The sequence below is a fragment of the Massilia pseudoviolaceinigra genome (assembly GCF_030846505.1).
GTDB lineage: Bacteria > Pseudomonadota > Gammaproteobacteria > Burkholderiales > Burkholderiaceae_D > Telluria_A > Telluria_A violaceinigra.
In genome coordinates this window covers 114,377-304,035 of the sequence record NZ_JAVCWL010000003.1, presented here as the reverse complement: position 1 = coordinate 304,035, position 189,659 = coordinate 114,377, and the positions used below count along the sequence as shown (strand labels likewise).

The following is a 189,659-nucleotide window of genomic DNA, read 5'->3' as shown; positions in this document are numbered from 1 at the left end:
TCTAGGCAGGCCTTCAACGATGCGATGATTATACGTCCGGTCATGATCGCCGTGCACGGCAGAACATGATCCTATCGCTAGCGAGCCCACGCTTGCAGATGTAAAAGTTGACGCCCTATTCTTGCCTTAACCGGCCACATGCGGCAAGCTGCCGCAATGAACAATAAATCAACGCGATTCTCTATCGGAAAACTGTGCCGCATGCGCGGCAGTCGGAAAAAAATGGCTTTTCATACAGCCTCCCTGGCCGGCAAGAACGCCATGTCGGCGTCATGATGCAAACATTCCACTACGGCGCCTCCGAAAGCCAGGTTGGCGATCTCTACATGCCTGCCTTGAGCATGCCGGCAGTCGTCTGTCTGCTGCACGGTGGTTTCTGGCGCATGCCGTATGGGCGCGAAGAGATGTCAGCCATCGCTGCCGATCTTGTTTCGCGCGGCTTTGCGGTGTGGAATATTGAATACCGCCGAATCGGCGGCCCGGGCGGCGGTTGGCCCGGTACGCTGGAAGACGTTGCGGCGGCCATCGATCACCTCGCCGTACTCGCCGCCGGCGAGGCCAGCCTGGATCTTCGCCGCGTTGCCGTCGTCGGACATTCGGCAGGCGGCCACCTGGTGCTGTGCGCTGCCGCACAACGCGCCGAGGCAGATGCAAGGTTTGCGCCACGCAAAGTCTTCCCGACGGCAGTTGCCGGGTTGGCCGCCGTGGTCGACCTGCACGCAACGTTCACCCTCAATTCCGGAAACAATGCGGTGAGCGCGCTGCTCGGAGGATCTCCAGGCGAGCACCCTATCCGTTACGCGCAGGCATCGCCACTCGGCTTGGTTCCTCTGCAGGTGCGACAGTTGATTCTCCATGGAACAGAAGATGACGCCTTGCCGGTCGAACAGTCCCGCGAGTATGTGAAAGCCGCCCGGCACGCGGGTGACAGCGTGGACTATGTAGAACTACCCGGCATGGGCCACATGGAATACCTCGACCCCGCAAGCGAAGCGCACGATGCGCTATGCAAGTGGCTCAATGTTGTGCTCGCGAACCCGGCCGCCTGAAGCGGACGTGGCCCAATCAGCGCAAGCGATTCGTGTGCGCTCAGCATGAACGCACAAAAAATAGCCCCAATCGCTTGGGGCTTGTCGTTCTCGTTTCTATTTTTTCGCCGCTGTACGCCGCTCCCAGAAACTGGCATTCTTGATGCCAAGCTTGACGGGGTCGAACGTGATGGGGCCACCCGCCTTTAACTGGGCTTCGTAGTCGCGCAGGCACAGCATGGTGGGCTTGGCCATGAAGAAAATAATCAGGATGCCGATGATGTTAATCCACGCCATGATGCCCACCCCAATATCGCCGAGATTCCAGATGTAGCCCGCGCTATTGATCGTGCCGTAAGCCACCATCGCCATGATCACCAGTTTAACGGTGACCAACGGTATGCCACGCTTGAGAAAGCGGTTCAGGTAGGCGATGTTGGTTTCCGCAATATAGTAGTAGGCAATGATGGTGGTGAAGGCGAAGAAGAACAGCGCCACCCCGACAAATACCGGACCGAAGCCGCCGAAAGTACTCTGCAAGGCCATCTGGGTAAATGCCGCCGATCCTATTTCGGTGGCGGCCGGCAGGTTTTGCACGATGAACTGACCGGCAGGCAGCGTGCCTTGGACGTTGTACTGACTGGTGATCAGGATCATGAGCGCCGTTGCAGTGCACACCAGCAGGGTATCGATGTAAATTGAAAACGCCTGCACCAGCCCCTGCTGGGCAGGGTGTTCGGTTTCCGCTGCCGCCGCCGCATGGGTTCCCGTACCCTGTCCCGCTTCGTTGGAATAGACACCGCGCTTGACACCCCAGCCCATGGCAGCGCCAAAGCCGGCCTGTGCCGTAAAGGCATCCGAAAAAATCAGGCTGAAGACGCCCGGCAGCTTCTCGATATTCAATCCGATCACGATCAAGGCCAGGAGAATATAGCCCAGCGCCATGAACGGGACGACGAATTCGGCAAACTGCGCAATGCGCTTGATTCCGCCAAAAATAATCACCCCCAGCAGCGCCAGAATGACGCCCAGGCCGATCAGTTTATAGGTCCCGACCGGGCCCAGAAACGTGTCGACCATGTCGCCGTTGCCGAAGATCTGGGTAACGGCATTGCCAACGGCATTGGCTTGCACACCGGGCAGGAAGATGCCGCACGCAAACACCGCCGAGATGGCAAAGGCGATGCCCAGCCAAGGCCAGCCCAGGCAACGCTCGAAGAAATAGGCCGAGCCGCCGCGGTACTGGCCGTCCTCTTCCACCTTATAGAGCTGGGCCAGGGTCGACTCGGCATAGGCCGTGCTCGCGCCGAGGAAAGCGACGACCCACATCCAGAAAACCGCACCGGGGCCGCCGAAACCGATGGCAGCGGCGACACCGGCGATATTGCCCACGCCGACCCGGCCGGAGAGCGACACCGCCAGGGCCTGGAACGATGAGATGCCGGAATCGGTGCTCTTGCGTTGGAACAGCAGGCGCACCATTTCATTGAAATGCCTCACTTGGGCAAAGCGGGTCTGGATCGAGTAAAACAAACCGGCACCGAGGCAAAGGTAAATCAATCCCTTGCTCCAGATGATGCCATTCAGACTGTCGATAAAACCTTCCATGTGAACCTCTTCTGGTACGTGTGAAAGCTTCACTCCCGCGCTGCTGGCAGGGGGAGCATCAATTGACAACCGGGAGCAGGCGTGTCGCTACCGGCCTTGGGCGATCGTCGGGCGTAGCAGCCACCCAGACATGCGCGTTTGCATTTTAAGTGATTAGTGGCAAGAAGGACATGCTTGTCGTCGCCGAAACGAGCTTCTGTGGAGCGCCGTCATCCCGGGACGCCTGCCCGCGATTTGCGACGGTAACCCTGTTGTAGCAAACCAATCCGGCATGCACTGCCTTAACTTTTATCAACAAGCTCCCTGTCGGAGAATCTTACACTGGACCACTGAGTTGACTATTGGAAACAGATTCCCGCATCACACAGGCGGGCCTTCCGCCCCGGCAATGCTTGGCGGCCACTCTGCAGGATCAGGACATGCATCCGACACCGAACCACCCTCTTCGCCCCGCGCTAGCCGCCGTGTTCGCTACTGCGCTGGCCAGCACGGCCCCGCTAGCCGTGGCCAACCCCGACCACCAGCAAGACCTGAACGCGCTGCCGATCGAGCAACTGCTGAACCTGGAAATCATCACCGCCTCCAAGTTCGCGCAGAAAATCAGCGAAGCGCCCTCGTCGGTGTCGGTAATTACCGCGGAAGACATCCGCCGCTTCGGCTATCGCTCCCTGGCCGACATCCTGCGCAGCGTGCGCGGCGTCTACGTGACCGACGACCGCAACTACAGCTACGTCGGCACGCGCGGCTCCGGCCGTCCTGGCGACTTCAATACCCGCCTGCTGATTCTGGTCGATGGGCGCCGCCTCAACGACATGGTGTTCGACCAGGGCGCCGTCGGCACCGAGTTTCCCATCGATGTCAGCCTGGTCGAACGGGTCGAATTCGTGCCCGGACCGGGATCGGCCATGTACGGCAGCAGCGCGTTTTTCGGTGTCGTCAACGTCCTCACCAAAACCGGCGCCGCGCACCAGGGCACCACGGTCAGCGCCAGCGCCGCCAGCGCCGGCACGCGCAAGGCGCGCCTGTCGACCGGCTTTGCGCGCGCCAACGGCATCGACCTGCTGCTGGGCGCTTCCTGGCTCGAGCGCAAGGGAAGCGACCAGTATTTCCCCGAATACGACGACGCGGCCCACAACTTCGGCGTGGCCCGCAATCTCGACCATGACGGCTACAAGCGCGCCTTCGCCAAGCTGTCATGGGGAGGTATCGCGGCCAGCGCGTATCTGGGCCGGCGTACCAGGGGCATCTCGACCGCGTCCTACGGCCAGCAGTTCAACGATCCGCGCAGCCGCACCATCGACGAGTACGCCTCCGCCAGCGCCTCCTGGCAGGCGGCGCTGAGCCCGACCCTGGAAGTGCATGCCGGCGTCAACCTGCACAGGTACCGCTACCAGGGCACCTATATCTACGTGCCCGACAGCGCAACCGTCAACATCGACGCGGCCGAGAGCCGTACCGTGGCGTCCGAAGTACGCCTGCTGAGCACGGCATTTCGGAACCACAAGATCATCGCCGGCGCCGAGTACGCCAGCGACGGCAAACGCATGCTGAGCAACCACGACCTGGATCCGTACAGCTTTTCCCTGCTCACCGACAGCCCGAAAAAACGCGCCGGCGTGTACCTGCAGGACGAGTTCCGGCTGGGCGAACGGGTGATCCTCAATGCCGGACTGCGCCACGACCACGATGACGAAGGCGGCGGCGTGAGCAATCCGCGCATCGCCCTGATCGTCAAGGCCGCCACGCATACCACGCTCAAGGCACTGTACGGCACCGCCTACCGCTCCCCCAATGCCTACGAGCGCTACTACGCCACGAACACGGGTTTCAAACTCAATCCCGCCCTCAGGCCCGAGCACATCAAAACCTATGAACTGATCGGGGAGTATTTTCCATCAGAAAATTTCAGGGCCAGCGCCTCGGTCTTCCAGTACCGCTTCACCGACCTGATCGCCCTCACCACCGATCCGGTCGACTGCAGGCTGGTCCAGTCGAACATCGATTCGGCCCGTTCCAAAGGCGCCGAGTTCGAGGCGGAATGGCTGCGCGATGACGGCAGTTCGCTCAAAACCAGCGTCAGCCTGCAGTACGCGCACAACGGCGCCAATGGCGAATGGCTGAGCAACTCGCCGCGCCAGCTGTTCAAGCTGAACTACGCCAAGCCGTTCCGGCGCGATACCCTGCGCGCCGCGCTCGAGTACCAGTTCACCAGCCGCCGCCGCACCGCAGCGGACGGCCGCATCGGCGGGTTCGGTCTGTTCAATGTCACCGTACTGGGCCACCCCATGGGCAAGCACCTGGAGCTGTCCGCCAGCATCTACAACCTGCTCGACAAGCGCTACGCCGATTCCGCCAGCGAAGAGCACTACGACAGCAGCAGCCCGGCCCGCTATCTGAATGCCATCGGCCAGGATGGACGCAGTTGGCGCCTGCAGGCGAGCTACACCTTCTGATATGCGCCTGCGCCCCGCTTCCCTCCGCGCCGCGTGGCTGGCCGGCACAGTGCGCCGGCGGCATTGCTGCGCCCTCGCCCTGGCCTTGCTGCTGCCCGCTTCCGCCCAGCCCCAGGCCCCGGCGGCCGCGGAATACGCGGCGAAAGCGGCATTCATCTACAACATCGCCTTGTTCAGCACGTTTCCGAATGCGCAGGCCAAGCTGATCAGGCTATGCGTCCTCGGGCGCGATCCGTTCGGCAATCTGCTCGCCAGCCTGGAGGGCAAGCCGCTGGGCGAAGCGAAGATGACGATCGCCTACCCACGCTCCGGCCAAGACGCGCTCAAGCAATGCCAGATCGTCTTCATCAGCGCCTCCGAGAGCGACACCGTGGCCCTGCTGGCGCAGTCGGCGCGCCAGGAAGGCGTGCTCACGGTCTCCGACGCGAAGGGCGCGGCGCGCATGGGCATCATGGTCGAGCTGGACGTCGAGGACAAGCGCATCGCCTTCGAGTTCAACGCCGAGGCGGCGCGCGCCGCCAATATCGCGCTCAGTTCCAAAGTGCTGCGCCTCGCGCGCGCTGTGTATTGAACCAACGAAACGGACCCATCATGAAACGCCCCTGGCCTCGCCGCCGCAGCCGCACACAAACCCTGAGCACCAAGCTCAAGTGGGCAAACCTGGTCACCAGCGGGACCGTCATCCTGCTCTCCACCCTGTTCCTGCTCGGAATCCAGACCTATTTCTTCACGGCGTCCCTGATACGCCAGACCCAGGCGCAAGCTGCCATGGGCAGTGAAAACATGTCGGCCGCCATGCTCTTCGGCGACCAGCACGCCGCCGACGACATCCTGGCCGCCCTGCGCGTGGTGTCGGATGTGCAGTCGGCCGTGGTCTACGATAACGCCAACAAGCGCTTCGCCAGCTACCTGCGCGACGCCGGGGCGGCCCCGGTCGCGCTCAAGCACGACAGCGGCAGCGGCTACGCCCTGTCGTACCGCCACGTCACCGTGGTCGAGCCGCTGATGGTCAAGCGCCAGCGGCTCGGCACCCTCATCGTGCAAAGTTCGCTGGACAACGTCTACCGCCAGCTCGCGTTCTACCTTGCGCTGACCATTCCCGTCATGCTCGCGGTGCTGGCCATCGCCCATCTGGTGCTGTCGCGCCTGCAGCGTTTCATTACCGAGCCCCTGCGCGCGCTGTCGGACACGAGCGCGCAGATTTCGCGCCTGGGCGACTACGCGATCCGCGCCGAGGTCAGCTCGCTGGCCGATATCGGCATGCTGTCGACAGCGTTCAACACCATGCTCGACCGCATCCAGAAGCGCGAGAGCGAACTCGAGGCCGAGATCGCCGAGCGCAAGCGGGTCGAGGTCAAGCTCGACCGCCTTGCCCACTTCGATAATGTGACCCAGCTGCACAATCGCCACTACTTCAACGACCGGCTCGAAGCCGTCATCGCGCGCGCCCAGCACTGCCGCGAGCGCGCCGTGGTGATGTTCATCGACCTCGATAACTTCAAGACCGTCAACGACACGCTGGGGCACGATATCGGCGACGAACTGCTGCGCCTGGTCTCGCGCAGCCTCACCGAAACGGTGCGCCCCGGCGACGCCATCGCCCGCATCGGCGGCGACGAGTTCGCCATCATCCTGGAAAACGTCCACCAGATCGGCGACGCCTCGATGGTGGCCGAAAAGTGCCTGCTGCGCATTGCCCAGCCGATCGCCATTTCGGGCCACGAAATTCACATCAGCGCCAGCATCGGCATCAGCGTGTATCCGGACGATGCATTGACGATGCACGAGTTGCTCAAATACGCCGACAGCGCCATGTACTACGCGAAAAACAGCGGCAAGAATGCCTACCGGCTGTTCACGCACAGCATGCAGGAAGACGCGCGCAAGCGCTTCACGCTCGACAACAACCTGCGCCGCGCGCTCGAACGCAAGGAATTCGTGCTGCACTACCAGCCCCAGATCGACTTGCGCAGCGGCGCCATCTGCGGCGCCGAGGCCCTGATCCGCTGGATCCATCCGGAACTCGGCCTGATCAGCCCGGCCGATTTCATCCCGGTGGCCGAAGATACCGGCATGATCGTGGCGATCGGCGAATGGGTGCTGCGCGAAGCCTGCCACGAACTGCGCAGGTGGCATGACGCTGGTCACGGCGTGCGGATGTCGATCAACCTGTCCGGGCGCCAGCTGAGCGAGGAAGGGCTGGTCGCCTCGGTGCTGGCAATCGTCGACGACAGCGGGATCGACGCGCGCTGGCTGGAACTGGAACTGACCGAAAGCATGCTGATGGATGCCTCGGCCAGCGTGATCGACAAACTGCATACGCTCAAGCGCGCCGGCATCGCGCTGGCCATCGACGATTTCGGCACCGGCTACTCTTCCATGAGCTACCTCAAGACATTTCCGGTCAGCGCGCTGAAGATCGACCGCAGCTTCGTGCGCGACCTGCCGCACAGCACCGAAGACGCCGCCATCACGAAGGCCATCATTGCCATTGCCCGGAGCTTGAAAATGGAAACGGTTGCCGAGGGGATTGAAACGCCGGAGCAAGGCGAATTCTTGCGCGCAAGCGGATGCGACAAGGCGCAGGGCTATTACTACGGCAAGCCGCTGCCGGCGGCGCAGATGCGCGACTTGCTCATGCGCCGCGAGCAGGAGGCGGCCGAGCCGGCCCTGCCGTGCGACGCTTGACAGATGATGGCCGCCCGCGCCTGCACCGCGGCGGCCATCGTCGTCAGCGCGCGGGCATCGGCATCAGTGCGTTGTTGAAGATCGATAAGCCTGCTCGCAGGGTGGACCGTAATAAAGCCAAGTCCTCGTCAGACCACGCCGGCCACATCCATACCACGCCCAACCCTATTAAAAATTGCATACATCTTTAGGAAATGCATATACCTGTATGTACATTTTAGCTGATAGCATCCTTTTCTTTGCATTTCAATAACACAAGTAAGCCCATGTCGTGGCCTGCTTGCCAACCATCCGGAGCTACGCCAGCCATGACCGAATTCCCCGTTTCCGACGCGTCGATACGTCTATTTCCCGCACGGCGCCTGGCCGCCCTGGCCGCGTCCCTCGCCATTCCCTTGGCGTTGATGGCCAATCCCGCCAGCGCCGCCAATTGCTCAGCGGGCGTGACCAACGGCGGCTTGTACAGCGTCGTCAACGCCGCCTCCGGCAAAGCGCTCGACATCGTCGCCGGCTCGACCCAGGGCGGCGCCGAAGTGCAGCAGTGGGGCTACGGCGGCAGCGCCAACCAGCAATTCTATCTGCGCGAGGCCGGCAACGGTTACTGGACCATGCAATCCAAACAGAGCGGCCTGCTGCTCGACGTGCTGAACCTGTCCGTCAACGATGGCGCCAGGATCATCCAATGGAACGCCACCGGCGCCCACAACCAGCAATGGCTGCTCAAAAAATCGACCAGCGGCGGCTACAACGTCGTCGCGCGCCATTCGGGCAAGTCGCTCACCGTGGGCGATAGCAACAGCGGCTCGCGCGTCTACCAGGCGATTGATACCGCCGGCGGCCAGCAGCGCTGGTTCTTCAACCCGACCAACGGTTCCTGCGGCGGCCCCGCACCGGACGGCTTCGCGGCCCAGCGCGGCGCCGACGGCTTGAGCACCACCACCGGTGGCGGCAACACCGCCCCCATCACCGTGACCTCGTGCAGCGCCCTGTCCAGTGCCCTGACATCGAAATCCGCCGCGGTGATCCAGATTCCGGCCGGCGCCACCATCGATTGCCGCACCGCCGTGCGTTCGGAAAGCACCTGCGCGGTCGCCTGCCCGGCTTACCAGGATCCGGGCAAGTACACCTACCGCGTTCCGGTCGGCACGCAGACCTGCAAGGAACTCGGCTCGGCCAAGGAAAGGCGCTACATGCGCCCGCGCGATGAAAGCAATATCTGGGTCGGTTCCAACAAGACCCTCGTCGGCCTGAACAAGGATGCGCGCATCATCGGTGCCTCGCTCATCGTGCGCGACGCCAAGAACATCATCATCCGCAACCTGGCCATCGAAAACATCAACCCCGGCCTGGTCGAAGCGGGCGACGGCATCACCATTACCAAGTCGAGCCACGTGTGGATCGACCATGTGCGCTTCAACAAGATCAGCGACGGCCACGTCGACATCCAGGACAGCAAGAACATCACCCTCAGCTGGAACCGCTTTGACGGCACCAACGAGGCTGTCTGCGGCAACCAGCACCACTACACCAACGCGTTCAGCAACTCGCAGGTGACCTTGCACCATAACTTCTGGAACAAGACCTCGGGCCGCAATCCGAAGCTCATGGGCGCGGCATCCCGCACTCACCTGTACAGCAACTACTGGCTCGACGTGCCCTACTTCGCTATCGCCGCCGATGACTTTGCGCAAGTAAAGGTGGAAGGAAACTTCTTTGCCAACACGGCCAGGCCGCACTGGAATGGCAGCAACGGGCTGATCGATGCCAACATCGCCTCGAACCGCTACACCGGCAAGTCGGAAACCGATGTGGAGAAGGATACCGGCGCCAAGGTGTTCGGCGACACGGTGCTGTTCCCGTATAAGCTGGACAACGTCGACAACCTGCCGGCCGCGCTGACCAGCGGCACCGGCGCACGCTGATCCGCAGTCCGGCTGGCGTGGCCGGGGCGCTCGTGATACCGTTGCCGCTGTTGCCGGCAACGGTATTGACCAAGGACCCCGATTGCACCAGCGCTCGCCATTCATCCCCGCCGACAAACACGACCTGGACGCCGTGCAGGCCGCCATGGCGGCCGGCTGGCCCGCCGTCGCCCCGGTCGTGCCCGATTTGCTGGTATGGATGCAAGACCTCAACTGGCCGGTGGCGAAAGAGCTCGCACCCTTGCTCGTCAGCCTGGGCGCGCCGCTCGCGCCGGCCATCAGGCAGATTCTCGATGGCGACGACGGCATCTGGAAACATAACCTGATTGACCGCGTGGTGGCGCGCTCGCCTGCCCTGCTGCAGGCGCTGGCCGCCGACCTGCACCGCCTCGCCGCCCACCCGACCGCGTCGGACCGCGCCGAAGAAGTCGACGTGGAAGCGCGCGAAGCCCTGCTGCTCCTGTAGCGGCGGCACCGCCGGTGCGCCATGCGTGTGGCCGGCAGCCCAGATTGCACGTGACAGGAGCCGCCGCGCCCGTCATACTTCTTTCCGAACCAATAAGATTGCCCGTGCAGCAGCCGTATTCACCCAACAAAACACAGACGCTCCTCTGCGCGGGAATGCGATTTTCCCAACATAAAGCACAGACGCAACAATGACGACGAACTGGTCACTTTTTCACAAATACGCCGGCACCAAGCCACGACAGTTTGTCGAGGTGCGCGACCTCGGCACGGCAGTCTGGAGCGCCACCGGCATGGCTGAAACCTGGGGTACCGACACCCTCGATGAACTGGCCAGCCCGGCCGCCGCCCAGGCGCGCTACGCGGCCCTGTGCGCCGACGCCGTGGCCGCCGGCTTCACGCTCACGCGCCAGGCCAATGTCGACCTGAACCGGCTCGATGCCGCCCTGCTGGCCAGCGAGATCCGCGACGGCGCCCGCAACGCCTTCAACGCCATGCGCGCGGCCCATTCGGACCAGACGCTCAACGCCTTCGCCCTGATCAGCGACGACAGCGCCATGACGATCGTCCCGCTCGCCAATAGCGTGGAGGCATTGAACGAGGACGGTGGCGGCGACGATATCCTGTGGAACCCGTCGGAATGGTCGTTCTTCGAGGAAGGCGCCTGGCTCGACATCGCCTACCGCATGATCCTGCCCTACCACCGCGATCTTCCCAACGAGGTCGACATCGACGCACTGCGCGCATGGGTGTTCGGCGCCTGCAGCGCGGCATTGCAGCAGCTGGCCGACGAAGGCCTGTTCGGCAGCGCCGCCCAGCGCGATGCGGTGGCGCTGCTGTTTCACGTCACCGATGGCGACGGCGGCGACGACGTCATCGAAGAACTCAACACGCCGGCATCGTTCCGGCGTTACGCGGCCTGGCGCGCCACCTGGGACAAGCGCTAACGCCGCCTGCCCCCCCAAAGCGCGGCATAAGGCCGTCCAGCAAGCAATCACAGACGAAGAAAATCTACCGCGCCAGCACGCGGCCGGTCACGCTGGCGCTGCGCGCGCCCGGAACGGACGGATCGTAGTCGAAGCGGCAGGATTGCACGTAATCGATCGCTTCGGCCACCATCGCGTCCGGCTGGCTGCCGGCCTCGGCGGCGATGCGCCATGGCACGCCGCCCGCGCCCACCATAAAGCGCAACAGCACCCCGCTGGCGCTGGTCGGCGCCGCATCGAATGGGGCGAAGCGCGCAAAGCGCGGGGAATCCCGACAACTGCCTGCGCGCATAACCGGCGTGACGCCGGCCTCGCCATCGAGCTTCCAGTCGAACTGCATCGGATACGCTCCGGCACGCTGCGCCGGGTCCAGGCCGGGCTTGAAGCGGCACGCGGCAATCCCGGCCAGGGCGGCGTCGTCGAGCATTTTCCAGCCGCTCGTGCGCAGCAGGCGCGGCTGCACCACCGCGCCGTCCGGCCCGATCGCAAACGACAGCGTGGTGCTGCCCTGCAGGTCGTACAGCAGCGCCTCGCGCGGCCAGAGCGGCGCCGGACAGGCGCCAGCTCCCGCCAGCAGATGGCTGGGAAAAGCCGGCACGGCCGCAGCCGGAGACGGCGCGGGCTTGTCCGGCACCTGCGCCACCGACGCGGCGGCGGCGGCGATGCACACGCCAATGACTACTTTTCTGTTCAAATCATTCCACCCGATAAGCTGTGACGGGGCGCAAGCGACCTTGGTACACTTCCAGCGTAAACAACGATACCACGACGATACTGACTTCGACGGCGCCGGCAGCCGGCCTGCAACGTGGTCCTCCGCCCACAAACAGCGCTGCAATTTTCACATATTTGCCATCGATGCATCGTTTCTTGGGTACAATAAATACATCCTACAGTAAATTTAACACGGCAAAACGCATGGCGGTACTAAAATCAGCGGCAATCCGGCAGCGCGAAGAGGCCCCAGCTTGCTAGACGGCCGCCTGTCCCTGACCACGCCCGAGGGCGTGAGCCTGCAATTGACGCCCGCCGGCCCCTATCTGCGCGCGGTCGCCTGGATGCTCGATTTCCTGCTGTGGGCCGTCGTGTGCTTTCTGCTGCGCCTCGCCATGCCAAGCGGGAAACTCGGCGAAGGCATTTTCCTGCTGCTGCTGTTCGTGACCTACTGGGGCTATCCGATCATCAGCGAAGTGTATTTTAACGGCCGCACGGTGGGCAAGCGTGCCGTCGGCCTGGAAGTGGTGCGCAGCGACGGCCTGCCGGTCGGCTGGCGCGAATCGACCCTGCGCAATCTGCTGCTGGTGGCCGACTTCCTCCCGGTCATGTACGCAACCGGGCTGGTGTGCATGATGTTCGACCTGCGCTTTCGCCGCCTGGGCGATATCGTCGCCGGCACCCAGGTCATCTATTACGAAAAAGCCGTGCCGCGCGCCACCCCCTTATTGGCCCATCCGCTGCCGCTGCCCTTCCCTCTCAGCCCCGACCAGCAGCGTACCCTGGTCGACCTGTTCGAGCGCGAAGCGCGCCTGCCGCTCGACCGCATGGCCGAACTGGGCAGCATCGCCGAACCGTTGACCGGCGTACGCGGCACCGCGTCGGTCGAGCGCATGCGCTCTTATGTGGCGGGCCTGACCAAATGAAGCAAGTTCAGTTTGAAGCCGACAATGCCGCTCTCTGGACCGAGATCGGCGCCATCCTCGACGGCAGCCAGCAAGACCAGCGCGCGCTGCCGGCACTATACCGGCGCCTGTGCCAGTGCCTGGCGCTGTGCAGCCAGCGCGGCTATTCGCCCACCCTGACCGATCATCTGCAGAAAATGGTCGGCGCCTGCCACCGCCGCCTGTACGGCACGGTCGTCGAGCGCCCCACCACCCTGATGCGCTGGATGCTGGTCGACTTTCCCTGCCGCGTGCGCGCCGAATGGCGTTTGCTGCTGATCACCTGCCTGGCGTTTTTCGGGGTGGGCCTGGTGGTCGGCCTGCTGGTCTGGTACCAGCCGCAGTGGGCGTACAGCTTCGCCTCGGCGCAACAGCTCGACCGGTTCCGCGAAATGTACCAGCCATCGCGCATCCACGTCGGGCGCGGCGGCAGCCAGGGCGACCTGATGATGTTCGGCCACTACATCTGGAACAATGTCTCGATCGGTTTCCGCAGTTTTGCCGGCGGCATTTTCGGCGGCATCCCGGCCTTGATCAGCCTGGGCCTGAACGGCCTGCACCTGGGCGTGATCGGCGCCTGGCTCAGCCGCGACCCGACCACCGTCCACCAGTTCTGGTCGTTCGTGATCACCCATTCCAGCCTCGAAATCACCGGGCTGCTGCTGTGCGCGATGTCCGGCATCCGGCTCGGCCTGACCCTGATCCACCCGGGCCGGCTCACCCGCGCGCACGCGCTCTACAGCGCCAGCCAGACCATGTTCCCGGTGATCGTCGGCGGCAGCCTGATGACCATGTTCGCGGCCTTCTTTGAAGCGTTCTGGTCCGGCTCGGGCGCGATCCCGATCCAGGTCAAGTACGCTGTCGGCGGCACCGGCTGGGCGCTGGTAATCGGATTTTTCCTGTTCGCCGGCCGCGGCAAGCAATAAGGGCCGCCATGCAAATCGACAAACTGCAGATCGAACTGCGCCCGCGCACCAATGCCCAGGCGCTCGACCTCGGGTTCAGCCTGCTGCACTCGCACGCCGGCGCGGCCTACATGGCGTTCCTGGCGCTCTGGCTGCCCCTGGTCGCCGTGTGCGCCGCGCTGACCGTCTGGCTGCCCGGGCTGTCCTGGGCCTGGCTGATCCTGGCCTGGTGGTTCAAGCCCCTGCTCGAACGCGCGCCCCTGTACGTGCTCTCGCGCCAGGTCTTCGGCACCGCCGTCACCTGGCAGGAAGCGGTACGCGCCTGGCCGGGCCAGCTCGGCGGCGGCTGGTTCCGCCTGATTACCTGGGGCCGCCCGATCAGCGCCGGACGCGGCCTGTGGCAACCGGTCTGGCAGCTCGAAGGTGCGCGCGGCGGGGTCGCCAGCGCACGCCGCAGCGCGCTCGGCAAGAATGGGACCGCCTCGTCGGCGGTCTGGTTCGGCGTCGTCTGCACGCACCTGGAAGTGGTGCTGCAGCTGGGCGCCCTCGGCTTCATCGGCATTTTTGCCGCGGACGGGAAGATCGGCAATCCGTTTATGCTGTTTGCCAACATGGTCAGCGACACGCCCGATGTGCTGACCGAGCTGCTCACTCTGGGCGCCTTCGCCTTGTCCACGGCGCTCATCGCGCCGGTCTACACGGCCTGCTGCTTTACCCTGTATCTGAACCGCCGCGCCAGCATGGAAGCATGGGATCTCGAAATCAAGCTGCGCCAGATCAAGCGCCCGCAGGCGGTTCGCGCGCGCGGCGCCGCGCCCGCGTCGGCATTGCTGGCGCTGGCCGGCGCCGGCATGCTGCTGGCGCTGGCCGGCGTTCCCGCGCCGGTCCTGGCCGAGCCTGCCACACCCGGCAAGCCCGCCGCGGCGTCACCGACGCCGGCGCGCCCGCCATGCGAACGGCCCAAGGACATGCGCCTGCCCGACCGCGGTCCGGTGCAGGCACCCGAGCAGGCGCGCATCCGCCAGCAGACCGACCAGGTCTATGCCCACTCCGACCTGCGCGGCTACGAATGCGTGGAAAGCTGGGAACTGAAAGAGCGCGACAAGAAAAAGGACATCAAGAAGGAAGCGCGCAAGCCCTCCTCGTTCGACATGAACCTGATTGCCTCCATCCTCAAGGTGCTGTTCATCGCGCTTGCCATCGGCGCCGTGGCCTGGGTGCTGTACCGCTACCGCCACCATTTCCCGTCCTTCGAGCGCTCGGCCAAGGCGCGCGTGGCCACTGAAATCGGCGGCCTGAATATCCGCGCCGAATCGCTGCCGCCCGACGTGACAACTGAAGTGCGCGCCCTGTGGGCCCGCGGCGAACAGCGCGCCGCCCTGGCCCTGCTGTACCGCGCCACCCTCTCGCGCCTGGTCACGGAAGATGCGCTGGCTCTGCGCCAGGGTGATACCGAGGGCGACTGCCTGCGCCTGGCGCGCCAGGCCGCGCAGCGCCAGCAGCTCTCTCAAGCGCGCCTGGAAGTGGCCATCAGCGCCACCTCCCTGTGGCTGGGCGGCGCCTACGCCGCGCGCTGGCCGCACGACGACACCCTGCTGGCCTGCTGCGCGGCATGGGATGCGCAGTTCGGCGCACTGCGGGAGACGGCGGCATGAACGACAACCTGAAAAGCTTCCTGTCCGTGCTGGCCCTGGTGGCCGTGGGAGCCTCGGCAACCTTGTGGTGGCACGACATGATGGAATTGCGCTGGGAAGCGCGGCGCACCATGTCCGAGGCGGCGCGCAAGGACCGCATGCTGGCCGCCACACGCCTGTTGCAACAGAACGGCCGGGTCGTCAACAGCGTCGGCTCGCTCGGCGAACTGATCTTGCCCAAGGTCGGGGGCGGCACCATGATCCTCAGCGGCGCATCGGGCACGGCGCTGCCGGGGCAGGCGCAGGAAATGCTCGACTGGGTGCGGCGCGGTAATACCCTGATTGCCGAACCGCGCTCGCTGACGTCCGCCGAAAAAGCCGCGCTCGCCGCGCTGGATCCGTCCAGCGAGGAGAACGACGAAGAAATCGAGGACGAGGAAGAAGAAGTCGAAGAGCCCAAGCCGGCCGCCGCTCCCGCCAGCGCGCAGGGCAAGGATGAAGACAAGCCCAAGGATGATGAGGACGAGGAAGAGGACGAAGAGGAAGACCACACTCCGCCCGAGCCGCCTGCCCGCTCGTATTTCACCGCCGTAGCCCACGACAACAAAGACCCGCTCACCGACCGCTTCGGCGCGCGCGTGCGGCGCGACGCCAAGGCCTGCGAATGCCGTACCGAGCCGGCCGCGAAAGACAAGGACAAACCGGAAGCGATCGCCGCGGCCCGGCGCGAGCGCGACAAGACCGTCAGCCGCCTGATCCTGCCGGGCAAGAGCTATCCGCTCGAACTCGACGGCGGCAAGATGGAACTGGTCAGCCTGCCCAACGCCGTCGCCCCGCTCTGGAGCGACGACGATGGCGGCGCCGTGCGCGTCTACCGCGAGGGCAAGGGCCAGGTCGTCCTGGTGACCAACGATTACTTCAGCAACTACATGCTCGACGAGCGCGACCACGCCCAGCTGCTGCTGGCGCTGACCGAGCTCACGCCCGGCCGGAACGTCACCATCGTGCGCAACCTGAATGTGCTGCCCTGGTACAAGGCCCTGTGGCGCAATTACAACCTGTTCCTGATCAGCCTTGCGGTCGGCGTGGCGCTCATGTTCTGGGCCGCGGTGCGCCGTTTCGGCCCGATCATCCCCGCGCCGAAGGCCGAACGGCGCTCGCTGCTCGAACACATCGACGCCAGCGGCGCCTGGCTGTGGAAGGCCGATGGCGGGCGCCAGGTGCTGCTCGACGCCGCGCGCGAAGATACGCTGGCCCTGATCCGGCGCCGCGCCCCGGCCCTGTTCCGTTTGCCCGAACCCCAGCTGTGGGCGACCCTGGCGCGCGACTGTTCGCTGCTAGATGCCGATGTCAGCGAAGCGCTGCAGCAGGACGCCGCCAGCCATGTCACCCGATTCACCCGTCAGATCCGCACTCTTCAAGAACTGAGAAATCACTATGAACGATAGCACCGCCACCAGCGCCGCACCCGCCATCACGGCCGACCGCCTGAACCAGGCGATCGGCATTGTCCAGCGCATGCGCGAGGAAATCCGCAGCGCCGTGATCGGCCAGCAGACCGTCGTCGACCAGGTCCTGGCCTGCTGCCTCGCGGGCGGCCACGTGCTGATCGAAGGCGTGCCGGGCCTGGGCAAGACCTTGCTGGTCAAGGCCCTGGCCAAGACCTTCGCCGGCGACTTTTCGCGCATCCAGTTCACGCCCGACCTGATGCCGGCCGACGTCATGGGCCACGCCGTCTACGACATGAAGAGCCAGTCCTTCAGCGTGCGCCGCGGCCCCGTGTTCGCGCACCTGCTGCTGGCCGACGAAATCAACCGCGCCCCGGCCAAGACCCAGTCCTCGCTGCTCGAGGTGATGCAGGAGCGCCAGGTGACGATCGAAGGCGAATCGCACCAGCTGCCGCCGCCGTTCATGGTGCTGGCCACGCAAAATCCGCTCGAAAACGAAGGCACCTACCCGCTGCCGGAAGCGCAGCTGGACCGCTTCCTGATCAAGGTGCGCATCGATTATCCGACGGCCGACGAAGAAGAGCAGATGCTGCGCATGGTCACGCGCGACCGCGTCGGCGACGGCCTTGAAGTGAGCCAGGTGGCCACCCTGGTCAAGCCCGACACCATCGTCGCGCTGCAGCAGCTGGTGGCCCGCATCCGGGTCGACGACGCCGTTGCCGCCTACGCCGTGCGGCTGGTGCGCGCCACGCGCGACTGGCCCGGCATTGCGATCGGCGCCGGCCCGCGCGGGTGCATCGCGCTGGTGCGCATGGCACGCGCCATGGCCCTGACCTCGGGGCGCGACTACGTGACCCCGGACGATATCAAGGCCGCCGCGCTGCCGGTGCTGCGGCACCGCATCGCCGTCTCTCCCGAAAGCGAACTCGATGGCCTGAGCAGCGACGAACTGCTGCTTGGGCTGATCGAAGAAGTCGCCGCTCCGCGTGGCTGACGTACTGACCCCGTCGCGCACCCTGCTGCTTGTGGCCGGCGGCTGGACCGTGCTTGGCCTGGCGGCCAGCCACGTCGAGGCACTGCTGCCGCTGTGGCAGGGAGCGGGCCTGGCCGCGCTGGCCGTGGCCTGCGTCGACGCCTGGATCTCGCGCAAGGCGCCGCTGCTGCGGGTCGAGCGCGAACTGGCCGGCGTCTGGCCGGTCGGCACCTGGAACAAGGTCACGCTCAAGCTGCACAACGAGGGCGCCCGTCACGTCGCCCTCGACCTGTACGACGACTATCCCGCCACCTGGGCCATGGAAGGCCTGAGCCACCGCAGCCAGATCGCGCCGGGCGCGTATGCCGCCGTCAGCTACAGCCTGTGCGCCGACCAGCGCGGCCCGGCCAGTTTCGGGCCGGCCCACCTGCGCGTGCGCTCGCCGCTGCGCCTGTGGCAGCGCGTGCACCGCATCGGCGCGCCGAGCACCATCAAGGTCTTCCCCGATTTCTCCAAACTGCTCGGCCACACCCTGAGCGCGACCGACCGCCGCGCCCCGGCGGCCGGCGCCATCCGCAAGCGGCGCCGCGGCGAAGGCACCGACTTCCGCCAGCTGCGCGAATACCGCGACGGCGACAGCATGCGCTCGATCGACTGGAAAGCGACCGCGCGGCGCCAGAAGCCGATCACCCGCGAGTATCAGGAAGAGCGCGACCAGCAGGTCGTGTTCCTGCTCGATACCGGGCGCCGCATGCTGGCGCGCGACGACACCACCACCCACTTCGACCACGCGCTCAACGCCGTGCTCACGCTCGGCTTCCTGGCGCAGAAACAGGGCGACGCGGTCGGCCTGATGACCTTCGGCGGCGAGACCCGCTGGGTGGCGCCGCTCAAGGGCCGCAACGGGCTCGATCGCCTGCTCGGCGCGGTGTACGACGTGCAGCCGTCCGAAATGGCGCCCGACTATCTGCAGGCGGCCACCAATCTGCTCAACCGCCTGAGCAAGCGCGCTTTTGTCGTCATCATCACCAACCTGCACGACGAAGACGACACGGCGCTGCGCTCGGCGTGCGAGCTGATGTCGAGCAAGCACCTGGTGATCTGCGCCAGCCTGCGCGAAAAGGTCATGGACGGCGCGCGCAGCAAGGCGGTCGACACCTTCCCCAGCGCCCTGCGCTACAGCGCCACGGTGCACTACCTGCAGCAGCGGCGCGAGGCCATCCGCCGCCTGGGCATCCGCGCCGAGCGCCTGATCGACATCACGCCGGACCAGCTCAGTGCGGCGCTGGTGAACCGCTACCTCGACATCAAGGAAAGCGGGCAGTTGTAAGCGCGGTGGTGTTTTCGGACCACCGCTGCCGGGCCGCGCGCCCCGGTTAGTTGAGCGGCTTCGGCGCGGCCGGGGCTGGCGCCTCGGCGGGGATCTCGCTGTCGGCGCTGGCGTCGCCGGATGCCGCGGCAGCGTCATCAGAGGCGGTATCGGCCGGCGCGTTGCGAGCTGAAAAGGGGTCGAAGGTTTTGTCGACCTTGGCGGCCTCGAAGCCCATGATCAAATCGATCCACTTATCTTGCAACTTCAGGATACTCGGCATCGACGCCGCAAAGGCGATCGGGAGGACCCACGCGGCAATCGTCAGCGCTCGCGTGTTCGGCGCCGGCGGCGGGCCGTACTTGTTCGCGCCCTCGCCGCCGCGCCCGAAAACCATCCACAGCCCAAAAAAGAAGTTCACAAGCGGAACCAGGTGCAGCAGCCCAAGCCAGCCGGACAACGCCATATCGTGCAGACGGCGGCGCGTGAGGATGAACGTTGCGGCCAGCGCGGGGATCAGCATCACCAGCCCAAGCAGGCTCATCAAGAGGCTGAACGCCGTCACCAGCAAGGCAATCAGGGCGGTCGTCAAGAGCATGATCGCGATCCATAGGACCATGGAATAAACCAGATAGCGCACGCGGCCGATACGGCCCTTCATGGTCAACATGCGCGGCACATAGGTTTCGCCACTGACCGCACGCGGCGTCATATCGGCCGCGGGTGCGGCGTACAGATGATTCAATTGGAACTCCTTTGAATAGATTGGGGGATAAATTTCTTGTGTGTCTATTTGCATTATCATTAACGTCTGGCCCGGAAAACCTTCAGGGCACAACACGGAGAAAATATGTTCAGTCATGTCATGATCGGCTCAAACGATATTGAACGGTCAAAACAATTCTATGACGCTGTACTCGCAACACTCGGCGTGGGCGAGCCGCTTCATAACAAGGCACATTCCGGCCACGCCCGGCTCTTCTACCGGCACGACGGAAGCATCTTCTGCATTACCGAGCCAATCAATGGCGAAGAGGCGACGTTTGCCAACGGCGGCACCATTGCCTTCAAATGCAGCTCGCCCGAGCACGTGCAAAAATTTTACGAGACGGCGGTTGCCCATGGCGGCGATACCTGTGAAGATCCGCCGGGTAAGCGCGACACCAGCCTGGGCCCCATGTTTCTGGCCTATGTTCGCGATCCGGACGGCAACAAGCTATGCGCTATTCACCGCACCGAGTAAGCGGACACCCCAGGCGCCGCGGCTCAGCCGATATCGAATAGCCGGAAGAGCCCGGTGAACGCCATCACCAGCACTATCCAGGTCCCGGCCGCCACCAGCGTTGTGTTGTCGGCCGGTGGCGGCCCGTAGCGGTTCGGGCCCGCGCCGCCGGGGCGCACCAGCAGAAACCCGACCAGCAAGACGTTGATCGGCGCCAGCAGCAGGATCAGCGCCCACCACCCCGGCTGCCCCAGATCGCGCAGGCGCCGCAGCGTCATCAGCGCCAGCACGGCGGCCACGGCAACCCCCGTCCCAATAAGTAATACCGGCATGACGATGGGCCGTTCGCGCAGGTCGAACCAGCCGATCAGGAACAACACCAGCAGCACCGCCAGGGTCGACGGCACCGTGGCATACACCAGGTAACGCAAACGGCCGATGCGGCCGCGTGCGTCGAACCAGGTCGGCGGATAGGTGTCGCTGTGCTCTTGCACCGGCGTGAGGTCCGATTCTGGGGGCGCGTAGGGATTATTCACTTTTTCACTCCGTTGATCTCGCCCGCGCGGCCATGCGTGGCCGCCAGCGGTATGTGGTGAAACGCTTCGACCACCACGGTTCTGATCCACCTCTGCTGCGTTTTCGAATAAGCCGGCAAGGCCGCGAACATGTCGGTGGCGGGTGCGGCATACAGATTAATCATCGGTCATCCCTGTAAATGTAGTTGGTGCGGCAGGGTCAAGGGCACGCATGCCGGCCTACCTGAGCACCGGCAACATCCTGACCATCGCATACCCCGCCCATAGGGTTCCCAACAGCAGCGGTACCGCCAGCATCGCTCCCAGCTTGACCATCACCGTATTCGGCGCCGGCGCCGGGCCGCGCTTGTTCGCCGTTTCGCTGCCACTCACAATCAACAGGTAGCACCAGACAAAGACATTCACCGGCGGCACCAAGAGCAGCAGGCCCCACCAGCGCGAGTGATTCAGATCGTCCAGGCGCCGCAGCGCCGTGACGACCGCCAGCGCCACTGCCAGCAGCGCCAGCAGCTTGGGCGTCGCGGTTCCCCCCACCGGCGCTCTGCCGCTCAACAGCGCGGACAACCCGAGGAGCATCAATACCGCGTAGGCCGGCAGTATCGTATAGACGAGAAATCGCAAGCGGCCCACCCGGCCGCGCAAGGCAAACAAGCTTGGCTCGTAGGTCTCGTCCAGACCGGCATGCATGTCCGCCACTGGTGATGCGTAAGGATTATTCATCGCTTCTCCATCAATATAGTCGCCGGCCCGCTTGCGCTCATCGCCAGATCGGCGTCAGGTGGGGCGGCGGCGCGCCGTTCTGCATGCCTGGCAGCGACATCGGAAAGTAAGCGGCAGCGACGATGGTGCTCCAGCGGTACTGCATTTTCATAACGGTGGGCAAGCACAGCAGCATGGCAAGCGGAAGCACCCAGGCGGCCAGCACGAGTTGCCAGCCATTGGGCGGCGGCGGCAAGCCGTAGGCGTTCTCGCCGGGAGTGCCGGCCTCCAGCAACGGCCACAAGCCCACCACCAGATTGACGAACGGAATTAAACCCAGCAAGCTCCACCAGCCGGAACGCCCCAAGTCATTCAGGCGCCGGCGCGTCATCACGAACAGCACGCCCAGCAAGGGGATCAGCATCAGCAGCCCCAGCGTGCTCACCAGAGCGCCGAACGGCATCAGTGCGGCCACCATCAGCACGGCAGCAGCGATCAGCAAGCTCGTCAACAGCGACACATACACCAGATAGCGCATGCGCCCGATGCGCCCGTGCAGGGTCAGCAGGCGCGGCGTGCAGCGCGCCTGCACCGGCCCGGCGAGGAACATGTCGGCGCCCGGCGGCGCGTAGGGATTATTCATGGTTCAGTCCAAAAAATGACGGGTGATGCATCGCGCGGCCTCAGTCCGGGGAGCGGAAGGGCAGCCAGGCAAGAAACAGCAACAGCGGCAGTTCCAGCAAGAGCCCCAGCACGACCGCCGCCGTATTCGGTGCGGGCGCGGGGCCGCGCTGGTTTGCCGCCTTGTCACCCGGCGCGAACAGCAGATAGCACAATACAGCGAAATTTATTGGCGGCACCAGGTACAGCAAGCCCCACCGGCGCGCGCGATGCAGGTCGTCCAGCCGCCGCATGACGTACACCAGGGGCAGCAGCAGCGTGAGCGCAAACAGCACCGTGCGCAAAGGTGTGAGGTACGGCCACGCGCTGTTCATGATGCCACCCATGAACAGCAGCGCCACCAGCACGTACGGAGGCAGCAGGGAGTACACGAAAAACCGCAGGCGACCGATCCGTCCGGTCAATGCGAATATGCCTTGCTCGCAGCGCCTGTCCGGCGCCGGCGGCGTGGGGGCCTGCGGTGCCAGGTAAGGATTGTGCATCGTCATCTCCATCAATATCCCGGCAAGGCCCGTGCCCCGCGCATCAGCTTAACTCAGGCACAGGGTGCTTGCCACGCCGGTCTCGCAATCCACATCGACCAGGCGCCCGGCCTGGTCGAACACCAGCAGGCGCCCGTCGTGAAAGCTGAAGCGCGCCGAACTGTGGTGCGGCAGCACGATGCGCGCCCGCACCACGCCATCGTTCAAACTGACGATGCGGCAGCACATCGACCTTTCCTCCTCGCCGACGAGGACCAGCCATCTGCCGTCGATAAGCACCTTGGACGGCCAGCTCAATCCCAGCGCCACCGGCGGCAGCGCCGGCAAGCCGTGCTGCTTCACCAGAATCTGCTCGAAAACCCGGTCGATGCTCACCAGGAACGGCGCCGCCCCCGACGGGCCGGGAAGCATGCGCATGCCCTCGCTCCAGGCGATATCGTTCCACCAGTCGCGCTGGTGCAGATGCCGGCCCGGCTGCTGGTACGACCATTGCTCGAAGCCGTCGGGTACACGCAGCAGGATCGTGAGCGCGCCCGCCCGGTCGGCATAGCCGTCGATCACGCCGGGCAGGCTGGCGACCTGCCACACGATACTCTGATGCTGCGCGGTGGTGTCAAGCACCGCCAGGCGCCGCTCCATGGCCACGTTCCAGGACACGCCGTCGTACTGGCCGGACCAGTGCTGCAGCTCCAGCGTCAGCCAGTCCGACACGCTGCCGCTGATCAGGTCGAGCCGGCTGACACGGTATTTGCGGTCGCGCTTGACCAGCGCCAGCGCGCGCTTGCCATTGTGCGAGATCACCAGATGCTCGGCCGGCACCGGATAGTGGGCCAGCTGGCGCCCGTCGCGCCCGATCCGCACCACGCCGCCTTCGCCCAACGCCAGCAGGTACTGGCCGTCCGGCAGGCAGCGCGCGTACTGGATCGGCATCAGGCCGCGTTCGTCCATGCTCAGCACCAGCGGCTCGACGCGGGCGTTGAGCGGCGTCGCGTCGATGTCGGCCCTGGTTGAAAACACGGGCAGGTCGGCGCTGAGCACCGCGCTGCCGGCCAGCTCGGCCAGCCTGACCAGCGCCTTCTTGTCGAGCCGGCTCAAGCCTTCAATCCGGTCCGGCAGCACCTTGCGCAGCAGCGCCGCGGCGACGCGTCTGGAGGACGCCGACGCCGGCGTGGTGTCCAGCAGCGCCACCGCCAGGCGCGCGCGCAACTGGACGCCGTCCTCGCCTGGCGCGGTCAGCACCGTGTTGATGGCCGCCGCGCTGCTGCGCAGCGTGCCAGGCATCAGCGCCAGCTTGCGCGCCAGCGCCTGCATGCCCAAGGTGCCGCCGCTGCGTTCAGCCTGCACCAGGCAAGCCAGCGCCAGCGAGTGATGCTGCGGCAAGGGCCAGATGGCATCGATCGCCTCGGCCAGGTCGCCGCGGGCGGCCAGGTATTCGGCCCAGTGGCGCCGCAGCGGCGCGGCGTGCTCGCTGTTGCGGCTTTCCAGCAGGCGCACGGCGGCGTCGAAGTCGTTGTGCAGGCGCGCCACCTGGACCGCGCGCTCGATGTCGCCGGCCAGCACCCACAGGCGCACCGCCACCGCCGGCGCCAGTTCCACGGTGGCGGCCAGTTGCGCCGCCTGCAAATAGCGCTCCTTCTTTTCCAGGTAGGTCACCGCTTCCAGGCCGCACTGCAAAAGCTCGGCCAGCACATAGACGGCTTCGTCGATGCGGCCCTCGCGGTCGAGCTGCTCGAAGCTGCGCCGGTAGGTGGCGCGCAGCTGCGCCGACAGATCGCTGTCCAGGCCGATCGCCGTTGCGGCCGGACTGGGACCGCTGATGGTCAGGCTGGTGCGCGGGCGCGGCGTGCCCAGCGCCGGGCGCGCCGCCCCGCCGCCGATGGCGTCGATCGGCACCGCGTGGCGCAGCGCTTGCGCCAGGTCGCCGTTGGCGAACATGTCCAGCATGTTTTGCAGATAATCGGCCTGGCGCCGGCCCAGCAGCGTGGACAAGCGGGTCGCCGACGCCAGCCGCAGCGCCCAGTCCGACAGCAGGCGCGCTAACGGGCCTGGCGGGGCCTGGCGCGCCTGCCCTGCTCCGCCGCCATCTGCCACCGGTTTCACGCCGAACCAGCGCGCCAGCGAGCCGATCACGGCATCGGCGACGACGACGCCGACCGGCGCGCTACGCTCGCGCCGGGCGCCGTGCATGGGCTGTGCGGCCTCGCGCTGGAAGGCGATGCTCTCGGCGCTGCGCTCGGGCATGGCCGCGCCCAGCACCTCTTGCAGTGACATCGGCTGCGCCATGGCTTCCGGGGCCGGCGCGCGCGGCGGCGCCAGCGGCACGCGCAGTGCGACCGACCCAAGCGCCAGCCACGGCGCCGGATCGACGCGCGCTTCCGGCACGGCCGCCTGCGCCACGCCGGCGCGCACCAGCCAGTACGCGCCGGCCGGCAGCGCGGCCAGTTCGGCGTCGCTCAGGGGTGCGCTGCTGAGCACTTCGCCGACCTGGCACAAGGCCAGCGCGTCGAGTGCCTCCACATGCTCCCGGCGCGGCGCGGGCCACGCCAGCAGGAAGCCGCCGCAGGCCTGGAACAGGTGCGAGCCGGCCTGCCAGTGCGCCAGCACGCGCCGGCGCGCTTCGATTTCGCCCAGCAGGGCCAGGTCGAACCACAGTGCGCGCACTTCGCGGCGGCCGCTGAACAGGGGTTGGCGTATTTCAAGGTGCATCGGGTACTCCATCGGGTATGACGTGCAGCAGCGCTTGTTCGTCGTGCAGGTGGCGCACGAACAGCTCGTGCGTGCCGCTCAATATCCAGCAAAACCGGTCGCTGGCCGGGTCCAGCGTGACTTGGGCAATCGGCGCCGTGGTCGTAAGCACCACACGGCGCTGTGTTTCGCCACGCAGCTCCACGCAGCGCCGACTCGGATCGAGCACCAGCAGCGCCAGTTCCGCCCAATCGGCCGGCTCGCTGCGGGTGACGCCGATTACCGTGGCCCCATCATCGATCTCGACATTGCATTGCTCTTTCCCTTGCCCCAGCAGCCACGTTGTTTCCTTGATCGCGGCAGCGATCCGCCACGACCGGGGCTCCTTGCTGGAGCCGATATCGCCGAACAGCACGCGCGTCGACAGCCCTGAAAAAACGAACGCCTCGCGCGGGCTCACAGCGCCATCGCGATAGCACTCCAACGTCGTACAACTGTCTTTAATGCGTGCCCATACCAGTGTGTCGCCGGTCTGGACAACACCCACCACGCCAGTGGCAATCACCTCGAAGACGGTATTGGCATCGGCCGTACTGACCGCGCTCCAGCACACCAGCCGGCCCACCGCATCGAGGACAAAAATCCGTCCGCCAGTGTCGTGCGTGTTCATATGGAACGTCGGCAGCCGCTGCCCCGTTCCACGCGGCGTCGTGAATTGTTCAGGTGGCGGAAGCGGGCATTCGCGCGCGTGAAAAGCACCGTGAAACTGGTTGAACCACACCCTATTTTTAGAGCAAGAAACAGTGCTACCCACCGCGGTCAGGCCAATCACACTTCCCTTTTTTGGACGACGTTGCCGACGTGGAGCGATATACCCCTCGCGCGCGACATCGGACACCTGAAAGTGCAGAGAGCCGCCATCGGCGCGGGCCGTGACGACGCTGTGGCCGCCCAGCGAAAAAATCGGCGCATGCTTGAGCGAGGGCGTATCGTGCCCGCCAATTCGGTCGCGCATTTTGTCGAGCCGCGCATTTCCCGGATGGCGCATCAGGCGCACCGCGCTGGCCGGATCGGGCAAGTCCAGCATCAGCTGGCGCGCCCTGCCCTGCTGGGTAATGGTCACCTGCAGGCGCTCGTCAAGAAGCGGCTGTTCGATGCTGGCGCGCGCCGTCATCCGGTGCAGCACGCCGGCACCGGGGCCGTCGATCTGCCACACATCGGCCAGCAGGTCGACCTGGGCCAGGCAGCGATTCCAGCCATCGCGTTCGGCGCTGCCGACACGCGCCACGGTGCGCGCGTTCATCAAGCGCTCCAGCGCCGGCTGGTCGCAGTCGGCATGCAGCGGCCCGGGTGTCTGCAAGATGCCCCACTCGAAGCTGGCGCCGTCGAGCTGCGCGCGCCGCGCCAGCAGGATGAACAGCGCCATCTGCACCAGGCGCGGTTCGCCCAGCTGCTCGGGACCGGCGTCGAACAGCGCCACGCACACGCGCGCACGGCGCTGCACCTGCGGCTCGGGCGCGGAAAACAGCAGCTCGTGTGCGGCCGCGCGGCGGATGAATTCATCCGGCGCGGCATCAAGCACCCCCCATTCGCTCAGCAGCATTCGCTCGTAGGGACCGCGCCGGGCAATGCTGCCCACGCCGGCGGGGATATCGTCCGCACTCGCCGCCACGCCCGCCATGCGCCCCACCAAAGGCTGCAGGCGCAGCAGCATCTGCCCGAGCGGCGCGACCAGGTCGAGCGGCAGCAGCGAGAGCCACGCGCTCCACGGCGCCAGTTGCGGAGGCAGCATCATGCGGCGCCCCGCTGCTGCGCTGATGCCACATGCAGCAACTCCTCGCTGCCATGCAATGCGCGCACGCTCAATTCGCGGCTGTCGGTCAGCCAGCACAGGCGCTCGCCCGTGGCGTCGAGCACCAGCTGGGCAATCGGCTGTTCGGACTGCAAGACCACGTGGTTTCCGCTTGCGCTGCGCAGTTCCACCGTGCGGCGGTCGGCACTGAGCACCAGTAGGGCCGGCGCGCTGCAAACCGACAGCGCGATGCGCGCCACGCCCATTACCGTGGCCCCATCGCCGATCATGAGCCGGATGGTCACCTTGAAGTTATCGTCGACCAGCAGCCAGTACTGGTCGCTGCGCTGCAAGGCATACAGCCAGCTTGCGCGCTGCCGTGCTGGCGCTGGCGCGCCGAACAGCACACGCTTGACCTGCATTGGGAAATCGGCGATCTCGGCCGGCTCCTTTTCCTTGGCACCCATGGCATACATCGTGGTGCGATTCGCCTCGCTGGTGGCGTAGAGCAGCGTGCGCGCATACTGGATGGCGCCGACCACCTCTTCGGCCACCTGGTGGAAACGGGGCTCGCTTATGTGCTTGTGCTTCTGACCATAAACCGTCCAGCACACCAGCTGCGCGGCGAGATCGAGCATGAACACGCGCGCACCGGCGCCGGTGGGCGAGTGATCGATCAGGAAAAACGTTGGCAGCCAGCCGTCCGCCTTTGGCGGCATCTGGAACTGCTGCGGGGGTGGGCACTTGACCATGCGCGGCGAACCGAAGCCCCTGCCGGGAAAGCGGTCAAACGTCAGGAAATCGTCCCCTTGTTCGACATGGGCCTGCATTGTACCGACCAGGATAAGGCCCAGTGGCGTGGCGTGGCGACGACGCGGTTTGCCCGGCTGCGCCGCACCGCAGGCCTGCACATGATGCAGCACGACGCCGCCCTTTTCCCTGGCTGCGGCGAGCCAGGTGCCGGACAGTCCGAACACCGGTGCCTGCTTCAGCGACAACATATCGTCCACCCGGCTTTTCCCTTGCGGCGGAGGATCGAACGGATGGCGCAGCAAGCGCGCGCCAATGCCTGGCGCCGGCAACTCCAGCAGCAGTTCGCGGGTCGCGCGGCGCTGCGTGATGCTCATCTTCAGGCCCGCATCGAACAGCGGCGCTTCGATGTTCACGCGCGCGCCGGTGCGTGCCAGCGCGCCGCAGCCGGACGCCCCGATCTGCCACACTTCATCCGTCTCGCCGAGCGAGCCAAGGGTCTCGTTCCAGCGGTTCAGGTGAGCCGCGTCGACCCGCGTGAGGGTGCGCGCGTCCAGCCATGCGCGCAGTTTGCGCGACTTGGCATGCAGCGTGGGCGGCTCTTGCAGGACGCCCCACTGGAAGTCGGCGCCGGCCTCCCCGGCGCGGCGCGCCAGCAGGATCATCAGCGCCATCTGCACCAGACGCGGCTCGCCCAGCTGCTCCGGGCCGGCATCGAACAGTGCCACGCACAGGCGCGCGCGACGCTGCACCTGCGGCTCGGGCGCCGAAAACAGCAGCTCATTAGCGGCCGCGCGGCGGATGAATTCGTCCGGCGCGGCGTCAAGCACCGCCCACTCGCTCAGCAGCAGGCGCTGGTACGGCCCGCGCCGCGCGATGCTGCCCGCCCCCACCGGAATGGTATCCGGACTCGCGGCCACGCCCGTCATGCGACCGACCAGGGGCTGCAGGCGCAGCAGCATCTGGCCGAGCGCCTCGGCCATCTCAAGCGGCACCAGCGCCAGCCATTCGCTCCACGGCGCCAGTTGCGGCGGCAGCGTCATTATTCGAGTTCCTGGCCGAGCCACGCCAGGCTGGCGCGGTTGAGCGCGATCGGCTGGCCGATGGGCAGCACTTGTTCAGGCTCGTTCCACAGCAGGAAAGGCAGGCTGGCGCCGCGCGCGGACAGATTGGCCAGCACCAGGTCGAGCGGCAGTTGCGGCACCACATCGGTGGGCAGCCACAGCATGCGCTGGAGCGGCTCCGGGGCGCAGTAGCGCGCGCCGTCGACCCACGGCAGCGCCGCGCCGCGTCCGAGCAGCACCAGCATGTCGCGCGTGGCGACCGCCGTCAGCGCGTCCAGCTGGGCGTCGCTGCACAGGGCCAGGCGTGCCAGTACCTGGCGCATCACCGCGCCTTGCGAGACCTGCCCGCCCGGTTCCGGCGCGGCGCCGGGCCGCGCGATCCATCCCAGCGCGTTCATCAGGCGGACTGCACGGCCACCACCAGCTGCGCGCGGCGCGCCGACAGTTCCGGCGGCAGGCTGTCCTTGCCGAAGTTGGCGTCGATTTCGCGCAGCAGCGCTTCGGCCTCGCCGCGAAAGCCCTCCCCGCGCGCAGCGCCGAGCAGCCGGTCGGCCGTTTCGGCCAGGCGCGCGATGCGGGCCAGCGGCTGCTGCACGGCCGTTTCCACCACGGCCTGCAAGAGCGGATGGCGCGCCTCTGCCAGCAGCTCGCGCAGGGTTTCGCGCGCGCTTTGCTGGCCAGCGGCGCTGGGCACCACGTACACCAGCGGCCACAGGTCGGCGCGGGTGGCAACGTTGCGCCCGGCCAGCACGGCGGCCGCCGCGATCAGTTGCTGGGCCTTGACGATGCGCCGGTCCGACAGATTGATCTGCGCTTTGCGCAACTGCCGGATCGCGTGCGCCAGGTCGGCGCGCACCGCGCCCATGTTCACCTTCGGCACCGCTGCGTGCAGCGCGTCCAGGGTGGCCATGTCGGCGCGCACGCCAACCTTGCGCTGGCCGACCGCCCAGCCGCCGGCCAGCAGGTCTTCCAGGCGCGCGTCCGGCACGGCGTCGACGAACACGTGCAGCAAAAAGCGGTCGGCAAAGGCGGACAGGCTGTCGTCGTCCGGCAGCGCGTTCGAGGCCGCCACGCACAGGCGCAGCGGACAGGCGATGTTGGTATGGCCACGGCGGAACTGGCGCTCGTTGAGCACCCCCAGCAGCGTGTTCAGGATGGCGGTCGAGCCGAGGAACACTTCATCGAGAAAGGCGATGTCGGCCTCGGGCAGCATGCCGCTGACGTCCGTTTCGACCAGACCCTCGCGCAGCTTGCCCAGGTTGACCGCGCCGAACAGTTCGGACGGCTCGGTGAAGCGCCCCAGCAGGTATTCGAAATAGCGTCCACCCAGGCTCTGGGCCACACGGCGCACCACAGCGCTCTTGGCGGTGCCCGGCGGGCCGATCACCAGCAAGTGTTCCTGCGCCACGGCGGCCAGGATCATCAGTTCGGCCAGATGTTCGCGGTTGATCAGGCCATCGGCCGCTTCGCGGATGGCATCGCGCAGGCTGGCTGCGGCTTGGTTGGCTGGGGTGCTCATGGGCGTGTGGATGGCGGCTCGTGCACGCGTCGGTGCTGCAGGAACTTTTGTTGCCTCGGTTTAAGAGTTGCCATTATACCAAACCAGTTGCAGCAAGTTTGTTGTTTTGCAGCACTAATTTGCCCGGCTGCCGCGCACGCTGAAGCGGGTCGCCGCCACCACCTTGTCCTGCGCGTCCACCAGCGCCAGTTCGTGCTCGCCCGCCACCGGCTGCCAGGCGTGACCCGCGCTGGCCGCGCCCAGCGCCACGCCATCGAGCCGCCACGCCAGCCCGGCCGCACCCTGGGCGCGGAACACCACCCGCTCGCGCCCCGCCGGAATATCCGGATCGATGGCGATCACGCTGGCCTGGCCGGGATACAGAATGGCGGCGCGGCGCTGCTCCGCTCCCAGCAGCGTCACCTGGGCACTCTCGGTGCCGCGCACGAACCACTCCCGGCGCGGCGCCTCGAACGCCGGCTGGTAGCCGACCACCTGCTGCACCAGCCCTGGCGGCGCGGCGGGGGCGCGGCTCGGCGTTTGCCGGTGCAGGAAGTCCATCACGTCGCGCCACACCGGGGCCGCCCCGGTCACGCCGGACACGTCCCACATCGGACTGCCGTCGAAATTGCCGACCCAGACCGCCACCGTGTATTTTTCAGAGTAGCCGACGCACCAGTTGTCGCGCATGTCCTTGCTGGTGCCGGTCTTGACCGCGCTCCAGAACGCCGTGGCCAGCTCGTTGCGCAAGCCGAAGGTGAGGCTGCGCGCGGCCCGGTCCGACAAAATATCGCCGATGATGAAACTGGTCCGCGCATCGAGCACCCGTGTTTTTGTTTGCGCCGCGCGCGCCTGCAAGGTGACGCCACCATGCAGGCCGCCATTGGCCAGCGTGCGGTAGGCGTTGGCCAGTTCGAGCAGCGACACGTCGCCCGACCCCAGCGCCAGCGAATAGCCGTAAAACTCGGCCGGCTCGGAGAGGCTGATCATGCCGAGCGCGCGCAGGCGGCCGTGAAAGCGCTCCAGTCCCGTGAGCTGGAGCATGCGCACCGCCGGCACGTTGAGCGAACTGGCAAGGCTGGTGCGGGTGCTGACCCAGCCCTTGAACTGGCGATCGTAATTCTGCGGCACGTAAGGCCCGGCGGCGGTGGCGATTTCGAGCGGCGAGTCGTCCTGCAGCGAAGCGGCCGTGATCGACCCGCGTTCCATCGCCAGTTGGTACAGAAACGGTTTGAGGGTGGAGCCGGCCTGGCGCAGGGCCAGCACGCCGTCGACTTCACTGGCGCCGCCGTTGGCCACGTAAGCGACAATCTCGCCGCTGTCGTTATCGAGCACCACCAGCGCGCCTTGCGTCACGTTGCGCTCGCGCAGGGCCGCCAGATGCTGGCGCAGGCTGTCCTGGGCCTGGCGCTGCAAGGCCGCGTCGAGCGTGCTGCGCACCTGGCGCGCCGCGCCCTTGAGCAGGCGCTGGGCCACCTGCGGCGCCTGCGCTTGCGGTGCGCCGACAGTCGAGCGCGTCAACGCCGCCGCCACGTCCCATTCGATGCCGGCGCAACTGGCGGCCGGGTTGATTTCCTTGGCCAGCACGCAGGCGCGCTGCGCCACCACGCGCGGCGCCGCCGACGGCGCGCGCAACAGGCTCGCCAGGATCGCCGACTCGGCCTGGTTCAATCCCGACGGCGCCTTGCCGAACAGGCCGCGCGAGGCCGCGCCGATGCCTTGCAGCTCGCCGCGAAACGGCACCAGGTTCAGGTAGGCTTCCATGATCTGGGCCTTGCTCCAGCCCCCTTCCAGCTCGCGCGCGGCGCTGGCCTGATCCCATTTCTGGCCCCAGCTGCGTCCTTGCGCGCTGGCGCGCAGGCGTTCGTCGAGCAGCGCCGCAAGCTGCATCGTGATGGTCGACGCGCCGCGCGCGCGGGTGCGCAGCAGGTTGTCCCACGCGGCCTTGCCGAGCGCGCCCACGTCCACCCCGTCGTGCTGCATGAAGCGCCGGTCTTCGGCATGCACCAGCGCCAGGCGCATGGCCGGCGAAATGTCGGCCAGGCCGACCCACGGCGCGCGCCGCAGCGTCATGTCGGTGCGCAGCGACTGGATCGCCACGCCGTGGCGGTCGAGCAGCTCGGCGTCGGACGAGCGGTAAGCCGCCTTCACCTGCTCGGGCGTCGGCACGGCCAGCGCGTTGGCGCACGCCAGCAACAGCAGCGCGGCGATGCGTCGCATCAGCGCCCCACCTCGACCGCCGCGTTGGGCAGCTCGCCCGCCAGTTCGGGGCTGTACAGCGCTTCGACCCGGGTCGGCGGCAGGTTGAAGCGGCCCTGGTTATTCAGTCGCACCGTGTAGCCGATGCTCCATTTGCCTTTCGGGACGAAGTCGTAATACGCGCGGAAGGCGTCGAAGGTGCGTTCCTCGAACACCGGCTGCAACGACTCGCTCGGGCGTTCGGCGCCGGGCAGGGCCTGGGCATCGCGTCCCAGGCCGTTGCCGAGCAGCGTGGCACTGGCCGGAATCGGGTCGTCCAGCGCGACCCAGGTCATGTCGGCCTGCGCTTCGATGTCGAGCCGCACGCGGTAGCTGTCGCCGCGCGACCAGGCGCCCTTGACCTTCTGTTCAAGCGGGGTGATGGTCTTGACGATCCGGTAGCCGTTCGCCAGCGGCGCCTTGAGCTCGACCGCGGCCAGGCTTTGCACGATGGCCCATGGTTTGCCGCCGCCGTTGTGGGACAGGACCAGATCCTGCTGGCCCGCGCCCCACGGATGGCTGACCACGGAGACCCCGCGCGCGTTCCAGTTGGCTTCCTTGACGGTGTTGCCGAGACGCGCGCTGCTGCTGCCGTCGACCGCGTCCCGTTCGAACTTGCGCGAGAATTTATCCAGCGCCAGCACGCCCCAGGCGTTGGCCAGGGTCGAACCCCAGCGCCCTTTCTGCTGGCGTCCCAGGGTGCCGCGCGCGAGGCGTCCCATGTCGCCCTGCCAGGCCGGATCGTCGATCACGGCCAGCAGCAGGCGGTTGGCGTTGGTGTCGGGCGAGGCCATGATCCACCACCAGTGGTCGGCCTTCTCGGTCGAAAACGACAAGCCTGCTCCCTGCAGGTTCAGGCGTGCGCGCAGCACTTGCTGCAACTGCGCCAGCTTGGCGTCGCGCTGCGCCAGTGCGGGGCTGCGCTGCAGGATCAGGTACCAGTCGACGACGGCCGACGTCGGCCACTGGTCTGGATCGATGGTGAACGATTCGAGCAGCTCGGGCACCACCGGGCGCGTGCGCGACAGCGCCTCCAACGCGGCGATCTTGCGCACCGCCGTATCGACGCGGGCCGTGCGCGCGCTGCGCACCACGCGTCCCTGGACGAACTGGCGCAAGCCCTCTTCCATGCGTTCCCTGAGCGCCGGCGCGAGCGGCAGGCCGGCTTCGGCGCTGACCGACAGCAGATAGGCGGTCAGGCTGTCGCTGCCCTGGGTCTGGGTTGGGTAGTACTTGGCCAGGCCATCGGCATCGAGCTGCGCCGGCAAGGCCGCCGCCAGCGCATTCCACATGGTCGCATCGCGCAGGGCCACGGCGCGCGAAGCATCCTGCTCGACGCCGCGGTACTGGTAGGCAGTCATGTAATCGCGCACGGCGGGCAGGCTCTCGCCCAGGCGCGCCACGAAGGTCGCGCGCACGCCGCCCTGGCCAGGCAAGGCGTCCGGCGGCGACTGCACTTTCAGCGTTTGCGGCTGGTCCAGGCGCACCAGGGTGGACTGGATGGTGCGCACCGGTACCGCCGGCAGCACTTTCTGGCTTGAGCGCAGCTGATCGGCACCACCGGCGCTGCGGGCGTCGATGGTCCACGCGAGCGCACTGGCGCCGGCCGGCACCTGATAATCCCAGCCGGCTTCCCGCGCCTGGCCGGCGGCCAGGGTCAGGCTCTGGCGCGCCAGCGCTTTGGCGGCGCCGCCGTCGGCAGCCACGCTGGCGCCAAAATCGACCGTCAACGCGGCATCGGTCGTGTTACGCAAGGTGAAGCCGGCGCGCAGGCGGTCGCCCGCGCGCACCACCGACGGCAAGCCTGGCACCACGATGAGGTCCTGGCTGCTGCGGATCTCGGTCGAACCGGTGCCGAACATGGCGCTGCCGCCGCTGGCCACGGCCACGATGCGGAACGACGTGAGCGTATCGTTCAGGGTGAGCGGCACGCGCGCCTCGCCCTTTGCGTCGAGGACAACGCGCGGCTTCCACAACAGCAGCGTGTCGAACAGCTCGCGGCTGCCCTTGCCGCCGCCACCGCCGGCCGGCAGCGCCTTGCGCCCGAAGTGGCGCTTGCCGACCACCTGCATCTGCGCAGTCGAGGTTTCGACCTGCAGCACGCGTTCCTGCATCATCGCGTTCAGCAAACGCCAGCTATTGTTGGGCATCAGTTCGAGCAGTCCCGTATCGACCGCCGCCAGCGCCACTTCGGTGCCGGCAGGCGCCGGCGAGCCATCGGCGCGCGTCACTTTCAGGGTCACGGTGGCCTTCTCGCGCACCTTGTAATCCTGCTTGTCGGTCGAGACCTGCACTTTCAGTTCGTGCGCGCTCCAGCCCACTTTCACGGGTGCGATTCCGAGCTTGTAGGACGGTTTGCCCAGATCGACCATGGCGGTCGGCTGCACGCCGGCCACGCGGCCGCGCACCACCATCGCCGACACGAACACATTGGGCGCGTACTTGCCCAGCATGGGGATGGTGAAGGCCGGCTCCTTGCCGTCCAGGCGCCGCACGTAGGTGTCGAGGATGCCCTCGCGTTCGACCGTGATCAGCACGGTGGCGTCGCGGAACGGGCTGCGCACCTGGAAGGTGGCGTCCTGGCCCGGTTCGTAGCGTTTGGCCGATGGCAGCAAATCGATGCGGTCGTTGTCGCCGGCCCGGTACCACCATTCGCCGCCGCCGGCCACCCACACGTCGCGCTGGCTGACGGCGGCGCGCTGCTGGCCGTCGACGACGCGCGCGCGCAGCACCAGGTTGCCATCCACCGAGGTCTTGACCGTGCAGCGCAGCAGGCCCCTGGCGTTGGTACGGCCCTGGCAGGCCGGCCCGATGCGCGTGATTTCGCTGCTGTTCTCGTAAGCGTAAAAGCCGCCGATCAGGCGCCGACGGTGCGAATAGTTCAGGCGCTGGAACAAGTCGACGTCGACCGCGGCATTGGCCGCCGGCTTGCCGTCGATGCCGAGCACCACCACCTCGAAGGCGACGCTGTCCTTGCTGTCGTTCCAGTCGTCCGGCTTGATGCCGACCACGTACGACGACGGCCACAGTGCGATCCGGGTCGACGACGACAGGGTCTCGCCGTTGGCGTCCTGGTACGACACTTCGGCCACCAGGTCGCGCGCGCGGTCGCCCACGGGCAGCTGGTCGATCTTCACGCGCGCGCCGCCGGCCTTGTCGAGCACCAGCGCGCGGGTACGGATGTCGGCGGCTTTGACCGCGCCTTCGGCGTCGTCGTCGTCCGCGGCATCCTCGTCGTAGCCGGCTTCGTTTTGCACGCCTTCGCGCACGTCGCCGGCGCCCAGGTTGTAGTCGTCGTAGCCTTCGAACCAGACCACCTTTTCCTCGGTCAGGGTGCGCAGCTTGACCGGCGCCTTGCCGGCCACGCCGCCGGCCAGGTAGCCGACCTGCAAATCGAGATCGAACGACGTGGCGCCGATCAGCGGCGTGGCCGGGCCGTTGAGCAGCGCTTTCATGGTCGGCACGCGGAACTGCTCGACGCGGAAGGTGCCGGCCAGCTGGCCCGCGATCTTGACCTCGTACACCCCAAGCTTGGCGCTGGCGGGAATGACCCACTCGTTGTCGGCGGTGCCGGTGGCGTTCCAGCGCAGCGGCACCTCGTAGCTGCCGTCGCCGCCCTGGTGCGCGACGGTCACGGTGGTGGCGCGCGCTTCGGGGCCGCCGCTTTCAAATTCTATGCCGCGCGAAGCGTGGCGGCGCAGGAAGTGCTTCATGTGCACCGTTTCCCCGGCGCGCAGCAAGGTGCGGTCGAATACGGTGGCGACGATGGTGGTGCTCTGCGAGGGGTTGAACGGCAGGTTGAAGCGCCACGATTCGATCCCGTTCTGCCAGTTCGACATGGTGAAGGTGTAATCGTCACCGCTGCGGGCGCTGATGAACAGGCTGTTGTTGCCTTTGCAGACGCCGCGCGAAAGCGGCTTGTCGATGCGGGCCACGCCGCTGGCGTCGGCCACGCCCTGCCACAGCAGTTTCCCGTTGCAGTCGCGCACCGCGACGGCCGCCTTGGGCACCGGACGGCCCTTCTCGAGCGAGGTGACCCACACCAGCGACGAATCGGCGCCATGCTTGAAGTGGGCCGCCATATTGGTCACCAGGGCAGCCGCACTGACGTAGGCCTTGGTGTTTTTTGCGTCGAACAGGGCCACGCCCAGCTTGGGGCTTTCCAGTTCGATGACGTAAAAACCCGGCTTGGGCAGCGCGATGCCGATCACCTCGAACGCGCGCCCGCCGCCGGGTGCCGGCAAGGAAAACGGCTCCGGCTTGCCGCTTTTCAGGCCGGCGAAGACCGATTTTTTCAGCTCGTCGCCCGACAGTTCGCCGACCTGCCAGCTGTTGCCCGCCAGGCGCTTCATCCAGGCCATCACGTCGAGATCCTGGCGCTCGCCCTGCACGTCGATGCGCAGCATGGCGCCGGCGCTGCGCAGTTTTCCGGACAGCTTGGCTTCGATGTTACGCACCGTGACCGGCAGCAGGCGCTCGGTGCGCGCTTCGATGATGCCGAAACGGGCCGGGAATTTGAGCAGCGGCGGCAGCGTATCGATCGCGATCGTCATCGGGAACTGGCCCTGGTTGACCAGGGCGCGCCCGGCGTCGTCCTTCATCGCCGGCGGCAGTGCCAGTTGCAGGCTGCTTTTCTCGGCAAACGGGCCGCGGAAGTACACGTTGCTGACCGGGGCGGCGCGCGCCGTGTCGCCATCCCAGGTGGGACGATACTGTTTTCCGTCGGCGCCGGTGAGCGTGATTTTGTCGGCCTCGGCGCGCGTGACCGGTTCGGTGAAGGACAGGCGCAGCGGCGTGAGCGGAATGCAGGGGCCCTTGGCGGTCAGGTAATCGCAGCTGAAGTGCGCGGTGAAGTCGCGCCGGGTGGTAAAGCCGAGCGCCTGGTCGGCACTGGAGGCCACGCCGCCGAGCCCCTCGATGCCGGCGGCCCAGACCAGCGACACGCTAGCCGCGGCCGGCAGGCTGCGCTTGCATTGCACCAGCGCCAGCGGCAAGTCGTCCTTGCCCTTGGGGGCGGTGCCGCCGCGCTGCACGTACTCCTTGATATAGCGGTCCACATAGCTCTTGCGCGCTGCCAGTACCTGGTCGCGTTCGGCCCCGGCCAGCACCCGCACGCCAATGCGTTCGTTGATGCCTTCCACGCCGCAGTACGCCTTGGCGGCGATGCTGGCCGGGCGCGCCGGCGCGTCGAGCGCCAGCACGAACACCTGCTGCTCGTCGACCCGGTTGCCCTGGCGCGGGCTGCTTTCGCGCACGCTTGGCCCGCCGGTCTCAAAAGCGAAGCGCGCCGTGCCGGCCAGGGGCTGGGCCGCCAGGTCGCGCGCGTCGGGCTTGAGGGTGAAGCTGCAGCGCACGCCGGGCGGCACATCGCGCGCGAAATCGTAGCTCCAGATGCGCGCGTCGATCCAGCGCCCGCTGCCCGGCTCCGCGCAATCGATGGCGAACGGATCGCCCAGGCGCTGGTCGCCGAAGGTCACCATGGGGGCACTGAAGCGCGCCGTCACCTGGCGCACCGCTTTCACCGGGCCGGTGGGCGCGAATGCCTCGACCGTGGTTTGCGCCTGCGCCGCCAGAGACAGGCAGGCCAGAGGCAGCAGGATCAATCGTTTGGACGGGGCGCGCATGGGTTCTCCAGGAGGGGCGGTAGCCAATCCTGGGGCCGCACGGCGGGGGCAGGCTTGGCGGGAATCAAGACAGGCGGCGAGTGTTGCAAACATCCCAGGGGCTGTCAACAACATTACTGTTTTGATACGCGTCATGACGGATGCCGGAAGTCATCCAGTATCGTCACGCCGCTATCACCGTCTGATCGAGTGTCACTCACCGCCGGGATGAATCGTCATCCTGCGCGCCCATCCACGAACCCCAAGTCATGCATCAGATGCATGTTGTCGGGATGCCCATCCGCTCGAAGCGTAGCGCCGCCGCGTCTCGTCCCGTGCCGGCGAAGATCCGCTGCGATTGCCGGGATCCGCCCCGACGCGGGGCGCGTCCCCGCCCACGCGTTGTTCCACCAACCCGCTCAGAGAGCCTTCCGCCACCCTGAACGTTCCCAGCATGCCGGTCCTGCCCGCGGGTTGGCTTACACCAGATTCGGTGATACCGCACACACTTTGCCCTCGGCTGGCCGCGGCGCTGCCGGACGCGTTGCCGCTGGCGTGGGCGGATTGAGGGGAAATGGCGGGTGGAAATTGCGCTTCGAGCATGGCAGGCCTCCGGTTAATGAGTCATCATAGTATCCTCAGGGCAACATTATGAGGATAGGCGGACAAGACGCGACTGTGTAGGACATCGCGCCATGTGGGAGGTTGCGGACCAGGAGAGCGACCCAAATCGCCCGAATGGATCGCGAAGTCGACGGCGGGCCGCAGCGGGAAATGGCCATTTACAATGACGCCGTTGGCGCCGTGGGATCCGCGCGGCCTGAACCCACCTGAGAGGAGGAACAGGATGAAAATTGCAGGTTACCGCTCAATCAGCAACATGAAGAGGCTGCGAGTAAGGCTCGCATGGCAACGAAAGCGCCTTCGTTGCTTTATCGACAACCCGACGTTCGACTTCCGTTTCAAGCTGATCGCCATGTCGATCCTCAGTCCGGTCATTCCGGTCGCCGCAGGACTGCTGGCGTCATATGGCCTGCTGGCGCCCAAGCAAGCGTTCGTTTGTTACATGGCGGGCGCGCTATTGGGCCTGCTGGTCCTGGGGACGCTGGCGACGCGTTTCATCGACCGCCACTTCGCCGAATTCAAGTCGGCAAAAATCATTGGATTGGCATTGCTCGGGCTGGCGACCTATTACGCTCATGGCCAAGCCGCAGTCGAGGTGAACGCCATATTCCAGGTCGACGCCTCGGCCTTGCCGCGCGCGACGGCTGCCGCGTCTGCACTGGTGCTGGCGAACTGGATCTACCCGGCGCTCGTCGTGCCCATTCTGTTCGGGAGCATGGTCCTGGTGCTCTACTACGCGAGCAAGGCTCAGCACGGCAATATGGCGATCGCATTCGCGATCTGCATGTCGTCCGCCTTATGGGCCGGGCTGATCAACTTCCAAGCCGCGCCCGACCGCACACGCAAGAGCAACCTCTATCAGATTGCCCTTGAAATGGACTTCAACAAGCGATCCACGTGCATCGGCGTCCCCGCCGATGCCGAGGGCGTCGTCTTCATCGGGCCCGATCAGCGCCGCGCGATCGTCGCTCCGCGACTGGCCGAAATCGAACGCAGTCCGAATTCTATTTTTAAAGAGGTCAAGGTGCCGGAAAAATTCGAGAAAGTCGATTGCACTTAGGGTTTGTCCGGCAAAACTCAATGCGAAAGGCATGCTTCCTCCTGACGGTGATTTCGCCAGGCTTTATCTCGCGCATCCACGTCTTCGATGCCGCACAGGCAATGACGGAGTGATGGTAGCGCGGCCGCCGGGAGTCCGCGCAACGACGGATGGGCTCGTGTGCGGCGCGACAGGATTATGGTTAGAATGTTCGGCTAACTTGCCGCCGCGAAGCTCCCGCGCGCAGCGCCCACTCAAGAGGCCCGCATGACCCTGAATTTTCCGCTGATCCTGAACCTGGCTATCGCACTGGGCGTGTGCTTTCTCCTCTACAAGATGCAAGAGGCGCATGCCTCGTTCACCAGGCGCGTATTCACCGGCCTGGGCCTGGGCGTACTGCTGGGGGCGGCGTTCCAGCTCATCTACAGCGTGCCCTCCCCGATCATCACCGAGACCAATGCGTATCTCGACATCATCGGCACCGGCTACGTCAAGCTGCTGCAAATGATCGTCATGCCGCTGATTATGGTCTCGATCATCGCCGCCATCCTCAAGCTGCGCGATGCCTCGTCGCTGGGCAAGATCAGCGCGCTGACCATTGGCATCCTGATGCTCACCACCATGGTGGCGGCCGGCATCGGCATTCTGATGGCCAAGCTGTTCGGCCTCACCGCCGTGGGCCTGACCGCCACCGCCGCCGAAGTGGCGCGCGGCGATTATCTGAAGGGGCACCTGAACACGGCCCAGGCGATCTCGCTGCCGAGCATGATCATCAGCTTCATTCCCGCCAATCCTTTCCTCGACATGACCGGCGCGCGCAAGACCTCGACCATCGCGGTGGTGCTGTTTTCGATTTTCGTGGGCATCTCGGCGACCGGCATTGCGGCCAAGCAGCCGGACATCTTCGACGCTTTTGAGCGCTTCATCAAGGTTGCGCACGCGATCATCATGCGCATGGTGACCCTGGTGCTGCGCCTGACCCCGTTCGGCGTGTTCGCGCTGATGACGCAAGTGGTGGCGGGATCGAGCCTGGACAGCATCGTCAAGCTGCTCAGTTTTGTCACGGCTTCGTACAGCGCCCTGCTGCTGATGTTCTGCGTGCATTTACTGCTGATCAGCGCCTCCGGCCTGAACGCGGTGCGCTACGTGAAGAAAATCTTCCCGGTGCTCGCCTTTGCGTTCACCTCGCGCACCAGCGCCGGCTCGATTCCGATGTCGGTACAGACCCAGACCAGCCGTCTCGGCACGCCGGAAGGCATCGCCAACTTCGCCGCCTCGTTCGGCTCGACCATCGGCCAGAACGGCTGCGCGGGCATCTATCCGGCCATGCTGGCGGTGATGATCGCACCGACGGTCGGCATCGATCCGATGACGCTCGGCTTCATCGCGCCGCTGATCGCCATCATCACGGTCGGCTCGGTCGGCGTGGCCGGCGTGGGTGGCGGCGCCACCTTCGCGGCGCTGATCGTGCTGTCGGCGATGGACTTGCCGGTGGCGCTGGCGGGCTTGCTCATTTCCATCGAGCCATTGATCGACATGGGCCGCACCGCGCTCAACGTGAGCGGCTCGATTACCGCCGGGACGGTCACCAGCCGCGTGCTCGGTCAGACCGACATGAATGTCTTCAACAGCGACGCCCCACTCAATCTCGATGCCGACGAGAAAGCGGCGTAAACATTACGCTACAACTGGTTGTATCGTGCGCTGATCCGCCGCCGAATCCGTCTATGATGACGTCGTGTCAACATTTCAACGGCAGGCGAATCGATGGAACAAAAGTGGCCCCAACAGATCTGGCTGGTCAGGCATGGACAAAGCGCCGGTAACGTCGCCCGCGATGCGGCGGAAGCGGCGGCCGGCCTGCTGATCGATATCGCCGAGCGCGATGTCGACGTCCCCCTCTCCCCGCTCGGCGTCGAACAGTCGCGCGCGCTGGCAGGCTGGTTTGCCGCCATGCCCGCAGACCAGCGTCCGAATGTGGTGCTGCATTCCCCTTACGTGCGCGCGGCCGAGACCGCCCGTATCATCATGGAGCAGCTCGGCCCGGACAGCCTGATGGCGGTGCACGTGGACGAGCGCCTGCGCGAAAAGGAATTCGGCATCCTCGACCGCCTGACCACGCTCGGCATCAAGCACAAGTATCCGGAACTGTACGAACAGCGCCAGCACGTGGGCAAGTTCTACTTCCGCCCGCCCGGCGGCGAAAGCTGGTGCGATGTGATCCTGCGCCTGCGCAACATCATCGACACCATCACCCGCGAGTTCTGCAACGAACGCGTGCTGATCGTCGGCCACCAGGTCACGGTCAATTGCTTCCGCTATCTGTTCGAGCGGCTCGACGAAGCGTCGATCCTCGCCTTCGACCGGGCCGGCGACGTGCCGAACTGCTCGGTGACCTCGTACAGCTTCAATCCGCACGATGGCAAGCACGGCAGGCTCGGCTTGCAACTGACTAATTTTGTCGCTCCCCTGGAAGTGGCAGGCACGCCGGTCACGGTTCAAAAAGATGTGCCCGCTGCTCCGAAAGCGTAGGCGCGCCGGTCCCATGGACATGCCGCTCGCCAGCACCCACATGATTACCATCGACCCTGCCGCCCTGCGCGCCTGGCCGCTGCCCATGCCGCCCGCCGAGGGCGACAAGGAACGGCGCGGCCACGTGCTGATTCTGGGCGGCTCGTGCGAAATGCCGGGCGCCGTGATCCTGGCGGCCACCGCGGCCCTGCGCGCCGGCGCCGGCAAGCTGACCATCGCCACGGGCGCCAGCGTGGCGCAGCTGGTGGCGCTGGCCATGCCGGAAGCGCGCGTGATCGGCCTGCGCGAGACGGCCGAAGGCGGCTTCGAGCGCGATGCGCTGGCCATGCTCGATCCGCTGGCCGACAAGGTCGACGCGGTGCTGATCGGCCCCGGCATGCAGGATGAGGCGGCCACGGCGGCACTGGTGCGCGCCTTGCTGCCGCGCCTGGAAGGCGTCAGCGTGGTGCTCGATGCCAACGCGATGGGCATCGTGCTCAACCCGGACCTCGATGGCGGGAACGCACCGTTCCGCTTTGCCCAGACCGTCATCCTCACCCCGCACGCGGGCGAGATGGCGCACCTGAGCGGCAACCCGAAAGAAGAGATCCTGGCCGACCCCGACGCCGCAGCCAGGGAGGCCGCGCAGGCCTGGAACGCGGTGGTGGCGCTGAAGGGCGCGCGCACCGTGATCAGCGCGCCGGAAGGCGGCCCCTGGCAGCATGAAGGCGGCAACGTGGGGCTGGCCATTTCCGGCTCCGGCGATACCCTGGCCGGCATCATCGCCGGACTGGCCGCGCGCGGCGCGACCCTGGCCCAGGCCACCTGCTGGGGCGTGGCCCTGCATGCGCAGGCGGGCGAACAGCTGGCCTTGCGCTTTGGCGTGCTCGGCTATCTGGCACGCGAGATTCCAGCCGAAATTCCAGCCCTGATGGAGCAAGCCGCCCGTTCCTGATGTCGACGGAACGGCCGCGGCCAAGCAAAACGTTTGATCAGTATCAAATTGCGCGGACATGGAGGTAAATCTACGTCAGATACGCAAATAAAGATGAACTGGCGCAGATGTTGAAAGTCTAATTTTTACAGTCGAATTCGCGCATCAGTTAATGGGACCGCCTTATGCACGATGTCGGTTCCCTGATGGTCCTCGCCGGGCAGCGTGTATGTCCGGCAGGATCGACCTGGCGCCGTTGCCTGCGGCTATGCAGTGACAGGCAGCGGTACTCAATTGACGTGACCGAGGAGTAAACAATGAAAGCATTCACAACCGCACCAAAAATTCTGCTGACCGCGGCGCTGCTGGCGTCAATGCTCGTTGCCTGCAAGCGCAATGACACCCCTGCCACCGGCACCGGCACCAGCGACACCACCACCTCCGGTACGACCTCCGGCACCACATCCGGCACCAGCGGCACCGGCGGCACGACTGGAACCGGCACGACCGGAACAGGCGATACCGGTACCAGCGGCACCGGCACGAGCGGCACCGGAACCAGCGGCACCGGAACCAGCGGTACGGGTACCAGCGGCACGACGGGCGATACCGGGACCGGCACCTCGGGCACCGGCACATCCGGCACTGGGACGACCGGCACGGGGACCACTGGCACGGGCACGACCGGCACCGGTACCTCAGGCACCAGTGGTACATCGGGCACGACCGGAACATCGGGCACCAGCGGCACCTCAGGCAGCACGGACACCACCCCGCCGCCCGAGAAGGACAAGCGCTGACCGATCGTGCATGTCCGCAAATGAAAAGCCGCCGTTTCTGCCAGTGGCAGAAACGGCGGCCCGGCTACTGACGGCATCCGGTTCCGATGTGCCGGCAGTGCCCCCTACAAACTGCGGCTACTTGAGCGGCAAAGCATCCCGCATAGCCGCGCTGCGCTTGTCACCCGTGACCAGGCGCACCACCCGCATGATCAGGCGATAGATCAGGCGGATAAAGGTGAGGAACAAAATCACCTCGATAAACGTCGCCAGGAACGCCAGCAGCGGCCCGAAGCGCGCCGAACGGCGGTGGAACTTGGCGCCCATGCTGTCAGTCTTGATCTCAATGCTGTCGTAGAAGGTTGGCACCACCAGCAGGGTCAAAATGGTCGACGTGATGGTGCCGCCGATGATCGCGATCGCCAGCGGCCGGTAGAACTCGCCGCCCTCGCCCAGCCCCAGCGCCACCGGGAACATGCCGGCGATCAGGGCGAAGGTGGTCATCAGGATCGGACGCAGGCGCGCGCGGCCCGCCTCCATCAGCGAATCCTCGCGGCTGTGGCCTTCACGTTCGCGGCTCCTGGCCGCGTCGAGCAGCAGAATCGCATTCTTCGCCACCAGGCCCATCAGCATGATGATGCCGATGAAACTCATCAGGTTGAGGGTGTTGCCGGTCACCAGGAGCGCCACCACCACGCCGATCAAGGACAGCGGCAGGGACAGCATCACCGCCAGCGGCGCCGTAAACGAACCGAACTGCATCACCAGGATCAGGTACATCAGCCCGATGCCCGACACCAGCGCGATACCCATTTCGGTAAACAGCTCCTGCTGGTCCTGGCCGGCGCCGCCCAGTTCACGGCCGTAGCCGGGCGGGTAATCGAAGGTATCGGCCAGTTTCATGGCGTCGGCCGTGACTTCGCCGTTCGAGCGGCCCTGCGCATTGGCCGACACCGAAATGGTGCGCTTGCCGTTCTTGTGCGAGATGCCGGATGGCCCCTTGCCCATGGTAATGGTGGCAATCTGGTCGAGCGGCACCATCTGGTTGGTGCCGGTCACGGCGATCGGCAAGCGTTCGATATTGTCGGCGCTGATGCGGTCGTCCGGATGCAGGCGCACCGCCACGTCGCGCGTTTCGCCGGTCGGGTCGACCCAGTCGCCCACTTCGACGCCGGCAAACGCCACCCGCAGCGACTGGGCCGCATCGTTGACGGAAATGCCCATCGAATTGGCCAGGCCGCGGTTCAGTTCGATCTGCAATTCGTTTTTCGGATCCTGTTCGGACAGGCCGACATCGATCGCGCCCGGCACCATGCGCAGCTTTTCCATGTAGGCATTGGCGATGTCGAGCAGCTTGCGCGAATCGGGCCCGGTGAACTGGATCTGGATCGGCTTGTTGGCGCCATTGTTCATGTCGTCCAGCACCACGTATTCGGCGCCGACCAGCTGGGAAATCTTGGCGCGCAGCTCGACCGCGATTTCCTTGGCGCTGCGCGAACGGGTGGCGCGCTTGCCGATATCGACATACACCTTGCCGCCGCCCGTGTTAATGAAGGCGTTGGTATCCTTGGTTTCCTTGATCGTGCGCGCCAGCTCGGCCGCCTTTTCCAGCTTGGCGCGCGAATACTCGACGCTCGACGAGGCCGGCGTGCGGATATCGATCAGCAACTGGCCATAGTCGGCCTCCGGCAGGAAGCTGGTGCCGCCCTTGGCGCCCTGCAGATAAATCGCGCCGGCGAAGGTGGCCACGGCGATCAGGGTCATCCAGATGCGGTGATGCAAGGCCCAGGCGATCACATTGCCGTAGCGGTCGGCCTGGCGGTCGAACCACTCGTTAAAGTGATGCAGCATCAGCGACAAGCCTTTTTTCGGCGCCGTGTGGTGGTCCGGCGGGTCGCCCCAGTACGCCGACAGCATCGGGTCGAGCGTGAAGGAAATGACCAGGCTGACCAGTACCGAGCAGGTTACCGTCAGCGCGAACGGACGGAACCATTCACCGGACACGCCCGGCATGAAGGCCACCGGAATGAACACGGCGATGATCGAGAACGTGGTCGAGGCCACCGCCATGCCGATCTCGGCGGTGCCTTCGAGGGCAGCCTTGCGGCGGTCGGAACCGCGCTGCATGTGGCGCACGATGTTTTCGCGCACCACGATCGCATCGTCGATCAGCACGCCGATCGCCAGCGACAGCCCGAGCAGGGTCATGAAGTTGAGCGTGAAACCGCACAGCCAGACCGCGATAAACGAAGCGATCACCGACGTCGGCAAGGAGAGCGCCGTGATCAGGGTCGAGCGCCACGAATTAAGGAAGGCGTACACCACGAAAATGGTCAGCACGGCGCCGAAGATCAGCGACTCGATCACATTGTTCAGGCTGCGCTGGGCTTCATCGCCGCCATCGCGCGTGACTTCCAGCACGGTGCCTTTCGGCAGTTCTTTTTCCAGTTCCTTGATCAGCAGCTTGGCCTTGTTCGCCACGCTGACGGTACTGGCATCGCGCGAGCGGGTCATGGTGATGCCCACGTTCGGCTTGCCGCTGCGGATGCTCAGGTTGTTGACTTCGGCAAAGCCGTCGCGGATCTCCGCCACCTGGGCCAGGCGCACGATTTCGTCGCCGCGGCGCTTGACCACGATCTGCTGGAATTCCTCGGGCGACTCGATGCGGCCCACCAGGCGGATGCTTTTCTCGTCGTATTCGCCGCGAATCTTGCCCACCGGCGCGTTGGTGTTTTGCGTGCGCAAGGCGTTGACCACGTCGGACACGGCCACATTATACTCACGCAGCTTTTCGGCGCGCAGCAGCACCGACAGTTCGCGCCGCAGCGCGCCGTTGACGTTGACCGTCGCCACGCCGTCAATGCCGCGGAAGCGGTCGGCCAGCACGTCCTCGGCCAGGCGCGAGATTTCCGCATGGGTCTGGCTGGTGGAGGATAGCGCCAGGTTCAGGATCGGCTGCGTGGCCGGGTCCAGGCGCTGCAGGATCGGTTCGCGCATCTCGGTCGGCAGCTTGTAGCGCACCGTGGCGATGGCGTTGCGGACCTCGTCGGACGCTTCGATCAGGTTCTTGTCGAAGTTGAACTCCAGCCAGAACTGGGCATTGCCCTCGACCGCATTGGCGTGCACATCGGTCACGCCGGAAATGCTGAGCAGCGACTTTTCGATGCGGTTGATCACTTCGCGCTCGACCGTGTCGGGCGACGCGCCCGGATACGGAATATTGATCTGCAAGACCGGCACTTCGACGTCGGGATTCTGGTTGACGCGCAGTTTGGTCAGGGCAAGCAGGCCCATGCACATCAAGGCGACGATCAGCACAATCGTCGCGATTGGCCGCTTGATACTGAAATCGGAAAGAAACATGGCTTATTTCCCCTGCACGGCAGCTGGGGCGGCGGCAACCTTGGCCGGCGCCAGTTCGACCTTCTGGCCCTCTTTGAAGGCCGAGCTCGGATTGCGCATGACGATGTCGCCGGCGGCCAGGCCCTGCTTGATCTCGTAGTTGCCGGTGCGCGTGTCGCGCGGCCCGACCGCGAGGTCGACCTTGTTCAGTGTTTTGTTGCGCAGGCGCCAGGCGTAGGCCTTGTCGCCGGCCTTGACCAGCGCGCCTTCCGGCAACATCAGCGCAGCCTTGGTTTCAGCCTCGATGCGCCCTTCCCCGTACAGGCCGGAAACCTTCGGCACCGCCGAGCCGGGCGCAAACCCGACCAGCACCTCGACCTGGCGCGTCACTTCGTTGGCGGCCGGATCGACCCGCTTGACCACGCCGCGAAATTCTTCGCCGGCATAGCCGTTGATCCGGAAGCTGACCGCCTGGCCAACCTTGACCGTGCTGATGCGGTCGGCCGAGACGTGCCCTTCAAAACGCATGCTGGACGGGTCTATCACTTTCAGCAATTCCTTGCCGACCGAGGCGGTGTCGCCGGCCGAGACCTTGCGTTCGCTGACCACGCCGTCGAACGGCGCGCGCACCATGGTGCGGGCCAGTTGCTGGCGCGCCAGCGCGGCGCGCGATTTGGCGGCCGACACTTCGCTCAGGGCATTGTTGCGGCGCACTTCGGCGTCATCCATTGCCTGGGCCGAGGTCATGCCCGAGGCGCGCAGGGTTTTCATGCGTTCGAGCTGGCGTTCGGCCTGGTCGAGCCCCTGGGAAGCGGCGCGGGCCGATTGCTCGGCCGAGCTGAGGCTGTCGCGGATGGCGGTTTCGTCGAGCTTGACGAGGATATCGCCGCGCTTGACGATGTCGCCGTTTTCCTTGAGCACCTGCAGCACCACGGCCGAGACTTCGGCGCGCAGGTCAGCCTTGCGTTCGGGCTGGACCGAGCCGGTCACGACCGGACCGGACGCGAGCGCGTTCGATTGGATCGTGAGCATATCTTCCGGAGAAACCAGCAACTGGACGGGGGCGGCCGCCTTGGCGTCCTTGCCCGGTTCTTTGGCGTCCTTACTGCAGGCGGCGAGCGCCGTGGCGATGGCGAGGACGAGCATTGTTTTGCGCAGCATGGGATTCTCCGGGTTCAAATCGGTCAGACGTATGTATCAAATTGAAAACTATCCGCGGCAAAGTATCCTTGAGACGGATATCGACGTCAATTAGCAATCTTTCAACCTGCCCGTTTAGATGCCTGAACTGCGGATTTGCGGGACTGAACTGCATTCTTGCCGTACTGAGTTGCAACAAACTGGGCAGCCACACCCCATGTGTTTTTTAGTCCCGCGCCATGGCGCCGGGTCAGAACCGCTCGAACAGATGGAAAATTGCAAACCCCATGCCGATACCGGTGCAAATGCCGCCCGTGATTTCGACCAGGGTATGGCCCATGCGTTCCCGCAGATGGGTATGGTCGGCGGCGCTGCCGGCCACGCGGTTGATGGCGGCGGCCTGGCGGCCCACGTGCTGGCGCAGGCTGTTGGCGTCGATCATCACAATAAATGCCAGGGTCACCGCCACCCCGAATGCCGGGCTGTCCATGCCTTCGCGCAGGGCGATCAGGGTCGCCATGCTGGTCACGACCGAGCTGTGATTGCTGGGAAAGCCACCGTTGCCGACCAGATTGAACGCCCAGCGCCGCTGGCGTGCACTATTAATCAGGAACTTGATTGGTCCCACCACCAGCCAGGTCAGGACTGGCGTGATGAGGTAGCTGATATCCATGCGTGTATCCTTGTTGTCATTAAACCGCGAAATTGCTGCGTAATTAACAATTATCGCAGATCACGCCCGCCAGGGGGACCACGGCACCGGCCGCCGAGCCGGGGCGCACGCGCGCGTTTGACCGCTCATCGGGCAGGAAAACCTATTAGAATGACATCAGACCGCCGCCTCGCCGGCGCCCGCCGTTCGTATCGAATTTTTCCTTGGGAATTTCCGCATGCGCCACTTCAGACTCTCCTTCCTCGTCACCTTCATTCTCATGTGCGTTGCCGCCTGGTGGGGCTACTCGCGCGGCGGCATCCCCGGGCTGCTCAATGCACTGTGGATATCCGCGGTGCTTGGCGTGCTGGAAGTGTCGCTCTCGTTCGACAACGCGGTGGTCAACGCCTCGGTGCTGCGCCACTGGAACGACTTCTGGCGCAAGCTGTTCCTGACGGTCGGGATTCTGGTGGCGGTGTTCGGCATGCGCCTGGTTTTTCCGCTGGTCATCGTTTCCGTCGCCACCGGGCTGGGCTTGCTGGACGTGTGGACCATGGCGATCAACACGCCTGACGAATACTCGCGCCACCTGACCGAGAACCATGCCGAGGTGGCGGCGTTCGGCGGCGCCTTCCTGCTGCTGGTGTTCCTCAACTTTTTATTCGACGAAGAGAAGGAACTTCACTGGCTCGGCGTGTTCGAAGAGAAGGTGGGTAAATACGGCAGCGAGAGCCTGTCGGTGATGCTGACCCTGTGCGCGGCGTTCATGGCCATGTACCTGGTGCCGGAAGCGCGCAAGCTGAGCGTGCTGATGGCGGGCGTGCTCGGCGTGGTCATTTACGTGGGCGTGAACTGGATCAGTACCCTGCTGGAGGAAGAAGAAGCCGATCCGACCATCGGGCAGATGGTTTCGCGCGGCAGTATCGGCGGTTTTTTGTATCTGGAAGTGCTCGATGCCTCGTTCAGTTTCGACGGCGTGATCGGTGCGTTCGCGATCACGAGCGATGTGGTCATCATCATGCTGGGCCTGGCCATTGGCGCCATGTTCGTGCGCTCGATGACGGTGTACCTGGTCGACAAGGGCACCTTGCAAGAGTTTGTGTACCTGGAACACGGCGCGCATTACGCCATCGGGATTCTGGCGCTGATCATGTTCGCCAGCGTGCGCTATCACATTCCGGAGTGGTTCACGGGGCTGTCGGGCGTGGCGTTCATTCTGGTGTCGCTATGGTCGTCGCTACGGTACAAGAAACAGCAGGAGGCCTTGGGGGTGGCTTGACAAGGGCGCCGTTGGGGGAGGCGAGCTTCCCCCACGATTCTTTCTGCCATTGGCGGAAATGACTTGCCGCGCAGGCGGGAATCCAATTCCGTAACGCAGTTGCAGGCAGCTCATTGAACTTGGATTCCCGCCTGCGCGGGAATGACGGTTCTGAAGTTTGTGGCGAGAATAACGCTGAACCTAAGGCCATCGAGTCGAGCGGCCAGTTTCCTGGAGAGGCGGGAACGCATGCGTTCCCGCCGAGGGCCGCGCTGGCGCGAGAGCGACGTCAACGGTGCAAAGATACTGCACCAGCGCATGACACCTTAGAGTTTCTCCATCTGCTGCTTCACATACACCGCGCCCGGGCTGGCCGGCGCCAGTTCCAGGAAGGTCTTGAACGCCAGCTTCGCCTTCGCCACGTCGCCCGCCTGGGCATGCGCATCGCCCAGGTTGCGGTACGCCACCGCGCGCGACGGGTCCATCTTCACGGTATTGTCGAACCAGCGCGCCGCCTCGGCGAATTTCCCCTGCTTGTAATACACGAAGCCCAGATTATTGGCCGCCAGCGCAAAGTCGGCGCGCAGTTTCAGCGCCTCGGTGAATTCAGCTTCGGCCGCCGCATACTGCTTCTCCTTAAACAGCTGCAACCCGCGGTCGTTGGCGCGCTGGGCCAGCTGGCGCGCCGACGACGGCACCGCCAGCGGCGTCACCAGCTTCTGCTCCTTGCCCTGCAAATCCTTGACCGCGACCGGCGCCGTTGGTGCCGTCACGCCCGGCTTGTCGTCCGACTTGGGCGCGTCCGGACGCACCGCGTCGAGCTTGGCGTTGAGCGCGATCGCCTCGGTCGACAACTGCGCCGTCTGCGGATTGAGAAACTCCGCCTCGACCGGCAGCTCGAACACAAAATCGCCCCCTTCCGAGCCGGGCAGGCTGCCGAACGCCGGCGTCTGGTTCGACACGCCCGCCACCGCCGGCGCCACATAGGCCGCCAGTTCGGTGGCCGTGATCAGGCCGTCGCCGTTGAGGTCGCCCTTCCCCGCCAGTCCCTGCAGCAAGGTCCAGGTGAACACCGAATGCCCGTTCGGCCCGCCGTCCGACACCAGCTGGTCGGCCCCGCCGGCGGTCAGCATCTGGCGCCCGATGCGGCGCGCGTTATCGCGCAGGAATGCACCGGCGCCGCCGCCGCGTGTCAGGCCCAGCCCGCTGTAGCAGGCATCCATCACGAACAGTGCATGCTTGGCGGTCAGACTCTCGGCGATGTTCTGGATTTCGCTCATCGGAATCGCATCCGTGGCGAACTGAGCCGGGTCGGAATCGTAAGGCACGATGTAGCCGAGGTCGCGGCCCGAACTGAGCTTGCGGGTAGCGCCGTGGCCGGCGAAAAACACGAAAATCCGGTCATTCTTTTGCACTCCGCCGTGGGCCAGGCGGTCATGGAAGGCGCCAAGGATGCCGGCACGGGTCGCTTCGGCATTGTTGAGCGACACCACGCGCTCGGCCGCGAAGCCGAACTTGCCGATCAGCGTTTCGCGCACGCCCTGGGCATCGCGCACCGCGTACTGCAGCTTGAGCCACTTCGGATAGCTGTCGATACCGATCACGATGGCCCAGGAATTGGCGTAGCCGGTGCTCACCGCCACTTTTTCGGCGGGCGCGGCGGCCGTGTTGGCGCTGGTGAAATTGGCGCCATCCCAGCCGGCGAACTGATAGCCCTCCGCGATCAGGCGGTCCAGCACGGCAGGCAGCGCCTTGACCGTGCGCGCATGGATGTCGTGGAACAGGATGATGCCGCGGCCCTCCTTGTCGACCGTGCGCAGGACCCGTTCCGCGATCGAGGCCGGAACTGGATCGGCCCAGTCGAGCGAATCGATATTCCACATCACCGAGCGCAGGTGCGCGCCCTGCAGCGCATGCATGCCCTCGCTGTTGCGCGCGCCGTAGGGGAAGCGGAACAGCGGCGAGCGGCCGGCATCGATCGCCTTGAGCAGCACATCGGTGTTGAGGATTTCGGCCTTGAGCCTGTCGCCGGTTTCTTTCGACAGCTGGGCGTGCGTGTAGCTGTGGTTGGCCAGCGTGTAGCCGCCCGCCTTGAGCTTGCGGCTGACCGCGGCGCCCTCCGACAGCGTCGCCTTGCCGGCGGCATCGACACTGCCCAGGTTGCGCCCGACGCTGAAAAACACCGCCGGCACCCCGTACTGCTTGAGGATCGCGGCGATTTCTTCGCTGTAGCGCTTGTGGGGACCGTCGTCGAAGGTCAGCACCACGGTTTTCTTGGGCAAGGAATTGCCGAAGATCTCGTTGGGATCGGGCTCCGCCTTGGCCTTGGGCTCCGGGGGCAAGGCCGATGCCGGGTAAGGCATCACCACGCCATGCTCCTTGAGGATGGTGTCGCGCGCGTACAGGGTCTTGAGGTAAGCCAGGTAAGTGTCCCAGCGCTCGCGCTTGAGCTCGATCGCGCGCGACTCGTAGCGGCCGAAGACCTGGCGGATTTCCTTCTCGTAGTTGCGCTCGATCTCGGCCAGCGCATCGAGATCCTCCGACAGGCGCTTGTGGATCTTAATGGCCGGCAAGCTCGAATCCTTGGCCACTTCCGCCAGCAAGCCTTGCAGCAGCTCGCGGAAAGCGAGGCGGTCGGCGTCGTACAGGGATTTGTCGGACTCGATGAAGCTGAGCAGTTCGCTGACGGCATCGAAGCGGTTCGGCTGGGTGGAGGCGAGCAGCGCGGCCACGTCGCGTTCGAGGGATTCGGCGCGTGACTGATTCTCGTGGAACAGGTTCTGGCCGACGCGCTGCGCCTGATCGCGCTCATTGGCCGGCATCGACTTCTCGTCGGCGAGCAGGACGATGATCTTGCGGTAATTGGCCAGCAAGGCCTGGATGCCGCTCATCAGCGGCGCGGTATCGGTGCGCGGCGCAGGCGTGGCGGCGGGGGCGGACCTGACCGGCGCGGGCGGCGGCGTTGCCGGCGCCGGCTTACGTCCGGCAAACAAAAAGGTCGCCCCGGCCGCGCCCGCGATAGCAAGCGCAGCGGCGATTTTGATGGAAGTGGAAGTCACGGAGACACACCTGTTGGAAGAATTGCATCGATTGTATTGCAAAACCAAACACACCGAAAATTCCTACACCTGCAGTCAACCTTCCCACAATCGGGGTCAGAGCTCTGACTCGCAACATTTTTCGTTTCCTAACCGGGGTCAGACCTCTGTCTCGAAATTTTGCAAAATTCGAAAACCCCAAAATATCCCAATGTATCGCTTGCACGGCGAACCCCGTCCAAATGCTCATAAGACCGACGTAGCAGGAATCAGTGCGTTTAACAAAATTTCGAGTCAGAGCTCTGACCCCGGTTGGGAAACGAAAAAGAGTTGCTAGTCAGAGCTCTGACCCCGGTTGAGGAAGATCTGTGCCCGGCGGTAATGGGCACTACTGGTAGCGTGCGAGGATAGTGCTCATGGCGCCGCTCGCGATCAGGCGCGCGATGGCTTTGTCGACATCGGCCACCGCGACCTTGCCCTTGGGGGAGACCGCACACTGGCCCATATAGCTCTTGACCTCCAGCGGCGGGTGCAGCACAAGCACGGGGTCGCTGAGCTTTTGGCGGTAGTCGAGAAAGAGTTTGGCCGTGACGACATGCTGCAAGCGCCCCGCCGCCAGCTTGCGCAGGTTGGCCAGCGAGCTGACTCCTTCGTCGCGGATGAATCCCGCGCCCAGCATGTCGTCAAGCTCGGGATGGGAGTAGCCGAGCACGGTGCCGATCGGCTTGCCCGACACGTCGGCCACGCTGCGCGGACGCGCCGCACTGCGCGCCGTGATCAACACTTGGGTGATCGGGACGAAGGCCCGGCTCCAGTGGAACGATCCGTTGAGCCATTCGGGAACATAGCTGCACAGCACGTCCGCACCACCATCTTCCAGCGTGCGCACAATCCGCTTGCGCGGCATTGCCACAAACACCGCCGTACGCCCCATCGCGCCGGCGAGCGCCTGGCCGATGTCTTTGTGGATGCCGTCGACCAGCCGCCCTCGCTCGAAGCGTGCCATCGGCATGTCGGTACTGGTGTCGACCAGCACCGACAGCTCCGCCGCCTGCGCTCCGGGTGGGAGCGACAGCAGCAAGGCCAGGAGCAACTTAGGATTCGTCATGCCGCCGATCTTACCTCATCAGCAGGCGGACAGTAAGAGCAGCCTCTGCGCGACGCATGCCCTGCCCGCCTCAGCCCTTGGCCGGCGCGGTCAGGCGGCCCAGCACCTGGTGCGTCATCGTGGCCGAGGTCGAACGCTGCGCCGCATCGGTGGCGCTGCTGCGTTTTTCGTCGTCGATGGCATGCTTGGTGACCATCAGGGTGTGCGTATCGGCCTCCAGGCGGCGCATTTCGAGCGCCACCAGTTCGCGCTTGGCGTCGGCCATTTCCTTGGTGGTGATCGCACTCTTGCGCTGCATCTCGGCCTGCGCCTGCGCGCTGTCGAGCAGCACGCGCTGGGCGTCGCGCTTGTCTTGCGCGGCCAGCGCGGCGATTTCTTGCGCGACCTGGAACTGGCGCGCCATGCTGGCCGCTTCGTGTTCGGCTTCCGCCCGCGTACGCGCCGACAGGCAGGCCGCCTGTTCGGATGCCAGGCGCGCCGCAATCGCCTGCTCGGCGCGCTGGTCGGCCGCCAGTTGCTGACGCTGGGTGGCAAGCTTTTGCTCGATCAGCGCCAGCGAGGCGCGCTCGGTCTCGACGCTGGCCCGCTCGGTTTCGGCGCTGGCACGTTCGAGCACCAGCGCGTCTTCGGCCAGCTTGAGTTTCTGTTGTTCGGCCTCTGCCCGCACCTGCTGCACCCGGGCGCGCTCGGTCGCCACCCGTGCCTGGGCCGCGACAGCATCGGCGGCGCGTGCCGCCTGTTCGGTTTCGACCTGGGCCTGTTGCGCCAGCACGCGCGCGGACTCGGCTTCGATACGGCGGGCCTGCTCGGCGCCGGCACCGGCCAACGCCAGCTGGCGCTTGGCGGCCAGCGTTTGCTCGGCCAGCATGACGGCGGCGCGCCCGCTGTCGGCAACGGCGCGTTCCTGCGCCAGCGTTTCCTCGGCCAGTGCCAGTTTTTGCTGCTCGGAGCGGGCGCGTTCGCGCTGCGTTTCGGCCAGTTCGGCGGCGGCGCGCGCTTGGGCGGCGATGGCGTCGGCGGCGTTCTGCGCCTGCACGCTTTCAATTTCAGCCTGTTGCACCAGTTCGCGCGTGGCCTCGGCTTCAAGCCGTTTGGCTTGCTCGGCGTAGGCGGCGGCGACCGCCATCTGGCGCTGGCCGGCGGCGGTTTGTTCGGCCAGGGCGAGCGCGGCGGCTGCGCTCTCGGCACACGCGCGTTCGTCGGCCAGTGCCTGTTCGGCCAGCGCCAGTTTTTGCTGTTCGGCCACGGCACGCGCGCTCTGGGTCTGAGCCAGGTCGATGGCGGCGCGGGCCTGCGCGGCGATGGCGTCGGCGGCGGCCTGGGCCTGCACGCTTTCGGTTTCGGCCTGCTGCACCAGGTTGCGCGTGGCTTCGGCTTCGATCCGCTTGGCTTGCTCGGTGCTCGCTGCCAGCTCGGCCAGTTGGCGCCGCTCGGCGGCGTTCTGTTCGGCCAGCGCCAGGGCGTTGCGCTCGCTCTCGGCGCGGACGCGCTCGTTGGCCAGCGTTTCTTCGGCCAGCGCCAGCGCCTGCTCAGCCATGGCCAGCGTTTGCAGTTCGGCCTCGGCACGCGCGCTTTGCGCCCGTGCCAGTTCTTGCGCCACGCGCGCCTGGGCGGCGATGGCGTCGGCGGCGGCGCTGGCTTGCGCGCTGTCGATCTCGACCTGCTCGGCGAGCAGGCGGGTCGCTTCCACTTCGATTTGCCTGGACTCGGCCAGGCGCTGTTCGCAATCGGCTTTCTGGCGCAGCAGCACCGCTTCGGTCTGTTCGGCGTCGGCGCGCGCCTGGGCCGCTTCGGCGGCGCGGGTTTCGGCTTCAAGCCGTTCCTGCAGCCGTGCCAGCGCGGCTTGTTCGGCTTCGGCATGGGCCTGTTCGGCCTGCGCCAGTGCGGCCGCTTGCGCAGCCTTGTCGGCGGCCAGCGCGCTGGCGCGGCGCTGCAGCTCGACCTGTTCGGCGATCGACGCCACGGCGGCTTGTTCGGATGCGTTTTCGGCGGCGGCCAGGTCGGCCGCGGCCTGGGCCAGGCTGGCGCGTTCTTCGGCGAGCACGCGCGCGCGTTGCTGTTCTTCCGCTTCGGCCAGGGCGGCGGCGGCGGCGGCCTGGTCGGCCAGGGCGCGTTCGTGCGCTTGTGCCGTGGCGAGCGCTTCGGCGTCGACCTTCGCTTGCACGACGGCGCTGGCGTCGTCTTCGGCCTTGGCGCGCGCCAGGGCCACTTCGCGCAGGCGCTTGTCGACGTCGATCCGTTCTTCGGTGGCGGTCAGGATGCGCGCTTCGGCGTCGCGCCGGGCGGCGGCGCCCGCGGCAGCCATCTTTTCCAGCCGTTCGCGGTGCAGCGCAGCATCGCGCAGTTCTTTCTCGGATTGCAGGCGCAGGTGGATCGACTGGGCGGCCACGCGTTCGGACTCGGCCTGGGCGATGGCGATCGCTTCGCGTTCCTGTTCGATGTGGGCCAGGGCGCGTGCTTCTTCCAGCGCGCGCGCTTCGGCCACGGCACGGGCAAAGGCCGATGCCAGGGCAATCTGGTCGGCTTTTTCGCGCTGGACGGTCAGTTCGAGCGCTTCCGATTCGGCTTCGGCCAGCAGTTCGGCGGTGTGGCGCGCACCCTTGGCCTGGCGCTCGCGTTCGCGCGCGAGCGTGGTCATGCGGGCATCGGCATTGGCGATGTGCAGTACTTCTTCCTGGGCGGCGTGCACCGCGGCAACCCGTTCGACCGCCTGCAGGCGCGCCTGCTCGGTCTGGACCAGCAGCGCTTCGGTGGCGCGCGCGGCCTGTTCGGCCAGCTCGGCTTCGGCGGCAATTTGCTCGGTGGCGCGGCGGCGTGATTCTTCATCGGCCTTCAGGCGCGTTTCGGCGGCCAGTTTGATCTGGGTATCGGCTTCGACCCGGGCGCGCAGTTCGGCGGTTTCCTGGCGCACCGCTTCGAGGCGTTCCAGGCTGGCCTGGGCCGCGGCGCGCAGGGTTTCGAGGCGGTCGCGGTTGGCTTCGATGGCTTCTTCGGAGGCTTGTGCGTTTTGCAAGGCGGCAGCGGCGGCGGCGGCGTCCATGGCGGCGCGCTCCTCGGCCAGGCCGCGCGCACGCGCTTCGGCGTGGGCCCGGCTTTCAGCGGCGCAGGAGGCTTTGGCTTCGGCTTCGACCCGGGCGATGGCTTCGTGGATGGCGCGCATCTCGGACTGGGCGCGGTCGGGACCGGGTTCCGTGGCAACAGCAGCCGGGGGCACAGCGGCAGCCTGGGGCGCGGCGCCGTCGGGCGGCAGCGCGATGGTCAGGTTGGCATCGTCGTGCGGGGCTGGTGTGGGTTCCATCGTCGTTCTCGCTTGGGCTACCGTCCCGGCATGGGAAGGCCTGACGTTGATTATCTGTCAGGTCGCCCCGCACCGGCGCACGGATCAGACGCGGAAAAACCAGCCAATTCGGCCCTTTGCTCTACAGCAGCGTTACCACAGCGCTGGCTCATCCATCAGCGCGATCTGTTCGCGCAGTTCGAGGATGCGGTCTTGCCAATAACGTTGCGTATTAAACCACGGGAAGGCGACCGGAAAGGCAGGGTCGTCCCAGCGCCGCGCCAGCCAGGCCGAGTAATGGATCAGGCGCAAGGTGCGCAGCGCTTCGATCAGGTTCAGCTGGCGTTCGTCGAAGTCGGCAAAGTCTTCGTAGCCAGCCAAAATGTCGCTCATCTGGCGCACCATGTCGCGCCGCTCGCCCGAGAGCAGCATCCACAGGTCCTGGATGGCCGGGCCGGTGCGGCTGTCGTCGAAGTCGACGAAGTGCGGGCCGTCCGGGGTCCACAGCACGTTGCCGACGTGGCAATCGCCGTGCAGGCGCAGCTGGGCCGATTCGCCCGCCCGCGCGTAGCAGTGGCGCACGCCGTCGAGCGCCTGCTCGACCACGCTGGTGTAGGCGGCCAGCAGTTCGGGCGGAATGAAGTCGTTGGCCAGCAGGAAGTCGCGCGGCTCGCGCCCGAAGGTGTCGATGGTCAGTGCCGGGCGCTCGGTGTAGCCCGACAGGGCGCCGACCGCGTGGATGCGGCCGATGAAGCGTCCGGTCCACTCCAGCACGGCCGGGTCGTCGAGCTCGGGCGCGCGCCCGCCGCGGCGCGGGAAGACGGCAAAGCTGAAGCCGCCATAGCTGTGCAGGGTGCGCCCGTCCAGCGTGAGCGCGGGGACCACGGGAATTTCGCGTTCGGTCAATTCCTGCACAAAGGCGTGCTCTTCCAGGATGGCGGCGTCGCTCCAGCGTTCGGGGCGGTAGAACTTGGCCACCACCGGCGCGGCGTCTTCCATGCCGACCTGGTAGACCCGGTTTTCGTAGCTGTTGAGCGCGAGCAGGCGGCCGTCGGCGCGCAGGCCGACGCTGTCGAGCGCGTCGAGCACGCACTCCGGGCTCAGGTTCGAAAATGGGTGGATGGCGGGTGTGTCGGGGTCGGAATATGGCGTCGTCATGCCCGCTATTGTACGGCGCGCCGCATTTAACAGTACGTCCCTGTGCGCGAACGCGTTAAACTAGCGGCTTCAACGATCAACAAGAGCACGCCATGCAACTCGACCAGCCCCTTTCAGAAAAAGAATTCGACGAACTCGACCAGTTCCTCCTGTCCGACCGCAGTGCGGAAGACGCCATGACCATGGACACCCTGCACGGCTACCTGACCGCCGTGGCGATGGGTCCGGAAACCATCATGCCGGCCGAGTGGCTGCCGAAAGTGTGGGGCGAGGATGAAAAGAGCGTCCCCAAGTTCAAGAATGCCAAGGAAGAAGAACGCATCATCGAACTGATCATGCGCTTCATGAATGAAGTGCTGGTCACGTTTGAAGTGGCGCCGAAGGAATTCGAGCCGCTGTTCTGCGAAGCCGAGCACGAAGGCACGATGCTGCTCGACGGCGAAGCCTGGTGCTGGGGCTTCTGGGAAGGCATGGAACTGCGCCCGGGTTCGTGGGATCCGATCTGGGAATCGGACCTGGAACCGCTGATGCGCCCGATCTACCTGCTCGGCGCCGACGAGATCGAGGAAGAAGAACTGAAGGAAGTCGATACGCCGATGAAAGGCCACAAGCTGGCCCTGGATATCCAGGCCAACCTGCCGGCGATTCACCGCTTCTGGGTACCGCTGCGCAAGGCCGCGGTCACCACCATGAAGCGCGACGAGCCGAAAGTCGGCCGCAACGACGAGTGCCCTTGCGGCAGCGGCAAGAAGTACAAGAAGTGCTGCGGCGCCGATCCGGTTGCCGAATGAGTAATTAAGTACCAGGCCCGGTGCGCGTGGGCGCGATGCCCTACGCCGCCGGCGCCAGTTCGGCCAGCCGGCTCTGATACAGCGCCGCCACCAGGTCGGACTGGGTCACGATGCCGGCAAACCGGTCTTCGTCATCGACCACGGGAATGTGGTGCAGGCCGGCGTTGGCCATCAGCGGCACCAGTTCCACGATCGGCGTGTGTACATGCGCCGTGGCCACCCTGGCCGTCATGATCTGCCCCACCACTTCCGGTTTGTCCGAATGCGTCAGCCCGCTGCGCTGCAGCAGTGCATGCAGGCGTTTCCCCAGTCCGCCGTACACGTCCAGGTCGCTGTGGCGCAGGAAATCGGTCTGGGTGACGATGCCGATCACCCTCCTCGCCCGGTTCAGCACCGGCAGCGCGTGCACCTGGTGATGCCGCATCAGGCCCCAGGCGCCGGCCAGCGCCGTGCCGAATTCGAGCGTGACCACGTCGGTCGACATGATCTGCCCGCAGCGGATCACGCCGAAGCGGCGCCCGTACGCCGCCGTTTCGGTGGCCAGGATGATGCCTTCGAGGTCGTCGCGGCTGACGTCGAGCACTTGCCCATAACGCTCCAGCACGCCGTCAAGGTCGGCGCTGCTAAAGCCCAGGCGTGCCGTAGGCACCGCATCGGCGGTGTCGTGCACGTTCTGCATCGCCGATTGCTGGCGGTGCGGGTAGCGCCGTCCGGTCAGGTTGTTGACGGCCAGGGCCGCGCCCACCATCAGCACGCAGTTGAGCGCCACCGGGGTCACGGCAAAGCCGAAGCCCAGTTCGTGCACGGCGGGACCGGCCAGCACGGCCGTCAGCGCTACTGCCCCGCCGGGCGGATGCAGGCAGCGCAACGCGAACATGGCGGCAATCGCCAGGCCGCCGGCCAGCGGCGCGGCGATCTGGGGCGCGAGGCCGGTCTTGACGCAGGCGACGCCCACCAGCGCCGAGACGACGTTGCCTCCTATCACGGCCCACGGCTGGGCCAGCGGGCTGCCGGGCAGGCAGAACAGCAGCACGGCGGAGGCGCCCATCGGAGCGATCAGCCACAGGCCGGCAGCGCCCCCGGTCCAGGTGCACAGCACCCCGGTGAGGATCAGCGCCAGGAAGGCAGCCATGCTGGCGCGCCACTGCTCAAGGCGGGCGGCACTGTTGGGCGGAGGTAATAAGGCGGTGAGCCAGGCGGCGCGCGGGTCGGACATGCGGGTGAACGAGAACGGGGAAGCGGCAATTACACCACAGATGAGCCAGAAAGGTGCACGGACGCACTATTTTCGTGCATTTGCAGGACTGCGGCGTCGTCCTGCCGGAAATGGGGGCGACGCCAAAGCACATCGGCCCGGCGTGCGATCCTGTAAAGGAAAGCAAGCCGGGCCGATGAGTGGTATTACCGGGGCGGTTTATTGACCGCGCGGGCCTTTGTCGGCGCCCTGGTGATCCTTGACGCCGTCGTTCTTGTGGTTGCCGGCGACTTCTTCCGCTTGCGCGCGCTGGCGGTTCTTGGTGGCATCTTGCTGAACCTGCTGATCTTCGCGCTGTTGCTGCTCAGTTGGGTCGTTGGTGTGCTTGGTCATAGAGCCTCCTGTTTGTTTGAGACACAACAATACGCGCTTCCCGCCAACAGTTCCGTTCGCCACCCCACGTAAGCGGGAAATTATTTCCTGCGGCACAGATTACGGCGGCGGCAAGCTTTTCAACACGAGGTCGAAGGGGCGCCTGTTGTCATACGGCGGCTCAAGCAGCGTATCGATGCCTTTGAAGGTCTGTCCGGCAAGCGCCCAGCCCAGCGGCGTGTGGGTTTTGGTCGGCATGCCGAACCACAGGAAGCGGGTCGGCCCGGCAGGCAGGATCACCGCCATGTCGCGCTTCTCCGCCGTGACGGCAAAGGTGGCGCGCGCGGTCCGGGTGTTGAACAGTCCCAGCGGCGGGGCCAGCAGTTCCGACAGGAATGTCGTGTCCATGCGCGCGCCGGCCGGGTCTTGCTTGTCCCTCGGCGCGATCGCGTCCGGCGAATTGCTGATGACGATCACGGCCGGGTCGATATCGTAGCCGCGTGCGCGCCACCGAGCCAGCGCCGGACGCATCGCGAACAGCAGGTCGCGCACCGATTCGACGCCGGAGTTTTCAAAATAGCCGCCATCGATGATACGCCCCCACGGCGCCCGGTCGCGCCCCGGCGCGCACGCCACCAGCGCCTCGCCCTCGCGGCAGGCGGACACCGTGCCGGCCGGGCTGATATAGCTGAAGCGCGCGCTGTTGTGCACCGCCGTGGAGAGGCTCATCTGGCGCAGGTCGAGCACCGGGTCCAGCGCGTCGTAGGCATCGGGAAAGCTGCCGTCGATGACCAGGTCGCTGGCGATGATGCGGTTGCCGCCGTCGACCAGGGTGGCGTTGAGCAGCAGCGAGGGCACGTTCATGGCAGGGTCGGCGGCCCACAGCTGGTCGAAGCGCCGCCCGAAGCGCTCGCTGCCGGTGGCGTTTTCCCAGCCCTGCGCCCACGCTGCCTCCATCGCGCGGGCCCGGTCCGCCGCCGGGATTGCAAATGGCAAGAAGCGCTGCAGCATGTCCGGATACAGCGCGTAGCCGAGGGTCGGCGACAGGAAGTCGCGCTGCAAGACCTTGCGCATGCAGGTCTGGTAGGCGCCATCGCGCGCGCCGCCCGCACACGGGGCGCCGGCCAGGCCGCCGCTGCCGGCATCGGCCACCAGCCCGGCGTACGCGCCGATGCCAAGGCTGCCGCCGGACACGCCGCTCAGCGCGAACAGGTGGCGCCCGAAGCGCGCGCCGCTATCATCCTGCAGCCTGGCCAGCACCATGCCGGTCCAGTAGGCGGCGCGGATGCCGCCGCCCTCGGCCGCCACCACGAACAGGGGAAACGGCCGCCCCGGCACCAGCGCGCCGCTGTCCACGCGCGTTTGCAGCCAGGCATCGAGGTGACCGTCGATCTGGCGCCGGATCACCGGCGGATCGCCCGGACCGGCGGGCAGCAGCTTGACCTGGTGATTATCGTTCCACAGGCTGAACACGACGAACAGCAGCAGCGGCAGCGCCGCCATCGAGGGCAGCTTTGCTTGTTTGAAGTAATAGGTCAGCACCAGGTCGCCGAACAGGATCCAGCTGGCGAACGCGAAACACAGCAGCGCCGGCGCGGTGACGAAGCGCGTGACTTCGACCGGCCATATCCACACGGCGGACAGCAGAATAAAGGTGAGCAGGATGGCCAGCGACACCGTCAGCACGGTGCGCTGCTGCAGCGATTCGAAGCGGATCGAGGTACTCTGGCCCTCGAAACCGCGGAAACGCGACGCGAACCAGGCGCGCCGCTTGACCACGAACACGCCCATGGCGAAGGCGGTGAGAAAGCAGGCCAGCGCCAGCACCGGCTCGCCCAGGCGCTGGAACTGGATCGACAGCACGCTGGCCGGCACGATGCCGAGAAAGCGCGGCAGCCACATGCGGATGGCGTTGACGAACGGCGTGTCGGTGCGGTCCAGCAGGGAGGTGCCGTCGAATACGCGGCCCAGGGTCAGGCGCGCGCTGTACCAGGCCGCGGTCGACCAGCTGGCCACGGCGAATATGAAGATGGGAAAGGTCCAGCCCGGATCGCTGACCAGGCGCAGCGATTCGCTGCCCTGGGGGATGAATGCCAGCCCGGCGGAACACAGCAAGGTGAGGCTGAAGCTGTACACGCAGCGCCACAGGATGGAGCCGACTTCCTTGCCGCGCTCGCCAACCACGCGCACGATTCCGACCATGTGGTTCTCCTTGTGGATAGAAGCGTCACTAGCGCGCTGCCATGCTGTTCTGTTCAAATGCTGCCGGGTTCCCCGCCCCGGACCCTGAGTTGCGTCGGTTCTGCCCTAGCGCATCGCCAGCGCCTGCCGCTTCGCCGGCGGCGGAAAGGCCCGATCCAGATCCTCCAGATCGAAGGCACTGAGCACCACGTCGGCCGCCGCCCGGTTCTGGCGCACATGCGCCGGATCGGCCGCCTTGGGAATGGCCACCACCCCGTCCTGCCGCAACAGCCACGCCAGCGCGATCTGCCCCGCCGTGCAGCCGTGCCGCCCGGCCACCGCCACCAACGCCGGATTGCCCAGCAGCAGCTCGCGCTCGCGGCCAGCCGACTCCAGCGGCGAATACGCCATCACCGGCACGCCGTGCTTGCGCGACCACGGCAGCAAATCGAACTCGATCCCGCGCTTGACCAGATTGAACAGCACCTGGTTCACGGCAATGCCGCGTCCGCCGGGCAAGGCTTCGGCTTCCAGCATGTCGCCCAGGTCGAAATTGCTCACGCCGAAATCGAGGATTTTGCCGTCCTTTTGCAGCGCCTGGAAAGAGTCGAGCGTCTCGGACAGCGGCACCGCCCCGCGCCAGTGCAGCAGGTACAGGTCGATGCGGTCGGTGCCGAGGCGCTGCAGGCTGCGCTCGCAGGCGGCGCGCACGCCGCGCTTATCGGCATTGTGCGGATAGACTTTGCTGACGATAAACGCCTGCTCGCGGCGCCCGGCAATCGCCGCGCCCACCACTTCCTCGGCCCCGCCTTCGCCATACATCTCGGCCGTGTCGATCAGGCCCATGCCCAAATCCATGCCCAGCTGCAGCGCGCCAATCTCGTCCTGGCGCCGCGCCGGGTCTTCCCCCATGTTCCACGTACCTTGTCCGAGCGCGGGAATGAGGCGTCCGGACCGCATCGTTACAGTTTTCATGTCGCAAGATCCCATCGCTGTTGCGTAAAGAGCATTCTAGAGGAAAAAGCCATTCCCGGCTCAATGGGCAACAGATCGCCACTGGTGGCGCAGCACGGAATACAACAGGGAACAGGCATGCCCCGGCCAGGACGGCCGGAGCGAGGACAAGGCGGATTACAGCTTGATGAAATGCTCGCGGTAGTAGCGCAGCTCTTCGATCGATTCGATGATGTCGGCCAGCGCCGTGTGCTTCTGGTGCTTCTTGAAACCGCTGACGATCTCGGGCTTCCAGCGCTTGCACAGCTCTTTCAGGGTCGATACATCCAGGTTGCGGTAGTGGAAGAACGCTTCCAGCTTCGGCATGCCGCGCACCATGAAGCGGCGGTCCTGGCAAATGGTGTTGCCGCACATTGGCGACTTTCCGGCGGGAACGTAGTTCTTCAGCCAGGCGATCAGTTGCGCTTCGGCTTCGGCTTCGGTCACGGTCGAAGCCTTGACCTTCTCGATCAGCCCGGAGCGCCCGTGGGTGCCCTTGTTCCAGGCATCCATCTTGTCGAGCGTCTCGTCCGACTGGTGGATGGCGAACACCGGGCCTTCGCCCAGGATGTTCAGGTGCATGTCGGTCACGACGACCGCCACTTCGATGATGCGGTCGGTATCGGGCTCCAGGCCCGTCATTTCCATGTCCACCCAAACCAGGTTGAACTCATTTGGGCGCGGTAACGCGGCCGGTGCTGCTAAATCAGTGGCATGTGACATAATTCTCTCTTGGCCTAAACAATCCTGCATTTTCTCACAGGCACAGAATGTCTTCACTCGCGTTTTCGATATTGTTCGTTTCTTTCTTCATTTTGTCCCTGGTACTGCGCTTTTGGCTGTCCAGCCGCCAGCTGCGCTGCGTGTCGGCCCACCGCGGCGCGGTCCCGGCCGATTTTGCCGAAAAAATCCCGCTCGCCGCCCACCAGAAGGCCGCCGACTACACCGCCGCCAAGATCCACTTCGGCCTGCTCAGCCTCTTGTTCAGCAGCGCCGTCCTGATCGGTTTTACCCTGCTCGGCGGCCTCCAATGGCTGGCCATCGCCCTGCTGCCGCACACCGGCAACGGCATCGTCTTCCAGATCGGCCTGTTTGTCGCCTTTGCCGCCGTGAGCGGCGTGCTCGACCTGCCGTTCGACTACTACCGCCAGTTCGTGCTCGAAGAGCGCTTCGGTTTCAACAAGATGAGCCTGGGCCTGTGGATCGCCGACGCCCTGAAAGGCACGGCCCTCGGCCTGGTGCTCGGCCTGCCGCTGATATGGGTCGTTTTGCAATTAATGGAGAAAAGCGGCAACCTGTGGTGGCTGTACACCTGGCTGGTCTGGATCGGCTTCCAGCTGGTGATGATGGTCATCGCCCCGACCTTGATCATGCCGCTGTTCAATAAATTCGAGCCGCTCAAGGACGACAGCCTGCGCCAGCGCATCGAAGGCTTGATGGCACGCGTCAACTTCGCCGCCAAGGGCCTGTTCGTGATGGACGGCTCCAAGCGCAGCGCGCACAGCAACGCCTTTTTCTACGGTTTCGGCGCCAACAAGCGCGTGGTGTTCTTCGACACCCTCATCGCCAGCCTGACCCAGCCCGAAATCGAAGCGGTGCTGGCGCACGAGCTGGGCCACTTCAAACTGCAGCACAACCTCAAGCGCATGGTGATCGGCTCGGTCGTCTCGCTGGCCTTCCTGGCCCTGCTGGGCTACCTGAAAAACCAGACCTGGTTCTACAGCGGCCTCGGTTTCGATCCGATGCCGGGCGTGCCGAGCGACGCCGTGGCCCTGCTGCTGTTCATGCTGGTGCTGCCGGTGTTCACCTTCCTGTTCTCGCCGCTGACCTCGATCAGCTCGCGCAAGCACGAATTCGAAGCCGACGCCTTCGCCGCCACCCACACCGACGCGCGCGACCTGATCTCGGCGCTGGTCAAGATGTACGAGGAAAACGCTTCCACGCTCACGCCCGACCGGCTGCACTCGACCTTTTACGACTCGCACCCGCCGGCCAGCATCAGCATCCGCATCCATCAACTCAACCTGGCGGTCCGATGAACCTGCTTACCCGAACCTGCGGCGCCAACGCCGCCGCCCTCGATGCCGGCGCCATCGCCGCCCTGCTGCCGCAGGTGCCCGGCTGGAGCGTCACCGACGGCAAGCTGCAGCGCAGCTACCATTTCAAGAATTATTACGACACCATGGCCTTCGTTAACGCGCTGGCCTGGATCAGCCACCATCAGGACCACCATCCGGAACTGACGGTCACCTACAAGGAGTGCGCAGTGCGCTACAACACCCATTCGGCCGGCGGCGCGCTGTCTGACAACGACTTTATCTGCGCGGCAAAAGCCAACGCACTGTACGGCCAGCGGAGCGGCGCATGAGCGGCCCGGGCGTGCCGGCGGCCACCGGCCTGACCGGCATTATCATCGCCGCCCACGGGCGTCATTACCTGGCCGACGTGGCCGGACGCAAGCTGCAATGCGTCACGCGCGGCAAAAAGACCAATATCGCCGTGGGCGACGTGGTCAACCTCAAGATGACGTCGGACGACCAGGCGGTGATCGAATCGATCACCGAGCGCAAGACCTTGCTGTACCGCTCCGACCAGTACAAATCGAAGCTGCTGGCGGCTAACCTGAGCCGCCTGTTCATCGTGGTGGCGACCGAGCCGGGGTTTGCCGACGACCTGATTTCGCGCTCGCTGGTGGCGGCCGAAGCGGCCGGCATCGAGGCGCACCTGATCCTCAACAAGACCGACGTGGCCGACCTGCTGCCCAAGGCGCGCGAGCGCCTGCTGGCGTACACCTCGCTCGGCTACCCGCTGCACGAAGTGTCGGCGCGCGCCAACCCGGAGCACGCGGTGGCGACCCTGATGCCGCTGCTGGAAGGGGAATCGTCGATTTTCATCGGCCAGTCGGGCATGGGCAAGTCGTCGCTGATTAACCTGCTGGTGCCGGACGCAGATATTGCGGTGCGCGAGATTTCGGCGGCGCTCGACACCGGCAAGCACACCACCACCTTCACGCGCCTGTATTCGCTGGGCGAGCATGCCTCGATCATCGACTCGCCGGGGTTCCAGGAATTCGGGCTGTATCACCTGAGCGAAGGGATGCTGGAACGGGCGTTCGTCGAGTTCGGGCCGTATCTGGGCGGTTGCAAGTTCTACAACTGCCGACACCTGATCGAGCCGCAGTGCGCGATCCTGACGGCGGTCGCGGAAGGCAAAATCGCCAAATTCCGCCACACGCTGTACGGACAGCTGCTGCACGAGTCGGCGCAGACGCTGTACTGATTGCCCCGCGCAGTACCACCAGCCCGCCGTTGCCGTTAGCTCATCGTTCCGTTAGCTCGTCGTTCCGTTAGCTCGTCGTTCCGTTAGCTCGTCGTTCCCGCGCAGGCGGGAACCCAAGTTTGTTGCGATACCTGTGGCTTCGGCCTGAACTTGGGTTCCCGCCTGCGCGGGAACGCGTGATTGGTCCTCTTTTCGGCATACAATGGCAACACCATCGTAAAGAGGGCCCGGCAATGGAGATGTTCACCGTCGATGTCAACGTTGCACAATGGGAGTCCGCCCTGCCCTCCCTGCGCGGCATGGAACGCTTGCCGGTGCTGCTGCCGCTGGCCTGGCACCTGCGCCAGCGCGACCCGGCCCGCGCCCTGATGCTGGCCGGCGAAGCGCTCTCCCAGCTGCCTCTGTCCGACCTCCCGCCCGACGATTGCGCCAGCCTGGAGGCGCGCATGCACCTGCTGCACGCCGAATGCGAATGGCTCGACGGCGCGCTCGACCTGGCCTGCACCCACGCCCAGGAACTGCTGTCCCGCTTCACGCTCCTGAACGACCATGCCGGCTGCGCCGACGCCCACTGGCTGCTGGCCTGGATCGCGGTCGACCGCGGCGACCATGACGCCAGCGACGCCGCCTTTTCCAACGCCGCCGCCAGCGCCCGCGAGGGCGGCGACACCTTGCGCTGCGACCTGGCCGAAGCGGCCCTCGCGCGCTGGGCCGTGCTGCGCGACCCCGTCAGCGCGATTGCCCGCTGGGGCGAGCGCTTCGACGCCGACAGCACCCGCCTGCACCCGTCCCTGGCCACCTGGGTCAACGACTTCCTCGGCCTGGCCGCCAGCCAGGCCGCCGACTTCGGCGCCGCCGCCGGCCGCTACATGCGCTGCTACGAGTCGGCCCTCGAGACCGGCCAGGTGCGCGCCGCCATCACCGCCGCCACCAACATCGGCGAAGACTTCACCATCCTCAACGACCACCACTCGGCGCTCGAATGGGTCCAGTGCGCGCTCGAACTGGCGCGCCCCACCGGCTGGCCGCGCAGCGTGGGCGCCTGCCTGATGCACAGCGCCGACACCCTGCGCCGCCTGGGCCAGCTCGACGCCGCCCACGACATGCTGCAGGAGGCGCTGACCATCCTCAAACCCTTGGAGAACGCGCGCAGCTACGCCATCGCCCTGCAATATCTCGGTGACCTGTCGCTCGACCAAGGGAACTACGACTGCGCCCTGAACGCCTTCACCCGCCTGGCCGCGCGCGCCGAAGCGCTCGACCAGGCCGACTTTCGCAGCATCGCGCGGCGCGGCCAGGCGCATGCGCTGTCGCACCTGGGCCGCGCCGGCGAGGCCATCGCGGTGGCCGCCGACGCCGCCGCCATGGCCGCCGCTCCCGGCTACGCCTACAACCAGATCGCCGCGCTGCGCGTGATGGCCCTCATCCACGCCCAGCACGCGCTGCCCCCGCCGCCCGGCATGGTCGAACCGAATCCGGTGCTGCACTACCTGCAGCAGGCGCTGTCGGTGGCCTCCACCATCGAAGGCTACACGGTGCCGGGCGACCTGTACGACGCCATGGCGCGCGAATACGCGGCCGCCGGCGACTACGCGCGCGCCTACGAGGTGGCGCTGGCGGCGTCGAGCTCGCGCGAAAAGACCCACAGCCAGGAAGCGACCAACCGCGCCATCGCCATGCAGGTGCACCACCAGACCGAGCACGCGCGCAGCGAGGGCTATCACCATCGCGAGCTGGCCGAGTCGGAAGCGCGGCGCGCCGAAATCCTGCAGCGCACCAGCGCCACGCTCGAACGCCTGTCGGCCATCGGCCAGGAGATCACCGCCCACCTGGACGCCGCCGCCGTGTTCCAGGCGCTCGACCGCCATATCCATGGCCTGCTCACCGCCAGCACCTTCGCCATCTACCTGATCGACGCGGCCGGCACCGTGCTGAACCGCGCCTTTGGCGTGGAGCTTGGGCGCGAGCTGCCCAGTCACGTGATTCCCCTCTCCAAGCGCGACGCCTATTCGGTGCGCTGCCTCGACGAGCGGCGCGAAATCTATATCGAACACTGGCCCGACGCCGAGCACCGCAAGGTGGTGCCGGGCACCATGGTCAACATGAGCGCACTGTTCGTGCCGCTGTGGGTGGGCGAGCGCGCCATTGGCGTGATGACCGTGCAGGCGCCGCAATCGCACGCCTATGGCGAGAACGAGCGCATGATTTTCCGCACCCTGTGCGCCTACGGGGCCATTGCGCTCGATAACGCCGAAGCCTACCGCCAGCTGCAGGATGCGCAGACGCAGCTGGTGTCGCAGGAAAAGCTGGCCGCCCTCGGCTCGCTCATGGCCGGCGTGGCGCACGAACTCAATACCCCGATCGGCAACAGCCTGCTGATCGCCAGCACGATGCAGGAAAAGACCGCCGAAATCGAAGCGCTGATGAACGGGCCGGGCCTGCGCCGCTCCGAGCTGGCCGCCTTCATCACCGATTCGCAGAAGGCGGCCTCGCTGGTGCTGCGCGGGCTCACCAGCGCCGCGGACCTGGTCAACAGCTTCAAGCAGGTGGCGGTCGACCGCACCACCGAGCAGCGCCGCTTCTTCAACCTGCAGCAGGTGTGCCACGAAATCATCGCCACCATGATGAACCGCATCCGCGCGGCCAATCACAACATCGACATGGACGTGTCGGACGCGATCGGGATGGACAGCTATCCGGGGCCGTTCGGGCAAGTCATCACGAACTTCATCAATAACGCGCTGCTGCACGCGTTTGCGCCGGGCCACAGCGGCAGCATGATGCTGACCGCATCGATGCCGGCCGAGGGACGGGTCGTGGTGGAGTTCCACGACAACGGCGGCGGCATCCGGCCCGAGCACCTGGGGCGGATTTTCGATCCCTTCTTTACCACCAAGCTGGGTCAGGGCGGCAGTGGATTGGGACTATCGATCAGCTACAACATCGTCACCTCGCTGCTGGGCGGGCAGATCACGGTGGTGAGCAATGCGCAGGACGGCACCAGCTTCGTGCTCGACCTGCCGCTGACGGCGCCGGAGCATACGGCAGCGGACGTGACGGCGATCTACTGAGGCGGCATGGCGCCTGCTGTGTGAACAGGCGTAGTTGCTACGGAGATCGATTGAACTTATAGTGGATGGATGCACAATCCCTACCAATCTCCGGCACCCTGCGCGCCGCAAGCCACCCAGCCGCCAGGCAAGCGACCGTTATCCGTCTGGCTGCTTTTGCTGGCATTGGGCGCGATATCGATCTCGCTCGCCGTCATCACCGCAGGTTTTGTCTCGGTAATGGTCTTTTACAAGGTGGGGGTACGCACCAGCCTTGTGGCTGACATCGCGTGGCGCCTGGTCATCGTGGCATTGGCGGGCGGTGCGCTGGTTGGCGTCGCGCGCCGGCGCCAGTGGGGGCGCTGGCTCGGCGTACTCGCCATGGGTGCAATGACGGTCGCGCTGTTTTTCATACCGGATACGGCGCAATACGCCAATGAGACCCAACGAAGCGGCGGTTTCATCGGCCGCACGATCCTGGTGCCAGCGCTGATGGCTTGGTGGATCTACGCATGTGGGTTCTCGAGCAAGGCCAGACGCTACTTCGGGAATTGACATGCGCGGGCGCGGTTGGGATGAAATGGCCGGATGGCGCCGGTGCGGTTTTCCGGGTTGCCCCCGGCAAATTATCAAAACCCTTATAATTGATCCGCAACCCTACGCCAGGGCCCGGCCGCGCGCGGCTCACGCATTCAATCGTTGTGTCTATGTCTACAAATAAACCGATCAAGCACTTCCTCCAGTTTTCCGACTTCACCCTGGCCGAGTTCGAGTACGTCATCGAACGCGCCAAGCTCATCAAGCGAAAATTCAAGAACTACGAGGTCTACCATCCCCTGATCGACCGTACCCTGGTGATGGTATTCGAGAAAAACTCGACCCGCACCCGCCTCTCCTTCGAGGCCGGCATGCACCAGCTGGGCGGGGCAGCCATCTACCTGAACACCCGCGACAGCCAGCTCGGACGCGGCGAGCCGGTGGAAGACGCCGGCCAGGTCATGAGCCGCATGTGCGACATCATCATGGTGCGCACCTTCGGCCAGGACATCATCGAGCGCTTTGCCGCCCATTCGCGCGTGCCGGTGATTAACGGGCTCACCAACGAACACCATCCCTGCCAGGTGCTGGCCGATATCTTCACCTTCGTCGAACACCGCGGCTCGATCGCCGGCAAGATCGTCACCTGGGTGGGCGACGCCAACAACATGCTGTACTCCTGGCTGCAGGCGGCCGAAGTGTTCGGCTTCCACCTGAACGTATCGACTCCCAAAGGCTACGACATCGACCATTCCTTGGTGTCGACCTCCCGCTTCACCGTCTTCGACAACCCGTCGGACGCGTGCCAGGGCGCCCATCTGGTCAACACCGACGTGTGGACCAGCATGGGCTACGAGACGGAAAACGCGGCGCGCCTGGCAGCCTTCGACGGCTACATCGTCGATGCCGCCAAGATGGCGCGCGCCGCACCGGACGCGCTCTTCATGCACTGCCTGCCCGCCCACCGCGGCGAGGAAGTCGCGGCCGACGTCATCGACGGACCGCAGTCGGTGGTCTGGGACGAGGCCGAAAACCGCCTGCACGTGCAGAAGGCGCTGATCGAATACCTGCTGCTCGGCGAAATCGCCGGCAGCGCGCAATAACAACACCAGATTGTTCAACCCAAGATTGGAATTTCCATGAGCGACATCAAAAAAGTAGTCCTCGCCTATTCGGGCGGCCTGGACACCTCGGTCATCCTCAAGTGGCTGCAGGATAACTACAAGTGCGAGATCGTCACCTTCACCGCCGACCTGGGCCAGGGCGAAGAACTGGAACCGGCGCGCGCCAAAGCGATCAAGTTCGGCATCAAGCCGGAGAACATCTACATCGACGACGTGCGCGAAGAATTCGTGCGCGACTTCGTGTTCCCTATGTTCCGCGCCAACACCGTGTACGAAGGCGAATACCTTCTGGGCACCTCGATCGCCCGCCCGCTGATCGCCAAGCGCCTGATCGAAATCACGCGCGCCACCGGCGCCGACGCGATTTCGCACGGCGCCACCGGCAAGGGCAACGACCAGGTGCGCTTCGAGCTGGGCGCGTATGCGCTTAAACCCGACGTCAAGATCATCGCCCCGTGGCGCGAATGGGACCTGCTGTCGCGCGAAAAACTGCTGAAATACGCGGAAGATGCCGGCATCGCCGTCGACATGAAGCACAAGAACGGCGGCGCGCCTTACTCGATGGACGCCAACCTGCTGCACATCTCCTTCGAAGGCCGGCATCTGGAAAACCCGAGCGCCGAAGCCGAGGAAAGCATGTGGCGCTGGACCGTCAGCCCGGAAGCGGCGCCCGACCAGGCCGAGTACCTGGACCTCGAATACGAAAAAGGCGACATCGTGGCGATCAACGGCGTGCGCATGTCGCCGGCCGCCGTGCTGACGGAACTGAACCGCCTGGGCGGCAAGCATGGCATCGGCCGCCTGGACCTGGTGGAGAACCGCTACGTCGGCATGAAGTCGCGCGGCTGCTACGAAACCCCGGGCGGCACCATCATGCTGCGCGGCCACCGCGCCATCGAATCGATCACCCTGGACCGCGAAGTGGCCCACCTCAAGGATGACCTGATGCCGCGCTACGCGTCGATGATTTACAACGGTTACTGGTGGGCGCCCGAGCGCGTCGCGCTGCAAACCCTGATCGACCACACCCAGCAGACCGTCAACGGCTGGGTTCGTATGAAGCTGTACAAGGGCAATGTGATCGTCGTCTCGCGCGATTCCAAGACCGATTCGCTGTTCGACATGAACATCGCGACCTTCGACGAAGATGGCGGCGCCTACAACCAGGCCGACGCCGGCGGTTTCATCAAGCTCAATGCGCTGCGCATGCGCATCGCCGCCGTGGCCCGCGAAAAGCGCGGCCAGTAAGCACTCACAAGCCACGCAACACTTTCCCCGGCGGGCCGCGCGGTCGCCGGGCGGCGCGGCCCGCATGCGGCCGCGCTCTCCCTTCTCCCGTAAAAATTTCCCGTTCTCCACGGCGAAACGTCCCGTGCCATGCCTCAACGATGTTACATTTATAGAGAACAACAGCGTACACGGAGAGACCCATGTTTACAGACCTGAGCATCAAGAACAAGCTGTTTCTCGGCTTCGGCGCCATCGTCGCCATCATCCTGTTCCTGCTGATTCTGGCCTACAACAATTTCTCCAAGATGTCGGATGCCAACCGCTGGGACCGCCATACTCTTGAAGTACTGCTGGAAACCAATAAAATCGCCACCAATGTGCTGGAAATCCAGGCCGAGGTGCGCGGCTTCCTGCTCACCGGCGATGAACGCTTCCTGACGCCCCAGATCAATGAAGAGAAGTTCCTTGAAGAAAATATCCGCCACGCGATCCTGCTGACCGCCGACAATCCTGCCGAGCAGGCACGGGTGCGCAAGGTCGAGGAATTGACCAATGCCTGGATCAAAAATGTGATCCGGCCGCTGCTCGCCAAGCGCCGCGAGCTGGGCAAGGCTCCCGACGCCGCCCAGCAGATCAGCAACTCGGCCGAACTGGCCAACGGTTTCCAGACCGTGAGCGAAGTGCGGTCCCTGATCGCCCAGATCGGCGAAGACGAAAACGCCCTGCTGGCGGCGCGCAGCGCCGAATCGGCGCAACTGCAAAAAACCATGTCGCGGCTGCTCAGCGTGGGCGGTGTGATCTGCGTGGCGCTGGCCTCGATCGTGGCGTGGATGCTGGCGCGCGCGCTGTTAAATCCGCTCAACAACCTGACCGAGGCGGTCGGCAAGATCGCCGCCGGCCAGCAGTCGGCGCGCGCTTCCGTGGTCTCGCGCGACGAGCTGGGCAAGGTCACCGAGGAATTCAACCGCATGGCGCAGTCGATCCAGGACAGCCAGGCCAACGAAGCTGCCGCCACCAACGCGCTGCGCGCCAATGTCGACGCCCTGCTCGACGTGGTCTCCAAGGCCGCCATCGGCGACCTGACCGGTACCGTGACCATCACCGGCAGCGACGCCATCGGGCGCATGGGCGAAGGCTTGAAAACCATGGTCGGCAACCTGCGCATTTTGCTCAACAACGTGCAAAAGGCTGGCATCCAGGTGACCACCTCGGCCACCGAAATCGCCGCCTCGGCCAAGGAGCAGGAAGCAACCGGCATCGAGCAAGCCCAGACCAGTATCGAAATCCTCTCGACCACCAAGGAAATCTCGGCCAACACCACCCAGCTGCTCAAAACCATGGAAGACGCCACCGCGGTGGCCGACTACACCACCAGCGCCACCGCCGACGCCCAGCAAAACCTGAAACGCATGGACAGCACCATGCAGCACATGGTCTCGGCCACCGATTCGATCAATGCCAAGCTGGCGGCGCTGTCGGAAAAGGCCAGCAACATCAACAGTGTGCTCATTACGATTACCAAGGTGGCGGACCAGACCAACATCCTCTCGCTCAACGCGGCCATCGAAGCCGAGAAAGCCGGCGACGCCGGACGCGGCTTCTCGGTGGTGGCCACCGAAATCCGGCGCCTGGCCGACCAGACCTCGGTGTCGACCTGGGACATCGAGCAGATGCTCAAGGAAATGCAGTCGGCGGTATCGGCCAGCGTGATGGGCATGGATAAATTCTCCGAAGAGATCCGGCGCAGCGTGGGCGAAGTGCGCCAGGTGGGCGAACAGCTCTCCACCGTGATGGACCAGGTGCAGAAGCTGGCGCCCCAGTTCGACCTGGTGCTGCAGGGGATGCAGTCGCAGGCGGTGGGCGCGTCGCAGATTTCCGACACCATGATGCAACTGAACGATGCCACCCAGCAGACTGTCGAATCGCTGAAAGCGACCAGCGAGGCGGTGCACCAGCTGCAGTACGCTGCCAGCGACCTGCAATCGTCGGTGGCGACCTTCTCGGTCAATACCTGAGCGGCTGCGGCGATGAAAGTTATGGTCTTTCATATCGGCGCCGACCGCTACGCCCTGCCCCTGTGGGCGGTGGCGCGGGTGCTGCCGGCCGCCGCCCTCAAGGCCATTCCGCTCGCGCCAGGCTACGTGGCCGGCCTGCTCGACCTGCACGGCGCGCCGGTGCCGGTGATCGACCTCTCGGCCCTGGCCGGCCTGCCCCCGCGGCAGCTGTGGTACGACTCGCGCATTATCCTGGTCGACTATCCGCTCGCTGACGGCGGCGCGGAGGGGGCCACGCGCCCTCTCGGCCTGCTGGCCGAACACGTGGTCGGGGTCGAAACCATCGATAGCGCCGCGCTGACCGATGCGGGCGTGAGCGGCGCGCCCTTCCTCGGCCAGGTGGCGGACGACGGCGCCGGCATGCTGCAGCTGGTCAGCCTGGCGCAGCTGCTTGCCCCCGACGTGCGCGCGCAACTGTTCCCTGCCACCGGAGAGGCGGCATGAAGGCGCGCGACCTCCTGCAGCAGGTAACGGGACTGAACCTGACCGACGCCGTTGTGGGACGCGCCGTCGAACGGCGCATGCACGCGCTCGCGCTGGAGGACGTGCGCGCCTATGAACGCATGCTCTCGCCCGGCGCGGCGGAACTGGGCGCGCTGACCGAACTGGTGGTGGTGCCCGAATCGTGGATGTTCCGCGACGCCGAAGCGTTTGTCGCGGCCACCACCTTCATCCAGCGGCGCCTGGCGGCCCAGCCGGCGCGCCCGGTGCGCATCCTGTCGGTGCCGTGCGCCGGCGGCGAAGAACCGTATTCGATGGCCATGTCGCTGCAAAGCGCCGGCGTGGCCGCCAGCGACTATGCGATCGACGCGGTCGACCTGTCCGAGGTGGCGCTCGCGCGCGCGCGCGCCGGGAGCTACACCCGCAACGCCTTTCGCGGGCGCCACCTCGATTTCCGCGAACGCTACTTTGTCGCCGCCGGCGCCGAGTACCAGATCTGCGACGATATCCGCGCCCAGGTGAGCTTTAACCAGGCCAACCTGCTCGACCCCGCCTTTTCCAACCGCCCCGGCTACTACGACGTGGTCTTTTGCCGCAACCTGCTGATCTACTTCGACGACCCCACCGTGGCCACCGCCATCGCCAGCCTGGCGCGCCTGCTGGCCGACGACGGCATCCTGTTCGCCGGCTATGCCGAGGTGCCGGCGTTCTGCCGCCACGGCTTCGCGGCGCTGCGCGCGCCGGGCGCGTTCGCCCTCGAAAAAACCGGTGCCCACGCATCCTGGCCGGCGCGCATCCCGGCGCGCCAGCACGTGCGCCCGGTGGCGCCGGCGCGCGCCGCAGCGCCCGCGCAAGCGCCGGCGCCGCCGCCAGCGGCACCCATCAAGCGGCCGGTACGTGCCGCGCCAGCGGCGGCCACGCGGCCCGCCGAGGCGGACATGCTGGCGCGCGCGCGCCGCCAGGCCGACCTGGGCGACTACCAGGGTGCCGCCGCGGCCTGCCGCGAACTGCTGGACCAGAACCCCGATTCGGCCGATGCCTACTTCATCCTCGGCATGGTCAGCGAATGCGAACAGCGCATGGCCGAAGCGGGTGACCACTGGCGCCGCTGCGTCTACCTGCAGCCGGACCACTACGAAGCGCTGTGCCACCTGGCGCTGCTGGCCGAGCAAAGCGGCGAGCCGGCCCAGGCGGCCGCCCTCAAGCAGCGCGCCGCGCGCATCTATCAGCGCCGCAATGAAGGCGACCAACGCAAAGGCGCACAATGACCAGCGCGCCCAACCAGCCGCACGCGCCCGGCCTCAACGATTGCTGGAACAAGATCGGCGTGGCTGGCGACCTCAGTTGCCCCAAGCTCGAACAGCATGTCCACTGCCGCAACTGCGATGTGTACGAGGACGCCGCGCGCCACAGCATGCAGCGTCCGGTGGGGCCGGGCTACCGCGAAGACTGGGCCGCCCTGCTGCGCCAGCCGCAGGCCGCGCGCGCGCAGCACGACAGCTCCGGGCTGGTATTTCGCCTGGGGCGCGAATGGCTGCTGCTGCCGACCCGGATGGTGTCCGCGGTCGCGCCGCTCGCCGCCAGCCACTCGCTGCCGCACCGCAGCGGCGGCGCGCTGACCGGCATCGTCAATGTCGGCGGCACCCTGACGCCCTCGATCGCACTGTCCAGCCTGCTCGGCATCGACGACAACGATGGCGCGGTCCAGCGCGGACGCCACGTGTTCGCGCGCTTGCTCGTCATCGTCTGGGAAGAACAGCGCTTCGCCCTGCCGGTGGCCGACCTGCACGGCATCCTGCGCTACGGCGCGGCCAGCGTGGGCGCGCCGGCGGCTACCCTCAACAAGGGGCTGCAGCGCTTCATCACCGGCGTGCTGACCCACGGCGAGATGCGCATCGGCGTGCTGGACGCCCCGCTGATCGGCCACCAGCTCAATAGGCTGCTGCGATGAGCTCCGGCAGCGGCGACCTCAGTCAATTCTCGATGCTGGACCTGTTCCGCATGGAGGCGGACGGCCAGACCCAGATCCTCACCGATGGTCTCTTGAGCATGGAGCGCGGCGGTGGCGACGCCGCCACCACTGAAGCGATGATGCGCGCCGCCCATTCGATCAAGGGCGCGGCCGCCATCGTCGGCCTGGACGTGGTGGTGCAGCTGGCGCACGGCATGGAAGACGCCTTCATCGCGGCCCAGCATGGCCAGCTGCAGCTCACGCCCGCGCGCATCGACGCGCTGCTGGCCGGGGTCGACCTGATACTGCAGTTTTCGACTCTTGACGAGGCATCGCTGCCGGCCTGGCTGGAGCAGCACGGCGCACGCATCAGCACCGCCATGAACAGCATCGCCGGCATCGCCCAGATCCAGTCGGCGCCGGAGCTGGAAGCGTACCCGGTTCAGGTTCCAGCGCCAGTTGCGGCGCCGCTGCCCGAAGCCGCCGCGCCGCCGCCTGCGCATGAAGAAGCGGCGCCGCATCGGGTCCAGGGCGCGCCCAAGGGGGCCCAGAACTTCGATCGCCTGCTGGCACTGGCCAGCGAATCGCGCATCAACGCGCACCAGATGCACCCCTTCATCGCACAGCTGCAGCGCTTCAAGCGCAACCAGGCCAGCCTGTTCCAGGCGCTCGAACAGCTGCACGACGCCGTGGTGCGCAGCGGCGACCAGGGCTTGATCGAACAATCGGCCCTGACCGGCCAGAAGGCCCATCCGCTCAAGCAGTTCATGCTCGAACACATGGCCGACATCGAAAGCTACGAGCGGCGCCTGCTTGGCGTATCGAAAAACCTGGTGGACGAAGTGCTGACCTTGCGCATGCGCCCTTTCCGCGACGGCGTGCAAGCGTTCCCGCGCATGGTGCGCGACCTGGCGCGCAGCCTTGGGAAAGAAGCGCAGCTGCTGATCGAAGGCGAAGAGACGCTGGTCGACCGCGACATCCTGGCGCGCATCGAAAGCCCGCTCAACCACATGCTGCGCAACGCCGTCGACCATGGCATGGAAAGCGCGTCCGAACGGATCGCCGCCGGCAAGCCGGCGCTCGGCACCATCGTGCTCGAAGCCCGCCACCGCGCCGGCATGCTCAGTATCGAGATCCGCGACGACGGGCGCGGGGTCGACATCGAGCGCATCCGGCGCCAGGTGGTCGAGCGCAAGATGGCCAGCGCCGCGATGGCCGAAGCCATGTCGCAGCCGGAGCTGATCGAATTCCTGTTCCTGCCCGCTTTCAGCCTGAAGGAAACCACCAGCGCCATTTCCGGGCGTGGCGTGGGGCTCGATATCGTGCACCAGACCATCCGCGAACAGAATGGCACGGTGCGCATCGAGTCCACGCCGGGCGAGAGCTTCCATACCTTCATCACGCTGCCGCTGACGCAGTCGATCGTGCGCGCGCTGGTGGTCGACGTGCAGGGCGAAGCCTACGCGATCCCGATCGTCAAGGTCGAACGGGTGCTCAAGGTGCCGCAAAGCGAGATCCACACGCTGGAGAACAAGCAGTTCTTCGACTTCGGCGGCGAGCACCTCGGGCTCGTTTCGGCCGCCCAGGTGCTGGAACTGGGCCAGATCGGCAGCGGCGCCGGCGAACTGCCGGTGGTGGTGATCGGCGCGGCCCAGCGCCGCTACGCGCTGGTGGTCGACACCATCCGCGGCGAGCAAAGCCTGGCGGTGCAGGCGCTCGACCCGATCTTCGGCAAGATGCGCGACATCAGCGCCGGCGCCCTGCTCGACGACGGCGCCCCGGTCCTGATCCTCGACGTGCCCGACCTGCTGCTATCGATCGACAAGCTGCTGCACGAAGGCGGCCTGCACCAGCTGGGCGCGCGCGGCGGCCCCGAAAAACGCAAGGTCAAGCGCATCCTGGTGGTGGACGACTCGCTCACCGTGCGCGAAATGGAACGCAAGCTGCTGCAGGGGCGCGGCTTCCAGGTCGACATCGCCATCGACGGCATCGACGGCTGGAACGTGGTGCGCAGCGGCGACTACGACCTCTTAATCACCGACGTCGACATGCCGCGCATGGACGGCATCGAACTCGTTAGCCTGGTCAAGAAAGATATCCACTTGTACAAACTGCCCGTCATGATCGTCTCCTACAAGGATCGCCCGGAAGACCGCGCGCGCGGCATGAGCGCCGGCGCCGACTACTACCTGACCAAGGGCAGCTTCCACGACGAGACCCTGCTCAACGCCGTGTTCGACCTGATCGGAGAAGCGGGCCTATGAAAATCGGCATCGCCAACGACGTCGCCATGGCGGCCGAAGCGCTGCGCCGCGTGGTGGCCAGCACCAGCGAGCATCAGGTGGTGTGGATCGCCCGCACCGGCCTGGAAGCGGTGCGCATGTGCGTCGACAACCGCCCCGACCTGATTTTGATGGACCTGAACATGCCGGAGCTGGACGGGGTCGAGGCGACGCGCCAGATCATGGAAAAGGCGCCGTGCGCGATCCTGGTGGTGACCGGCCAGCCGCAGGACAACGTCAGCCAGGTGTTCCGCGCGCTCGGCGCCGGCGCGCTCGACGTCACCGCCACGCCGCTGCTGGCGCGCGGCGGCGGGGGCGATGCCGCACTGCTGCACAAGATCAAAACCATCGGCAAACTGATTCGCGTCAGCGGCGCCGACGCCCATCCCATGCAGCCGCCCGAGCGCTTCGACGGCAAGATCAGGCACCTGCTGGCGATCGGCTCCTCGACCGGCGGTCCGATCGCGGTGGCCAAGGTGCTGGCCGGCTGGACGCCGGCGCCCGGCACCGCCATCGTGGTGGTCCAGCACATCGATGAAAACTTCGCCGCCCATTTTTCCAAGTGGCTGGGCGAACAGCTGGTCATGCCGGTGCGCGTGATCGACGACGGCGACCCGCTCGAAGCGGGCTGCGTGCAGATCGCCCGCACCAACGACCACCTGGTCATGAGCGCGCGCCACCGCCTGCACTACGACGAAGCGCCGCGCGACTACGCTTACCGGCCCTCGGTCGACGTGTTTTTCCATTGCGTGGCGCGGCACTGGGACGGCGACGCCACCGGCGTGCTGCTCACCGGGATGGGACGCGACGGCGCCAACGGCCTGCTCGCCATGCGCCAGGCCGGCAAGACCACCATTGCCCAGGACCAGGCCAGCAGCGCTGTGTACGGAATGCCACGCGCTGCCGCAGAGATTGATGCCGCGCAGCAAATTTTATCCTTGGAAAACATCGGACGGGCATTGCGCAGTAGAATTGGGACCAAACCGGCCGGGAACTAGCGCCGGGCTCCTTACCGAAAAGTTCATACCGATGTCTGACGCTTACAAAACCTACATGCCGGAGCCGGCCGTTTTCAAGGTCCGGGTCCTGATCGTGGACGACCAGCCGATCATCGTCGAGGCGGTGCGGCGCATGCTGGCCGACCAGGCGGACATCGAATACCACTACGTGCTCGACTCGGCCCTGGCGCTCGAGACCGCCGAGCAGCTGCAGCCGACCGTGATCCTGCAAGACCTGGTCATGCCCGGCATCGACGGCTTCGGGCTGATCGCGCTGTACCGCGAGCACGCCAGCCTGCGCCACGTGCCGGTGATCGTGCTCTCGGCCAAGGAAGACCCCAAGCTCAAGGCGCACAGTTTCGCCGTGGGCGCCAACGACTACCTGGTCAAGCTGCCGGACCGGCTCGAACTGCTGGCGCGGGTGCGCTACCACTCGGCGGCCCACATCAGCCGGCTGCAGCGCGACGAAGCGTTTCGCTTCCTGCGCGAAAGCCAGCACAAGCTGGCCGAAGCGAATATCGAACTGCAAAAGCTCGCCGCGCTGGACGGCCTGACCGGGATCGCCAACCGGCGCCGCTTCGACGACGTCATCAAGCTCGAATGGCAGCGCGGACAACGCGAACAAAAGCCGCTGTCTGTGCTGATGTGCGACATCGACTGCTTCAAAGCCTACAACGACAGCTTCGGCCACCTGCCGGGCGACCTGTGCCTGAAAAAGACCGCGGCCGTGCTCACTGAAAACCTCAAGCGTCCGGCCGACCTGGCGGCGCGCTATGGCGGTGAAGAGTTTGCCATCATCCTGCCCGAGACCGACCTGGCCGGCGCGCAAGTGGTGGCCGATGCCGTGCGCAGCCACCTGGAAAAGCTGGCGCTGGACAATCCGCAAGCGCCGGGCGGCATCGTCACCATGTCGATCGGCGTGGCCAGCGTGATTCCGTCGCGCGCCGATACGGCCGAAAAACTGACCGCGCGCGCCGACAAGGCCCTGTACGCCGCCAAGACGACCGGGCGCAATCGCGTGTGCATCGCCCAAGCCGAGGCCGAGGCCGCACCTATTCCCACCTGAAGAAGGAAGTCCATGAGCATGATTCAAAACGTCACCGTCAGCAAGAAATCGAATATCTATTTCGACGGCAAATGCGTCTCGCACACGCTGTTGCTGGCCGATGGCAGCAAGAAAACGGTGGGCGTGATTTTCCCGTCGCAGCTGACGTTCAACACGGCGGCGCCGGAAGTGATGGAAATCGTCGCCGGCAAATGCCGGGTGAAGCTGGCGGGCGGCGCAGCGTGGCAAGACTACGCGGCGGGCGAGCGCTTCAGCGTCGGCGCCAACACCTCGTTCGACATCGAAACGACCGAGACGCTCGACTACGTCTGCCACTTCGGCTGAGCCGCGGCGGGCACATTCTCAAAAACGGACGCCGCCCGGCGTCCGTTTTTTCGTCCGTCCCTGACTGCTGCAAGCGATTACTGCACAAAGCGGATATGACGCAGCTTGTAGCGCACCCCCTGCTGATCTCCCCACTTCGGCAAGGTGCCGAACGGCATGCCGATATTGCGCAGGTCAAAGCAGGGATCGGCCGCCGCAATCAGCGCGCTGACCTTGACCGTGACCGGCGTCCAGCTACCCGGGGCCGGACGGCCGAACAGATGATCGCCCGACTTGCAATTGGTGCCCGGGCTTTCCATCTTGACCGCCAGGCCGCCGGTGTTGGCCCCATAGCTGCCGACATTGATCTCGAACTGCAGGGTGCCAGCGGCGAAGAGGCTCAGATTCACAGGCGTGCCGGTGATCATCGCCAGGCCGTCGCCACCGTCGGCGGCGAAGTTCAAGTCCAGCCCCTCGGCGGGCGTGATGGTGGCCTTGGTGTGGCTGCCATTGGACGAGTACGTGGTCAGCACCAGGTCGCCCGTCAGCGCGCCCGCGTTGAACACGCCGTACGTCGGCCCCGGTAGCGGCGGCCCGAAGACCACCGGTGGCGGCACCAGACTGGCGCAGGTGGCGGCATCGGCATCCTTGCCCGCGCCCGGCACCCAGCGGATGTTGGCGAACGAGGCGACAAACGCTTGCTCGGTATAGACCAGGAACGGCGTGTCGATCAGGGTGAAGTCGGCGCCCTTGGCGGCAAAGCAGGACAGCGGCACTTTCACGCTCCGCTTCGTCTCCAGCGGCAAGCCCTTGAACAAACTGGTGGCGTCCACTTCGCCCGCGCAAGGGTGCTTGCAGTCCACGCGCATTTTCAGCGCGCCGGCCGGCGCCTTGTGCACGATGGTGTCAAATACCAGGGCCGCGTCGGCGTTGAGGTAGTTTTCACGGTCGGCCGTGGTGGCCGCTTGCGAATAAAACTGGCCGGCGCCGCTCCAGGTGATTTTCTTGCCATCCTGCTGGACATTGATCTGGGTGGTCTCGGCTTTGACGTTGGGCAGGGTCGTGACCGCGTTCAAGTCGGCGCCCAGCGCCAGCGACCAGGCGCTCGGGTCGCCGATACGGGCCGTGTAGGGAGCCTGGTCGGCCGAACGGAACACCTCCAGATCGCTACTCGCCTGGCTGCCGTTACCCGCGATCTGGGCACAACCGAGGGTCGGCGCCGTTTCGTCGAGCTTGGCCAGCCTGGTGTCGTCCGCATAGCGCATCCCGAAGCCATAGGCAAATAGCGGATCGTAATTGGCGTCGCCTTTATTGGCCATCTGGCAAGCCGTTTTCGGCCAGGAGAACGACAGCTTGCCGTGCAGGTCCAGATTGACGTCGCCATTATCCTTGCGGAACAGGACATCGGTGACACCCTTGCCTTCGGTGCCGGGCAGCCAGGCGACCACGAACGCGCTTGAGCGGTTCAGTTCCTTGTTGACCCAGACTGGACGGCCGGTGATCAGCACGGTGACCACCGGCACGCCCTTGCCGGTGACGGCATCGAGCACGGCCAGGTCTTCCGGATAGCGGCGCGCGTGCTCCAGGGTGCCGCTCCGGCCGATGTCGCCCACGCCTTCGGCGTACGGGGTTTCGCCGATGACGGCGATGACCGCCTTGAAGTCGGCCACGTTGACGTCGGCGGCGTTCTGGCGGAAGACCACGTTGGCCTCGCCGGCCACCGATTTGATCGCCGTCAGGATGCTGTCGGCGTTCGGGAAGTCGGCATTGGTATTGGCCGTGCCCTGCCAGGTCAGCGACCAGCCGCCGGTTTGATTGGACAGGTTGTCGGCGCTTTTGCCGACCACCAGGATCTTTTCACCGCGCTTGAGCGGCAACACCTTGTTATCGTTTTTCAGCAGCACCAGCGACTTTTGCACCGCTTCGCGCGCCAATGCACGATGCTGCAGACGGCTGGCATCGGTGTACTGGCGTTCGAGCGGCGCCTTGGCGGTCATGATGCCGGCGCGAAATTTCACGCGCAGGATGCGGGTGACGGCATCATCGATGCGCGCCATCGGAATCTCGCCCTTGTTGACCGAGGCGATGGTGTTGTCGATAAACTCTTTCCACTTGTCCGGGACCATGATCATGTCGACCCCGGCGTTGATCGCCTGTGGGCAACTGCCGTCGCTGCAGAGCGCTACCTGGGCGTGGCCGTTCCAGTCACCGATGACGAAGCCGTCGAAGCCCATCTTGGTCTTGAGAATATCCGTCAGCATCTCTTTGCTGCCATGCATCTTACCGACCTTGATATTCAAGCTGTCATTGTCCCAGCTGTTAAACGAAGCCATCACGGTCTGGGCACCGGCGCCCAGGGCGTGGTAATACCCTTGGCCATGAATGTTGATCATGTCGTTGCGGCTGGACATGTTGACGCCCTGATCCCTGCCCAGATCGGTCCCACCGTCGCCAATGAAGTGCTTGGCCGTGGCGATGACGTTGCCGCTGCCGGCGAAATCGTTCTGCAAGCCCTTGACCATTTCACGCGCGTATTTGGTGACGATCAAGGGATCTTCGGAATACCCTTCATAGGTGCGGCCCCAACGGTCGTCGCGCACCACCGCGAGGGTCGGGGCGAAGGTCCAGTCGATCCCGGTGGAATAGACTTGAGCGGCCACGGCCGCGCCGATGCGGCGCATCATCGCCGGATCGTTGGCCGCGCCCAGGCCGATGTTATGCGGGAACATGGTAGCGCCGAACACGTTATTGTGGCCGTGCACCGCGTCGGTACCCCAGATCACCAGGATCCTGACCTTGGCATCGGTGGCCATCGACGCTTTCCAGTAGGCGTCGGCCAGCTTGACCCAGTCCGCCGGCGCGGCCAGCTTGTTATTGCCCGGAAAAGAACCACCGCCGTTGAGCACCGAACCGATGTAGTACTGGCGCACCTGGTCCGGGGTGATACTCTTGATTTCAGGCTGGGTCATCTGTCCGACTTTCTCGGCCACGCTCATCCCGGCAACGATGGCGGCGATGGCGGACTCGATCGCCGGATCTTTCTTGATATCGCTCGTCACGTGCGGGAAGTCGCCGTACTGCGTCACCTTGTCGGCGGCGACGGGTGGCGTGGGGGTGTCCGGCTTGGCCGGGTCGCTGTCGCCATCGCAGGCGGCCAGCATCGCGCCGCAGACGGCCGCTGCCAGCCCCGTGCGGATCAAGGTACCTAACTTGTCTTGCATAGTGTTTGTCTCCCGTTTGAATGGCCGGCGCCCCAGATTGGAAGCGCTTCCCTCGCACATTCATTATTTATCAGAATTGATTAAAAAGATAATATTTTCTGATTTATCGACGGGATTGGCGCGCCCACCGCAGGCGCGCAGGGGCAGGCTAGATGAAGACGGGCTCGGTTTCGAGGGCGACGCCGAAACGCGCCAGCACATCGGCCTGGATCGCACGCGCCAGCGCGAGCACCTCGGCGCCGGTCGCGCCGCCGCGGTTGACCAGCACCAGCGCCTGCGTTTCATAGACGCCGGCCGCGCCCACGCTGCGCCCTTTCCAGCCGCACTGGTCGATCAGCCATCCGGCGGCCAGCTTTTCGCTGCCGTCGCCCTGCGCGTGGTGCACCAGCGCGGGATGCGCCGCCAGCAAGGCCGCGCATTGCGCGCCGCCGACCACGGGATTCTTGAAGAAGCTGCCGGCGTTGCCGATCAGCGCGGGGTCCGGCAGCTTGCGCCGCCTGATCGCCACCACCGCGTCGCTGACCTGCTGCGCCGTTGGCGCGGCCAGCCCCGCGCCGGCCACTTCCTGCGCCAGCTCGGCATACTTCAGGTTTGGCGCCCACGCGCGCGGCAGCGCGAAGGTGACGTCGACAATCGCCAGCCCCGCCCCCTCGGCATGCTTGAACACGCTGTCGCGGTAGCCGAAGCGGCAGGCCGCCGCATCCATCACGCGCAAGCGTCCGCTGGCCAGCTCGACCACGGTCAGCGAATGGAACAGGTCCTTCACTTCCGCACCGTAGGCGCCGATGTTCTGGATCGGCGACGCCCCCACCGTACCGGGAATGAGGGCCATGTTTTCCAGCCCGCCCAGCCCCTGCGCCAGCGTCCATTGCACGAAGCCGTGCCAGTTTTCGCCGGCCCCGGCCCGCACCAGGATGCTGCCGCCCTGCTCGCCCAGCACCTCGCGCCCTTCAATGCCCATGTGCAGCACCAATCCGTCGAAGTCGCCCGTGAGGACGATGTTGCTGCCGCCGCCGAGCAGCAGGCGCGGCAGCGCGGCGAGGACCGGATCGGCCATCACTTGCGCCAGCTGTTCGACCCGGGTGAGCTTGAGATAGGCGCGCGCGCGCGCGTCGATGCCGAAGGTATTGACGTCACGGAGGGAGAAATCGGGCGAAATGGCAAGGTCTGGTGGCATGAATGAGCGTTGTTTAAGCATTTAGAAGGCCAATCCGGTAAAAAACCGGGTCGGCACAGGGGCGCCGCCCCGGTTGTCCGTTAAAATATCGGCATTCTACATTTTGCAAGTAAAAGGATCCCATTATGCCGTCGTTTGATGTCGTCTCCGAAGCAGACATGATCGAAGTGAAAAACGCAGTCGAACAGTCGAACAAGGAAATCACCACCCGTTTCGATTTCAAGGGCAGTTCCGCCAAGGTCGAGCAGAAGGATACCGAACTGACCGCCTTCGCCGATTCCGATTTCCAGCTCTCGCAAGTGCGCGATGTGCTGACCAATAAGCTGGCCAAGCGCAAGGTCGATGTGCGTTTCCTCGACGAGGGCAAGATCGAGAAAATCGGCGGCGACAAGGTCAAGCAGGTCATCAAGGTGAAAAACGGCATCGAAACCGACGATGCCAAGAAGATCGTCAAGGTCATCAAGGATAGCAAGATGAAGGTCCAGGCCAGCATCCAGGGCGAGTCGGTGCGCGTGACCGGCGCCAAGCGCGACGATCTGCAGGCCGCCATGGCCATGCTGCGCAAGGATGTGCCGGACATGCCGCTGGAATTTAATAACTTCCGCGATTGATCGCCTAGCACGATCAATCGGCGCGATTCGGGTCCGCGGACCCGGAAAACGCTGACAATACAGCGGTATTTGGCGCCGTATTGCTCGTTGGACATTAGATCACCCGGCCGGTCCCCGTCGTGCTTGGGGTAGAATTGTGGGTGCGCAAGCTGGCCGCGGCAGCCGCGCCAGCGCACCAGTAAACTTGGCAGTCTAAGGATAGCAATGAAACGTGTTGATGATTTCCGCCTGCGTCTGGGCAACAAGGAATATGTGCCCATCATGATCGGTGGCATGGGCGTCGATATTTCGACCTCCGAACTGGCACTCGAAGCGGCGCGCCTGGGCGGGATCGGGCATATTTCGGATGCCATGGTCGAGGATGTCTCGGACCGCAAGTTCGACACCAGCTATGTGAAAGACAAGACCAAGACCTATAAGTTCAACATCAATAACATGGACAAGGCGGTGGTGCAGTTCGACCTGGCCCGCCTGGCCGATGCCACCCGCCGCCACGTGGGCGCGACCATGGAAGCGAAACGCGGCGATGGCCTCATTTTCGTGAACTGCATGGAAAAGCTGACCATGAATTCGCCGCGCGAAACCCTGCGCACGCGTCTGTCGGCCGCCCTCGACGCCGGCATCGACGGCATCACCATGTCGGCCGGCCTGCACCTGGGCTCGTTCGCCCTGATCGCCGACCATCCGCGTTTCCGCGACGCCAAGCTGGGCATCATCGTCTCGTCCGTGCGCGCGCTGCAGATTTTCCTGCGCAAGGTGACCAAGCTGGACCGCCTGCCCGATTACATCATCGTCGAAGGACCGCTGGCCGGCGGCCACCTCGGCTTCGGCATGGACTGGGCCGAGTACGACCTGCATACCATCATGGATGAAATCCATGCCTACATGCGCGCCGAACAGCTCGACATTCCGCTGATCGCCGCCGGCGGCGTGTTCACCGGCAGCGACGCCACCAGCTTCCTCGAAAAAGGCGCGGGCGGGGTCCAGGTGGCGACCCGCTTCACCATCACCAACGAGTGCGGCCTGCCCGAGAAGGTCAAGCAGGAGTACGTGCGCGCGACCGAAGACGACATCATCGTCAACGGCATTTCGCCGACCGGCTATCCGATGCGCATGCTCAAGAGCACGCCGGCCATCGGCGCCGGCATCCGTCCGGGCTGCGAGTCGTACGGCTATCTGCTCGACGCCACCGGCAACTGTTCCTACATCAATGCGTACAACCGCGAAGTGCTGGCCAATCCGGACAGCAAAACGGTGGTGGTGATGGACAAGACCTGCCTGTGCACGCACATGCGCAATTTCAATTGCTGGACCTGCGGCCACTACACTTACCGCCTCAAGGACACCACCCACAAGCTGTCCGACGGCAGCTACCAGATGCTGTCGGCCGAGCACGTGTTCCAGGATTACCAGTTCAGCGTCGATAACCAGATCGCCTTGCCGGCGCGCCAGGACATCGTCCTCGCCTGATTTTTTCCCGATGTCCGCCGGCGGCCGCACAGCCGCCGGCGCTCCCGCCGCGCCTCTTTTCATTCAAGTTTCGCGCCAACGCGAACCACCGCCTCCATTCCCTGTCCAACGTAGTCCGTCACGATTGGAGAGGTGAATGCCTGTCAGCGAGAACACCCATTATGCCGCCTTGCTGATCGATGCAAGCGGCCAGATCATCACCTGGAACAGCGGTTGCGAAAAAGTGCTCGGCATTCCTGCCGCCGAAGCATTGCAACAGCCTTTGACAGCCTTGCTCAGCGACGAAGGCTGCCAGGCTTACAGCCAGCGCTGGACCGAATTTCCCAGCGAATGCGATGCCACCGAACTGGAGTTCGTGCGCGCCGACGGCAGCCGCCATACAACCCCACTGACCTTGCTGCCCCAGTTCGGCCACGGCGGCACGGTGAACTGCTGCATTGCCATCATCGGTGCCGCCTGCGACGAATCGGACACGGCGGCGGTTGGCCGCATGCCGCTCTCGAGCATCATCGATGTGCTGCCGGGTACCTTCTATGTGGTACGGGAGGATGGCAGCTTTGCGTTGTGGAACAAGACACTCGAACAGCTCACGGCCATGAGCGCCGACGAAATCGGCCGCGCCAATGCGCTCGACATGTACGACCTGGCCGAAAAGCGCATCATCGCCGCCAATATCCGCAACGTCTTCGAGCATGGCACCCCGGTCATGGTCGAAGCGAATTATCTCGACAAGTACGGCCACGCCACGCCTTATCTGCTGTGCGGCGCGCGCATCACCTGCCGCGGCCGCCATTACCTGTGCGCCATGGGCCTCGACATTTCCGAACGGCGCGCCCAGGAAGACCGGCTGCGCCTGCGCGAGCGCGCCTTGCACGCCACCAGCAGCGGCCTGGTGATCACCCGCTGCGCCGGCATCGACAACCCGATCGAGTATGCCAATCCGGCCTTCGAGCGCATCACCGGCTACTCGGCCGATGATGCGCTGGGACGCGATTCGCGCTTCATGGGCGTGCCCGGCATGGACGAAGACGAGCGCGCGCAACTACGCGCAGCCGTGCGCGAGCGGCGCGAAGTGAACGTGGTGTTCCGCAACCGGCGCAAGAATGGCGATATTTTCTGGAACGACCTGACCATCACGCCGGTGAGCGACGGCCGCGGCAAGGTCACGCATTTTATCGGCGTCATCAACGACGTGACGGCCGTCAAGCAGCGCACCGCCCATCTCGAACACGAGGTCAACCACGATTCCCTGACCGGGCTGGCCAACCGCACCTTGCTGTGGGACCGGCTGGAACAGGCACTCCACATGGCCCAGCGCAACAAGTCGCTGGTGGCGACGGTGCTGATCGATCTGAACGGCTTCAAGCAGATCAACGATGGCTACGGCCACGAAGCGGGCGACGCGGTGCTCAAGATGGTGGCGCAGCGCCTGCAATCGTCGGTGCGCGAGAGCGACACGGTGGCGCGCCTGTCGGGCGACGAATTCGTGCTGGTGCTGGTCAACCAGCCCTCGCTGCGCTACACCCTGCGCATGATCGAGCGCCTGCGCGTGAGCATGTCGCAGCCAGTCAGTTTCAATGCGAGCGACATCGCCGTCGGCGGCAGCATCGGCGTGAGCGTGTATCCGCACGACGGCAGCGGCGCGCTCGACCTGGTGCGCGCGGCCGATGTGGCCATGTACCACGCCAAGGCGGCCAAGACGGGCGAGGTGCATTTCTTTTCCGCCGACATGAAGTCGACCACCCAGGCCAAGCAAAAGCTCGAAGACGCCATGCGCGTCGCGCTCGAGCATCACGAATTTTTCCTGTTGTACCAGCCCCGGATCTGCCTGCGCAGCGGCCGCATCCAGGGCATGGAAGCGCTGCTGCGCTGGCGCCATCCGGAACTGGGCGTGCTGGCGCCGGCCTCGTTCCTTCCCGAGGCCGAAGAAAACGGCATGATCGCCGCCATTGGCGACTATGTACTCGACGAAGCATGCAGGTTCATGCAGCGCATGAACAGCGCCGGGTTTGCGCCGCTGCCGGTGGCGCTCAACGCCTCCCACCGCGAATTCACCCGCACCGGCTATGTCGACCATATCGCCGCCACCCTGGACAAATACCGCATCGCCCCGGCCCAGCTGGCACTGGAACTGCGCGAAGACAGCCTCAACGCCAATCCGCACATGAGCGTGGAAGTGGTGTCGCAGTTGCGCGACCTGGGCGTGCTGCGCACGGCCGATGCCTTCGGCGACACCTCGTCGAATCTGAATTTCCTGCAGAAGCTGCCGCTCACCCATGTCAAGCTGGCCAAGGTGGCGGTGCACCAGATCACGGCCGACGCGCGCAGCGGGGCGGTGGCCAAGGCCCTGATCGACATCGGCCACGATCTTGGCGCCAGCGTCATCGCCAAGGGCGTGGAAACGCGCGTGCAGATGGAGTTCTTAAGGGCCAACCATTGCGATGAACTGCAAGGCACGTATTTCAGCGCGCCGCTGGCCGAGCATGCCATGCACGATATGCTGGTGGCGGCGCCGGCGGCTTGATGGCGCGCCCGGCGCACCGGCGGCCTGCGGCCACCCGCTGGTGCGCCAGTTGCACACGCGCTGCCGCGTACTCAGCCTTCGCTGGTGATGCGCTGGACCAGCGCCCCCAGCACTTCTTCGGCCAGCTCGTTCGAGACCTGGCAGGTGCCGGCATTTTCATGCCCGCCGCCGCCGTATTCGAGCATCAGCGCGCCGATATTGGTGCGCGATGTGCGGTTCAGGATCGATTTGCCGGTGGCGAACACGGTGTTCTGGTTTTTCAACCCCCACAGCACGTGGATCGAGATATTTGTTTCCGGGAACAAGGCATAAATGATGAAGCGGTTGCCGGCATAGATGGTTTCCTCTTCGCGCAGGTCGAGCACGACCAGGTTGCGGTGCACGGTGGCGCAGCGCCGGATCTGGTCCTTGCACTTGTCGTTATGCTCGAAGTACAGCTCCATGCGCTCCTTGACGTCGGGCAGCGCCATGATGTCATCGATCGTGTGATTTTTACAATAATCGATCAAGTCCATCATCAGCGCATAGTTCGAGATGCGGAAGTCGCGGAAGCGTCCCAGCCCGGTGCGCGCATCCATCAGGAAGTTGAGCAAGTCCCAGCCGTGCGGGTCGAGCACTTCCTGCTGGTTGAAGCGGGCGGCATCGCCCTTGTCGACAGCGGCCATCATGTCGAACCAGGCGGCTGGAAAGGCCGAGGCGCCACCGTAGTAGTCGTACACCACCCGCGCCGCCGAGGGCGCTTCGGGATGGATGATGTGGTTGCCGCGCTCGCCGGTGTTGCGGATGGTTTCGGACAGGTGGTGGTCGAACGCCAGGTGCACCCCGGCCGCGTACGGCAGGTTGGTGGTGATATCGCCGTCGCTGACCACGATCTTGCCATCCTGCATGTCCTTGGGATGGACGAACAGGATATCGTCGATCAGGTCCAGGTGCTTGAGGAGGACGGCGCAGACCAGGCCGTCGAAATCGCTACGCGTGATCAAACGGTATTTTTTTGCATCGGCAGACATCGTGACATCCCCTTCATCAGGTTCAACAGCAGGCCGGCCGCGGCCGGTTCGATCCTTTATCATACCGCGCAAAGCGGCCGCTGCGGTGCGATCGTCGACGGCGCGCGAGCGATCGCGATAAAAACAGCGTTTCCCCTGCGCCAGCGAGGCCCGTTCCCCACAGTTCACTCCCTCGATCATGCAGCCTGTCGCAAACGCCGCACGGCGTCCAGGGGATCGTCCTAAAGTTACAACATCTCATCAGTATTCGTCGCCCAGCGGCGGTTTTTGCGGCGATGGGACAGCGGAGCAGTTACACTCGCCGCTCGCATGAATCTCTCTGAATCTCACGGAAATCACTCACCATGGAAGCACGCCGCCCTCCCGAGCAAAACATCGCGACCGTTCTGGCATGGCTGCACCGCGCCTTCGACGGGATCGCCACCTGGGTGACCCAGCTGTCATGGTGGAAGTTTTTCCTGTTCGCGGCACTGGCCCTGATTGCCGCGTCCATCCTGCAAAACGAACTGTTTTCGGGCGCCGAAGTGGTCGAGGTGCGGCGCGAGCGCAAGCGCGACAAGCACGAAGGCAACATCATCTTCGACGACAGCGGGATCAGCTACAGCCCGCCCAAGAAGCGCAACCCTCCGCCCGAACCGCCCGAGGCGCCGGAAGCGCCCGAACCGCCGGCGCCGCCCGAGCCGGGTGCGAAGCCGGCCGAGCCGACCGAGCCGGATCCGCCACCGGTTGCGGTAGTTGCGGGCGGCAGCGACGGCGAAGTGCGCGTCGCGCTGCCGCCACAAATCGTCGAAGGCTTGTCGAGCGCGATCGAGGCCGCCGTTGAAAATGCCGCCGAAGAAAAGGTAAAGGTCTATCACGGCCAGGCCTCGACCTGGTTCAAGAGTTTTATCTCCCTGCTGGTGCTGGCCCTGTTCGCCACCAAGGCGCTGGTGGGCGGCAAGAAGCGCGCCGAAGCCGAAACCCAGACCGCCAACGCCGCCGCCGAGCGCGAATCGATGCAGCGCCAGCTGTCCGAAGCGCGCATGCAGATGATGCAGGCCCAGGTGGAGCCGCATTTCCTGTTCAATACCCTCGCTTCGGTCGAATACCTGATCGAGACCGACCCGCCGCGCGCCTCGGCCATGCAGCGCAGCCTGATCCAGTACCTGCGCGCGGTGCTGCCGCAGATGCGCGACAACGCCGTCGTCACCAACCTCGGGCGCGAAGCGGACATGGTGAAGGCCTACCTGAGCCTGCTGAAGATGCGGATGGAGGAACGCCTGCAGGTGGACATGCAGATTCCCGAGGGCCTGCGCAGCGCCGCCTTTCCGCCGATGATGCTGCAGTCGATGGTCGAAAACGCCATCAAGCACGGCCTCGAATGCAAGCCGGAAGGCGGATCGCTGCGCATCCTGGCCGAGGTGGCGCACAACAAGCTGCGCGTGATCGTCAGCGACGACGGGGTCGGCTTCGGCGTGTTCCCCAGCGATGGCACCGGCCTGGGCCTGATGACGATCCGCGAACGGCTCAAGCTGCTGCACGGCGACGCCGGCCAGCTGCACATCGCCGCCAACGTGCCCAGCGGCGTGATCGCCACCATTGAAGTGCCCTACCATGTGTCGAAGTGAGCGGCAAACAAAGAGGCACCAAGGAATCGATTGATTAAAGCCCGGTTTCATTGAATAATTGGCACTCTTGCCTTTCACCAGAACCGGACCATGCCTACCGCTATTATTGCTGACGACGAAAGACTGATGCGCGACCAGTTGCGCCTGCGCCTGAACCAGGCGTGGCCCGAGCTGGAAATCGTCGGCGAGGCAAAGAACGGCGAGGAGGCCATCGAGCTGGTCAGCCAGCTCAAGCCCGACCTGACCTTCCTCGATATCCGCATGCCGGGCAAGACGGGCATGGAAGCGGCGCGCGCGATCGGCGCCGGCAGCAACATCGTGTTCGTCACCGCCTACGACCAGTACGCGGTCGAGGCCTTCGAGCGCGGCGCGGTCGACTACGTGCTCAAGCCGCCCGAGGCCGAGCGCCTGCAGGTGACGGTGGACCGCCTCAAGTCGCGCCTGGCCAAGCCGAAGGAAGCGGTCAACGACAGCGTCACGGCCATGCTCTCGCAGCTGGCCGAGAAAATGGCGGCGCCCAAGCCGACCTACCTGCAATGGATCCAGGCCAGCATCGGCCAGGACTTGCGCATGATTCCGGTCGAGGACATCCTGTTTTTCCGCTCCGACGAAAAATACACCTGCGTGCAGACCGAGCGCTTCGAGGCGCTGATCCGCAAGCCGGTGCGCGACCTGGCCGAGGAACTCGATCCGGCGCTGTTCTGGCAGATCCACCGCGCCACCCTGGTCAACGTCAACGCCATCGAAGGGGTGACGCGCGACATCCGCGGGCGCCACCTGGTGCTCATCAAGGGCAAGCCCGACAAGCTCGAAGTAAGCCGCAGCTTCCTGCACCTGTTCAAACAGATGTGAATACGCCCTGTGCCGCGCCGGTCGCGGCGCGGCTGCCCTCCTTCCATGCACCACCTAGCGACACGCCATGAGACTCCGTACCCCGAAACGCATTGCGCTGCGCATTACAAGCCGTTTGTCGCGCCTCAAGGCGTGCTTTGTACCAGCTTTTACAATCAGCCCACGGTCCGCGTCCCGCGGGCCTTCAACGGCAGGCGCGCATGGCACAACAGCGTTCTTACCGCTTCCTGAGCTGGGGTCCGGTCATGTTCGTCCTCGGTTTGCTGGGCGGTCACTCCCTCGCGCGCTTGTTCGCGTATAACCGCTGGCCGCGCTTTGCGCGCAGCCACAGCCGCGAGATCATCCAGAACGCGAGCGAAGCGATCATCTCCACCGACGAGACGCAAACCATCGTGCTGGCCAATCCGTCGGCCGCGGCGATGTTCTCGACCACCGTGGAACGGATGCAGGGCAGTCCGCTGCAGCAGTTCATCGCCCCCCTGCCCACCGTCACCGGCGACGCCGCGCCCGCCTATTTCGGCGACGTGGCCGGGCGCGCGGGGCGCCGCGCCACCGATTACGCCGTCACCGGCGTGCGCGCCAGCGGCGAAACCTTCCCCCTCGAAGGCTCGATTTCGAGCATGATCGAAGCGGACCGCACCATCTACACCATCATCCTGCGCGACGTCACCGAGCGCCAGCAGGTGCAGGAAAAGCTGTCGCGCTCGCACGCCCAGCTGCGCCAGCTCTCGTCGGCCCTGCAGACCGTGCGCGAGGAAGAGCGCGCCCACATCGCGCGCGAGCTGCATGACGACCTCGGCCAGCTGCTGGCGTCGCTGCGCATGGACCTGAACCTGCTGCAAAAGGAGCCAGGCGCCGGCAAGAACGGCCAGCGCCTGATGAAAGGCATGGAAGAGAACCTCCTGACCGCCATCACCTCGCTGCGCCGCATCGCCACCAACCTGCGCCCGCGCGCGCTCGATGAAGGCGGCCTGTATTTCGCGCTGCAGGGCTTGCGCGACGAATTCGTCGAACGGCACGGCATCGCCTGCTCCCTGTTCGCCGACGAAGCCGAGCTGCGCCTCGACGATGGCGCCAGCACCGCCATTTTCCGTATCGTCCAGGAAGCGCTGACCAATATCGCGCGTCACGCCGGCGCCAGCAATGTGACCATGTATGTCTACCGCATCGATGGCCAGCTGCTGGTCTCGATCCGCGACGACGGACGCGGCATCCAGGCCGCCGACATGGAAAAAGCGCAGTCGCTCGGCCTGATCGGGATGCGCGAACGGGTGTGGGGAATGAAGGGCGAAATCACCGTCAGCGGCGACGATCCGCCCGGAACCCGCATTGATATCGTGTTGCCGTTGCCCGAAAGCACGAGCGATGAAGCCGGCGCCGAGCCCGCCGCCGGCGCACCGGAACGGCCCCGGCCACTGCCGCCGCCGGCTCCCTGACATTTCCCAGACCGCCTGTAACGACGGGCGTTATGCGGCGTTGCACCATTTCTCCCGGGTGCCATTAAGCGCCCTCGAAGCGTGCAATTAGACGGTATTGACGTCTTGTTCCCCGGCAAATCAACCCTGTCTCTTTTTCGCCACATTTCACTTTGTCATGGATTTGACATACGTGGAAGTTATAATTACGTCCGATTAAGAGCATCCCTGGTTAATCGACACTTATCTGTGCAACTTTTTGGAGATTTATATGCAATGCAAACTGATGGCTGTTGTCCTGGCCGCTGCAATTCCTCTGTGCGCTTCCGCTCAATCGAGCGTCACGATCTACGGCGTGGCAGATGCCTCCCTGGCGAAAGAAGACACGGACGTTAAAGGCGGCAGCCGTACGGTCGTCAATTCCGGCAACCAGTCGACCAGCCGTATCGGATTCCGTGGCGTTGAAGATCTGAGCAATGGCCTGAGCGCTGTATTCAACCTGGAAGCTGGCGTTGCTCTCGACACCGGCGCGGGCGACAGCGTCCTGTTCGGCCGCCGCGCGGTCGTTGGCCTGAAAGGTGGCTTCGGCTCCGTGCTGATCGGCCGCGAATACACCCCGATCGCTGACGTCGCTAACGCTAGCGATATCAACGGCCAGGGCTTCTACGGCACCAACTTGAGCTCGTTCGGCGCAGGCCGTCTGACCCGTCGTATCAGCAACTCGGTCAACTACAAATCGAACTCGATGGGCGGCGTGATCGTCAGCGCCGGCTATGGCCTGGGCGAAACCGCAACCGGTCCTTCGCAAGATCTGATGGGTCTGGCAGTTGAGTACAAAGCCAACAACATCTACGTTGGCGGCGGTTACCACGTTGTTGAGCGTCTGGCTTCCGGCGACGACAAGGAAATGATCGTCGGTGCAGGCTTCACCATGGGCCCAGTCGAAATCCGCGGTAACTACATGGTTGCCAACCCAACCGGTGCCGGCAACAAGTATGAGCAGGTCAACGCCGGCTTGTCGTACACCTTCGGTTCGAACAAGATCTACGGTAACGTCCAGCAAAACAAACTGGAAGGCGGCGCCAAGGGTAACGGCGCTTCGCTGGCTTACTCGTACGCCCTGTCGAAGCGCACCAACGTGTACGCTTCGTACGCCATGCTGCGTAACAACGACAAAGCAACCTTCGGCATCTACTCGGCTGGCGCAAACGTCATCCCACCAGCAACCGCGTTCGGTGCTGATCCAACCGCGCTGGCAGTTGGCGTTCGTCACTCGTTCTAAATTCACTGGCGCGTTCAGGCGCGCTTAGCTGAAACAAAAACCCCGCATGCTGCCCCGCAGCTTGCGGGGTTTTTTTATGCCCGTTTGCACGTTTGTGCGTACTCATGTATATTTGTGCGCATTGCTTCCTGTTTGAATACCCACGATGCCCACCGATCCCCTCCTCCTGCAGGAACGCCACGCCCTCATCCTGCAACGCCTGCAAACCGATGGAAGGGTGCTGGCGCCCGACCTGGCGCAATGGCTGCAAGTGTCGGAAGACACCATCCGGCGCGATCTGCGCGACCTGGCCGCGGCCGGCCAGTGCCAGAAAGTCTATGGCGGCGCGCTGCGCATGCCGCTCCCCGCCGCACCAGGCGGCACTCCGGCGCAGCGCCGCGCGGCCCAGACCGGCCGTAAAGCGCGCCTGGCAGCCACGGCGGCGCCCTGCGTGGCGCCCGGCAGCGTGGTGTTCATCGATGCCGGCTCGACCAACCTGGCGATCGCGGCCGCGCTGGGCGAACACCGGCTGACCGTCATAACCAACGCCCCGGCGGTTGCCGCCGCGCTGATCGACAAGCCGCTGATCGAACTGATCGTGATTGGCGGGCGCATCCATGCCGAGACGGGCGCCAGCATTGGCGCGACCGCCCTGCGCGAACTGGAACTGATCAGCCCGGACCTGTACATCCTGGGTGCCTGCGGCGTCGACGCCCAGGCCGGCGTGAGCGCCATCCATTTCGAGGAAGCCGAATTCAAGCGCCATGTCGCTTCGCTCAGCAAGACGGTGCTGGTGGCCACCACCAACGACAAGGTCGGCACAGCCGCGCCGTACGCGGTGCTGGCGGCGGCCAGCTTGAGCACACTGGTTGCCGAGCACGATATCGACGCGCGCCAGGCCGACGCCTTCGCGGCGCGCGGCGTGCGCGTGCTGCGCGCCGCCAAGCCCTGACCGTCATCCTTTCCCGAAAGAAGCCATGCCTGACACCGGACCGCAGCAACGCCTTTCCACCCGCCTCGCTTTTCTTGCCGCCGGCCTGGCCATGTCGGCCTGGGCGCCGCTGGTGCCGCTGGCCAAGCTGCGCCTCGGCCTGGGAGAAGCGCAGCTCGGCTTGCTGTTACTGTGCCTGGGCGCCGGATCGCTGCTGGCGATGCCGTCCACCAGTTTCCTCACGGCGCGTTTCGGCTGCCGTCCGGTGGTGCTGTGCTCCGGCCTGATCGTCTGCCTGGTGCTGCCCGGGCTCGCTTTCGCGCCCAGTGCGCTGCTGCTCGGCGCCGTGCTGTTCACGTTCGGCGCCGCCATCGGCACGCTGGATGTGGCGATGAATATCCAGGCGGTGGTGGTCGAAAAAAACAGCGGCGAAGCGCTGATGTCCGGCTTTCACGGTTTGTTCAGCGTGGGCGGCTTCCTCGGCGCCGGCGGCATGGCGCTGCTGCTGTGGCTGGGTTTGAGCCCGACCGCGTCCGCCGTCCTGCTGGCCCTGCTGGTCGGCGCGGTCCTGGCCGGTGCGGCGTCCGGCCTGCTGCGCGAGACCGATGCGCAGGTGCGCGACGCGCCCATTTTCGTCATGCCGCACGGCGCGGTGATCCTGATCGGCGCCCTGTGCTTCCTGTGCTTCCTGGCCGAAGGCGCCATCCTCGACTGGAGCGCCCTGCTGCTGACCGAAGCACGCGGCCCCGCTGCGGGCGCCGGCCAGGGCGGACTCGGTTACGCGGCCTTTGCGATCGCCATGACGCTCGGGCGCCTGACGGGCGACAAGGTGGTGGGCAAACTGGGCGGCCAGCGGGTACTGCTGCTGGGCGGCCTGTGCGCGGCCGCCGGCTTTTTCTGCACGGTGCTGGCCTCGTCGGTGGCGGGGATGCTGGCGGGCTTCGTGCTGATCGGACTGGGCGCCTCGAACATCGTGCCGATTCTGTTCACCGCAGCCGGCAGCCAGCGCGCGATGCCGGCCAGCCTGGCGATCGGGGCGATCACCACGCTCGGCTACGCCGGCATCCTGGCGGGACCGGCGGCGATTGGGTTTGTGGCGCACGCTTCCAGCCTGCCGGTGGCGTTCGCCGGGCTCGGCTGCGCGATGCTGCTGATCGCGGCCAGCGCGAAACTGGGCGCGTCGAGCGCGCCCAGGGCCGTACCGAAATGACTTACTTCAGGCGGCAGGTGAGCAGCCAGTAGTATTCCAGGCGCACGATCTTGATTTCGCGCACCGACGAGGCCAGCTTCTTGCGCAGCGCGCTGTCGGACGGGTACGTCTTGGGAATTTCGTAGCGCTCGCCATCGGGCGCGATGCGGATCTGGTAGGTATTGCCTTCCATGTCGGTGCGCGCCACCGTTTCGCTGCTGCCTTCGACGTAGGCATCGTCCAGCAGGACGATGAACATGTCGTCGCCGACCTTGGCGCGCAGGTGCGCCAGGAAGCGTTCCTGCTCTTCGCGCTTGACGTGCGACCACCAGAAGCCGATGAACACCGCTGTGTAGCTGCCGATGTCGTCCGGCAGGTTCCACGCGTCCGCCACCTTGAATTCCACCTTGTCTGCAGGCAGCGCGCGCAGCCTGCCCAGCGCGATCATTTCGGGATTGATATCGGTGGCGACAACCTTGTCGGCCGTGCCGGCAATGACGGCGGTCCAGTAACCGGTGCCGCAGGCCAGTTCCAGCACGGTATGGCCGCGCAGGGTCTCGGCCACATGGCCGCGCATGGCGGCCAGGTCGTCCTTGCGTTCCGGCCGGTCATAGATGCGGTCGTGGTTGGAGGCGCTCTTGGCGTAAAACTGTGCGGATTGTTCGGTGATCATATTTTTCTTGATGGTGATGTACTTGGTACTGATGCTTTACAGCTCGTAAGTTTCTTTGGTTCCGCTCATGGCCGACTCGACCAGCTTGCGGTTCAGGGTCGGCGCCAGCAATTCGATGAAGGTATAGATATAGCTGCGCAGATAGGCGCCCTGCTTGACGGCCACGCGCGAAATATTCATGCCGAACAGATGCCCCACCGGGATGGCGCGCAGGTTCTTGTCGCGCTCGGCGTCGAAGGCCATGCCCGCTATGATACCAATACCCATGCCAAGTTCCACATAGGTTTTGATGACATCGGCGTCGATGGCTTCGAGCAGCACGTCCGGTTTCAGTCCGCGCAGCCCGAAGGCATGGTCGATCTTGCTGCGCCCTGCAAAGGCGCCATCGTAGGTGATCAGCGGGTAGGTGGCGATTTCTTCCAGCGACACCGCCTTCGACTTGAGCAGCGGATGGTCGGGCGGGACCACCACCATGTGCTCCCATTGGTAACAAGGCAATGTGATCAGTCCGTCAATGCCGGCGATCGATTCGGTGGCAATCGCCAGGTCGGCCTGGTCGCGCTGGACCATCTCGGCGATCTGGCGTGGGTTGCCCTGCAACAATGACAAGCGCACCTTGGGGTACTTGAGCATGAACGCCTGCACCACTCTCGGCAAGGTGTAGCGCGCCTGGGTGTGCGTGGTGGCAATGGTGAAGCTGCCGCTGTCCTGCGCGGCGTACTCCTTGCCGATGCGTTTCAGGCTGTCGATCTCCTGCATGATCAGCTCGACGGACTCCAGCACCAGCCGGCCGGGTTCGGTCAAGCCGCGGATGCGCTTGCCATGGCGGGTGAAAATGTCAACGCCGAGCTCTTCTTCAAGCTCGATAATCGCTTTCGACACCCCGGGCTGGGACGTAAACAAGGCCTTGGCCGCATCGGTCAGGTTGTAATTCTGCCGCACGGCTTCGCGCACGAAGCGTAATTGATGGAGGTTCATTGCTTTTTTGCTCTCGCAGGCCGGAAAGATACTCAAAATAAATATCAACCAGCATTTTATAAGAATGCTTATGCCGGATACGCATATAAGCAAATAAATTCTTAGTCCTTTGGAATAAAGGACGAGTTTATTACTATTGAGGCTAGTTTGGGGACAGTCTCACGACCTTGCCCTGGAAGAACCCCGCACGGGGACCCAAAAAATCAGGATGACATATGTACCGTTACGACCAATACGACCACCTCATCGTCAGGGAACGCATCGCACAGTACCGCGGCCAGGTGGAGCGCCGCCTCAACGATGAGCTGACCGAAGCCGAATTCCTGCCGCTGCGCCTGCAAAATGGCCTGTACATGCAGCGCCACGCCTACATGCTGCGCATCGCCGTGCCGTACGGCCTGCTGTCGTCAAGCCAGATGCGCATGTTCGGCCACATCGCCCGCAAGTACGACCGCGGCTACGGCCACTTCACGACGCGCCAGAACATCCAGTTCAACTGGATCGAACTCGAACACACGCCCGACATCCTTACCGACCTGGCCTCGGTCGAGATGCACGCCATCCAGACCTCGGGCAACTGCATCCGCAACATCACCTCCGACGAATACGCCGGCGTGGCCGCGGACGAGATCATCGATCCGCGTCCATACGCCGAAGTGCTGCGCCAGTGGAGCACCTTCCACCCCGAATTCGCCGCCCTGCCGCGCAAGTTCAAGGTGGCCATCAACGGCGCCGTGGAAGACCGCGCCGCGATTGCGGTGCACGACATCGGCCTGACCGTGGTGCGCAACGACGACGGCGAGATCGGCTTCAAGGTCATGGTCGGCGGCGGCATGGGCCGCACCCCGATCCTGGGCAGCGTGGTACGCGAATTCCTGCCGTGGCGTCACATGCTGACCTACATCGAAGCGGTCATGCGCGTGTATAACAGCTACGGCCGGCGCGACAACAAGTACAAGGCGCGCATCAAGATCCTGGTCAAGGCCATGGGCGTCGAGGAATTCACGCGCCAGGTCGAGCAAGAATGGGTCGACCTGAAAGACAGCGCCTCCACCCTGACCGACGAGGAAATGGCACGCGTGGCGGCTTACTTCACGCCGCCGGCCTACGAAACGCTGCCCAACATCGACGTGCGCGCGGAGCATGCCGACAACAAGGCCTTCGGCAACTGGCTCACGCGTAACGTCAAGGCGCACAAGGTGCCGGGCTACAGCGTGGTGCTGCTGTCGCTGAAAAAAACCGGCGTGCCGCCGGGCGACGCCACCGCGACCCAGATCGACTTCGTGGCCGACCTGGCGGACCGCTACAGCTTCGGCGAACTGCGCGTGACGCACGAGCAGAACCTGGTGCTGGCCGACGTCAAGCAATCGGCCCTGTTCGCGCTGTGGCAGGAAGCCAAGGCGCATGGACTGGCCACGCCGAACATTGGCCTCTTGACCGACATCATCTGCTGCCCGGGCGGCGACTTCTGCTCGCTGGCCAATGCCAAGTCGATCCCGATCGCCGCCGCGATTGCGGAGCGCTTCGACAACATCGACTACCAGCACGATATCGGCGAGATCGAACTCAATATCTCGGGCTGCATCAACGCCTGCGGCCACCACCACGTCGGCTCGATCGGCGTGCTCGGAGTCGACAAGGATGGCAGCGAGTGGTACCAGGTCTCGATCGGCGGCGCGCAAGGTAACAATGCGGCCATCGGCAAGATCATCGGCCCATCGTTCTCGGCGCTGCAAATGCCGGAAGTGGTCGACCGCCTGCTGCAGGTGTACGTGCGCGAACGCCACGAAGACGAACGGTTTGTCGACACCGCCCAGCGCCTGGGCATCGCGCCGTTCAAGGAACATGTATATGCCACGCCGATCAAGGCGGGCCAACTGGTTGGAGAAGACCACTATGCTTGAGTCGCACAAGGAAATCATCAAACACCGCGCGGTCGTCGCCGACGACTGGAGCGTGCTGCGCCTGGCCGTGGCCGACCTTGATGCGGGCATCGTCGCCGAAGCGCCCGACACGGTCGTGGTCCCGGAAGGCAAAGTCATCGTCCCGCTGACGGTGTGGCAGGCGCATCGTGCGGTCCTGGCGGCACGCGCCGACATCGGCGTCTGGCTCGCACCCGACGAACGCGCCGAAGCGCTCAAGGACGATCTGGACAAATTCGCCGTCATCGCCATCGACTTCCCCAAGTTTACCGATGGCCGTGGCTACTCGAGCGCGTTCAATGTGCGCATGCGCCTGAACTACCAGGGCGAACTGCGCGCCATTGGCGATGTGCTGCGCGACCAGCTGTTCCAGATGCACCGCTGCGGCTTCGATGCCTTCGCCACGCGCCAGGACCGCAACATCCACGACGCGCTCAAGGGCCTGACTGACTTCTCCGAGGTGTACCAGGCCTCGGTCGACATCAAGGCGCCGCTGTTCCGCCGTCACGAACGCGACGTGCGCATCGACAGCACCGACGTCGGCTACGGCATCTGAGGCACGCCATGAACGATATCTCCGCCCTCGTCGCCAGCACCCGCGCCACCCTGGAGCGCATCGCCGCCGAATACTCGCCGGCGGTATTTGCCTCCAGCCTGGCCGCCGAAGACATGGTCCTGACCGATCTGATTCTCAAGGCGAACCTGCCGATCGGGATCTTCTCGCTCGAAACCGGCCGCCTGCACCCGGAAACGCTGGCGGTGCTGGGCCAGGTCAAGGATAGCTACGGCTACGACATCGCGCTGTACAAACCGCAGCCGGAAGCGGTGGACGCCTACGTGGCGCAGCACGGCCTGAACGCCTTTTACGAGAGCGTGGACATGCGGCGCGAGTGCTGCCGCATCCGCAAGGTTGAACCGTTGGGCCGCGCCCTGGCCGGCAACAAGGCCTGGGTAACGGGCCAGCGCCGCGCGCAATCGAGCACGCGCGCGCAGCTCGACATCCAGGAAGACGACGCCGCGCACGGCATGGTCAAGTTCAATCCCCTGGCCGACTGGTCGGAGACCGATGTGTGGAACTACATCCGCGACAACGGCGTGCCGTACAACGCGCTGCACGACCAGGGCTTTCCCTCGATCGGCTGCGCGCCCTGCACGCGCGCCGTGGAACCGGGCGAAGACGTGCGCGCCGGCCGCTGGTGGTGGGAAAACCCGGACTCCAAGGAATGCGGCCTGCACCTGGTCGATGGTAAACTGATCCGCATTAAATCCGTGGCTGCGTAAAGCGTCTGCTTGCGCGCCACCATAAGAAAACATAGGCCTCGCCACCATGACTACACTGACCGATACCCCGCGCGTGCTGACCGACGTCAACGCGCGCCACCTGGATGCGCTCGAATCGGAAGCGATCCACATCCTGCGCGAAGTCGCCGCCGAATGCGCCAACCCCGCCCTGCTGTTCTCGGGCGGGAAAGACTCGGTCGTGCTGCTGCGCCTCGCCGAAAAAGCCTTCCGGCCGGGTAAATTCCCGTTCCCGCTGGTGCACATCGATACCGGCCACAATTTCGCCGAAGTGATCACCTTCCGCGACGCCCGCGTCGCCGAACTCGGTGAGCGCCTGATCGTCGGCTCGGTCGAAGAGTCGATCAAGCGCGGCACGGTGCGCCTGCGTAACCCCCAGACCGACTCGCGCAACGCGGCGCAAGCGGTGACCTTGCTGGAGACGATCGCCGAACACAAATTCGACGCCTGCATCGGCGGCGCACGGCGCGACGAGGAAAAGGCGCGCGCCAAGGAACGCATCTTCTCCTTCCGCGACGAATTCGGCCAGTGGGACCCCAAGGCCCAGCGCCCGGAACTGTGGGACCTGTATAACACCCGCGTGCACCCGGGCGAGAACATGCGCGTGTTCCCGATCTCGAACTGGACCGAACTCGATGTGTGGCTCTACATCCAGCGCGAAAAACTGGCCCTGCCGCCGATCTATTTCGCGCACGAGCGCCAGGTCATTCCGCGCAACGGCTTGCTGGTGCCCCTGACCGACCTGACGCCGGCACGCGACGGCGAGACCGTCGAAACCCAGGTGGTGCGCTTTCGCACCGTGGGCGACATTTCGTGCACCTGCCCGGTATCGTCCGATGCATCGACGGTCGAAGCGATCATCGCCGAAACCGCCATTACCCAGATCACCGAACGCGGCGCCACCCGGATGGACGACCAGACCTCCGAAGCCTCGATGGAAAAACGCAAGAAAGCAGGATACTTCTGATGAACGCCCGCATTGACACCCCTATCGACGCCCCGACCGAACGCGGTCTTTTGCGTTTCATCACGGCCGGCTCGGTCGACGATGGCAAAAGCACCCTGATCGGGCGCCTGCTGTTCGACAGCAAAGGCATCTTCGCCGACCAGTTAGATGCCATGTCGCGCTCGAAGCACAAGCGCACCGTGGGCGACGCCGTCGACCTGTCGCTGCTCACCGACGGCCTGGAAGCCGAACGCGAACAGGGCATCACCATCGACGTGGCTTACCGCTACTTCGCCACGCCCAAGCGCAAATTCATCATCGCCGACACCCCGGGCCACGAGCAGTACACCCGCAACATGGTCACCGGTGCCTCGACCGCGGACGCGGTGATCATCCTGATCGACGTTTCCAAGGTCAAGCTGCGCGAAGATGGCGGCGTTGACGGTAATGATGTTGAGCTGCTGATCCAGACCAAGCGCCATTCGACCATCGCCCACCTGCTCCAGATCGAGCACGTGGTCGTCGCCGTCAACAAGATGGATCTGGTGAACTACGACCAGGCCGTGTACGACCGCATCGTCAAGGCGTACGAGGAATTTGCCGCCACCCTGGGGCTGAAGGACATCACGCCGATTCCGCTGTCGGCCCTGACCGGCGACAACGTGGTCGAGCCGAGCGAAAAAATGGGCTGGTACCAGGGTCCGACGCTCATTTCGCTGCTCGAGTCGCTCTCGGTCTACGACGAGTCGCACGCGGCGCCGTTCCGCTTCCCTGTGCAGCTGGTGGCGCGTCACAACGGCCACGAAGCGAACGACTTCCGCGGCTACATGGGCCGCATCGAAGCGGGCAAGGTCAGCGTGGGCGACAAGCTGGTGGTGCAGCCGTCCGGCCAGAGCGCCACCGTCAAGGATATCCTCACCCTGGAAGGCTCGCACCAGTCGGCCGTCGTGGGCCAGTCGATCACCTTGCTGCTCAATGAATACCTGGACATCTCGCGGGGCGACCTGCTGGCCGGCGCCGACCAGCCAGCAACCCTGCTCAAGACGCTCAAGGCGGACGTGTGCTGGATGTCGGACGAACCGCTCGACCTGCGCCGCAAGTACTGGATCAAGCATGGTACCAAGCAGACCTCGGCCAAGATCACCGGCATCGATACCCTGCTCGACATCAATACCCAGCAGCGCCACGCGGCCGAAGGCCTGAAGCTGAACGATATCGCGCGCATCGGCCTGAGCGTGCAGCAGCCGCTGGCCGCCGACGCCTATGCCGACATCCGCGCAACAGGCGCCTTCATTCTGATCGATGAAGTGACTCACCAGACCGTTGCCGCTGGTATGATCCGGCTGGACGCGTAAACAGGTAGCAGCCAGCGATCATCTGCCAGCAAAAGGAACACAGTATGTCAGCACTCGGAAAAGTCTATCTGATCGGCGCCGGCCCCGGCGCCCAGGATCTCATCACCCTGCGTGGCGCACGCCTGCTCTCGCAGGCCGATGTGGTGCTGCACGATGCACTGGTGACCGACGAGATGCTGGCATTGTGTCCGCAGGCGGTGAAGATCGCGGTGGGTAAACGCTGCGGTCAGTTGTCAACCGCGCAAGCGTTCATCAACAAGCAGCTGGTCGACAGCGCGCATAAATATGGGCTGGTGGTGCGCCTGAAAGGCGGCGACCCGATGCTGTTCGGGCGCGCCGATGAAGAATTGCGCGCGCTGGAAGAAGCGGGCATCGAGGTCGACGTGGTGCCGGGCATCACCACCGCAGTCGCGGCGGCGGCGGCGACCAAGCAGCCGCTGACCAAACGCGGCGTGGCGCGCAGCGTGGCGTTTTTTACATCCAGCACAGCGCCGGAACACGGCGACCTGACGGTCGTTCCCGATTCGGACACCCTGGTGCAGTACATGGGTGGGCGCGAGGCGATCGTCACGGCCCAGCGCCTGCTGGACCAGGGCCGCCGGCCTGACACGCCGGTGGTGGTGATCGAGAACTGCAGTCGTCCGGAGCAGCGCATCATGCGCCTGACCCTGGCGACCCTGGCCCACGGCCTGGGGCCGGCGCATGGCCCGGTGCTGGTGATGCTGGGCGAGGCCATGAGGCTGCGCGAGAGCCAGCCCATCGATACCGCGCAAGACGGCGACGCGGTACCCGACGCGCCGCCCGACGCGGCACAGTTAAGCGCTTAACTGCGCAGCCGACGGCGCCTGTTGCGCGCCGCTCATCTGGTCATGCGCATCGATTTCCCACTGAAGCTTGTCAGCCGCGGCGTAGGTTTTTTCCGCGATAGCCGCCAGACGTGCGAACGCACGCTGCAGGCGTGGTGAACTGCGCGGCCCGCTCAGCGCGGACAGCTGGCAGCGCACGGTGCGGATGTCTTCCTTGAGTTCACGGAGAGCTTCGCGCAGGCTGGCGTCGGCGTCGAGCGGTTCGTCGAGCCGGCCGTCACTCATGCGCTTGCGCAGGATGTCGATCTTGCATCCCATTCCCGCCAGGCGATCGGCCAGGCGGTCGAGGCGCAGCGCGGTGCGGCGTTCTTCGGCCAGCGAGATGAGTGTATTGCGGCCGCGTCTGGCGATTTGGGAAACTTCGCGGAGCAGCAGTTTCAGGGTTGCACTGAGCACGATGGGCACCGGAGAGAGAAAAGAGGATCAAGAAATTTTGAGCGCAAATGCCGGCTCAGTCAAACCCCTGCACACACCTGGAACTGATCCAGAACAAACCATTGGTAGATTTTTGTCGGCCACTACCTCGTCGTTCCCGCAGAGTGCCGCCTTGGCGCGGGAACGACGGTCTTAAGGATGTCGGCATCTAGAGGTTCAACGCCCTCGCCACATCCTCCCAACTCACGTACTTGAAGTTCTGTGGCCCATCAGGCATGCGTTTGTACCCATCCTGAATCACCAGCATGCCCTGCGCATAAGGACCACCCAGGTTCTTCGACGTCACATCCAGTCCATCGGTGTCCGACGTGCCATCGATTCCCTCGGCCAGGTTGAAGCCCACCTTGAAGCGCCCGCGCACCTTGTACGGCGCTGCCGCGTCGAGCACCACATAACTGCTGTCGCCCTGGCTCGACACGATCAGATACGCGCCCTTTGCGCCTTCGTAGATCGCCATGCCTTCCACATCCGCGTGAAGGTCGCGCCCGACAGCGAGCACCATCTTGCGCGCGACCGGCTGATCGGCACGTGCCGCCAGGGTCCACACGCCACGCTTTTCCTCGCCAATGAACAGGCGCTCGTTGCGGTCGTCGGCAACGCAGCCTTCCGGCTGGCTGTCCACCCTGAACTCGCGCGCCAGCTTGCCGCTCCATCCGTCGCCATTGCTCGCAATGCGGAACTGGCGGAACGCCCCACCCTTGTCGTTGACGATCACGTCCAACCCACCACTGCGCGGCTGGAACAGGCAGATGCCGTACACCTCGGGAAAACCAGCCGCGAAGCGCGTCAGTTCGGCCACCTTGCCGTCGGCGTCGAAACCGAACAGCACCACGCTGTTGTCGTCGCGCTGGCTGGCCACGGCCAGGTCGACCGCCTTGCCATCCATGTTCACGCCCTGGCGCAGGTCGACGTTATTCAGGCGGCCCACATCGAGGAACTGCTGCTGCTTGCCTTGCAGGTCGTACACCATCAAGCCCTGCTTCTTGTTCGTGCCCAGCACGCGCGAGCGCGTCGCATCCTGCGGATGCACCCAGATCGCCGGATCGTCCGCCACGTCGCCCAGGCGTGCCACTGGCATCGTCTGCGCACGCGGTTCGACCACTACCGCCGGAGAAGCCGCTGGCCCCGCCGGCAGGCGCGCACCAGCCTTGAGCAGCCGGCGCACCGGCGCCGCCTCGCTGTTCGCTTCATATGCCCAGGTACCGATGCCCTCCTCGTTCGCATACAGCGTGTGACGCGCGTCGTCGACCTTGCACTGGCCGGCGTCGAGCGGCATGCTCAGTTTGCGCACCAGCTGCGGCGTGGCGCCGTGCATCAGCCACTGCTCGGCCTGACCATCCTTGGCGGCGACGAACAGGAAGTCGAGCCCCTGCTGGTCGCGGAACAGGCACAGTCCTTCGAGCCCGAAAGGCTGCTGCGGCAGCGGCGGAAGGCGCGTCAGTTCGCCGCGTTTGATATCGACGCGGATCGGCAGCGCGTGCTGGGTGTCCGCATCGAGCACCACGGCAAGCCCGCTGCCGCTGGTGCTGCGTACGTCGAGCTGCTTGGCGCGCATCGGCAGGCGGGCCAGTTCCTTGCCGGTGGCGTCGGTCAGCTGCAAGGCATGCTTGTCGAGCGAGAGCCAGCCACCGCCATCAAGCGCGATGCGCTCCGCGCACTGCGCCGCCGTGCTGGTGAGGATGCACAGCATGGCGGCTGCGCGGGTCATGTGTTTTTGCATGGTCATATCAGAAGAAGTTCGCTTTCAGACTCAGTTTGAACGTGCGGCCGTACTGCTCGTACTGCACGTTATAAGGCTTGGTGCCCTGGTACACATAATAAGTTTCATTATTCAGGTTGATGCCCTCGAAGACCAGCTGCACACGCTTGTTGATCTGGTAGCCGAGCGAAAAATCCACCTGGCGCTGGGCGTCGACATAGCGGTCTTGCGACGCATCGAGCAGGTCGCCGCCGACTTCGAGCAGATAGGCCGACTTGTGATTGAGCGCCAGGCGTGTGCTCACGGGACCGTTTTCGTAACCGAGCATCAGATTGACGATCTGCTTCGACTGCCCCGGCAGGCGGATCTCGCGCGTCAGCTGGCCGCCGCTGGCCTTGTCGAAGCGGCCGATGGTGGCCTTGGCATCGTTAAAACTGGCATTGGCGCCGACCAGGATGCCGTTCCACGGCGCCGGCAGCATGCGCAGCGATTGCGAATACGACAGTTCGATGCCGTGCACGCGCGCCTTCTCGCCGTTGGCGTAGCTGGTGGCGGTGGTGTAGCCGGCCCATGCCCCGCTGCCGGCAAGATCGGTGGTGTAGGTGAAGTTCTTGATGTCCTTCGAGTACAGGTAGGCGGACAGCGCGCCGTCGGCGCCCAGCATGCGCTCGATGCCAAGGTCGACGTTCGCCGCCTTCAGCGGTTTGAGGTCCGGATTGCCGATCACCGCTTCCGTATTGCTGGCCAGGCTGATGCCGGGCGCCAGCTGGCTGAAATTGGCGCGTACGACGGCGTTGGTCCAGGCGGCGCGCACGCTGGTGTCCTCATCGATATCGAAACGTGCCTGCAGGTTGGGCAGCCAGTTCGAATAGTCGTTGGTGCGCGAAACTGCCTGCAGGCCCGTGCCCGATACCTGTTGTCCGCGCGCCGCAAAGCTGGTGCGCTCGTGGCGCACCCCGGCCAGCAGGCGCCAGTTGCCGATGTCGGCGCCGGCCTGCACGTAGGCGCTGTCGATGTCTTCATCCATCGAAAAGTCGTTCAGGCTCGATTCCGATACCAGCCGCGCGCCGGCGCGGTCCAGCCCCGCCACGCGCGCGCGGATCAGCGCCGGATCGAGGCCCGGCCCGAGGTTGGCGAACGGGTAGTCCAGCGCACCTTGTGTGAAGCCGCTCATCGACACGCTGCCCGCGCCCCAGTAATTGCCGCTACCCGCCTTGTTGCTGGTATAGGCCCACTGCTCGGTATCGTTCTCCTTGGTGCGGCGGCTGCCCTTGACGCCGCCCTTGATGTCGGCGGAAGTGTCGCCCAGCGCCAGGCGGCGGCTCAGGTCCAGCTTGACGTGGCGCTCGGCGTCCTTGCTCTCGCGCGCCTGCAGCGTAATGCCCTGCAGGTTGTAGCTGGCCGGGTCGACCAGGGTGGCGGGCCCGCTCAAGCGCGGCACGCCGGTGCCGGCAAAGCGCAGGCCGGCCACGTTGGCGCTGGCGCGAAAGCGCCCATCGTTGATGCTCTCCGGCGTGTCCTCGGTGGCGCGGCTGGCGCCACCCGACGCGGCCAGTTTCCAGTCGCCGACGCGGATATCGCCGCCGACGACGGCGGAACCGATCTGCTGCGTGTATTTGCGTTGGCGCAGGCGGCGTTCGGCGCGCGCGGTGAACGCCGTGTCGGGCGATGCGGCCCCGCCGGCGATGTTACTGACCGACAGGCGGTCGCGCACTTCCTCGTCCGAAAAGCGGCTGAGAAACGTGTGCAGATACAGCGACTGGCCAGCCTGAGGGCGGTAATCGACGTTCAGCGCCAGCGCATTGCGCTCCCGCTCCGGCAGGTAATCGCGCAGTTCGAGGCCGGACAGCTTGCCCTTGTTCCAGGCGCCGCCGGTTTCCACGTTATCGGAACCGAACTTGCGGCGCTCGCCGCTGATGCCTGCGGCGACACCGAGTTTGCCGCCCAGGAAGCGGTCGGCCCACAAGGCGCCGGCGTTCGGGCTGGTCTTGCCGGTATTCTGGTCGCGGCTGGCGCCAGCGTGGAATGACAGCGCCGTGCCGGGCAAATCGAAGGCCGACAGCGACTTGACGTCGACCGAGCCGCCCAGCGAGTTGGCATCCTGGTCGGGCATCAAGGTTTTGCTCACCTCCAGCGAACGAATCAGGCCGGCCGGCAGCACGTCGAGTGCGACCGCGCGGCGACCTGCTTCCGGCGACGGCACCGAAGCGCCGTTGATGGTGACGGCGTTGTAATCAGGCCCCACGCCGCGCACCACGATGTAGCGGCCTTCGCCCTGGTCGCGCTGCACCGCCACGCCGGGCAGGCGGGCCAGCGCCTCGGCGGCGTTCTTGTCTGGCAAGCCGCCGATATCGTCGCTGCTGACGATGCTGACGATATTGTCGGCCTTCTGCTGGGCCGCCAGCGCGCGCTTCATGCTCGAACGCTGGCCGGCGATGACGACGGTATCAAGCGGGATCGCGTTTGCCTCGCTGCTGCCGGCGGCGTTGTCGGCGCCGTGCGCGACGCCGCCGCACACTTGCAAGATGCCGAACGCAATGAGGGACAGGCGCGGACGGCCGCCCGGCATCACGCGCTGACGCTGTTGTTGTTTGTCGCTATTCATATAATCGCCGTTGGATGGGTGAAAAACAGGGCGAAGTCTAGAGACCGAATATGTCCAACTCGTGACACGGGCCCCGCCATCACGGGCGACACGGCCTTTTACGGCGGCATGTGAGCTGAAATGACCCGGGGGTTTGCGGGCCGCCGCCCGGCGCGGCGGGCATGGTGAGCCGATCGGACTGGCGCCGCTGCGCTGTTTGCACCCCCGCCTGTCATCGTCCTGTCACGCGTGCGGGCTAGTATCGGAACGTATCGCCCTCATGCAAGGCTTTGGCCTTTTGCCCATGCTCCACTCACACCGCACTCCGCTCGTCCTGGCCCTGCTGGCCCTTGTCGCATGCTGCTTCCTGTTTGCGTTCGCCGGGGTGCCCAAGCCGCCCGCCGACTGGAAATGGATCGATATCGCCAGCGAGGCGAGCATCGCCCTGATGGCCGGCGTGTGGTTCGTGCTGGTCCTGAGCAGCCGCCCCCCGGGCCGCGTGACCGCGCTGCTGGCGGCGGGCCTGGCCGGCCTGATGCTGGGCGCCAGCGCCGATTGCCTCGACGAGTTTTTCAGCGTGCCCAAAGGCGATCTGTGGAACCATGTGATCGAGAGCGGCCTGACACTGGCCGGCATGGCCGCCCTCACCTGCGGCCTGCTCGACTGGCGCCGCGAACAGTTCATGCTCAACGAGCACCTGCACAAGCGCGAGCGCCTGTTCCGCGATCACCGCTCGTTCGACGCCCTGACCCAGGTGGGCGACGCCGACTATTTGCGCGCCCAGCTGCGCATCGAGCATGAACGCGGCACCGGCCCGGATTGCTGCCTGCTGATGGTCGATATCGACAGCTTCCACCTGATTAACCGCAGCCACGGCCAGCGCGAAGGCGACCGCCTGCTGCAAGCCGTCACCCACACCGTGCTGCTGAACCTGCGCCGCACCGACCTGCTGTGCCGCTACGCGGGCGACCGCTTCGCGATCCTGCTGCCGGGAACCGATGCCGACACCGCGCGCGCACTGGCCGAGCAGCTGCGCCGCGCCGTTGCGACGCTGCGCCATCACACGCACAGCGGCGGCGACGCGCTGCAGGTGACGGTGCGCTACGCGGTGCGCCATGTCGATATCGAGCCGCGCCAGCTGCTCAAGGAAATCAACCGCGCGCTGGAACGGCGCATGCCGCAGCCGGCTCCCGCCGCGGAGGATGCCAGCAGCTTCGCTGCACCCGCGTGAGCCGCTTCCTGCAAGCGGGCGACGCCTGCATCGTGGCGCAGCACCAGCCCGCGCTGGTGCTCGACTACGCGCGCAGCCGAGACCTGGCGCCGCGCACGATCCTGGCCGGCACCGGCATGGACGATGTGCAGGCGCCCGACGCGCAGCAGGCCATCAGTCCCACCGAATACCTGCAATTGCTGGCCAACGTCGCCGCCGGCCTGAAAAGCCCGGAGACGAGTTTCATGCTGGGCCAGCAGATGCTGCCCGGGCACTTCGGGGCCCTGAGCCACGCGCTGATGCACGCGCACAGCCTGCGCGAGGCGATAGCGCTACTGGTGCGCTTCCAGATGCAGCTGTGCCCCTTGCTGTCGCCGCGCTTTCGCGAGGAAGGCGGACTTGGGGTGCTGTACTGGACCGACAGTTTCGGCGCCGGCCAGCAGCGCGGCTTTCTGGTGGAGATGCACATGACGGCCATGTCCGCGATGTGCCGCTGGCTGAGCGGCGAGCGCCTGCCGTGGCGCTACTGCTTCAACCGCACGCCGCCGCGCTACACCGAGCAGCACGAGGTGCACCTGGGCGAACAGCTGCGCTTTCACTGCCACCTCGACGCCATGCTGATCGACGCCGCCTGGCTTGACCGCCCCTGGCCGCGCGCGAATGCGATGGCGGCGGCAGTGGCGCGGCGCACTGTCGACGCGGCCAACGCACGCAGCGGCCAACCCAGCGGCCAGCCGGGCCAGCGCAGCCTGTTGTGCGCCCTGTACGATTACCTGCTGGAGCACATCCGCAGCGCGCCCACGCTGGAACAGTGCGCGATCCAGTTCGGCGTCAGCCCGGCCACCCTGAAGCGCCACCTGGCGCGCCACGGCAGCCACTTCCAGGCCGAACTCGACCAGGTGCGCGCCCACGTCGCCCTGCACCTGTTCCATGGCGGACGGCACGATAACGATGCCGTCGCGCGCCACCTGGGTTTTCACGACGCCAACAACTTTCGCCGTTCCTTCAAGCGCTGGACCGGCATGACGCCCATGCTGTTGCGGCAAAGCCTCGACGCTTACCGCTTGCAATCGGGTGACACATCGGCCATAATCTAAATGAGAATTGTTCTCATTCACTGAAAGGCAGCGATGAATACCACCCAACAACCCGTGCGCGCGATCCCGACGCCTGTCGCACCTGCGCTTCCGCTGCGCGTCAACAGCCAGGAATTGCTGCGCCAGGGCAAGTCAATCCAGATCGAACACGACGGCAAAATCTACGAGTTGCGTGTCACCCGGCTCAACAAGCTGATCCTGACCGCCTGACCGCCTGACCGACCAACCCTCAGCCAGCCAGCGTTGCACGCGCGAGCCAGCCATCCCCTTTTGACAGGAGCATCGCATGGCTATCGACATGGCAGGTCCCGCATTTACCGCAACGGCCAGCGCGCCACCCCAGCCCGAGCTGCTGGTGTCTGCCGCGCTGCACCTGATGTCCCACTACAGCGCCAACGCGGCGCAGGCCGGGCCCTGCCTGAAGCTGGCGTCCGTGATCGAGCGCCATCTCAAGGCGCTGGCCAGCCATGCCGACCTCAATCCGGTGCTGCGCGCCACGTGCCAGCAATTGTCGGAGCAATGGGCCGCGGTGGTCGACCAGGCGCTCCCGCGCCCGTCGCGCCCGACCTTGTTCAAGCGCTTCGTGGGCGGCACGCGCCAGTAATACCTGGCGCCGGTCACGGCGGCCTGCCGGCCGGGCGGGCGGGCCAATACGTTCGCGCGGCGCGCAATCGCCCACCCGGCGTTGAGGATGGCGGCCACCAGCCCGCAGTGCTCGCCGCGCCGCTGACGGCGACGCGGCCCCCTTGCCGAATACGGCGCGCTAACGGCGATGATCGGTGCGGGTGGGCCGGCGGATCCGGCGGGCGCGGTGCGAATATTCCGTGGTACCGCGCGCACCATCGGCGCCAGTCCAGCCAGTGCGCATGAAAACGTTTTCAATGCCCCGTAACCTGTGTACACTCTGGCCGGCTGTTTATTTCGTGGGTCGTTCCACTTATGGTAATCTCGCGGTGACAGCCGTTCCGCCCCCTACCAGGACCTACCCTTGACCGACCACGACAACGCTGCCCCGCCCTCCACCCTGATCGACGTTGCACGTCACGCCGGCGTCTCGCCGAGCACCGTATCGCGCATTTTGAACGGCACCGCCAAGGTCTCCGACGACAAGCGCACGGCCGTCATGGCGGCGATCGAGAAGATGCACTTCGCCCCGAACCAGATGGCACAAGGCCTCAAGAAGGGGCGCTCGATGACCATCGGGATCGTGGTGCAGGATATTTCGAGCCCGTTCTTCGACGAGACGCTGCGCGGTGTCGACGATGGCTTGAAGGGTACGGGCTACGCGTCGGTGATCGTGAGCGGCCACTGGAACGCGGTGGAAGAAACGGAACGAATCCGCCTTCTGCTGGCGCGCAAGGTCGATGGCATCATCCTGCTGTCGGGCCACCTGGGCGACGACACCATTTTGCAGTTTGCGAACCACCGCCCGATCGTCTCCACGGGACGCGAACTGCGCACCAAGAGCGCGCTTGGGTTCAAGCTCGATAATGAAAACGGCGCCTTCATGGCGGTGCGCCACCTGGTCGAACTGGGACACCGGCGCATCGCCTTCGTCACCGGTCCGCCGCACCACCGCGATGCCGACGAGCGCCTGATCGGCTACAAGCGCGCGCTTGCCGAATCCGATATCGCGTACGACGACAAGCTGGTGGTGGGCGGCGACTTCCACGAATCGGGCGGCCTGCTGGCGGTGAACCATCTGTTCGAGACCAACCAGCAGTTCACGGCCGTGTTCGCGGCCAATGACCTGAGCGCGTATGGGGTGAGATTGTGCCTGTACCGCAAGGGCATCCGGGTGCCGGAAGATATTTCGCTGGTCGGCTTCGATGATTTGCCTGGGTCCTCGTACACCACGCCGCCGCTGACCACGATCCGCCAGCCCCTGTACGACATGGGCCGCATCGCCACCAATGCCCTGCTGGCACTGATCAATGGCGAGCCGGTGGTGGCGCAGATTCCTCCGCTCGAACTGGTGGTGCGCGAAACCACGCGCCGGGTACGCTGACGCCGGGTTAAACCGCCCCGATTACAGCTGCGCCACGCAGAAATCGGTCATCGCGGCCAGCACGCCCGGGTCTTCCCCGACCGCGCCGGATACGCTGATCGCCATGCCCGGATGGTCGAGCCGCAGCTGCTCGACCATCAGCGGCAGATCGCGCAGCAAATGCCCGCCCTGCCCCAAAAACACCGGCACCACCGTCACCGCGGTCACGCCCTGCGCGGCCAGTTCGGCCACGCGCTCGGGCAGGCGCGGCTCCATCAGTTCGAGGAAGGCCAGCGACACCGGCACGCCAGGCGCGCGCGCCTGGGTCAGTTCGCGCAAGCGCTCGAAGGGCGCGGCCCAGGTGGCGGCGCGGGCACCGTGGGCAAACAGGATCAGTGCGCGGGTCATCAGTGTCTTTCCACCCACCATAGCGCCCCAAGGGCCAATAGCAGGAATAGCAAACTCGGGGCGATCGCCACCAGGATGGCCGGCATGGCACTGAGCAGGCCGACGTGCGCGAACAGGTTATTGACCAGAATGAAGCCGACCCCGATCATGATGCCGACGAAAATCTTCAGGCTCACGCCACCGCTGCGGGTGTGCAGGTAGGCGAACGGCAGCGCCAGCGCCATCAGCACGAAAATGGCCAGCGGACCGAACAGCTTTTTCCAGAACGCGATCTTGAAGCGCTCGGTCTCCTGCTTGTTTTCGGACAGGTGGCGCGTGTAGATGGCCAGCTCGGTGGCCGACATGCGTACCGGGTCCGAGGCCGATACCGAAATGATCTTCGGCGTGATCTCGGACACCAGCTCCATGCTGGGAAGCTTGCGCGTGGCGACCATGCTGGTCTCCTGGCCAAAGGTGCCTGGCGCGCTGGCGCCGGCTGCGATGGTGGCAACCGGCGTGCCGCCCGGCGGCAGCAGCTCGCGCGTGTTGGTGAAGCGCGTTTCGGTCACGTCTTCCAGGCGCCAGGTGCTGTTGCCGGTGAAGACGGCGCGCGCCGCGGTGATCAGGGAGCGCATGCGGAAGTTGGTGTCGAACTCGTACAGCCGCACATCGAGCATCTGGCCGTCGGTGCGGAACTGGCGCACGTTGAAAAAACGCGAGCCGGTCACGATACCTTTGGTGCCTTCGGTGCGAACGATATCCTTGGTCCACATCCCGGAACGGAACTCCTGCGACACGGTGGCGCCGCGCGCGCTCAGTTTCAGCTTTTCCGCCAGCGGCGCGGTGCGCGGCGCAATCAGCTCGCCGAACACGAAGGTGATGATGACGAACACGAAGCCGATCTTGAACAGCATCCACGCCGCCATCTGGGTCGACATGCTCGACGCGCGCATGATGGTGAACTCGGAAGTCGACGCGAACTGCGCCATCGTGTAGATGGTGCCGATCAGGGTCGCCACCGGCATCACCTCGTACACGTGGAAGGGCACGCGCAGCAGCACATACAAAAAGGCGTGCTGGATCGCGTAGCCTTCCTTGCCCACCGACGGCAGTTCGCCGGTCAGGTCCATGAAGGCGCTCAGCGCCAGGAAGGCGACCAGTACAAAGGCGACGGCCTGCGCGATCGAGACCGCGAAATAACGTTGAAGCACTTTCATGTTGCAGCCCCCGTCGACGCGGATTGCTCCACCCGGCCGCGCTTGAGCGCAGCCCACAACACCAGCGGGTGATAGCGATGGTTGACGTTCAGGCGCCATGCGAACATGCCGACGGTGAGGACCGCCACGAACAGATGCAGCGGCCACCAGGCCATGTTGAAATCGGACTTGCCCTGGCGGACATTGGCCTCGGCCAGCTTGGTCAGGTTAATGTAGGTGAAGAAGATCAGCAGCGCGATGATCAGGTTGGCCGCGCTGCCGGCGCGCGGGTTGACGAAACCGAGCGGAATGGCCAGGAGGATCAGGAGCAGGCAGGTGATCGGCGCGGCGATGCGGTACAGGAGTTCGGACTGGGTAAAGCGGTTGGGCGTGGCCAGCAGCTCGCTGGTGGACATGGCATCGGACGAGATATCGCCATTCATCGACGAACTCTTGGCGGCCACGCGCATGCTGTAGCGGCCGAACTCCATCGATTGAAAGTCGGCCTGGCCCGGCACGCCCTGGTAGCGCCGGCCGTTCTTAAGCACCAGGAACTGGCCGCCCTTGCCGTCGGACTCGATCACGCCTTCCTTGGCGACGATGACGGAATTGACGTTCTTCTCGATGGTATTGACGAACACATTTTGCACCACGGTCGATTCGCCGGTAACGGCTTCGACGAAAAACACGCGGTTGCTCGACGAGGATTCCTTGAACTGGCCGGGCGAGACCTTTTTCAGGTCTTCGCGCTTCTCGAAACGCTGGACGAATTCGGTGCTTTTCATCTTGGCCCAGGGCGTCACGAACAGGCTCAGGGCACCGGTCAGGAGCATCATCGGAATACCGAAAGTGAGGATGGGGCGAATCCAGCGCGTGAGCGACAGGCCCGATGCGAACCAGACCACCATCTCGGAATCGCGGTAGCTGCGCGTGACCACCGCCAGTACCGAAATAAAGCTGGTGAGAGTCAGGATAGTTGGCAGATAATTCAGCGTTGCGAAGGCGATCAATGCCAGCACGTCGCTCGACCCCACCTTTCCGCCTGCGGCCTTGCCGAGGATGGAGATCAGGGTCCACGTGGCGACGATGGAAAACAGCACCGTGAAAGTCGTCCCGGCCGAACTGGCTAATTCACGTTGCAGGGCGCGTTGAAAGATCATTCGAAAGTTATAATCACAGGTTAGGCAGTGCGCGTCACAAACACGAAACGGAGATTCAAATGGACTTTAGCATAAAAGCATTCGACACAAAGAACACCATCACGTCGGCCAAAACCGGATGCGTCGCGGTTGCGGTATTCGAAAACAAAAAACTGTCGCAGGCCGCAAAAGCCCTCGACCAGAGTGGTGAAATCACGGCTGCGCTCAAGTCCGGCGACATTACCGGCAAGGCCGGTTCGACCCTGCTGTTGCGCGGCATTTCCGGCACCGGCGCGGCGCGCATACTGCTGGTCGGACTGGGCAACGACGAGACGGTCAGCGAAAAAAGCTTCACTTCCGCAGTGAACGCGACGCTCAAGGCCTTTGCCTCGCTCGGCGCCGCGGACGCCATTATCGCACTACCCATGACAGATGTGAAAGAGCGCGACGTTAGCTGGGCCGTGCGCACCATCGTCTGCGCCGCCCACGAGAGCGTTTTCCGCACCGACGGCCAGAAGAGCAAGAAGGACCCTGCCCCCACCGGCGTGCGCAAGATCACCCTGGCCGCCGACGCTTCGTCCGACGTCAGGACCGCGCTGGCGCAGGCGATTGCGATTGCCAACGGCATGGACCTGACCAAGGAACTGGGCAACCTGTCGGCCAACGTCTGCACCCCGACCTACCTGGCCGACACGGCGCGCAAGCTGGCCAAGGACTACAAGTTCGACGTCGAAGTGCTGGACCGCAAACAGCTCCAGGCGCTCAAGATGGGCAGCTTCCTGTCGGTCACCAACGGCAGCGAAGAAGCTCCGAAGTTCATCGTCCTCAAGCACATGGGCGGCAAGTCCAAGGATGCGCCGGTGGTATTGGTCGGCAAGGGCATCACCTTCGACACCGGCGGCATTTCGATCAAGGCCGGTCCCGGCATGGATGAAATGAAGTACGATATGTGCGGCGCCGCGTCGGTGCTGGGCACCTTCCGCGCGATCGGCGAAATGGGCCTGAAACTCAATGTCATCGGCGTGATCGCCGCGTGCGAGAACATGCCGTCGGGCCGCGCCACCAAGCCGGGCGACATCGTCACCTCGATGAACGGCCTGACCATCGAAGTGCTCAATACCGACGCCGAAGGCCGTTTGGTCCTGTGCGACGCGTTGACCTACTGCGAGCGTTTCAACCCGGCCGCGGTGATCGACATCGCCACCCTGACCGGCGCCTGCGTGGTGGCACTGGGCCATCACAACACGGGCCTGTTCACCCGCACTGACGACGCGCACGAGAAGCTCGCGGGCGAACTGCTCGCCGCCGGCAAGGCGGCGAGCGACACCGCGTGGCGCCTGCCGATCGAAGAAGTCTACAACGAGCAGCTCAAGTCCAACTTCGCTGACTTGGCCAACATCGGCACGCCGGGCGGCGCCAGCGTGACGGCGGCCTGCTTCCTGGAGAACTTCACGCGCAAGTACACCTGGGCGCATCTGGACATCGCCGGCACCGCATGGAAATCGGGCGGCGCAAAAGGCGCCACCGGCCGTCCCGTGCCGCTGCTGTCGACCTTCCTGATCAATCGGGTTTAAGCGCGCCTGCAAGCGCAACATCGAGCAATAAAAAAGCGGCCTCGCGGGCCGCTTCTTTTTTGGTCGCGCGCTAGTGCAGCGCGGTGCCGGCCGTCTCCGGCGGGGCATTCCGATAGTCGGGCACCCCGGTACGGCGCATCAGCACCGTCAGCGTCTCGGGATAATCGAAACCGGCGCCGGTGCGCTTGTCGAGCAGATAACCGAGGCCCGCGGTCAGCACCGCATTGCCCACGGTGGCGCTGGCATTGGCCCTGGACGCAACCACATCCTGGCCGGCGCTTACGCCATCCTTTTTACAGTCGACAAACAGGTTGCCCGCGCTTTTTTGCACGGTCACGTGGCCGGGTGAAGTGACGAACCAGCGCCCCTTATCGTTGGTCAGCACGCAGCCGGCGCCGCCGATTTCGCGGTTGTCGGCGATGGTGCGCACCATCAGTGTCTGCTGGTTCGATTCGCTGATCGTCGCGCAGCCGCCCAGGGCGGCCAGCAGCGCCAGCGCGCCTGTCCGTAAAAAAGTCGCCATCGTCTCCATCCAAAATAGTTCTTCACCCTGTTTACGGCAGCTGCCCAGGGATCCTGAATACCATATTGAATACTACCCGATGAATGCTACTTGAGCGGAATCGGCTGGTTGGCCGGCACCGGCACGGCGGTGACGCTGTTTTTCGGGCTGCCGTCGATCAGGCGGTCCGAATACACGAGGTAGACCAGCGCATTGCGCTTGGTGTCGACCATGCGCACCACGCGCACGTGCTTGAAGAAGATCGAGGCGCGCTCGCTGAAGACTTCATCCTGGCGTGGAATCTTGCCGTTGAAGGTGATGGCGCCGACCTGGCGGCAGGCCACCGACGATTCGGCCTTGTCTTCGGCCAGGCCCACGGCACCCTTGATGCCGCCGGTCTTGGCGCGCGACAGGTAGCAGCTTACGCCGCCGACAGCCGGGTCGTCGAATACTTCGACCACGACCTTGTGGTCGGGGCCAATCAGCTTGAAAGCGGTATCGACCGAGCCCACGGTTTCCGCAGCGGCGCCGGCGGCGATAGCGGACAGCGCGAGACTCAGTGCGAGTCGGGTCATTCGCATAGTTTTATTCCTGGAGGTAGGTGCTGGAGATCGATGCTGGAGATGAATACGCCACAATGGGCAGGCAAGGCTAGGCAACCGGCGCAAAGCGCGGCACCAGACTGCCGTCGACATCGACCAGTTGAAAGAACACGTCTTTCGGCCGCGTCCATATTGAACCGTCCGCTGCGCGATACACGATCATCTCCGAGAGATCCGATTCAAGAGTGGCCACGCACACTAAGTCGTACAGGCCACCCTTGTAGTGCCGGTATTGCATCAACTCTCGGTCTTGTCTTCGGCCAGAGCTTTCTGCTTCTTCTTCAAGCCCTGGATGACCTTGAGGACACCTTCGATACCAGCGGTATCGTCGAGGTCACTGAAAGCGTCAAGAACTTCATTGAGAACCCGGTTACGCACTGCGGTTTCATCCGACGCCGGTGCGCTTGCGCGTACCGGATCAGCCGACTCTTTCGAGGCGGCCTTTTGCGCCGAATATTTCGCTGTCGCCGCGGCTGTTTTGCCGTGCGCCAGCGCCGCTTGCCAGATTACCCAGCGACGTTGTGTTTCAAACACGAGATATTCATCGGGCTTATCTTCGCGGCGTCGAACGATATGACCATCGCGCTGCGCCCATGCTTCAAATGCACTTCGCATTTTAATCCTTTACAAATGCTGTCTTCGCATTTCTCCACTAATCAAAACAGAATTGTTTCAACTAGTACCACCTTGCCGTTTGTGTCATGAAACTGCCACAAACATTAAGGGCGTGTAACTCTTCACGCTACGGATTCGGACCGCTGGTTCTCACCACCACCGACCCGATAAACTACATATTACTCCGTGCGTTATAAGAATGCAATTTTTTATTCCCCATGAGTAACAATAGTCCAAAATCGTTGTTTTGTCTTCCTGTTGTTACATCTAATTACATCTTGCGAGCGGTTAAATCTCGGGGACAACAAAGTTTAACATCTTCACGGTATTTTTTCGATAAAAGTGTTGATAACACAAGCGTATGCTCACTGCATGAAAGGCCGATTTCGATAACTAAGAGCATGTTCTTGCATGAACGGCACATTTAACGCGATACTGCCTGTTTTTAGCCTCAATCGCCGTCCGAGACCCTCCATGAAAATAGCAACCTGGAATGTTAATTCCCTCAAAGTACGACTTGCTCACTTACTGCAATGGCTTGAAGCCAATCCCGTCGACGTACTTTGCCTACAAGAGACAAAACTAACGGACGATAAGTTCCCGATTTCTGAAATTAATGCGGCCGGGTACGAAGTTGCCTTCAGCGGGCAGAAAACCTATAACGGTGTCGCAATCTTGTCGAAGCTACCATTAACTGATGTCCTCAGGAACAATCCCATGTTTCCTGATGAGCAGCAGCGGATCCTTGCGGCAACCATTGGCGGGGTGCGTTTTATTTGCGCCTATGTGCCGAATGGTCAGGCGGTGGACACCGACAAGTATGCGTACAAGTTGGCATGGCTGGCGTCGCTGCGCGACTGGCTGGCCGATGAAATGCGGGCGCACGCCGATGGCGGCCTGGCTATTCTGGGCGACTACAACATCGCGCCGGAAGACCGCGACGTGCACGATCCGGTGGCCTGGGCTGGCCAGGTGCTATGTTCCGACAAGGAGCGGGCGGCGCTGACGGCGCTGATCGATCTGGGGCTGACCGACGCGTTTCGTCTGTTTGAGCAAGCCGACAAATCGTTTAGCTGGTGGGATTACCGGCAGCTTGGTTATCAAAAAAACAAAGGCTTGCGCATCGACCACATTTTGCTGTCCGATGCCCTGGCCAAGCGCTGCACTGCCTGCGCGATCGACCGCATTCCACGCAAATGGGAACAGCCCTCCGACCACGCCCCCGTCATCGCCACCCTCGACTAAAAAGTTTCCTAACCGGGGTCAGAGCTCCGACTCGAAACATTTCTTGATTGAGGTCTGACCCCGGTTGAGCAACTAGTTACTGGAGAGGTGGCCGCGGGCTTGGGCGGCGGCGGCAGGCTGGGCGAACAGGTAGCCCTGGGCGTACTGGCAGCCGTGGCCGCTCAGCAGGGAGTACTGGGCTTCGGTTTCGACACCCTCCGCCACCACCGACAACTGCAGGCTGTTCGACAGCGCCATGATGGCCGCCACAATCGCGCGGTCTTCGGTGCTCTCTTCCAGGTCCTTGATGAAGGCACGGTCGATCTTGATCTTCTTGACCGGGAAGCGCTTCAGGTACGCCAGGCTCGAATAGCCCGTGCCGAAATCGTCGATCGACAAGCGGATGCCCATGCCGTTGATCTGCCCCAAAATGTCCAGCGTATGCTCGCCATGCTGCATCAGCGCCGTTTCCGTGATTTCGAATTCGATCAGCGCCGGGTCGATCCCGGTTTCGTCAAGCACGCGCCGGATCGATTCGATCAGCCCCCGGTGCATGAACTGGCGCGGCGACAAATTGACCGCCAGCGGCACCGCCGTCATCCCCTGCCGCTGCCACGCCATGCTTTGCTCGCACGCGCGCCGCATCACCCATTCGCCAATCGGCACGATCAACCCATTTTCTTCGATGATGGGGATGAAATGATCCGGCAGCACCAGCCCATGCCCCGGACGGCGCCAGCGCAGCAGCACTTCCATGGTGTGCACCCGGCGCGTGCCGATGTCGATGATCGGCTGGTAATACAGCTCGAATTCTTCCTGCGCCAACGCGCCGCGCAGCGCGCTTTCAAGCTCGAAGTGCTGGGCCGCCGCGAGGTTCATGCGCTCGGTGAAGTACTGGTAGTTGTTGCGACCGTTGGCCTTGGCGTGATACATGGCCGCATCGGCATGCCGCATCAAGGTCGCGACATCGCCACCATCGTCGGGATACATGCAGATGCCGATCGATGGCGTGATATGCAGCAGGCGTCCATCGACAGGAAACGGCAGCGCCAGCACGGCAATGATCTTTTCGGCTACCTGGGTACTTTCGGCCGGACCGTCGATGCGAGGCACCAGCACCACGAATTCGTCGCCGCCCAGGCGCGCCACGGTGTCGCTGCCGCGCACCGCATTGCACAGGCGCCCGGCTACTTCCTTGAGCAGGCGGTCGCCCATCAGGTGGCCCAGCGAATCGTTGATGGTCTTGAAGCGGTCAAGGTCGATGAACATGACGGCCAGCTTGCTGCCGGAGCGCTTCACCCCAAGCATCGCATGGTCCAGCCGGTCGGACAGCAAGGCGCGGTTGGGCAGGCCGGTCAGGCTGTCGTGATAGGCCATGTGGTTGACCCGCGCTTCGGCCTGGCGCCGTTCCACGATCTCGCCCTGCAGCAGCGCATTGGCGCCTGCCAGTTCGGCGGTGCGCTCCAGCACCCGCACTTCCAGTTCGTCGCGTGCGCGCCGCACCGCTTCGCCGGCCTCGCGCCGCGCGGTCACGTCGTCGACCAGCCATACCGAACGGCCGGTCGCATGCGCCAGGTCGAACGGACGCCCCGACAGGCGCGCCCAGAACGTGCTGCCATCCTTGCGCACCAGGCGGTACTCGGCCATGTGGACCCGCCCCTCGCGGAAGTCGCGCGCAGTCTCGCCACGCGCCATTTCCCAGCTTTCGCGGTCGGGATACAGGGCGCGCACCGACATTCCCGCCACTTCGCCCGGCCCGTAGCCGAACAGTTCTTCCATCTTGGCGTTGCAGCGCAGGTTCGTGCCGTGTTCGATCACCGCGATGCCGAGCACCGCGCTGTCGAGGATGGCCTGGTTTTCCAGCAGCGCGTTGCGCAGCGATTCCTCGGCGCGCTTGGCGTCGGTGCGGTCTTCGATGATCCAGATCGTGCCCTGCCCCGGCTCGGACGGATTGACGACGTAGGCGATCAGCTGCGCCCACAGGATGCTGCCATCCTTGCGCGCCATCTCGACTTCGGTATGAAAGGGTTTGCCGACCGAGAGCAGCGGCCCGGCAGCCGCGCCGATGGCGGCGTAGGCCTCGTCGCTGGGGTACAGCGCGCGGCCCGGCAGGCCTAAGCCTTCGTTGCCGGCATAGCCGAACATGTCGCCAAAGCCCCGGTTGTAGCGCGTGATGATACGGTTCTTGGTGAACAGGATGCTGACCGAGGCGTTGGTCATGATCGCCTGCACCTCGACCAGGGTCTGGCGCGCTTCGGTCACGTCTTCGAGGATCCAGATGGTGCCTTCCTCGCGCCGCTCGGCGTCGACCGTCTGCGCGCGCACGCGGCACCAGAACAGGGTGCCGTCGCGCTGGCGGAACTGGTATTCGGCCTTCTCGAACGGCAGTCCCTTGCCGAGCAGCGGCCCGGCTTCGTACCCGAACTGCTGGTATGCCTCGGGCGACGGGAACACGTCCACCGCCGGCCTGCCCGTCATCTCGTCGCGCGAGTAGCCGAACATGTCGGCCATGCGCGGGTTACAGGACAGCATGATGCCATTGCGGCTGAACAGGATGCCGACCGAGGCGTTGTCGAGAATCGCCTTCTGTTCCAGCAGCACCTGGCGGGTTGCTTCCTCGGCCGCTTTTTGCGCACTGCGGTCGTCCACGATCCAGATGGTGTCCTGCTTGCCGCGCCCGGCGTTGATGGCGTAGATGTAGGCATGCGCCCAGAAGGTGCTGCCATCCTGGCGCAGCATTTCGATGTCGGACTGGTAGGGGCGGCCGGCGCGCAGCAGCGGCTGCGCCTCCCGCCGCATGGCCTCGTAGCCGGCGCCGGAGGCAAACAGCTCGGCGGCGCCGTGGCCGAGTCCCGTCTCGCCGGCAAAGCCGAAGTAGCGGCCGAACTGGTGGTTGTAGCGCAGGATGCGGTTGTCGCGCTGGAAGGCGATGCCCAGCGGGGCGTTGTCCATGATCGCCTGCATTTCGAGCAGCGCGCGGCGCAGGCGCGTTTCGTTCTGGTGCAGTTCGTCGATGTCTTCGACAATCCAGATGGTGCCGTGCGACTCGTCGCGCGTATCGACCGCGCGTCCGTACAGGCGGCACCAGAGCAGCACGCCATCCTTGCGGCGCAGGCGCACTTCGCCGGCGTACGAGCCGCCGGCGGCGAGCCGGGGCCCCGCCTCGCTGCTCATTTGCTCGTAGCTGCGCGGACTCGGGAAAACGGTGACGGTGGCCAGGCCGATCAGGTCATCGGCGGTGTAGCCGAAAATCTCGGCGGCGCGGATATTGCATTCGCAGATCACGCGGTTTTTACTGAGGATGATGCCGACGGCGGCGTTGTCGAGAATCGCCTTCTGTTCGAGCAGGGTGGTGCGCAGGGCGGCCTGGTCGCGGTCGAAGCGGCGGATATCGCTGAACACAAAGGTGGCGCCGCCGGCCGGCAGCGGCTTGGCCAGCACCTGGACGGCGATGTCGTTGCCGCCGGCGTGCAGCGCGCTCTCCCACAGCTGGTCGGCGGCGCCGTGCATGCGCAGCGCGGCGTCCTCGCGCACGGCGGGGGAAAAAAGACCGACCAGGGGCTGGCCCGAGGGATTGATGCCTAGCAGTGCGCACAAGGCCGCGTTGCAGGCATGGACGATGCCGTGCGCGTCGCACGCACAGGCGGGCGACGCGATCAGCTCAAGCGCTTCAGCGACGAAATCAGGTTTGGTGAATACGCGATCCATGTCCCCCACTACGGCGTAGTTCCGGCGCCTCCGTGGCGGGCAGCGGACAGCCGATCATAAACCACAATTGGCCCGATATTGGCGAAAACGCCAAAAAACAGACAGGCCCGCCACGCGGAGTGCGTGGCGGGCCTTGACAGATCGTCATCGCGGACGGTGGAAGGGCGTCAGAGGCCTCGCAAGGCGTCGCCGGGTACCCGCACCCACCCTTCCATCAGCACGCGCGCGCTGCGGCTCATGATGGCCTTGGCGACGCGCCAGTCGCCATCGACTACCGTCGCTTCCGCGCCCACGCGCAGGGTGCCGGACGGATGGCCGAAGCGCACCGCGCTGCGCTCGCCGCCGCCGGCGGCCAGGCTGACCACGGTGCCGGGGATGGCTGCCGCGGTGCCGATGGCCACGGCGGCGGTACCCATCATCGCGTGGTGCAGCTTCCCCATCGACATGGCGCGCACCAGCAGGTCGATATCGGCCGCGGCGACCTGCTTGCCGCTCGAGGACACGTAGGCTGCCGCTGGCGCCACGAACGCCACCTTGGGCGTGTGCTGGCGCGTGGCCGCTTCGTCGACATGCTTGATGAGGCCCATGCGCACCGCCCCGTGCGCGCGGATCGATTCGAACATGGCCAGCGCCTTCGGGTCGCCGTTGATCGCGTCCTGCAGCTCGGTACCGGTGTAGCCGATGGCCTGCGCATCGACGAAAATGGTCGGGATGCCGGCGTTGATCATGGTGGCCCTGAGCGTGCCCAATCCCGGCACGTCCAGGTCGTCGACCACCTGCCCGGTCGGGAACATGGCGCCGCCGGCGCCCTCCTCCTCGGCCGCCGGGTCCATGAACTCGAGCTGCACTTCGGCGGCCGGAAAGGTGACGCCATCGAGCTCGAAGGCGCCCGTTTCCTGTACCGCGCCGCCCGTGACCGGCACGTGCGCGATGATGGTCTTGCCGATGTTGGCCTGCCAGATGCGCACCACGGCCACGCCATCGTGCGCAATGCGGGCGGCATCGACCAGCCCCGCGCCGATGGCGAACGAGCCGACGGCGGCCGACAGGTTGCCGCAGTTGCCACTCCAGTCGACGAAGGCCTTGTCGATGGCGACCTGGCCGAACAGGTAGTCGACATCGTGATCGGGTTTTGCGCTCTTCGACAAGATCACCGTCTTGCTGGTGCTCGACGTGGCGCCGCCCATGCCGTCGATCTGCTTGCCGTAGGGGTCCGGGCTGCCGATCACGCGCAGCAGCAGCGCGTCGCGCGCGGCGCCGGCCACCTGCGCCGCTTCGGGCAGGTCTTGCAGGCGGAAGAACACACCCTTGCTGGTGCCGCCGCGCATATACGTGGCGGGAATCCGGATTTGAGGCAGGTGCGCCATCATGCTTCCTTCACGGTCGATTCGAGGAAGTCCTGGGCGAAGCGCTGCAGCACGCCGCCGGCTTCGTAGATCGCCACTTCTTCGGCGGTGTCCAGACGGCAGATGACCGGCACTTCGACCGTGTCGCCGGACACGTGCGTGATCACCAAGGTGAGCGTGGCGCGCGGGGTGCGTTCGCCCAGCACGCTGAAGGTTTCGCTGCCGTCGATCGCCAGGGTGATGCGGTTCACGCCAGGTTCGAACTCCAGCGGCAGCACACCCATGCCCACCAGGTTGGTGCGGTGGATGCGCTCGAAGCCTTCTGCGACGATGGCTTCCACGCCGGCCAGGCGCACGCCCTTGGCGGCCCAGTCGCGCGAGGAGCCCTGGCCGTAGTCGGCGCCGGCAATGATGATCAGCGGCTGCTTGCGCTCCATGTAGGTCTGGATCGCTTCCCACATGCGGGTGACCGTGCCTTCCGGTTCGATGCGCGCCAGCGAGCCTGCCTTGACCTTACCGTCCACCACGACCATTTCGTTTTTCAGGGTCGGATTGGCGAAGGTGGCTCGTTGCGCGGTCAGGTGGTCGCCGCGGTGGGTGGCGTAGGAATTGAAGTCTTCCTCCGGCAGGCCCATCTTCGCCAGGTATTCGCCGGCTGCGGAATCGAGCATGATCGCGTTCGACGGCGACAGGTGGTCGGTGGTGATGTTGTCGCCCAGGACCGCGAGCGGCCGCATGCCGGCCAGCGTGCGCGCACCGGCCAGCGCGCCTTCCCAGTACGGCGGACGGCGGATGTAGGTGGTATTCGGACGCCAGTCGTACAGTGGGCTGACCTTGATGCCGTCGTCTTCCTGCTTGGCGAACATCGGAATGTAGACCTTGTGGAAGTGCGCCGGCTTGACGCTGGACGCCACCAGTGCGTCGATCTCCTCGTCGCTCGGCCAGATATCCTTGAGCGTGACCGGTTTGCCGTCGGCACCGATGCCCAGCACATCCTTCTCGATGTCGAAGCGGATCGTGCCGGCGATCGCGTAGGCCACCACCAGCGGCGGCGACGCCAGGAACGCCTGTTTCGCGTAGGGGTGGATGCGGCCGTCGAAGTTGCGGTTGCCCGACAGGACTGCGGTCGCGTACAGGTCGCGCTCCACCACTTCCTTTTGAATCACCGGATCGAGCGCCCCGGACATGCCGTTGCAGGTGGTGCAGGCGTAAGCGACGACACCGAAGCCGAGCGTTTCCAGTTCCGGCATCAGGCCAGCGTCTTCCAGGTACAGGGTGACGGCCTTGGAGCCCGGTGCCAGCGAGCTTTTGACCCAGGGCTTGCGCGTCAGTCCCAGCTTGTTGGCGTTACGCGCGATCAGGCCGGCGGCGATCATGTTGCGCGGGTTGTTGGTGTTGGTGCAGCTGGTAATGGCCGCGATGATGACGGCGCCGTCGGGCATCAGGCCCGGTTCGTTTTCGACCACGCCGCTGATACCGCGCGCGGCCAATTCCGACGTCGGCACGCGGTTGTGCGGATTGGACGGGCCGGCGATGGTGCGCACCACCGACGACAGGTCGAAGCTCAGTACACGCTCGTACTCGGCGCTCTTGAGCGACTCGCCCCACAAACCGGTGTGCTTCGCATACAGTTCGACCAGCTTGACCAGTTCGTCGTCGCGGCCGGTGAGCTTGAGGTACTTGATGGTCTGCTCGTCGATGTAGAACATCGCGGCGGTGGAGCCGTATTCCGGCGCCATGTTGGAGATCGTCGCGCGGTCGCCCAGGGTCAGGTGTGCAGCGCCTTCGCCGTAGAATTCGAGATAGGACGACACGACCTTCTGTTGACGCAGGAATTCGGTCAGCGCCAGCACCGTGTCGGTGGCGGTGATGCCCGGCTGCGGTTTGCCGGTCAGCTCGACGCCGATGATGTCCGGCAGGCGCATCCACGAGGCGCGGCCGAGCATCACGCTTTCCGCTTCCAGGCCGCCAACGCCGATCGCGATCACGCCGAGCGCGTCGACCATCGGGGTGTGCGAGTCGGTGCCGACCAGGGTGTCCGGAAAGGCCACGCCGCCCTGCACCTGGACCACCGGCGACATGCGCTCGAGATTAATCTGGTGCAGGATGCCGTTACCGGGCGGGATCACGTCGACGTTCTTGAACGCCTTCTTGGTCCAGTTGATGAAGTCGAAACGGTCTTCGTTGCGGCGGTCTTCGATGGCGCGGTTCTTGTCGAAGGCGTCGGGATCGAACCCGCCGCATTCGACCGCCAGCGAATGGTCGACCACGAGCTGGGTCGGCACCACCGGGTTGACCAGGGCCGGATCACCGCCCTGCAGGGCAATCGCGTCGCGCAGGCCGGCCAGGTCGACCAGCGCGGTCTGGCCGAGGATGTCGTGGCAGACCACGCGCGCCGGAAACCACGGGAAGTCAAGGTCGCGCTTGCGCTCGATCAGTTGACCCAGCGAAGCGTTCAAGGTCGCGGGGTCGCAACGGCGCACCAGGTTTTCAGCCAGCACGCGCGAGGTGTACGGCAGCTTGTCGTAGGCGCCGGGCTCGATGGCGTCGACCGCGGCGCGCGCGTCGAAGAAATCGAGTTTGGTGCCCGGCAGGTTCTTGCGGTGATTCGTGTTCATATCAGATCCTTACTTGCGGTCGGCCAGCGGCACGAACGTCAGGTCGTCCGGGCCGACGTAGTTGGCGCTCGGGCGGATGATCTTGTTGTCGATGCGCTGCTCGATCACGTGAGCGGCCCAGCCGGAGGTGCGCGAAATGACGAACAGCGGCGTGAACATCGCGGTCGGCACGCCCATCATGTGGTACGACACGGCGGAGAACCAGTCCAGGTTCGGAAACATCTTCTTGACTTCCCACATGACGGTTTCCAGTCGCTCGGCGATGTCGAACATCTTGGTCGAACCGGCGCTTTCGGACAGCGAGCGCGCCACTTCCTTGATGACTTTATTGCGCGGGTCGGACACGGTGTAGACCGGGTGGCCGAAGCCGATCACGACTTCCTTGTTGGCGACGCGGTTGCGGATGTCGGCTTCGGCTTCGTCCGGGTTCTCGTAGCGCTTCTGGATATCGAGCGCGACTTCGTTGGCGCCGCCGTGTTTCGGACCGCGCAGCGCGCCGATCGCGCCGGTAATGGCCGAATGGATGTCGGAACCGGTGCCGGCGATCACGCGCGCGGTGAAGGTGGAGGCATTGAACTCGTGCTCCGCGTACAAGATCAGCGAGGTGTGCATCGCCTTGACCCACGCCTCTGGCGGCTTGACGCCGTGCAGCAGGTGCAGGAAGTGGCCGCCGATCGAGTCGTCGTCGGTTTCGGTTTCGATGCGGCGGCCGTTGTGGCTGAAGTGGTACCAGTACAGCAGCATCGAGCCGAAGGAAGCCATCAGACGGTCGGCGATCGAGCGCGCGCCGGACACGTTATGGTCGTCTTTTTCCGGCAGTACGCAGCCGAGGGTGGACACGCCGGTGCGCATCACGTCCATCGGATGGCTCGACGCCGGCAGCGCTTCGAGCGCGCTCTTGACCGCCTGCGGCAGGCCGCGCATCGACTTCAGGTGCGCCTTGTAGCCACGCAGTTCGCCGTCGTTCGGCAGTTTGCCGTGCACCAGCAGGTAGGCGATTTCTTCGAATTCGCAGCTGTCGGCGACGTCGAGGATGTCGTAGCCGCGGTAGTGCAGGTCGTTGCCGGTCTTGCCGACCGAGCACAGTGCGGTATTTCCGGCGGTGACGCCGGACAGCGCGACCGATTTTTTCGGCTTGAATGGAACGGCTTCGGCCGGGGTAGTGATGTCAGTCATGTGAACTCCGCGATTCTTCTTAATTAGTGTGATTACTTTTCTTTACCCTGGGCGAACAGCGAGTCGAGCTTTTGCTCGTACTCGTGGTAGCCAAGGTAGTCGTACAGCTCCATGCGGCTTTGCATGGTCGGGACGACGTTTTTCTGGGTGCCTTCGGCGCGCAGCGTCTTGTAGAAATTCAGGGCCGCCGCGTTCATGGCGCGGTAGGCGCCGCAGCAGTACAGGGCGATATCGACCTTGGCCGAGCGCAGTTCGTCAAGCGTGAACAGCGGGGTCGCGCCGAATTCGGTCAGGTTGGCGAGAATCGGCACCTTGACCGCGTCGCGCACCTGGCTGTACATCTCCAGTTTGGTGATCGCTTCCGGGAAGATCATGTCGGCGCCGGCTTCGACGTAGGCGCAGGCGCGATCGATGGCGGCGTTCAGGCCTTCGACGGCCAGCGAATCGGTGCGCGCCATGATGACGAAGCTTTCGTCATGGCGGGCGTCCACGGCGGCCTTGATGCGGTCGACCATTTCTTCCTTGCTGACGATCTCCTTGCCCGGGCGGTGGCCGCAGCGCTTGGCCGAAACCTGGTCTTCCATGTGCACCGCTGCCACGTCGGCGCGGATCATGTGGCGGATCGTGCGCGCGATGTTGAAGGCGCCGCCCCAGCCGGTGTCGATATCGACCATCAGCGGCAGGCCGCAGGTGTCGGTGATGCGCTGGGCATCGGTGATCACGTCGTCCATGGTGCTGATGCCGAGGTCCGGCATGCCGAGCGAGTTGGCGGCCACGCCGCCGCCGGACAGGTACACGGCCTTGTAGCCGGTTTGTTCGGCCATGCGCGCGGTGTAGGCGGTGATGGTGCCGACAACCTGCAATGGCGACTCTTCCTGGACTGCGCGGCGGAACATCGCGCCTCGTGATTCTCTCATTACGTTTCTCCTGGGGATGATGCGTTAAACAGACGACCCTGACACCATTGCAAGCGGCGTGCCACCCATGTTGCAGGCCTACGAACAGTGAGGGAATGCCGGAAACGGCTTTACATTCAATAGCTTGCGCTAAATCAAAACGAGCCGATCGGAAATAGTGCTGGATTAGCATGTTTCACTTGTGTTTCATCGTGAAACATCGAAACACGACTGCGGTACAATTGAAACATGCCCTATTCTTCCCGCACTGCTGGCGACGCCCACGACAAACCGGTCATCTGGACCGTTTCGGTATCGCGCCTGTCCGACCTTTTCCGCGACATTACGCTCGAATACGACCATCTTGCGGCGATCGAGCCGGTCAACCTTGGCTTCGACGACGCCGCCCGCCATATCCGCGAGCGCATGGCCAATGAACGCTGCGACGTGGTGATCGCGGCCGGCTCGAACGCGGCTTACCTGAAAGGCCGCGTGTCGGTGCCGGTGGTGATCGCCAAGGCCAGCGGCTTCGACATGATGCAGGCGCTGGCGCGCGCGCGCCGCGTATCGGCCCTCATCGGCGTCATCACCTACCAGCAGCAGCTGCCCGAACTGGCCGAATTCGCCGGCACGTTCGGCTTTTCCATCGCGCAGCGCACCTACGTCACCGAAGAAGACGCGCGCGCCCAGATCAACGACCTGAAAGCGGCCGGGATCGAGGCGATCGTCGGCGCGGGCCTGATCACCGACCTGGCCGAAGAAGCGGGACTGACCGGCGTCTTCGTGTACTCGGCCGCGTCGATCCGCCAGGCCTTCGACGATGCGCTGGAACTGGCGCGCCTGACCCAGCTCGAATCGAACAGCGGCCGGCGTGCGGTGGTCGCCGACACCTTGCGCACGCGGCATGGACTGAACGATCTGCGCGGCGAGTCGCAAGCGATGGAGACCTTACGCCAGGCGGTGGTCCTGTATGCGCGCTCGCCCGCCACGGTGCTGATCGAGGGCGAAACCGGCACCGGCAAGGAGCTGGTGGCGCAGGCGATTCACCGCGAAAGCCCGCGCAGCCTGGGTGCAAACCGGCCGTTCGTGGCCATCAACTGCGGCGCGGTGGCCGAGTCGCTGCTGGAATCGGAACTGTTCGGACACGAGGAAGGTGCGTTCACCGGCGCGCGCCGCGGCGGCCACGCGGGCCTGTTCGAAGCAGCCAACCGCGGCACGCTGTTCCTCGACGAGATCGGCGAAATGCCGCTGCCGCTGCAAACGCGCCTGCTGCGCGTGCTGGAAGAGCGCGAGGTGGTGCGGGTTGGCGGCACGCGCCCGATTGCGATCAATGTACGGGTTGTCTGCGCCACCCACTGCGACCTGGAACAGCGGGTGCGCGAGGGACGTTTTCGGGCCGATCTGTTTTTCCGGCTGGCGGTACTGCGGCTGTCGTTACCGCCGCTGCGCGAACGCAGTGCAGACGTGGTGGCGCTGGCCGAGTGGTCGCTCAAGAATGCGCTGGCGGCGCTGGGCGCGCGGCCGCATCCCAATCTGCATGCGGAGATGGCGGGCTGCGCGCCGCTGCTGGAGCGCTACGGCTGGCCGGGCAATGTGCGCGAACTGCGCAACCTGATGGAACGGGTCGCGCTGTTTCTGGCGGCCGAGCCTTTGCAGGCATTGACGCCGGCGTTTGTGCTGTCCTTAGCGCCGGAACTGGGCCGGGATGTCCAGCCGCCACTGGCCGCGCAGGCACCGGCGGCCGAAACGGTGGAGCAGGTGCTTGCGCGCTTCGGCGGCCGGCGCGACGAAGCTGCCGCCCACCTGGGCATCAGCCGGACGACGTTGTGGCGCAAGTTGAAATCGGGCGGCTGACGGGATCACCCGACTTTTGCGCAAATCGCATCAGAATTCGTATATCGAAGCATAAAATCATTCGTTCCAATGCCGTAAAGACGCGCCTATGATCCGCCCTTTTTCCGCCGGAGCGGCTGCCCACGAGGCTGCCGAACCGGCTTTCGGAGGTTCTCATGTCATCTACAACGCAGCCCGCCCTGTTTTCCCTGATCGGCAACACCCCGCTGATCGAAGTGACCCGCATCGACACCGGCCCGTGCCGCCTGTTCCTCAAACTCGAATCGCAAAACCCCGGCGGATCCATCAAGGACCGCATCGGCCGCGCCATGATCGAAGCGGCTGAAGCCGACGGCAGCCTGAAACCCGGCGGCGTCGTGGTCGAAGCGACCGCCGGCAATACGGGCCTCGGCCTGGCCCTGGTCGCGCGTCTGAAAGGCTACCGCGTTGTGCTGGTCGTGCCCGACAAAATGGCGATCGAAAAAATCCTGCATCTCAAAGCCCTCGGCGCCGAAATCCACCTGACCCGATCCGACGTCGGCAAGGGGCACCCGGAGTACTACCAGGATGTCGCGGCGCGCCTGGCGCGCGAGATACCCGGCTCGTGGTTTGCCGACCAGTTCAACAACCCGGCCAACCCGCTCGCACACCAGAGAACCACCGGCCCTGAGCTGTGGGAGCAGACCGGGCACGACCTCGACGCCATCGTGGTCGGCGTCGGCTCGTCCGGCACCCTGAGCGGTCTGTCGCGCTATTTTGAAACGGTGCAGCCCAACCTGGAATTCGTGCTGGCCGATCCCGAGGGTTCGATCCTGGCCGACTACATCAACACCGGCGTGCTGCGCGACGACGCCGGCTCGTGGGCGGTGGAAGGCATCGGCGAAGACTTCATTCCCGCCATCGCCGACCTGTCGCGCGTGAAAAGCGCCTACACCATCAGCGATGAAGACAGCTTCGGCAGCGCGCGCATGCTGCTGCGCGAAGAAGGCATCCTGGCCGGTTCGTCCAGCGGCACCCTGCTGGCCGCCGCGCTGCGCTACTGCCGCGCGCAGACCACGCCGAAGAACGTGGTTACTTTTGTCTGCGACACCGGCACCCGCTATCTGACCAAGGTGTACAGCGACGGCTGGATGGTCGACCAGGGCCTGCTGCAGCGCCCTGCCCTGGGCGACCTGCGCGACCTGATCGGCCGCCGCTTCGACGATGGCGACGTGGTCACCGTGGCGCCGTCCGACACGCTGCTCACGGCATTTAACCGCATGCGCAGCGCCGACCTGGCGCAGCTGCCGGTGATCGACCATGGCCGCCTGGCCGGCATCCTCGACGAGTCGGACCTGCTGCTGCACGTGACGGGCGACGCCACCCGCTTTCGCGACCAGGTCGGCAGCACCATGACATCCGAACTGCAGACATTGCGCCCATCCGCCAGCATGGCCGAACTGCGCGATATACTCGACCGCGGCCTGACCGCCGTGATCAGCGACGAAGGCCGTTTTTACGGCCTGATTACCCGCTTCGACCTTCTTAACCACTTGCGCAGGACCCTATCGTGAATAAACCCGTGACCGACTCGACCAGCAAAAAACACCTCTCCACGCGCGTGATCCATGGCGGCCAGTCGCCCGATCCGTCGACCGGCGCGGTCATGCCGCCCATTTACGCCACCTCCACCTACGTGCAGGAAAGCCCGGGCGTGCACAAGGGCCTCGATTACGGCCGTTCGCACAACCCGACCCGCTGGGCGCTGGAACGCTGCGTGGCCGACCTGGAAGGCGGCGCGCAGGCGTTCGCCTTCGCCTCCGGCCTGGCCGCCATTTCAACCGTGCTGGAGCTGGCCGACGCCGGCTCGCACATCATCGCCGGCGACGATATGTACGGCGGCACCTACCGCCTGTTCGAGCGCGTGCGCCGGCGCAGCGCGGGCCACGATTTTACGTACGTCGACCTGACCGATCCGGCCGCCCTGCTGGCGGCGCTGCGTCCGGAAACGCGCATGGTGTGGGTCGAAACGCCGACCAACCCGATGCTCAAGCTGGCCGACCTGAAAGCCATCGGCGACATCTGCCGCGCGCGCGGCATCATTTCGGTGTGCGACAACACCTTCGCCAGCCCGATCGTCCAGCGTCCGCTGGAACTGGGCATGGACATCGTGGTGCACTCGACGACCAAGTACATGAACGGCCATTCGGACGTCATCGGCGGCATTGCCGTGGTGGGCGCGGGCGAGCACCAGGCGGCATGGGCCGAGCAGCTCGGCTTTTTGCAAAATTCGGTGGGGGCGATCCAGGGTCCGTTCGACAGCTTCCTGGTCCTGCGCGGGATCAAGACGCTGGCGCTGCGCCTGGAGCGCCACTGCGCCAGCGCGCTGGACCTGGCCGAATGGCTGGAAAAAGAGCCGAAAGTCGGGTGGGTGTACTACCCGGGCCTGGCATCGCATCCGCAGCACGAACTGGCCAAGCGCCAGATGAACGGCTTCGGCGGCATCATCTCGCTGCAGCTCAATACCGACCTGGCCGGCGCGCGCCGCTTCCTGGAACGCTGTGAAGTGTTCACCCTGGCCGAGAGCCTGGGCGGCGTCGAAAGCCTGATCGAGCACCCTGCCCTGATGACGCATGCGACCATTCCGCCGGCGCAGCGCGCGCTGCTTGGCATCAGCGATGGGCTGGTGCGCCTGTCGGTCGGCGTGGAGCACGTGGAAGACCTGCGCGACGACTTGCGCGCCGCGCTCGCGGCAATCTGAGGTATCTCAGCTGCCGGCGTCGCCCTCGCAGATGAAGGCGGCGCCGCGCGTGCAGCGGATCAGTGGCTGCGCACCTGGCCGGCGGCCTGCTGGACGTGCACCAGCTCGAACTGGCCGGCCTTGACTGGCGCGAAGCCGACGGTGATGTTGACCACCCCGTGCTCGACATCGTCCTGCGTGGTCGTCTCCGGCCCGCAGCTGACAAAAAAGGCTTCGTGCGGCGCCTTGCCCTGGAAGGCGCCCTGGCGGAACAGGCCGACCATGAAGGCGTGGATGCTCAGGCGGATCTGAGCCCATAACTGGTCGTCGTTCGGTTCGAACATCACCCAGCGCGTGCCGCGCACCAGACTCTCTTCGATATACAGCGCGGTGCGCCGCACCGGCATGTATTTGCACTGCGCGCCATCGGGGTCGTCGTCGTGCAGGGTGCGCGCGCCCCACACAATGCGCCCCGCCCCCGGCATGCTGCGCAGGCAGTTGATGCCGAGCGGGTTGAGCATGGCGTTGTCGCTGTCGCTCACCGGCACGCTCAGCGCCGGCACGCCCACCAGCGTCGTATCCATGCCGACCGGCGCCTTCCACACGCCGCGCTGGTGATCGGTGCGGGCGATAATGCCGGCCACCGCGCCGCACGGTACCAGTCGCGTGAGCCGGCCGCCACGCTGGTCAACCGGCTGCAGCAGGCGCGGGAAGAACAGCGCGGCATTGCGGCTGCTGGTGCCAAGCGCGGCGACGCCTTCGACGGCGTTGTCGACGTTGTCCCATGCGGGCGGCGGATCGACCAGGAACATGGCGCGGCGCCGCTCGCAGTAGGCGGCCGCTTCGGCCACCAGGGCATCGTCGACGCCGCCGTCGAGCAGGTCGCCGCCGTTGTCGAGGTACGGCGGAATGCACAGCAGATTGAACAAGTCGGCCCGCGCCAGCGCATACAGCCCGGCCCGGGCGGCCAGCTTGCCGCTCCCGATGAACTCCGCCAGCGTGAGCGGCAGTTCGTCGCCGGCGCGGTCGGCCCCGGTCACGCGGGTATTGCTGGTCGCGCCGCTGTCCCAGGCGTCGGCGTGCTCGCCCGCCGGACGCGGATCGCAGGCCGGGCGTTCGGCGGGCAGGCTGCCGTTCATCGTCACCAGGCGCGATATGCTGCGCAGGACCAGGTCGACCCGGCGCGGGTGGGACGCGCCCACCGACACGTTGCGAAATACCTCCACATGGCCGGTGACGCTGTCGCGCACCGACAGATTGAAGCTGTGCGGGTCGCCCGAGAGCAGCTCGTGGTCGACGCGCGCCTGCAGCGCATTGCCCCAGGCGCCGGGATCGCGTGCCTGCAGCGTCAGGGCGCCCACGCGCAGGATGGCGTGACTGCGCACCACGCCGTCCTGCGGCGCCGGCGCGCGGTACAGGCGCACGATGACGGCTTTGCCGCCGCCATTCAAAAAGAAATCGCGCACGGCGTAGCCCAGGGAACTGTCAGCCCACAGGCCGCCGAACTGGCGCTCGAATTCGGCGAAACTGGCGATGGCGACCGGTTCGTCGACCGGACCGCGCAAGGCGCGTCCGACAAATGCGGTGACCGACGTGGCCACACCGGCAATCGGATGCAGCGCGGCGGATAGCTGCTCGGGAGCGGCGCTGGCGTAGCTCAGTGCGGCATGCATGGAGACCTCCTGTTTCGTATTTACATTTACAGCGGCGGTAATTCGCCGCGACCTAGCTATTAGATGCTTCTTGAAAACGATACCTTTGACATTTATCAAGAGAGCTAGCGGACTCGGCAATAGTCTTGCGCTATAGGCTTGACAACGCTGCAAACGGAATCAAAAACCGGCGAATTAATGAAACTTAGGCAACGTTTTGGTGCACACACGGTGTGCGTGTTTGTACATCGGCGTTGAGAAATCAATGCAAGACGGGTTAATCCGGCGGTATTAGTCTGGATAAGCTGGCATGCGATGTGCAGATAACCATGCAGATAAGTTGTTTATCCGACAAATGGTGCTGCCATGCATTTGCACCATAAAGGATTCGATTGATGACCACGACCTGTTCAGATCACCCTCGCCGACCGGAAACACCAGGCTTCGGGATTGATGTTGTACTTGCATGTGATATTGCGCCGCTAGCAAGACTGGGTGACCGCTATCGAATATATGCACATCGATCCGGCTTATTGCCGTCATGTGCCGCGATTGGCCGGCGCCACGGAAAACGGCGACGTGCGGCTGATCAGCACGCACTTGCAAGACATCGATGCTGGCGAGGCGGGCTTGTTCGTGGCGACGCTCAAAACGCCGCTGCTGGCACGCGCGCCGCCGGCCCAGCCTATGCCAGCACCGGCGGCGGCCGGGGTGCCGACGCGCGCTCCGGCAGCCCTGAGCGCGCCTGCCACCGCCCTGCAAAGCGATGTCGGGCGCCTGCGCTGAGGGCCATTTGCCGCAGCCATAAAAAAAGCCCGCATCGTCTGCGGGCTTTTTGCTTGCTGCCGGTGCTTATTCGATTTCGACCGTTTCCGGTGCCGCCGGTGGAGGCGCAGCGTCGGACTCGGGGAATTCGAGCGTGACCGCATCTTTCTCGTCCATGTCGACCGTGACCCGGCCGCCGCTGACCAGGCGGCCGAACAGCAGTTCGTCGGCCAGCGCCTTGCGGATCATGTCCTGGATCAGGCGCGCCATCGGCCGTGCACCCATCAGCGGATCGAATCCTTTCTTCGCGAGGAACTTGCGCAGTTTCTCGGTGAAGATGGCTTCGACCTTCTTCTCGTGCAGCTGTTCTTCCAGCTGCATGAGGAACTTGTCGACCACGCGCAGGATGATTTCTTCGTCCAGTGCGCGGAAGCTGATGGTGGCGTCGATCCGGTTGCGGAACTCCGGCGTGAACATGCGCTTGATGTCGGCCATCTCGTCGCCCGCCGCCTTGGAGTCGGTAAAGCCCATCGACCGTTTGGTCAGGCTCTCGGCGCCGGCATTGGTCGTCATGATGATGATTACGTTGCGGAAGTCCGCCTTGCGGCCGTTGTTATCGGTCAGCGTGCCATGGTCCATCACCTGCAGCAGGATATTGAAGATATCCGGATGCGCTTTTTCGATCTCGTCGAGCAGCAGCACCGCGTGCGGCTTCTTGGTGATGGCTTCGGTCAGCAAACCACCCTGGTCGAAACCGACGTAGCCCGGCGGCGCGCCGATCAGGCGGCTGACGGCGTGGCGTTCCATGTACTCCGACATGTCGAAGCGAATCAGCTCGATGCCGAGGATGAAGGCCAGCTGCTTGGCCACCTCGGTCTTGCCGACGCCCGTGGGGCCGGAGAACAGGAAGGAACCGATCGGCTTGTCGGTCTTGCCCAGGCCGGCGCGCGCCATCTTGATCGCCGACGACAGCGCATCGATGGCAGGCTCCTGGCCGAACACGACGTTGCGCAGGTCGCGGTCGATGGTCTGCAGCTTGCTGCGGTCGTCCTGGTTGACGGTTTGCGGCGGGATGCGCGCGATCTTGGCAATGATGTCCTCGATCTCGGCCTTGCCGATGGTTTTCTTTTGCTTCGACTTCGGCAAGATACGTTGCGCCGCGCCGGCTTCGTCGATGACGTCGATCGCCTTGTCGGGCAGATGACGGTCGTTGATGAAGCGCGCCGCCAGTTCGGCCGCGGTGGAGAGCGCCGACGACGAATACTTCACGCCATGGTGCTCTTCGAAGCGCGACTTGAGGCCGCGCAGGATCTGCACGGTCTGTTCGACGGTCGGCTCGTTGACGTCGACCTTCTGGAAGCGGCGCGACAGCGCGTGGTCTTTTTCGAACACGCCGCGAAATTCCGTGTACGTGGTCGCGCCGATGCACTTGAGCTGGCCGTTGGCGAGCGCCGGCTTGAGCAGGTTGGACGCGTCGAGCGTGCCGCCGGACGCGGAACCGGCGCCGATGATCGTGTGGATCTCGTCGATGAACAGGATGCCGTGCGGCGTTTCCTTGAGCTGCTTGAGCACGGCCTTGAGGCGCTGCTCGAAGTCGCCGCGGTACTTGGTGCCGGCCAGCAGCGCGCCCATGTCGAGCGAATACACGATGGCATTCTGCAAGATCTCGGGCACTTCTTCCTGCGTGATGCGCCATGCGAGGCCTTCGGCGATCGCGGTCTTGCCGACCCCGGCTTCACCGACGAGCAGCGGATTGTTCTTGCGGCGGCGGCAAAGAATCTGGATGACGCGGTCCACTTCGTCCTCGCGGCCGATCAGCGGATCGATCTTGCCTTCGGCAGCGGCCTTGTTCAGGTTCTGCGTGAACTGGTCGAGCGGACTTTCCTTGGCCTGGCCTTCGACCTGCGCCTCTTCCACGCCTTCGGACGTTTTTTGCGAGTCGACCTGCTGGTCCTTGCGCACCCCGTGCGAAATGAAATTGACCACGTCGAGGCGGGTGACGCCCTGCTGGTGCAGGTAGTAGACCGCGTGCGAGTCTTTTTCGCCGAAGATCGCCACCAGCACGTTGGCGCCGGTGACTTCCTTCTTGCCGTTCGATGCCGACTGAACGTGCATGATGGCGCGTTGAATCACGCGCTGGAAGCCCAGGGTCGGCTGCGTGTCCACCTCGCCCGTGCCAGGCACGGTCGGGGTGTTGTCGCCGATGAAGTTGGTCAGCGTTTTGCGCAGGTCTTCAATGTTGACAGCACAGGCGCGCAACACTTCCGCGGCCGATGGATTGTCCAGAAGCGCCAGCAGCAAATGCTCAACGGTGATGAATTCATGCCGTGCTTGCCGAGCTTCGACAAAGGCCATGTGTAAAGAGACTTCCAATTCCTGCGCAATCATACTTCCTCCATCACGCACTGCAGGGGGTGCCCCGCCTTGCGCGCATGCGTTAATACAAACTCCACTTTGGTACACGCTATATCTTTGGAAAACACGCCACACACTCCCTTGCCATGACGATGAACGGACAGCATGATCTGCGTGGCCGTCTCTCGGTCCTTGTTGAAGTATTCCTGGATGACGGCGACCACAAACTCCATGGGCGTGTAGTCATCGTTCAGTAGTGCTACCTGGTACAGCGGCGGCGGCTTGACCGTCTGCCGCTCCAGCAGTTGTTCGGTATCTTGCTTAGTGGCCATACGCTTATTCTAATGCTTTCAACGATGATGCTATGGGTAAATATCAGGGCATTTACATTTGTTTTCCATCTTACGCGTTTTCCGATCTATGCGCAGATGGCGACCCGATTCGGTAAATCAAGAGTTGCTTTTTCGCAGAGTGTGAGGAATTTGGCAATTACGACGCAAAAGCGCTTGACTTGGATATTTTTTCAACCAACAATGCGGTTATCGACTTGTACTTATGTACTTGTTGATAAGAAGTGAGCAGGCTGAGGAGGGGGCAGAAGCTTCTTGCTTTTATGGCTCGTGTGATTGGTTATAATTTTGAAAGTTCTTTTATGGCAACAGGTACAGTTAAGTGGTTCAATGATTCCAAAGGTTTTGGCTTCATCACTCCAGATGACGGCGGCGAAGATTTGTTCGCGCACTTTTCCGCAATCAACATGAACGGTTTCAAGACCCTCAAAGAAGGTCAAAAAGTTCAATTCGAAGTCACGCAAGGCCCTAAAGGCAAGCAAGCTTCCAACATCCAGGCTGCATAAGCAATCCCCGATGTGAAAAACCCCGCTTCCGAGCGGGGTTTTTTTATCCCCGCCGCATATCCATGACCATCATCTTACAGCTTCTCGGCCTTGCCGACCTGCGCACGCTTGCCGCGTCCCGCATTCCCGACCGCCTGGCCGCCCGCGCCGCCGCCGGCGCCCTGCCGCCCGCCTTTGTCGCGCAACGCGCGCTCGGCCTGCTGGAAGCGGGCAAGAGCGCCGCCTGGTGCGCCAGTTTCCTGATCCTGCGCGCCGACGACGAGACGGTGGTCGGTGCCTGCGGATTCAAGGATATTCCCATCGACGGCCAGGTCGAGATCGGCTATGGCGTTGCGCCGGCGTGTCGCGGCCAGGGCATCGCCACGGCGGCCGTGCGCGAACTGGCGCGCATCGCCTTTGCCGACAGCGCTGTAGAACGGGTGCTGGCGCAGATCGATCAGGACAACACGCCCTCCTCGCGCGTCGCCGCCCGGCTCGGCTTCTCCGCCAGCCACACGCTCACCGATGCCGACGGCGATCGGCTGGTGCAGTGGGTGCTCGGTAGAGCTGCCTGATCAGGCTTTCTCGAACGCCGCCATCTGGTCGCGCAAGGCTTTCTGGAAGGCCGGGCGCGCCTCGCAGCGCAGCTGGTAAGCCTTGAGCGTGGGATACTCATCGACAATCGTAGTGTGGCGCAGGATGCGCAGCACCGTGGTCATCATCAGGTCGCCAGCGCTGAACGCGCCATCGAGGTACTCGCGCTCGCCCAGCCACGCGGCCAGCTGCCTGAGACGCAGGTGGACATCCTCCACCGCGCCCGCACGGCGCAGCCTGGCCCACTCCTCATCGGCGAAGAACAGGTCGATCGCGGCCAGTTGCTGGATCGGCACTTCGACGGTATTGAGCGCCGCGAATATCCAGGTGGCCGCGCGCGCCCTGCCCGCCTCCTCCCTGGGCATCAGGGCGCCGCTGCGCTGCGCAATGTGCAGCACGATGGCGCCCGACTCGAACAGCGTCAGTTCGCCATCCTGCATCATCGGCACCTGGCCGAAGGGCTGCAACGCGAGGTAGTCCGGCGAGCGCTGGTCCGGTGGGCCGATCAGGCGGGTTTCATACAGCAGACCGGCCTCTTCCAGCGCCCAGCGCACCCGCAAATCGCGCACCACGCCCTGGGCAAAGGGCGGAACGTATTGAAAAGCACTGATCGTCAACATGGCGGCATTCTCCGAAATATGATCTTGTTCAAGATCATAAACCGTTCTGGCCGCCAGACGCGCCGCCTGGTACCGGCGGCGCGCCTCATCGACCGATCAAATGGCCTGCAGTCCCAGCGTCTCCTGCGACTCGGGCGCGCCCGGCGCATTGCGATTGACGCAAACGACACGCCAGTAGTACTCGGCGGCGCTCACCAGTTTCAGCGGCGCCCAGCGCATCGCGGTGGGTGCGTTTTTGTTGTCGTACCACGTTTCGAAGAACTCCACCGGCAGCCGGCGGTAGGCCTGCGCAGTGCACGATGTGGCGTTCGTCGCCTGATAGGACACGGTGACGGGGACGCTGGTTGAAACAGGCGGGATGCCATTGGTCGTCGGCACGCCGTCGACGCTGAACGTGATGACCGGCTCCAGGCCGCGTGCCACGCGCGCCGACGCGCTGGCGCTATTGGTCTCGCCGTTGGCGGAACGGCAGTCGACATCCCAGCGGTGCACGCCCGGGGCGCGCGTGAGGGTGCCCCAGTAGAAGGAGGTCGGGCCAGCGAGCTTTTGCTCGACCAGATTGCCATCAACGTAAGCGCGCATGTCGCAGCTTTGCGCGCCCACCGCATCGTAGCTCAGGTCAAATCCGGTGGCGGGGGTGAGCGCCGGGTTGGGCGCCACGCCGAGCATGGGCGGGTTGGCCGCCGACAGCTGGTTGCCGATCTTGAATTCGACGGTTGGCTTGGCCTTGTGCGCCACGCCGGCGATGCTCGCCACGCGCAGCGGCGTGCCCTGGGTCAGCGCGCCGCCGCTGACCAGGCGCGCGCGGATCGCATTTTCCACCTCGCCCGGCGTGCGCAGGGTCGGGGTGGTTTCGATCAGGCGCGCGGCCAGCGCGGTGACGTGGGGCGCGGCCCACGAGGTGCCGGAACTGACGACATACGTGGAGGCGTAGCTGTTCATCCAGGTCGAGCGCACATATTTGCCGGGCGCCCAGGCATCGACGCAATTGCCGAAATTCGATCCCATCTCGATCGCTCCCTTGGGGTCGAGCGGCGGGAAGGCGCCCGTGCCGTTCAAGGGCTGCGCCGGCTGGCCATTGCTGTCGATCGCACCGACCACCAGCGCGCCGTCCGACGGCAACCGGTCGTTGAAGCTGTAATGGCAGGCGTCGCGATAGCGGTTGCCGGCCGACTGCACGAACACCGCGCCGCGATAGCCGGTGGCGCTGTCGGGCGCGATCAGTGCGCGCACGCTCTTCTGGAACGCGGCGACCAGGGGCGTGCGGTCGGGCGTCAGATTGACCATCTGGAAGTTACTCGACAGATTGACCACGCCCATGCGGCCCTCGGCCTGAATGCGGCGCTTGGCTTCGTCCAGGGCGGCAATCACATTGGCGAAGCTGTTGCTGCCCACAGCGCAGGTAGGGTCGCCGTACGCAAGCGAAACCAGTTTGGCGCCGGCGTTGACCCCGGTGACGCCGACGTTGTCGTTCTTGGCCGCGATAATGCCGGCCACGAAGGTCGCGTGCGGGTACTTGCCGATCGAGCAGGCGCCGGGGGCATTCCAGCGCGCGCTCACCGGCACGTCCACATGGTTGCCGATGCCGCTGTCGATCACGTACACCGTAGCGCCGCCGTTACTGGCCGCGCTGCCGCCCACGGCCTGCACGCCCCACGGCAGGGTGCTGGCGCCCACCTGCACGTCCGCCCATACGGAGTTCGCGCTCGCATCCGCCTGCATATTGGGCGAGACCGCCTTGATGCGCGCATCGCGCCGCAAGGCCGCCACTTGCTGCTCGGTCAGATAGGCGGCGAAGCCTTGCAGGGTGTGGCTGTAGGCATGGGTGGCGGCAACCCGGTGCGCCGCTTCGACCTCGTGCAGCAGGCGCATCACCTTGCCGTCGTGCTCGGCCCCGAAGCGCGGGTCGCTGACCGCCTTGGCCGAATAGCGCTGCGCGGCCGTGTCGGCGAACAGGACGATGTAATGGGTGCTGCCGGCTACGTTGCGGATCGGCGCCAGCAGCGCCGCTTCCGCTTTCTGCAGCGCCGCGACGCTGGTTGCCGGCTTGCCTGGGGCGGCGCCGCCGTTCTGGGCGCTGGCGACCGCAGGCAGCACAGCCGCGCCGATCACACCGCTCACCACCATTGCACACACACGTTTGCCAATTACTTTTGTCATTTTTTTCCTTGTATTGGTCAGCAGATTCCATCAGGTGAATCATGCAGGTTGAGTTGTTTAAATATCAACAACAAGGAAAGTATAAACCGATTAGCATTCCAACATTCTTACATTTTTGGAAATATATTATCCACGCGCGGGCAAGTATGGCGCGGCCCCACCGTAGCTCTCGGGCCGCTCCTCGCCAACGTTCGCAGCGTCAGAGCGGCTCGTCGTTGTAACGGATTTGCATGCCATCGAACACGCGTATTTCCAGAAAGACGCTCTTTCCGGCCGAGCGCCGGATGCGCAGCACGTCGGCGCCTTCCCAAGTAGCCGTGACCGGCGTGTCCGTATCGGACACCAGCACATAATTGCTTTTGTCGTCGCCATCGAAGGCATCGGCGCTCGCTTGTACTGCCACGACTTTCACAAAGCCGGTGGTGGCGCCGCAATTTCGCCGGAACGTCGTCGCCGTCACATACCCGCTCGGCGACATCGATTCCGACAGCACTTCGTTGCCACAGGGCCCACCCGGGTCCTGGCAACCGCCCAGGGACGAGGCCAGGGCAAGGGCCAAGGCCGAAATCAACAGCGAACGCAGCATGCATTTTCCTCTTCCACGCACGCACCATGCCCCAGGCATGCAAATACGTATCCAATAATACAAAAGCCCCGTCCTCCTGCGAGAACGGGGCCATCGCGCCGCGCCTGAGCGCAGCGGCAATCTTACATCTGCTCGATCATCACATCGCCGAAACCGGAGCACGACACTTGGGTCGCGCCTTCCATCAGGCGGGCGAAGTCGTAGGTGACCTTTTTCGAGGCGATCGATTTCTGCATCGACGAGATGATCAGGTCAGCCGCTTCCAGCCAGCCCATGTGACGCAGCATCATTTCAGCGGACAGGATCAGCGAACCCGGGTTCACATAGTCCTTGCCTGCGTACTTCGGCGCGGTGCCGTGGGTCGCTTCGAACATGGCCACCGAGTCCGACAGGTTGGCGCCAGGAGCGATACCGATACCGCCCACTTGTGCCGCCAGCGCGTCGGAAATGTAGTCGCCGTTCAGGTTCAGGGTCGCAATGACGCTGTACTCGGCCGGACGCAACAGGATCTGCTGCAGGAACGCATCGGCGATCGAATCCTTGACGATGATGTCCTTGCCGGTCTTTGGATTCTTGAACTTGCACCATGGGCCGCCATCGATCAGCTCAGCGCCGAACTCTTTCTGTGCCAGTGCGTACGCCCAGTCGCGGAAGCCGCCTTCGGTGTACTTCATGATGTTACCTTTGTGAACGATCGTCACGGAAGGCTTGTCGTTGTCGACCGCGTACTGGATCGCCTTGCGCACCAGGCGCTCGGTACCTTCGATCGACACTGGCTTGATGCCCAGGCCCGAGGTCTCAGGGAAGCGGATCTTGGTAACGCCCATTTCCTTGATCAGGAAATCCATCAGTTTCTTGGCGCCTTCGGAACCTTGCTGGTATTCGATACCGGCGTAGATGTCTTCCGAGTTTTCGCGGAAGATGACCATGTCGGTCTTCTCTGGCTCACGCACTGGCGAAGGCACGCCCGTGAAGTAGCGCACTGGACGCAGGCAGACGTACAGGTCGAGCTGCTGGCGCAGGGCGACGTTGAGCGAACGGATGCCGCCGCCGACCGGAGTCGTCAGCGGGCCCTTGATCGAGACAACGTAGTCCTTCAGCACTTGCAGGGTTTCTTCCGGCAGCCACACGTCCGGGCCGTACACGGTGGTCGATTTCTCGCCCGCATAGATTTCCATCCAGCTGATCTTGCGCTTGCCGCCGTAAGCCTTGGCCACGGCTGCGTCGATGACCTTGATCATGACAGGGCTGATATCGACGCCGGTGCCATCGCCTTCGATGTAGGGAATGACTGGATTATCTGGTACATTCAGCGAAAAATCGGCATTGACCGAGATTTTTTGGCCGTCAGCAGGTACTTTGATATGTTGATACATCGTGATCTCCGAAGTGGACGCATAGCAGGCAGCAACATTGTTGCGTCTGTCAGGCATGGTCTGCAATCTGAATTGGTTACTATAAATACAACGAGAGTTGTAGTCTTCTATAAGACATAAGACGCGCGTTTCATATTATGCACCAGTATTTTACTAGGCGCTACGGTTTTGCGACACTAACAAATGGCTCTCCAGCCGTGCGGTCAGCCGAACGGCGCATGGACAGAGAGCTTAACACCTTCCCAGCTATTCAATTATGCCCCTCATTCTCTTTAACAAGCCGTTCCAGGTGCTGTGCCAGTTCTCACCCCAGCCGGGACGCGCATCGCTGGCCGACTACCTGCGCACGCCCAACATCTACCCGGCCGGCCGGCTCGACGCCGACAGCGAAGGACTGATGCTGCTCACCGCCGACGGCCGCCTGCAGCACAGCATCGCCCATCCCGATCACAAGGAAGCCAAGACCTATCTGGTGCAGGTCGACGGCGCGCTCGATGCCGGCGCGCTGGCGCGGCTGCAGGGGCCGCTCGACCTGGGGAACTTCGTGACCAAGCCGTGCCGCGCGGTACAGATTGCCGAACCGGGCTGGCTGTGGCCGCGCACGCCGCCGATCCGGGTGCGCGCCGACAAGCCGACCAGCTGGATCGCGATCACCTTACAGGAGGGGAAAAATCGCCAGGTGCGGCGCATGACGGCGGCGGTGGGATTGCCGACCTTGCGGCTGGTACGCAGCAGCATCGGGCCGTTTTCGCTGGCGACGCATCCCTTGATGCCGGGGGAATGGGTGGAAGTGCCGGCCGGGGACATGAAGAAAATCTGAAAAGTTTCCTAACCGGGGTCAGACCTTAATGGCGCTAACTTAAGCTCCGTCATTCCCGCGCAGGCGGGAATGACGGTTTTGAAGTTTGCGGTCGGAAAACGGCTTGACTTAACGGCATTAGGGTCAGACCCCGGTTAGGAAACATTGTGCAAGTGAAGCGCACACGACAAAAACCCGCCGGGCCGAAGCCAGGCGGGTTTTTGTCGTGCTCACAAGCTCAACCGGCAGACCGAAGTCCGCGCGGCGGCACAGGCTATTAAGCCAGCGCTTTCAGAGCAGCAGCCAGACGGCTCTTGTGACGCGCTGCTTTGTTCTTGTGGATGATTTTCTTGTCGGCGATGCTGTCGATGGTCGACACGGATGCCTGGAAGATCGACGCTGCAGCAGCTTTGTCGCCAGCCTGGATAGCCTTGCGCACTGCCTTGATAGCGGTACGCAGGGTCGAACGCTGCGACGAATTGTGAGCGTTTTGCTTAACTGCTTGACGAGCGCGCTTGCGTGCTTGTGCGGTATTTGCCATGGAATTTCCTAAATCGGGGTCAAGTTGCGTTTGCAAACAATAGCGTCTGTCAAACCAGTGTTTTTTCTACACCTTGTGTGTCAAACCAGTGCCTGCCAAACATTAGTGTCTGCGTAACAGAATTCTGTACAGCCTTCGATTATAGCGAAAACTTCCGGCAAGGGCAATTCAAAAATCAACATTTGTCCGACGCGCCCGTCCGCCCCACTCTTGCCGGGCTATAATCCCGGCCCATGAACTTGCTCAAAACCCTGGCTGCCATCTCCAGCATGACCATGCTGTCCCGCGTCACCGGCCTGCTGCGCGAAAGTCTTTTCGCGCGCGCTTTCGGCGCTTCGGAATTTACCGACGCGTTCAACGTCGCCTTCCGCATTCCCAACCTGCTGCGCCGCATGTTCGCCGAAGGCGCCTTCGCCCAGGCCTTCGTGCCGATCCTGGCCGACGTCAAGACCCAGCACGGCGACGAAGGCACCCGTCCGCTGGTCGACAGCGTGGCCACGGTGCTGATCTGGTCGACCCTCCTGATCACCATCGCCGGCATCGTCGCCACACCGGTGCTGATCATGTGGATCATGGACACGTCCAAACAGACGGCGCAGGCCGGCGAAGCGGCCATCTTCATGACGCGCGTGATGTTCCCTTATATTATCTGCATGGCCTTCGTCTCGCTGGCCAGCGGCATCCTCAATACCTGGCGCCAGTTCAAGATTCCCGCGTTCACCCCGGTGCTGCTGAATATTTCCTTCATCCTGGCTTCGCTGTTCCTGGCCGAGCGCCTCGAGCAACCGATCTACGCGATGGCGATCGCGGTGGTGGTCGGCGGCCTCTTGCAGGTGGGCATCCAGATTCCCTCGCTGATGAAAATCGGCATGCTGCCGCGCATTTCGCTCAATCCCATCGGCGCCCTGCGCGACCCGGGCGTGCACCGCATGCTCAAGAAGATGGGGCCGGCCGTGTTCGCCGTCTCCGCCGCCCAGATCAGCCTGCTGGTAAATACCGGCATCGCCTCGCGCCTGGGCGCCGGCAGCGTTTCGGCCCTCACCTACGCCGACCGCCTGATGGAATTTCCCACGGCGATGCTGGGCGTGGCGCTGGGCACCATTTTGCTGCCAAGCCTGGCCAAGGCGAATACCGAGGGCGACACCACCGAATACTCGGCCCTGCTCAACTGGGGCTTGCGCCTGACCTTCCTGCTGGCCCTGCCGGCCTCGATCGGCCTGGCCGCGCTGGCCGAACCGATGATCGCCACCCTGTTCCACTACGGCGCCTTCAACGTCAAGGCCATCCACGCTGCGGCCATGCCGCTGATGGCCTACAGCGCCGGTCTGGTCGGCATCATCCTGGTCAAGACGCTCACGCCCGCCTTTTACGCGCGCCAGGACGTGCGCACGCCGGTGCGCATCGCCATCGGGGTGCTGGTGGCGGTACAGCTGATGAACCTGCTGTTCGTGCCGCTGCTGGGTGTGGCCGGACTGGCCCTGTCGATCGGCATGGGCGCCTGCCTCAACGCGGCCGTGCTGTACACCATGCTGCGCAAGCGCGGCATTTATGTGCCGCAGCCGGGCTGGCTGATGTTCTTCGCCAAGCTCGTCATCGCCGTGACGGTGATGGGCTTGATCGCCTACTACTGCAAGATCCAGTTCGACTGGGCCGGCTTGCAGGCCCGTCCATGGCTGCGCGCCGGCGCCCTGTTCGCCATCGTCGCCGGCAGCGGCATGGCGTATTTCGTGGTGCTGTTCGGGCTGGGATTTCGCTTCAGGGACTTCAAGCGCAGCGGCCGCTGAGAGCGGCATTACTCCAGATTCAGTGTGCCGGCGTCCTGTCGCATTCGACGCTACAAGTCCTCAATCGACTCAATCGCAAAACTGCGCTTCGACGGGTCGTGAGGATTGTTCACTTGAACACTGAGAAATGCCTTGCGGCGCGCACCGCGGACGATGAATTCATAGACGTGATAACCCGGGGATACCTTATTCTCGGTACTGATCGCTGCGCCCACAACGATGGTCCTGGTACGCGTTAACGAGGTGACCTCACCGACTTTCGACTGGACTGATGCATCTGCCCTGATAAATCGTTCCGCTTCGTCAATGTACACCTTGCCGCAAGAAATCAGGCTAAACAGGAGAAGAACAGCGGCGAGCGGGGAAAGAAGGGATACCCATCGTTTTTTCATTTTTTGCACGCGCATCAATTGAATTATCCCCTGAACGCTGAACTACCTCTCGCGCCGAGGCTCGTTGCGGCGGCCCTCGTCGCGCTGGCGTTCGTCGCGCCGCCGCTCCTCTTCCTCGGCCTCGGCCTTCTCCTTGTCCTGGTTCTGATCCTGATTCTGATTCTGATCCTGCGTGCTCCGGCCCGCAGGATCGTCCCCGGCTGGCGGTTCCTCCGGTTTTGCCTCACCGGCCGGTGGCTCAGGCGGCGGCGTAACCGCGTCCGGCTCCGGCGCTTCGGCAGGCGGCGGCGTGGCCGCGGCCGGCTCCTCGGGCGGCTTCATGGCCCCTTCCGGCGGCGGCGCGGCCGGCGGAAACAGGGGCGGCGCCTGATTCTGCCCGGGAGCGGCGGGCGGCTCCTGCGGCGGCAGCAAGGTCTGGGACGACAACGTGAACTTCCAATCCGACAGCTTGCTCTTGTTTTCCATGTTCAGAAAGCGCGCATCGAAATTGCCGATCTTGAGCGGCGGCGCATCCGACAGGCTGTAGACGCCGAGCACGCCCTGCTTGTCGCTGATATACATGATGCCCCACTCGGCCTTGCCGGTGATCGGGTCGACGAAAATCTTGCGCAGGTGGCGGCGCGGGTTGGGAAAGCGCGGGTCCTTGAGCAATTCCTGCAAGGAAGGCGGCTGCTGCGGCTGCCCCTGCGGAGTCGCGGCGGCGTAACTGCGCAGCGCGTCGCTGAAGGCGGCGCCGATATCGAGCAGCTCTTCCTCGGCGGCGGCGCGCTGCATGAGCGAGCCAACCTTGAGGCTGGCCGCGCCGACCAGCCCGATCACGGTGACCAGGATGATCAGCCCCAGGTAGGTAAAGCCGCCGGCGCGCGTCCTGCGCGGCGGCGCCTTACCAGTCGCTATACGGTTTGCCGTTGCGGTCATTGCCGGGCGCCCCACTCTTGATGCTGTACAGGTTGCCCTTGGTGGTGTCTTCGGGCGGCACCAGAATCCAGCTGGTGCTGCTGTCGGCCACCGGGTCGACCGGAATCGAGCGCAGGTATTTTTTCTCGACCAGCTGTTCCAGCGAATCGGGATAGCGCCCGGTGTCGGCGTAAAACTGGTCGATCACGGCGCGTACATTGCGCAGGTTGTCGGCCAAAATGGTGTCCTTGGTGCTGTCGATGCTGGGAAAAAAGCGCGGCACTGCCAAGGTCAGCAGCAAGGCGATGATGCCCAGCACCACCAGCAGTTCGATCAGGGTGAAGCCGCGCGCTGTGCGGCCAGGTTTTGCTTGCATCTTGTTCACCATTTGCGGTACGGCACATCATTGAGGCCAACCCGGTCCGAAGTCGAATACACATCGTAGACGTCCTCGCCTTCGCGCGGGTCGGTGGCCTCGCTGGCGTAGCTGCGCTTGCCCCAGGTCTGGGCCCCGCTCAAGTCGCTGTTGGGATTGAAGGGATCGCGCGGCACGCGGCGCAGGAAAAAGATCTTGGCGCGCTTGGGGCTGCGCATGTCGGGCGCGCCTTCGACCAGCTGTTCGAGCGACTTGGGATAGCCGTTGCTGTTGAGGGAGCGCGCGATGCGCCCTTCGTCGTAGGCACGCTTGTAGGCGTCGATGCCGTGACGGATTTCGCGCAGCGAGCGGCGCAGTTCCTGCTCCTGCTGGCGTTGCATGGTCACTTGCGTCACCGGCACCACCAGGGTGCCGAGCAGGGCCAGAATCGCCAGTGTCACCAGCAATTCGATCAGCGTGAAGCCGCGGCCCTGCCCTTGCGCCATCATTGCTGCGGCACGGGCGTGGTTTCCGGGACCGGGATCGGGGTCACGGCGGCGCCAGGCGCCTCGGGTACGGCCGGGACCGGGGCCGGGGCGGGAACCGGAGCTGGAACCGGGACCGCTGCGCGGGCGCCCGGCGACGGCGGCATCACCACCGGCGCACGCGCCGCGCTGTCGGGACGGCGCCGGAAGCTGGTCTCGGTGCCGGCGCTGAACTCGGAAGCGCTGGCGGGCGGACGCTGGAGATTGCGGATCAGGTGCGGCGTGATCGACAACACGATCTCGCTGCGATCGGCACCGTCGATCGTGCGGCCGAACAGGCGGCCCACGATCGGCAGGTTGCCCAGGCCGGGGATCTTGCTGCCGTTGCTGCGGTCTTCGTTGTTGATCAGGCCCGCCAGCACCTGGTTTTCGCCATCCTTCAACTGCAGCATGGTGGTCGCTTCGCGGTTGCCGATGCGGTAGGCGATGTTGCCCGAGGCGGTGGTGATCGCTTCGCCCAGGGAGCTGACGGTCAGGCCCACGCGGATGCCGATTTCGTTATTCAGGTAGATGGTCGGTTCCACGTTCAGGGTCAGGCCCACATCGAGATAGGTGATCGATTCCTGCGACAAGCCGCCGCCCACGCCGCCCGCCCCCAAGGTGGTGGTGATGTTCGGGATTTTCTCGCCAATGACGATCTTGGCCTTTTCCTTGTTGCGCACGCGGATGCGCGGATTGGCCAGGGTGTTCGAGTCGCCATCGGTCTTCTTGGCGGTGACGGTGGTCGACAGCGACGACAGGCCGATATCGGCGCGTCCCAGGCCGCGCACCGTATCGAGGGTGAGCTGCCCGCCGTTGCTGTTGACCAGCGGCGCCAGGGTCACCGAGGTGGGCCAGGAAACGCCCAGTTCCAGCAGGCGGCTGCGCTTGATCTCCAAAATCTCCACTTCCAGCATCACTTCCGGCTCGGCCACGTCCTGCAGCGCCACCAGCTTGGCGGCCAGCTTGATCGCTTCCGGGTTGTCGCGCACGATCACGAGGTTGAGCTTTTCGTCGATGACCACGTCGCGCGACTTGAGGATGGTCTTGAGCGTGTTGGCGACCACCTTCGCTTCGGCGTTGGCCAGGAAGAAGGTCTTGACCGTCATCTCCTGGTATTCCTTGAGCTTGGAGGCGACGTTCTGGTACACCAGCAGGGTATTGCCGTCCATGACCTGGTAATCCATCTGGTTCGACACCATCAGGTAGTAGATGGCCGCTTCGACCGTGCTGTTCTTCAGGAAGATCGAGGTCTTCTGGTCGGTCTTGACGTCCTTGTCGAAGATGAAGTTCAGGTTCGAGCGGCGCGCGATCACGTCGAGCACCTGCTTGAGCGGGGCGTCGCGGAATTCGATGCTGATCGGCGTCTTGTAGGCGGCGGCCAGGCCCGTTTCGGCCACCGGCGCGGCGGTCTTCTCGGTTACCTGCAGCAGCAGCTGGCGCGCCGGCTCGTACTGCGGCCGCTCGATCAGGATCGCGGCGGCGCGCGCGCGCGCCACTTCGTATTCCTTGCGCTCGAAGGCGGCGCTGGCCTCTTCCATCACCTTGGTATGGCGCTCGTCCATCTCGATCAGGCGCAGGCCGGCACGGGCGCGCTCGTTGGACGGCTCGAACGCCAGCACGCGCTGGAAATCCTGCAGCGCGAGCGCGGCCTTGCCGCCCGCCAGGGCGCGATCGGCCTGGTCGAGCAGGCGCGTGGCGGCGCGGTCGCGCGCGCGCAGGTAGGCGGCGCGGTAGACCGGGTTTTCGGGCTGGGCGTCGATCGCCTGGCGGTACTTGAGCAGGCTCGCCTCGACCTGGTCCTTCTCGATCAGCGAGTTACCCTCGAGGTAAGCGGCCTGCCCGGCGCAGCCGGCCAGCGCCAGCGCCATGAGCGGCAAGGCCGCGCCGCGCACAAGACGGCTCCAAAGTGGCAAATACAGGCAGCGTGTGCCAATCCGGTGGCTAGCCATCAGTCGAAGACTCCAATGTTGAGCTGTTGAACCTGGTTCAAAGGCAGATAGGTGAGGGTCAGCGTGGGCGGCGCGATAGCGTCCACCCGGTAGATGCCGTCGATCACCATCTTGTTACGTACGATATACGTCTTGTCGCCGCGCGCGAGGAACACTTCCCACGCGCCCTCGCCGACCGCCTTGCCGATGTAGACAAACGGCAGCGGCGGAGCGCTTGGCGGCGGCGGTGGCGGCGGCGGCGTGTTGTCGACCGGCGGCGGGGGCGGCGGCGGATTCAGATTCTGGCTGCCGAACACGGTGTTGGCGCCGAAGGCGTCGTCATCGTCGCCGATCAGCGTGTCGCGCGCGACCAGGCGCAGGATGGCCGGTTCGGACGGCACGGCGGTGACGACCGCATTCGCGCGGGGGCCGGACGCCTTGGGCGCGCTGCGTTCGACCGCTTCGGTCACGCCGGAATCGGGGCTGTTGTCGCCAAAGACCAGCAGGCCGGCGGCAAGCAGCACGGCCGCGCCCATCGCGAGGTGGCGCGGCGTCATTGCGCCGCTCCCGGCTGGTCGGCCAGATAGAAGGTCATGCGCACGCGCGCTTCCAGCGCCGGCTCGCCGATGCTGTCGCGCTTGAAGCTGATTTCGTCGAGCGAGGCAAAGGGAATCGCGCGCAGCGACAGCATGGTGAACTTCCAGATGGCGTTGTAGCTGCCCTTGACCGGCAAGGTCACCTGATAGGTATGCAGGCGCGCATTGCGGTCAAAACCGCCCTTGTAGTCGCCCTGCGAGAGCGACAGGCCGCTCTTGGCGGCGATCCCGAACAGGGTCTTGACCTGCTGCTCGGCGTAGCGCTTCTCGCCCAGGGTGGCGTAGAACAGGGCCAGGTTTTCATTGGCGATCACCGGAGCCGGCTTGTCGACCGGCGCCGGCATGCGCGCCAGCCCCAGGGCGACAGCGTGGTTCTTCGATTGCAGCGCGGCCTGGGGCAGCAGCCACGCGACTGCGGCTGCGGCAGCGACGAGCAGCACGCAGGCGCCGCACAACAGCGGCCCGCGCGCCACCACGGCCAGGCGCGCGCGCAGCAGCAGCGCGGAAAAGGCGGGTGCGTTCATGGGGCCACCCATTCGGCTTCGAGCTGGAAGCGGATCGGCTTGGCCGGGTCTTGCTCGTTGATTTCGTGACGGATCAGGGTTACTCCGGAAAACAGTTCCTCGCGCTTGAGCAGCTCGACGTATTCGATCATGGCGTCGCTGCTTTTCGCTTCGGCGGTGATTTTCATGGTGCGCTTGCGCGCATCCGGTTCCAGCGCCAGCATGCCGATGGTGGCCGGCGTGGCGGCGCCAATGGCGTCGTACAAGGCGCGCCACGGCAGGTTCAGTTGCAGCACGGCGGCGTTCACGCCGGCGGCCTGCGCTTCCGAAATGCGCGGTCCGAGGGCGACCGGCGCCACCACCACCGGAACGCGTGCGCGCAGTTGCGCGGCATTGAGCTCGGCGGCCTGGGCACGCTGCTGCGCCATCAGGCGCCAGCCCAGGGTGGCCGAGGTGGCGCACAGCGCCAGCGCGAGCACGGCGACGATCCAGGTGGCGGGACCGGCACGGTACAGGGTGCGCTGCAGGCTTGGCGGAGCAAAATCGATGCGCACCGGCTTCATGGACGGCTCCCGGTGGCGGCCAGGCGCGCGCAGTCGGACCAGCCGGCGCCCTGCCCTTGCCCCAACAGATGGCAGGCTAACGGCGCGTGGGTGGCGCCCTTGCTCCAGGCGGCCGGCGCATGGCCGGACACCGCCACGCGCGCCGGCGCGGCCAGGTTCAGGCGCAGCGCTTCGCGCGCCACGTGCGCGGCCAGCCAGTCCAGATCGGCGCCTTCGGGCAGCGCGGTGGCGCGCACGGCGCGGATTGCGCCGCCATCGATCATGCCCAGGGTGAGCACGCGCTGCTGCACCAGGCCATACCAGGCGCCAGCCTTGAGGGCGGCGCGCCACTGGTTGAAGCCGGCGACGAATTGCGGCACCAGTTCGACGATGGGCGCGCGCTGGGCGGCGCACACCTGTTCGATCAGCGCCAGCAGGTTGCGCGGCAGCGCGGCGGCCAGGAACGGTTGCGCCGGATCCCAGCCGGCGGACAGCTTCCAGGCGCCGGTCGGTTCGCCGAACAGGGTCTGGAAGCGCAGCGCGGCGGCCGCTTCCAGGTCGGCCAGGCGCGCGCTGCCCGCGGGCGGCGCGACCTGCCAGATGCGTACCAGTTCATCGGCCAGCACGATGCTCACGGGCCAGTTGGCGCAGCCGCCACCTTGCAGCAGCTGGCGCAGGGCCACGCCGATCGCCTCGGGGTGGCTGCCGCCTTCGAAAGCGAGTTCGCCCACCAGTTCGGGCGCAGCGCCCCCCCAGCGGCTGGTCTTGAGGAGAGCGAGCGCGCCGGGCGCGACGCCGACCCGCAGCGATTGTCCGAAACGTCTACGCATGCAGGGTCACCCGTTTGATCTCGCCAAGCGTGGTGGCGCCGCGCTTGACCAGGTCGAGCGCGGCCAGGCGCAGGCTGCGGGTGCCGTTGGCGTGGGCCGCGGCCTTGATCTGGCGGATCGGGCGCTTGTCGACGATCAGTTCGCGGATTTCGTCGTTCAGGGTAAGGATTTCGGCGATCGAGCGCCGTCCCTTGTAGCCGGTGCCGCGGCAGTCGCCGCAGCCCTTGCCCTGCATGAAAAGGTAGTCTTGCACGTCCTTGCGTTCCAGGTTGACCGCGTCGAGGTCGGCGTCGCTCGGGGTGAACTGCTCGGCGCAATGCGGGCAATTCATGCGCACCAGGCGCTGGGCCCAGATGCCGTTGAGCGCCGACACGAAGGCGTAGGGGTCGATGCCCATGTGGGTAAAGCGTCCGAACACGTCGAACACGTTGTTGGCGTGGACGGTGGTGAGCACCAGGTGGCCTGTGAGGGCCGACTGCACCGCGATTTCGGCGGTTTCGCGGTCACGGATTTCGCCGACCATGATCTTGTCGGGATCGTGGCGCAGGATCGAGCGCAAGCCCTTGGCGAAGGTCAGGCCCTTCTTTTCGTTGACCGGGATTTGCAGAATGCCGGGCAGCTGGTATTCGACCGGGTCTTCGATGGTGATGATCTTTTCGCGCCCGTTGTGAATTTCGGTCAGGGCCGCGTACAGGGTGGTGGTCTTGCCCGAGCCGGTCGGCCCGGTCACCAGCAGCATGCCGTAGGCTTCCTGCGCCAGCATGCGCAAGGACACCAGCGACGGCGCATCAAAACCGAGCGCTTCGAGCGTGAGCGCGCCGTAGGCTTCGATCATGGCGCGCTTGTCGAGAATCCGGATGACCGCGTCCTCGCCGTGAATGCTGGGCATGATGGAGACGCGCAAGTCGATCTCGCGCCCGCCCGATTCGACCCGGAAGCTGCCGTCCTGCGGCACGCGGCGCTCGGCGATATCGAGTTCGGCCAGCACCTTCAGGCGCGAGATGATGTGCTCCGCCACTTCGATGCCGTTGACCGAGGTGGCGTGATCGAGCACGCCGTCGACCCGGTACTTGACGGCCAGGCCGCTGGCGGTGCTCTCCAGATGGATGTCGGAGGCGCCGGCCTTGAGCGCGTCGTACAGGGTCGAGTTGACCAGCTTGACGGCGGGACTGGCCGCTTCCGAGACCGAGGCGAACGACAGCACGGCGGCGGTCTTGCCGTCGCGCCGGGCGTCGCCCACGTTGGCCACCAGGGTATCGACCGCGCGCGCGGACTCCTCCTGCTTGGACAGGTAAGCCTGGATATCCGATTGCAGCGCCAGGCGCAGGTGCAGCGGCGCGCCCGGGGTGGCGCGCGCGCAGGTGGTGAGCCAGGTTTGCAGGTCGACGTCGAACGGGTCGGCGATCACACCGGTGACCTGGCCGCCGGGCGCGCGCAGCAGCACGCAGTGGCGCGCCAGGGCCTGGGCCAGCGGCAGCAGGTCGAAGGCGGTGGCGCAGCTGAGCATCTCGGCCGTTTCCATCACCGTCAGGCCGAACGGTTCGGCCAGGGCCTGGACGATCTGGCGCGCATCGAGCCCGCTGACCGCTTCCAGTTCGGCCACCAGCGGACGCTGCGACTGCAGGCTCTGGGCGCGGGCGCGCGCCAGCAGGGCTGGATCGAGCATGACGGCAGAAGTACTCAAGACATGTCTCCGGCCAGATCGAAAATCGGCATATACAGCAGCACCACAATGGCGCCGACAACCAGCCCGATGGCGGCCATCAGCAGGGGTTCAAAGGTACGCGTGAAGCGGTCGATCCAGCGGCTGATTTCGCCGTCGTAGAACGCGGCCGACTGGGTCAGCATCGGCCCCATGTCGCCGGTACGCTCGCCCACGCGCAGCATGCGCAGCGAAATCGGGGTGGTCAGGCTGTTCGCCTCGAACGCACTCGACAGCGGCAGGCCCGATTCGATGCTGGTGCGCGCTGCGGCGAGGGACGCGCGCATCGAGGTCGACACCATCGCCTGCACGGTATCGATGGCGTTGACGATGGTGATGCCGCCTTCGCTGAGCATGCCGAGCGTCAGATACAGGCGCGACAGCTCATAGATGCGCACGCGCTCGCCGATGCCGGGCAAACGCGTGATCAGGCGGGTCAGGCCGCCGTTGCGGGTCAGGTGGCGCCACAGCAGCACCAGCGCGCAGGCCAGCACGGCGGCGCCGCCCAAGAGCAGGCTGGTGTGGCCGCTGGCGAACTGGCCCCAGCCGAGCAGCATCTGCGACATCCACGGCAGGTTGCGGCCTGCGCCCTGGTAGACCTCGGCAAAGCGCGGCACCACGTAGGTAATCAGGAACATGCTCACGCCGCCGCCGACTGCCAGCAGGATCACCGGATAGATGGCGGCGCTGACGATCTTGCTGCGCACCACGTCGATGCGCTGCTGGTAATCGATGTAGCGCGCCAGCGAGCGCGGCAAATCGCTGGTGCCTTCGGCGGCGCGCACGATACCGATGTAGAGCGGCGAAAACAGGTCGGGCTGGTCGGCCAGCACGCTGGAAAAGCGCTTGCCTTCGCGCAAGCCCCCGAGCAGGCGTTCCAGCACGCTGCGGGTGGACAGATTGGTTTCTTTTTCGAGCAGGGCTTCGAGCGCTTCGACGATGCCCAGGCCCGCTGTCAGCAGGGCCAGCAATTCCTGGCTGAACAGCACCAGCGACAGGCTGGCGCCCCGGCTGCGGCGCAGGCCGGCCGCGCGCACCGGTTCGACCGCGCTGACGAACAGCCCGCGGGCTTCGCACTGGCGGCGGGCATCGGCCTCATCCTGGGCGTCGACCACCTGGCTGCTAATGCTCAGGTCAGGCGCGAGGGTACGGACAGCAAACTGCATGAGGCCTTTGCGGGGGGATGGGTCAGGAAGTTATTGGGACGTGATGTCGGCGTTTTCGCCGGTGCCGCCGGGCTGGCCATCCTTGCCAGTCGAGACGATTTCATACTCGCCCTTGCTCCCTGGCGCGCGGTACTGGTACGGGCGGCCCCATGGATCTTGCGGCACGGCCTTTTTCAGGTAAGGACCATTCCATTTGACGCCGGCGGTGGCGGGCGCGGCCAGCAGCGCGGCCATGCCTTCTTCGGTGGTCGGATAGCGGCCGACGTCGAGACGGTAAGTGTCGAGCGACTTTTCGAACGCTTCGATCTGGGCCTTGGCAACGGTCACTTCCGACTTGCCGAGCTGAGCGAAGTACTTCGGCCCCACGTAGGCCGCGAGCAAGCCGATGATGACGATAACGACGAGCAATTCAAGCAGGGTAAAGCCGGCGTGGCGATCACGTCGGGCGCTGGTGATTTTCGTTGCTGCAAACATCCTTTCGGCTCCTCAATGCTGAATTTGGCGTGCAAGGCTACCATGCCGCCATCGGTTGCGACAACTATTCTTTCATAGCGGGCGCTGCGATATTTGGCATGCTTCTGAGCAAGGTTTTTTGGCGTGCTTACGGATCGATTACGGCCATGCGGCGTGGGCAAAAAAAAAGCACATGTGCCCTTGCCGGACAAATGTGCGATTCATGCTGGCGGGCCACAAAGGCCCGCCGCGGAACAGCTTAGCGCGGTGCTTTCGCGGCGCGGCGGCGCACGAAAGCGACCAGGCCCAGGCCGGTCATCACGAGCAGCATGTCGGACGGCTCAGGCACCGACACGCGCACGTTGCGGGCAGCCGTGTAGCTCACGCTGGCAGCGTCGTCGATCGTCGGCGGATTGAGGCTGAACTCGATCAGGAAGTTCGGCTGCACCAGGTAGTCGCCGAGCGCATCGTACATCGCAACGCTGAAGGTCGATGCAAAGCCCGGCACGGTCAGGAAGTCGCCGCTGAAGTTCACGTCGAAACCGAACTTGCTGCCCAGGGTCACATTATGCGTTACCGAGCTGAAGGACTCGCTGTTGTCGAAGCTGGCCGAGGCAGGCAATGCACCGGCAACGCTGCCGAAACGGAAAGTTTCCGCGCCCAGATTACCGGTGAAATTGCTCACCGTGGCGATGGCACCGCTGGCGCCATTGAAGCTGGACATCCAAAAATCAATCGAACCGGCACCGGAGTAAATGGTGGTATCGATATCGACATGGTACGTCGGCCCTGCCGTCGCGTTACCGATGCCGAAAGCAAGGGTGGCCGCGAGTAAAGCTTGTTTTACGAAAGTCTTAAAATTGAACATGTTGCTCCCTTAGAGTGAACCACTTAAAATTTTACTAACGAAACCAATGCCTCGTCGTGCCGGGTTGCTGAAGACAACTTTCAGTGTGATTTTTTCCCCGGCTTGAATTGTAGCATTGTTAACACTCACATAAGGTTCATTTCCGACAACACCAGACTTATTCTCCAGGGTGACGCCGTCCGTCAGGCCGGTCAGCACCAGGTGCACCGGGCCGGTGATGGCCGCGCCCGAGGTATTGGTCAGGGTGACGGTGGCGGTAAACTTGTTGGCCAGGCGGTCCACGCTCAGGCCGGAGCGCTGTTCGCGGAACGCGCCGGTGACATTGGCATAGGTCGGAGCAAGGTTCAGGGCCACTACCACCGGATCATGGTCCGACGAGCGGAAGGCATCGTTCTTGAACAGGGCCTGGGCGGCGGCGCTCTTGGCGTCGGTGTTGTAATCGATCACGGTCGGTTCATCCGCATTGGTGTGCCATTCGGTGGCGCCGACGACCTGGGCGTCGAGCGAGGTGCTCGCCAGTGCATGGTCGAGGTAGCCGCTTGCGCCGTCGAAGACGTAGGAGTAAGGAATGCCCGTCGGACGCACGAAGCGCTCCAGTTCGTTGACCAGGCCAGCCTGGTTGAGCAGGTGGATCGGATCTTCGAACCCGTGCGCATTCATGTCGCCGATGACCAGCACGTCCGGGTCGCCCGCGCTGGCGATCACGTGCGGAATGAAGTAGTTGGCCAGGCGCGTCGCCTGCAGCACCCGGCTGCCGTTGTTGCAGCCCTGGCCATCGCCCAGGTCGCCATTGGCGCCGGAACCGCAGCCCGCCTTCGATTTCAGGTGGTTGACGATCACGGAGAACTTGGCGCCGTTGGCGGCCTTGAAGGTTTGCGCCATCGGCGGACGGTTGTTGACGGCGTCGCCGTCGGACAGCGCGCCGCCGGCCAGCGCCACCTTGGCCGGCTTGTAGATCATCGCCACGCGGATCGCGTCGGTGCCGGTGGTGGCCGGCTTGGGCACGTAGGCGTAGGTTTCAAACCCGATGGCCGCGTTGAGCTGCTTGACCAGGTAGTCGACCGCGATGTCGTCGTTGTTCTGGATTTCCATCAAACCCACCACGTCGGCGTCGATGGCCTTCAGTTCGCTGACGATCTTGTCGCGCTGGCGCACGAATTCGGCCATATTGTCGGCCCCGCGGCAATTCGACGCGCGCGTGGTCGAACCGACCTTGCAGCCCTGCCCCGTGCGACCCCAGGCATCGGCGCCGTCGAGGAAGGTGGTGAAGAAGTTGAGCACGTTGGCGCTGGCCACCTTCATGTTGCCAACCGGAAGTTCCGGCGCCGCCAGGCGCGGATTGCTGCGCGTGAACGACGGCACGGCGATCGGCTGGATCTTGAAGGCCGCGCCACCGCCGCCGATGGCGCCGAAGTCGACCACGCCCAGCAGATTACCGACCGTGTCGCCCGCGCGCACCGTGCCATCCTGGCCGAGGTAAGGAATACCGGAGCAGGCCACCACGTCGGCGCAGGGCGGGGTTGCCGCCGGCGGGGTGACGAACCAGCTGTCATCGAGCACCAGTTCGTTGCCGGCATTGGCCGCGGCCAGCGCCAGCGCTTCCGGGGTGCCCGGACGATAGCGGTTGGTCGGGGTTTCGCGGCGGCCCACGGACAGGGTCAGCTCGCCGCGGTCGCCCAGGTAGCTGGTCTGGTTGACGGTCAGCGCATTGGTGATATTGACCAGCATCGCCTCGTAACGCGCCAGGTCGATCCCGGGCTCGAAGACAATGTTTGCCGGGGTAACGCTATTGCCCGTGCCGAGCACGCTGGTACCCGTTACGTCCTTCATTTCGGTATACGTGCGCGCCGCGCCGGTCGGCTTGTATTCGATGATGGTGCCTTTCACGCGAACCAGGTCGCCCACCGCGACCAGCGGTGCGCTGCCGGTAAAGACGAACAGGCCGTCCGAGGTGGCCGGATCGCCATCGCCGTTAGCATCCTGGATGAAGTAACCGTTCGACACCTTGTGGGTGACCACGCCTTCGGTACTCACGCTGACATTGGCGAACGGGCTGGCCGCACCGGCGCCCTGGACCTGGGGAATGGTGGCCGCGCCCGACACGCTGACGTTGACCGGGCAGGTGGCTTCCTGGCCGGCATTATTGGTGAAACGGATGACGACCGGATAGCTGCCGGCCACCAGGGCCGCGCTGGCCTGCAGGTTGACGCTGGCGCTGGCGCCATTGGCGGTGGCGGCGGTCAGGCTGCCCAGGCTGATGCCCGGAACACTGCCGCTGGCGATGACGGCGCCATTGACGATGCTGTCTTCATCCGAAGCGCTCAGCAGCACCGCGGCCGGCTTGCCCTGTTCGATGGCCATGCCGGCCGGGCAGACCGGGACGATCGGCTTGGCTTGCGGAACGGTCGGGCCGCAGGTATTGCGGGCCGAGGCGCTGGTGCGCGGCGCCGGAGCGCCGGTGGCGAAGTCCATGCTGTTCTCATCGGTATCGCCGCAGCCGCCCTTGGCACGGAATAAGGCAAGCGACGCCGACATGGCCGGCGCGCGGGTGCCCTCGGCGCCGTTGGCGGTGCCAAAGCCGACCAGATCGGCGATGTTATCGCCCGTCGGGGTGGCGCCGCTGAGGGTGACGCTGTCGCGCACCAGGGCGACTTTACCGTTCGATGCCGACATATTGAAACCACTTGCCGGCGCGATCAGCGGGTTTGGCAGCGATGGCTGGCCGCTCCCGCCGCTTTGCTGCTGGATCAGGACATATTGGCCGGGTTCGACGGTGAATGTCGGCAAAGTGGATTTGCCGCTCCAGGCACCGGTGCTGGTGGCCGAGCCGTACTGGACGCTCCACCCTTCGGCGGTGACCGCGGCATTGCCGCGGTTGAAGATTTCGATGTAGTCGTGGGTAAAGAAAGTGGTACCTGCATTACCACCGGCACCGTACAGCTGGCTGATCACGAGATCGGGCGAGACGGCCATGGCGGGAGCGGATAAACCAGCCATCAACGCGGCGAGCACGGTAAGCCGGCCGGGGACGTGCATGGTTGCTACGAGCTTTTTCATCGAAACTTCCTGAAGGAGGAGATTGGAATCGTCATTATCATGTTGACTACAGACGTTGAAGTTCTATGTTAGCAAAAAGTATTCTTCCATAGTAAATTTCATCATAGTTGTGACAAATGACAACATGATGACGAAGAGCGGTCTTTTCGACTGGGCGAAGTGCCTGACAGGACGTGCAGACCGCGGGCGGATCGATCTGCTGACGCGGCCGCAAGCGCAACGGCGGCCGACGGGTGTACGCCGGCTGGGTGTTACTTCAGGAAGAACAGGGGTGCCGGGGCCGACCGGCGCTTAGCGGCCGTACGGCGCGGCCAGCGGCTCGCCGATGAACAAGCCCTGGGTCGGCCAGGCCACGCTGCGCCAGTAGGCTTCGATGGCGCTGCTGCCGCTCAGGTAATGTTTGAGCAGCACTGTGGGATGGGGAAACTTCTGCCAGTGGTTGCAGGGCTCGCTGACGCTGCCGTAGCTGGCCGTGGCGCCCGCCTCCAGCCAGCGCAGGCTGCTCATCTGGCTGGTGCCGAGCAGGTCGCCGCCGAAGGAAGTCAGATGGTCGGCCAGCGCGCCGGGCAAAAAGCCCAGGCCGTCGAGCTTGTCGACGCGCGCCACGCCGGTCTGGTAGACCATGATGTCCTTGACGCCGTCGAGCGCGTCGGCGCGCAAGGTCTTGGTACGGATTTTTTTGGCGGCCAGGTGGCCGTCGCGCGGGAACAGCTCGACGCGCGAATTGCGCGCCGCCTGCGAGGTCACCAGGTAGTACGCCGTCGCGTTCGGCACCCGGAAGCCGCTGGCCACGCCGCGGTCGATCAGGGCCTTGGCCTGCGCCACCGATTCGGTCGGTAGCAGCATCGACAGGCGCATGCGGAAATCGGCCATCGGATGGCTTGACGTGGCATTGAAGTAGGCGCTCGGACGGCTGGCGGCGCAGGTGTTGCTGCACTGGCCGGCGTCGAAGCCCATGGTGTAGGCAGCCGTGATGGCATTGCATTCCACGGCGTACGGCGCGGTCCAGACCATCAGCACGGCTTCGATGCCGGCCGGCAGCTGGCTGTCGATGCTTTCCTTGAGCGCGCGGAAACGCGCGGCATCGAGCCGCTGCGGCTTGCCGGGAAGGTTCACGTGGATGACGTTGGCGGCCGGGATGGCGCGCGCCTTGCGGTAATACTCGGCAATCGTGACGCTGTTCGGTTCGGCATCGTTGACGACCAGCGCCAGCTGGCGCGGCAGCAGGCGCGCGGCCGCCGCCGCAGGCGCAGGCGCAGGCGTGGCTTGGGCCGCGGCCAAACGGGTGGCGCCCATCAGGGCAACGGACACGATCAGGGCAGCACGCAGGGTCATGGAATCAGCCGTTCGTCGGTTTGGCGCGGCGATGACCGCGCGCCGACGATTATAGCGCCTGGCCGGCAGCGTCGGCGGGGGCGCCGGGCTGGGCCGGCAGACACTCGGCGGGCCGGGCCTGGGCGGCGGCGGGGTCGCACGGTGCCTGCCCCGGCGCGCGCACTGGCTCGGCCGGTTCGCGCAGGTGTTCGGGTCGCTCTTGCGCGCGGCGCTGGATTTCGAACGCGAACGCTTGCTCGTACGGCACCATGCGCAATTGCTCGGCTTCGCGCTCGGCCGCGGTGGCGACGCTGGCCACGGGCGCAATACGGGTGGTGCCGCCTTCGGCCGCTGCCGGCGCCTCCGGCGTGGTGGAAATGGGGGATGGGTGCTGCACTACCGAATGCGGACTCTGGTGAACAGTCGATATCGGGGCGTCGGCCGGATCTCCACCGCCGCAAGCGGTCAGTGCAAAGATCCCGGCGCACACCAGCGCCCGGTTGAATACGTTAAAAAACATACTTCCTCACATCAGATGAAATCGGATAACGGTCCGAATTCTATGCGTGGGGAAACAATTCTGCTGTGGAAATTTATTTCAAAATTTCACAAATTGCTTATTTTTATCTTCTTTATCCGACGATGCGCGCGGATGGCGGCACGAAGCGAGATCATATCCAACAGGAAACATAAAAAATTTTCCGGAAACGTCAATTTAAGGACACGGAAAAAGCGGTAAGTTGTAACAAAGTGTATATAGCAACATTTCGTCTTCACTGACGCGCTAGATATGCAAAAACTGTTTTGTTGCACTGCCGCATTTGACTTGCCAACCCACCAATTCACTCTGCGCGGCGGTGATCTCGGATATGAAAAAAGGGAGCCGCAGCTCCCCTCCCCTGTCCGGCTGCGCGCTTACGCGCGCTGGTAAATATCTTCGAAGCGGACGATATCGTCCTCGCCCAGGTAGCTGCCCGACTGCACTTCAATAATGTGCAGCGGCACCTTGCCCGGGTTTTCCAGACGGTGATTCATGCCGATCGGGATGTAAGTCGATTCATTTTCCGACAACAGGCTCACTTTTTCGCCGCAGGTCACGCGCGCCGTACCGCTCACCACCACCCAGTGCTCGGCCCGGTGATGGTGCATCTGCAGCGACAGTTTCTCGCCCGGCTTGACGGTAATGCGCTTGACCTGGAATCGGTCGCCCGCATCGATGCCCTCGTAGTAACCCCAGGGACGGTACACCTTGGTATGGTGCAAATGCTCGGTGCGTTCCTTGGACTTGAGGTGGTCGACGATCTGCTTGACGCGCTGCACCTGATCCTTGTGCGCGACCAGCACCGCGTCGGGAGTTTCCACCACCACCAGGTCGTTCACGCCGATCACGGCCACGATGCGGCTTTCGGCGCGCACCAGCGAATTGGTGACGCCGTCGAGATACACATCGCCGCGCTGGACATTGCCCTGGGCATCGCCCTGCTGCACCTGCCACAGCGCAGACCACGAGCCCACATCGCTCCAGCCGATGTCGGCCGGCACCACCACCGCGTGGCGGGTGCGCTCCATCACGGCGTAATCGATGGAGTCCGACGGGCAGCTGGAAAACGCCGCCTCATCCAGGCGGCAGAAGTCGAGGTCGCGGTAGCCGAGCCGCACGGCCGCTTCGGCCGCGTCGGCAATGGCGGGCGCAAATTCGGCCAGCTCGCGCAGATAGCCTTCGGCGCGGAACAGGAACATGCCGCTGTTCCAGTAATAGCCGCCATCGGCCACGAACAGCTCGGCGGTGGCGCGGTCGGGCTTTTCGACGAAACGGTCGACCTGGTACGCCGTGCCGCAAGCGCCGGCGCGCTCGCCGCGGTGGATATAGCCGTAGCCGGTTTCCGGCGCCTGCGGCACGATGCCGAAGGTGGCCAGGGCGCCGTCCGCCACCAGGGTGCCGGCCTGGGCCACGGCCTGGGCGAAGGGCACATTCTTGTCGATCACATGGTCGGCCGGCAGCACCAGCATGACGGCGTCCGGATCGATGGCGCGCAGGTAGTTGGCGGCGGCCGCCACCGCGGGAGCCGTATTGCGCCCCACCGGTTCGAGCAGGATGCCGAGCGGCGTGACGCCGATTTCGCGCAGCTGCTCGGCCACCAGGAAGCGGTGCTCGTTGCCGCACACCACCAATGGCGCCATCAGCTCGGGCCAGCCCGACACACGCAGGACGGTATCTTGCAGCATGGTTTTGTCGGTGACCAGCGGCAGCAACTGCTTGGGCAGGACCGCGCGCGACAAGGGCCACAGGCGCGTTCCCGCGCCACCGGACAGGATCACTGGGTAGATTTTCATCGCATCTCTTTCAGGTATTTTTTGTACAACTGTTTTTATGTGCGTCTGTTTTTCCAGCTTATTTCAGCTTATTTGGCCGCTTCCAGCGCCACGTCGGTGCGCCGGGTAAAGCGGCGGTCGCGCGCATTGACCCATTCGTCGGACGCGTACTCCGAGACGTGCTTCATTTCGCCGGCCCGGTCCACGCTGTAATCCTTAAACACGATCATTTCATCTAACGTCACATCGCGCAAGACCCGTGTGTACTCGAACAGCACGCTGCGCACCACCTTCGCCCCGGCGCAGATGTGGCTGCCATGGCCGATCCAGCTAGGGCCGATGATGGTCGCGCCAGCCTCGACGCAGGCGCCGGAGCCGATGTAGACGGGCCCCTCGATGGTCGTGCCTTCCCATTCGATGCGGGTGTTCAGGCCGACCCACAGGCCATCCTCGACCTGGATGCCGGGCACGTCCATGTGAGCGACTTCGCCCAGCAGCACGTTTTGCAGGGTCTGCCAGTAGTCGGACACGCTGCCGATATCGATCCAGTTGAAGCCGCGCGTCTGCGCGTAGAACGGCAAGCCTTCCTTGGCCAGCAGCGGGAACAGTTCCGAGCCAATGTCGAACGGCACGCCGGTGGGAATCATGTCGATCACGCGCGGCTCGAAAATATAGATGCCGGTGCTGATGAAGTTCGACTTCGCTTCGGCCTCGGACGGCTTTTCCTGGAATTCGGTGATGCGGCCATCCTTGTCGGTGACCACCACGCCGTAGCTCGACACCTTATCCCATGGCACTTCCTTGGTGATGACGGAGGCCAGCGCACCCTTGCGCCGGTGCTCGAACAGGGCCGATTTCAGGTCGAGGTCGATCAGCGCGTCGCCGCACAGCACGATCGTGGTGTCGTCGAAAAAGCCGCCGAATTCCTGGATCTTCTTCATGCCGCCGGCCGAGCCGATCGGCTGCGGCACGACGTCGCCCTCATCGTTGGTGTACCCCTCGAAGGAGTAGCCGATCTGGACCCCGAACTGGTGTCCTTCGCCGAAATACTCTTCGATCTTTTCGTGCAGATAGCTGACGTTGACCATGATTTCGGTCACGCCGTACTTGGCCAGGTGCTCGACCAGGTAAGCCATCACGGGTTTGCCCAGGATCGGGATCATCGGCTTGGGCAGATCATAGGTCAGGGGACGCACACGGGTGCCTTTACCAGCAGCCAGGATCATCGCTTTCATGGGAATTCTTCCTTAGTGTTTACTGTTCAAGCCTTACTTGGGCAGGGATTGCCAGCGCCATGCATCGACGCACATCTGGGCCACGTCGCGCTCCGCTTTCCAGCCCAGCTCGGTTTCGGCGAGGGTGGCGTCGGCGTAGCAGGCGGCGATATCGCCGGGACGGCGCGCAACGATCTGGTAGGGCACGTTCTTGCCGCTGGCCTGCTCGAATGCGCGCACCATTTCCAGCACACTGTTGCCGCGCCCGGTGCCAAGATTGTACGTAACAATGCCGGGACCTGTCGCCAGCTTGCTTAAGGTTTTGACATGTCCAATGGCAAGGTCGACCACGTGGATGTAGTCGCGCATGCCGGTGCCGTCCGGGGTCGGATAATCGCCCCCGTAGACCGACAGGAATTCGCGCCGTCCCTCGGCCACCTGGGCGATGTAGGGCAGCAGGTTGTTCGGAATGCCGTTCGGTTCTTCGCCGATCAGCCCGCTTTCGTGGGCGCCGACCGGATTGAAGTAGCGCAGCAGCGCGATGCGCCAGCCCGGCTCGGCCTTGGCGATATCGCGCAGCATGTCTTCAATGATCAGCTTGCTGCGGCCGTAGGGATTGGTGGCCGACAGCGCAAAGTCCTCCCTGATCGGCACCGAGACCGGGTCGCCGTAGACGGTGGCCGAGGAGCTGAACACGAGCGAGGTGACGCCGTGGCGCTGCATGGCCTCGAACAGCGCCAGTGAGCCGGCCACGTTGTTGTCGTAGTAGCGCAGCGGCTGCGACACCGATTCGCCCACGGCTTTGAGGCCGGCGAAGTGGATCACGGCGCCGATCTGGTGCGCGCTGAACGCGGCGTCGAGGGCGGCGGCGTCGCGGATGTCGCCTTCGATGAAGGTGAGCGGCTGGCCGGTGATGCGCGCGACGCGCTCGAGCACGCTGCGCTGGCTGTTGGACAGGTTATCGAAGGCGATCGGCTCATGGCCGGCCGCGATCAGTTCGACGCAAGTGTGCGAGCCGATGTAGCCCAGACCGCCGGTAACGAGAATTTTCATGGGTATGACTCTTTCGGAAAGAGATGGGGGGTGGCCAGCTGGCCGCCCTACTCGCCCTGCGGCAAGGCGCGCGCAAGGCTCATGCGATTAAACAGGATGCCGACCGGAACCAGCACCAGCTGGTCGTCGAATTCGCCGCCGGCCAGGCTGGGGTCGCGCTCGCGCGCGCGCTGGACAAACGTGGTGGTGGCGCCGGCATTGACGCGCTCATCCACATTCGTGCCTGACCTGTCCGGCTGGCGCACGCCGTGCACGCTGATGCCGCCATGCTCGCGCCCGTGCGAGAGCACCACGGCGGCGGCGCACTGGGTGGCCATCGAACATTCGGCGGCGCCCACCTGGTACGCCAGGCGAGCGTCGCGGCGCGTGAGCACCGACTTGGTGCCGAAGGCCACGGTGGGCTGGATGGGCGCCGCGCTCATCACGGGTGAAACGCTGTAGCGCAGCAGCTTGCCCCAGCCGTCGCCGGGCGCCAGCCCCAGGGTAACCCAGGGCAGCAAACCGGTGCAGCGCGCTTCGCTGTCGCAGCGGCCCTCGAACTCGCGGCCACCGCTGTTTTCCAGCGCCGGACGCGGCAGGCGGCCATTGGCCAGCGCAAAGCCGAGCAGCGCTTCGCGCGCCTGGGCCAGCGCGGCCGCGCTGCGCCGCTCCGGTCCGGCGTGCATATCGGTTTTCGCCATGCCGGACATCAGCAGCGACGCCGCGCCCAGGCCGGCCACGGCCAGCATCAGCAGCAAGGCGGCACCGTCCTGGCGCGGCCTTGCCATGGCGCGCTTTACAGGCGCCATACCTTGATGCCGGCCTCGACCAGGGCGACATGGTCGAAGCACGCCTTGACGTCGATGAATACGCCGCCCTTGATCAGCTTCTTCTGGAAGTCCTCGATCGAGGTGGCCATCAGCTGGCGGTGCGAGACGGCGGCCACGAGCGCATCGGCGCGCGGCAGTTCATCCCAGCTGACCAGCTTGACGCCGTATTCGTGCATCGCTTCCTCGGCATCGGCATACGGGTCGTGCACGAACACCTCGACGCCGTAGGTTTTCAGTTCGGTGATGACGTCGGCCACCTTGGAGTTGCGCAGGTCGGCGCAGTTTTCCTTGAACGTCAGGCCCAGCACGTTGACCTTGGCGCCCTTGATGTAGCTGCCGGCGGCGATCATGTTCTTGATGGTCTGTTCGGCGATGAACTTGGCCATGCCGTCGTTGATGCGCCGTCCCGCGAGGATGACTTGCGGGTGGTAGCCCAGCATGTCGGCCTTGTGGGTGAGGTAGTACGGATCGACGCCGATGCAGTGGCCGCCCACCAGGCCCGGGGAAAACTTGAGGAAGTTCCACTTGGTGCCGGCCGCCTTGAGCACTTCGGAGGTATCGATGCCGATCTTGTCGAAGATGATGGCCAGCTCGTTCATCAGCGCGATGTTCAGGTCGCGCTGGGTGTTTTCGATAACCTTGCACGCTTCGGCCGCCTTGATGCTCGAGCAGCGGTGCACGCCCGGCTTGACGATCGATTCGTACATTTTCGCGACCTTTTCCAGCGTCTCCGGGGTGTCGCCGGCGACCACTTTCAGGATCGTGGTCAGCGTGTGTTCCTTGTCGCCCGGGTTGATGCGCTCAGGCGAATAGCCGACAAAGAAATCGTCCTTCCACTTCAGGCCCGAGGCTTTTTCGAGCACGGGGATGCACACTTCCTCGGTCGCGCCCGGATACACGGTGGACTCGTAGATGACGGTGGCACCCTTCTTCATGTGCTTGCCGACGACCTGGCTGGCGCCGATCAGGGGGCCGAAATCGGGATTGTGGGCGATGTCGACCGGGGTCGGCACGGCCACGATGATCAGGTCGGCGTCGGCCAGGCGGGCCGGATCGTTGGTGTACTCGGCGTGCACGGCCGCAGCCATCTGCTCGTCCGACAGTTCGCGCGACGGGTCGACCCCGCGGCGGCAGGATTCGACTTTGGAGACCGAAATATCGAGGCCGATGGTAGGGCCCAGTTTCGCGAACTCGACTACGAGGGGGAGTCCGACGTAGCCGAGACCAATGACGCCAATTGTGCTCATAAAAACTGCCTTTGAATAAAAGGTGAAGATGCGGGTAGAAGGTGCAATGCTGGGTGTGGCGCGGGAGCGGATGCGATGCTAGCGCCGGATGGCTTCCCTGAAAAACAGGCGGATGAAGGCCATGTCGTCGATAAAATAGCGGCGGAACATGCGGCGCGGTTCCTGCAGGAAGCGGTAGAACCATTCAAGGCCGCTTTTCTGCATCCACAGCGGGGCGCGCTTGACGCGGCCGACGGCCACATCGAAGGTGCCGCCCACGCCCATGGCGAAGGGAATCTTCATGCGCGCCTGGTACTGGCCCAGGAAATGCTCTTTTTTCGGCGAACTGATGGCCACGAACAGCAGGTCGGCGCGGGCTTCGGCGATCTGGTCGACGATGCCCGGCTCTTCTTCCGGCTTCCAGTAACCGTTGCGGTAGCCGGCGATGACCAGGCCAGGATATTTTTTCTCGTAGAGACGCTTGACCTCGGAGACGACTTCCTCGCGCGCGCCGAGCAGGTACACGCGCCAGCCCTTGAGGGCGGCGTGCTTCATCAGCGCTTCGTACAGGTCGACCCCGGAGACGCGCTCCTTGAGCGGCTTGCCCAACAGACGCGCGGCCCACACCACCGGCATGCCATCGACGCTGATCAGGGCGCATTCGTTGACGATGCGGCGCAGTTCCGGATCGCGGTCGGCCTTGACCAGTTTGTCGACGTTGACGCACACGTGCTGGTGCGGCTGGCCGGTGGCGATGAAGCCTTCCACTTTTTGCAAGGTTTCATCCATCGTGAGGTTGTCCATATGACAACCCATCATGGTGATGCGGCCGCTCACGCCGGCTCCTCGTGGGCCGCCGCCCGGGCCAGGGCCGCCAGTTCGGTGGCGAGGATGGCGACAATGCGTTCGGCAGCCTTGCCATCCCACAAATGCGGACGGCGGCCCTGCTTGCCTTCGCCGTTCAAGACCTTGCGCGCTTCGGCCACGATGCGCACCGGATCGGTGCCGACCAGCACATTCGAGCCTTCGTCGACGGTGACCGGGCGCTCGGTATTGTCGCGGATGGTAATGCAGGGCACGCCCAAGGCCGTGGTTTCTTCCTGCAGGCCGCCGCTGTCGGTCAGCACGACCGCCGCGTCTTTCCACAGGTTCAGGAAAGCCATGTACGCCTGCGGTCCGACCAGGGTCACGTTGGGACCGAGATCGATGCCGAACGACGCCAGGTTGGCGCGCGTGCGCGGGTGCACCGGGAAGATCAGCGGCAGGTCGGCGGCGATTTCTTTCAGGGCGCCGCCGATGCGGGTCATCATGGCGGCATCGTCGACATTGCTCGGACGGTGCAAGGTGACCACGCCGTAACGGCCGCCGTTGGCGCTGCGGGCCGTCTTGAAGGCGCTCGTTTCGTAATCGGACGTATCGGTGGCGGTGAGCTTCTCGGCCTGGTACAGCACGTTGTCGACCATCACGTGGCCCACGTAGTGGATGGCGCAGTCCGGCTTGCCTTCGCGCTGCAGGTGGCTCACGGCGCTCGGTTCGGTGACGAAGAACCAGTCGGTGATGCTGTCGGTGACGAGGCGGTTGATTTCTTCCGGCATGGTCATGTCGCCGCTGCGCAGGCCGGCTTCGACGTGGGCCACGGGGATGTTGAGCTTCTTGGCGGAAATCGAGCAGGCCAGCGTCGAATTGACGTCGCCCACCACCAGCACCGCGGCGGGACGCTCGGCCACGCACAGTTCCTCGAAGGCGACCATGATCTTCGCCGTTTGCTGGGCATGGCTGCCGCCGCCGGCGCCCATGAAGATGTCGGGTTGGGGGATGCCGAGCTCTTCAAAGAAAACGTCATTCATTTCGCGGTCGTAATGCTGGCCGGTGTGAATGATCTTGAAGGTCAGCGTGGCCTGGCTTTGCAGGGCACGGACGATCGGCGCGATTTTCATGAAGTTAGGTCGAGCACCAGCGACCAGGTAGATCAGGGGCATAGTCATCCGGGATTTATCAAAACCATAATTATAGTGGGAAAGGCACGTTTGTCCCGCAATTTGTCTGATGTGCGCGGCGGTCGTTGTTGCATTGCAGCAGAAAACACTTTTTCCCATTCTCGATGCATAAAAAATAAGTTTCCAGACGGCTAGTTCCAGCCGCGCATGGCGCCCCGCGCCCAGTAGTGGCGGGGAAAAAGTGCCCCGCAATAAAAAAAGGCCGCTTCGCGCGGCCTTTCATGTTGCAACGCCCAAGCGGCGCCGGAAGCACCGGAGAGGGTGCCATTGCGCTGTTCCCGATGGCTGCCCTCCCCCTGCGCTTGCACTTTGTTACATCTCTTACGTCTGCTTTTACGTCTACTCGTGCGTCCGCGCTTACTTCACCGTGACATCGGCGTCGGTCACCGTGATGGTGCGGGCACCGAGGGTGATGATGGCGCCGCTGGCCGAGTACACGATCGACGGTTTCGGGCTCAGGCAGTCGGCCCGCAGGACCGAGACGAACACGCCGCGCGTCTTGGCCGTTGTGTAGCTGAACTTGTTCCACTGGTGCGGACCGGCGGCGATGCTCGGGGCCGGCGCGTAGCCGGCCGAGCCGGTTTGCGTCAGCGGGTCGGGCGAGGTCACCGCGCCGCACATCTCGGCCGGCGCCACATCGGCGCGGAACGCGGCTGGCACGCCAACCAGCGGCACGACCGTGTGCAGGTTGTACTCATACTTGCGCGGCGTGGCGCTGTTGAGCTGGTCGACCGTCACCAGGGTCGACGGGCGGATGAACACCAGGGTGCGCTTGGCTTGGGTCAGCTTGCCCGCGTAGGCCGCGGTGGCGTCGCCGGTCACCACGTCCCAGCCGGCCGACTGCAGGAACTTGGTCAGCTTGCCGGACGAGGCTTTTTCGCCCAGCCCGGACAGACCCAGGTACTGGCCCTGGCCGCCGTCGAAGGTGATCGCGTTGTGCGCCTTGGTCTGCTTGTAGTACTCACGCCAGTGCGGCGAGTTGTAGTAGTCGTAATGACCGCTGTCCATCGCCAGGATCTTGCCCTTGGAATACATGACAAAACCGTTCTGGTCGCCGTGCGAGTGGTTCAGCGAACCGAAGGGGCTGCTCTTGAAGAAGACCGAGGTGCGGTTGCGGTCGACCAGCATGCTGTGCATGGCGGCCCAGCCGACGGCCGGGAAATAAGCGCCGTTGGGCGTATTCGACGGCAAGTCCGCGATGCCCTGGTATTCGCGCGGGCTGAGCATGATGTGCAGGCGCGCATAGTCTTCGCCGCTCATCTGCTTGGCGTACCAGCGCGAGAGCACGGTATCGGAGCGGTTCATGATGGCCTTGCCGAAACGGGCCCAGTCCTCGCCGCGGCGCACTTCGGCGCCATCGCCGAACACGCCGGCCGGGGTGCCCGGCGGCAGCGCGTAGGCGACGAAACGGGCAAATTCAGCCACCCACGGTTTTCTGTAGAACGGCACGCCCAAGACGCGCTCGATCAAGTCCCACATCAGCAGCGACTCGCCCGCATCCCACTCGGCATAGCTCGAACCGTTGGCGAAACCGCCATCCTCGCCGCCCCACGGGCTGGTGCTGAACACGTATTCCTGCACGGCCGGCGCCAGCCAGGCGTTTACTTCCGGCATGTCGCCGCGCACGATCAACAAGGCGCCGACGAATTTGCCGAGGGCGTTGAAGGAAATGCTGTTTTCAGGGTACTTGCGCACCTGCTCCGGGGTCTTCAGGAGATTGGCATTGCCGCAGGCGATGATGATGTCCTTGACCATCTGGCGGTCGGCGGCCGTCATGGCGCTGTAGGCGAAATCGTAGGCCAGCGCGTACGACCAGGCGTAGTCGCGCGTTTCGGCGACGTCGCCGGCGCACTTGCGCGCCAGCACCGGCGGGCCGAACAATTGCATGCGGGCCCGCATCTCGGTCAGGAACCATGGGTCGCGGGTCAGGTACCATCCCAGCGCCGCTTCGCCCATGCCTTCGAGGATACGGCTCTGCTCCCACCAGCTGCCCATGCGCACCGATTCGGTGTTGGAATTGATCTGGGTGCGCAAGGAGGTGGTGATGCCGCTGACGGCGGTGCGCTTCAGATAAGCGGTCATGGCGGCCAGCGCCTTGGCGCGCTCGGCCTTGGTGGCGGCCACGATGCCGGCATAGTCGGCCTGGCCCTTGAACAGGCGCGGGTGGCCCATGCGCGGGGTGGTGGCATCGAATTTGGTGATCGCGGCGTTCAGCGATGTGGGGCTCAGCGCGGTCGCCGTGGCGGCCAGTTCAGCCGTGGTAAACATCTTCGGCGCGGCGGTAAAAGTCTGGGCCGCGGCGGGCAGGGCGGCCGCGGCGACAGTCAACGCGAAGGCGCTTAGTACTTTTATCATGCTGCTAACTCCTTATAACGTCTCGCAAGACGTTCCAATACTGTTTCGACCATATATTCGGACCTGACACGCGCCAGTCCGGAAGCAGAGATCGTATCCGCAAGGATATTATCGTCCAAGATGCGCAAAATTGAGGCACCGAGATCAACGGTATTGCGTGGTTGCACCAAAATACCACACTTTCCTTGCGACAACATTAATGGAATCGCGCCAATGCTTGTCGCAACGACAGGAATCCCGCACGCCATCGCTTCCAGGATCGACATCGGCATCTGTTCAGTATGTGACGGGAGCGCAAAAACGGCGGCCTCGTCCATCAATGCGGCGCGCGCGGCACCATCCACCCAGCCCGGCAAGACCACCGCCGCGCCCAGGCCGAGTTCGTCGGCAAGGGCGCGCGCCTGGGCGATATCGCCCTCGCCCGCCAGCACCAGGCGGGCATCGGGACGGGCGGCGTGGACGGCGGCAAAGGCGCGGATCAGGTCGAACACGCCCTTCTTGTCTTCGATGCGGCCGAGGAACAGCACGTCGCCCAGGCCGCGCTTGCGCGGCCTGGCGGGCGGCACCGCCACCGGGTTGGGAAACACTTCGACGGCGGCCAGGCCGGCGCGCTCGCGCAGCCAGGTGGCCGAATCGTCGGTCAGGGCAAACGCGGCGGTCGACTTGGCGACGGTGGCCACGGCCAGGCGCTGGGCCCAGCCCGACAAGCCATTGTCCATGAAGTCGCAAAAAGCGCCGCCATGCAGGTGGAACAGCACCGGGCGTCCGAACAGGCGCGCGGTGCGGATGAAAATCGCCTTGCGCCAGAAGCTCACGCCGGAGGCGACGTGCACGTGCAGCAGCGCGACTTTGCCGCGCAGCAGCAGGCCGAGGAACTGGGACAAGGCGATCCCCGCCTGCAGCGCCTTGCGCGGCATCGAGCCGTCCACGTGGCTGGCAATGAAACGCGTATTGCCGTCGGCGCCGTAGCCATGTTCATAATACGTCTTGATGACGCTGGCGATGCCGCCGCGCGCTGTCGGCGACGGGCCGATCATAATGACCAACTTCTTCATGCTGTTCCATCCGAATCGAGGTGGGCCGCGCCCAGGTAAGTGGAAATATCCAGGTGCTGCAGCAGCAGCTTGTGCTTGCCCGACACCGAGCGCCGGATCTCGTCCACGCGCACGATCTCGACCGACAGGCCGCCCTGGGTCTTGGCGTGGATGCCGGCGGCCAGGGCGTCGCGCGCGCTTTTCGTCAGTTCGGCGTTCGAGAGCACCTTGAGGGTGGCCTTGCCCGGCGCGGTCTGCTCGAACTGCATGCGGTCGGCGCTGGCGAGCTGCTCGAAGTGGGCCGCGCCGATGGTGCAGATCGACACCAGGCGGTGGTCGTGGCACACCAAAAACTCTTGCAGGCGCCCTTCGATGCGCTCGACCACGGCAAAGCCGGGCCGGGTATGGTTCGGCGCCGCGCTCCACATGGCCAGGTCGCCCGTGCGGTAGCGGATCAGGGGCATGACCCGGTTGTCGAAGCCGGTGGCGACGATTTCACCGAGCACGCCGGGGGTGTCGATGCTGCGGCCGGCGGTGTCGACCAGTTCGACCTTGCCGTACAGGGGCCAGAAAAAATAGCGCGCATCGTCCGGCGCGGAGATGGCCTTGACGGCGCGCTCGGAATGGCCGTAGTCGAGCAGCACGGGGCAGCCGAACACTTCCTTGAGGAGGTCGACCTGGTAATCGTAGATATTTTCCGAAAACAGCTGGATGGCGCGGATGCGCGCCGTGATGTCGGGCGCCGGGTTGGCCTTGAGCCAGCGCGCCAGCGGCACCAGGGCCGAGGGAAAGGCGTGAATGAAGGTCGGCTTCCACTTGCGCAGCGCCTCGACGTAGCGCGGCATGTAGGCCGGCTCCAGGTGGTCCGAGGACAGGTGCAGGTAGCGCTTGATCGGATCGAACATCCACAAGGCGCCGTCCGGGCGGCCGGCGCCGGGCACGGTGCGCCCGCGCAGGGCCAGGATGATGTCGTTGCGGCCGACCCCGGCGATCTCGTCGAAGGTGGTGTTGTAGGCAAAATCCTTGGAGCGCGAAACGTACTTTTCCAGGTATAGCTTCATCGGCACCGAGGTCGAGCCGCCGGTAAACGCCATCAGGTGGGTTTCCGGTCCCATGCGGGTGGACAGGTAGCGGCTGGTGTCGGCCTTGATCTCTTCCTTGGTCAAGAGCGGAAAGGCGGCCAGCAGGGCGGCGGCCGAATCGCCGCGCGCCAGGGCCGGTTTCAGGGCGGCGTTGGCGGGTACGGTCTCGATGGCCCAGCGCAGCGTCTCCATCAGTTTTTCGTCGGCGCGCCGGCTCAGCCACTCGAGATCGCCGCTACGGGCGATGTCGCCGAGGAACTCGTGGTACTTGGCCCCGTAGCGCAAGCTGGCCGGGGCCAGAGAATAGAGCTGGCCGATGGAACTCTTGATCCACTGCGGCGCTGCCGTGTAGAACTTGAGAAAGGGGTGGACCATGTCTTCTATGGGCATACGGGTTCGCTCTGTTGTGTCTGGCGGGCCGGCTGGCCCGTCCTGGTTCGCGCGGCGCCGGCAGCAGCCGGCCATGCGCGCGGGCGCGCAATCACGCCAGCCCGACGCGGGCAAGCTTGCCCGCCACTGCCTGGAAAATGGCTTCATAACGATCCAGCATGCGCTCGGCGTCGAAGCGCGCGCGCACGGTTGCCAGCGCGCCCTGCCCCAGCTGCGCGCACAGGGCCTCGTCGCTGAAACGCGACAGCGCCGCCACCAGCGCATCGACATCGCCGGCAGGATACAGCAAGCCGTTGACGCCATGCTCGACCTGTTCGCGCATGCCGCCGACATCGCTGGCGACCAGCGGCTTGCCGAGCGCCATATATTCCAGGGTGGCTATCGGGAAATTCTCGTCGTGCGAGGTGAGCGCCATCACATCGCACATGGCGATATAGGGCCGCACATCCTGCTGGAAACCGGCCAGCAGCACCGCGTCGCGCAGGCCGAGCGCATCGATGCACGCTTCGATCTGGGGCCGCATGCTGCCGTCGCCGACCAGCACCACGCGCGCCGCCACGCCCTGGGCGCGCAGGCGCGCCAGCGCGGCCAGCAAATCGACCTGGCGCTTTTCCTCGCGGAAGATGGCGCACAGGCCGATCACCAGTTCGTGCTCGCCAAAACCGTGCTCGCGCCGCATGGCGGCCGCCTGGTCGGCCACGCGCGCCACCGCGAAATGGTTCAGGTCGACGCCGTTATGCACCACCTCGCTGCGCGCGTCGCTCACGCCGAGCGCCTTGAAGAAGCCGCGCTGCAGCTCGCTGATATAGATGGTGCACTGGGCCATGCGGTAAAACTGGCGGTACACCACGAAACGCAGGCGCTGCTTGCCGCCGCGCTTGACCACGCCCATGCTGTGGTTGATGAACACCAGCTTGGGGCGCTTCCTGGCGCGCAGGCCGGCGATCGCGGCGCACATCAGGGAATACTGGGAGGTGCCGATCATCACGTCGGGTTCGAACTGGTCGACCAGGGCGGCCAGGCGGCCCATGGCGGCGTAATCGAAACCATCTTTCGCGTGGCAGCACAGCAGCGGCGCCACCCCGCCCTGGTGCAGGTCGGGCGCCAGTTCGGCCGAATCCTTGAGGTAGCCCAGGGCCACCTGGTGGCCGCGCCGTACCAGGCCGGTGGCCAGGGCGACCGTATGGCGTTCGCCGCCGCCGAATTTCAGCTGGTCGGCGACGAACAGAATTTTCATAGTCGTCATGAAGGCTTTCGCATGGGTAGTCAGTTCGAATCGGGCCTGGCGGCGGCGCCGCCAGAGACCATCAGCCGGCGCGGCTGCGGTCGATGGCTTGCTGCATATGCCCCTTGAGCGCGGCGGACACCCGCTGCGGCGCGAAGCGCTGGGCCACGTCTTCCGGCAGCACGGGAGCGACGCCCGCTTCCAGGCTCGCCAGGCCGACGCGCAGCATGCGCGTGATGGCTTCGATATCGTCCGGGGCGGCGCAGGCGTCGGGGCTGCCGGCCCATTCGGCGATCAGGTCGGCCGAGGTGCCGGGCGAGGTGATGCCCCAGACCGGGCGGCGCGCGCCGATGTATTCGACCAGCTTGCTCGGCAAAAACACGCTCGGGCTGGCGCTCGGGGCGTCGATCACCAGCAGCGCATCGGCCTCGCGCGCCAGGCGCAGCGACTCGCGGTACGGCACCTGGCCGCAGAGCGTCACCAGGCCGGGCGGCAGGGATGCCAGCGCCGCCGAGGCCAGGAAAATCTTTTGCAGGGGACCGACGAACTCGAAACGCACGCCGTCGAGCGCGCCCGGCTGGCGTTCCAGCATGCGCGCCAGGGCCTTGAACAGCGGCTCGGGCGAGCGCGCACCGTAGCAGGCGCCGATGTAGCGGATGACGCGGCGCGCGTCAAGCGGCTGCGCAGCCGGCTGGGCCGCTTGCGGCGCGGCCGGGCCGAAGTTCTCCATGTCCCAGGCGTGCGGCAGCACGGCCGCCCTGGCGCGCCAGGCGTTCGGGTATTTGCTCATCACCATCTCGAGCGTGCGGCTGGAGGTGAACAAGACCTGGTCGGCGCTGGCGATGACGCTCTTTTCCATCTCCGCATTGATGCGCAGCACCTCGGGCGTGCCCGAGTGGAAAGGATTGCCGGCCCACGGGTCGCTGAAGTGCACCAGCCACGGCAAGCCGGTGGCGCGTTTCAGGTCCAGGCCGAGCAGGTGGTCGCTCATCGGCATGCCGAAGCTGACCAGCACGTCGGGCCGCTTGGCGGCGATGTGCGCCAGCGCGGCGCGTTTGGCCAGCGCGCGCCAGCGGCCCAGGCCATCGGGCGTGGTGCCGTAGGTCGGGACCACGCGCCGCGCCAGGCGCAGCAGGCGGCCCTTGAGGAACATGCCGGGGTTGTGCACGCACAGGGAATCGACGCGCTGGAAGAAATCCGGATACTGGTCGTACGCGTCGGGGAATTCCGCATCCTGGCCGTGCAGCATGGTGACCTTGCCGTCCAGGTGATACAGCTGGCGCCCGATCTGGATCGCCTGCGGCGTCAGCTTGGGCGGCGCGTAATAGCAAATGGCAAAAATATTCAAGCGCGCTCTCCGAAGGCGGCCAGCGAATCGAGAATGCGGCGCGAGGCATGGCCGTCGCCGTAGAAATTGCCGCCCACGCCATCGCCCAGGGCGCCGTCGAGCAGGGTCGCCACGGCGTTCACGATGCGCTCGCGGTTCGGGCCGACCAGGTGCACCATGCCCGACGCCGTGCCTTCCATGCGCTCGGTCACGTCGCGCATGACCACCACCGGCTTGCCCAGGCTAGGCGCTTCTTCCTGCACGCCGCCGGAATCGGTCAGCACCACGGAAGCGTTGATCATCATGGCCACGAACGGCAGGTAGTCGAGCGGCTGGCACAGCACCAGGTTGGCGAAACCGGACGGCACCAGGTACTGGTCGACCGCGCCGCGCACGGCCGGGTTCGGGTGGACCGGGAACACGAAATCGATGTCGGGGTAGCGCGCGCACAGGTCGGCGATGCCGGTGCAGATGGCTTCAAAGCCGGCGCCGAAGCTCTCGCGGCGGTGCGCGGTGACCAGCACGAAAGGACGGCGCGGGCCGATGAAGCGCTCCAGCCCTTGCGGGGCCAGCGCGGCGGAGACCTGGGCGCGGCAGGCCGGATCGGTGTTGAGGCGCTCGCGCACCAGGTACAGGGCGTCGATGCCGGTGTTACCGGTGATCAGGATGCGTTCTTCAGCAATGCCTTCGCGCAGCAGGTTGACCTTGGCCGGGGCGGTCGGCGGGAAGTGCATTTCGGCGATGGCGCCGACCAGCTTGCGGTTCATCTCTTCCGGGAACGGTTCGTAGATGTTACCGGTGCGCAGACCGGCTTCGACGTGGGCCACCTTGACCTTGGCGTAGTACGCGGCCAGCGCGGCCACGAAGGCGGTGGTGGTGTCGCCCTGGACGATCATCCAGTCCGGGCGGACCTGTTCGAGCACCGGCACCAGGCCGTCGAGCACGCCGGTGGTGACGCCGGTCAGGGTCTGGCCCGGCTTCATCAGGTTCAGGTCGAACTCGGGCACGATGCCGAAGAAGGCCAGTACGCTGTCGAGCATTTCGCGGTGCTGGGCGGAGACGCAGACGACGACCTCGAAGCCGCCGTGCGCGCGCGCGGCCAGGACCACCGGGGCCAGTTTGATCGCCTCGGGACGGGTACCGAAGACGAAGAGCAGTTTTTGCGTAGCGGGCATGATTAATCCTGAGTGGAGGGAGTTGGGGATGGCACTTGGTGCGTAAACAGGGCGCGCGCCTCGGGCACGACGCCGGCCAGCTTGAGCAGCACGGCGTACAGCAGGCAGTACACCAGGCCGATCAGCAGCGCTTCGATGAAGGGCGCGGCGACCAGGTCGGCATGGTCGAACAGGGAGGCCAGGGCGCCGGCGCCGAGCGCGGCGCCGAGGATGCGCAACAGGGTGCCCCAGCGCTGCAGGCGGCGCACCGGCACGCCGGTCACGCGCGAGACGCGCCAGAAGCTGAAGGCATTGCCGGCGGCCAGGGTGACGACATTGCCGAGCGCGGCGCCCGGAATGCCGAACAGGGTGGCGCCGATGAAGCCGGCGGCCAGGCTGATGAACAGCATCACGCCATCGGCCATGAGCAGGAAGCGCCCCTGGTTGAGCACCACGGTCAGGGTGCTGACCTCGACCGCCACGCCCAGCAGCGCGAGCGAATTGATGCGCATCACGTCGGCGGCGATCAGGTACTTGGCGGTGTAGACCACGGTGACGATGTGCACCGCCAGCACGGCCGACAGCACCAGGGTCGGCAGCAGCACGAAGGCGGCGGCCAGGTTGGCGCGCTGGTTCAGGCGCAGCATGCCGGCCTGGTCCTTGCTCGATTCGAGCTTGGACAGGCGCGGGGAAATCGCATTGTTGACGCTGTTTCTGACCAGGGCCGCCACCGGCATGATCACGGCGCCGATGGAAAAGGCGGCAAAGGCCGAGGCCGGGAACAGGGCGGCGGCCACCCACTGGTCGGCCTGGCCGCGCAGCAGGAACAGGGCCGAGGCCAGGCCGAACGGCACCGCGTACACCCACTGGGTGCGCAGCGCGCTGCGGTCGAGCGGAAACACTTTCCAGCCGTAATTGCGGCCGATGTGCACCAGCAGCAGGGCGACCTTGATGGCGGCGTACAGCACCAGGGCGCCGAAGACGACATCGGCGCGTCCGGACAGGGCCGCGGCGGCCACCATCAGCACGCGCAGCACGGCCAGGCCGACGATGGTGCGGGCCTGGCCCGGCACGTCGCCGCCGGCATTGGGCAGGTATTCGATCAGGTTGGCGGCCACCCACAGGGTGAGAAAGGCCGGCATGAACCAGGCCGCGCTGTGCATGGCGCGCAGGCTGGCCGGCAGCAGCGGATTCCACGGCCCCAGCAAGAGGCCGGCGCAGGCGCCGGAAAACAGCAGCATCAGCAGGGTCTGGTGGACATAGGCCGCGCGCGCGCTCTGCCCGGTGCGCGGCAAAAAGTAAAACAGGCTGCGCGGCAACGCGAACGGCGCCACCGCCATGGCCGTGGCAATGGCCAGCCAGGCCAGGCGGTAGTCGGCAAAGGCGGCCGTCGGCAGCAGGCGCACCAGCGCGATCGGCAGCATGAACTGCAGGCCGAAGTCGAGCATGTTGGCGGCGGTCAGCGAGACCGCGCCGCGCTTGAGGCTGGCGCTCATGGCGCCACCGCGCCAGGGATCGGCTGACGAGGGATCGACAGACTACGCATCGGGAGAATCGCAGTGCTCGACATAGCCTTCGCTGCCCTGGGTCGAGATGACCTTGGCCGGAATGCCGACCGCGACCGAATTTTCGCCCAGGTCGCGCGTGACGACGGCGTTGGCGCCGATGGCGCAGCCATTGGCGATATGGATGGCGCCGACCACCACCGCGCCGGGGCCGATGTAGATGTTATCGCCCAGCACAGGCACGCCCTTGCGCTCGCCCCGGTTGAGCTGGCCGATGGTGATGCCCTGTGAAATATTGCAGTTGCGTCCGATGCGGGCGTCGCGGTTGATGACGATGCCGCCGAAGTGGCCGATGAAAAAGCCGGGCCCGATCTGCGTATCGTGCGGAATCGAAATGCCGAATTTGTAGGTGTAGTGCTTGTGCATGATGCGCGCAAGCACGTAGACCGGCTTCCACAACAGGCCCGCGCGCTGGGTGGCGGCGGCCAGGCGCAGCCACACCATGAAACGGAAACCGGGCACCATGCGGTAGGCGCGCAAGGCCGCGCGAGTGCCGCTCTGTCCGCCGAGATGGCGATACAGATCGGCGCGCCACAGCATGCGCAAGTGCTGACGGCCCTGCGCGTTCATGCGAGCAGTGCCGACAGGTAGGGAGCGGCGACGGTCTCGGGCGCAAGGCGCGCCACCGCATAGTCGCGGCAGCGCGCGCTGCAGGCGGCCAGTTCGGCCGGATCGGCCAGCAGCGCGCGCGCGGCGGCCACGGCGCCATCGATGTCGGCCACCGCCACGCCCAGGCCCAGGCGCTTGATGATACCGTCCGGATCGAAGGTGGCGACCACCGGCACGCCGTTGGCCCAGGCTTGCAGATAGGTGTTGGGAAAACCCTCGAAGGACGAGGTATTGACGAAAATGCGCGCGTTGGCGAACAGTTTCCGGGTCGAGCCGAACTTGACCTGGCCGTGAAAGCGCAGATTGGGCAGGCTGGCCGCGCCCTGCTCCACCCGTGCGTACAGGTCGAGTTCTTCCGGATGGGCGCCGCCGGCCATTTCGCAGACCAGATCGGGCACCTTGCGCACGATGTCGACGAACCACTCGGGGCGCTTCATGGAGCGCATGTTGGCCAGCCACAGCAGGTCGGTCGCGCGCGCGGCCGGGGCCAGGATGGTGTCGGGCACGTCCGAGAACATGCCGGCCACGTCGGCATGCAAGCCATAGTTCTTCATCAGGAGTTCAGCCTGCTTGTCGGTTTGCGCCAGGATGGCGTCGGCGCGGCGCAAGCCGTAGTGATACAGCATGCGGTCGCGCGAACCGGACAGCAGCAGGGTATCGGGCGCGCAATCGGAATCGGACGCGATGCGGAACACCAGGCGCCGCTTGTGGCGCTGGCAAAAGGCGGCGGCGATGCCGACATTGGCGCCGGCGCAGCTGACGTAATACACGTCGGCGTCGGCGGCGCGCATGGCGGCCCAGGTCGAGGTCAGGCGCGGGGCGAAAAAGCGCAGGCCCGGCAGGCCGGCGCTCTTCTTGAAGGTCTTGCGCACTTTGACGCCGCTGACCTGCTCCAGGGCTTGCTGGCCGAAGTCGCCCACCACCGAGGTGACGTCCAGGCCGCTTTTGGCCAGATAGCGCGACATCAGCGCATGCTGCACTTCTTCGCCGCCGATATGCACTTTTTTCCCATCCAGGTCGGCGATGACGCCCCAGGCATAGTAGTTGAGCATGCAGATACGCCTGGATTTCCTGCCTGTCGATTCGATTACCGTCATCTTGCTACGTTACCTTTCGGATATTGCCGTACTCGTCTGTGGGGAAGACGGGCGCCTTGAATTTATTCGGGTCCCTGCCCTTTTTCTTATACCGGAACACGCCGCCGCACCCCATCAGGATGCCGAGCGCGATCCAGAAATAGGATTGGGCGAAGGTGGGCGTGAAGTGGTCGTCGGTGACGCCCTGGATGAACCAGAGCGGCACCAGCACGGCGCCGCCGGCGAACAGGCCCTGCAGGGCCGGCACGGCGTGCTCCCTGGACAGGCGGATGAATTCGCGCCGCACGAACAGCAGGAAAGCGAGCATGAAACCGAAACCCACCAGGCCCATGTCCATCAGTCCGCCCAGCCAGGCGCTGTGGGTCTGGGCCACCGGCAGCATCTTGTTCAGGCGCACAGGCGGGCTCCAGAGAATGGAAAACACGCCGTGCGGCAGGATCGGCTCGGCCAGCACGTAAGGCAGCAGCGGCAGCCAGATGCCGTCCACGCGGCCGGCCGTGACGGCGCCGCGGTCGCCTCCCTCCACCCCGGTCAGGGCGCGTTCCAGGATCGGCCCCAGCACGAAGGGGCCGATGCAGGCGGCCACCAGTACACCGGTGATGACGGTCTTGACGCTGATGCGCTTCCAGAAGTAAATCAGGTTGATCAGGATGAAGCCGACAAAGCCACCGCGCGAAAAGGTCATCAGCACGCATACGGCGAACAGGATGGCCGAGACGAAAAAAATGCGCCGGATATGGCTCGGAATTTCTTCGCGGATCGAAAACAGGGTCAGCGCGTAGAGCATGTTCAGCACCAGGCTGAGCTCGTTGGCGTGCATGTTCAGCTTGCCGAGGAAGGTGCGCGCCAGGGGCGAGGCCAGCTGGCGCAGCGACATGCCGCTGGTCACCAGCAGCCAGGACATGAGGGCGCACAGCACCCAGCCCGAGGCCAGCATCAGGTACATGAATTTTTCCGGATGCTTGCTGTGGCGCACCGACAAGCCGACCATCAGGGAGAGCATGACCAGAAATTGCGGCTTGATGAAGACGTCGCGGATGTAGCTGGTGGCCGTGTTGAACTGGATCAGGCGCTCGGCCTGGAAGCGCGGCGGAATCAGGTCGACATTGTTCATGCCGACCAGG

At 65.0% G+C, this 189,659-nt stretch carries 154 protein-coding genes (1 of these 154 cut by a window edge); 66 read left to right on the top strand and 88 right to left on the bottom strand.

The window, feature by feature from the left end; translation table 11 throughout:
• Positions 1 to 272: 272 nt before the first annotated feature.
• Positions 273 to 1,049, top strand: a complete 777-nt coding sequence (locus RBA40_RS04865) for an alpha/beta hydrolase family protein (protein WP_306646422.1) — start codon at positions 273 to 275, stop codon at positions 1,047 to 1,049.
• Between the two features lie 96 nt (positions 1,050 to 1,145).
• Here the strand turns inward: RBA40_RS04865 and RBA40_RS04860 are convergent, their stop codons facing one another.
• Entirely contained in the window at positions 1,146 to 2,669 is a 1,524-nt protein-coding gene (locus RBA40_RS04860; protein WP_306646420.1) for an alanine/glycine:cation symporter family protein, read from the bottom strand.
• Between the two features lie 386 nt (positions 2,670 to 3,055).
• Here RBA40_RS04860 and RBA40_RS04855 point away from each other — a divergent pair, with 386 nt between their 5' ends.
• From RBA40_RS04855 to RBA40_RS04830, 6 genes are all read left to right on the top strand, one after another.
• On the top strand, positions 3,056 to 5,089 hold the full coding sequence (locus RBA40_RS04855; protein ID WP_306646419.1) for a TonB-dependent receptor plug domain-containing protein: 2,034 nt from the start codon (positions 3,056 to 3,058) through the stop codon (positions 5,087 to 5,089).
• Position 5,090: 1 nt separating this feature from the next.
• A complete protein-coding gene (locus RBA40_RS04850) occupies positions 5,091 to 5,660 on the top strand; it encodes a YfiR family protein (RefSeq protein WP_306646418.1) in 570 nt (189 codons plus the stop codon).
• A 20-nt stretch (positions 5,661 to 5,680) separates the two neighbouring features.
• Positions 5,681 to 7,777: a putative bifunctional diguanylate cyclase/phosphodiesterase gene (locus RBA40_RS04845; protein ID WP_306646417.1), complete on the top strand. Its 2,097-nt coding sequence runs from the start codon at positions 5,681 to 5,683 to the stop codon at positions 7,775 to 7,777.
• 308 nt (positions 7,778 to 8,085) lie between these two features.
• Positions 8,086 to 9,699 carry an RICIN domain-containing protein gene (locus RBA40_RS04840; protein ID WP_306646416.1) on the top strand — a complete coding sequence of 538 codons (1,614 nt, stop codon included), beginning with the start codon at positions 8,086 to 8,088 and terminating at the stop codon, positions 9,697 to 9,699.
• An 82-nt stretch (positions 9,700 to 9,781) separates the two neighbouring features.
• A complete protein-coding gene (locus RBA40_RS04835) occupies positions 9,782 to 10,165 on the top strand; it encodes a DUF5071 domain-containing protein (protein WP_306646413.1) in 384 nt (127 codons plus the stop codon).
• A gap of 190 nt (positions 10,166 to 10,355) precedes the next feature.
• Complete coding sequence (locus RBA40_RS04830; protein ID WP_306646412.1) at positions 10,356 to 11,111, top strand: DUF4303 domain-containing protein; 756 nt, start codon at positions 10,356 to 10,358, stop codon at positions 11,109 to 11,111.
• Positions 11,112 to 11,175: 64 nt separating this feature from the next.
• On the opposite strand, the gene RBA40_RS04825 is transcribed toward RBA40_RS04830, so the two are convergent.
• A complete protein-coding gene (locus RBA40_RS04825; RefSeq protein ID WP_306646411.1) occupies positions 11,176 to 11,844 on the bottom strand; it encodes an energy transducer TonB in 669 nt (222 codons plus the stop codon).
• 274 nt (positions 11,845 to 12,118) lie between these two features.
• Between RBA40_RS04825 and RBA40_RS04820 the strand changes: the two genes are divergently transcribed.
• Genes RBA40_RS04820 through RBA40_RS04795 form a run of 6 tightly spaced genes read left to right on the top strand, consistent with a single transcriptional unit; the run spans position 12,119 to position 19,098 of the window.
• Entirely contained in the window at positions 12,119 to 12,790 is a 672-nt protein-coding gene (locus RBA40_RS04820; RefSeq protein ID WP_306646410.1) for an RDD family protein, read from the top strand.
• Positions 12,787 to 13,734 carry a stage II sporulation protein M gene (locus RBA40_RS04815; RefSeq protein WP_306646408.1) on the top strand — a complete coding sequence of 316 codons (948 nt, stop codon included), beginning with the start codon at positions 12,787 to 12,789 and terminating at the stop codon, positions 13,732 to 13,734. The genes RBA40_RS04820 and RBA40_RS04815 overlap by 4 nt, the downstream gene beginning before the upstream one ends.
• Positions 13,735 to 13,742: 8 nt before the next feature.
• On the top strand, positions 13,743 to 15,368 hold the full coding sequence (locus tag RBA40_RS04810) for a hypothetical protein (RefSeq protein WP_306646407.1): 1,626 nt from the start codon (positions 13,743 to 13,745) through the stop codon (positions 15,366 to 15,368).
• Complete coding sequence (locus RBA40_RS04805; protein WP_306646405.1) at positions 15,365 to 16,795, top strand: DUF4350 domain-containing protein; 1,431 nt, start codon at positions 15,365 to 15,367, stop codon at positions 16,793 to 16,795. The genes RBA40_RS04810 and RBA40_RS04805 overlap by 4 nt, the downstream gene beginning before the upstream one ends.
• Positions 16,785 to 17,789 carry an AAA family ATPase gene (locus RBA40_RS04800; protein ID WP_306646403.1) on the top strand — a complete coding sequence of 335 codons (1,005 nt, stop codon included), beginning with the start codon at positions 16,785 to 16,787 and terminating at the stop codon, positions 17,787 to 17,789. Before RBA40_RS04805 ends, RBA40_RS04800 begins: the two co-directional genes overlap by 11 nt.
• Positions 17,782 to 19,098 carry a DUF58 domain-containing protein gene (locus RBA40_RS04795; RefSeq protein WP_306646402.1) on the top strand — a complete coding sequence of 439 codons (1,317 nt, stop codon included), beginning with the start codon at positions 17,782 to 17,784 and terminating at the stop codon, positions 19,096 to 19,098. The genes RBA40_RS04800 and RBA40_RS04795 overlap by 8 nt, the downstream gene beginning before the upstream one ends.
• 46 nt (positions 19,099 to 19,144) lie before the next feature.
• Here the strand turns inward: RBA40_RS04795 and RBA40_RS04790 are convergent, their stop codons facing one another.
• Complete coding sequence (locus RBA40_RS04790; protein WP_306646400.1) at positions 19,145 to 19,822, bottom strand: DUF805 domain-containing protein; 678 nt, start codon at positions 19,820 to 19,822, stop codon at positions 19,145 to 19,147.
• A gap of 105 nt (positions 19,823 to 19,927) precedes the next feature.
• Here RBA40_RS04790 and RBA40_RS04785 point away from each other — a divergent pair, with 105 nt between their 5' ends.
• Positions 19,928 to 20,320 carry a VOC family protein gene (locus tag RBA40_RS04785; RefSeq protein WP_306646398.1) on the top strand — a complete coding sequence of 131 codons (393 nt, stop codon included), beginning with the start codon at positions 19,928 to 19,930 and terminating at the stop codon, positions 20,318 to 20,320.
• Positions 20,321 to 20,343: 23 nt separating this feature from the next.
• Here the strand turns inward: RBA40_RS04785 and RBA40_RS04780 are convergent, their stop codons facing one another.
• From RBA40_RS04780 to RBA40_RS04725, 12 genes are all read right to left on the bottom strand, one after another.
• Positions 20,344 to 20,835, bottom strand: a complete 492-nt coding sequence (locus RBA40_RS04780) for a DUF805 domain-containing protein (RefSeq protein ID WP_306646397.1) — start codon at positions 20,833 to 20,835, stop codon at positions 20,344 to 20,346.
• On the bottom strand, positions 20,832 to 20,999 hold the full coding sequence (locus RBA40_RS04775; protein WP_306646396.1) for a hypothetical protein: 168 nt from the start codon (positions 20,997 to 20,999) through the stop codon (positions 20,832 to 20,834). The genes RBA40_RS04780 and RBA40_RS04775 overlap by 4 nt, the downstream gene beginning before the upstream one ends.
• A gap of 55 nt (positions 21,000 to 21,054) precedes the next feature.
• On the bottom strand, positions 21,055 to 21,555 hold the full coding sequence (locus RBA40_RS04770; protein ID WP_306646394.1) for a DUF805 domain-containing protein: 501 nt from the start codon (positions 21,553 to 21,555) through the stop codon (positions 21,055 to 21,057).
• A gap of 37 nt (positions 21,556 to 21,592) precedes the next feature.
• The gene (locus tag RBA40_RS04765) at positions 21,593 to 22,177 is read right to left on the bottom strand and encodes a DUF805 domain-containing protein (RefSeq protein WP_306646392.1); all 585 of its coding nucleotides are present in this window, start codon (positions 22,175 to 22,177) and stop codon (positions 21,593 to 21,595) included.
• Positions 22,178 to 22,217: 40 nt separating this feature from the next.
• The gene (locus RBA40_RS04760; RefSeq protein WP_306646390.1) at positions 22,218 to 22,697 is read right to left on the bottom strand and encodes a DUF805 domain-containing protein; all 480 of its coding nucleotides are present in this window, start codon (positions 22,695 to 22,697) and stop codon (positions 22,218 to 22,220) included.
• 48 nt (positions 22,698 to 22,745) lie between these two features.
• Entirely contained in the window at positions 22,746 to 25,403 is a 2,658-nt protein-coding gene (locus RBA40_RS04755) for a bpX6 domain-containing protein (RefSeq protein ID WP_306646388.1), read from the bottom strand.
• Positions 25,393 to 27,177, bottom strand: coding sequence for a hypothetical protein (locus RBA40_RS04750; RefSeq protein ID WP_306646387.1), 1,785 nt, complete (start codon positions 27,175 to 27,177; stop codon positions 25,393 to 25,395). The genes RBA40_RS04755 and RBA40_RS04750 overlap by 11 nt, the downstream gene beginning before the upstream one ends.
• Positions 27,174 to 28,967: a hypothetical protein gene (locus RBA40_RS04745; protein ID WP_306646385.1), complete on the bottom strand. Its 1,794-nt coding sequence runs from the start codon at positions 28,965 to 28,967 to the stop codon at positions 27,174 to 27,176. Before RBA40_RS04745 ends, RBA40_RS04750 begins: the two co-directional genes overlap by 4 nt.
• Positions 28,967 to 29,386 (bottom strand): bpX5 domain-containing protein, encoded by a 420-nt coding sequence (locus RBA40_RS04740; RefSeq protein WP_306646383.1) that lies wholly within the window; start codon positions 29,384 to 29,386, stop codon positions 28,967 to 28,969. The genes RBA40_RS04745 and RBA40_RS04740 overlap by 1 nt, the downstream gene beginning before the upstream one ends.
• Positions 29,386 to 30,507 (bottom strand): AAA family ATPase, encoded by a 1,122-nt coding sequence (locus RBA40_RS04735; RefSeq protein WP_306646382.1) that lies wholly within the window; start codon positions 30,505 to 30,507, stop codon positions 29,386 to 29,388. The genes RBA40_RS04740 and RBA40_RS04735 overlap by 1 nt, the downstream gene beginning before the upstream one ends.
• A 114-nt stretch (positions 30,508 to 30,621) precedes the next feature.
• Positions 30,622 to 32,706 carry a penicillin-binding protein 1C gene (gene pbpC / locus RBA40_RS04730; RefSeq protein WP_306646380.1) on the bottom strand — a complete coding sequence of 695 codons (2,085 nt, stop codon included), beginning with the start codon at positions 32,704 to 32,706 and terminating at the stop codon, positions 30,622 to 30,624.
• Positions 32,706 to 38,348 (bottom strand): alpha-2-macroglobulin family protein, encoded by a 5,643-nt coding sequence (locus tag RBA40_RS04725; protein ID WP_306646378.1) that lies wholly within the window; start codon positions 38,346 to 38,348, stop codon positions 32,706 to 32,708. Before RBA40_RS04725 ends, pbpC begins: the two co-directional genes overlap by 1 nt.
• Positions 38,349 to 39,174: 826 nt before the next feature.
• Between RBA40_RS04725 and RBA40_RS04720 the strand changes: the two genes are divergently transcribed.
• The 5 genes from RBA40_RS04720 to RBA40_RS04700 all read left to right on the top strand — a co-directional run bounded on the left by RBA40_RS04720 (position 39,175) and on the right by RBA40_RS04700 (position 44,235).
• Positions 39,175 to 40,011, top strand: coding sequence for a hypothetical protein (locus RBA40_RS04720; protein ID WP_306646377.1), 837 nt, complete (start codon positions 39,175 to 39,177; stop codon positions 40,009 to 40,011).
• A gap of 246 nt (positions 40,012 to 40,257) precedes the next feature.
• The gene (locus RBA40_RS04715; RefSeq protein ID WP_306646375.1) at positions 40,258 to 41,664 is read left to right on the top strand and encodes an L-cystine transporter; all 1,407 of its coding nucleotides are present in this window, start codon (positions 40,258 to 40,260) and stop codon (positions 41,662 to 41,664) included.
• 93 nt (positions 41,665 to 41,757) lie between these two features.
• A complete protein-coding gene (locus RBA40_RS04710) occupies positions 41,758 to 42,522 on the top strand; it encodes a histidine phosphatase family protein (RefSeq protein ID WP_306646372.1) in 765 nt (254 codons plus the stop codon).
• A gap of 13 nt (positions 42,523 to 42,535) precedes the next feature.
• A complete protein-coding gene (locus RBA40_RS04705) occupies positions 42,536 to 43,456 on the top strand; it encodes an NAD(P)H-hydrate dehydratase (RefSeq protein ID WP_306646370.1) in 921 nt (306 codons plus the stop codon).
• Between the two features lie 296 nt (positions 43,457 to 43,752).
• Positions 43,753 to 44,235 (top strand): hypothetical protein, encoded by a 483-nt coding sequence (locus RBA40_RS04700; protein WP_306646368.1) that lies wholly within the window; start codon positions 43,753 to 43,755, stop codon positions 44,233 to 44,235.
• Between the two features lie 117 nt (positions 44,236 to 44,352).
• Here RBA40_RS04700 and RBA40_RS04695 read toward each other — a convergent pair whose 3' ends face one another.
• From RBA40_RS04695 to RBA40_RS04685, 3 genes are all read right to left on the bottom strand, one after another.
• Entirely contained in the window at positions 44,353 to 47,577 is a 3,225-nt protein-coding gene (locus RBA40_RS04695; RefSeq protein WP_306646366.1) for an efflux RND transporter permease subunit, read from the bottom strand.
• Between the two features lie 3 nt (positions 47,578 to 47,580).
• Positions 47,581 to 48,717: an efflux RND transporter periplasmic adaptor subunit gene (locus tag RBA40_RS04690; protein ID WP_306646365.1), complete on the bottom strand. Its 1,137-nt coding sequence runs from the start codon at positions 48,715 to 48,717 to the stop codon at positions 47,581 to 47,583.
• 229 nt (positions 48,718 to 48,946) lie between these two features.
• Positions 48,947 to 49,369: a divergent PAP2 family protein gene (locus RBA40_RS04685; protein ID WP_306646363.1), complete on the bottom strand. Its 423-nt coding sequence runs from the start codon at positions 49,367 to 49,369 to the stop codon at positions 48,947 to 48,949.
• Positions 49,370 to 49,586: 217 nt separating this feature from the next.
• Between RBA40_RS04685 and RBA40_RS04680 the strand changes: the two genes are divergently transcribed.
• A complete protein-coding gene (locus RBA40_RS04680) occupies positions 49,587 to 50,627 on the top strand; it encodes a DUF475 domain-containing protein (protein WP_306646361.1) in 1,041 nt (346 codons plus the stop codon).
• A gap of 305 nt (positions 50,628 to 50,932) precedes the next feature.
• Here the strand turns inward: RBA40_RS04680 and RBA40_RS04675 are convergent, their stop codons facing one another.
• The 4 genes from RBA40_RS04675 to RBA40_RS04660 all read right to left on the bottom strand — a co-directional run bounded on the left by RBA40_RS04675 (position 50,933) and on the right by RBA40_RS04660 (position 59,187).
• Complete coding sequence (locus tag RBA40_RS04675; protein ID WP_306646360.1) at positions 50,933 to 53,665, bottom strand: polysaccharide deacetylase family protein; 2,733 nt, start codon at positions 53,663 to 53,665, stop codon at positions 50,933 to 50,935.
• A gap of 367 nt (positions 53,666 to 54,032) precedes the next feature.
• Complete coding sequence (locus RBA40_RS04670; RefSeq protein ID WP_306646358.1) at positions 54,033 to 54,752, bottom strand: substrate-binding periplasmic protein; 720 nt, start codon at positions 54,750 to 54,752, stop codon at positions 54,033 to 54,035.
• A 70-nt stretch (positions 54,753 to 54,822) separates the two neighbouring features.
• The gene (locus RBA40_RS04665) at positions 54,823 to 58,050 is read right to left on the bottom strand and encodes a coiled-coil domain-containing protein (protein ID WP_306646356.1); all 3,228 of its coding nucleotides are present in this window, start codon (positions 58,048 to 58,050) and stop codon (positions 54,823 to 54,825) included.
• Between the two features lie 132 nt (positions 58,051 to 58,182).
• Positions 58,183 to 59,187: an SrkA family protein kinase gene (locus RBA40_RS04660; RefSeq protein ID WP_306646354.1), complete on the bottom strand. Its 1,005-nt coding sequence runs from the start codon at positions 59,185 to 59,187 to the stop codon at positions 58,183 to 58,185.
• A gap of 92 nt (positions 59,188 to 59,279) precedes the next feature.
• On the opposite strand from RBA40_RS04660, the gene RBA40_RS04655 reads away from it, so the two are divergent.
• The gene (locus RBA40_RS04655) at positions 59,280 to 59,978 is read left to right on the top strand and encodes a UPF0149 family protein (protein ID WP_306646352.1); all 699 of its coding nucleotides are present in this window, start codon (positions 59,280 to 59,282) and stop codon (positions 59,976 to 59,978) included.
• A gap of 40 nt (positions 59,979 to 60,018) precedes the next feature.
• On the opposite strand, the gene RBA40_RS04650 is transcribed toward RBA40_RS04655, so the two are convergent.
• The 5 genes from RBA40_RS04650 to orn form a co-directional block, all read right to left on the bottom strand.
• Complete coding sequence (locus RBA40_RS04650) at positions 60,019 to 61,194, bottom strand: HPP family protein (RefSeq protein ID WP_306646350.1); 1,176 nt, start codon at positions 61,192 to 61,194, stop codon at positions 60,019 to 60,021.
• Positions 61,195 to 61,392: 198 nt separating this feature from the next.
• A complete protein-coding gene (locus RBA40_RS04645; protein ID WP_157778855.1) occupies positions 61,393 to 61,566 on the bottom strand; it encodes a hypothetical protein in 174 nt (57 codons plus the stop codon).
• Between the two features lie 99 nt (positions 61,567 to 61,665).
• Positions 61,666 to 63,747: a hypothetical protein gene (locus tag RBA40_RS04640; RefSeq protein ID WP_306646349.1), complete on the bottom strand. Its 2,082-nt coding sequence runs from the start codon at positions 63,745 to 63,747 to the stop codon at positions 61,666 to 61,668.
• Between the two features lie 105 nt (positions 63,748 to 63,852).
• A complete protein-coding gene (locus RBA40_RS04635) occupies positions 63,853 to 64,701 on the bottom strand; it encodes an aldo/keto reductase (RefSeq protein WP_306646347.1) in 849 nt (282 codons plus the stop codon).
• A 156-nt stretch (positions 64,702 to 64,857) separates the two neighbouring features.
• The gene (orn, locus tag RBA40_RS04630) at positions 64,858 to 65,442 is read right to left on the bottom strand and encodes an oligoribonuclease (protein WP_099881416.1); all 585 of its coding nucleotides are present in this window, start codon (positions 65,440 to 65,442) and stop codon (positions 64,858 to 64,860) included.
• A 47-nt stretch (positions 65,443 to 65,489) separates the two neighbouring features.
• Here orn and RBA40_RS04625 point away from each other — a divergent pair, with 47 nt between their 5' ends.
• The 15 genes from RBA40_RS04625 to ppnP all read left to right on the top strand — a co-directional run bounded on the left by RBA40_RS04625 (position 65,490) and on the right by ppnP (position 83,055).
• The gene (locus RBA40_RS04625; protein ID WP_306646345.1) at positions 65,490 to 66,758 is read left to right on the top strand and encodes a M48 family metallopeptidase; all 1,269 of its coding nucleotides are present in this window, start codon (positions 65,490 to 65,492) and stop codon (positions 66,756 to 66,758) included.
• Positions 66,755 to 67,087, top strand: a complete 333-nt coding sequence (locus RBA40_RS04620) for a 4a-hydroxytetrahydrobiopterin dehydratase (protein WP_306646343.1) — start codon at positions 66,755 to 66,757, stop codon at positions 67,085 to 67,087. The genes RBA40_RS04625 and RBA40_RS04620 overlap by 4 nt, the downstream gene beginning before the upstream one ends.
• Positions 67,084 to 67,998, top strand: coding sequence for a ribosome small subunit-dependent GTPase A (gene rsgA / locus RBA40_RS04615; protein ID WP_306646341.1), 915 nt, complete (start codon positions 67,084 to 67,086; stop codon positions 67,996 to 67,998). Before RBA40_RS04620 ends, rsgA begins: the two co-directional genes overlap by 4 nt.
• A 233-nt stretch (positions 67,999 to 68,231) precedes the next feature.
• Complete coding sequence (locus RBA40_RS04610; protein WP_306646339.1) at positions 68,232 to 71,069, top strand: ATP-binding protein; 2,838 nt, start codon at positions 68,232 to 68,234, stop codon at positions 71,067 to 71,069.
• Between the two features lie 69 nt (positions 71,070 to 71,138).
• A complete protein-coding gene (locus RBA40_RS04605; RefSeq protein ID WP_306646337.1) occupies positions 71,139 to 71,603 on the top strand; it encodes a hypothetical protein in 465 nt (154 codons plus the stop codon).
• Between the two features lie 152 nt (positions 71,604 to 71,755).
• Positions 71,756 to 72,688 carry an ornithine carbamoyltransferase gene (argF, locus tag RBA40_RS04600; protein WP_306646335.1) on the top strand — a complete coding sequence of 311 codons (933 nt, stop codon included), beginning with the start codon at positions 71,756 to 71,758 and terminating at the stop codon, positions 72,686 to 72,688.
• Between the two features lie 36 nt (positions 72,689 to 72,724).
• Entirely contained in the window at positions 72,725 to 73,957 is a 1,233-nt protein-coding gene (locus RBA40_RS04595) for an argininosuccinate synthase (protein WP_099881441.1), read from the top strand.
• Positions 73,958 to 74,139: 182 nt separating this feature from the next.
• Positions 74,140 to 75,954: a methyl-accepting chemotaxis protein gene (locus tag RBA40_RS04590; RefSeq protein ID WP_306646333.1), complete on the top strand. Its 1,815-nt coding sequence runs from the start codon at positions 74,140 to 74,142 to the stop codon at positions 75,952 to 75,954.
• A gap of 12 nt (positions 75,955 to 75,966) precedes the next feature.
• The gene (locus RBA40_RS04585) at positions 75,967 to 76,437 is read left to right on the top strand and encodes a chemotaxis protein CheW (protein ID WP_306646332.1); all 471 of its coding nucleotides are present in this window, start codon (positions 75,967 to 75,969) and stop codon (positions 76,435 to 76,437) included.
• The gene (locus RBA40_RS04580; protein WP_306646330.1) at positions 76,434 to 77,702 is read left to right on the top strand and encodes a CheR family methyltransferase; all 1,269 of its coding nucleotides are present in this window, start codon (positions 76,434 to 76,436) and stop codon (positions 77,700 to 77,702) included. Before RBA40_RS04585 ends, RBA40_RS04580 begins: the two co-directional genes overlap by 4 nt.
• On the top strand, positions 77,699 to 78,385 hold the full coding sequence (locus RBA40_RS04575; protein WP_306646328.1) for a chemotaxis protein CheW: 687 nt from the start codon (positions 77,699 to 77,701) through the stop codon (positions 78,383 to 78,385). Before RBA40_RS04580 ends, RBA40_RS04575 begins: the two co-directional genes overlap by 4 nt.
• Positions 78,382 to 80,649, top strand: a complete 2,268-nt coding sequence (locus RBA40_RS04570; protein WP_306646327.1) for a hybrid sensor histidine kinase/response regulator — start codon at positions 78,382 to 78,384, stop codon at positions 80,647 to 80,649. The genes RBA40_RS04575 and RBA40_RS04570 overlap by 4 nt, the downstream gene beginning before the upstream one ends.
• Positions 80,646 to 81,665 (top strand): chemotaxis-specific protein-glutamate methyltransferase CheB, encoded by a 1,020-nt coding sequence (gene cheB, locus RBA40_RS04565; protein WP_306646325.1) that lies wholly within the window; start codon positions 80,646 to 80,648, stop codon positions 81,663 to 81,665. The genes RBA40_RS04570 and cheB overlap by 4 nt, the downstream gene beginning before the upstream one ends.
• A 31-nt stretch (positions 81,666 to 81,696) precedes the next feature.
• A complete protein-coding gene (locus RBA40_RS04560) occupies positions 81,697 to 82,731 on the top strand; it encodes a diguanylate cyclase (RefSeq protein ID WP_306646323.1) in 1,035 nt (344 codons plus the stop codon).
• Positions 82,732 to 82,743: 12 nt separating this feature from the next.
• A complete protein-coding gene (gene ppnP, locus RBA40_RS04555; RefSeq protein ID WP_306646321.1) occupies positions 82,744 to 83,055 on the top strand; it encodes a pyrimidine/purine nucleoside phosphorylase in 312 nt (103 codons plus the stop codon).
• 77 nt (positions 83,056 to 83,132) lie between these two features.
• On the opposite strand, the gene RBA40_RS04550 is transcribed toward ppnP, so the two are convergent.
• Both RBA40_RS04550 and murB read right to left on the bottom strand, forming a co-directional pair.
• Positions 83,133 to 86,255: a glycoside hydrolase family 3 protein gene (locus RBA40_RS04550; protein WP_306646319.1), complete on the bottom strand. Its 3,123-nt coding sequence runs from the start codon at positions 86,253 to 86,255 to the stop codon at positions 83,133 to 83,135.
• 148 nt (positions 86,256 to 86,403) lie between these two features.
• Positions 86,404 to 87,432, bottom strand: coding sequence for a UDP-N-acetylmuramate dehydrogenase (gene murB / locus RBA40_RS04545; protein ID WP_306646318.1), 1,029 nt, complete (start codon positions 87,430 to 87,432; stop codon positions 86,404 to 86,406).
• Between the two features lie 125 nt (positions 87,433 to 87,557).
• On the opposite strand from murB, the gene RBA40_RS04540 reads away from it, so the two are divergent.
• The 3 genes from RBA40_RS04540 (at position 87,558) to RBA40_RS04530 (ending at position 92,037) form a co-directional block, all read left to right on the top strand.
• Positions 87,558 to 88,043 (top strand): YajQ family cyclic di-GMP-binding protein, encoded by a 486-nt coding sequence (locus RBA40_RS04540; protein WP_099881460.1) that lies wholly within the window; start codon positions 87,558 to 87,560, stop codon positions 88,041 to 88,043.
• A 204-nt stretch (positions 88,044 to 88,247) separates the two neighbouring features.
• Complete coding sequence (locus RBA40_RS04535) at positions 88,248 to 89,513, top strand: nitronate monooxygenase (protein WP_099881462.1); 1,266 nt, start codon at positions 88,248 to 88,250, stop codon at positions 89,511 to 89,513.
• 136 nt (positions 89,514 to 89,649) lie between these two features.
• The gene (locus tag RBA40_RS04530) at positions 89,650 to 92,037 is read left to right on the top strand and encodes an EAL domain-containing protein (RefSeq protein ID WP_306646316.1); all 2,388 of its coding nucleotides are present in this window, start codon (positions 89,650 to 89,652) and stop codon (positions 92,035 to 92,037) included.
• Between the two features lie 71 nt (positions 92,038 to 92,108).
• Here RBA40_RS04530 and RBA40_RS04525 read toward each other — a convergent pair whose 3' ends face one another.
• Positions 92,109 to 93,047, bottom strand: a complete 939-nt coding sequence (locus tag RBA40_RS04525) for an exopolyphosphatase (protein WP_306646315.1) — start codon at positions 93,045 to 93,047, stop codon at positions 92,109 to 92,111.
• A 344-nt stretch (positions 93,048 to 93,391) separates the two neighbouring features.
• Between RBA40_RS04525 and RBA40_RS04520 the strand changes: the two genes are divergently transcribed.
• The 6 genes from RBA40_RS04520 (at position 93,392) to RBA40_RS04495 (ending at position 100,323) form a co-directional block, all read left to right on the top strand.
• On the top strand, positions 93,392 to 94,654 hold the full coding sequence (locus tag RBA40_RS04520; protein WP_306646313.1) for a sensor histidine kinase: 1,263 nt from the start codon (positions 93,392 to 93,394) through the stop codon (positions 94,652 to 94,654).
• 90 nt (positions 94,655 to 94,744) lie between these two features.
• Complete coding sequence (locus RBA40_RS04515; RefSeq protein WP_099881468.1) at positions 94,745 to 95,506, top strand: LytR/AlgR family response regulator transcription factor; 762 nt, start codon at positions 94,745 to 94,747, stop codon at positions 95,504 to 95,506.
• Positions 95,507 to 95,706: 200 nt separating this feature from the next.
• Positions 95,707 to 96,942, top strand: a complete 1,236-nt coding sequence (locus RBA40_RS04510; RefSeq protein ID WP_306646311.1) for a PAS domain-containing sensor histidine kinase — start codon at positions 95,707 to 95,709, stop codon at positions 96,940 to 96,942.
• Positions 96,943 to 97,192: 250 nt separating this feature from the next.
• Complete coding sequence (locus tag RBA40_RS04505; protein WP_306646309.1) at positions 97,193 to 98,203, top strand: porin; 1,011 nt, start codon at positions 97,193 to 97,195, stop codon at positions 98,201 to 98,203.
• A gap of 145 nt (positions 98,204 to 98,348) precedes the next feature.
• On the top strand, positions 98,349 to 99,134 hold the full coding sequence (locus RBA40_RS04500) for a DeoR/GlpR family DNA-binding transcription regulator (protein ID WP_306646308.1): 786 nt from the start codon (positions 98,349 to 98,351) through the stop codon (positions 99,132 to 99,134).
• Positions 99,135 to 99,159: 25 nt separating this feature from the next.
• On the top strand, positions 99,160 to 100,323 hold the full coding sequence (locus RBA40_RS04495; protein WP_306646307.1) for an MFS transporter: 1,164 nt from the start codon (positions 99,160 to 99,162) through the stop codon (positions 100,321 to 100,323).
• Between the two features lies 1 nt (position 100,324).
• Here the strand turns inward: RBA40_RS04495 and RBA40_RS04490 are convergent, their stop codons facing one another.
• Positions 100,325 to 100,975, bottom strand: coding sequence for a class I SAM-dependent methyltransferase (locus RBA40_RS04490; RefSeq protein ID WP_306646305.1), 651 nt, complete (start codon positions 100,973 to 100,975; stop codon positions 100,325 to 100,327).
• 36 nt (positions 100,976 to 101,011) lie between these two features.
• Positions 101,012 to 101,953, bottom strand: a complete 942-nt coding sequence (locus RBA40_RS04485) for a CysB family HTH-type transcriptional regulator (protein WP_054267074.1) — start codon at positions 101,951 to 101,953, stop codon at positions 101,012 to 101,014.
• 215 nt (positions 101,954 to 102,168) lie between these two features.
• Between RBA40_RS04485 and RBA40_RS04480 the strand changes: the two genes are divergently transcribed.
• From RBA40_RS04480 to cobA, 6 genes are read left to right on the top strand one after another with little or no spacing between them, the layout of a single operon-like run.
• Positions 102,169 to 103,857 carry a nitrite/sulfite reductase gene (locus RBA40_RS04480; protein WP_306646302.1) on the top strand — a complete coding sequence of 563 codons (1,689 nt, stop codon included), beginning with the start codon at positions 102,169 to 102,171 and terminating at the stop codon, positions 103,855 to 103,857.
• Complete coding sequence (locus RBA40_RS04475) at positions 103,850 to 104,431, top strand: DUF934 domain-containing protein (RefSeq protein WP_306646300.1); 582 nt, start codon at positions 103,850 to 103,852, stop codon at positions 104,429 to 104,431. Before RBA40_RS04480 ends, RBA40_RS04475 begins: the two co-directional genes overlap by 8 nt.
• 8 nt (positions 104,432 to 104,439) lie before the next feature.
• On the top strand, positions 104,440 to 105,156 hold the full coding sequence (locus tag RBA40_RS04470) for a phosphoadenylyl-sulfate reductase (RefSeq protein WP_306646298.1): 717 nt from the start codon (positions 104,440 to 104,442) through the stop codon (positions 105,154 to 105,156).
• A 46-nt stretch (positions 105,157 to 105,202) separates the two neighbouring features.
• Positions 105,203 to 106,141: a sulfate adenylyltransferase subunit CysD gene (gene cysD, locus RBA40_RS04465; RefSeq protein ID WP_306646296.1), complete on the top strand. Its 939-nt coding sequence runs from the start codon at positions 105,203 to 105,205 to the stop codon at positions 106,139 to 106,141.
• Positions 106,141 to 107,475 carry a sulfate adenylyltransferase subunit 1 gene (locus RBA40_RS04460; protein ID WP_306646294.1) on the top strand — a complete coding sequence of 445 codons (1,335 nt, stop codon included), beginning with the start codon at positions 106,141 to 106,143 and terminating at the stop codon, positions 107,473 to 107,475. The genes cysD and RBA40_RS04460 overlap by 1 nt, the downstream gene beginning before the upstream one ends.
• 44 nt (positions 107,476 to 107,519) lie before the next feature.
• Entirely contained in the window at positions 107,520 to 108,302 is a 783-nt protein-coding gene (cobA, locus tag RBA40_RS04455; RefSeq protein WP_306646293.1) for a uroporphyrinogen-III C-methyltransferase, read from the top strand.
• Here cobA and RBA40_RS04450 read toward each other — a convergent pair.
• The 3 genes from RBA40_RS04450 to RBA40_RS04440 form a co-directional block, all read right to left on the bottom strand.
• Positions 108,291 to 108,746, bottom strand: a complete 456-nt coding sequence (locus RBA40_RS04450) for a hypothetical protein (RefSeq protein ID WP_306646291.1) — start codon at positions 108,744 to 108,746, stop codon at positions 108,291 to 108,293. The genes cobA and RBA40_RS04450 overlap by 12 nt on opposite strands.
• Before the next feature lie 178 nt (positions 108,747 to 108,924).
• Positions 108,925 to 110,484 (bottom strand): phytase, encoded by a 1,560-nt coding sequence (locus tag RBA40_RS04445; RefSeq protein ID WP_306646290.1) that lies wholly within the window; start codon positions 110,482 to 110,484, stop codon positions 108,925 to 108,927.
• Between the two features lie 19 nt (positions 110,485 to 110,503).
• Positions 110,504 to 113,080, bottom strand: coding sequence for a TonB-dependent receptor (locus RBA40_RS04440; RefSeq protein ID WP_306646288.1), 2,577 nt, complete (start codon positions 113,078 to 113,080; stop codon positions 110,504 to 110,506).
• Positions 113,081 to 113,363: 283 nt separating this feature from the next.
• Here RBA40_RS04440 and RBA40_RS04435 point away from each other — a divergent pair, with 283 nt between their 5' ends.
• From RBA40_RS04435 to RBA40_RS04415, 5 genes are all read left to right on the top strand, one after another.
• Positions 113,364 to 114,290, top strand: coding sequence for a GGDEF domain-containing protein (locus RBA40_RS04435; protein WP_306646286.1), 927 nt, complete (start codon positions 113,364 to 113,366; stop codon positions 114,288 to 114,290).
• Complete coding sequence (locus tag RBA40_RS04430) at positions 114,287 to 115,366, top strand: AraC family transcriptional regulator (protein WP_306646284.1); 1,080 nt, start codon at positions 114,287 to 114,289, stop codon at positions 115,364 to 115,366. The genes RBA40_RS04435 and RBA40_RS04430 overlap by 4 nt, the downstream gene beginning before the upstream one ends.
• 33 nt (positions 115,367 to 115,399) lie before the next feature.
• Positions 115,400 to 115,576 carry a hemin uptake protein HemP gene (hemP, locus tag RBA40_RS04425; protein ID WP_306646282.1) on the top strand — a complete coding sequence of 59 codons (177 nt, stop codon included), beginning with the start codon at positions 115,400 to 115,402 and terminating at the stop codon, positions 115,574 to 115,576.
• A 76-nt stretch (positions 115,577 to 115,652) separates the two neighbouring features.
• Entirely contained in the window at positions 115,653 to 115,970 is a 318-nt protein-coding gene (locus RBA40_RS04420; protein WP_306646280.1) for a hypothetical protein, read from the top strand.
• 384 nt (positions 115,971 to 116,354) lie between these two features.
• On the top strand, positions 116,355 to 117,374 hold the full coding sequence (locus RBA40_RS04415) for a LacI family DNA-binding transcriptional regulator (protein ID WP_229413729.1): 1,020 nt from the start codon (positions 116,355 to 116,357) through the stop codon (positions 117,372 to 117,374).
• Between the two features lie 21 nt (positions 117,375 to 117,395).
• Here the strand turns inward: RBA40_RS04415 and RBA40_RS04410 are convergent, their stop codons facing one another.
• From RBA40_RS04410 to lptF, 3 genes are read right to left on the bottom strand one after another with little or no spacing between them, the layout of a single operon-like run.
• Positions 117,396 to 117,761: a sirohydrochlorin chelatase gene (locus RBA40_RS04410; RefSeq protein WP_306646278.1), complete on the bottom strand. Its 366-nt coding sequence runs from the start codon at positions 117,759 to 117,761 to the stop codon at positions 117,396 to 117,398.
• A complete protein-coding gene (lptG, locus tag RBA40_RS04405) occupies positions 117,761 to 118,957 on the bottom strand; it encodes an LPS export ABC transporter permease LptG (RefSeq protein ID WP_306646277.1) in 1,197 nt (398 codons plus the stop codon). The genes RBA40_RS04410 and lptG overlap by 1 nt, the downstream gene beginning before the upstream one ends.
• Entirely contained in the window at positions 118,954 to 120,096 is a 1,143-nt protein-coding gene (gene lptF / locus RBA40_RS04400) for an LPS export ABC transporter permease LptF (protein WP_306646275.1), read from the bottom strand. Before lptF ends, lptG begins: the two co-directional genes overlap by 4 nt.
• Positions 120,097 to 120,155: 59 nt before the next feature.
• On the opposite strand from lptF, the gene RBA40_RS04395 reads away from it, so the two are divergent.
• Positions 120,156 to 121,649 (top strand): leucyl aminopeptidase, encoded by a 1,494-nt coding sequence (locus RBA40_RS04395; RefSeq protein ID WP_306646274.1) that lies wholly within the window; start codon positions 120,156 to 120,158, stop codon positions 121,647 to 121,649.
• A gap of 70 nt (positions 121,650 to 121,719) precedes the next feature.
• Here RBA40_RS04395 and RBA40_RS04390 read toward each other — a convergent pair whose 3' ends face one another.
• From RBA40_RS04390 to RBA40_RS04375, 4 genes are all read right to left on the bottom strand, one after another.
• A complete protein-coding gene (locus RBA40_RS04390) occupies positions 121,720 to 122,172 on the bottom strand; it encodes a hypothetical protein (RefSeq protein WP_306646273.1) in 453 nt (150 codons plus the stop codon).
• An 86-nt stretch (positions 122,173 to 122,258) separates the two neighbouring features.
• Positions 122,259 to 122,732, bottom strand: a complete 474-nt coding sequence (locus RBA40_RS04385) for a CreA family protein (RefSeq protein WP_306646272.1) — start codon at positions 122,730 to 122,732, stop codon at positions 122,259 to 122,261.
• A gap of 70 nt (positions 122,733 to 122,802) precedes the next feature.
• Positions 122,803 to 122,991 carry a DUF1653 domain-containing protein gene (locus RBA40_RS04380; protein ID WP_099881516.1) on the bottom strand — a complete coding sequence of 63 codons (189 nt, stop codon included), beginning with the start codon at positions 122,989 to 122,991 and terminating at the stop codon, positions 122,803 to 122,805.
• Positions 122,991 to 123,368, bottom strand: coding sequence for a phiTE_015 family protein (locus RBA40_RS04375; RefSeq protein WP_099881518.1), 378 nt, complete (start codon positions 123,366 to 123,368; stop codon positions 122,991 to 122,993). The genes RBA40_RS04380 and RBA40_RS04375 overlap by 1 nt, the downstream gene beginning before the upstream one ends.
• A gap of 474 nt (positions 123,369 to 123,842) precedes the next feature.
• Between RBA40_RS04375 and xth the strand changes: the two genes are divergently transcribed.
• Positions 123,843 to 124,613 carry an exodeoxyribonuclease III gene (xth, locus tag RBA40_RS04370; RefSeq protein WP_306646270.1) on the top strand — a complete coding sequence of 257 codons (771 nt, stop codon included), beginning with the start codon at positions 123,843 to 123,845 and terminating at the stop codon, positions 124,611 to 124,613.
• Positions 124,614 to 124,685: 72 nt separating this feature from the next.
• On the opposite strand, the gene RBA40_RS04365 is transcribed toward xth, so the two are convergent.
• The 5 genes from RBA40_RS04365 to prpB form a co-directional block, all read right to left on the bottom strand.
• Positions 124,686 to 128,300 (bottom strand): sensor domain-containing protein, encoded by a 3,615-nt coding sequence (locus RBA40_RS04365; protein WP_306646268.1) that lies wholly within the window; start codon positions 128,298 to 128,300, stop codon positions 124,686 to 124,688.
• Between the two features lie 167 nt (positions 128,301 to 128,467).
• The gene (prpF, locus tag RBA40_RS04360; protein WP_306646426.1) at positions 128,468 to 129,667 is read right to left on the bottom strand and encodes a 2-methylaconitate cis-trans isomerase PrpF; all 1,200 of its coding nucleotides are present in this window, start codon (positions 129,665 to 129,667) and stop codon (positions 128,468 to 128,470) included.
• On the bottom strand, positions 129,667 to 132,264 hold the full coding sequence (acnD, locus tag RBA40_RS04355) for a Fe/S-dependent 2-methylisocitrate dehydratase AcnD (protein WP_306646267.1): 2,598 nt from the start codon (positions 132,262 to 132,264) through the stop codon (positions 129,667 to 129,669). Before acnD ends, prpF begins: the two co-directional genes overlap by 1 nt.
• A 9-nt stretch (positions 132,265 to 132,273) precedes the next feature.
• Entirely contained in the window at positions 132,274 to 133,440 is a 1,167-nt protein-coding gene (gene prpC / locus RBA40_RS04350) for a bifunctional 2-methylcitrate synthase/citrate synthase (RefSeq protein ID WP_306646265.1), read from the bottom strand.
• A 32-nt stretch (positions 133,441 to 133,472) separates the two neighbouring features.
• On the bottom strand, positions 133,473 to 134,357 hold the full coding sequence (gene prpB / locus RBA40_RS04345; RefSeq protein ID WP_306646263.1) for a methylisocitrate lyase: 885 nt from the start codon (positions 134,355 to 134,357) through the stop codon (positions 133,473 to 133,475).
• Between the two features lie 228 nt (positions 134,358 to 134,585).
• Between prpB and prpR the strand changes: the two genes are divergently transcribed.
• The 3 genes from prpR (at position 134,586) to RBA40_RS04330 (ending at position 138,909) form a co-directional block, all read left to right on the top strand.
• Positions 134,586 to 136,190 (top strand): propionate catabolism operon regulatory protein PrpR, encoded by a 1,605-nt coding sequence (gene prpR, locus RBA40_RS04340; RefSeq protein WP_306646262.1) that lies wholly within the window; start codon positions 134,586 to 134,588, stop codon positions 136,188 to 136,190.
• A gap of 155 nt (positions 136,191 to 136,345) precedes the next feature.
• A complete protein-coding gene (locus RBA40_RS04335) occupies positions 136,346 to 137,722 on the top strand; it encodes a pyridoxal-phosphate dependent enzyme (protein ID WP_306646260.1) in 1,377 nt (458 codons plus the stop codon).
• Positions 137,719 to 138,909: a trans-sulfuration enzyme family protein gene (locus RBA40_RS04330; protein WP_306646258.1), complete on the top strand. Its 1,191-nt coding sequence runs from the start codon at positions 137,719 to 137,721 to the stop codon at positions 138,907 to 138,909. The genes RBA40_RS04335 and RBA40_RS04330 overlap by 4 nt, the downstream gene beginning before the upstream one ends.
• Before the next feature lie 59 nt (positions 138,910 to 138,968).
• Here the strand turns inward: RBA40_RS04330 and RBA40_RS04325 are convergent, their stop codons facing one another.
• A complete protein-coding gene (locus tag RBA40_RS04325; protein ID WP_306646256.1) occupies positions 138,969 to 140,561 on the bottom strand; it encodes a phage tail sheath family protein in 1,593 nt (530 codons plus the stop codon).
• A gap of 474 nt (positions 140,562 to 141,035) precedes the next feature.
• Between RBA40_RS04325 and RBA40_RS04320 the strand changes: the two genes are divergently transcribed.
• A complete protein-coding gene (locus RBA40_RS04320; RefSeq protein ID WP_306646254.1) occupies positions 141,036 to 141,326 on the top strand; it encodes a hypothetical protein in 291 nt (96 codons plus the stop codon).
• 66 nt (positions 141,327 to 141,392) lie between these two features.
• On the opposite strand, the gene clpA is transcribed toward RBA40_RS04320, so the two are convergent.
• Both clpA and clpS read right to left on the bottom strand, forming a co-directional pair.
• Positions 141,393 to 143,693, bottom strand: a complete 2,301-nt coding sequence (clpA, locus tag RBA40_RS04315; RefSeq protein WP_306625578.1) for an ATP-dependent Clp protease ATP-binding subunit ClpA — start codon at positions 143,691 to 143,693, stop codon at positions 141,393 to 141,395.
• Positions 143,690 to 143,992 carry an ATP-dependent Clp protease adapter ClpS gene (gene clpS / locus RBA40_RS04310; RefSeq protein WP_099881541.1) on the bottom strand — a complete coding sequence of 101 codons (303 nt, stop codon included), beginning with the start codon at positions 143,990 to 143,992 and terminating at the stop codon, positions 143,690 to 143,692. The genes clpA and clpS overlap by 4 nt, the downstream gene beginning before the upstream one ends.
• A gap of 320 nt (positions 143,993 to 144,312) precedes the next feature.
• On the opposite strand from clpS, the gene cspE reads away from it, so the two are divergent.
• Both cspE and RBA40_RS04300 read left to right on the top strand, forming a co-directional pair.
• Positions 144,313 to 144,516 (top strand): transcription antiterminator/RNA stability regulator CspE, encoded by a 204-nt coding sequence (gene cspE, locus RBA40_RS04305; RefSeq protein WP_010395943.1) that lies wholly within the window; start codon positions 144,313 to 144,315, stop codon positions 144,514 to 144,516.
• 62 nt (positions 144,517 to 144,578) lie between these two features.
• Positions 144,579 to 145,070, top strand: a complete 492-nt coding sequence (locus tag RBA40_RS04300) for a GNAT family N-acetyltransferase (protein WP_306646252.1) — start codon at positions 144,579 to 144,581, stop codon at positions 145,068 to 145,070.
• On the opposite strand, the gene RBA40_RS04295 is transcribed toward RBA40_RS04300, so the two are convergent.
• From RBA40_RS04295 to icd, 4 genes are all read right to left on the bottom strand, one after another.
• Positions 145,071 to 145,709 carry a glutathione S-transferase family protein gene (locus RBA40_RS04295; RefSeq protein ID WP_306646250.1) on the bottom strand — a complete coding sequence of 213 codons (639 nt, stop codon included), beginning with the start codon at positions 145,707 to 145,709 and terminating at the stop codon, positions 145,071 to 145,073.
• A gap of 96 nt (positions 145,710 to 145,805) precedes the next feature.
• Positions 145,806 to 147,869, bottom strand: a complete 2,064-nt coding sequence (locus tag RBA40_RS04290) for a S8 family serine peptidase (protein ID WP_306646248.1) — start codon at positions 147,867 to 147,869, stop codon at positions 145,806 to 145,808.
• A gap of 199 nt (positions 147,870 to 148,068) precedes the next feature.
• Complete coding sequence (locus RBA40_RS04285) at positions 148,069 to 148,455, bottom strand: hypothetical protein (RefSeq protein ID WP_306646246.1); 387 nt, start codon at positions 148,453 to 148,455, stop codon at positions 148,069 to 148,071.
• Positions 148,456 to 148,577: 122 nt separating this feature from the next.
• Positions 148,578 to 149,831, bottom strand: a complete 1,254-nt coding sequence (gene icd / locus RBA40_RS04280; RefSeq protein ID WP_099882967.1) for an NADP-dependent isocitrate dehydrogenase — start codon at positions 149,829 to 149,831, stop codon at positions 148,578 to 148,580.
• Positions 149,832 to 150,087: 256 nt separating this feature from the next.
• On the opposite strand from icd, the gene RBA40_RS04275 reads away from it, so the two are divergent.
• Positions 150,088 to 150,651 carry a pseudouridine synthase gene (locus RBA40_RS04275; RefSeq protein WP_306646245.1) on the top strand — a complete coding sequence of 188 codons (564 nt, stop codon included), beginning with the start codon at positions 150,088 to 150,090 and terminating at the stop codon, positions 150,649 to 150,651.
• Positions 150,652 to 150,907: 256 nt separating this feature from the next.
• Here RBA40_RS04275 and rpsT read toward each other — a convergent pair whose 3' ends face one another.
• Complete coding sequence (rpsT, locus tag RBA40_RS04270; RefSeq protein WP_054267030.1) at positions 150,908 to 151,171, bottom strand: 30S ribosomal protein S20; 264 nt, start codon at positions 151,169 to 151,171, stop codon at positions 150,908 to 150,910.
• A gap of 233 nt (positions 151,172 to 151,404) precedes the next feature.
• Here rpsT and murJ point away from each other — a divergent pair, with 233 nt between their 5' ends.
• Positions 151,405 to 152,955 (top strand): murein biosynthesis integral membrane protein MurJ, encoded by a 1,551-nt coding sequence (murJ, locus tag RBA40_RS04265; RefSeq protein WP_306646243.1) that lies wholly within the window; start codon positions 151,405 to 151,407, stop codon positions 152,953 to 152,955.
• A 50-nt stretch (positions 152,956 to 153,005) separates the two neighbouring features.
• Here murJ and RBA40_RS04260 read toward each other — a convergent pair whose 3' ends face one another.
• The 33 genes from RBA40_RS04260 to RBA40_RS04100 all read right to left on the bottom strand — a co-directional run.
• The gene (locus RBA40_RS04260; RefSeq protein WP_306646241.1) at positions 153,006 to 153,365 is read right to left on the bottom strand and encodes a hypothetical protein; all 360 of its coding nucleotides are present in this window, start codon (positions 153,363 to 153,365) and stop codon (positions 153,006 to 153,008) included.
• Positions 153,366 to 153,389: 24 nt separating this feature from the next.
• On the bottom strand, positions 153,390 to 154,265 hold the full coding sequence (locus tag RBA40_RS04255; protein WP_306646240.1) for a type II secretion system protein: 876 nt from the start codon (positions 154,263 to 154,265) through the stop codon (positions 153,390 to 153,392).
• Positions 154,231 to 154,620, bottom strand: coding sequence for a type II secretion system protein (locus tag RBA40_RS04250; RefSeq protein ID WP_229413738.1), 390 nt, complete (start codon positions 154,618 to 154,620; stop codon positions 154,231 to 154,233). Before RBA40_RS04250 ends, RBA40_RS04255 begins: the two co-directional genes overlap by 35 nt.
• 5 nt (positions 154,621 to 154,625) lie before the next feature.
• Positions 154,626 to 155,108: a type II secretion system protein gene (locus RBA40_RS04245; protein WP_306625592.1), complete on the bottom strand. Its 483-nt coding sequence runs from the start codon at positions 155,106 to 155,108 to the stop codon at positions 154,626 to 154,628.
• On the bottom strand, positions 155,105 to 157,018 hold the full coding sequence (locus RBA40_RS04240; protein ID WP_306646238.1) for a secretin GspD/PilQ domain-containing protein: 1,914 nt from the start codon (positions 157,016 to 157,018) through the stop codon (positions 155,105 to 155,107). Before RBA40_RS04240 ends, RBA40_RS04245 begins: the two co-directional genes overlap by 4 nt.
• A gap of 56 nt (positions 157,019 to 157,074) precedes the next feature.
• Positions 157,075 to 157,611 carry a hypothetical protein gene (locus tag RBA40_RS04235; protein ID WP_306646236.1) on the bottom strand — a complete coding sequence of 179 codons (537 nt, stop codon included), beginning with the start codon at positions 157,609 to 157,611 and terminating at the stop codon, positions 157,075 to 157,077.
• Positions 157,608 to 158,174, bottom strand: a complete 567-nt coding sequence (locus tag RBA40_RS04230; RefSeq protein WP_306646234.1) for a hypothetical protein — start codon at positions 158,172 to 158,174, stop codon at positions 157,608 to 157,610. The genes RBA40_RS04235 and RBA40_RS04230 overlap by 4 nt, the downstream gene beginning before the upstream one ends.
• Positions 158,171 to 158,716 (bottom strand): hypothetical protein, encoded by a 546-nt coding sequence (locus RBA40_RS04225; protein WP_306646232.1) that lies wholly within the window; start codon positions 158,714 to 158,716, stop codon positions 158,171 to 158,173. Before RBA40_RS04225 ends, RBA40_RS04230 begins: the two co-directional genes overlap by 4 nt.
• Positions 158,713 to 159,525 carry a hypothetical protein gene (locus RBA40_RS04220; protein WP_306646230.1) on the bottom strand — a complete coding sequence of 271 codons (813 nt, stop codon included), beginning with the start codon at positions 159,523 to 159,525 and terminating at the stop codon, positions 158,713 to 158,715. The genes RBA40_RS04225 and RBA40_RS04220 overlap by 4 nt, the downstream gene beginning before the upstream one ends.
• A complete protein-coding gene (locus tag RBA40_RS04215) occupies positions 159,518 to 161,191 on the bottom strand; it encodes a GspE/PulE family protein (RefSeq protein ID WP_306646425.1) in 1,674 nt (557 codons plus the stop codon). Before RBA40_RS04215 ends, RBA40_RS04220 begins: the two co-directional genes overlap by 8 nt.
• Positions 161,192 to 161,205: 14 nt before the next feature.
• Positions 161,206 to 162,393: a type II secretion system F family protein gene (locus tag RBA40_RS04210; RefSeq protein ID WP_306646228.1), complete on the bottom strand. Its 1,188-nt coding sequence runs from the start codon at positions 162,391 to 162,393 to the stop codon at positions 161,206 to 161,208.
• A 30-nt stretch (positions 162,394 to 162,423) separates the two neighbouring features.
• Positions 162,424 to 162,867 carry a type II secretion system major pseudopilin GspG gene (gene gspG / locus RBA40_RS04205; RefSeq protein WP_099881572.1) on the bottom strand — a complete coding sequence of 148 codons (444 nt, stop codon included), beginning with the start codon at positions 162,865 to 162,867 and terminating at the stop codon, positions 162,424 to 162,426.
• Between the two features lie 238 nt (positions 162,868 to 163,105).
• A complete protein-coding gene (locus tag RBA40_RS04200) occupies positions 163,106 to 163,714 on the bottom strand; it encodes an NF038129 family PEP-CTERM protein (RefSeq protein ID WP_306646226.1) in 609 nt (202 codons plus the stop codon).
• 9 nt (positions 163,715 to 163,723) lie between these two features.
• The gene (locus RBA40_RS04195; RefSeq protein WP_306646224.1) at positions 163,724 to 166,771 is read right to left on the bottom strand and encodes an ExeM/NucH family extracellular endonuclease; all 3,048 of its coding nucleotides are present in this window, start codon (positions 166,769 to 166,771) and stop codon (positions 163,724 to 163,726) included.
• Between the two features lie 291 nt (positions 166,772 to 167,062).
• The gene (locus tag RBA40_RS04190; protein ID WP_306646223.1) at positions 167,063 to 168,106 is read right to left on the bottom strand and encodes a TIGR03790 family protein; all 1,044 of its coding nucleotides are present in this window, start codon (positions 168,104 to 168,106) and stop codon (positions 167,063 to 167,065) included.
• A gap of 49 nt (positions 168,107 to 168,155) precedes the next feature.
• A complete protein-coding gene (locus RBA40_RS04185) occupies positions 168,156 to 168,605 on the bottom strand; it encodes a hypothetical protein (protein WP_306646222.1) in 450 nt (149 codons plus the stop codon).
• Positions 168,606 to 169,000: 395 nt separating this feature from the next.
• Complete coding sequence (locus RBA40_RS04180; RefSeq protein ID WP_306646220.1) at positions 169,001 to 170,419, bottom strand: mannose-1-phosphate guanylyltransferase/mannose-6-phosphate isomerase; 1,419 nt, start codon at positions 170,417 to 170,419, stop codon at positions 169,001 to 169,003.
• Positions 170,420 to 170,487: 68 nt separating this feature from the next.
• Positions 170,488 to 171,633, bottom strand: a complete 1,146-nt coding sequence (locus tag RBA40_RS04175) for a nucleotidyltransferase family protein (RefSeq protein WP_306625610.1) — start codon at positions 171,631 to 171,633, stop codon at positions 170,488 to 170,490.
• A 33-nt stretch (positions 171,634 to 171,666) separates the two neighbouring features.
• Complete coding sequence (gene galE / locus RBA40_RS04170) at positions 171,667 to 172,665, bottom strand: UDP-glucose 4-epimerase GalE (RefSeq protein ID WP_306646218.1); 999 nt, start codon at positions 172,663 to 172,665, stop codon at positions 171,667 to 171,669.
• 47 nt (positions 172,666 to 172,712) lie between these two features.
• Positions 172,713 to 173,432 carry a hypothetical protein gene (locus RBA40_RS04165; protein WP_306646217.1) on the bottom strand — a complete coding sequence of 240 codons (720 nt, stop codon included), beginning with the start codon at positions 173,430 to 173,432 and terminating at the stop codon, positions 172,713 to 172,715.
• 8 nt (positions 173,433 to 173,440) lie between these two features.
• Positions 173,441 to 174,721: a nucleotide sugar dehydrogenase gene (locus RBA40_RS04160; RefSeq protein WP_306646215.1), complete on the bottom strand. Its 1,281-nt coding sequence runs from the start codon at positions 174,719 to 174,721 to the stop codon at positions 173,441 to 173,443.
• Positions 174,722 to 174,799: 78 nt separating this feature from the next.
• Positions 174,800 to 175,537 carry a WecB/TagA/CpsF family glycosyltransferase gene (locus tag RBA40_RS04155; protein WP_306646213.1) on the bottom strand — a complete coding sequence of 246 codons (738 nt, stop codon included), beginning with the start codon at positions 175,535 to 175,537 and terminating at the stop codon, positions 174,800 to 174,802.
• Positions 175,534 to 176,679 (bottom strand): non-hydrolyzing UDP-N-acetylglucosamine 2-epimerase, encoded by a 1,146-nt coding sequence (gene wecB, locus RBA40_RS04150; RefSeq protein WP_306646423.1) that lies wholly within the window; start codon positions 176,677 to 176,679, stop codon positions 175,534 to 175,536. The genes RBA40_RS04155 and wecB (RBA40_RS04150) overlap by 4 nt, the downstream gene beginning before the upstream one ends.
• 375 nt (positions 176,680 to 177,054) lie before the next feature.
• Positions 177,055 to 179,052, bottom strand: a complete 1,998-nt coding sequence (locus RBA40_RS04145; RefSeq protein ID WP_306646211.1) for a heparinase II/III domain-containing protein — start codon at positions 179,050 to 179,052, stop codon at positions 177,055 to 177,057.
• Positions 179,049 to 180,107: a glycosyltransferase family 4 protein gene (locus RBA40_RS04140; RefSeq protein ID WP_306646210.1), complete on the bottom strand. Its 1,059-nt coding sequence runs from the start codon at positions 180,105 to 180,107 to the stop codon at positions 179,049 to 179,051. The genes RBA40_RS04145 and RBA40_RS04140 overlap by 4 nt, the downstream gene beginning before the upstream one ends.
• Entirely contained in the window at positions 180,104 to 181,543 is a 1,440-nt protein-coding gene (locus RBA40_RS04135; protein ID WP_306646208.1) for a phenylacetate--CoA ligase family protein, read from the bottom strand. Before RBA40_RS04135 ends, RBA40_RS04140 begins: the two co-directional genes overlap by 4 nt.
• A 106-nt stretch (positions 181,544 to 181,649) precedes the next feature.
• The gene (locus tag RBA40_RS04130) at positions 181,650 to 182,804 is read right to left on the bottom strand and encodes a glycosyltransferase family 4 protein (RefSeq protein WP_306646206.1); all 1,155 of its coding nucleotides are present in this window, start codon (positions 182,802 to 182,804) and stop codon (positions 181,650 to 181,652) included.
• Between the two features lie 61 nt (positions 182,805 to 182,865).
• On the bottom strand, positions 182,866 to 184,131 hold the full coding sequence (locus RBA40_RS04125) for a glycosyltransferase family protein (RefSeq protein ID WP_306646204.1): 1,266 nt from the start codon (positions 184,129 to 184,131) through the stop codon (positions 182,866 to 182,868).
• Entirely contained in the window at positions 184,128 to 185,285 is a 1,158-nt protein-coding gene (wecB, locus tag RBA40_RS04120; protein ID WP_306646202.1) for a non-hydrolyzing UDP-N-acetylglucosamine 2-epimerase, read from the bottom strand. Before wecB (RBA40_RS04120) ends, RBA40_RS04125 begins: the two co-directional genes overlap by 4 nt.
• Positions 185,286 to 185,287: 2 nt before the next feature.
• Positions 185,288 to 186,760, bottom strand: coding sequence for a lipopolysaccharide biosynthesis protein (locus tag RBA40_RS04115; protein ID WP_306646201.1), 1,473 nt, complete (start codon positions 186,758 to 186,760; stop codon positions 185,288 to 185,290).
• Between the two features lie 42 nt (positions 186,761 to 186,802).
• Positions 186,803 to 187,399, bottom strand: coding sequence for a serine O-acetyltransferase (locus RBA40_RS04110; protein WP_306646200.1), 597 nt, complete (start codon positions 187,397 to 187,399; stop codon positions 186,803 to 186,805).
• A complete protein-coding gene (locus RBA40_RS04105) occupies positions 187,396 to 188,490 on the bottom strand; it encodes a glycosyltransferase family 4 protein (RefSeq protein WP_306646198.1) in 1,095 nt (364 codons plus the stop codon). Before RBA40_RS04105 ends, RBA40_RS04110 begins: the two co-directional genes overlap by 4 nt.
• A gap of 49 nt (positions 188,491 to 188,539) precedes the next feature.
• A protein-coding gene (locus RBA40_RS04100; protein WP_306646197.1) for an O-antigen ligase family protein crosses the window boundary here: on the bottom strand, positions 188,540 to 189,659 show its 3' portion. It continues 410 nt past the right edge of the window; the window shows 1,120 of its 1,530 coding nt (coding positions 411–1,530); its start codon lies beyond the right edge, outside the window — the gene reads right to left on this strand; it ends in the stop codon at positions 188,540 to 188,542.

Bases quoted from the DNA above. Each gene is read 5' to 3' on its own strand.
- RBA40_RS04230 (WP_306646234.1), bottom strand. From the start codon at position 158,174: ATGAACGCACCCGCCTTTTCCGCGCTGCTGCTGCGCGCGCGCCTGGCC.
- RBA40_RS04660 (WP_306646354.1), bottom strand. From the start codon at position 59,187: ATGACGACGCCATATTCCGACCCCGACACACCCGCCATCCACCCATTT.
- RBA40_RS04175 (WP_306625610.1), bottom strand. From the start codon at position 171,633: ATGAAAGCGATGATCCTGGCTGCTGGTAAAGGCACCCGTGTGCGTCCC.
- RBA40_RS04390 (WP_306646273.1), bottom strand. From the start codon at position 122,172: ATGGCGACTTTTTTACGGACAGGCGCGCTGGCGCTGCTGGCCGCCCTG.
- rpsT (WP_054267030.1), bottom strand. From the start codon at position 151,171: ATGGCAAATACCGCACAAGCACGCAAGCGCGCTCGTCAAGCAGTTAAG.
- RBA40_RS04725 (WP_306646378.1), bottom strand. From the start codon at position 38,348: ATGCGCGCCCCGTCCAAACGATTGATCCTGCTGCCTCTGGCCTGCCTG.
- RBA40_RS04145 (WP_306646211.1), bottom strand. From the start codon at position 179,052: ATGATAAAAGTACTAAGCGCCTTCGCGTTGACTGTCGCCGCGGCCGCC.
- clpS (WP_099881541.1), bottom strand. From the start codon at position 143,992: ATGGCCACTAAGCAAGATACCGAACAACTGCTGGAGCGGCAGACGGTC.
- RBA40_RS04605 (WP_306646337.1), top strand. From the start codon at position 71,139: ATGCACAATCCCTACCAATCTCCGGCACCCTGCGCGCCGCAAGCCACC.
- RBA40_RS04595 (WP_099881441.1), top strand. From the start codon at position 72,725: ATGAGCGACATCAAAAAAGTAGTCCTCGCCTATTCGGGCGGCCTGGAC.
- RBA40_RS04195 (WP_306646224.1), bottom strand. From the start codon at position 166,771: ATGAAAAAGCTCGTAGCAACCATGCACGTCCCCGGCCGGCTTACCGTG.
- RBA40_RS04445 (WP_306646290.1), bottom strand. From the start codon at position 110,484: ATGACCCGCGCAGCCGCCATGCTGTGCATCCTCACCAGCACGGCGGCG.
- RBA40_RS04500 (WP_306646308.1), top strand. From the start codon at position 98,349: ATGCCCACCGATCCCCTCCTCCTGCAGGAACGCCACGCCCTCATCCTG.
- RBA40_RS04815 (WP_306646408.1), top strand. From the start codon at position 12,787: ATGAAGCAAGTTCAGTTTGAAGCCGACAATGCCGCTCTCTGGACCGAG.
- cspE (WP_010395943.1), top strand. From the start codon at position 144,313: ATGGCAACAGGTACAGTTAAGTGGTTCAATGATTCCAAAGGTTTTGGC.
- RBA40_RS04410 (WP_306646278.1), bottom strand. From the start codon at position 117,761: ATGACCCGCGCACTGATCCTGTTTGCCCACGGTGCCCGCGCCGCCACC.
- RBA40_RS04840 (WP_306646416.1), top strand. From the start codon at position 8,086: ATGACCGAATTCCCCGTTTCCGACGCGTCGATACGTCTATTTCCCGCA.
- RBA40_RS04710 (WP_306646372.1), top strand. From the start codon at position 41,758: ATGGAACAAAAGTGGCCCCAACAGATCTGGCTGGTCAGGCATGGACAA.
- RBA40_RS04755 (WP_306646388.1), bottom strand. From the start codon at position 25,403: ATGCACCTTGAAATACGCCAACCCCTGTTCAGCGGCCGCCGCGAAGTG.
- RBA40_RS04655 (WP_306646352.1), top strand. From the start codon at position 59,280: ATGCAACTCGACCAGCCCCTTTCAGAAAAAGAATTCGACGAACTCGAC.
- prpC (WP_306646265.1), bottom strand. From the start codon at position 133,440: ATGACTGACATCACTACCCCGGCCGAAGCCGTTCCATTCAAGCCGAAA.
- RBA40_RS04165 (WP_306646217.1), bottom strand. From the start codon at position 173,432: ATGGCAAGGCCGCGCCAGGACGGTGCCGCCTTGCTGCTGATGCTGGCC.
- RBA40_RS04830 (WP_306646412.1), top strand. From the start codon at position 10,356: ATGACGACGAACTGGTCACTTTTTCACAAATACGCCGGCACCAAGCCA.
- gspG (WP_099881572.1), bottom strand. From the start codon at position 162,867: ATGTTTGCAGCAACGAAAATCACCAGCGCCCGACGTGATCGCCACGCC.
- RBA40_RS04570 (WP_306646327.1), top strand. From the start codon at position 78,382: ATGAGCTCCGGCAGCGGCGACCTCAGTCAATTCTCGATGCTGGACCTG.
- RBA40_RS04580 (WP_306646330.1), top strand. From the start codon at position 76,434: ATGAAGGCGCGCGACCTCCTGCAGCAGGTAACGGGACTGAACCTGACC.
- cobA (WP_306646293.1), top strand. From the start codon at position 107,520: ATGTCAGCACTCGGAAAAGTCTATCTGATCGGCGCCGGCCCCGGCGCC.
- RBA40_RS04645 (WP_157778855.1), bottom strand. From the start codon at position 61,566: ATGACCAAGCACACCAACGACCCAACTGAGCAGCAACAGCGCGAAGAT.
- RBA40_RS04220 (WP_306646230.1), bottom strand. From the start codon at position 159,525: ATGCGTAGACGTTTCGGACAATCGCTGCGGGTCGGCGTCGCGCCCGGC.
- RBA40_RS04695 (WP_306646366.1), bottom strand. From the start codon at position 47,577: ATGTTTCTTTCCGATTTCAGTATCAAGCGGCCAATCGCGACGATTGTG.
- hemP (WP_306646282.1), top strand. From the start codon at position 115,400: ATGAATACCACCCAACAACCCGTGCGCGCGATCCCGACGCCTGTCGCA.
- RBA40_RS04650 (WP_306646350.1), bottom strand. From the start codon at position 61,194: ATGTCCGACCCGCGCGCCGCCTGGCTCACCGCCTTATTACCTCCGCCC.
- RBA40_RS04735 (WP_306646382.1), bottom strand. From the start codon at position 30,507: ATGAGCACCCCAGCCAACCAAGCCGCAGCCAGCCTGCGCGATGCCATC.
- RBA40_RS04700 (WP_306646368.1), top strand. From the start codon at position 43,753: ATGAAAGCATTCACAACCGCACCAAAAATTCTGCTGACCGCGGCGCTG.
- RBA40_RS04625 (WP_306646345.1), top strand. From the start codon at position 65,490: ATGTCTTCACTCGCGTTTTCGATATTGTTCGTTTCTTTCTTCATTTTG.
- RBA40_RS04745 (WP_306646385.1), bottom strand. From the start codon at position 28,967: ATGACGCTGCCGCCGCAACTGGCGCCGTGGAGCGAATGGCTGGCGCTG.
- xth (WP_306646270.1), top strand. From the start codon at position 123,843: ATGAAAATAGCAACCTGGAATGTTAATTCCCTCAAAGTACGACTTGCT.
- murB (WP_306646318.1), bottom strand. From the start codon at position 87,432: ATGCCACCAGACCTTGCCATTTCGCCCGATTTCTCCCTCCGTGACGTC.
- RBA40_RS04610 (WP_306646339.1), top strand. From the start codon at position 68,232: ATGGAGATGTTCACCGTCGATGTCAACGTTGCACAATGGGAGTCCGCC.
- RBA40_RS04470 (WP_306646298.1), top strand. From the start codon at position 104,440: ATGAACGATATCTCCGCCCTCGTCGCCAGCACCCGCGCCACCCTGGAG.
- RBA40_RS04680 (WP_306646361.1), top strand. From the start codon at position 49,587: ATGCGCCACTTCAGACTCTCCTTCCTCGTCACCTTCATTCTCATGTGC.
- RBA40_RS04485 (WP_054267074.1), bottom strand. From the start codon at position 101,953: ATGAACCTCCATCAATTACGCTTCGTGCGCGAAGCCGTGCGGCAGAAT.
- RBA40_RS04365 (WP_306646268.1), bottom strand. From the start codon at position 128,300: ATGGATCGCGTATTCACCAAACCTGATTTCGTCGCTGAAGCGCTTGAG.
- RBA40_RS04585 (WP_306646332.1), top strand. From the start codon at position 75,967: ATGAAAGTTATGGTCTTTCATATCGGCGCCGACCGCTACGCCCTGCCC.
- galE (WP_306646218.1), bottom strand. From the start codon at position 172,665: ATGAAAATTCTCGTTACCGGCGGTCTGGGCTACATCGGCTCGCACACT.
- RBA40_RS04380 (WP_099881516.1), bottom strand. From the start codon at position 122,991: ATGCAATACCGGCACTACAAGGGTGGCCTGTACGACTTAGTGTGCGTG.
- RBA40_RS04435 (WP_306646286.1), top strand. From the start codon at position 113,364: ATGCTCCACTCACACCGCACTCCGCTCGTCCTGGCCCTGCTGGCCCTT.
- RBA40_RS04540 (WP_099881460.1), top strand. From the start codon at position 87,558: ATGCCGTCGTTTGATGTCGTCTCCGAAGCAGACATGATCGAAGTGAAA.
- RBA40_RS04740 (WP_306646383.1), bottom strand. From the start codon at position 29,386: ATGAACGCGCTGGGATGGATCGCGCGGCCCGGCGCCGCGCCGGAACCG.
- RBA40_RS04375 (WP_099881518.1), bottom strand. From the start codon at position 123,368: ATGCGAAGTGCATTTGAAGCATGGGCGCAGCGCGATGGTCATATCGTT.
- argF (WP_306646335.1), top strand. From the start codon at position 71,756: ATGTCTACAAATAAACCGATCAAGCACTTCCTCCAGTTTTCCGACTTC.
- RBA40_RS04865 (WP_306646422.1), top strand. From the start codon at position 273: ATGATGCAAACATTCCACTACGGCGCCTCCGAAAGCCAGGTTGGCGAT.
- acnD (WP_306646267.1), bottom strand. From the start codon at position 132,264: ATGAACACGAATCACCGCAAGAACCTGCCGGGCACCAAACTCGATTTC.
- RBA40_RS04515 (WP_099881468.1), top strand. From the start codon at position 94,745: ATGCCTACCGCTATTATTGCTGACGACGAAAGACTGATGCGCGACCAG.
- RBA40_RS04720 (WP_306646377.1), top strand. From the start codon at position 39,175: ATGAAAATTGCAGGTTACCGCTCAATCAGCAACATGAAGAGGCTGCGA.
- RBA40_RS04160 (WP_306646215.1), bottom strand. From the start codon at position 174,721: ATGAGCACAATTGGCGTCATTGGTCTCGGCTACGTCGGACTCCCCCTC.
- RBA40_RS04255 (WP_306646240.1), bottom strand. From the start codon at position 154,265: ATGACCGCAACGGCAAACCGTATAGCGACTGGTAAGGCGCCGCCGCGC.
- RBA40_RS04640 (WP_306646349.1), bottom strand. From the start codon at position 63,747: ATGGTCGGAATCGTGCGCGTGGTTGGCGAGCGCGGCAAGGAAGTCGGC.
- RBA40_RS04525 (WP_306646315.1), bottom strand. From the start codon at position 93,047: ATGTCTGCCGATGCAAAAAAATACCGTTTGATCACGCGTAGCGATTTC.
- RBA40_RS04185 (WP_306646222.1), bottom strand. From the start codon at position 168,605: ATGTTTTTTAACGTATTCAACCGGGCGCTGGTGTGCGCCGGGATCTTT.
- RBA40_RS04635 (WP_306646347.1), bottom strand. From the start codon at position 64,701: ATGAAAACTGTAACGATGCGGTCCGGACGCCTCATTCCCGCGCTCGGA.
- RBA40_RS04110 (WP_306646200.1), bottom strand. From the start codon at position 187,399: ATGAACGCGCAGGGCCGTCAGCACTTGCGCATGCTGTGGCGCGCCGAT.
- clpA (WP_306625578.1), bottom strand. From the start codon at position 143,693: ATGATTGCGCAGGAATTGGAAGTCTCTTTACACATGGCCTTTGTCGAA.
- rsgA (WP_306646341.1), top strand. From the start codon at position 67,084: ATGAGCGGCCCGGGCGTGCCGGCGGCCACCGGCCTGACCGGCATTATC.
- RBA40_RS04300 (WP_306646252.1), top strand. From the start codon at position 144,579: ATGACCATCATCTTACAGCTTCTCGGCCTTGCCGACCTGCGCACGCTT.
- RBA40_RS04235 (WP_306646236.1), bottom strand. From the start codon at position 157,611: ATGACGCCGCGCCACCTCGCGATGGGCGCGGCCGTGCTGCTTGCCGCC.
- RBA40_RS04670 (WP_306646358.1), bottom strand. From the start codon at position 54,752: ATGACGAATCCTAAGTTGCTCCTGGCCTTGCTGCTGTCGCTCCCACCC.
- prpF (WP_306646426.1), bottom strand. From the start codon at position 129,667: ATGGCGCACCTGCCTCAAATCCGGATTCCCGCCACGTATATGCGCGGC.
- pbpC (WP_306646380.1), bottom strand. From the start codon at position 32,706: ATGCGACGCATCGCCGCGCTGCTGTTGCTGGCGTGCGCCAACGCGCTG.
- RBA40_RS04685 (WP_306646363.1), bottom strand. From the start codon at position 49,369: ATGGATATCAGCTACCTCATCACGCCAGTCCTGACCTGGCTGGTGGTG.
- RBA40_RS04480 (WP_306646302.1), top strand. From the start codon at position 102,169: ATGTACCGTTACGACCAATACGACCACCTCATCGTCAGGGAACGCATC.
- RBA40_RS04810 (WP_306646407.1), top strand. From the start codon at position 13,743: ATGCAAATCGACAAACTGCAGATCGAACTGCGCCCGCGCACCAATGCC.
- orn (WP_099881416.1), bottom strand. From the start codon at position 65,442: ATGTCACATGCCACTGATTTAGCAGCACCGGCCGCGTTACCGCGCCCA.
- RBA40_RS04505 (WP_306646309.1), top strand. From the start codon at position 97,193: ATGCAATGCAAACTGATGGCTGTTGTCCTGGCCGCTGCAATTCCTCTG.
- RBA40_RS04575 (WP_306646328.1), top strand. From the start codon at position 77,699: ATGACCAGCGCGCCCAACCAGCCGCACGCGCCCGGCCTCAACGATTGC.
- cysD (WP_306646296.1), top strand. From the start codon at position 105,203: ATGACTACACTGACCGATACCCCGCGCGTGCTGACCGACGTCAACGCG.
- RBA40_RS04520 (WP_306646313.1), top strand. From the start codon at position 93,392: ATGGAAGCACGCCGCCCTCCCGAGCAAAACATCGCGACCGTTCTGGCA.
- RBA40_RS04690 (WP_306646365.1), bottom strand. From the start codon at position 48,717: ATGCTGCGCAAAACAATGCTCGTCCTCGCCATCGCCACGGCGCTCGCC.
- wecB (WP_306646202.1), bottom strand. From the start codon at position 185,285: ATGCCCGCTACGCAAAAACTGCTCTTCGTCTTCGGTACCCGTCCCGAG.
- RBA40_RS04225 (WP_306646232.1), bottom strand. From the start codon at position 158,716: ATGAAGCCGGTGCGCATCGATTTTGCTCCGCCAAGCCTGCAGCGCACC.
- lptG (WP_306646277.1), bottom strand. From the start codon at position 118,957: ATGAAAGTGCTTCAACGTTATTTCGCGGTCTCGATCGCGCAGGCCGTC.
- RBA40_RS04535 (WP_099881462.1), top strand. From the start codon at position 88,248: ATGAAACGTGTTGATGATTTCCGCCTGCGTCTGGGCAACAAGGAATAT.
- RBA40_RS04105 (WP_306646198.1), bottom strand. From the start codon at position 188,490: ATGCTCAACTACTATGCCTGGGGCGTCATCGCCGACCTGGATGGGAAA.
- RBA40_RS04560 (WP_306646323.1), top strand. From the start codon at position 81,697: ATGTCTGACGCTTACAAAACCTACATGCCGGAGCCGGCCGTTTTCAAG.
- lptF (WP_306646275.1), bottom strand. From the start codon at position 120,096: ATGATCTTTCAACGCGCCCTGCAACGTGAATTAGCCAGTTCGGCCGGG.
- RBA40_RS04460 (WP_306646294.1), top strand. From the start codon at position 106,141: ATGAACGCCCGCATTGACACCCCTATCGACGCCCCGACCGAACGCGGT.
- RBA40_RS04510 (WP_306646311.1), top strand. From the start codon at position 95,707: ATGGCACAACAGCGTTCTTACCGCTTCCTGAGCTGGGGTCCGGTCATG.
- prpB (WP_306646263.1), bottom strand. From the start codon at position 134,357: ATGAGAGAATCACGAGGCGCGATGTTCCGCCGCGCAGTCCAGGAAGAG.
- RBA40_RS04760 (WP_306646390.1), bottom strand. From the start codon at position 22,697: ATGCACAATCCTTACCTGGCACCGCAGGCCCCCACGCCGCCGGCGCCG.
- RBA40_RS04245 (WP_306625592.1), bottom strand. From the start codon at position 155,108: ATGATGGCGCAAGGGCAGGGCCGCGGCTTCACGCTGATCGAATTGCTG.
- RBA40_RS04290 (WP_306646248.1), bottom strand. From the start codon at position 147,869: ATGACAAAAGTAATTGGCAAACGTGTGTGTGCAATGGTGGTGAGCGGT.
- RBA40_RS04250 (WP_229413738.1), bottom strand. From the start codon at position 154,620: ATGCAAGCAAAACCTGGCCGCACAGCGCGCGGCTTCACCCTGATCGAA.
- RBA40_RS04190 (WP_306646223.1), bottom strand. From the start codon at position 168,106: ATGACCCTGCGTGCTGCCCTGATCGTGTCCGTTGCCCTGATGGGCGCC.
- RBA40_RS04490 (WP_306646305.1), bottom strand. From the start codon at position 100,975: ATGATCACCGAACAATCCGCACAGTTTTACGCCAAGAGCGCCTCCAAC.
- RBA40_RS04395 (WP_306646274.1), top strand. From the start codon at position 120,156: ATGGACTTTAGCATAAAAGCATTCGACACAAAGAACACCATCACGTCG.
- wecB (WP_306646423.1), bottom strand. From the start codon at position 176,679: ATGCCCCTGATCTACCTGGTCGCTGGTGCTCGACCTAACTTCATGAAA.
- RBA40_RS04845 (WP_306646417.1), top strand. From the start codon at position 5,681: ATGAAACGCCCCTGGCCTCGCCGCCGCAGCCGCACACAAACCCTGAGC.
- RBA40_RS04325 (WP_306646256.1), bottom strand. From the start codon at position 140,561: ATGCATGCCGCACTGAGCTACGCCAGCGCCGCTCCCGAGCAGCTATCC.
- RBA40_RS04705 (WP_306646370.1), top strand. From the start codon at position 42,536: ATGGACATGCCGCTCGCCAGCACCCACATGATTACCATCGACCCTGCC.
- RBA40_RS04855 (WP_306646419.1), top strand. From the start codon at position 3,056: ATGCATCCGACACCGAACCACCCTCTTCGCCCCGCGCTAGCCGCCGTG.
- RBA40_RS04135 (WP_306646208.1), bottom strand. From the start codon at position 181,543: ATGGTCCACCCCTTTCTCAAGTTCTACACGGCAGCGCCGCAGTGGATC.
- prpR (WP_306646262.1), top strand. From the start codon at position 134,586: ATGCCCTATTCTTCCCGCACTGCTGGCGACGCCCACGACAAACCGGTC.
- RBA40_RS04770 (WP_306646394.1), bottom strand. From the start codon at position 21,555: ATGAATAATCCTTACGCATCACCAGTGGCGGACATGCATGCCGGTCTG.
- RBA40_RS04715 (WP_306646375.1), top strand. From the start codon at position 40,258: ATGACCCTGAATTTTCCGCTGATCCTGAACCTGGCTATCGCACTGGGC.
- RBA40_RS04130 (WP_306646206.1), bottom strand. From the start codon at position 182,804: ATGACGACTATGAAAATTCTGTTCGTCGCCGACCAGCTGAAATTCGGC.
- RBA40_RS04385 (WP_306646272.1), bottom strand. From the start codon at position 122,732: ATGCGAATGACCCGACTCGCACTGAGTCTCGCGCTGTCCGCTATCGCC.
- RBA40_RS04200 (WP_306646226.1), bottom strand. From the start codon at position 163,714: ATGTTCAATTTTAAGACTTTCGTAAAACAAGCTTTACTCGCGGCCACC.
- RBA40_RS04620 (WP_306646343.1), top strand. From the start codon at position 66,755: ATGAACCTGCTTACCCGAACCTGCGGCGCCAACGCCGCCGCCCTCGAT.
- RBA40_RS04115 (WP_306646201.1), bottom strand. From the start codon at position 186,760: ATGAGCGCCAGCCTCAAGCGCGGCGCGGTCTCGCTGACCGCCGCCAAC.
- RBA40_RS04775 (WP_306646396.1), bottom strand. From the start codon at position 20,999: ATGATTAATCTGTATGCCGCACCCGCCACCGACATGTTCGCGGCCTTG.
- RBA40_RS04850 (WP_306646418.1), top strand. From the start codon at position 5,091: ATGCGCCTGCGCCCCGCTTCCCTCCGCGCCGCGTGGCTGGCCGGCACA.
- RBA40_RS04750 (WP_306646387.1), bottom strand. From the start codon at position 27,177: ATGATGCTGCCTCCGCAACTGGCGCCGTGGAGCGCGTGGCTCTCGCTG.
- RBA40_RS04295 (WP_306646250.1), bottom strand. From the start codon at position 145,709: ATGTTGACGATCAGTGCTTTTCAATACGTTCCGCCCTTTGCCCAGGGC.
- icd (WP_099882967.1), bottom strand. From the start codon at position 149,831: ATGTATCAACATATCAAAGTACCTGCTGACGGCCAAAAAATCTCGGTC.
- RBA40_RS04440 (WP_306646288.1), bottom strand. From the start codon at position 113,080: ATGAATAGCGACAAACAACAACAGCGTCAGCGCGTGATGCCGGGCGGC.
- RBA40_RS04530 (WP_306646316.1), top strand. From the start codon at position 89,650: ATGCCTGTCAGCGAGAACACCCATTATGCCGCCTTGCTGATCGATGCA.
- RBA40_RS04210 (WP_306646228.1), bottom strand. From the start codon at position 162,393: ATGCAGTTTGCTGTCCGTACCCTCGCGCCTGACCTGAGCATTAGCAGC.
- RBA40_RS04800 (WP_306646403.1), top strand. From the start codon at position 16,785: ATGAACGATAGCACCGCCACCAGCGCCGCACCCGCCATCACGGCCGAC.
- RBA40_RS04765 (WP_306646392.1), bottom strand. From the start codon at position 22,177: ATGAATAATCCCTACGCGCCGCCGGGCGCCGACATGTTCCTCGCCGGG.
- RBA40_RS04420 (WP_306646280.1), top strand. From the start codon at position 115,653: ATGGCTATCGACATGGCAGGTCCCGCATTTACCGCAACGGCCAGCGCG.
- RBA40_RS04665 (WP_306646356.1), bottom strand. From the start codon at position 58,050: ATGGAACCCACACCAGCCCCGCACGACGATGCCAACCTGACCATCGCG.
- RBA40_RS04335 (WP_306646260.1), top strand. From the start codon at position 136,346: ATGTCATCTACAACGCAGCCCGCCCTGTTTTCCCTGATCGGCAACACC.
- RBA40_RS04180 (WP_306646220.1), bottom strand. From the start codon at position 170,419: ATGAAAATCTACCCAGTGATCCTGTCCGGTGGCGCGGGAACGCGCCTG.
- RBA40_RS04215 (WP_306646425.1), bottom strand. From the start codon at position 161,191: ATGCTCGATCCAGCCCTGCTGGCGCGCGCCCGCGCCCAGAGCCTGCAG.
- RBA40_RS04785 (WP_306646398.1), top strand. From the start codon at position 19,928: ATGTTCAGTCATGTCATGATCGGCTCAAACGATATTGAACGGTCAAAA.
- RBA40_RS04550 (WP_306646319.1), bottom strand. From the start codon at position 86,255: ATGCAAGACAAGTTAGGTACCTTGATCCGCACGGGGCTGGCAGCGGCC.
- RBA40_RS04495 (WP_306646307.1), top strand. From the start codon at position 99,160: ATGCCTGACACCGGACCGCAGCAACGCCTTTCCACCCGCCTCGCTTTT.
- RBA40_RS04475 (WP_306646300.1), top strand. From the start codon at position 103,850: ATGCTTGAGTCGCACAAGGAAATCATCAAACACCGCGCGGTCGTCGCC.
- RBA40_RS04590 (WP_306646333.1), top strand. From the start codon at position 74,140: ATGTTTACAGACCTGAGCATCAAGAACAAGCTGTTTCTCGGCTTCGGC.
- ppnP (WP_306646321.1), top strand. From the start codon at position 82,744: ATGAGCATGATTCAAAACGTCACCGTCAGCAAGAAATCGAATATCTAT.
- RBA40_RS04140 (WP_306646210.1), bottom strand. From the start codon at position 180,107: ATGAAGAAGTTGGTCATTATGATCGGCCCGTCGCCGACAGCGCGCGGC.
- RBA40_RS04805 (WP_306646405.1), top strand. From the start codon at position 15,365: ATGAACGACAACCTGAAAAGCTTCCTGTCCGTGCTGGCCCTGGTGGCC.
- RBA40_RS04285 (WP_306646246.1), bottom strand. From the start codon at position 148,455: ATGCTGCGTTCGCTGTTGATTTCGGCCTTGGCCCTTGCCCTGGCCTCG.
- cheB (WP_306646325.1), top strand. From the start codon at position 80,646: ATGAAAATCGGCATCGCCAACGACGTCGCCATGGCGGCCGAAGCGCTG.
- murJ (WP_306646243.1), top strand. From the start codon at position 151,405: ATGAACTTGCTCAAAACCCTGGCTGCCATCTCCAGCATGACCATGCTG.
- RBA40_RS04275 (WP_306646245.1), top strand. From the start codon at position 150,088: ATGCCCCTCATTCTCTTTAACAAGCCGTTCCAGGTGCTGTGCCAGTTC.